The following is a 229,510-nucleotide window of genomic DNA, read 5'->3' on the forward strand; positions in this document are numbered from 1 at the left end:
GCTTCACCCACGGGCACGGTGGCCCGTGGTACTCGCGCTGCTATTCTTTATAGATGTTCAGTCGGGGAACGGCTGTGTTTGAATCTCCCATAACGCACCGTTTGTCGGATATCTGTATAATTCTTGTTTGTCACACGCCAAATTCGCTGATTATTTCGACGATAACTCGAGAAGACAACGTCTGCAGAAGAAAAATGACCGATCCACAGGGAGTGATCGGGCTCTGCACCAAGACTACGGCGCAACGATTGCGTCCGTCTCGAGTACCGTCGCCGCTGCGTCCTGCACGTCGGCGAGTATCGGCTCCGGCGCGTAGACGCCGAGCCGCCAGGTTTCTCGCGCACAGGCGTCGAGGCCGGCGACGAGCGAAGAGCGCTCCTCGAGTCGCTGGAGGTCGCCGTCGACGACGATTTTGGTGCGCGACTCGGGAGAACTCGGTTCCGATGGACTGTCGAGGATGACTGCAGCCGGGTCGACACCCGCGAGTTCGGCAATCTCTCGCTCGAGGCTACGCGTGCGGTCGTACTCGAGTCCGACGAACTCGTCCGTGACGTCGCCGCGTCGCGCCCAGATCGCGCGCTTGTAGAGCGTTCGCTCCCGGAGTCGGCGTTCCAGGTCGGCCGTCGGCTCGTGTTCGGCGAGCAACGAGAAGAGTTCCGAGTCGGTGAGGCGGGCGAACTTCTCGGGGGAGATGACCTCGTCGCGCAGCACGCGCTCACTTGCGCGGTCGAGCATCGCGCCCGCGATTCGGGAGACGTGGTGGCCGTAGACGGTCGCGTTCATCAGTGTCCGGGCGATCAGCGCGCTTTCAGCGGTCGCGACGTTGCCCGCCTCGAGTGCGAGTTCGCCGTCGACCGTCCGAAGCGCGTAGAGCAGCCGCGAGTGGTCGATCGTGCCGTAGGGAACGCCCGTATGGTGGGCGTCGCGGACGAGGTAATCCATCCGGTCGACATCGAGCGATCCGGAGACGAGTTCGCCGAGCGGGCCGCGGCCGTCGACGGTGGCCGCGACGGCTTCGGGGTCGAGCCCCTGCTCCTCGAGAACGTCGCCGACCTCGCTGTCGGTGAGCAGCCACTCGATCTCGTCGTGGTGGCGGCCGACGTGGCGTTCGATCGCGGCCTCGGTCTGGTGGCCGAAGGGGCCGTGGCCAACGTCGTGGACGAGCGCGGCGGCCCGGAGACGGTCCGCAAGCTGGTCGTCGAGTTCGAGTTGGTCGACGGCACGGGATGCAAGGTGGTAGACGCCGAGGCTGTGCTCGAAGCGAGTGTGGTTCGCGGAGGGGTAGACGAGCTGGACGGTGCTCAGTTGCCGAACGTAGCGCAGGCGCTGCATGGGCGCGGTGTCGAGCAGCGCCTCCGCGGTGGGACAGAGTTCGATATAGTCGTGAACGCTGTCCTTGATCGTCGTCGCCGTCGTGGTCATACCCCTACTCTGCAGCAGTGGTTCTTAGATACGGTGATCCCGCGTTCGTGTGGGATGTGTGAGAGTACGGCAGGAAGGGAATCGTTCGTGCACCGTCAGGACACAGGCCCTTACACCCTCACAGCACGTGCTCGTCGATCTGTCGATAGGTCTCCTCGAGTGTCCCCGAGTTGTCGACGACGACGTGGTCGCGCTCGATTGAGTCGAACGTTTCGCGCAACTGGAGGTGCTGTTCGAACTGCGCGTCGCTGATCGTGTCCGTGCGTTCCTCGATGCGTTCCTCGACGACATCGAGGTCGCAGTCGACGTAGACGAACTCACAGTCGACACCGGTTTCGTCGGCCATCGCCGCGGCCTGCTCACGGTGTGGCCGGGACTGAAACGTCGCGTCGAGGACGACGTTCGAGCCGGACTCGAGTGTAGACCGGGCGCGCTCGAGCAGGGCGTCGTACGTCGCGTGGGTCTCTTCAGGCGTGTAGGAAGGGTCGGGAAAGAGCTGCTTGCGTACCTGGTCGGTTCGGTAGCGTTCCGCGTCGATCTGTTCGGCAGTGTAGCCTGAGGCGGCCGATTTGCCGACGCCCGGGAGTCCGCAGTAGACGATCAGCGTTGCGCGATGCACGGTCGTTCATCCGTAAGAGCACTACTAAACCGAACCGATTTGAGATTTGACGGCAGCGAGATCCGCCGTGATACGTAGCGCCGGTACAGACCGCGTCGTCGTCGTTGCGCAAACCGCTCACCCGACGAAAGTAGAAAATGAGGTCCGGGTTACCGGAGCAGCGAATCGGCCATCCGGTTCGGGAACCCGGTGATGAGTTCGCGAATGCTCTGTTTCTCCTGGTCGGAGCGAAGCCGTGCACGCAGTCGCTGGCTGAAGAGTTCGACGATGAAGACGAGCACGAAGATGACGAACAGCGTCGCCATCATGTTCCCGAACATGAGTCGGCTCTCCTGGGTTGCAACGACCGCACCGAGCCCGCCAGCGCCGATGACACCGACGGTCACGGCGGACCGGACGTTGATCTCGAGGATGTAGAGCGTCCAGGCGATGAACGACGTTCGCACCTGGCTCAACATCCCGAAGAACACGACCTGTGGCTTGCTCGCACCCGTCGTACGCATCGCCTCGATCGGCCCCTGCTCGAGTTCCTCGAGTTCCTCGACGAACAGGCGACCGAGGTTCCCGATGGTGTTGAGCGCGATCGCGAGCGTCGCTGCGGCCGCGCCGAGACCGACCAGGGCGACGAAGATGAGCGCCCAGACGATGGCCGGGATCGAGCGGATGAACGACATGATCGCGCGGAAGATCAGGTTGATCGGGAACGGCGTCACGCGTTCGGAGGCGAGCACGCTGAAGAGCAGTGCGAGCGGGAAGCCGAGGATTGTTCCGACGACACCCATCGCGAGCGTCGTCCCGGCCTCTCCGAAGACGGTGAACATGCCGAGCTCTTCGAAGAAGAACGCGTAGTAGTCACCGAGATACGGCGGGAACTGGAAGATCAGTCGCCCAACCTCGGGGTCGTAAATGAGCTCGTTGCTCATGATGAACTCCCAGTAGGAGCCGACGTCGAGGAACGGGATACCCGCATCGAGACCCGGAATCTCGTTGGTCGTGACGGGGAAGTAATCCCCCATTCGCTCGGCGAAGTGACTCCAGGTAAACCGCGTCCGGTCGCTGAAGAATTCGGTCGCGACGAGCCCCTGAATCGTGACGAACGAGATCGAGACCGCGAGCACCACCCAGCCGATTGCCCGCTGCCGGCGTGTTTTCCGGATATTCTCGAACTGTTCGTTGACACCCGCACTCGCCGACTCGAGTGGGTTCGATTCGTCGACGCCGCCGTCCGGGAGTGGGTCCGATTCGGATTCGAATTTCGATTCGGGTTCTGGTTCGGATTCCGGTTCGCTCTCAGGTTGTGAGGTGGCAGGAGCCGTCGACGATGAACGGCTCGAGTCCGGTGAGTCAGTCACAGTGTCGCCCCCTCGTTCGGGTTTGGCTGGTTATCTGTCGATCCCCCGTGTGATGCGTCCTCCCCGTGTGAAACAAACATTCCTTCAGTATCGATATCGCCGTAGATTTCGTCAATCACGTCGAGAGTCAGGTCTTCACGATAGCCATCGAACACCTTCTGGCCGTCGTGTAGGCCGATGAATCGCTGGCCGTACTTGCGAGCGATGTTGACCTGATGGAGACTGATAAACGTCGTCAGGTTTCGTTCCTCGGCTGCGCGATTCAGGTATCCCATAACGTCCTGTGCACTCCCCGGGTCGAGACTCGCGACCGGTTCGTCAGCCAGTAACACTTCAGGTTCCTGCGTGAGTGCACGTGCGATACCGACGCGCTGTTGCTGTCCACCACTCATCCGGCGAGACTTCTTCTCTGCTTCCTCGAGTAACCCAACCGTATCGAGTGCCTCGAGTGCCTGCTGTTTTTCCTCGTTGTCCTGCAACTGGAGTACGCTCTCGAAAAAGCTATTCCGGTTGATGCCACCGGACAGTGCGTTCGAGTAAGCGGACATGTCGCCAATGATGTTGTGCTGCTGGAAGATCATCGCGACCTCCGGCTGCGTACTCGTCATCGGTTCGCCGTCGATCAGCACCTGGCCGGCGGTTGGTTCCGTGAGTGCGGACATACACCGCAAGAGCGTGGATTTCCCCGATCCGGAGACACCGAGGATAATAACGAACTCACCTGCCGGAACCTCGAACGAGATATTATCGAGTGCGACAGTATCGCCGTATGTTTTTCTAAGATTGTCGACGACAATTTTGCTCATCGGTTGGTTACCCTTGGTTTGAAGTCGCGTCGTTTGAGGCTTACTCTATGTCGTCGAACGCGATGTCGAGGTCCTCGGCGAAGTCACGAACCGGCTCGTAGGCGTCGTGGTCGGCTTCGACGACACCGCTGAACCACAGCGTGTGGTCGTCGAAATCCTGCCAGTCTGCTTCCTGCTCTTCGTCCAGGTCGTAGTCGTCGGTGTCGAGCGTCCCCTCGTTGTACTCCTCGAGCATCTCGTCGGGGAGATCGAGACCGAGTTCGTCAGCCAGGTCGAAGGCGTCGTGCTGGAGCTCTTCCGCCTCGACGTTCTGCATGAACTCCTCGATGTCGTATCGGAGGTCGTCCTGCCAGCCAGCGTTGACGACGATCGGTGCGCGCGGGATCGCCGGCGAGACATCCAGCAGTCGCAGTTCGGGATCTCGCGTGCCGGCGATATCGACTTCCGGGGAAATTTCGTAGAGGTCCGGATACTCGTCCTCGATCTGTTCGACCGGAACGTGTGGAACGGACGCGAACTCACCGGCACCGGCCGCTGCGATGGTGTCGTCGTTGATGAGTTCTTCGACGGCGAGGTCGTGCGAGACGCCGCTGCGCCACTCGAAGTCCTCGGCACCGCCACCCTCGGCGACGTTTCCGATGTCGAGACCGGCTTCCTGAAGCATCCACAGCGGAGCCATACCACCCGAAACCGAGCCGACGTCAGCCATCGCGACTGCCTCTCCCTCGAGGTCCGACACCTCGGTGATCCCGCTGTCTGCCGTCGTCACGAGCGTCCCGAAGTAACGTTCGGCACCGAAGGCCTCCCGCATCCCGACGACGTCGATTTCCTCGGGACCGAGCTGTGGCACTGCACCCGGTGACGTGTCAGCGAGAATCATGTCACCCTCTCCTGCACGTTCGAGTTCCACCATCGTCCCGGAGTAACTCTGCGTCGGCAGCCCATCGATCTCGACATCGAACTCGTCTTCGATCAGCTCGAACAGCGGCTGATACTGGACTTCGATGTCGATGGTATCCTCTGCTGGGTTCATTACCCAGGTGATGGACTCTGTCTCACCGCCAGTAGAACCACCCTCTCCGTTTTCATCATCACTTCTCCCCAGACACCCCGCCAGCGCGAGTGTCCCTACTGCACCAGTTGTAGTCAGGAAACGACGCCGTGAGTTGGTCGACATGCCGCTATCTTGGGACATCTGCCAGTTGATAACTAGAGCACCATCAAATAATTTCTGATTATAGTATATGGCACATCACCCCTGTGAATGTTTGTCTCTCTACTGCTCCGGACTGCGAATCAGGAGCCCTTCGGTACCCGTAATCCAGTGACGGCAGCCCGATATATCAAGTATCCAATCTACTGGCCATATCCAATGGTGTCAAACAATGGTTGTGTCAGTGCTCACCCGAGTCCGAGCTCACGCGCTCGCTGCAGGTAGTGATCTTTCGCGGCATCGGTACCGGCGCCGAAATCGGTATCGGGAGCGTTCACACCGAATCCATCGTGAGCGGACTCGAGTTCACCCGCCCCCTCGTGGAATCCCGGAAAGTGGACCGACAGTTCGTATCGGCCGACGTCAGTATCCGCGGCATCGACCAGACGCTCCTCCGAAGCAGTCAACTCGAGTTCGAACGCGTCCTTGATCGCAGTGTGGAGCCGCGTTTCTGCGCGGGTGTAGCCCGGAAGCGTCTGCTTGACCGGTGCGGGAACGTCCGAGAGGTAGGCCTCGCTGGCGTCGTGGAGCAGTCCCCAGCGCTGGGCCGGCAGACTCCCACCACGGGCTTCGACCTCACGGCTGACGTGAACCGCATGGCGAGCGACGCTGTAGAACTGCTTTCCCTGCCCCGTAAAGCGACTGAGATTCGAGAGCGCGTGTGCGATATCCACGAGGTCGATCGCCTCCGGATCGGGATCGAGCGGTGTGATCGTCCCGCCCGACCGTCGGTTGATTACGCGATGCCCACCGTCGAGCTCGGCCAGCACATCCTGCAACCGGCCGGCGACGGCTTCGAACTCGGCTCGGGTTGGCCGTACTCCCGTTTCCTGGCCGCCATCGTACTCGAGTTCGCCGCCAGATGCGCCGTCGGATTCACGGACAACGGCCTCGAGTCGAGACAGGTCGGACTCGAGTGCGTCGAACGCGTCGCGGACCGACTGGGGACCGGTTTGCTGTTGCTGGCCCCCGTCACTGTGTTGTGGCACGTCTGGGACGGCGCTCTTGTCTTCCACGGAGCGACTGCGCTCGTCGGAGCCAGCAACTGACTCGCCCGTGTTGTCGCTTCGATCACCAACACCGTCGTCGCCGGTCATATCCGAGTGAACCGAAGACCGACGACAAAGGCGTATCGACTCGCGATACGGTGGTGGTCCCCAGCGAGGCTGTCGCAGGACAGCAGCCGTCCGCGACTTTAAATATGATTCCGCATCACCTGCCCTATGATCGACGACGCGATTCGCGTGCTCGCCGGCGACTGCACCGTCATCGCCGAAGGCACCGACCGCTCGGAGTACCGCGGCCGGGTGACGACGATCGTCAAGCCCGATAACACCGTTCTCGTCCACGACATCGACGGCTACCAGCCAGTCGCCTGGCTCACCCGCGCCGACAGCGTCTCCAGCGACCGAACGGACGACTTCACGCTCGTCGCGAAGAAAGACACCCAGACGCTTCGGATCGCGGCCCACGATCAGGACGGGTTCGCCAACTATCCGGCCTCTGCAGCAGGCACGCCCGTCGGAACCTGTCCGGACGGCGACTGCACCGGCTCGCTCGTTCGCTCGAAGGGTGTCCGCTGTGTCGACTGTGGGACGCGCTACGGCGTGCCCGCCGATGCGACGATCAAGGACGATCAGTCCCACTGCGAGTGTGGCCTTCCGCGGATGCGCGTCGAGCGCGGCCTCGCGTTCGACGTCTGTCTCGATCGGAACTGCGAGTCGCTCGACGAGGCCGTCCGCAAGGCGTTCGACCGCGAGTGGGACTGCCCCGAATCGGGCTGCGACGGCGACCTCCGAATTCTCCGCCGTGGCGGTCTCATCGCCGGCTGTGAGCACTACCCGGAGTGTGACACCGGGTTCGCCATGCCCGGCGGTGTCGTCGACGGCGAGTGTGCCTGTGGCCTTCCGACGTTCGAGACGCGCGGTGGCTCGCGGTGCCTCGACGCGACGTGCGAGGGGCACCAGCGCAGAGAGGCCGAAGCAGCGAGCGACGACTGACGGCTACTACCAGTGTCAGTAACCCGTTACCACCATCGAGACCACCAACCGACCACCGCTACTGACACCAGCAGCACCACTCACACCACCAGCACATCCACAAGCACATCCACACGCACATCCACACGCACTTAATGCCCGCTCGCAAAACACGAGTATGTCACTGGAGGGGCGATTCGACGACGACGCAGGCGTCGTCCGCGTCGGCCACGACGCACGCCAGCGCTATCACGACTCGCGCGGCTACGGCTATCCACTCGAGGGCAACGAAATCGCACTCGCACCGGTCGAAGCCGCACACCTGCTCTATCGCGGCGACCTCGACACAGTCGTCGAAAAATCGACCGGCGACCACCTCGATTTTCAGGCCTTCGTCAGCCGCGAACCCGGCACCGACTTCGGTGTTCGATTCCTCGTCTACGCGGATCTCCGTGAACGCGGCTTCTATCTCTCGCCCGCACGGGAACCGTGGATCGACGACTCACTACTGGACGCGGAACACGAACGGATCGACTTCGCCGTTTTCCCCCGCGGCAAGGGCCCCGGCGACGGCGAACTCGAGTACGCGCTTCGCGTCATCGGCGAGCGAACCGACATCCCCGCGACCGAACTCGCCGACACCGTCCTCGCCGTCGTCGACGAGGAGAGCGAAATTACGTACTTCGACGTAAACGGGAGAGACCCGAGCGGTGAAACGGACACCGACCTCCCGAGTGGCGTCGAGGCGGCGCTACTTGAGGACCGGGTGGTTCTCTGGGAGCCACCGATCGACCTCTACGAGGATGCGTTCTACGGCCAGCCACTCGAGGGCCGGGAGTACGAGCGGCCGACGCTGCAGTGTTCGCTGCTCGAGGCGGCCTACCTGGCCGAACGGGGTGTGATCGACCTCGCGGTCGAGACGGTCGTCGAACGTGGTCGCGAGGTCGAGGGAGAGCGGTTCGACCGGCGACTGCGGGTGTACACCGAATTACGCGAGCGAGAAATCGTGCCCAAGACGGGCTACAAGTTCGGGGCGGACTTCCGGACGTACGCGAACGTCGAGTCCGTCTCGGAGTTGAGTCACTCGGAGTTGCTGGTGCGTGTCCATCCCGACGACCACGTCTTCGAACCGCGGGATCTCGCACTCGACGTGCGGTTGGCCCACGGTGTTCGGAAGACGATGGTGTTCGCGCTCGTCGGTGAGTCGGACGAAGAAAGAGAGGGCGATACCGGTGCTGATGCGACCGCCGCTACTGACGCCACTTCCGACATCGAGTGGTGGTCACTCGAGCGACTAACGCCCTGATAATTGTCGCCACACTGATTTCTTGGCCTCGTCACGTCAGCGATGTCTCAAACGGAACCATGAAAGTCCCGCCATACGATAGGTTCAGCCATGCAACTCGAGGTGATCGGGATCGGTGGCGCGGGCTGTCGGATCGCCGACGCGATCCACACCACGGAGCCGTCTGAACAGCCGTTTCTCTGCGATACGTTCGCGTTCGATACGGACACGCTCAGTCTGGAAGCACTCGAGTCCATCCCGGACGAGCACCGACATCGATACGGGGCGGAGATCGAGAACGGGCTCAACGGAAATCTCCAGCGCGGAGAGACGATCGGTGAGGAGCACGTCGACGAACTGAGCCGACAGCTCGACGGGGGCACACCCTCGGCTGCGGATGCCTTTCTCGTCGCTGTCGGCCTCGGGGGTGCAACCGGTGGCGGAGCCGCACCCGCGCTCGTCGCGAACCTCCAGACGCTGTACGACGCGCCGGTGTACGTCCTCGCGACGCTGCCGGCAGACCGCGAGCGCCTGCCGGACGGCGATCCGTCGGTTCCGAATGATGATACACGCGCGTCCGGTGCGGACGCCGACGGCGCGACGCGGCCGATGGCCGCACAGAACGCGGTACGGACGCTCTCGCGGCTCGACGGCCTCGCGAACGCAATCTTCTGTTTCGACACCGAGCCGTGGCTTCGCACCGGCGAGGACCTGATCGACGGCCGCGACCGACTCAACCGTGAGATAGCCACGCGCATCGGGGCCTTCTTCGGCTCGACGGCACAGATTGCCGACAGCGCACCGAACGCTGAGACTGTCGTCGACGCAAACGACGTAGCGCGCATCCTCGGCGACGAAACCGCACTCGTCTCGCTGGGCTACGGCGCACAGCAGGTCGACGCCGACGACTCGGGACCGCTGCTCGGAATCGACCTCGGAATCGGCCCCTTCAGTTCGGCCGACGAAGTCGAGACCAGCGCCGCCGTCAGCGCCGTCGAGACGGCTGTTGGGAAGGCGATCCAGGGGAAGCTGACACTCGAGTGCGATCGATCGAACGTCGACCGGGCACTGTTGATCGTTGGCGGGCCGCCGACGTGGCTCAACCAGACGGCCGTCGCCGACGGACGGCGACGACTCGAGTCGGTGACGGAGTCGACGGAGACGCTCGGTGGGGACGCGCCGCGGCCGGGACGCGACGAGGTGTTCGCGCTGGCGGTGCTCGCGGGAATCGAACCGGTAGCGCGCATCGAGGCGCTGCGAAAAGCAAGCGAGGCGCATTGAGCAGACGGCAACGGAACACCGACAACGGTGTGGTCCGGCGGGCACAGACAGTAACCGAGTGAGGCCGCCTTCGCAACCGCGGCGATCCCCTGCTGGCGGCCGGCGGGAGAGAGCGTATGAAGATTTTGGCCGCCTGCATGTCATCTGACCATACGTTTATAATCGCCGACTCAATATGTCACGTCGAACGGAACGTTTGGATGGGGTCAGAATCGGCACGCGAGACGGACGAGTCGGCGAATGGTGAGGGAGAATCATCTCCCAACGGAGAGACAGAATCGACGCCAGCCGAGCGGCCAGACTGGGGGCAACTGCTCCTCGTCTCACTGGCCGTTCTGGCGCTCTCGCTTGCTGCACTCACCGTACCCGCACTCGGCGGTGTTGCAGGGACGCCGGGTGGTGGAGACGGCGACGATCTGTTAGAATCAACACTCGAGTCGGAGCTAGGTGAGGAGCCGGACGAGAGTGAGATGGATGGTCCAGACGCTGGAGACGAAGGGAGCGACAGCGAAGAGTCGGTGGCGGATGAAGAGGCGGACGCGGATGCGGATGAGAATACGGATGGCGCTGACGAAGAGCCGGCGGAGCAGGATCCAGACCAAGAGCACGAGCCGGAACAGGAACAGGATGAGGCAGCCGATCCAGACACCGATCCGGATGGCGACGAGTTCGATAGTGATGGCGAGGACGAGGCGGAAAGCGAACAGAGCGACGGCACCGACGAGGCCGAAGACCACGACCAGACTGACCCCGACAGCGAGGAAACCGACGAGTCGTTCGAAGACGAGACGGAGCACGACGGTGAGAGTAGCGACTCCGACGCTGATGCTGACGAGACGGCTACCGAGGAGTCAGAGACAGACGGCGAGGCTGAAGCAGATGACGACGCCGAACGCGAAGCGGACGAGGACGGCGAGCCCGAACAGGATGACACCGACGACGACACCGAGACTGACAGCGGCTACGACATCGCGTTCAACGAGACCCCGACACCCGGGAGTGTCGTCGAGGTAACCGTCACCGAAAACGGAGAGACGCGCGAAAACACGGGTGTCGCGTTCGACGGTGAGCCGATCGGCGAGACCGACGCTGACGGAACGGTAACGGGGACGGTCCCGTTCACGGACACGCTGACGGTCACGGTCGATCCGGCGGACGCAGCTGCCGAATCGACGACCGAGCCGTCGATCCGTGGCCCGATTGGCGGTCCCACCGGCGCACCGGTTCACTTCTACGGCGGGAGTAGCGCGGCGCCAGCGTCCGAGCACGACGAGACAGCTGCCACCGATGGGGACGAAGCCGAAGGTGGCGATGAAGCTGCCGAGCGCGATCCGGGCACCGAACGGACCGTCGAGATGGATGCCGATACCGAGCTCTCGATCGAGCGAGACGCACCGATGGACCACGAGGACGCCGTGCTCGCCGGAACGAACGCCACGGTGACGGCGACGGTCGCGGAGAATCCGATTCCGGACGGAACGATACTGATCGACGGTGAGGAGGTCGGGACCACGGACGCGAGCGGAGCCGCACGGCTTACTGTTCCCGAGACGACCGGAGAAATGACGGTCGCCGTTGAGCGCGACGACATCCGCGCCGAGCGAGAGTTCGCGGTCTACGGCCTCGCAGTTGACGTGTCCGAGCGGATTCCGCTGCCCGGTCGGACCGTGACTGCCGACGTCTCCTATGCAGGACCACCGTTAGAAGACGATCACAATGGCGATTCCGACGGAAACGAGAGCACGAGTGAAACACCCGATGCAGCGGCTAACGCAACAGTCTTGCTGGATGGAACCGCCATCGGCGAAACCGGAGCGGACGGGACCAGTTCGGTTGCGCTCCCCCTCGCGAACGAGGCCACCCTCGGCGCAGCGGTCGGCGACTCCACGGCAGAAACGACCGTCAGCGGGCTCTACCGAAACGCCGCGCTCGTCGCACTCGGTGTGCTCACCCTCGTAACCGCACTCGGCTGGCTCCTCGTCCGTCGGTTCGGACTCTCGAGGGAGACGGTTCGATCGATCCCGTCGCTCATCCGGCGTGCAGTCCGCCGCGCGGGCACGCTGGCACAGCTAATCGGCCGAAGGGGAGTCGAGGCGGTCGTCCGACTCGCACGCGGCCTCGAGCGGGCGGGTATCTGGCTCGTCGACCGCGGCCGTGACGCGCTCGCGGCAGCACGTCGGGCCGGGCGCTGGCTGCTCGCACTACCCGGCGAACTCGCAGAGCGAGGGCTCGCCGCGCTGGCGGCGATACACCCCGCACGGCTCGTCGGCGCGCTCCTCGCACTGCTGCGGTCGTTCGGTAACTCGTCCCGCGAACGAGTGGCGTCGGTGACCGGATCAGCACAGAAAAACGCCACAGCGGGTGATCAGGCCACCAATACTGACCAGTCCGTTCGCACACTGCGAACGCTCTGGCACGAGTTCGTCCGCGCAGTTCGTCCGCCCCGTATTCGGACGAAGACACCCGGCGAGATCGGTCGCTACGCGGTCGACAGGGGGTTCCCGGAACCACCAGTTCGAACTGTCGTCGACGCGTTCCGGGATGCGGAGTACGGTGAGTCCCCGCCCACGGAGACGCGACTCGAGTCGGTCGAGCATGCGGTCGGGTCCGTAACTGAACCGGCGGAGGACGCAAAATCGGACGAACAGTCGGCAACCGACGAGGAGCTACTGCCGGGGCGGCAGACGGACTCCACAACGGAGACGGAGACAGTACAGACCGACGGACAGCCGCCGGCAGCCGACGACACGTCAGCGGATGAAACAGCGCCAACGGACACGGAGGACCACAATGAGTAATCGATCGATATGGAACGTTCTCCTCGGCCTGTTCGCGGCCTGTACACTTGTGTTTGGGGCCGTTCTCGCGATCACGCCGGAGTCGCTTCCGACGGCGGTACTCGAGCAGATCACCGAAATCGAGCAGGCGAGCAACCCACAAGACGTGATTATGGCCATCAGCGGCGTCGTCGGGCTGTTCGCGCTGTGGCGAACGTACTTTTCGGGCGCGACGGATGCTGCGTCGGTGGACGGCACCAGGCCGCCACAGACGAACGAACGGAGACCACAGGCGGACGAACAGAGCACACATCGCGCGAAGGCAGAGACACCGCGTTCACAGACTCACTCGCCCCAGGGCCGACAGTCCGACCCGGAACCGCGGACCGGTCGCATCGTCGGCGGGGAGACGACGGCACGCGTCGAACGGACGCTTCGCGCACTCAAACACGGCGACAAGCGGCCCAGGCAAACGGGCGCGATCATCGACGACCTCCGGCAGTCCGTTCGGACGATCGAAGCAGCACAGGGGTGTGCCGAACAGGCGGACGACCGAATCCGGCACGGGGAGTGGACCGACGACCGAATTGCGGCGACGTTCCTGGGTGACGCCTCGGCAGGTCGGCTCTCGATCTGGCACCGACTGCGTCGGTGGCTGTTCCCCGGCCGAACGTTCGAGCGCCGACTCGAGCGAACCGTCGACGAAATCGAGCGACACGCACTCGAGTTCGATTCGAGCGAGGTGCCGCCTGCGGACAGCGAGGTTGGCGGTGATGGTGATCGCGATAATGATGATGATGAGTCAGTGGCGAAGGCCGACCCCGGCACTACGGACGGTGTGGGCGGTGCAGACGGTTCGGACAGCATGGACGGGACAACCCACAGAGACAACACGGACGATACCGAGGACGCGGATGGGAGCGGAAACAACGCGGACGACAGCGAATCCGAGCCCGCCGCGGAACGGACGGAGGTGACCCATGCATAGAGTCTCGCGCTGGCACTCCAGTGTAGTCGCTGCCATCGTACTCGTCAGCAGCGGCGTGCTGTTCGGTTCGGCCGCGCTCTTGCTTGCCGCAGTGGTTCCCGTGAGCTACCTCGGCTACGCCGCGCTCTCGTCGGTTCCCGACCCGAACGACGTGCTCGCCGTCGAACGGGACTGTACGCCCCGAACGCCACTTCCCGGCGAGCGCGTCGAGGTGACACTCACCGTCCGCAACGAGGGCAAGCGGACGCTTCCCGACGTCCGGCTCGTCGACCGGGTGCCGTCCGAACTCGACATCGTCGACGGCAGCGCACAGACCGCGACGACGCTCCGTCCCGGCGAGGACACCGAACTCGCCTACACGTTGCGTCCTCGCCGCGGCAGCTACACCTTCGAAGGCTGCTGGGTCCGCCTCCGAAGCCTGAGCGCAGCCGCCGTCACGACCGCCGACATGGATGCGACCGGCGAGACGGCACTCGAGTGCTCGGTGCCGCTCGACGGGGTGCCGATCCACCGCGAGACGATTCCGTTCGTCGGTGCGGTGGCGAGCGACAGCGGCGGTGCAGGCTACGAGTTCCATTCGACGCGAGAGTACCAGCAGGGAGACCCGCTGAGCCGGATCGATTGGCGGCGGTACGCCCGGACGGGCGAGTTGGGAACGGTTCGCTACCGCGAGCAGGAGTCGGCGAAGATCGTGATTGTCCTCGACGGACGGCCGGAGTCGGGCGTCGCGGCAGCCGAGGGACACCCCGACGGAGTCACGCTCTCGGCGTATGCGGGGATCGTCTCGACGGCGGCGCTGACCGAGGCCAATCACAGCGTCGGCGTCGTCGGACTCGGCGTTCGAGCGGAGACGCCGGGCGTTTACACCGGTCCGCCGGCGTACGTCGAGCCCGGAACGGGAGCCGACGTCGGCGGCCGAATTGCGCGGGTCTGTGATACTGTTGCCGCGCAGGGAACCGGTGGCTCGGTCTCGGCTGGTTCATCGGATGCGGGTGGAACCGACCCCGAAGCAGGAACAGGACCTCAGGGAGAGCGACAGGCTCGAGCCGACGGATACGGGACCGCGGCGAGGAGCGTGGCTGGGAGCACGATGGGGAGCACAATAGGGAGGGCGACGGGCACAGCCAGCGGACTGACAGCTCAGAGCGGGCGGTCGCCGGCACAGGTCGCCGACCACCTCGCGACGCTACTCCCGTCCGACGCCCAGCTCGTGGTCTGTACGCCGGCCGTCGACGACGAAATCGTCGACCTCGCGGCGGCGCTGCGACGGCGCGACTATCGGCTCTCGGTTGTCTCGCCGAACGTGACGACGCGGGACGAGATCGGCGCGCGGCTGGCGGCCGTCCGTCGAAGCGCGCGCCTCGAGCGGCTCCGGCGGACCGACATCCCCGTCGCGGACTGGGACCCGGAGCAGCCGCTTACGGCGGCGCTCGGCCGCGCGTTCGACGAGGTGATCCGCTGATGGCGACTGAACGACCACGCGAACGCGAACACGGACACGGACACGAACGACGCGAGCGCCAACCGCCAGAGACCGGCACCGAGATGAGCGCGACGGAGCCGGTCGGACCTCTCGGGGAGAGCGAAACGGTCAGCGCACCGACGACATCAGCAGTCGCGATGGCCGCGGTCCTCGTCGGTTCGATCGTTCTCGCGGCTGCCCTGGATCTCGTTGGCCCGGCACTTCTCGCGGTCGTCAGTGGCGCAATTCTGACGGCGACCGTGACCGCAACGAAGCGCCGAACGCCAGGCGGGCGCGCCGTCGGTAGCGTCCTCGCCGTGTTCGCCGCGCTCGGGCTCGCGGGTTCGCTCGGGCTCACCCTCGCGACGAGCGGCGATCCGATGGCACTCGAGACGCGCTACCGTGCCGGCATGGTCCTCGCGATTGCGGCGGCCGCCTTCGGTGGAACGGCCACGGTGACGGGGGCGATCGGCAACAGAGCCGTCCGCTCGGCGCTGCCGATCGTCCTGGTCACGCCATTCCCAGTCGCACTCGTCGCAGCCGCGTACTTCGACCCGCTGCGAGAGGTCCTTCCCGGCGTTCCCGAAGTAGGTGAGGGGTGGTCGAGTACGACGGTACTCGACTCGCTCCTCTGGCCGGACGAACTGGCGGCGGGCGTGTTGAGCTTTGCTGCGTTGCTCATCGGGCTGTTGTGGCTAACGACGTTCATCGTGCCACGGCTTCCGATCGTCGAATTGCTGCCGCGGGATCGGCGAGCAGCCGCGGAGCAACGGATCGAGCGACTCGCGTCGTGGACGGGCATGGGTGGGTTCTTGCTGTTGATGGGAACCGTCACCGCGAGCGGAATCGCACTCCACGCACGGGAAGAAGAAGCGGCGTATGCCGTCGAGGCGTACGGTTATCTCGAGGCGACCGTCATTCCAGTCGCCATGCACCCGGTCGCCCGGTTCGTCGTCCTCGGGGGAATCGCCGCGCTCTGTGTGGCAGCACTCCTCTCCCGGCTGCCCGACCTCCACCGACTCCGTCGCAGCCGCGTGCTCCGACTGCTCCCGGCGTTCACTGGTGGCGTACTGGTCGCGACGCTCGTCGCGGCCGGCTACCCGTCGGTGTTCGAGCACTGGATTCGACCAGAACTCGAGTCCATGGCTGCGGCGGGCGACGGGGTCCCGCTGCCGGGAGGAATGGGAGCGATTCCGCCGGACGAACTGCTCAGCGTTGGCTCGCCGCCGGAAGGGGTTGCGATCGCCGCCGTCGCGATGATCGGTGTCATCGGCACGATCAGCGCGCTGGTGTGTTGCATCTGGCTGCTCGGTTCCCTACAGTTGCTCTCCGACCGTGGCGCACCCGGTACGCTTGCAGCGAGCGCGCTCGTCGCGGGTGGAATCCTCGCAGCGCTCACCGGTGCCTCGACGCTCGTCGTTGGGGCTGTCGTCGTCTGTGCGATCGTCGCCTGGGACGCCAGTCTCTACGGCGTCTCGGTGACCGAAGAACTCGGCCGCGGCGTCGATGCCCGCCGGCCTGCACTAACGCATGCGATCGGAACGGCGCTTGTTGGTGCGATTGGAATCGGTCTCGCGCTCGGACTCGCCGAACTGGGCGGGCGGCTCACGATCCAGAGCGGTGTGACGATCATCATCCCACTCGTCGTCGCGCTGCTCGCGACGTTCATCGTGCTCAAGCGCCGTGCAGTGGCCTCGGCCTCGAGTTCGAGCGCGAGCAGGGTTTCCCGACTTCCCGTTGCAGCGGGGACGATGCCCGGCGTCAACCCCGATGAGGCTCGCGCGCTCAAAGCCGCCGGCTTCGAGACGATTGGTGACGTGCAGGCCGCAACGCGGGCCGAACTCGCTGATGTCGACGGGCTGGATGGCGAAACCGTGGAGGCACTGACAGGGGATCTGAGCGCCGCTGGCGTCACCGGCGGCAACAGCAGCGACAGTGATAGGAAAGACTAGTACCGCGACGAACGCCACCCCGGCTACGGCTCGACCGCCGGCACCTCGACGCGGTCGAGCACGTTCTGGACCACCGTCGCGCCGTCGACACCCTCGATCTGCGCATCCGTCGTTAGCACGAGTCGGTGTTGCATCACCGGCTCCGCGATCCGCTTGACGTCGTCCGGCGCGACGTACTCGCGTCCCGAAATCGCCGCTCTCGCACGCGCCGCCTCGAAGTACCGCTGAATCCCACGGGGCGAAATGCCGATCTTCACCCGGTCGTCCCGTCTCGTTTCTCGCGCCAGATCGACGAGATAGCCACGCACCGCCTCTCCCATCGAAATTCGTTCTGGAACCTGCTGTAAGCGCTTGACACCGGCCGTGTCGAGCGCCGGCTCGATCGTCGGCATCTTCGTCTCGCGAGCGCTCCGACGCTCGATTAACTCGAGTTCCCCCTCTCTATCGGGGTAGCCAATCGAGGTCTTGATCATAAAGCGGTCGCGCTGGGCTTCCGGCAGTTCGAAGGTCCCCTCCTGTTCGACCGGGTTCTGCGTGGCGATGACGAGGAACGGGTCCGGGAGGTCGCGGGTTTCGCCATCGACGGTGACCTGGCCCTCGTCCATCGCCTCGAGCAGCGCAGCCTGAGTCTTCGGCGGCGCGCGGTTGATCTCGTCCGCGAGGACGACGTTCGCGAACACCGGCCCCTTCGTGAACTCGAACTCGCCGCGCTGTTCGTTGAAGACGTGCGAGCCGGTGATGTCGTTCGGCAGCAGGTCAGGGGTGAACTGAATGCGGGAGAACTCGAGTCCGAGTGCCTGCGCGAACGCGAGCGCGGTCAGTGTCTTCCCAGTGCCGGGAACGTCTTCCAAGAGGACGTGGCCGCGTGCGAGAGACGCTGTGAGCACTTGCTCGAGAAATTCGCGATCGGTGATGACTGCGTCACCGATGCGGGAGATGACTTCGGTGCAGGTTTCGCTCGTCGAGACGGCTGAGACGTCGTCTGCCATCGGTTGGCGTTGTCGACGCGGTCACATGAAGATACTGGCAGCCGAACAGACGCCAGTCGGCGGACAGGGTGGAGTAGAAGCGAAGGCTTTTGCGCGCCGGCGCGCCAAAACGGAGATAATGACCGGAGACGACCCACGCGAGGAGCGGGGACCGGAGTTCGAGTTCGATTCCGATTCCGATCTCGAGGACGAAGGCGAAGGCGAAGACGAACGCGCAGGCCTTCGAACCGATGGCGGCGCAGCGGGCGCTGACGATGTCGCGCTCGACCCCTGGGGTTCCTCGACCGTCTCCGACTACCGCAAGCTGTTCGAGGAGTTCGGCATCGAGGAGTTCGACGACGTGCTGCCGGAGGTTCCTCACCCACACTACCTGATGCGCCGGGGCGTCATCTTCGGCCAGCGCGACTACCGACCCGTCGTCGAGGCGCTCCAGAACGACGAGCCCGCGGCCGTCCTCTCCGGGTTCATGCCGACCGGCGACCCGCACATCGGCCACAAACTCGTCTTCGACGAGATCATCTGGCACCAGCAACAGGGCGCAGACGCCTACGCGCTGATCGCCGACCTGGAGGCGAACTCGGCCCGGGGCATGTCCTGGGAGGAGATCGACGAACACGCCCGCAGCTACCTGCTCTCCCTGCTCGCGCTCGGCTTCGACCCCGAAGACGGCGACCTCTACCGCCAGTCGACCAACCGCGAAGTACAGGACCTCGCGTTCGATCTCGGTGCCGAGGCCAACTTCTCCGAGTTCCAGGCGATCTACGGCTTCGACGGCGAAACCGACGTCTCGCACATGCAGTCGGTCGTCACCCAGATGGCAGATATTCTCTACCCGCAACTCGAGGAGCCGAAGCCGACCGTGATCCCCGTCGGCCCCGACCAGGATCCCCACGTCCGGCTAGCACGGGACCTCGCCGAACGGATGCGCTTCTTCAAGGTCTCGACGGCCTACGCCAGCTTCGAACTCGACGACGAGGAGCGCGACCTCGTCGCCCGGTTCCACGAGGAACTCGACCCCGCCGACTTCAACGACGACCAGCTCCGGTGTGTCCACGTCGCCGAGACCCTCGAGGAGACGCCGCTCGCCGAACTCGAAATCGACGCAGAGGTCCTCGACTCCGTCCTGACGAAGCTGAACGAGGCCGGAATGGAACCGCTTCGCCCGCGAATCCGCTTTTCCGACCGGCGGGCGACCGAGGACGCCTTCGACGCCCTCATCGACGCCATCGACGGCGAGAAGCGCGTCTACGAGAACCACATCGACGCCTTCGACATCGACCGCGCCGACGCTGAGGAACTGGCACGCGAGATCGAAGTCGACAACGGCGGCTACGGCTTCCAGCCGCCGTCGTCGATCTATCACCGCTTCATGACCGGCCTGACGGGCGGCAAGATGTCCTCCTCGGTGCCGGCCTCGCACATCTCGCTGCTCGACGACCCCGAAGACGGCTACGACAAGGTCAAGTCAGCGACGACCGGTGGCCGCGAAACCGCCGAAGAACAGCGCGAGAAGGGAGGCAAGGCCGACGAGTGTCCGGTCTACGAGCTGTACGCCTACCTGCTCGCCGGCGACGACGACGAGTTCGCAAAGCGCGTCTACGACGAGTGCGTCGGCGGCGAGCGCCTCTGTGGCGACTGCAAGGAACAGGCCGCACAGCTCATGAAGGAGTTCCTCGCGGAGCACCAGGAGAAACGCGCCGAAGTCGAGGAGCTACTCGAGCAGGCCGACATCGAACTCGAGTCGCCGCGGCGTCGATAGCGGACGACGATCCCGTCGCACTCGAGAAGGCGACGCTCCCCGGTTGGCCGGTATCTGTTTTCCCGACAACAGCGTTATATTTTGGCGTCTGACGAAGTTATATAGGTGCGTTCGTGAAAGCACCCCTAACGGATGCCCGCCTCTCGCCCTCCTGGCTCGTCCGATTCGACCGACGGCGCGGACGATCTCTTGCGCTGTGCGGACGTTCTCGGTACCTTCGGCGTGACGGCAACTGACCTCCGGCCAGCACAGCCTCACGAGAGCGGCGGAGTCGACGATCTCGCGAGCGCGCTGGCCGCGGAACTCGAGTCCGGTCGAAATCGAACCGCCGTGCTCCGCCAGCTAATCACCGAGAGCGAGCGCGGGCTCACCTGTTCGGCCCGCTACGCACAGGAGGCACTGGAGCGCGAACTCATCACCGTCTTCGACGCCATCGGGTGGTCGTTCCAGTGCAAGGAGGTTACCGCGGCACTGCGGTCGGCCGAGCGGTTCCACCTGCAGGCGACCGACTACCGGGGCCGGCAACGCGAGACGACGGTCGAGTATCCAGACACGCCGCTCGGCACCGACAACCTGCCGGCGATCCTGCAGGCGATCAACGCCTCGATTCTGGCCGGCACCGACGCGCAGTTCGTCCTCCTCTCTACGGGCGTCGATCGCTGGCGCGCCGCGCTCGTCGAGGCGGGTGCACTCGAGTCCCTTCGTGACCGGTACGGTGAGCGGATCGAGATCGGTGTGGATGGCGAGCCACTGCTGCCCGAGCACGGGGTGGCGGCGTACGTGCCCGACGAATCGGGAGGGGACTCGAGTACCGTGCCCGATGGCGAGGGACCGTGGCCCGACTGGGCGGAGGGTCGCGAACGAGAACGGGGGCGGAAGCGGGGACAGGAGCAGGGTCGTGGGCAGGGACAGGGGCAGGGGCAGGGAAGCGGACAACAGCGTGGCCGAGACCGCGACCGAAGCCGAGACAAGGACAGTATACAACCAACGCTAGACGAGTTTGGGTCGCTGATCGAGGAGGCGGAGGGAGACGACGAGGGTGCCAAGGTGGGTGACGTGTCATCGACCTCATCGCCGTCCACTCCGTCCGCTGGCGATTCGTCAACTAAGACGACCGGGACGACAGCGGCTAGCGGCGAATTCGAACTCCGCGGCTCGCCGAGTGTGTCGCGGGTGAGCGACGGAAGTGACGGAAGTGGTGGGAGTGACGGAAGTGATAGGAGTGTCGAGGAGGACAGCGCACGACATCTCGAAGCCGAAACGAGTGCTGGAACTGCACTCGAGGGATTCGATCGTGTGTCAGATGAATCGGGCCAGGAGACGACGGACACCGACGGCTTCGGCTCGCTCTCGGGCACCAGCACCACGGCCCGCGTCTCGAACGACTCCTTCGGCAGCGACGTCGAGTGGGAGACCGAAGACGACCGGTACCGTGCGCTGGGTGCCGCCCTCGGCGCAGGTGGGGCTGTGTCGGTTCGGGGGCTACTCGAGGACGACGAGTTCCTCCCCGAGTTGCCGGCAGCCGAGAAGGCGGAGACGCGTATCGAGTTCGCGGACGCGGTCGATCCGGCAGCAGTAACGCGGGCGAAGGCTGCTGCCGAGCAGTCGGGGTTCGTCTGGGTCGAATCGGGGTCGCTGGAGACGACGCGGGTGTCGAACTCGTAGACGGCGGAGAGTTCGGTCAGCGGAGTAATCGAGGGGGAGACGAGAAACTGCTGCGGACCATCGCGTGCGACCACTGTCACCGTCCCGCAACGCTTTTGGACCGCGCAGCGTATCGAACGCGTATGGCACCCGAATCCACCGCTCGTGCCAGCGTCGTGCGAAAGCCACAGCTCTCGTGTGCGGGATTCGGGTTCGTTTTTGCGGACTGAGTGACGGGCGGCGGACCCGCGGGACCCACATCGGGTTGACGCGGCGAAACCGGCCGCAGGGCGCACCGTTCGGTGTCGAGAGGATCAGTACCAGCCCCTCGGCCTCGAACCGCGCCACTGCAGCATCGGTCCGAGTCGGAACCGCTAACTGACCACCACGCAGCCATCTATACAAGCGAATGCAACTACCAGCAGCACAGGTCGCGGTCTTAGAGGCCGCGAGCGCGGACGAAGCAACGTCCGTCGACGCCCTCGCCGAGGCGACCGACCTGCCCCCGGAGACCGTCACCGGCGCGGTCTTCGAACTCGAAGCGGAGGGGCTCGTCACCGTCTCGGAATGCGTCGACGAAACGATCACGCTCACCGACGAAGGACGCGAGTACGCCGAGAGCGAACTCCCCGAAATCAGCCTCTACGAGGCCGCACTCGAGGCCGGTGCCGACGACGACCCCGTCTCGATGGGGCAGGTCATCGGCGCGTCCGGACTCGAGGGCAACGCCGTCGACATCGCGCTCTCGAACTACGCGCGCAAGGGGTACGGACAGATCGACAGCGGCGAGATCACCGCGGACCCGGACGCCGATCCGGCGAGCGACGAGGAGGCGACTGCACTCGAGTCCCTCGCCGCAGACGAGAACCTCGACGACGCCGCAGTTCGTGATCAACTCGAGCGGCGCGGCCTACTCGAGATTTCCGAGACGACGGTCCGCGAAGTCACGCTCACCGACGACGGCGTGACGGAACTGATGGCGGGACTCGAGACGGCCGAAACGGTCGGCCAGGTGACGCCCGAGCTCCTGACCGGCGGCGAGTGGGAAGACGTCGAGTTCGCCGAGTACAACGTCGAAGCCGACGCAGAGCAGTTCGAGGGCGGCCGCGTGCACATCCTGCGCCAGACGGCCGACCGCGTGAAGGACGTGCTCGTCGGCATGGGCTTCCAGGAGATGGAAGGTCCGCACGTCGACGCGGACTTCTGGATCAACGACTGTCTGTTCATGCCCCAGGACCACCCCGCTCGCACGCACTGGGACCGGTTCGCCCTGGAGCAGCCGACGCACATCGATGACCTCCCCGAGGACCTCGTCGCAGACGTCGAGCGAGCACACAGGGAGGGCGTCGGCCCGGACGGCGAGGGCTATCACTCGCCGTGGGACGAGGACTTCGCACGAGCGCTCGCGCTTCGCGGTCACACGACCTCGCTGTCGACACGGTATCTCTCCGGCGAGGAAATCGGCGAGATAGAACCGCCCGCGCGCTTCTTCAGCGTCGAGAAAGTCTACCGCAACGACACCCTCGATCCGACGCACCTGCTGGAGTTCTTCCAGATCGAGGGCTGGGTGATGGCCGAGGACCTCTCGGTCCGTGACCTGATGGGCACCTTCGAGGAGTTCTACGCCCAGTTCGGCATCGAGGACATCCAGTTCAAGCCCCACTACAACCCCTACACCGAGCCGTCGTTCGAACTGTTCGGGACCCATCCGACGACTGGCGAGCTGGTGGAGATCGGTAACTCGGGCATCTTCCGCGAGGAGATGTTAGAGCCGCTGGGCGTCGAGTGTGACGTGATGGCCTGGGGGCTCGCCCTCGAGCGACTGCTCATGCTGATGTACGGCTTCGAGGACATCCGAGACATCCACGGCACGCTGTGTGACCTGGAACTGCTTCGCGAGACGGAGGTGACCTACTGATGCCAACGGTCGATATCGACCCAGACGAACTGCGCGACCTGACGGGCCACGACGACGTGGGCGACGAACAACTCAAAGACGACCTGTTCGGCCTCGGACTCGAGTTCGAGGGCCGCACCGAGGACGGCGCGTTCGAACTCGAGTTCGCGCCGGATCGCCTCGACCGCCTCTCGGTCGAGGGCGTGGCGCGGTCGCTTCGCTACCAGTACGGCGACGCCCGCGGCGTGCACGTTCCCTCGACGAACTCGGCGGAGTGGACGATCACAGTCGACGACTCCGTGCCGGACGAGCGCCCGTACGTAACTGGCGCGGTGATCCGCGACGTCAGTCTGGACGAGGATGGACTCGACTCGCTCATCCAGTTACAGGAGAAACTGCACGCGACGATGGGACGCAAGCGTGCGAAGGGCGCAATCGGGATTCACGATCTGACGATGTTAAAAGGGTCGTCGGCTACCGACACCGATACTCCTACCATCGAGTACGTCGGCGTCGAACCCGACGAGGACCGCTTCGTCCCGCTCGATTCGGACGCCGAACTGACGCCCGCCGAGGTCCTGGAGGAGCACGACACGGGCCGCACCTACGCGGATCTCGTCAGCGAGTACGAACGCTACCCAGCGATTTACGACGACATCGGCCTGTTCTCGTTCCCGCCCGTCATCAACGGCCGCCGGACCGAGGTGTCGACGGAGTCCCGGGATCTGTTCGTCGAGATGACCGGCACCGACCAGTGGACGATCGACAAGATGCTGAACATCGTCTGCTACGCGCTCGCGGCCCGCGGCGCGACGATCGAAGATGTGACCGTTGAGTACGACGATCGCGAAATCGTCCGTCCGGATCTCTCGACGAAGACGAAATCCGTCCCGCACAAGCGTATCGAGACGATTCTGGGACTCAACCTCGATCCGGACGAAGTGGTCGACCTGGCAGAACGGTCCGGACTCGAAGCCACAAAAGAAGACGGCGAAGACGCCGGCGAACTCGTCTACGAGTTCACCATCCCACCCTACCGCGTCGACGTGCTCCACCCGCTCGACGTCATCGACGACCTCGGCCGAGCCTACGGCTTCAACGAACTCGAGCCGGAGTACCCCGATGTAGGCACTGTCGGCGGTCGCCACGAGCGCTCCCGACTCGAGGACGCCGCGCGCACGCAACTCGTCGGCCTCGGCTTCGAGGACCTGCTCAACTTCCACATGATCAGCGAGGAGGAGAACTACGAGCGCCTCGACGTGTCTCCCGACGCGAACGTCTACGGCGCTGGCGAGGCCGCGACGATCAAGGAACCCTACAGCGAGGACTTCACAATGTTGCGGACGTGGGTCATGCCGTCGCTTCTGATGGTCTTAGAGCGCAACACCCACCGTGCGTACCCACAGCACCTCGCGGAAATCGGCTTCACCGCCGCCGTCGATGAGTCCGAGAACACCGGCGTTACCGAACAGCGCCACGTCGGTGCCGTGCTCGCGAACCACGACGCCGGCTACGAGGACGCCAAGGCGCGCCTGCAGGCGCTGGCGCGACGCTTCGACGTGGAACTCGAGACGCCGCCGACCGAGCACCCGACCTTCATCTCGGGTCGGACGGCTGCCGTCGTCATCGACGGCGAGGAAGTCGGCGTCATCGGCGAGGTCCACCCGAAGGTGCTCGTCGAGCACGACCTCGAGGTGCCGGTTGCGGCGTTCGAGTTCGAGCTGGCGGCGCTGCAGTAGGCCGCAGCTCTCTTTTCGTGGTGGCTACCTGACCTCGCCGTACGTTCGCACCAGTTCTCCGTCAGCGTAGCGGCGCTGTTCGAAGCCGAGCGCGTTACACAGCAGGGTGTGGCCCATGAACGACACCGCGTAGTCAGCCATCCCGAACGGGTGCAGTTCGGTCTGCTGGGCGGGCGGGAGCACCGAGCCGACGACGGCAATCTCGCCGTCGCTCCCATCGGCGGGGAGGATGCCCGCAGCGACACCCGACTCGAGTTGGGTCGATTCGCCGTCCTGCAGCGCGGCCGTGGTGAACGTGCCGGCAACCGAGCCGCCGGCAGCCTCGAAGGCGTCCGCATCGACGATGGTCGCGGGCTGGTCGACGCCGGTCGTGTAGCCGAGCTGTGAGCCCTTCCAGATCTCCTGCTGGCGGGTTCTGATCCCGGCGAGTAACGGGTGGTCGAAGTCCCGATCCTCCAGGTTGGCGAACGGCACGAGGATGTTCGCGATGTCGTCGCCGTCGAGATCCGCGACTGCGCCGATATCGAGTACCCCGAGCAGGTTGACACCCGAGTCCGTAAGGACGAGGTCGCCGCCGGCCTCGACGAAGTCCTCGAGTGCGCCGATGTAGCTCGGATCGTCGATGCCGTCGTCGTGGGAGACGACGACCTTGTCGTAGTGGCGCATGCCGGAGTTCCCCCGGAGCAGTCGGCCGACGCTGACGTGGTGGACGCTCATGCCGTCCACGTCGCCGTCGACGACGTCGTCGTCGAGGTCCGCGAAGAACTCCATCGGGTTGACCGAGTACTCGCGCTGCTCGTAGCCGAGCACCTCCACAGGGTCCGGAATCTCCTCGTCGTCCGCCACGTCGACGACCGTCGTGAGGACGTTGAGTTCGGCGTCGCTCTCCGCCTCGATGGTCCACTGGCCCGCCTCGGGTTGGCGGACGAAGACCTCCTCGAAGTCGTGCGTTCGTGCGGCCGAATTTCGCGGGTCCGCCTTCGCGTCGATGTCGATTTCGTGGACGACGGTTCCGTCGGGATTTCGGACGCGAACGGCCCCCTCGGTCGCGTTCCCGACGCCCTCGAGGTCGACGAACAGCGAGTGAGAGTCCGCGGTCGTCTCGGCGCTGAGCTGTGACTGGGTACCAGGACCCGGCTGGACGACCTCGTGGTGGCGCTGGACCGACGTTGCGCGGTCCTGACCCTGCCCGCTGCCCTGTCCGGGGCTGCCGCGTCCGGGATTGCCGCTGCCGGGCTGGTCGTCGGTGTGTGGGAGATCCGCCGAGGTACGCGTCAGTTCGTCCGTCGTGACGTAGGCAGTGTCCTGGCCACCGGTTTCGACGGTCGCGTTCGTCTCGCGGGCCGTCATTGCAGCATACTCGCGCATCGAGATCCGGTAGGCCTCCTCGTAGTGGCGCGTCCAGTAGGGCATCCACTCCTTCTGGGCCTCGACGTAGTGGTTCGAGAGGATGATCTCCGGCGCGACGGTGATCGCACCGAGTCCACCGAACTCCTCGGGCTGGCCGGCCCAGCCGAGGAAGCCGCCGGTGATCTGGTAGGACAGCGAGTCGTAGATCGTCCCCCAGTCGAACAGGCCGCCGTAGCTGTCGCCGTCCGGCACGAACGGGAAGCCGTACATCTCCTCGCCGGCCGTCGCGATGTCGTCCGCGACCGCGTCGATGTCTTCCCAGAACTCCTGCATTCCTTCGCCGATCTGGATATTGACCTCGTCCAAGTCGTGCGTGCCGTCGTGGTCGAACGGCGCGTTCGTCTCGAGGTTGAACACCATGTGATCGGCGGTGTACATCCCGTGGTAGTCACAGAGGAACGCCACGTTGTCGTACTCGCGGAAGTGCTCGACGATGGCGAGTGAGTCAGGCACGAGGTCGTGGAACTCCTCTGGCGCGCCCTCCGGTTCGGCCGGCCGGAAGCTCGGATTCGTCCACCCCATCGTCGGATACTGACGGTTGGTGTCGACCGGCTGCCCCTCGAACGTGCTCGCGTTGCCACGCTGGAAGTTAGTATTGTGCTCTGCAACCCACGGAATCTCGGTCTGTGGCTTGCGCGAAACCCAGCCGTCCGGGTTCGTGAACAGGAACAGCAAGACGATATCGTCGAGCAGGTGCTCGAAATCGTCCGCCTCGCCGCGTGCGATTTCCTCGATCAGCCGACAGCCAGCCTCCGTTCCCGCCCGCTCGTCACCGTGAATGTTGAGCGAGTAGACGACCTTCTCCTTTGCGGCGAACGACGAGTCGTCCTGCACGTCGTTCGTGACCTCGGCGACATAGATGTCGCGCGGATCGGGATCCTCGCCGGTGTACAGGTTCGTCCACCCTGGCGACTCGCCGATCGACTGGACTCGAACGCGGTCCGAGTGCGTGTCCTCGATGTACTCGAGTGCCTGGACCGTCTCCTCGTAGGCGATGTACTCGCGCGCCTCTTCGATCGGCGGGAAGACGCCGTCCGCGTAGGGCTCCTCGAGTGTCCACCAGGGGTTGGCACCGGGTGCGAACTCCATTGCGTCGATACCATCACCGTCATCGCCATCGCCCAGCGCGAGCACGTCCTCGACCTCCGCCGCCGTGAGGTGTGCGTGTGCGGACAGCGTCGGCGATTCGCGGGTGACCGCCTTCGGTGCGCGCGAGAGTTCCGGATCTGGCTCCTCCCCGTACTCGTCCGCGAACGCGTCGAAGGCGTCCTGGTCGGTGAAGACGATGCTGGTCGCGGCTTCGTACGCCTCGGGCGTGTGATTGATGACGTACTCGAGTTCGTCGCTGAGGACGTCGTCGCTCACGTCGGCGGTGGCGCTCCCGGGGAATGCGAGGGCAGCGCCGGTCGCTGCAGAGAGGCTGAGGAACGTTCGGCGGTCGATCGAAGAGTCGTCGTCGAAGCTCCCGACGGGCGTCTCTGCGGTGGCAGTGTCAGACGAGAGCGGCGGTTGTGATTCGTCGTCGGTCGAGTGGCGAAGAGTCTCGTCTGTGGCGTTTGGATCGTCAGCGGTACGCTGCGGGTCAGTCTCGTTGTCTACATTGTGTGACATTCTCGCTCACGTGGTTGTTACCCACGGAAATAGTCGACCACAATACGATACAAGTACTGTGTGGAAGGAGCGACAGTCACTGGAAAACATATGTTTACAATACCGGACGTTGTGGAATCGAAGTCTGGCCAAACGGGCGAAGTAGAAGCTGAGAGAGCGGTCGACACGGCGAGTCAGGAGCTTGGGTCCCGAGGCCCGGCTACGGTTGAGACAGCACAGCGCGGCCGCTCACGGACCATGAGTAACGCGCATCGGAACGTTCAGCGACAGCCGGCCAACGACGACACGGTGAACGGCGATGCGTGCGTGAGATAGTCAGAATCGATACGACAGACGGTGGTGACCGGACAGCTAGAACTCGTGTTCGACGTCGTCCTCGTCGGCCTTCTGGATGATGATTTTTCCGTCCCGGACTCGGACGAAGACTTCGTCGCCGATATCCATCCCCGCGACTGCGAGTTCGTCCTCGTGGAGATTGAGGTGGACGTTGTGATAGTTGCCGTCTTCGTCTTTCGCACCGCTTGGACTCAGCTTCTTTTTCCGTACCATCGCGGGATTCTATGACGAACTTCGCCGTAGGATATACTTAAGTGTTTTCGACGCCTCGGCGAATGACCGTCTCACACACCGGTTGGACACCCAATCGAGTGAGGGGACGGACGATAGCGGCCGATAATGCGGAAATGTCGCTGACGTACGTACTTAAAGATACCGGCGCAGTCGGTCGATTTTCGGGGATATATTTATGTCGGACCGTGTGCTGGTTTCGCACGGAGCAAAACCATGGTACGAGAAGACGGTAAGCGAAACTTTGCGCTGCGGTCGTCGAACGGTGAAGAAGAAAGTGTGTTCTCTGGGAACACACCACGCCAGGCCGCCCTCAAGGCAGCCCGCCGACTCGACCCTGGCTCGAGTGAGGACGAAGCCGATCGAACCGAGCTTCGACTGCGTGAGAAGGGAACGGACAAGGTCCATATCTACGACGGCTGGGCCTGGGAGGAGACGGCACCCGATGACAAACCTGACTGGATGCCCGACGAGATCACGGAGGCCAACGTCTCCAAGAAAGGGATCGATCACCTAGAAGAATAACGCTCTTGTCGACGATTTCGTGTGAACGGACGGCGAGTGGCGACAATCGCCGACGGAGCTAGTCTGCGTGTTCCGCCCGGTCCGTTGGACTGTTCGGGCCATCCGATCCGCCTTGTCCTCCACCGCGACCCGGGTCGCGGTCAGTTCCAAGCGAGCGGAGACTCGTCGCCTCGGCAGTCTGTGCGAGCGCTCGCTGGCTTCGGACGACGATGCCACCAAATCCGAGGATCAGGACAACCTCGACGTAGATAACGACGAGTTGGGCGACGAAGTCGTCGGCGAGCCCGGCGCCTTCGGAGATGATTCCGGTTGCAACCAGTCCGACCCAGCCGAGGACGATGAGATACTTGAGTTTGGTAAATAGCAGTTGCCGCTCGGACTCGAGTGCCTTCGCGGCGCGGCTGAATGGACCGAACAGGAGGTACAGGCCGAGCCCGAGCGCTGCAAACGTCCCGAGTGTCGCGAGGAGCGCGAGCGCGCCGTCGATGAACCAGCTTCCGAGGGTAATCCAGACGCGGCCGAGAACGGCGGCGAACAGGAGCAGCGTCAGCCGTCGCCCGACGCCAGCAACCGCACAGACGACGAGGACGATTGCGATCCACATGAACGTGTAGCCGACGAAGCGAAGCACGTCGGTTTCGGCACCAAAGAGACCGCTCGCGAGCGCCATCAGCACGTACGCGAGCCCCATTGCGCCGGCGGCGATGGCTGCGGCGTAGCCGTAGCGATGAGGACCGGACGGCAGCGACCGTGCGTAGCCGCCGAAGACTGCAGCGGCTGCGAGAAACACGGCACTCGAGACGGCGAGCATCGGTGTCGTGTCGATCACGGGGAGGTCCCTCCGAGCGAACGGACGATCGGTAGTCGGGTGCGATTCGACGGCTGTCGATCCGGTGTGAGCTGCGGTCGTCTCATCTGAAGTCGTCTCCGGAGGGAGTGTGTGAGCGGGATGTGCAGACGACTGTTTCGATACCGGATAACTGTTATCGCCGATTCGGGGGCTACCGGCGCAGATAGCGGTTGACTCACACCGATTGGGGGTCGTATGTCATATCAAGTGGGTGTTCTGACGTGAGAGTCCACTGCCATAACACCGGCAATCGTCAGTTCAAACCCCGGGTATTTTGACCGTCTCTCGGCAAACAGAAGGCGATGACTGCAGTAACTCTCGGCCCCGAAGGGACCTACTCTCACCGGGCGGCTCAGGCGATCGCCGACGCGGACGCGATCGACTTTCGCCAGTCCGTCACCTCGATCGTCGACGCCGTCGCGACCGGCGAGTACGACCGCGGCGTGATCCCCATCGAGAACAGTATCGAGGGCAGCGTCACGGAGAGCCTCGATGCGCTCGCCGAGTACGACGTCGCCGTCGTCCGCGAGATCGTCACCCCGATCAAACACGCCCTGCTCGCACAGGGGCCGGAGTTCGAGACGATCGCCAGCCACTCCCAGGCGCTCGCGCAGTGTCGCGCCTACCTCGAGCGCGAGTACCCCGACGCCACGCTCGAAGCCGTCGCGAGCACGGCCCAGGGGGTCGAGTTCGCCCGCGACGATCCCACCATCGCCGGTATCGGCCATCCCGCCAACGCCGACACCGGCACCGAACTCGAGGTCCTCGCCGAAGACATCCAGGATCAGGACTCCAACGCGACGCGATTCTTCGCCGTCGCGCCCGCCGAGGACCGTTCGAAAGGCGGCGGCAAGACGACGCTGGTCGTCTACCCGAACGCGAACTATCCCGGCCTGCTACTCGAACTCCTCCAGCCGTTCGCCGACCGGGACATCAACCTGACTCGCGTCGAGTCCCGACCGAGCGGCCAGCGGCTGGGAGATTACGTCTTCCACGTCGATATCGAGGCGGGGCTCTACGAGGCGCGGACGAACGAGGCGATTGCCGAGTTAGAGGAGCTCGCCGAGAAGGGGTGGGTTCGCCGACTGGGCTCGTACGATCTCGAGCACGTCGTCGAGTAACCAGCGTACCGCGACAGCGACCCCGCACTGTTGGCAAGATTTCTTTTATGTCACTACCCCCTCGTTCAGCGTGATGATAACAGCGAGCAGCCTTCCAGACCCGGATCAGTACGAGTGGGACTTCGAAACGCGCGGTCGTGTCGGCATCTGGTACATGAAGGGCTGGCAGGGCTTCGCCGACGAAGACCTCGACGCAGCGAGCGACCACTATCGCGAGCGTGGGAAGCGGGCCGATATCGACGCGACGCTCGCGGTCTTCGGCGACAAAACGAACCTCCCCAAAGAGACCCAGGAGTACATGGGCGAAGAGTGGTCCGCCAATGGTGCGTACACCGGCGTCGACAAGATCGGCTTCGTCTCCGAGGGAACAACGGCACTGGCAGTGAAATCGCAGGTCGACGTTGCCGGTGCGAGTGTGGACAGTTTCAGCGAGCTGGAGACGGCACTCGAGTGGGCACGAGCGTAAGTTTCGGTTCGCTGCGATCAGGCACCAGTCGGCACCAGTCAGGCGCACCGAAACGCGTTTCTGCGCCATCGCAGTACGACCGGACATGCCACTCGAGACAGGCGACGATGTACCCAGCGTGACCGCACCGAATCAGGACGGCGAGGCAGTCTCGCCTGCGTTCGACGACCCAACAGTCCTCTACTTCTATCCGCGCGACGACACTCCCGGCTGTACGACCGAGGCGACCCAGTTCCAGCGTGAGCGAGACACCTATCGGGAGGCTGGCGTCGAGGTCTACGGCGTCTCGACCGACGACGTCGACTCCCACCAGTCGTTCGCCGAGGCGGAGGGACTCGAGTTCGACCTGCTCGCGGATCCGGATGGCGAGGTTGCCGACGCCTTTGGCGTCGAGGTCGAGAGCGGCGCGGCCGCGCGAACGTCGTTTCTGCTCGCCGACGGCGAGGTGCAGGCGGTCTACGAGAACGTTGATCCGGACGGGCACGCGCGTGACGTGTTGCTCGATGCGATGGACGAGGGGCTGGTGACGCTGCCTGAGTGAGCGGCGGACGGGCCACCGCACCCGAAACGAAGCAAATGGTTCTGTTGTTCGTCCGCGGGCAGAATTTATCCCTGTCGAACACCTACGCACAGGTATGCGCCGAAACCCGTTTGACGAACTCGAGGAGATGCTCGACCGCGTCAGCAAGCAGGTCGAGGAGGGGATGGCCGGCGGCGGCCTGCAGGTACCCGGCTCCGTCCCAGTGGATGTCGCCGATCGTCACGACGAGTACGTGGTGACGGCCGACCTCCCGGGCTACGACGTCGAGGATATCGACCTCACGCTCACGGACGGGACGCTCCGTCTCGAGGCGACCCGCGCGGACGAACAAGAAGAACACGTCGAAGGACGGTATCTCCGACGCGAGCGGACGCGAAAGTCGGCGAACCGTCAGATTCGACTCCCCGATCCGGTCGACGAGGATGCAATCGATGCCGGCTACGAGAACGGCGTGTTGACCGTTCGGCTTCCGAAGGAGTCGACTGACGAGGAATCGAAGCAGATCGACATCGAGTAGCTGCGTAGTCGAGTAGCCGAAGAGTCGAGTAGTCGATTGCTCGGGTACTCGAGTACTCGAGTGGATCCACGGCGAGCACAGCACAGCACCGCAACGGCTGTTTTTCGGTTTGGTCGATCGCAGTGCCCGAGTCGGATCACCCGACCGAGTCAGCGCCGCTGGCCTCTCGCCGAGTGACCGGACGGTCGCTCGAGTACGCGAAACGGACCCGGATTCGAGCGTAGGGGGCGAGGAAACGGACGAAGACGGCGTCGAGCGCCGGCAAGTGATGGAAAGTTATACAGCCACGACGCTCTCAGAGCTATATAAGCAAATGAGCGACGCGGGATACGACCACGCAGCAGTCGAGCAACGCTGGCAGGCCGCGTGGGACGACGCGGGCGCGTATCGGACATCGGACGACGTCGACGATCCGACGTACGTCCTCGGGATGTATCCGTACCCGTCCGGGAAACTCCACATGGGCCACGTCCGAAACTACACCATTACGGACGCCTACGCCCGATACCGTCGAATGCAGGGCGACGACGTCCTCCACCCGATGGGCTGGGACGCCTTCGGCCTCCCCGCCGAGAACGCGGCCAAGGAGCGCGACACCAACCCGCGCGACTGGACGTTCGACTGCATCGACACGATGCGCGACCAGATGCGCGCGATGGGCTTTGGCTACGACTGGGAGCGCGAGATTGCGACCTGTACGCCCGAGTACTACCAGTGGAATCAGTGGCTCTTCTCCCGGTTCCACGAGGAAGACCTCGTCGAGCGCCGCGACGCCGAAGTGAACTGGTGTCCCCACTGTGAAACCGTCCTCGCAGACGAACAGGTCGAGGGCGAGGCCGAACTCTGCTGGCGCTGTGACACCCCCGTCGAGCAGCGCGAACTCGAGCAGTGGTTCCTGAAGATTACCGAGTACGCGGACGAACTACTCGAGGACATCGACGAACTGGAAGGCTGGCCGAACTCGGTCCGCCAGATGCAGCGCAACTGGATCGGTCGCCAGTACGGTGCCGAGGTGGAGTTCGAAATCGGTGGTCACGGCTCTGTTACCGCCTTTACTACTCGCCTCGACACCATCCACGGCGCAACGTTCTTCGCACTCGCGCCGGACCACCCGATCAGCGAGCAGGCTGCCGAGGAGGACGACGATGTCCGCCACTTCATCGAGCACGAGGCTGACCCCGAGGGCGACGAGCCAAACGGTGTCGCAACAGACCTGACGGCGACGAACCCCGTAACGGGCGAGGAGATTCCCGTCTACGTCGCGGACTTCGTCCTCTCAGATGTTGGGACGGGCGCACTGATGGCCGTTCCTGGCCACGACGAGCGCGATCACGCCTTCGCCGAGAAGATGGGCGAGGAGATCGTCCCCGTTATCGCGCCCGAACCCGAGGAGGGCGAGGAGCCGGAGATTCCCGACATCAGCGAGGAGGCGTTCACCGATGACGGCGTGCTCGTCAACTCGGGCGAGTACGACGGACTCGACAGCGAGACGGCCCGCGAGCGCCTGACCGACGACATCGAGAGCGCCGAGCACACCACACAGTACCAGCTGCGCGATTGGGGCATCTCCCGCCAGCGCTACTGGGGAACGCCGATTCCGGTCGTCCACTGCCACGACGGCTGTGGCTCGGTCGTCGTGCCCGACGAAGAGCTCCCCGTCGAGTTGCCCGAGTTCATCAACACCACCGGCAACCCGCTGGATGCCGCCGAGGAGTGGAAGCAGACGACCTGTCCCGACTGTGGTGGCGACGCCACCCGTGAGACGGACACGATGGACACCTTCGTCGACTCCTCGTGGTACTTCCTGCGGTACGTCTCACCCGAACTGGACGAGGCACCGTTCGACCTAGCGCGTGCGAACGACTGGATGCCGGTCGACCAGTACGTCGGCGGCATCGAACACGCCGTGATGCACCTGCTGTACTCGCGATTCTTCACCAAAGTCCTCGCGGACCACGAGGGCCTGGAACACCGCGAGCCGTTCACGAACCTGCTCGCTCAGGGGATGGTCCAGCTAGAAGGCGAGAAGATGTCCAAGTCGAAGGGGAACACCGTCTCGCCCCAGCGGATCGTCGAGGAGTACGGCGCGGACACCGCGCGCCTGTTCATGATGCAGGCCGCCCAGCCCGAGCGCGACTTCGACTGGAGCGAGGAGGGCGTGCGCTCGACGAACGCCTTCCTGACGCGACTGAAGGAGATGGTCGAAGACTTCGCCACGGAGCAGCCTGCCGGCGAGGACGACGCCATTGCACGCTACGTCGCGAACGAAATCGATGCGACAGTCGCCATCGCCGGTGGCGAGTACGACGACCTGACGTTCAACCGTGCACTGCGTGAGACCCAGGACCTCGTCCGCACGCTGCGCCAGTATGCAGCGTACACTGAACCCCACGCAGAAACCTACGAGCGCGGTCTCTCTGCGGTCGTGCGCCTGCTCGCCCCCGTCGCACCACACCTGGCGGAGGAGTTGTACGCCGAACTCGACACCGGCGAGGACGGGGACGAGAACAGGACCGAGAACGCGTTCGTCGTCGACGCATCGTGGCCGACCGCAACGGTCGACCGCGAGTACGTCACGAAACGCCGCCAGCTCGTCGAAAACACCCGCGAGGACGTCCGCGACATCATCGATGTCGCCGGCATCGAGGACCCGCAGGCGATCGACGTCGTCGTCGCGCCCGACTGGAAGTACGACGCACTCGAGATCGCCATCGAGAGCGACGCACCGAACCTGATCGGCGAACTAATGCAGGAGTCGCACATCCGCGAACAAGGCGATGCCGCAGCTGACTACGGTCAGGACCTGCAGGCCGAACGCGAAGCGCTGTCGATGACGCTCGGTCCCGATGAGGAACACGAGGCACTCGAGTCCGCCGCGTGGCTCCTCGAGCGCGAGTTCGAGGCGCCTGTGTCGGTCGTCCACGCGGACGAAGTTGACGAGAGCGTGTTGAAGAACGCAGCGCCGGGGCGGCCAGCGATCGAGATCGACGACTGAGACGGCCCGGTATAGTCGCTTTTACCGCGACCGCGAGCAGACTCCGGTCGCGCCGGCAAACCGTCACAGCAGACCGGGAGGCGAGACAGTTTCAGGGGAACGAAATCAGAGACTGCAGTCTGCAGTCTGCAGTCTGCAGTTTCGATGACGGAATTTATGGTCCGCAGGGTAGTAACTGACTCGTGACTCCGTCCGGCGATCCGCCACCGGCAGACGGACAGGCGAGTCCGTCACAGGTATCGATATCGCTGTTAACCGATGCAGATATCGCAGTCGTGCAACTGACTCCGACTGGCAAGATCGTCGCGACAACCAACGCGTTCGCTGATCAGACGGGCTACTCTCGCGCTGCGTTACAGGACAGGTCACTCACAGCACTGCTCACGCACGTTCCAGACGCGCTCGAATCAATTCTGGACGATGAAACGGCGTCGGAACCATCAGCGACACCATCGGCACCGCCGACACCAGCAACTGAACTCGATACCAACACGCTTGTGCTCCCCATCCAGACGGCAACCGGTGAGACGGTCAGATTCGAGGCCCAACTCGAGTACACCCCCACCGAAGCGGGAGCAAACGTACTCACGGGGGTACTCACTCGGCTTCCGGACGCCGAACGGGAGTCCGAATCGGAACCCGGCGGCGATGTGACGCACTCGAATAGATCACCGGACGACGAGCCGTTTGCGTTCGTCGAGCGGCCGGCGGACACCGTCGAGGGCGAAAAGACAGCGCCTGCGAAAGCATTCGTCGCACTGGCCGATGCGCTCTCTGACGGCATCATCGTCCTGGATTCGGACAGTGAAATTCAATACGCGAATCCTGCCGTCAAGCGCATTCTGGGCTATCCACCAGAGGAACTCGTCGGCGGCAGCAAACTCAGCATTATCCCGGAACGGCTCCGCGAAAACCACCTGCAGGCGCTCGAGCGCTATCTCGAGACGGGCGAGCGAAACATCGACTGGGAGTACGTCGAACTGCCCGGCCATCACGCGGACGGCCACGAGGTCCCGCTTGGCATCTCGCTCAACGATTTCTTCTTCGGCGAGCAACGGTACTTCGTGGGGCTATTCCGGGATATTTCACCCCGGAAGGAAGCCGAGCAGGCGCTCCGCGAGCGTGAACAGCAACTCAAGCAGTACAAGGAGTACACTGACGAGATCCTGAACGCGATCGACGACGTGTTCTACGTACTCGATACGGACGGCAGCCTCCAGCGCTGGAACCAGCGTCTCCGTGAGGTAACCGGCTACACGGACGACGAAATCGAGTCGATGCACGCCGCCGAGTTCTTCAGCGGTTCGGACCGCGACGCCATCACAGACGCCGTCGTCTCTGGGTTCGAAACGGGACACGCACGCGTCGAGGCCGACGTCGTGACGAAATCCGGAACGCAGATTCCCTACGAGTTCGTCGCCACCACGCTCGAGGACCCGGACGGACACCCGGTGCTCACCGGAATCGGGCGCGACATGACGACACAGCGCGAACAGCGTCGCAAACTCGAAGCATCGAACGAGCGACTCGAGCAGTTCGCCTACGCCGCCTCTCACGACCTCCAAGAGCCCCTGCGAATGGTGACCAGCTACCTGCAGCTCATCGACCAGCGATACAGCGACCAACTCGACGAAGACGGCGAGGAGTTCATCGCGTACGCCGTCGACGGCGCCGAACGAATGCGCGAAATGATCGACGGGTTACTCGAGTACTCGCGGGTAGATACGCGAGGTGAGCCACTGGAACCGGTCGATCTCGAGGGCGTGCTCGACGACGTGCTCGACGACCTTCAGCTGACGATCGAGGAGTCAGGAGCCGAGCTGACCGTGGATCCGTTGCCGCGTGTCGCTGGCGACCAGCACCAGCTTCGGCAGGTGTTTCAGAACCTCGTGACGAACGCGATCGCCTACAGCGGTGAGGGGGCGCCGGTGGTTCATATTTCGGCTGAGCGGGTGTCGGCTGTCGCTGGGGACGAGGGTGGGAACGGAGACGGAACCGGGGATGGCGGAGAGAAGATGTGGCGACTCGCGGTCGCCGACGAGGGAGTCGGCATCGAACCGGGCGAGACCGACCGTATTTTTCAGGTCTTTCAGCGACTACACGAGAGCACCGGCGACGGGACCGGCCTCGGGCTTGCACTGACACGCCGGATCGTCGAACGCCACGGTGGGCAGATCTGGGTCGAGTCCGAGCCGGGGGAGGGATCGACGTTCTTCCTGACGCTGCCAGCGGTCAGTGAGTCGTCCGGAGACGGGGACGGGGACGGGGACGAAAACGAGGACCGTGACGATCGGCGTCACTGAGTCGAGGAACCTGGCTACACGCCAACTATGCGGTCGGTGTGTGATTGCAGAGAGACAGACCGCGAGCCAGATCGGCGCTCAGTCGGAGACGAATCCTGCGTTGGTGGGACAGCTCCCGCGTTGGTGAGACAGAAATAACCCCATCACAGCACGAAGAGCCAGCAGACCACTCCCAGGGCGGCGAGAATCGGGTGTAAAAGAATGGAGACGGCCGTCCGTGTCGAAATCGGATCGCCGCGATCGCGGTGGCGGGCACCGAGTCGACCGACGAGGTAGGCGAGCGAACCGAGCGGCGTTGCGAACAGCGCGACGGTGAGGGGGCCGAACCAGAGGAGAACCGGATCGGCGCCGGTCCTGACGAGTTCGCCGGCGACGAGATACCCCCAGATACCGACGACGGGAGCGCTCGCGGCCGCCCAGCTTAGCAGCAGTCCGTCGTTTGCGTACGCGACCGCGGTGGCAGCGAGTACGCCCGCCGGAATCACGAGTTGCACGCCGAGCCACGCGGCGAGCGTAAGCCGATGTCCGGCACCGACGGCGACGAGGTCCAGCGCGAGAAACGTCGCGAACGCGAAGGCAGCGATCCAGACGGTGTACCGGCGACTCGCACCGACTCGGTGACCGAACAGGAGACGCGAGCGGCCGTGCCGGCGGGTGAAAGCGGACGCTGGTGTCTCACGCTCGAACAGCCCCGCACGATCCGCCGCCAAAACGACGAGCAGCCCACAACAAAACGTCAGGACGGCAGCCGCGAATCCGGGTGGCGTCGTCGTTGTGGCAGCCGTCGTCGCTGGTCCGGCATCGTCAGCGAGCATCCCGATCCGCGCCGGCTCGCGGACGAGCACGCCAACGACCAGCGCGACGAGACTCACGAGCGCGATCGGTGCGAACAACCGGTCGACAGCGGCTGCGAGCCGCTCGACGAATCCCGGTTCGCCAGCCGCGATGACAACCGCTTGCTTCGACGGCTCGTAGACCGTGACCTCCCGGCCGTTCTCGCCGTACCGGGTTTCGACCGGCTCCAGCAGGTCCGCCGACTCGAGTTTGTCCACGTGATAGCCGACGTTCTGAATGCTCGTCTCGAGTTCCGCGGCCAGTTCCGAGCGGGTGCAGCCCTCCTTGTAACACGCCGCTAACACGGCACGAGAGGTTTCGGAGCCGAGCGCGTCGAACAGTTGGTCCGCGTCCTCGCCCTCGAGTCCGGCGACGGCTGGCTCGTCGGCGTCCTCGCGAAATCGTCGTACGAGCCGGCCGGCGAGTCGATCCATACCCGAACTGTCGTACTCGATGATAAAAGCATGTCCGGGCGGTCAAACGGTCGTTTGAGCCGGCGGTACGAGCCATCCGACGGCGGATACCCGAGTCAGCTAGATCTGTCGTTGAAGGTGGTTTTGGTTTCATCCGGTGTCCCACCCGTGTAGCCATGCCGGGCTACCGTTTACGGACGGCCGCCTCGAATCCAATCGCGAAATGCTCGAACTGTATCAAGCAGAAGGCTGTCCGCACAGCACGGACGTCCGCGAGACGCTCACCGATCTCGGCGTCTCGTACGTGATTCACAACCCGCGCCGTCCCGGCGGGGAGGGCGGCGACGTGCTCAACGACCAGACCTACGAGACGATGACGGCGCTCAGCGACGAGGATTCGATCCCGTTCCTGGTCGATACGGATCGTGAAAAAACGCTCTCGGAGAGCGAGGAAATCGTGGCCTATCTCGAGGAGCACTACGGGTAATCGAGTCGTCGCTTAGTCGGCAGCGACTTCGAGCTTCGCCGTCTCCTGTGCCCCAATGGCTTCGACGACGAGTTCGGCGATGTCGACGATTTCGATGTCGTCCTCGTAGCCGCCGGTCTTGCGACCGTCTTCGTACATCGTCATGCACATCGGACAGGCGACGACGAATTTTTCAACGCCAGCGCCGGCGTCGGTGTCCTCGAGTGCCTCCCGAATCCGTTCCTCGCTCGGCTTTGGCTCCTCTTCGAAGTCCATCCAGAGACCACCGCCACCGCCACCACAACAGAACGAGTTGTCGCGGTTGCGCGGCATCTCGTCGAGCTCACAGCCCGTCGCACGGATGAGGTCACGCGGCGCCTCGTACTCGTCGTTGTACCGGCCCAGGTGACACGGGTCGTGGTACGTGACGGTGTAGTCGAGTTCGGTTCCGTTCAGGTCGAGCGCGCCGCCCTGCACGAGTTCCTCCACGGCCTGCGTCCAGTGGAGCACGTCGATCTCGCCGTCTGCGTTCCACTCGTCGGTGTAGTCGAACGGCATCATCGGGTCGTCTGCGAACTCCTCGAAGTCGAGCTCCGGATACTCGTTTTTGAACGTGTTGTAGGAGTGTGGGTCCGTACAGACGATTTTGTCGAACTCGCAGTCCTCCCAGGTCTCGACGTGGTGGCCGGCGAGTTCGACGTAGAGGAACTCCTCACCGACACGACGGATGTCGTTGCCGTCGTACTTTTCATCCTCGAAGAGGATCCCGAAGCTGACGTCTGCTTCCTGCAAGATTGTCGCGAGCGAGCGTGCAACCTGCTTGTTGCGCTCGTCGTAGCTCGGGTAGTCCCCGACGTACCAGAGGTAGTCGACTTCCTCCTCACGGGCGTCGGCCACGTCGAACTCGAGTTCGTCCGCCCAGTCGGCGCGGTCGCGAGGCGAGTCGCCGAAGGTGTTGCCGTCCTGCATGACGTTCTGGAAGACGTCTTGCATGCTGGGGGCGATGTCACCCTGATCGGTCATCTGGCGGTTGAGTCGCGTGAAGGACTGGAGGTGCTCGATCTCGACGGGACAGGCGTCCATGCAGGCCATGCAGGCCATGCAGGACTCCATCGTTTCCGTGTTGATGACGCTCGTGCCGCCGTCGGCGATGATCGGCTTCTCTTCGCCGCCGTCGTCGAGTTCCTCGCGGTACTTCTTGAGGTCGAGGATGACGTTTCGCGGGTCGAGCGGGCGGTCGGAGGCCTTCGCCGGACAGACCGACGAACAGCGACCACACTTGGTACAGGCGTCCTGATCGAGGATTTCCTTCCAGGTGAAGTCGTCGATGGATTCGGCGTTCGTCGCGTCTAAGTCCGACGGGACGTTTGGCAGGCGTGCACCGGCCTTCTCGTCGCGCGTGACGACGTTCGCGAACGAGGAGATCATGTGGAACGGCTTGGCGTACGGAATCCACGCGACGAAGAAGAGCGCAAGAAGCGAGTGGGACCACCAGAACAGCCAGTGGATCGTCTCGGCGTTGTAGCCGAGGGCTCCCGCCGCGCTGTAGTCGACGCCGTTGACCGTCGCCTCGAGTGCGGCACCGGTCGTCGGTACGTCGATCGCCTGGAAGATCATCGCGATGCCGTAGCCAACGAAGCTCACGATTTCGTGGTCAGGCATGCCGGTCGCGTAGATGCGTGCGCCTTCGAGCAGGAAGCCACCGACACCGAGACCGAACAGCGTCCAGATGAAGAGGTCGTCCTCGTTCGAGGTGTGTCGACCCCAGAGGCGGTGATTGCGGACCCAGTAGCGACGGTACATCGCCATCCCGATCCCGACGACGAACAGCAGTCCCATCGCGTCGACCATGAACTGATAGGCGAGATAGAAATCACCCTCCCAGAAGACGATGCCGAAGATGAGTTCGGACGTGTACTGCTCGAAACCGATGATCAGCGTCGCGATGAGCAGCGTCAGGAATCCCCAGAGGATAAACGAGTGCATCAACCCGCCGTACAGATCCCGATTGAACTGCTTCTCGTTCGAGAGAACGATCTTTGCAGAACTCACGATACGACTCGGCAGATCGTTGAGACGGGCGAACGGATCGTCGTCGCCCTGCGCGTACCGGCTAAATCGCAGGTACACGCCGTATGCGAAGACAGCGAGAGTTATCGCTACAAGGAGATAGAACAGAACGTACCCGACGTCACTGATCCCCAGGTAGGTCTCCCTCCCTGCGTTCGCCTGTGCTATGACGTTCATATGCAATCAGGGGGTGGGGCGTAACTTAATTCTTGCCACACCGCGCGAGAGACGACCGCTACGCCCTCTTGCGGAAATTATTCCTGCGTTTTCAAGTTTATAATTGTTGTCAATGCGTCAGTTGCGCCCAACGCTATCTGGCAACAGTCTTAAATAGCCTCCCATCGGGAGTGTCCACCCATGAACGAAAAAACCGAAGAACTCCGCGATATCTTCACCGACGTGACCGACGGCGAGGAGACGATCACCGAATCGCAGGAAGACACCCGTGGATCACTCGAGAAGGACGAGCAAACTGACGACGAGCGACTCGAGAGCGTCGTCGCGCAGATGCGCGAGCGCTACGAGTTCGAGACGCCGCTGTCGGACGAGGAGTTGATCGCAGTCGCGAAGGCGTTCTACGACGACGACAGCGATGCGGCTATCGCTGACGACCTCGGCGCTACTCCCGAGGCCGTCTTCGAGGCCCGCATGGCCCTCCACCTCGTCGGCGAGGACGATGCCGACGAGGTGGACCTCGTTGCGATTCGCGACCGCGACGAGGACGACGAAACGCTCGCGACAGAGTACGACGTGAGCGCCGACGAGATCCGTCGCTTCCGCCGCATTGCGGCCGCACAGGACGAATCTCGTGCCGCAAACGACCGCTACCGCGACGAGTTCGACAGCATCCTCGCCGACGCCGACCTCTCGGCACAGATGGCGACCGACGTGCGCGAGGACGGTCTCGAAGACGCGACCGAGGGGATGGAGACGAACGTCGACTTCTAACGCTCCACTCAACTGCGCCGTTCCGGTTGGCGACCCCACACGCTGCGCGGGTTTTTATACGAAGAGCCGGCCAGACGAGCCGTGAGCCACCCCCACGTCACGTTCAGCGACCTCCGAACCGCCGCCTACTGCCCGCGAAAGTGTTACTACCAGCGGACGCGCGAAACGGACCACAACCCACCGCCCGAAATCGAGACGATCCGCACCCTTGCAACCCAGTACGAGCGACTCCTCGAGTCCCCTGTGGCTGCACTCGAGTCCGAACCGATCGCGCGACCGCCAGCCAACTATCAGCGGACGCTGGCCGAAACGCACGAGCGCCTCGAGAAACGCGGCGAGTGGAAGCGCCTCTGCAACCCGGAGCAGTGGAACGTACTCGTTTCGGGGAAAGACTGTCGCGGACGAGTTCACAAGGTTCTCACGGAGCCGCTGGAACCCGTGCTGGTCTCGACCGGCTCACCGCCTGAGCAAGGTGTCTGGGAGCCACAGACGGTTCACGCTGTCGCGGCCGCGAAGGCACTCGCCTGGGAGCACGAAACGGTGATCGAGCGGGTCTGGCTCGAGTACCCCGCCCACGGCGTCATCCGTGAGGTTCAGTTGACGACCCGCCGGAAGGCACGGTATCGACGCGCGCTGCGGACGGTTCGCGAACTGGACGGGCCGCCAGCACGGACGACGAACCGGTCGAAGTGTGAATCCTGCGAGTTCGCCGAGGAGTGTGGCGTGCGGACGCGAACGCTGCGGTCGCTGCTCGGCTTCGGCTGAGGGGCAAGCGGAGATTTCACCAGGAATCAGTGCGTCGCGAACCAGGTCTCGATCTCGTCGGCCAGCGCACCGCGACGGTGGATCGTCTCGCTCGACGGATCGACGACGGTGCTTTCGGTACCCGGCGTCTCGCCACCATCGAGCACCGCCGCGACGGACGCACGGAGGTCGTCGTCGAGGTCTGCGAGTCGCCGAACGCTTCCGCTCCCGCTCACGTTCGCGCTCGTGGCCGTGATCGGCGTCCCTGCGCGTTCACACAGCGCCAGCGCGGTCGGCTGATCGGGGACGCGGATCCCGACGCGGTCCTCGCCCGCAGTCAACACGTCGGGGACGTTCTCGAGTCGGCGACAGAGAACCGTCACGGGGCCGGGGAGAAACGTAGCCATGAATCGCCGCTCGCGCTCGGTTGTGCGGACGTAGTCGAACGCTGCTGGCACTGAAGGGACGCCGAGCGAGATCGGCTTGGAGCGGTCCCGGCCCTTCACCTCGAAGACGCGCTCGACGGCGTCGGGATCGAGTGCGTCCGCACCGAGGCCGTAGACGGTTTCGGTGGGGTAGACGACGAGGTCGCCGTCGCGGATGGCGTCCGCGGCACGGTCGATGGAAGTGGGTGACATTTGGCGAGAACTGGGGCCGGTACCGCAAAAAGGATACCGCGTTCCAGCGGACGGCAAGCCCGTTCCGTCGGGTTCAGAGCCCGAACTCGTCCTCGAGTTCGTCGTACTCCGGGAACTCGGGCCAGTCGGTGGCGACCCACGAGGCGGTGATCGTCATGTCGTCGTCGATGGCGAAGAAGGCCACTCGCGGCTCGCTCACACCAGCCATCCCGTCGAGATCGTGTGGAATCCCGTAGGCGTCTGCGACGTCGTTTGCCGGGTCGGCAAAGAGGTCGAACGGGGCGTCGTTCTCGGCGATGAATTGCGAAATTGCGTACGGCGTCGAGGCCGTGACGCCGACGACGCGGTCGGCACGCTCGGCCCAGTCGCGGTCGCGCAGTTCCTCCCAGACGTAGGTGCCGACGAACGAACCGATCATCGGCGTGAAGACGACGATCGTCTGGCCACCGCCACCCTCGGCGACGAGCTCGGAGAGCGTGCGGTCTTCCCAGAACTCGTCCGTCACGAGCGGCCGAGTGAAATCGGGTGCCGATTCGCCGACGTCAGGGTGGTCCGCCGGACCAAGATCGACGACATCGAATTCGGGCATTAGTCGTCACCCCCGGCGGCTGCGCCGGTCTCGGTTTCGGACGAAGACGAGTCACCGGAACCGTACGTCGATTCCAGATAGTCCACGATGTTCGCACTCTCGGCCATCGTCACGCCGGTCCGGTCGTCGACGATCACGGGAACCGTGCGAACACCCGCAACTCGCTTGACCACGTTGCGCTTCGAGTGCAGCGGCTCGACGAATCGCGACTGGTACTCGAGTCCGAACTCCTCGAGCAGGCGAGCGACGCGTTCGCAGTATGGACACGCCTGCAGGCGGTAGAAGGTGATCGGTGCCTCGCCGCCGGGAGTCGCATCATCGACGTCGGTTGTGGTGTCACTCATGTGCAGGCGTTCGGGAAACAGCCGGGTAAACGTGTCGTCAGCGGGCAAACGGGTAGAAATGGTAAACGGTTAACCGATCGGGTGAGAAGGCTGTACATCAATGGCGCTGGTTTCGCTCGCTGAGGTCTGGGTCGCGCTGTACGAGGTTCCAGTCGTGGGGCTCGAACTCGAGCAGACGACGGTCACCATGCTTGGCGCGCTCACAGTTGCGGTTCTTATCGGACTCTCCGGGTTCTTCTCCTCGTCGGAGATTGCGATGTTCAACCTCTCGAAGCACCGGCTGGAGGGGATGGTCGAGGACGGGATCGAGGGCGCAGCCCGGGTCAAGGAGCTGAAGGACGACCCACACCGGCTGCTCGTGACGATTCTCGTCGGCAACAACATCGTCAACATCGCGATGACCTCGATCACCACCGCCCTGCTCGGCCTCTACTTCGGCGGGCTGACCGCCGTCGTGCTCTCGACGTTCGGCATCACGGCTATCGTCCTCCTGTTCGGCGAGAGCGTTCCCAAGTCCTACGCCGTCGAGAACACCGAATCCTGGTCCGTCCGCATCTCGCGACCGCTGAAGGCCACGGAGTACGTGCTCTTTCCGCTGATCGCCCTCTTCGATTACCTCACCCGGCAAGTGAACAGACTCACGGGCTCGACCGGGGCAATTGAATCGCCGTACGTCACCCGCGACGAGATTCAGGAGATGATCGAATCCGGCGAGCGCGAGGGTGTTCTGGAGGAGGAAGAACACGAGATGCTTACCCGGATCTTCCGCTTCAACAACACCATCGTCAAGGAGGTGATGACACCCCGGCTCGACATGACGGCGGTGCCGAAGGATGCGAGCATCGACGAGGCCATCGAGACCTGTATCCAGAGCGGTCACGCCCGCGTCCCCGTCTACGAGGGCAGCCTCGACAACGTCCAGGGAATCGTCCACATCCGCGACCTCGTCCGCGATCTCAACTACGGCGAGACCGAAGCCGAGGACCTCGAACTCGCAGACCTCATCCAGCCGACGCTGCACGTTCCCGAGTCGAAGAACGTCGACGAACTCCTGACCGAGATGCGCGAGAATCGGATGCACATGGCCATCGTTATCGACGAGTTCGGCACCACCGAGGGGCTGGTGACGATGGAGGACATGGTCGAAGAAATCATCGGCGAAATCCTGGAAGGCGGCGAGGATCTCCCGATCGAGGAACTCGACGAGCGCACCGTGATGGTCCGCGGCGAGGTCAACATCGAGGACGTCAACGAGGCACTCGAGATCGATCTCCCCGAGGGCGAGGAGTTCGAAACGATCGCCGGCTTCATCTTCAATCGTGCGGGCCGCCTCGTCGAAGAGGGTGAGGAGATCACCTACGACGGCGTCCGGATCACCGTCGAGAGCGTCGAGAACACGCGAATCATGAAAGCACGGCTGCGCAAGCTCGAGGAGTACGGCGAGGACGACGGCGAGCAGTCAGCGGTTGCAGGTGACGCGAACGGGAACAACGACGGCGAGTAAGCGAGAACGGAACAGCAGGCAGTGAGATCGCTGTTGTATCGATGGCCGTCGACCGGTCCGTTTCGAGGCCGCGTTACAAAACGTTACAAAACGTTACAAAATGGATCGCGATGTCAGAACGCTACGCCGTCGACTCCGTCCGTGACGTGGCGACGAGCCCCTCAATCTCCGTCGCGACCGCCGGCGGAACCGCAAGCCGCCGCGGCCCCGCCACGTACGTCCCGTCAGGCTGAGCGTACTCGAGTGTCAGGACGACCGTGTCGCCGATCTGTCGGGACGACACCGACTCGATCAGCCGGAGGTCGATCGCCTGCTCGGGGTCGTAGAGGTAGATTGCACGTTCCTCGCGATCGAGTGCACCGATAGATCGCAGGAAGGAGGCGAGGACGAGTGCGACGAGCGCGAGTGGTATCAACAGTGCTGCAAGCCCGGTGAACGGGCCGGCACCGGTGGCGAGCAGTTCGTTCTGCGAGACGTACCGACCGACGAGCATCAGCGATGCGATGACGCCGGCCATGATCAGGGTGCCGGTTGCGGCGTCGATCGCGCGCTCAAGGCCGCGACCGGACGGCATCGGAACGGGCAGCGAGTCGGCGAGTGCACGCACTCGCTGTTCGGTGTTTCCGGCGAGTATGAGGACCAGCGTGGTGACGACGAGTGCGGCAGTGAACGCGACGACGATCGGCTGGCCGGCGGTCTGGCCGGCAAGGTCGTAGACACGCCAGAAGACGATGATCGAGATGGTAGCGAAGAACGTCCCGACGCCGAGTGACCACAGGAGCCAGACGGTCCGCGAGGTCGAGGCGTCGCGCCGCCATTGAATGGGGCCGTCTTCGGAGCGGTCAGGGTCAGGGTCGAGGCGGGGGCCGGAGTCGGAGTCGACCCCATCAAGGTCGTCAGGAACAGGGGCCGCACTCCGACTCGCGCCCTGCTCCCCGTTCGCCTGCGGATTCGAGCCCGAACCGGCGTTAGTGCTCGGCGTCGCACTCGAGTTCGAGTTCGGTTGTACGTTCGCGTCCTCCTCCATAGCTGAACTCGCCGCCGGTCGTGTAAAGACTGTTCGATGTCTACCCGGCTGTCGGCCCTGACAGTACAGGGGGTAGAAGAGCTACAGCAGGAGGATGTCGAGGATGGTGTACCCGCCGTAGGCGATGATGATCGAGCCGGCGAGCGAGAGGATCCATGCGAGGACGGTGTAGCCCATCTTGCGCGCGCTCACGCCGCCACCGGCCTCAGCCGCGGCGTAGCCGCTGCCGATGATCGCGCTAACGATGATCTCGTTGAACGAGACCGGAATCCCGAACAGGACCGCCGCCTGGGCGATCATGAACGACGGGATGAGCGCGGCGATCGACCGCCGCGGCCCGAGCGAGGAGTAGTCCTGTGCGATCGCTTTGATCATCCGGGGTGCGCCCGTCCAGGAGCCGAGCAGGAGACCGAATCCACCGCCGAGAAGCAAGGCAATTAGCGGCAGGCCGACGTCATCCGAGAGCGGAATCAGCGGGCCGATCGCCAGCCCGACCTGGCTGCCGCCAGCTGAAAAGGCCACGAGTGCACCCAGCACGAGTAGGAAGTGCCGTTCACCACGTTCGACATCGCCACGGAGATCTAAACCGACCGCACCGCCCCACAGCACTGCGATGATCGCCGTCAGGACGACGACGCCGGCGAGGTCGGGACCGGGAACCCAGCCGCTCGAAGCCTGCGCAATCGACGCACCGCCTGCCTCAGCGGACCCGAGAATCGCGAACTCGATGTTCGCGACGAGCACGCCGACGAAGGCGGCCAGGCCAACGATCAGGTACGTCTCGGCGATTGGCTCACTCCGGAGCAAGCGAGCGATTGCGTAGGCGAGACCGCCGCCGACGAACGGCGTGAGAATCCACAGCGTCGCAATCTCGATGTACTTCGGCCAGGCGGGATCACCCCCCATCGCGAGCCCGACGCCGACGACTGCCCCGGTGACGGTGAAGGCCGTCGCGATGGGGTAGCCGGCGAAGACGCCGATCGCGACCAGTGCGGCCGCGATGATCAGTGCGATCGTCGCCGCACTCGGCGAGAGGACGACGCCGCCGATGAGTTCCGTTCCGACTGCTTCGGAGACGTTCGCTCCCTGTAATACCGCACCGCTAAATCCGAGGATACCGACGAAGAAACCCGCACGCATCACTGAAATCGCGTTCGCGCCGACAGCGGGAGCAAACGGCGTCGACCCACTCGAGCCGGCACCGATCGCCCAGGCCATAAAGAGGCTCGCAAGGGCGGCGATCAGGAACGTGGCGATCGTCGCGATTTCGACCATCTGTTCGGGCTTTCCAGTGGGGACTACAAGTGTGTGCCGGCCTGCGGTTGCTGGAGAACGTTGGCCCCGGTAAGTTGAGTAGTGAATTCACCTGGGGTCGAGTAGCGGGCTCGGTTCGACACGGACCGAACGAGAACGGAGGGAGACCAGCAAGAAACGGGGGAGGCCAGCAAGGAGCGAACGGGGACAACCACGCCCTCGTCGCGCGAGCGCGGCCCCCTCAGTCGAGATCCGCGCGCTGGAACCGCCAGTAGCCGACGAGAAACGGAACGGTCGCCCACGCGAGCAGGACGCCGAGACCGAACAGGTTCGGCGCGTGCGGAGCCGTTGTCGTCCCGCCGACAAAGGCGATATCGAGCAGATCGGGAACGTAGTATCGCGCCCCATCGAACGCGTGTAGCGGATTCAACCGGTTTGCGTACAGAAACCACGTCGGTTCCTCGAGTGTAGCGAACCGACCTGCGAGGGGATCCACGCCCGTTTCGGCCTGTCCAGTCACGACGAGCGAAACGAGCGAGATGACGAGGTTGTCCCAGAGAACCACACACAGCGCATAGAGCCCGATCAAAATCCCGATTACTCGCGTCTCGCTGGCGAAGGTACTCGAGACGCCGACCGTCACGCCGAGCCACGCGAACGTATAAAGGATGATCACGGCGAGGCCGCCGACGATTTCTGTCGGCCCGTCCGTCCCGAACTGCGCGACGACGAACGCCAAGAGCAGGAGTGCAACGGCGAGGACGACGGCGAGGAGCGTCGCGGCGCGGCCGACGTATTTTCCGGTCACGATATCCCGTCGATGCCCCGGTTGACCGAGGAGAAGACGGATTCGACCTGAATCTCGCTCACCGACGACCGCTCGATAGCCGAGGATTATCACGAGCAGCGGGACGAACTCCGCGAACGTGTCGAACGTCGACAGGAAGGGGTACGTCGTTCCCGCGAGGAGGTCGCCGTAGAGCCACAGCCGCGTGACGACGAACAGGCCGAGAACGGCGGTTACGACCCAAAGCACCCGCGACCGGACCGCGTCGGTGACCTCCGCGCGGGCGATTTGCAGGGTCGCACTCACGCACTCTCACCGCCCGGTGTCTCGATTGGCTCGGCATCCTCAGTCGAGTCAGTCGAGTCAGTCGAGTCAGTCGAGTCAGTCGTAAGTTCAGCGAACAGGTCCTCGAGCGAGGCCTGTTCGACGTCGATGTCGACGACGGATGCGCCGGTGTCCTCGACGCGACTGATGGCCGCCGACTTCACGCCGGGATCGGCGCACTCGATCCGAAGCGTGGCGCCGGTTCGCTCGACATCCGTCACATCGGGGAGTTCCAACAGTCCGTGATCGTCGTCCGGGTCGGGGCCGGAGCCGGGGTCGGCGTCGAGCGTGAGCACGAGCACCGATCGCGAGTCCAGAGAGTCCCGCAGGTTCTCGACCGTACTGACCGCGAGCAACTCGCCGTCGTCGAGGACGCATACGCGATCGCAGATCGCCTCTACCTGCTCGAGTGCGTGACTCGAAAAGAAAATCGTCGCGCCGCGGTCGGCTTCCTCGCGAAGCAGAGTTCGAATCTCGTGCATCCCGTTCGGGTCGATTCCGGACGACGGTTCGTCGAGGATCAGCACGTCGGGCTCGCCGACGAGTGCCATCCCGAGTGCGAGCCGTTGGGCCATTCCCTTCGAGTAGTCGCCGGCGCGCTGATCCGCGGCGTCGGCGAGTCCGACCCGCTCGAGGATCTCGTCCGGGTCGTCCGCGGCATCGTTCATCTCGATGGCAAACGCGACGTGTTCGCGTCCGGTCAGTCGGTCGTAGAGGCTGTACTCGTCGGGGAGGATTCCGATTCGCTCGCGAACTGCACGCGGGTTCTCCTGTGGGTCGTCGTCGAGAATCGACGCGCGTCCGTCCGTCGGCCGAATGAAGTCGAGCAGCACGTCTATCGTCGTCGACTTTCCAGCCCCGTTCGGCCCGAGGAAGCCGAATATTTCGCCGCGTTCGACGGTCAGGTTCACGTCAGAGATCGCCTCGAGGTCACCGTATCGTTTCGTGAGACCCTCCGTCTCTATCGCAGTCATTCGTTCTCAACTATCACCAACACATGTTGAATTAAAATCGTTTGGGTCACGAACGGTTGGACTCACTCGAGGTCCACACGCTGGAACAACCAGGAACCGACGAGCAGCGGCAGCGCCAGCCACGCGAGTAGGACGCCGACACCGAACAGATTCGGGCCGTGTGGCACAGCGACCGAACCGCCATCGACAGCCGCCTGAAGCACCTCGTAGCTGTAAAACACGGTTCCCGTGAACGCCTCCGCAGGCCCAAGTCGAAACGCGTACAGGAACCACGTCGCTCCCTCGGCGTACGTCACGACGGCCGGATCGGCAAACTCGATGAGCCCGCCGAGTTCTCCCGAGCCAGTTACCGCGAGTGCCAACACTCTGGCGACAAACGGCTCCCACAGCGCGAGCAAGAGCGTGTAGGCGATGAGCATGACACCGATCACCTGCCGCCCCGTCGCGGCCATCGCGGAGACGCCGACGGTCGCACCGAGCCACGCGAGACCGTAAAGCGCCACCGATCCGACGCCGGCGACGAACTCGAGTACACCCACGCTGCCGGTCTGGGTGACGACGAGGACGAGTACGACCAGGATTGCGGCCGAGAGGACGGCGAGAAAGGCGATTACTCGGGCCAGAAACGCTTGGATAACGAGGGTACGTCGTGTGGTCGGTTGCCCGAGGAGGAGTCGAACGCGTCCCGACTCGCGCAGTCGGACGACGGCGTCGTAGCCGATGACGATGGCGAACAGCGGGAGCCAGTGAGTGAACTGGAGGAGGACGAGGAGGAACGACTGTGAACTGGCGTCGATCATCGTCGGGTCGGCGGCCCAGTTTGCGAAGACGAGAAGGACGAGGAGGCCGGTGAGTATCCAGAGCAGATTCGAGCGCACGAGGTCGGTGATGTCGGCCCGAACGAGTGGGTAACCAAAACTCATGCGAGGTTCGGTTTGTGGGGGGCGGGGAACGTAACAACTGATTGATCAAGGTCGTCGGTTCGGCGACGGCGAGCGGGAGTTGATCGACGGCAAAACGAGGGTGAAACCGGTTCCAGCCGATCATGAAACGGGAGGGGGGATGTCAGTGGCTTGCCGTGAAACAGGGGTGACGTCGCCCGCTGGACGTTTGAACCGGAGCTTTCACGACCGACTGTGTTCGAACCCGGCGTCGGCACCGTATATTCGATGGAGGACATCTATTGATAACTAATGGTTCATCCTCGGAATTATTAAACCCATTCCTCGATCACGCGTCCGGGTGCTGACGAGAGATGGTCCGCCTGCTCTCGCCACAACCAAGTTCACTCCCCAGTCCGCAACCGTTAGTCGCGGACGCGCGTTGCAAGGCCGTTGTGGTCGTCGTACGCGTTGGGAAGGTCGAGTTCGTTCGCGCTCGTCTCCCAGCCGGCGCTGGCGAAGATGGTTCGAACCTCGTCTTCGGCCGTCGTGTACGATTCGACGCTGTGTGGAACCGGTGTGTCTTCGTGGCAGTGGACCCCGACGAGACCGTCGACGAACTCCCAGGTCTGGACGTGGTAGCGGCCATTGGCACCGTAGATGTTGGGATCGCCGAACGTCCAGGCGTATCCGAGGCTGGCGTGGGAGTCCTCGAACTGCTCGAGTTCCTGATTCCAGGCGAATCGTCGGTACTCGTGTGGTGGAAGCGCGTCCCAGTCGAGAAACGACCAGCCGTCGTCGGTGAGTACGTCCTGAACGTCGCCGAACGAGCGACTGGAGAGATCGCAGACGATATTGATCGGGTTGCGGCGTTCGTACCCTGTCTCGTCGATATCGCTGTAGGTCCATACCGCGTGGTCGTAGTCGGACTCACTCGGCAAGTGACTGTCCTCTGGGCCATAGTTCTCGGACTGTGCCGCGAAGAGTTCTCGCCACTCCGCCTCCCTCGCGATGTGGGTCGTCCACGGCGCTTCGTCGACCCGCTGTCCCCGTTCGGGAAACAAGTCGTCGTCGAATTTACTTTCGTTGAGTGCAGTTCGATCGTATTCGATTTCGTCGACGAGCTCGTCCCGTTGGGACTCGAGTCGATCACTGAGAGCCGGGCTCCGTTTCCGAACGGTGACGGTGATGGTCTCGGGTTCGTACCGAACCGTCGTCTCTCGGGTCCCCTTGACGCGGAACTGCTCGATCTCGGGTGTTGATCGGGAGGCAGCCCCGCTGGCCGAGCCGCCGATACCGAGTGCCAGTGCTGAGAGTGCGCTTCGTTTCAAAACCGTTCGCCGACTGGTTGGTCCAGTGGTCATAAATCATTTCCAATACATTGATTTATAAATTTGTTTTGTCGAGCAGTAGGTATATAGTAGAACCGTTCAGCTTTCCAGAACCTCCGCTAGTAAAATTGACTCTTCCAATCAGATGAGCCAGCGATGTGAACGGCGTAATACAGGACAGGCGTACGGTTCCAAATCACTCTCGACATCAGCCCTCGTGTCAGTCCACCAATTAATAAATGATAAGGTTCGAACTTGACCAAAACTAATTTATATCCAAAAGATATTTCCAATAGAACGTGGCCTACTCATTTGATGTCTGACAAAGACATTGATTCAGTTAGTCGACGAACAGTGCTACAAAGTGCGGCAGCCGGTGCCGTGAGTATGGGCGCAGTCGCTGCGACCGGAAGCGTCGCCGCTGACGCTGACTCGGGCGACAAACTCGCGCGCCTCGAGGCCGCGGGACTGACCCTCTCGGAGCGAGACATCGAGGCCGTTTCAGCGGAACTCGACATCGAAGTGACCGAAGACGTTAGAACCGGGCAAGCACTTCTCAATCAACTCGAGAGCGATGGCTTGCTCGCAGAAGCGACGCTCAGCGTCCTTCCGGATTTCGGTGCGACGGACGACGCCGACGGACAAATTCACGACCTCGCCGAGGGCGGATCGCGAGAGGTATCGTTCACCACGATGACGCCTCGTGGCCGACTGCAGGTCACCTACAGCGAGAGTTCTGCGCCGTTCGCCGCGCTATTCCCCGAAGACGGCAGTAACGTACTCATGTACGTGCACTCGGACGGCGACAGCTACGAGCAAGTAGAGACATCGATCGGAACGACAGACCGCGACGAACAACCGCCAACGACGGACGACTGTGATAACTGCGGTGGCTGTGACTGCGTCGGAGACTGGTGTCTCGACGGAGCCGTTCCACGGACGCACAAAAACACCTGTGCGACCTGTGACAACGCAGAGTGTATCATCACGACGACCTGCGGCTGCTAACGAGCGGACACGGTCGTTTCACCACAAGACACTAACCAATATTTTCTGCTCTCAAAATCCGCAGCGACGGAAGTCGAGACGCTAGTTCGTCGTCGACTTCGATCCGTTCTCCGCCTCCGGTGGTGGCTCCGCCCCTTCGATCGCCTCTGCGGCGTCCGTATCCTTCTCAACTTCGACGTGCCAGCGGTCGATCTCGTCGTCGAGTTCGGCGAGTCGGTCCGAGACACGATCCTTGAGATCGTCGTCGTTCACGTTAACTTCGAAAACGAAGCGCTCACCGTTATCACCGTTTCGCGCCGCCTGCTGGACGTTCGCACTGATGAGTTCGTTATCGAAGTAGTACGGCGCGAGCTGGGTCATCACGTTCTGATACACCGTGTCCTCGACTCGGCGGAGGGCCTTCCGTCCCGCCGAGTCGGCCGCGCGAGCGACGTAGTCGATCGACTCCTTCCAGTTGTCCATCGCCGCTTCGGCGTCGTCCTCCTCGAGTTGCTCGTAGGACGCGGTGATCTTCTCGCCGGCGGTTTTGATGTCCTCGTCGGGCTCCTTCCCCGCCTTCTCGCCCTTACCCTCTTCGACGCTGGCCTGATCTGCGGTCTTCTCGCTGACGTCGGCCTCGAGGGTCTCGTGGGCTTTGGGACGCCATTCGTCCCACTCGTCGAACGCCCGCGCGAACCGTGCGCCGTAGTCGTGGTCGGGATCGTGAACCCCCTCGTCGCGCAAGGCGTACGTGATGCGCTCGCCGTGTTCGACGACGTCGGCCCACTCGCCGCGAACTTTGAATCCCGAGATGCTCTCTTCCATTCGAGTGAGCGGGTAGTAAGACACGGACTGGTATAAACTTCTTCGCTGCGTCAGTGATCGCTTCGGACACCTGTTATCGTGGAACTGGATGGCATAACCTGCCCATGAGACCCATCACAGCCAGATATCGTCGCGGCTGATCGACAGTGTGAACTATCCCGCGGGTGGCCATACGAGTATGCCCATCGAAGACCGCGACGATGCGTATCTCGTCACGCACGCACTCGCAAAACACACGCTCTCACAGCTTCGAGACGTCCAGACCGAGCAGGTCAGTTTCCGCAAGGGGCTCGTCAAACTCGGCCGGATCTGTGGCTACGAGATCATCGACGGTCGCATGGAAACCGAGTACGTCGAGATCGACACGCCACTCGAGCCGACCATGGGCGAGCAGGTACGCGGACTCGACGATGTGGTCATCATCAACGTACTTCGCGCGGCGACGCCGTTCGTCGAGGGACTGCTGAAGGCCTTCCCACGCGCACGACAGGGAGTCATCAGCGCGAGCCGCGACGAGGAGGCCGGCCGCGAGGACGACGGCTCGTTCCCGATCACGGTTGACTACGTCAAGCTACCCGAGATCACCGAGGACGACACGGTCATCATCGCCGATCCGATGCTCGCGACCGGCAGCACGATGTGTACCGTGCTCGACCACGTCATCGAGAACTCGCCGGACCCGGAGAACCTGATCGTGCTCTCGGCCGTCTCGGCACCCGAAGGACTGCTCCGCGTCGACGACGAGTTCCCCGAAGCCGATCTGCTGACGGTCTCGATCGACGACTACCTCGACGACGACGGCTTCATCGTTCCTGGCCTGGGCGACGCCGGCGATCGGGCGTTCCGTACGACCTGAGCCGCAGACTGGAGTTCGCCGTCTCCCAACCGGAATCCGTACCCGCACAGCCTGGCAGTCGTTGTACTCGAGTCCACGCGAGACGTGACGGTGCAGTCACTCGTTCTCACGGACACGTATCGATCCCGAACAGCGCGTTCAGCGGACACCGCTGGATGATCGCCGTCGCGAGCAGATCGCTTCCCGCGACGAACGCGAGTGTCCCGACCTTTTTTCTCGGTTGCTGTACCCGAAAACGAGTAATCCGGCTGCGATGATGGTCCGGAGGCTACGGTCGACGCCGCCAACGTTCGGGTTCATACACTCCGTAGAGAGGCCATGACCGTAGGTGTGGGCCCTGAAAACGCGTGGCTGAGTCGAGAGAACTGGGAACGGTGACAGCCGCGCTCTCGATCCGTTCGTTCCCCTTAGTCGTCTTCGCTGGCTCCCGTTCCCTCGTCGTCATCCACCTCATCCATCCCTCCCGACAGTCCCGCATTCGGGTCGCGCTCGAGTGCCGGCGCAACCTCGCGGGACTCGGCGTAGCCGTCGAACCAGCGGACGATGCGCTCGAGTCGGTCGACGATGTGGCCTGGTTCACCGGACCGGGAGAGTTCGTGGCCCTCTCGTGGGTACCGGACGAGACGAGTGTCGACGCCGTGTTTCTTCAGACCGAGGTAGAACAGTTCGGCGGTGTTCGCGGGCGTCCGGTAGTCCCGATCGGAGTGGAGCACGAGTGTTGGCGTCTCGACGTTCGGGATGTGTGCAACGGGCGACTGCTCCCAGAGGAATTCGGGCTCTTCCCAGGGTGTCGTGTCGAAGTCGCCCTCGATGAGCTTGAACGCGTCCGTCGAGCCGTAGAAGCTGGTGAGATCGTAGACACCGCGCTGGGAGACTGCGGCCGTGAAGCGGTCCGTCTGGGTGACCGCCCACGAGGTCATGAATCCGCCGAAGCTTCCGCCGGTGACGAACAGTTCGTCCTCGTCGACGAACTCGCGTTCACAGACCTCGTCGACGCCCGCGAGCACGTCTGCAAGCGTCACATCGCCCCAGTTTCGTTCGATCGCCATCGCGTGGTCCTCGCCGTATCCCGTCGAGCCGCGTGGGTTACACCAGAAGACGACGTAGCCCTGCGCTGCGAGCGTCTGGAACTCGTGCCACATCGTTCCCGCAGTCGTCCACTGGGCGTGGGGACCGCCGTGGATTTCGACGACGAGCGGGTAGGTTTCGTCCGGACCGCTCGCGGCGTCGGCGTCGAACTCGGGTGGGGTGAGCAGCCAGCCCTGGATCTGGTTGCGCTCGCCGTGGTCGTCGCTGTTGCCGTCGCCGTCGCTGTTGCTGTTGCTGTTGCTGTTGGTGTTGGTGTTGCCACCCTCAGTCCCGACGTCACCGCTCTCGAACCAGATCTCCTCCGGCTGGCGCACCGCTCGATCCGCGAGCAGGTCGGCGTTGACCCGCGTCAGCCGGTGTGTCTCGTTTCCGCCGCGGGTCGTCACGAAGACATCGCCGGGGTGGTCCCACTCGCTCTGTACAAGCGCAACGGCGTTGTCGCCGACCGAGAAGCCCGAAACAGTCACGTCATCGCCGTAAACGCGGGTCGGCTCCTCGAGTGCTTCCTCGTCGCTGTCGAGCGTCGTCGGCACGTCGACCGACCAGAGCACGTTCGATCCTTCATCCGGCGTCGTGAAGTACAGCAGCTCCTCGTCCGGCGCCCAGGTGAAGTTGCCGTCGATCGTCCGATCCACCGACGTCGTCGGCGCCGTCTCCGCGCCAGTCTCGCGGTCGTGAACGCGAATGTCAGTCTGGCGCAGCGAGGCCTGTTCTTCGGGCGTGAACGCGTACGCGATCCGCCCATCTGTCGTCGCCTCGAGTTCGGTGACCCAGCCGGTCGTCTGCGTAAAGACCGTCGCCTCACCCGTTTCGAGGTCGTGTTCGTACAGGTCATACTTGCTCGAGTCGTCTGCCTCGACCGCATCCTCGGCGGTTTTAACCGCGTAGTAGACCGTCTCGTCGTCGCCCCAGGTCGCTCCGACATGGTCTTCGTCGCCGTCAGTGAGGCGTTCGATCGCGTTCGTCTCTTCGGGGTCAGTGTCAGTCAGATTGAATGGATCGGACTCGAGTGCAGCCTCGATATCGAGGACGTAGACGTGACTCCGCCGGCCGTCCATGTACTCCGTACCGGCGCGGTAGATCATGCGGTCGATTACGCGCGGATCCGGCGTCTCGGACTCGTATTCGGGGTCGACAGCGAGGTCACGTCCCTCCTCGCGGTCGTCGGCGGTGACCTGTTGGGTGAACAGGAGGCGGCTGCCGTCGGGACTCCACTCGAGTCCGGTGACGCCGCCGACGACGGACGTGAGCTGGCGAGCTTCGCCGCCGGTCGTTGTGGGGAGCACCCAGAGCTGCTGTCGGTCGTCGTCCTCGCCGCGGGTGCTGGCGAACGCGAGGCGGTCGCCGTCGGGGCTCCAGCGGGGCTGGCTGTCGACGCCCTCGGTGATGGTGAGCTGTGTTGGCTCGTCGCCGCCGACGGGGACGACGTGGATGGTCGCCTCGGAGGATTCCTCGTCTTCGGGGAGCTGTTCGACGTATGCAACGCGCTCGCCGCCTGGCGAGAGTTGCGGGTCCGAAACCTGCCGCAGGTCGTAGAAGTCGGTCGCCTCGATCGTGTTCATGCAGTTCGGTACCGAGGTGTGTGTAAAAAAGGTTGGTCCACCGGAGAACGCGGCCGGGACGGCGACTACAGTACGGCTATCTGTCAGCAGTTCATACGTAGGTGACAGGTACATGTCCGACCGCTCGTCCACCGACGCCACTGGTGGCTCCGCCATCGCGCAGTCGTCACCACTCCCTCCAGCAACGGATTCGATCGTCGTCGCAAGCTTCTTCGGTATCCTCGGTGCAGCGGTCGCGCTGACCATGTCGCTCGCGGGGGACTTCGGGTTCGCCGTCGTCCTCGGCTCGACGCTGCTCGGACTCGGCGGTGGCGCACTGTTCGGTGCCGGTCTCGTCCGCTTCATCCCCGATCTTCTGGCCCACCACGGTGGCAGTCGTAGCCAACACCTCGTGATCGTGCTGCCAGCCGCACCCTTCGCCGTCGTCGGCTTCGCAGCGATTTTCGGTCCAGTTGGAACCGAACTCGGGTACGTCTCGGTTGGCTCGATGAGCGCGCTCGTCATCCTTGGCTACGCGCTCCGCGCGGTCGCATCGACCCGCTACGCAGAAACGGTGACGGCAGACAGCCCGCTCCAGACGTGCCGGTGGCAACCGCCACGGTCACCCAGAATGGACGCCGTGTTGCTCGTCATCTGGCTGGGTCTCGCCGTCGTTTACGCAGTCGCCGGCGACTGGCTCTCCACGCTCGTCTGGGGCACACTCGGCGTTCTGTGGCTCACCACCGGTCTGATCGAGGGCCGGTTCCAGATCGACGGACTGGGGACGACACCCGAGATCCGAATCTACGAAACCGGCTTCGTCAAACAACGACCGCTAACCAGCACGTTCGTCTCCTGGGAAACCGTCGACTACGTCCGTCTGCGAGACGACGAACTCGTCTTCGACCGCGGCCTGTTCGATACGCGACTCGACCGCGACGCACTCGAGTCGCCCGACGAACTCCTCGCGGCGATTGAATCGAAGCTCTCGGATCGAACGGCGACGCTTCCGCACTCATAGCAGTTGCTACTACAGGATCCGTGTTCGGTTGGTGGCTTGAACGTCGTCGTCAGTACCGGGCAAGCAGTTACCGAAGGGGGAGTTATCTATGCAGAGTCTCTCAAAAACCGCCTGCTGAATAGAGCGTGGGTCTCTCGTGTTGACTCTGCAGACGTGTCTGCATATTGTAGGCACTACCGCCGACAGCATCAGTAACCGAGCTGGTCACGGACGAGGACGACAGTCGTCCGCCCCTCCTCGAGTTCCTGTCGGAAGATCAGTTGTTTGGCGATAGCGCTTTCAACGCCGTAGGCATCCTTTGCACGCTCGTTCTCTAACGGATACGCGACCGATTCGAGGCGATCCAGTGCAGCGTCGAGATCGTCGACAATTTTGTTCACGCCGCTGACGATAACGACGTTGTTGGCAGCGAAGGGGTAGGCACCGATACGACTCCCGGAACGGTCGGCTGCGACCAGTTCGCCGGTCTGTGCGACCGCGTTGATCCCACCGAGGAAGTAATCAGCCGTCTGCGATTCGCGGCGTGCGGCCTGTCGTTCGGCATCGTCATCGATACCCCAGATTTCGTCCGGAAGGCTCTCCCACCCGTGGTCGCCCTCGCTCAGGTACTCTGTGAACCCGATTTCTTCGAGGGTCGTCGAGTGGCCGTTCATGACCGAGGCCTCCGCCGGAATGTGCGATTGGATCGTTTCGAGGGCGTCCGCGGCGCTATCAGCGACGACGACGGTGAAGCCGTTGGCCTCGAGATTTGCAACGGTCTCGCTGACGGTGTCGTCACCAGGAAGTTCGTCGAGTGATGCGTCGATTTCGGTTTCGTCTGCGTAATCGGATTTCTGTGACATGATGTTCGGAGAAGCGTTCGCGTACACCCATCAATAGTCGTGAGAATCAGATAAATGCTCCCGGACACCGATGTCGGCTAGTAACACGAGCGTTACCGACAGCGGTGACACGGCGGCGCTCACGTTGGATAGCGAACCATCCGCTCACGCAGTTGCCGACTGCTACGGGTCTGTTTCACAGATATATTTTGATAAAGAAACGGTGCTACTATCTACTCGAAGAGAGCGATCAAGGGAGAACGAATACTCACGCCGACTCGAGTACCGCCCGCCCGCTGGTCGCGCTCCGAATCCGATCCCGGAGCGCCTCGGCGTCGGCGACGGGCACCCGGACATCGAAGGAGACGTCGGCCTCGTACGCGGCGTCGAACTCGTAGCCCTCGCTCTCGAGAATGCCCCGAACGGTGCCGGAGTCGTCGTACTCCACAGTGATCGAGACGCGTTCGTGCGGGCGCTCTTCGATAACACCCGCCGCATCGACGGCATCCTTGACTGCGCGGGAGTAGGCCCGGACGAGCCCGCCCACACCGAGATTCGTCCCGCCATAGTAGCGCGTAACCACCACGACGCAGTTCTCGATTTCGCGCTGGGTGAGCACGTTGAGTGCCGGCTTTCCCGCCGAGCTGGCTGGCTCACCGTCGTCACTCGAGTACTCTCGCAGCAGGTCGCCGTCGCTGTCGGCGCGGACGCGGTACGCGGGGACGTTGTGGGTCGCGTCGGCGTACTCCTCGCGAATGGCCTCGATGAACGCCTCTGCGTCGTCGACGGCGTCGACGGGGCGGGCGTGGCCGATGAACTCGGAGCCCTGGACGACGAACTCGGCGGTTGCGGCCTCGGCGATGGTGTTGTAGGTCTGGCTCACGGGTTCTGGGTGTCCTTGGTGTCCTCAATGCCCCCACTGTTCGTGCTCACTGCAGTTCGATCTTCCGGACGAACTCGAGATCCCGGAGTTCGGTGATCGCCGTCCCCGAGATGTCCTGGTCGGTGATCAGGTACAGTCGCGGCTCGTCGGTGAACTCGGGGTCCTCGCTGATCGTCTGGCGGATCGAGATGTCGTTGTCGGCGAGCGTGCCGGTCACCTGGGCGACGATTCCCTTCTGTTCGGCGTTGTCGACAGCGATCGAGAGCACCGTCAGGTCGAGCACGGGCGCGAGGTCCATCAGGCTCGGCACCTGCGAGATGTTCTGGAAGATGCGCCGCAGTTCGGGATCGTCGAGGATCGCGTTCGTCGTCGAGTCGACGACGCGCCGATCGACGTCGATCTCGCGGGCGATACCGGTGTTCGGGATCTCGATGCCGCCCGAGACGACGCGGCCATCGTCGTTGACCGAAAAGCCGCGCTCCAGCAGGAGCCGGATAACCGCCTGCTGGCTCGGGGACCCCTCGAACTTCTCCATGATCTCGTCGAACATTCGTTGGTGGGTATACGAGTGCCCGAGTATAATGGTCGGTGATCGACAGCCGGTCACCCACGACGAGCGCTATCGGACGGAGTACCCCCAATCCGAACACCCGAGTCGCTGCCGGCGGTACGTCTGACGGACGTTTATTACCACTCCGCCTGCTATCGCACCCCATGCGCGCACTGCAGCACTGTGACTTCTGTGACAGCGAGGCCGCCGGCACCTTCGAGGTCCTCCCACCCGAACTCGAGCCGACCGATACAGAGCAGCGACGGGTCGTGCTCTGTCCGGCCTGTAAGGAGCAGCTCGGAACGCTACTCGAGCCGCTGCTGGCTCGCCTTCGTGGCGAACCGGCCGTGGAGGTCGACGGGGCCGCCAATCGGAGCGGCACTCACGCTGACGAGCGAAGTGAGGAGGGCAGTGAAGATGGAGACGAAAGCGAGACCGAGAGCGAGGACCAGAGCGACGCTCCGTCCACAGCTCGCGGAAACGAAATTACGTTCGGCGACGCGGAGGCGGTCGAAACAGCAGCAACTTCTGGAATCGAGACGGGAGAAACCGCAGGATCAGAGTCAGCGGCGACGCTTGAAGCAGACCGAGACCCGGAATCAAAATCAAAATCAGGATCAGGATCAGAACCAGCAACCAGTACCGATACGGAGCCAGCAGGCGAGTTGGAACCGGTTCCGGAGACGCAGCCAGCAACGAACGCGGACGCGGACGCGACATCGGACACCTCGGCGACAACCGGAGAGACCAGGACAGACAGCGTCAGTACGGCCAGGAAAACCGACGAACCGTCGAAACCAAGCGTACCGCAGGCCTACCCCAAGGTCATCCGTCTCCTGCGCAACCGTGAGTTGCCGATGGACCGCACCGCCGTCGAATCGCTCGCTGCCGGCGCGTACGACCTCGAAGCCGAGCAGGCCGAGGCCATCGTCGATCACGCACTCGAGAAGGAGGAGTTCACCGAACGGAGCGGGAAGCTTCACCGTGCCTGAGACATCCTGGCTACTCGGTCAACGTCCCCTTCGTACTCGGCGCTCCCTCCCGGCGCTCGTCCACCCGCGTCGCATCGTCGAGTGACCGTGCCAGCGCCTTGAACAACGCCTCAGCCTCGTGGTGCGCGTTCTCGCCAGTCACGCCTGCGTGCAGCGTCAACCCCGCGTTCATCGCCAGCGACTCCGCGAAGTGACGCGCCATGTCGCTCGTGAACTCGCCGATCTGATCCTGGGAAAACGTCCCGTCGAAGTAAAAGCGCGGCCGCCCGCTTACGTCCACTACTACGTCCGCAACCGCCTCGTCCAGCGGTACCCGCCGATCCGCGTACCGGACGATCCCCGCACGGTCACCGAGCGCCTCGTCGAACGCCGACCCGAGCACGATCGCCACGTCCTCCACCGTGTGATGATCGTCGATCTCGAGATCGCCGTCGCACTCGAGTTCGAGGTCGAACAGGCCGTGGCGGGCGAAGGCGGTGAGCATGTGATCGAAGAAGCCGATACCGGTGTCGACGGTGGCCGAGCCGTCGCCGTCGACGGTTAGCGTGCAGTCGATTTCCGTCTCGCCGGTGTCGCGCGTGACGGTGGCGCGACGCTCGCTCGTGGTCATGTGGAAGCGATTGCGCCCTCGGTACAAGGGGGTTGCGCTCGTGGCGAGCGTGTCGAGCGTAGCAGATGTCGCGAGTGTGGCGAGCGTGTTGAGACGAGGCAAGCACGACGAGTCTGCCACGTGGTCGCAGTCGGTTACGAGCGGGGATAGGCAATGTGTGTCGGTCGATGGCGCGAGGAACCGGAACTGGTATCTGCAGATGAGTGTCGACTCGCTCGACACGCGCGACGGTATTGGGTGCCAAGAGAATCGGGACGAGCGCGGGTCGGGCAGAACGAGGGGCCTACTCACACCAGTGCGGACCGCTGGGGAACTGACGGATAAAACGACCTTAGATTCGTTTGTAAAACGTCTCGTCCTATTTAGAAGAGTCTAAAATGATTGTTTCGGTGTCACTACGACCGTGAAACGGACCGAAATAGTGCCAACCGTCGGGCGCTTATATGATACGTCCAGTGAATGTCGCTGATACGAAGAGGTGACCCGCGATGTCTAACTCAACGCCCAGCCCCTCCCCACTTTCGAACGAGTCCGTCCCCCCAGCGGGAACGGACGGCGACCAGCAGGCAGAGTCAGCGACGAACAGTGCCCGAAACGTCCTCAAGGGATCAACGCAGTTCCTGTGCTTCTGGACGGCGGTTGCGTTACCGTTTGTCTACCTCCCACTGCTGGCACAGGGACTCGGCGACCCGCGGGCAACGCTCATCTTCCTCGGGTTGCTCGGCATCAACATCCTCACGCTGTACATCGGCCACGATTACAAGCGCAGATAAGTCAGCGCCAGCGCGTTTCGTCCCGGTTCTTGTCCACCTTGCTGTCTTGTTCCGTGTGGCTCTCCGAGAGTGGTCATTGAACACCCAGCACCACCGTCGCCGCTTGCGACACCTTCCGAACCGATTATTTCCCCCCGTATCCCAGATGTGACTACTTGAATGAGGATTCGCGTCGACTGGCGCTCGAGTTGTAGCCTCACCGGAACGGTGCTACGGTGGCTCTCGATCCCGCTCGCAGTGCCGGCGTTGCTCGCTGTACTCGACGGGAACGACCCGATTCCGTTCCTGGTCGCTATCGCCGTCGCGATTGCGAGTGGGCTGGCACTCGAGCAGTTGAGTGCTGACCGCGAACTCGGCCAGCGCGAGTCGTTCCTGATGGTCGCACTCACGTGGCTCGGGGTTGCGCTCGTCGGTGCGATCCCCTTCCTCTTCGCGGGAGCCGGCTCCGCCGGCGAATCCGCCTTTACCGGGCTCATCAACACTCCGATCAACGCCTTCTTCGAGAGCATGAGCGGGCTGACGACGACGGGGGCGACCGTCATGGAGACGTGGGATTTCAACAATCAGCCGCGCTCGATCCTGCTGTGGCGACAGCTCATCCAGTGGCTCGGCGGGCTCGGGATCCTGATCGTCGCGATCGGGCTACTCTCGCACCTGATGGTCGGTGGTGCACAGCTGATGGAAACCGAGAGTCAGACGCGAAACGTCCGCAAGCTTCGGCCGCATATCTCCGAGACGGCGCGGCTCATCTGGGGGCTGTACGTCGGGCTCACGCTCCTCGCCGTCGTCGTCTTCTACGGACTGCACCTCCTCGGAGTTGCGGACGAGATGAACCTGTTCAACGCAGTTTCACACGCGCTGACGAGTGTGGCGACCGCCGGCTTCTCGCCGGAGGGAGACAGCATCGCCGCGTTCTCGCCGATCGTCCAGTGGTCGATCATCCCGTTCATGATCCTCGGTTCGACCAACTTCGTCCTCCTCTACTACATCACGCAGGGCGAGTTCGAGCGCCCGCTGCAGTCCGAAGAGCTCCGGTTCTACCTCGGTGCACTCGCTCTCTTTAGCGCGATCGTCGTCGGGATCCTCGCGTTCGATGCGGATCTCGACCTGGGTATCGAGCCGACGATCCGCCACGGCGTATTCAACGTCGTCTCGCTGGTGACGACGACCGGCTACGCGAGCATGGACTTCAACCAGTGGAGTACGGGCGCGAGGCACGTGCTATTCCTCTGTATGTTCATCGGCGGGATGGCCGGCAGTACCACCTGTTCGATCAAGTCGCTGCGCTGGCTGGTCGTCCTGAAGGCGTTCAAGCGAAACCTCTTCACGGCGATCCACCCCGAGGCAGTCCGCCCGCTCCGGGTCAGTGGCAGCGTCGTCGACGAGGAGACCGTCAACGACATCTTCGGCTACGTCCTGCTCGCCATCGTCATCTTCTTCGGCCTGACGATCCTGCTCGTCGTCGACGCCGCACGGGCCGGCACCGACGTCAGCGAGTTCGGCGCACTCGGGGCTGCGGCCTCGATCTTCATGAACATCGGTCCCGCGTTCGAACTCGCCGGTCCGATGGGCAACTACAACGGCTTCTCTGCCTTTTCGCGCTCCGTCATGATCGTCATGATGTGGATCGGCCGGATCGAAATCGTTCCCGTCCTCGTCCTGCTGTTGCCGGCGTACTGGCGATCCTGATCGGTCGGTTACTTGTCGTGGCTATCGTCACCATCGTCGCCAACCACAGCCTTCGCCTCCTCGAGCGTAAAATTCCCTTCGTACAGCGCGCTTCCGACCACGGCCGCCGCCGCACCCGCCTCCTCGAGTGCCCGGATATCTGCACGTGTCGCCACACCCCCGCTCGCGATCACCGGCACGTCCGTCGCCTCGACTAGTTCGCGGACCGGCTCCGTAGCCACGCCCTCGAGTTGCCCCTCCACGTCGACGTTGGTGAACAGGATTGCAGCAGCCCCGAGTTCCTCGTAGCGCTCGGCCGCTTCGACGGGCGAAACGCCGGCACCCTCGGTCCAGCCCTCGACGACGACCTCGCCGTCTTTCGCGTCGAGACTGACGATCACGCTGTCGGGGTGTGTCTCGCTGATTTCCGCAACGATATCGGGGTCCTCGACAGCTGCAGTGCCGAGGATTACCCGGTCGACGCCGCGGTCGAGTACGTCCCGCGCGTCCGCAGCCGTTCGAATCCCGCCGCCGAGCTGCGTCGGCACGTCGACGGACTCGAGTACGCTCTCGATCGCGGCAGCGTTCTCGCGCTCGCCGTCGAACGCGCCGTCGAGGTCGACGAGGTGGAGCGAGTCGGCACCGGCCTCGAGCCAGCGCTGTGCGGCGTCGACGGGGTCACCGTAGGTTTTCTCGGTGCCGCGCTCGCCCTGGACGAGCTGGACGACCTCGCCGTTTTGGATGTCGACGGCGGGGATGACGTCGAAGGTGGTGGGGTCGGTGGGGTCGGTAGGGCCACTCGAGTCCGTGTGAGAAGACGAGTCGTCTGCGTCAGTCATACGTGTGTGAGCGGGGTGCATCCGAGTAAAGGCGACGGTTTGCTGTTCTTCGACGAGCTGGATCGGTCTGCCACTCCTCGATGAGGCGAACCGGTTTGCTGGTCGGTACGTCGGATGGGGTGGTTAATGAGGCGGTGGGGAAAGCGTCCGGGGAGCATCGAGCGACGAGCGACGAACGACAAACGACGAACGACGAACGACCATCGCCGAGAGACTGTTCACGAGCCGTGCAGAGGCGTTACGTACCGAGACGGTGTGGCTCACGGTGTGCTCGGCGCAGCGCTCACGGCGATGCCGCTCCTCCAGGAGCCAGCGGCCCAGCCCGACCTGACGACGGAAATGCTCGTCGTCTTCGGGGTCGTCGGCCTCGCGCTCGTGCTCTTTCTGACCGAGCGGCTGCCGATCGACGTAACCGCGATCCTGTTGATCGTGGTGCTCGTCGTCCTCGAGCCCTGGACGGGAATCGATCCGGGAACCGGTATCTCGGGCTTTGCGAACGAGGCGACGATCACCGTGCTGGCGATGTTGATCCTGAGCGGCGGCGTCAGCCGAACCGGCGTCGTACAGGAGCTGGGGCGGCGAATGGCCGCCTTCGCAGGGACAAGTCTTCGGAAGCAACTCGTCGCGACTGTCGCCGCGACCAGTCCCGTCTCCGGCTTTCTGAACAACACACCCGTCGTCGCCCTGCTGGTCCCCGTCGTCACCGACGTGGCAAACCGCGGCAACACGTCGCCGTCGAAGCTCCTGATTCCGCTCTCCTACGCCTCGCAGGTCGGCGGGATGCTCACCCTCATCGGCACGTCGACGAACATCCTCGCGAGCGACATCAGCGCCAGGCTCGGCGCGGAGTACGACGAACTGCACCGGTTCTCGATGTTCGAATTTACCCAGCTCGGCGTCATCGTCGTCGTGGTCGGCGCGCTCTACCTCATCTTCGTCGGGCACTACCTCATCCCCGAGCGCGTGCCGCCGCGAGCGGACTATCTCGAGGAGTACGAGGTCGGCAGCTACGTCGCAGACGTCGCGATCGTTCCCGGCTCGCCGCTCGTCGGCGGCACCGTCGGTGATGCGAGCGATACGCTCGGCCCCGACATCGACATCGTACAGGTCGTCCGCGACCGCGGTCGTGCAGTCGCCCCGCGACAGGAACTCCCGCTCGACGAGGGCGACGTGCTCGTCGTCCGAACGAACCGCGAGGCGATCACCGCACTCGAGGACGCCCCGGGCGTCGAACCGGTCGGCCACCTCGGTCCGTCCGCGGATCTCTCGGCGACAGACACGGAAGGCGTGCTGACGGAACTCGTCGTCTCACTCGATTCACGACTCGTCGGTGACCGTCTCGATCCGGAGGCGTTTCGTGAGGAGTTCAACGCGGCCGTCCTCGGCCTACGGAGCCACGGCGAACTCGTCGGCGGCCGTATCGTCGGCACGCGCCTCGATGTCGGCGACACGTTGCTCGTCCAGGCTCCCCCGGAAACCCTCGACCGACTCGCGAGCGGCGACGATGTCATCGTGGCCCGTGAACCGCCCCGTCCCGAGTACCGCGCCAGCAAGGCACCGATCGCGATTGCGATCATGGTTGGTGTCGTCGCCGTCGCTGCCCTAGAGATCTATCCGATTCTCATCTCGGCGCTTGCGGGCGTCGTCGCGATGGTCGTCACCGGTGTTCTCGAGCCAAAGGAACTGTACGACGCCGTCGAGTGGGACATCATTTTCTTGCTTGCCGGTGTGATTCCGCTCGGTATCGCCCTGGAGCAGACGGGTGCAGCAGCCTACCTCGCGTGGCTCGTCGTCTCGACAGCGGGCGTGTTGCCGACTATCGTCGTATTGTGGCTGTTCTACATCGTGACGGGGTTGATCACCGAACTGATCAGCAACAACGCGAGCGTCGTCCTGTTGATTCCGGTCGCGGCAGCGGCCGCGGCTGGTATCGGATCGAATCCGTTCGCGTTCGTGCTCGCAGTCACGTTCGCGGCCAGCACCGCGTTTCTGGGGCCGATCGGCTACCAGACGAACCTCTTTGTCTACGGACCCGGTGGCTACCGATTTACGGATTACTTTCGCGTTGGCGCACCGCTCCAGTTGATTTTGTCGACTGTCACCGTCCTCGGCATCGCGTTTTTCTGGGGCATCTGAGATGAGACTGCTGGTACTCGAGTGGAAGAAATGCTACAGGCAGCATAGACGGGACAGAACGGGTCCAGTACTTATTTTATCGGGATACTCGTATTTGTCGTCGATGGTAGAAACGCTGCTCCTTGTCGGGATTGTTGCGTCTCTCTTCGTCGGGTTCAACATCGGGGGATCGTCGACGGGGATCACGTGGGGGCCGTCTGTCGGCGCTGGGATCGTGACGAAGACAACCGCAGCGGCGATCATGACCGTGTTCGTGTTCCTCGGCGGCATAACGGTCGGCCAGGAGGTCATGGGAACGCTCAGTGAAGATATTATCACAGTCGATCTCACGCTCTCCGCTGGTGTCGCCGTCCTCTTTTTCATCGGTCTCGGCATCCTCGTCGCCAACATCTTCGGCGTCCCCGTCCCGACGTCGATGACGACCGTCGGTGCGATCGCCGGCCTCGGGCTTGCGACGGGAACACTCAACTACGAAATGATCGCCGAAATCATCTCCTGGTGGGTCGTTACGCCGATTATCGGCTTCTGGATCGGGGGCATTATCGGGCGGTATATCTACCCGTGGGTCAACCGGCGCGTCGATATCAAAAACTCACCGGGCCCACTTCTCAGCCTCGATCGGCAGGGCACAGTTCCGAAACCGGCGCTCGGCCCGAATACGACAACACAGGAACTCGCAACGACGGTCGTCGTCCTCATCATCGGCTGTTACATGGCGTTCAGTGCCGGTGCGTCGAACGTCCCGAACGCCGCAGCACCGCTGGTCGGCGGCGACGACGGACTGGAAATGACCTACGCCGTTCTCCTCGCGACCGCCGCCATCGGACTCGGCGGCTTTACCATCGCCCGACGCACCATGGACTCCGTTGGCGGCGAACTAAGCGATATCCCGCTGCTTGCAGCCCTGTTCGTCATGGTAACCGCCTCGACTATCACAACCACGCTCTCCTATATGGGCATTCCAATCAGCCTCGTGATGTCCACCGTCATGACGATCGTCGGCATCGGGTGGGGTCGAGCAACTCGTCCGGTGACCTTCCGCGAGGCCGTCACCCGCGACAGCGACGCCCAAGACCGCGAAATCGAACTAGGCGCAATCGTCGCCGAAGAGCAAGAGGGCGAACGGGCCCCAGCAATCGGTGAAGAGGAGTCCGAAGAGGTGCTCAACGCGGCCGACCTCTTCAACCCCCGCGCCGTCATCAAGTACATCTCGATGTGGATCATCGGCCCGTCGATGTCGACGCTGCTCGCCTACGGATTCTTTACGCTCTTCCCGGGCATTGCGTGAAACGAGGTTCTTAGCCACTGGGTGTCGTAGTCACACGCATGCTCTCAACAATCCTCGTGCCGATGGACGACTCCGACCAGGCAGGGCACGCACTCGAGTACGCCCTCGAAAATTTCCCCGAGGCCGATGTCACTATCCTGCACGTTGTTGGCGTTCCGTCGATGATGATGGGTGACGCAGTAAGTTTGACACTCGAGGACGACCTCAGTGAAGCGGCCGCAGGGCGCGCTGAGTCGGTGTTCGATCGGGCACACGAGATTGCCGACGAACGGGACCGGGAGATCACGACGGTCGTCGGGATTGGGCATCCGGCGCGAAATATTCTCAACCGTGCCGAGGAGTACGACACGATCGTTCTCGGGAGTCACGGCGAAGATAGGGATCGGGCAACACACCGGTTTCTTGTCGGGAACGTTGCCGAGACAGTGTCAAAGCGGTCACCAGTTCCAGTGACGGTTGTCCGGTGAGCGAACGAAGTGAGTGAGAACTGCGGAACAGCGAACGGGACACAGCGTGGCCCGCGAGTGGGCTGTGCGATCAGTGTGTAAAGAGGTGCAGTGGCTACTATAGAGCGGAGAGAGGGTTACGATTCCGACTCGTCTGCGGGTGGGTCGTCGGCGGCTGGCTCGTTGGGAGCGGACTCGTCTGTGGCTGACTCATCGCTAGAGGACCCGTCAGCGGCTGACTCATCGTCGACTGACTCGTTGTCAACCGATTCCTCGATGAGCTCTTCGATCTCGTCCTCACGCAAACGACGGTCGACGCGCTCCTCGACGGCGTCGACTTTCGCCTGAACCTCACCAACCTGTTCTTCGACCGTTTGTTCGACCGTTTCGCCAACCGTTTGCTCGACCGTCTCACCGACGGTTTCCTCGACTGTCTCCTCGACGGTCGCCTGTACCTCTTCGACCTGCTCTTCGACCGTCTCACCAACCGTCTCTTCGACGGTTTCACCAACGGTTTCCTCGACAGTTTCCTCAACGGTTTCACCAACGGTTTCCTCGACAGTTTCCTCAACGGTTTCGCCGACCGTCTGTTCGACAGTTTCGCCAACCGTTTGCTCGACCGTCTCACCAACCGTCTCTTCGACGGTTTCTTCGACCTGTGCCTGTACCCCTTCGACCTGCCGTTCGACCGTCTCATCGACCGTCTGCTCGAGGGTTTCTTCGACCGTCTCCTCAACTTGCGTCTGCACCACTTTGACTTCCTTTTCGACGGTTTCACCGACCGTCTCCTCGACTGCCTGTGTCATCCAGTCCGGATCGAACCGCGCCATCTTCCAGACGACGTGGACGACGTAGGAGGCGAACACTCCCACACCGAACGCGATTCCGATGTTCGTCTCGAGCGTCAGAATCAGGACGATCGAGAGCGCGATCAGCGCACCGTAAGCGAGGTCGACTGCAGCGTCGACACGAACCGGATTTAGCATCGGGACGTAGCACCCGCCTCGGTTGCCCAACTCGAGTGTACTCGAGTTTCGATACGGTCCGGCCGTCGATGAAGCGACTTACACCGCCCTCCGCGACGTTCGATAGTAATCCGACGAGGACACATGTTATCCGAACGTATGGTGGCCGTCGTTGAAATTCTTTGCTTCGAAGTCCGATCGACGGCGGGCGAATTGTATTCACGAACCGCTGGCGTCGACTGAATAGGACGACTTTTACGATCAGCTCACTTGAGTACACACTGTGACGGAAGTACTGCTTCTCGTAGGAATCCTCGTTGCAATCTTCGTCGGCTACAACATCGGCGGCGCAACGACAGGGCCAGCGTTCGGACCGGCAGTGGGAGCGAACGTAATCACGAAGACGATGGCTGCGGCACTCATGTCGGTTTTCTTCTTTATCGGCGCGGCGACGATCGGCCCGCAGGTCGTCGACACGCTCGGGAACGAGCTCGTCCACGACACAGGGGTGTTTACCATGCGCTCGAACGTCGCCGTTCTCTTCTTCATCGGCGGCGCGCTGTTCGTCGGGAACTACGTCGGTGTCCCCGCCTCGACCTCGATGACTGCTGTTGGTGCAATCGCCGCACTCGGGCTTGCAACTGGCGAGCTCGCCTGGGACGTACTCGGCCAGATCGTTATCTGGTGGGTCGTTGCACCGATCATCGGCTTCTGGGTCGCCGGTGTGGTCGGCCGATACTTCTACCCGCAAATCAACGAGTGGGTCGCAATCGAGGCAAACCGCGACGGCCGGGAGATGATTACCGTCGACCGCTCGGGCGTCGTTCCGCGACTCCAGTTCGGCGACGATGCAGACCGCCGCGAGATCACGGGCGCGTTCGTCGTCGTGGGAATCGGCTGCCTGATGGGTTTTTCCTCCGGGACGAGCAATATCGCGAACGCGATTGCACCGATTTACGGTGCGGTCGACGGCACGAATACTGAACTCGCACTCGGCTCACTGGCGATCCCGTTTGGCATGCCCGCTTTGATCGTCATTGGATCCCTCGCCGTCGCAATCGGCTGTTTCACCATCGCGCGTCGAACGCTCGATACGCTCGGCAACGACATCACGAACCTGCCGCTGACGGCAGCAATCGTCGTCGCCGTCATCAGTTCCGTGATTGTCGTCGCGCTCTCCTGGATCGGGATTCCCGCCAGCTTCGTCGTGATCGCGACGATGAGCATTATCGGCCTCGGCTGGGGACGTGCTACCCGAACGACGACGCTCTCCGAAGTCAGAGCAGGCGAGGAAACACGCGTCTCTGTGGGTGCCCTCACCGCCGACGAGGAAGGCGAAGCACCCCCTGAAATCGGCGAAGAAGAACCCGAAGACATCCCCACGGCCTCCGATCTGTTCAACCCGTCGACGACAGCCCGGGTCATCCTCATGCAGAACGTGGTCCCCGTCATCTCCACGGTCGGGGCCTTCCTTACGTTCCGATTTGTACCGCTATTCGGCTTCTAACCGTGCAAATAATCGTTGGTGGATCCAAAAAGCAACACATTGACATCCTCCCCGCGCTAAAGCGCGAGGATTCCTCCGTTGGGGGTTCGGCTACCGACCCATGGAGGCAACTTGCGGGTTTGTGCGCACTTCTTTGGGACTTTCGTGAGGGTGTGGTTTCCCCGACCAATCGTGGTCGTCCCACTCGAATCGCACGGGCCGTGCCATCGGCCTGACTTCCGTATCGCTGTTTTCTCGAAGGAACGTCTCTGACGCCGTGAGGTCAGCATGTCCCTCGAAACCGCACAGACACGTCAGCGTATCCTCGTGGCGAACCGTCTCCTCGTGGTCGCCACACTCAGGACACGTCTGACTCGTCCACGCTTCCGACTCGACTTCGAGAGAGATGCCGTACTCCTCACAGACGCACGCGAGACGGTGGATAAACTTCTTGAACGCCCAGAAGTTGTGCGTCTTCTCGTTCACCCTGACCGACCAGTGCGTTTCAAGCACGTCGGTCAAGTCGCCCACGTACACTGTCGCCACGCCCCCGTCGTACAGCCGTTCAACGAGGTCGCGTACCAGCGCGTTCTGTGCGTGGTCACGGCGCTTCGTCCGCTGTCGGTACAGCCGTCGAATCCGCTTGGAACTGTAGCGTCCCTCTCGGAGTCGTCCGGAAGACTCCGTCTTCCGTGATTCCGAGAGACTGCGTCTCTCGGGCAATTTCGACTGTAGACGGGCGATTTCGTCGGTTGTATCGCGGAACCGTCCGAACAACTCCCGCCCGTCGTAGAGGTACTGGTTCCCAGTGGTCGTGGAACAGGCGACGAGATTGTTCGCGCCAACGTCGAGGGCGGCTTCGTGAGAAGCCAGTGGTGAATCCAGTCGAGAATCAGGGACGGTGACTGGTTGGAAAGCCCTGAACGTGTCGCTAACTTCGTCGTACTCAAGTTCCAGACGACCCTGTTTGCCGTCCCACTTCGGGTTGCCTCGGACTTCGAGGCGGAGTCGTTCGTGGTAGCCGAGTCCGTATTCGTCTTTCAGTTCTTGCCCGACAGGAATTTCCAGACGGCTACGCTTCCCCCACTCAATCGTGTACTGGTTATTTCGGATGTAGGTACGGAGTTCGCGTCCCTCTTCCTCGTTTCCCCAGTACGACGGCGGGTTGGCGTCCTCGCCGTTCTCCTTGAGGGCAAAGAACGACCGCCACGCTTCGCTGTTCTTGCGCGTGACCTGTTGGACCGTCGCGCTTCCGACGACGCCGTTGTACTGTCCACGGTATTCGGAAGTGTCCCACACGTCGCCGTCACCGAAGTAGTTCTGACGGCGTTCGTAGGTGAGTTCGTTCCACAGGGAGGCAGAGGCGTCGAGTAGCCGTCGGAGGCACTCTCTGTCGTTTTCGGTCTGTGGCACGACCTCGAAGGTGTTGACGCGCTTCATGCGTCCTCACCCTCTTGTTCAGCGATGTATCGTTCGACAGCGCCCTTTGAGGCGCTTCCTGCTGTCCCAACGTAGTACGAACGAGTCCACTTCACGCGGTCGTCGTACCGCTGATTGTATTTCCGCGCCGAGATGCCCTTGACCCAGTTGACGATGAGTGACGGGGCGTTCTTGGGTGGACTCCCGATGAACAGGTGTACGTGGTCGGGCATGACCTCGGCCTCGGCCAGTTCGAGGTCTTTGTCTTCACAGATTTCCGCGAAGATGGTTTCGAGACGTTCCTTCGTCTTCCCCGTCAGGTGCGAACGTCGGTATTTTGGTACGAACACTATGTGGTAGTAGAGTTCGTATTTCGCGTGACGGGTACTCTTCACCATCTATGCATACTATAACGATCAAACACCTTGAATATTGCGTTGGAACCCCGTCTATACCATCGACGGTGGTTGAATACTGTTGGTCGGCTTCATCCCCGCGCTGAAGGGCGAGGCTTTCGCCTCGAATTTTCCGTAATCACCGCCCTGCAGACAGTGCTCCTGCATCCACACAGAGTTCCACAACGCGAGTACCGAGTTCACGAACCGACTCCGGGGCCTCGGATGACACTTCCGGAAGGGTCCGAACCGGGCAGGCACACAGCCGTTCCAGTTCAGCGGGATTCGTCCGTTCGGCGACGGAGCGGGGCTGAGACGGGTATCGATTCAGTACGACCCCGACGACCGGCACGTCTCGCGCGCGGAGCGCCTCGACGGTCAGTGTCGTGTGGTTCAGCGTTCCCAGTCCGGGGCGGGAAACGATCAGCGTCGGGAACTCGAGTGCAGCGACGAGGTCGATGATTTCGCGTGGCGGGTCGGTCGAGAGCGGAACGCGGACGCCGCCGGCACCCTCGACCACGCCGATTGAAGCGGTCTCGAGTTCATGCTGGACGCCTTCGAGGAGTGAATCGAAGGCGAGTTCGTCGCCACTCCGTCGTGCCGCGACGGCCGGAGCGAGCGGTTCCTCGAAGGTTCGGAGCCGAGTGGCGGCCGAGTCGTCACCGCAGATCCGCTGGACGTACCCGGCGTCGTCGTCCGCCGGAAACCCGGTTTGGGCGGGCTTGATCGCTCGTGCGTTCCGTCCGCTGTGTCGGAGGTGTGCGACGAGTCCTGCCGTAACGACCGTTTTGCCGACGCCAGTGTCGGTACCGACGACGGCGAGCGTCACGGGCGACCCCCAGCCATGGGCGCTGCACCGAAGGCTGCCAGACACTGTTCGAGTTCGTCGTCAGTGTGTGTCGCTCGCGGTGCGAGCCGTATTCGACTCGTTCCGTCCGGCACTGTCGGTGGCCGTATCGCCGGTGCGGCGATACCGTGTGCTGCGAGTCGCTCCGCCAACGCAACTGCCTCCTCACGGTCGCCCACGAGTACCGGGAGGATGTGTGTCTCGCCCGCCACCTCGTAGCCGTGCGACTCGAGTCCCGTTCGCAATCGCTCGACAGCACGCCAGAGTGCCTCGCGCCGGTCTGGTGCGAGCGCCAGCGCGCGCTCGGCGGCAGTGGCTGCCGGTGGCGCAAGCCCGGTCGAAAACACGAACGAACGGGCGGCGTTGAGCAGGTACTCGATACACGACTGGGAACCTGCCACGAACCCGCCCTGTGAACCGAGCGCCTTCGAGAGCGTCCCGAGTTGGATCTGGACGCGGTCTGCAAGGTCACGCTCGCCAACAACGCCGCCGTCGTAGACGCCCGTGGCGTGGGCTTCGTCGACCATCACCCACGCTCCGTACTCCTCGGCGACATCACACAGTTCCTCGAGCGGGGCGATATCGCCGTCCATCGAGAAGACGGAATCGGTCACGACGAGCCACGATTCGTCTGCCGTTCCAGCGCCAGCCCGGTCGGCCATTCGTTCCGCCAGCGCGTCCGCGTTGCAGTGGTCGTAGACTTCGATAGCAGCTCCCGAGAGGCGTGCGCCGTCGATAATGCTCGCATGGTTGTACGCATCGGAGAAGATGACGTCCGGCGACAACGCGGTGATCGTTCCGACGTTCGCCGCGTAGCCCGACGAAAACACGAGCGCTCGCTCTGTGTTCTTCTCTGCTGCGAGAGTGCACTCGAGTGACCGGTGGGCTGGCGTGTCGCCCACGACGAGTCGCGACGCGCCGGCACCCGCTCCGACATCGCGAGCGCCGCGGGCTGCGGCGTCGACGACCGCCGGGTCGCCCGCCAACCCGAGGTAATCGTTCGAGGAGAAGAGCACCTGCTCCTGTGCCGTCGCGAAATCGGCGGGCTCGCCCTTCGGGTCAGCAGCGACACGAGCGCGAGACGCGACGCTCTCGACCGGCGTGAGATCACGACGGAGACCCGCCTGCTCTCGCTCCTGAAGGCGCGCCTCGAGGTCGAACCCGCGAGAATCTTGCAGCGCCATCTTAGAACTCGGGCAGCAACGCTGCCGGACCGAAGACGCCGTACTCGCCGTTCCGGTTTCGCCGAACGCCAGCCTTCAGATAGCCGAGTGCCGGACCGTTGACGTTAGCCTCCATGCTGGTGGCGTCGTCGAGCTGGAACGTATTAGTGCCACGCTCACCGTCGAAGGTCGTCCCGGTCACGCTCACCGTCGTGGTCGTCGGCTTCTCGTCGGATCGCACGTCGAGAATCCCACCGACCGTCACGTCCTCGGCGTCACAGATCCCTGCCCGCTCGAGGAGCACGTCGTCGGCGTGTTCCATGTCGGTGAACTCGAGACGGCCGTCGTGATCGTCGATCACGCGCGTTATCTCCTCGTCGGACAGTTGGCGGGCAGTTTCGAGGTCGTAGTCGTCGAGGTGAGCGATATCCTCCCGGACGGTCCCACGGTTGTCCTCGTAGCCGGACTTGAGGCCGACGCCCCACCAGATATCGACTGCTTCGATGTCGACGAACGACTGGGCGGCGAGCGCGGCCGCACCGGTCAACAGGCCGGGCGTCGCGCCTGCGCCACAGATGAAGGTGATGCCGGTGTCGACGAACGTGTCGCGGCGGTCCTCGAGCATGCCGATAACGCGAGAGCGTTTCAGCACGTCGACGAGCACCCCCTCGTACTCCGCTGCCGCAAATCGATCGGCGATACGCGGGATGAAATCGTGTTCGAGGTTTGGAACCGCAATCACCACCGCATCGATACGATCGGCTGCAGCGATGATATCGTCGATCGGCGTCTCCGTCCGCTCAGCCTGTGACGAGGCCGCAACGCCGTTTCCCTCGCGGGAGTGGGTGGCCGACGTGGTGCCTGCAGTACTCGATTCCGCATCCGTGACCGACGACGCCGTCGCCGCGAGCAGCTCCCCCACGTCGAGCCCCTCGTGATCGATCGCAACGCCGTGGCGATCACACGCAGCAACGGGTGTCAACCCGTCTTTTGCCGTCGCGTACTCGAGTGTTCGTCTGCCGATGCCACCGGTTCCAAGAACGGCGAATCGAATGTCGTGCATGCGTAATTTGTGGGGTGTTTCAGTGTCGCAATCGTCTGTTGGTTACTCGCCCGACTCTGTTGGCGTCGTGCTCACTGCTGGCTCCGGGTCCGACTCCGCGGTTTCGTGCCGGGCCGTGACTGCTGCTGGATCGAAGTCGTTGACCGAACGGTTGGGCTCCAATCCGGCGCGTTGGATAATTTCGAGGTCGTCGCCGGGTGTTTGCCCGGTTGTAGTGAGGTAATCACCCGTCAGAATCCCGTCGGCACCTGCTTCGAAGGGGAGGTGTTGGTCGCCTTGCTCGAGGGCGACCTCGCGGCCACCGGTGAGTCGAACTCGTGCTGTGGGGTGGAGAAACCGGTAGACAGCGATGGTTTTGATGAGTTCGGTCGTCGAAATGGCCGCCCGATCGCGTTCTCCAAGCGGTGTTCCGTCGATGGGGTTGAGGACGTTGACCGGGAGCGAGGAGATGCCGATCTCCTGGAGTTCGATAGCCGCATCGACACGGTCGGTCGGCGATTCGCCCATACCGAGAATAACGCCGGCACAGAGGTCCATTCCTGCCTCCTTGGCGCGGTGCAGTGTGTGAAGCCGATCCTCGAACGTATGGGTCCCAATGATCTCGGGGAAGTATCGTCGGGAGGTCTCGATATTGTGGTTGTAGTGATTGACGCCCTCGGCCGCGAGGTCGTTTGCTTCCTCCCGTGTCAGTATCCCGAGCGAGGCGTCGACGGCGACGGCTGTCTCGTCGCGAACGAGGCGAATGGCTCGGATAACATCGGCCCACTCGTCGGGACGGGCCGTCTTCGAGACGCCCTTTTCGGCGACGACGATGCCAAACCGCTGTGCACCGTCGGCTTCAGCACGGTTTGCGGCTTCGAGTATCTCTTCGGGATCGAGGAAGCCGTAGGTGTCGATACCAGTGTCGAAGTGGGCCGACTGGGCACAGAAGCCACAGTCTTCGGCACAGTTGCCCGCCTTCGCGTTGACGATGCTACAGGCGTCGACCGTCCCGTCGGAGAAGTGCCGACGGACGAGGTCAGCACCGACCGCGAGCGCCTCGACGGGCTGAGCGAGCAAGGCGAGTCCGTCAGTTCGATCGAGGCGCACCCCGTCGAGTACGCGGCGGACTGCGTCGTCGACCGTTCGATTACCAGTTTCGTAAACCACGATTTTTATCGTGGTTGACTAGGTGATAAAGATACCGGGTATGTCGATCAGAAGAACGATGGTCGCAACTGACCAACCCACCACAGCCAGAGGGTACAAATCCTCTCAGCCGAGTTCCAGTGCGTGTTCTAGACAGACAGCGCATCCGACACACGCCGCATACGGATACAGGGAACACACCAACAGAGGCCGTACACGAATACAGGAAACACATCAACAGAGACCACACAAACAGAGACCAGCCATCCGGTCCTCATCCAGCACGTAGCACGCATCATCCCCTTTCGTGGTCAACGTCATCGGTCATGGGCAGCAATCGGAGGGTGGAACGACGTACGCGAGACGACTACCAACTGCGCTCTTGCAGATGAACTGTCCGCAAAACCGGTTTTGCGTAAAAGACCATTGAGAACGGAACAGCAAGGTATACCAGTACGGGACTCGAAGCGCCGGTTGATGCCCACGGTAGAATACCTCAACTACGAAGTGCTGGACGACCAGGGTTGGGAAATGGATGACGATGACCTCTTCGAGAAAGCTGCAGACGCCGACTTCGGCGACGAAGACTACGGCACCCTCGAGGTCAACGAGGGCGAATACATCCTGGAAGCCGCCGAGGCACAGGGCTACGACTGGCCCTTCTCGTGCCGCGCCGGCGCCTGTGCAAATTGTGCAGCCATCGTCACGGAAGGCGAAATCCAGATGGACATGCAGCAGATCCTCTCGGACGAAGAGGTCGAGGAGAAGAACGTCCGCCTGACCTGCATCGGTTCCGCCGAGACTGAGGAGGTCAAGATCGTCTACAACGCAAAGCACCTCGACTACCTGCAGAACCGCGTCATTTAAACACTCCCGCGGTTTGCCGTTCCGGCTCCGTTTTCACGTCTGTCCGTGGGACACTAACCCACCAATCGAGAGGGAATCCACTACTCGCTACTGGAAGGACCGGAACGACCGGCACGCGCAATTACCGGTGCCGGCTTATCGACTGCCCGGTTCAAAGAGGACGGCGTCGAGACGCGGTCAAGAGTCGACCTTCGCCTCGGCGAGCGTCTCGTACATCTCGTCGACCAGTTGGGTCGCTCGATCCGCGTCGCGGGCTTCGGCATAGACCCGAACCAGCGGCTCCGTTCCCGACGGGCGAGCGAGCACCCAGGCGTCGCCGTGATCGAGACGGTAGCCATCTCGCGTATTCAACTCCGCATCGGCTGCATGGGCATGGTTCGCCGCCGCATCGAGCATCGCATCGCGTTCGGCGGTCGACTCGTACTTGATATTGCGCCGAATATTCGCGTAGCCGTCGTACGGCGCAACGATCTCGCTCACCGGCTGTTCAGCAACCAACTCGAGGAACCGGGCTGCCGTGTAGGCCCCGTCTCGGGAGAGCCGGTAGTCCGGGAAGAAGATACCGCCGTTGCCCTCGCCAGCGATCGGAACGTGCTCGCCGGTGGCCTCGAGTTCCTCGATTCGCGTGATGATATTCGTCGAGCCGATCGGCGTGAGTTCGAGGTCTGCGCCCACGTTGGTCACCACGTCGACGAGGCGCTGCGAGACGTTGACTGCGGACACTGTGGTCTCGCCGGACTCGAGTTGGGCCGCGGCGAGGGCGGCCAGTGCCGCGTCGCCGGAGACGAACTCGCCGTGTTCGTCGAAGAAGATGGCGCGGTCGGCGTCGCCGTCGTGGGCGATGCCGATGTCGGCGTCGGTCGTCCGGACGAGACGGCCCAGATCCCCGAGATTGTCGGGGACTGGTTCGGGGTCACGGCCGGGGAACTTGCCGTCGGGCTGGCTGTTGACCGTGCGGACGCGACAGCCGAGTTCGCGGAAGAACTCGGGACTGGTGAGTGTGCCGGCACCGTGGCCGGGGTCGAGGGCGACGGTCAGGTCGGCGTCGGCGATCGTTTCGCGATCCGACGCGGCGAGCAACTCGTCGATGTATGCGTCGCGAACACCGTCGATCTCGCGGACGCGACCGGTTTCGTCCCACGGGGCGACGGCGAACTCGCCCGCGAGCAGCGTCTCCTCGACGGCTTCGAGGTCGGTGACGGCGAGTTCAACACCGTCGCTGCCGACGAGTTTGATGCCGTTGTACTGTGGCGGATTGTGCGAGGCGGTGATGACGATGACGGGGACGCCCTCGCGTTCGGCGTACCCCTGTGCACCCGGCGTCGGGACGATTCCCAACCGGTCGACGTCGGTGCCCGTACTCGTCAGTCCGCTCGCTGCCGCATCGGCCAGCATCCGTCCCGTGTAGCGGGTGTCGCGAGCGATTGCGACCCGGTCCACCTGCCAGGCCGTGCCCGCCGCTTTGGCAACCCGCAGGACGAACGCCGGCGTCAACTCCTCGTTGGCGACGCCACGTGTCCCGCTCGATCCGAAGACTTCCATCGGTCGCTAGTCTGACGGGACCACCCAAAGGGATTCCGGAGCAGCGACGCAGTGTGAGCGACAGCACACGACGCCAGCGAAACGCTTTCGGCCCAGCCATCCAATCCAGACGTATGGACTCTATCGAGGAAAAACGCGTCTTCGGCGACCGTGGCGGCGCGGTCCAGGCCTACGTCGCGAGTTCGATCGGCGTCGTCCGCGTCCACATCGCCGGCGATACCGTCGGCGAGTTCAGCCTCTGTGTGCGCTGTGACGCGCGCGACATCGCGACGACCCAGACCGGCCGCGTCGTCGTCGCAACTGACGAAGACGTTCGTGTAGAAGCGTACCCCGTCCACTCAGATGACGACGGCGACGAGAACACAGCCAGCGAGTTCAGCCTCAGAGACACCGGTTTCGGACCCGCAACCGCAGTCGGCGTCACGGGATCGACGATCCTTGCCGCTGGTCCCGATGGTACCGTCCGCTTCCTGCAGGACGAGCGCGGCGACGATGGACAAGACGGCTGGCGAGACAGCGACTGGCAGGAACTCGAGTTCGGTCCGAGCAACGGCAGCGGGCGAGACGACCGCCGCACCCCCACTTCGATCCGCGCAATCGACGGCGACCTGCTCGCGACCGACGCCGGCGTCTACCGGCTTCGCGAGGCAGATAGAGCGTGGGTACTCGAGCACGCCGGCCTGACGGACGTTGTCGACGTCTCGGCGGCAGCGGTGCCGCTCGCGGCGACGGCGGACGGACTCTACAGGCTCGGAAACGGCTGGATGGAGGTTCTCGAGGGGGCCTTCGAAACGGTGACTGCGGATCCGCAGGCTGAACCGGGGCGGCTGTCGCGTGCACACGCTGTGACGACGACTGGGGCAGCCACGGCAGCGGGGACGGCGGAAACGGCTGCAGAGGCGAGGGGCGCGGAGACGACAGAAACGGACCTGTACGCGTTCGAAGACGGGGGCTGGGAGCAGGTGTCGGTCGAACGGGTCAACGAGAACATCGTCGATATCGGCTACGGCCCGCGAGCGACGTCCGAGCAGGAGGCAACGACAGGGCTCGAATCGGTCTACGCCGTCACCGAAAGCGGCACCGTCCTCGTCTCGACGACCGAACCAGGTGAGGCTACCGCACCGGATAGGTGGCGACAGCGGTCGGTCGGCGTCACCGGTGTGACAGGGCTCGCCGTCCGCCCTGACTAAGACGAGTTGGTCCGGAGACAGGACAACAACGGTAGCCGAAACCGATCGGCAGATCTAGCGGAAGCTTGACTATCCGTGACTGTCTGGGTCTGGACCATGAGCGACCTTCCGCGCCGCCGGCTCCTGGCACTCGGTGGCACCGCACTGACAGGCGCGATCGCCGGCTGTTCCAGCAGCGCGAACGAAGACGACCCGAACGGAAACGACGACGAAACGGACGGAAACGGAGACGAGGACGACACCGATCCGAGCGGTGAGAACGGGAACGGAGACGGGGACGAGACCAGCACAGACACCGCTGACAGCACCGTCCTCGGCGACATCGCCGTCGAAAACCTGAGCGGCTCCGACCACACGGTCAACGTCATACTCGAGTTCGACGGCGAAATCGAGCACTGGTCGACCCACGAGTTGAGTGCCGGCGACGGTGCAACCCTCGACCGCGACTGGGACGACGACGCAGGCGAGTTCCGCGTGATTTTGCGACTCGACGACGGCGATCCGGTGCAGGATACCGCCACGTCCTGGAACGAGCCAGATTGTCTCAATCTGTTGGTGACGATCAATCGCAACGGTGAGCTGACGACGCACGCCGATACGAACAGCGGGCCGTGTGGCGACGGCGACGCCGATTTCGACGAGGGCGACGAGTAACTGGTCAGCGACTCACAGAGACCCAGAACTCGCGGGGGAGTAACGTCGAGGGACAGTCCCACTGGTTCCCGACAGGTCGACACGGACCGAGAACTCGCAACGGACAGGAACGAAAACTGGTTTACGCCCCATCCTGTGGTGTCGAGTATGATCATCAGCGGAGCCGCCTCCCAGGCGCTCGCCGCCGCGCTCGCACGCGAACTCGAGGAGCCACTCGCCAGAGCCGAGTACGACCGTTTCCCGGATGGGGAACTGCTCGCTACCGTCCCTGATCTGGCCGACAGCGACGGTATCGGTGACACCGACCGCGCCATCATCGTCGCCTCCACCGTCTCGAGCGACGCCCACCTCGAACTGCTCCAGCTCCAGGACGCCGCCCGCGAAGCCGGCGTCTCGGAGGTCGTCACCGTCCTCCCCTACATGGGCTACGCTCGCCAGGACAAGGCGTTCGAGGCCGGCCACCCGATTTCGGCTCGCACTGTCGCACGGGCCATCTCGAGTACCACCGACCGCGTCCTCACCGTCACCCCACACGAGGAAGCGGTCTGTGAGTTCTTCGAGCCGACGGCGACGGCCGTCGACGCGGCGGACCGCCTCGCGGAACCGTTGCCCGACAACCTCGTTGATCCGGTTTTTCTCTCCCCCGACGCGGGTGCGATCGACCTCGCCGAGACGGTTCGGGATGCCTACGGCGATGGAGCAGGCGAGACGGACTACTTCGAGAAGGTGCGCCACTCCGGCACGGAGGTCGAGATCACCCCGAGCGACGTAGACGTGGCCGGCCGCGACGTCGTCGTCGCCGACGACATCATCGCGACGGGGTCGACGATGAGCGAAGCCGTCGGCGTCCTGCAAGAGCGCGGCGTCGGCCGCGTCTTCGTCACGTGCGTCCACCCGCTGCTCGCGAGCAACGCGGTCACGAAGCTCTCCCAGGCCGGCGTGGAAGCGATCTACGGGACGGATACGATCGAACGCCAGCAGAGCGCGGTCTCGGTCGCGCCGTCGATCGCCGCCCACTTCTGAGGGCTGTCGGTACTCGAGTGCACGATCTGATTCTTGCCGATCGAGCCGCCCAGCGTGGCGGCTGTTCGGTGATTGAAACGGGAGAGAACCGCAGCGATCGTTCGGAGACGAAATCCGAGAGAATAGTAGCAGTCAGTCCGACGCTTCCGGCGCTGCCAACGACTCGATTGCAATCTCGGCATCCACCTTTTTCCGCTCGAGTTCGGTCGCTCCACTCCCTCCCTCTCGCGCAAAAATCTGGACCAAAAATACCGCTTCGCGAAGCGAAGCGGCGCTTATTCAGACGCTTCCGGCACTGCCAGCGACTCGATCGCAATCTCAATCGCCACGCCTTCGACTTCCCACTCCTTGCGGTGACCATCGTCGACAGCGTCGCCGCCGAACTCGTCCGCACGAACCTCCTCGCGGATCAGGTCCGCACGCTCGTCGACCAGCGAGGCAACGCGGTCGTCCGCAATGTCGAGCTCCAGCGCGATGCGCTCCTCGACATTTAAGTCGAGGTCCTTGCGCATCTCCTGTACCCGGCGAATGACCTCGCGGGCGTACCCCTCGCTCTCGATATCGTCGGTGAGCGAGGCGTCGACGTACGCAACCCCGCGGTCGTCGCCGTTCAGCCCGAAGGCCGTGCCGGCGACACCCTCCGGCGTCTGGGTGACGAACGAGACCATTTCGTCGGTGATCTCCTCGCCGGACTCGAGTACGTCCTCCACAGCCGCTGCGATCGACTCGAGCGTCGGCTCGTCGATTCGGGCCTCGTTGAGCGCGTTCATGACCTGGCCGGCGCGGTCGCCGAACGTGGGTCCGAGTTCGCTCATGTCCGCTTCGGCGCTGTAGTTCAGTTCGCCCCAGCGGTCGTCAGGCGAGACGAGTTCGATCTCTCGGGCGTTGAGGCGATCCTCGAGCAGTGGCGTGTGGCGCTCGACAGCTTCGACAACGCGCTGGTCGTCGGCTGCGACGACGACGCGCGGGACCGGCCAGCGCAGTTTGCGGCCGGCCTGCTGACGGGCGTTCGCGCCGGCTTCCTCGATGGCGCGAAGGAATGCGACGTCCTCCTCGAGTTGCTCGTCGACGAACGTCTCGTCGACTTCGGGCCAGTCGCACATGTGGACGGTGTCATGTTCGGCGTCGTCGGTGAGCGTGCCGTAGATTTCCTCGCTGATGAACGGCGCGTAGGGGGCGAGCAGCGCGACGGTTTCGCGGAGGACGCGGTAGATGGTCGCGTAGGCGGCTTCCTTGGAGGCGCTGTCCTCCTCTTCCCACATGCGTTCGCGGACGGCTTGCACGTAGAATCGAGAAACGTCCTCGACGACGAAGTCGATGAGTGTGTTGAGGGCCTTGTCCTGGCGACGTTCCTCGAAGTGTGCGGTCATCTCGTCCTTGGTGGACTGCAGGCGGGCGAGGACCCATTCGTCGATGAGTTCGAGATCCTCCGCAACGTCTTCGACGGTCGTCGCCCGCGGATCAAAGTCGTCCAGTCGCATGTACGGCAGCGGGAACCGGAAGACGTTCCACAGGGTTCGCAGGTGGTTCTCCATCGTCTGCATGCCCTCCCAGGAGAAGCGCATGTCGTCGCCCTGCGGGTTGTTCGACAGCAAGAACGCGCGCATCACGTCCCGGCCGTGGCGGTCGATGGCCTCGTGAGGATCGACCAGAATGTCCTTGGACTTGGACATTGCGCGGCCGTCGGGCATGAGCGCGTGGCCGTGCATGAGGACCTCTTCGTATGGGATCTCGCCGAGTGCGGCGGTGCCCATGCCGAGCTGGGACCAGAACCAGCCGCGGGTCTGGTCGTGGGCCTCGAGGATGAAGTCCGCGGGCCAGAGGTCGTCGAACTGGCTGTCGTCCGAGGGGTAGTTGAGGGTGCCCCAGGAGGCGACCGAAGAGTCGAGCCAGACGTCGAACACGTCGGGCACTCGGGTGTAGGTGGTGCCGTCCTCGGTGATGGTGAGGTCGTCGACGGTGTCCTTGTGGAGGTCGACCGTATCGACGTCGATATCCTGATCGACGCGTTCGACGAGTTCCTCGCGGTCGCCGATGACGATCATGTCCTCATCGTCGTCGCGGTTTTCGGGGGTCCAAACGGGCAGCGGGATGCCCCAGTAGCGCTGTCGGGAGACGTTCCAGTCGGGAGCCTCCTCGACGAAGTCGCGGAACCGGTTGTCTCGCGCCCAATCGGGGTGCCACTGGCTGTCCTCGATGTTCTCGAGGAGTTCGTCCTTGACGTCCGTGATCGTGATGAACCACTGGTCGGTAACGATCTGGATAATGCCCGTATCACAGCGCCAGCAGTGTCCGTAACTGTGGGTGACCGTCTCGGAGGCGAGCAGCGCGCCGTTGTCCTCGAGATCGGCCGTGATCTCTGGGTCTGCGTCCTTGACGAATTCGCCTTCGTACTTGCCGGCCTCCTCGGTGTAGACGCCGTCGCCGTCGACGGGACAGAAGATCGGGAAGCCAAGCTCCGTTCCGCGCTCGAAGTCCTCCTCACCGTGACCCGGTGCGGAGTGAACGAGGCCGGTACCGTCGCCGCCCGTGTCCACGTAGTCGGCGGCGTAGACCTCGTGGGAACCCTCGGCGTCGACGTTGTCTGGCACTTCCTCGGCGAGTGGGTGCTCGTACGCCCAGCCGATCATGTCCTCGCCGGAGACCTCCTCGACGACCTCGTAGTCGTCGTAGCGGCCCGTCTTCAGCACGGCCTCGTGTTTGGCCTCGGCGACGTACAGCAGTTCCTCCTCGCCGTCCTTCTCCGCGCGGACGCCGACGTAGTCGCCATCCTCGTCGACCGCGACGAAGGTGTTCGCCGGGATGGTCCACGGCGTCGTCGTCCAGATGACGATCGAGCCCTCGCGGTCTTCGAGGTCGAACTTCACGTAAATCGAGGGGTCCTCGACGTCCTCGTACTCGACCTCGTTGTTCGCGATTGCCGTCTCACACCGCGGACACTGCGAGATCGAGCGGTGGCCCTTCTCGACTAAGCCGCGCTCTGCGGCCTTCGAGAAGCCCCACCAGGCTGCCTCCATGTACTCGGGGCTAACCGTCCGGTAGGGGTTCTCCCAGTCCATCCAGACACCGAAGTCCTGGAAGTCAGACTGGAGGCCCTCGAGTTGCTCGTCTGCGTACTCCTTGCAGGCCTCGATGAAGTTCTCCTCACCGTACTCCTCGATGTCCTTCTTGTTCTCGAAGCCGAGTTGGCCCTCGACGCGGGTCTCGATCGGGAGTCCGTGCATGTCGTAGCCTGGCCGGTCGGTGACGTCGTAGCCCTGCATCCGGTGGAAACGGATATAGACGTCCTTGAGGGACTTGTTCCAGGTGGTCCCCATGTGTGCCGAGCCCGACGTGTACGGCGGGCCGTCGACAAAGAAGAACGATTCACCGTCCGATCGGTGCTCGACAGTTTGCTCGTAGGCATCGACGTCGTCCCAGTAGTCGAACACCCGTTGCTCGACGGCCTCGGGGTCGTACTGGTCGTCGACCTCGCTAAACCTGCTCATACCTCACGTAATTGCCTGGGATGGTAAAGAGGAATCGATATTGCAGGTCAGTAGATGGATGGCAGGGCGGTCAGCAAATAGCCAGAATCGGTAACAGTGCAGAACAGTGCAGACACAGGCGGTGACGGCGCGGAACGATGACGGCATTGTGTACGTGACCGCGAGAACAACGCCGGCGGTTCGACACGCCTATCGGTTAGAGATCAAACAGGTATACAGAGATGCTTACGGCTCGCGATGCGATCGGATTGCTGTTCGACCGAGAAGTAGCGAAACTCGCCGCTATCGTGGCCACCGGCTGGTGGATGATCTGGACGGGGGTCGGATCGACGAACTGGATCGAGTTTTCGGGTGTCGTGCGCGGACTCGACGACTTGCTCACCGTACTTGCCGTCCTCGTCGGCGCGATACTCGTGTTCGGCGGAACACTCGCGCTACTGGTCAAACTCGTTTACGACGCAGTTATCCTCGCTAACGCGAACTAGCGCGTTCGACACCGCGCGGTCTACTGTCCGCGAACCGTCCCGAGTACCTTCTGATACCCGAGTCCGTAAACGCCCGCATAGAGCATGACCCCGCCAATCGCGGCGAGCCACAGCGCGACCATCGTCTCCCCCGAACCGAAGTGCTGGAAACTCGCATACTCGGCAGCAGCGCCAGCAATCGTGAGCGCGCCGGCAGCAACGGTGTAGAACAGCAGTGACAGTGATTCCGCGAACAGTTCTGAAGCCATTGAGTGCGGTAAGACACCCGAGAAAGGTAAACTTGTTCCCCCGCGAACAACAGATCATGGGGAATTGGTTAGATCGCTGATCCGGCCCGCCTATACCTGTTGAGACCCAACCTCGGAACAGATCGTGCCCGCTTCCGACCCTCCATTCCCCGACTCCCGAAACGTCATCGAACCGGGTTGCCAGCGGTGTCCGGCACTCGCCGAACACCGCACCTGCATCTCGTGGGGCACCGGGCCACTCGACGCCGACGTGCTCGTCATCGGCGAAGCTCCCGGCTCCGGTAATCCCGACGCCGACGACTGGCAGGGCGGCAACTGGACCGGCAAGGCCTACACCTCACGCCACTCCGGTCGTCGCATCCGACGCATGGTCGAGCGCATCGGCTACGGCGACGACACCTACTACACCAACGCCGTGAAGTGCTTCCCGGCGAGCGAGGAGTCACGCTCCGCGACAGCGAACGGTGAAACCGCGGGCACCGAAACCCCACGCACCGAGGAACTCCCGAGTAACCGCGAGCCCACACCAGTAGAGCGGGCGAACTGTCGAACACACCTCCGCACCGAGGTCGAGACACTCGAGCCGGCCGTGTTACTCGCGACGGGAAAGCACGCGACGAAATCGGTGCTGGCAGCCGAGGAGCGAGAGCTGGACGGCTTCATCGAGACGGTACTCGAGCCGGTGCGCTGTGAGCGACTCGAGACGTGGCTCGTGCCGATCCTGCATCCGTCCTATCAGGACGTGTGGATCGGCCGACTGGGGTACGAGCCGGAGGAGTATCTCGCGGCGATTCAGGAGACAGTCGACGACTGCGTTGAACGCGGGCTGCCGTCGCAGACAGCGGGAGACGGGTGAGCTATAGTAGCCAGTGCAAGTCAATGCACACATGATCACCAGCCTGTTCGGCGATCAGTGTGTAAATAGTTGCAGTTGTTACTATAAACAGCGAAACGAAGATAGCGCAACGAGGACGGCCCACGGCTCACCCTCAACGATCATCGACGGTCAGACAGAGCCAGTGAGCATAAAGTAGACGAACGTAAAGAAGGCGAACCAGAGCAGCGTTCTGAGGAAGAGTTTGCTATAGATGTCCTTGATCGGCGCCATCGCGTGGAACTGCCGCTCGGCGCGAAACAGTCGTTGCAGTGGCGTCTCATCTCGATCGCTCATGGCAGTACGTGAGCGATAGGCACGGTCGATAGTTACCTGTTCCGGAGGCGACTGCCGCAGTTCGGTACTCGAGACGACCGAACCTAATCAAACCTAACTCAATCAAACCAAGCCCAACCCACCCGACCCAGCGGTAACCTTCTTACCGCGAGCCGACACACAGTGGCGTATGAGCACGATCTTCACCCAGATCGTCGAGGGAGAGATTCCCGCCCGAATCGTGTACGAAGACGAAACTACGGTCGCCTTCCTCGACGCAAATCCGCTGGCACCGGGGCACACGCTCGTGATCCCGAAGGACGAGTACGAGCGGCTGAACGACGTTCCGGCGGATGTCGCGACGGATCTCTACGACACGATCCACCGAATGGTCCCCGCCGTCGAGGACGCCGTCAACGCCGACGCGACGACCGTCGCGTTCAACAACGGCGAGGTGGCCGGCCAGGAGGTTCCCCACGTCCACTGTCACATCGTCCCGCGCTTCGAGGGCGACGGTGGCGGCCCTATCCACGCTGTCGCGGGCGAGGCACCCGATCTGGACGACGACGAACTCGACGCGATTGCGGCGGATATCGAGTCCGAGGCCTGAATCCGGGTCAACCCACCTGAACAGGAGCCACCGTACCAAGAGTCGCGTGAACAGGAGTCACGTGAACAGAAGCGGGACACTACAACCGACCACCCCTACGTACCCAGCGCCCGTGACCCTTTTCTCACTCCAGCGTAACTCTCGGCACAGATGAGCACCCTCGACCGGCTTCGGACTCGCATCGGCGAGTTGCCGATCTCAATTCCGGCGGTACTCGAGTTAGCCAGCGTCTGCATCTGTATCGGGTTGTTCGTGGGGACGTTCGTGGCGCTTGCGAGTGGGATTCCGGGGGCAGAGAGTGGTGCGGCTGGGGCGGGTGGAGCAGCTGACGCGGCGGGCGCGGGCGATACAATCGGCGGGAGCGGCGGAGCAGAGCTGCTGTGGCTCGGGATCATCGCCGTTGGCGCTGCGTTCGTGGTCTTCTGGACGGCGCTGGTTCCGGTTGTTGAGCGGGTGTACTACTAACTCCTGAACGGTGGGTTTTGGTAAATCGCCATACGGTACCGAGTTGAGCCGGCACAACGAGGGAGGTGAAGCTGAAAACGGCGGATGGTTCACGTCCAAAATTTCCCGCTTCACCGGGACGGTCGTGTCGTTGGCTCGACCATCCTGCAGACGGTCACTCTTGAGCACCTCTCTCACCCCACTTCGAGCGAAGCGCCGGGGGAACCAGCCACGCGGCGAATCCGTCGGGATCGGCCGCTCGTTCGGCTCGGTGTTGGGCCCACTCGAGGACGGTCAAGAGAAGGAAGAACCCGCCGATGAGCGTCGCCAGCCCGATTCGGTCCGCAGCCGACTGTGACGCCACCGCCAACGTGAACAGACCGACGATGACGAACGTCAGGAACAACCCGATTACCCCGGGAACGAGCACCAGGAGCAGGCGAACCGGATACTCAAGGACCGTTACGGGAGACAGGTCCGTATATCGACGTGGACGGAAGTAGTTCCGGTAGACGTAGATGAGATGGGAGCCGACGATCGTCAGCGCGGTTCCGAACACGGCTGGCTCTCGAAACGCCGAGAGCCACGCCGGGAAGGTGTCGTGTGCCTCGTGTCCGCCGACGAGTGTGTCACCGATTGCGACGAAGAGAAAGCCGGCGACCAGCAACGACGGCACGATCACGCGGAGACTCCGCAGATAGACCGGCGGTAACGGTCCAGGGAGCGGAACCGTTGGCAGGGAACTCAGATAGCCGTCGTCGGACCCGACGACGACAGGGGTGACGTCCCGATCCTCGGTCTGCATCTCCTGCTGAGCAAACAGCGCACAGCCACAGTAGACGACGACCAGCGTTAGTATCTCGAACAGGTACAGTACGAAGACGAGCGTATGCAACAGGTCGAACCAGACGATCCCCACGATCGGCAACGCGTTCCCGACGAGTATTGGAGCGAACTCCCGAAGATCATCCTCGTTCGCTCGTCGCCCGTCGATCATCGCTCAGTCGAGCGGAGGGACGATCGTCATATCAACCTTCCGAACGATAGTCGAAACACGATCTACCGAGCGACTGGATGTGGATAATCAGCGGAGGACCCTCTGGGGAAGGATCGCCTTCGGACACGGTTGGCAGCAATGACGCGAGAAGATGAGTGAAGAAGACGTGAGACCGCTCATCAAGTATTGTAAGTACCGTTCCACCGATCACGCGCATAACGCACGGATCGATGTAACTCGAACATGCTGTGGGCTAGGCAAACCCGACGACCAATGGCGATTCACCACGACCGGGCGATTAGAAGAGGCCGAGCACGCCGAACAGCAGATCACCGTAGAGCACCGCGAGCAGCATGCCGAGGAAGATGGGCACCAGAAACGGCGTCCCGGGTGAGATCCAGACTGTCTCCTTCGTGGTGATCGTCTCGAGTCCGGCGCGCAGTTGCTCGGGCGTCGTGCCGTAGGCTGTCCCCTCGATGTCCTCGAGGAACGCGTCGGCTCCCCAGGGGTCGTCCGTGGTCGTTTCGGGCGGTACGTCTTCGATCGGCTCGGACGGCTCGCTTTCGGTTACGATGTCGTCTTCGTTCTCAGATACCGCCGCACTGACACCGCCGTCCGTTTCGACCGTAACGGCACCGTCAGTCGGCGGATTCGGCTCCGCGGGAAGCGTCGCGGGGTCGCGATAGTGCTCGGGGTCCGCGCGGAGTTCCTCGAGTGTGCACCCTCGCCAGCGGAGGTACATCCGCAGAGCGTCGAGGTCGAGTCCGCGGCTGGTGGTGCCGTTTGGCTCCTCCATCAGCCAGCCGGGCGTTTCGGGGAGCCGTTCCCAGGAAATCGGCCAGCCGAGGAACATCTCCCGTCGAATCCGACCCGATGCGGCGTTTCGGACCGCCAGCAGGAACGGAATCGCGAGCGCGACGATGACGGCGTTCGTCAGGATCGTGAACGAGAACGTGCCGATCGGTGTCTCCACGAGCGGGAACGCCCACGAGCCGATGGTGTACGACGGCAGCGTCGGGAACAACAGGGCGAGCACGAGCAACGCCTTCGCGTCGGCACCGCCGAAGCCGCCGAACCACCAGAAGAGGTACGCGATCGGGACGACAAGCCCCAGGCTCACCGTCGCCGGCACGACGAACTCGTAACTGAACTGGTGGGACCAGCCGACGGGGCCCGCGTGCCAGGCGAGCCAGCCGTCCCAGACGAGTAAGATCGCGCCGAGAACGGTGAGCGGAATCCAGACGGTACTCGAGACGCGCCTCGTTTTGATGTCGCGAACGGCGGTCCAGGCGAAGACGGGGATGGCGAGGAGCCGGAGGAGGTCGGGCCCCGTCGCCGAGATGAACGCGAGTGACACGGTCGTGGTGGGTGTGGACGGCGCGGTACCGTTATGGTTTCGGCCTCCGGCAGGCACAGTGGTGTTCACTGGGGTCACGACTGGACGGGCCGCGAGCGTGCGTTAGCCGCCAGCGTGTCACGTCAACGGTCTCGGCAAGACGGACGAAGTGCAGAAGGATTTTCACTGCTGCGTTCACAGTGGCGATAGATGAGTTACGTCCGCATCGCCGTCCTGAACGCGGCTCACGAGGACGCGAACACGACGCGAAATTTCCGGCGCGAACTCGACGCCTCCCTGGCCGAGTTCGACGTTACGGACGGCGAGCTCCCGACGCACTTCGAGTTCGACGCACTCGTCGTCACTGGCTCGCGATCGTCTGTGTATTGGGATGAAGAGTGGATCGACGCTACGAAGGAGTGGGTGAGCGAGGCGCTCAGTCGAGACCTGCCTGCGCTTGGCATCTGTTGGGGGCACCAGCTACTGGCCGACGTGCTCGGCGGTACCGTCGAGGATATGGGGTCCTACGAGGTGGGCTACAGCGAAATCGAACACCACGGCGACTCGCGGCTGTTTGAGGGCATTTCCCAGTCGTTCACGGCCTTCACCAGCCACGCCGACGAGGTCTCGGCACTCCCACCCGGCGCGACGCCGCTCGCCGAGAATCACTACTCGAATCACGGCTTCCGAAAGGACCGCGTCTTCGGCGTCCAGTTCCACCCCGAGTACGACCAGAAAACCGCTCGCGAACTCGTCCAGCGCAAGGATATAGATGAGGACCGGCGCGACGCTGTCCTCGCGGAGATCACCGACGAGAACTACGCGGCCGCCTGCGAGGCGAAACTCGTCTTCGAGAACTTCCTCGAGTACGTCCACGAGCTGACTACTGAAGAATCACAGACAGCGAGTGCAACGAACGACGATGGAAACAGCTCAGAACCGGTCGGACACTCCGACTAACCACCAGCTCACACGGAGCAGTCCGCCACGACCAAGAGAGGCGACGACAGCGTGAGCGACTAACGACGAAGCTGCCGCCACCACTGTTTGATCCGGCGACGAATTCGAATTACTCGAGTACGTCCACGTCCGTTCCCAATCATCCACCGTTTGAGGACTGATCCGCTGTCCGCTGTGCTGTCTCCCGGAGTTCCATCCTCGTCCCCGTCTTCCGCCGCCTCCTGCTGCGCCTCGAGAAGCCGCTCGTACTGCGTGATGAGCTCCTGTTGCTGGTCGGTGCGCGACTCGAGTTCGGTCTGCAGTGCAGCGATCTGTGCGCGGAGGCGAGTGCGTTCGAGCCGGACGGGCGTCGGTCGCGTTGCGCTCGTTCCGGCGAATTTTGCAGCGATCGGTGACGAAGCCTGTGCAGAGGGGTGGGGGAGGGTGTCTGTGCGGGCGGTGCGAGTAGCTCCCGTGGCGTCGGTTTCAGTGTCGGTGTCCGTGTGGGTGGGGGAATCAGTATCAGTATCAGAATCGGTATCGGTAGCCGCCTCAGCGACGGCGGTGGTCTCCGAATTACACGTAAAACTAACGACGACTGATCGATCACGGGCACGAGAGCCGGCGTGGGGGTCGGACTGGGAGTCGGAACGGTGCTCGACGGACATGGGCGACACACACCTACATCGGACGCCTACAAAAGCGTCAGTCAGTCGGGCGTCAGACAGGTTTAACGGCCTTCGACTTCGAGCGCCGTTGATCGAGCGGGCGATGTTCGATTCAGTGGGACGCGCGCGTCCCCCTCGAATCAACCGCGTCGAGAAATCCGACTCAGAGGTGGTCGAGAACGCCCGCAGTCTCGGCCGGCACCGGCTCTGGCTCGCGACCCGCAGCGGCCGCCGCGTCGGGGTCCTTGAGCAGGTGGCCCGTCGTCAGGCAGGCGACGCGTTCGTCTTCGGTGACGATACCCTCATTCCGGAGCTTTCGCAGTCCCGCGACGGAGGCTGCAGAGGCCGGCTCGACGCCGATCCCCTCGCCTGCGAGGTCGCGCTGGGCCTCGGTGATCTCCTCGTCGGTAACCGAAATCGCGGTGCCGCCGGTTTCCCGAATCCCCGGCAGCGCCTTCGGCGCGTTGACCGGGTTCCCGATTCGGATCGCCGTCGCGCGCGTCTCCACGTCGTCCCAGCGGCGGACCTCGTCCGCGCCGTTCTCGATCGCTTCGACCATCGGGGCCGCGCCCTCGGCTTGCACGCCGACCAGCTTCGGAACGTCGTCCGTATCGAGTGCCCCCGCCTGCACGAGTTCGCGGAAGGCCTTGTACAGCGCCGACGTGTTGCCGGCGTTTCCGACCGGGAGCACGATCCGGTCCGGAACAGTGTCGTAGTCCGCGAGGAAGCCCTCCAGAATCTCGAGCCCGATGGTCTTCTGGCCCTCGAGTCGGAACGGGTTCAGCGAGTTTAGCAGATAGGCCTCCCCTTGCCCAGCTAACTCCTGGACGATGTCGAGGCAAGCGTCGAAGTTGCCGTCGACCTCCAGAATGCGTGCGCCGTGGAGGCTTGCCTGGGCGACCTTTCCGGCGGCGACCTTGCCCGCGGGGAGGAGCACCAGCGTCTCCATCCCGCCGCGGGAGCCGTAGGCTGCAAGCGCGGCGCTCGTGTTGCCCGTCGAGGCGCAGGCCAGCCGATCGACGCCGAGTTTCCTCGCGGCGGCGACGCCGACGGTCATCCCGCGGTCCTTGAACGACCCCGTCGGGTTCATCCCCTCGTGTTTGATCCGCAGCGCCTCGAGTCCCAGGTCAGCTTCAAGGCTGGGAACTTCGTACAGCGGCGTCGCACCCTCCTGGATCGAGACGCCCGACGGGAGCGGGAGCGCGTCGGCGTAGCGCCAGACGCCCTGGTCGGGGTCTTCGGCGTCCGCGAAGTCCTCGAACGTCGGCAGGTCGTCGTAACGCACCTCGAGCAGGCCGTCGCACTCGTCGCAGGTGTAGCGGACGTCCGCGAACGGCGCGAACGTCTCGCCGCACGCGATGCACTCGAGCCAGACACCGTCCGCGGCGTCGGCGGGCGCTGCCGGCTGGTCGGCAGAGAGACTGAGACTCATTATCGTTCTGTCCGTCGGGAAGGGGGCGACCGGCAAAAAGGGCGTGGATACGGCAGATACCCGCGGAGTAGCGCTGCTCGCGGATCGCTGTCTCCGAAAATGGTCGCCCGTGCCACTCGTGTGGCGACGGCGATCGTGCGCTGTACCGCTGTCGTGCCCGAATCTGTGAGCAATCCCCCTACATCAGGATGAGTCCCATCAACATCGCGGGACCGATCAGCATGATGAACACTGCGAGTAGCAGTTTGAATGACATGCTGATCAAACGTGATACCGTTCCAATACATAACGATTTCTGATCGTTCACGACGGTGGCAGCGGCATCGAGCAGGAAATACCGTATTGTGGCAGGAAAATCAGCAGTTGACTCGAGTTGGGTCGGGATCTGGAGTGGTGCTACTCGAGTAGCCAGTGCAACAGCGCCTTCTGGGCGTGCAGGCGATTTTCAGCCTGATCGAAGACGATCGACTGGTCGCTCTCGATTGCCTCGTCTGTGATCTCCTCGCCGCGGTGGGCCGGCAGACAGTGCATCACCGACGCGTCGGGGGCGTGTGCGAGCAGGTCCGAACAGACCTGGAAACCCTCGAAGGCGTCCATACGAACGTCGCGTTCGTCCTCCTGGCCCATGCTGATCCAGACGTCGGTGTAGATGATGTCGGCGTCCGTGACCGCCTCGACGGGGTCGTGCGTGACCGTCGGGTCGCCGCCGAGTTCTTGCGCCCGGTCGATGACTGCGTCGTCCATGCCGTAGCCCTCTGGCGTCGCGACGGTGACGTCTATGTCGGTCATCGCAGCGCCGATGACGAACGACTGGCCGACGTTGTTGCCGTCGCCGACCCAGGCCACCGAGACGTCCTCGAAGCCGCCCATCTCCTCGCGAATCGTCAGCAGATCCGCGAGCGTCTGGCAGGGGTGGGCGTCGTCGGTGAGCCCGTTGATGATCGGGACCGACGAGTACTCCGCGAGTACCTCGATGTTCTCGTGTTTGAACACGCGCGCCATCACGGCGTCGACGTACCGCGAGAGCGTGCGCGAGGTGTCCTTCAGCGGCTCGCCGCGGCCGAGCTGGATGTCGTCCTCGCCGAGGAAGACGGCGTGCCCGCCGAGTTGCGTCATTCCCGTCTCGAAGGAGACGCGCGTGCGTGTACTCGGCTTCTGGAAGATCATCCCGAGCGTCTGGCCGGAGAGTGCCTCGTGGGCCGTCCCCTCCTGCTGGGCTCGCTTGAACTCCGCCGCTCGAACGAGAACCGTGAGCAGTTCCTCGTGCGAGAGGTCGTCGATCTCGAGGAAGTGCCTCGGCTGCGATGCGTCCGTCTGCGAGTCGGGGATGTTCGAATCCGTGTCTGTATCCGTATCCGTATCTGTGTCTGTCTCTGTATCTGCGTCTATCATCAGTCCTCACCTCCAGTAAGCGTCATCGCGACGCGGCTCAGCACCGCGACGGACCGGTCGAACTCGGCGAGCGAGAGGCGCTCGTCGGGCGCGTGATCGAGGTCGGAGTTGCCGGGGCCGTAGGTCGCCATCGGACACTCCCACGCGCCGGCGTACAGATTCATGTCGCTGGTCCCGGTCTTGCGCAGAAGCCGTGGCTCGCCGTCCTCGTTGCGGATCGCCGCGCGGAACGCGCGAGCGACCTCGGTGCGCGGGCTCTCCATCACCGGCGGAATCGGTTCGGCCCACGAGACGGTGCCGCACTCGAGTTCGGCCTCTGCAGTCTCGCGGACGGTCTCGATGTCGAGCGCGGGCGGGACCCGAAGCTGGGCGTCGAGGGTGACCTCGACGGAGAGGCCGTCGTCGGTGACGCCGCCGTCGATGGCGACGGGTTTTGTGGTGACGCGCTCGAAGACCGGCACTTCGCCGGCTTTGCCGGCTTCGTCTCGTCGGTCCGATGGACCGACGCCATCATCACTGTCGAACGCCGATTCGACGCGCGTCCACCAGTTCGTCGCGTGCTGAATCGCGTTCGGTTCGGGATGAGAGGTGTGGCCGGACTCGCTGGTCGCGACGTAGGTTCCCGAGAGGAAGCCGCGGTAGCCAAGCGTGATGCCCGTCGTTCCGCTCGGTTCGCCGTTGACGACGGCGTCAGGTGCCTCGCGGTCCGCGACGAGGTGGCGTGCGCCGCGCGAGTTGGTCTCTTCGCCGACGACGCCGACGAACGAGACGCCGGTGCGAACCGCGGCTGCGGCCATGGCGGCCAGCGGCCCCGTTGCGTCGACGCTGCCGCGGCCCCAGAGGATATCTTCGCCGGTCTCCTCGGCAACCTCAGCCTCGACGTCGGCCTCGTCCGCGGGCTCGACTTCGACCGGAATCTCACCGGGCACGGTGTCGATGTGCGAGGTGAGCAACACCGAGTCGTCAGCCGGTGCGCGCACGTTGCCGACGTCGTCGAGCCAGACCTCGCGGTCGTAGGTTTCGAAGAACTCGACGAGGCACTCAGCGGCCGCACGCTCCTCGTCCGAGGGTGACGGCGTCGAAACGAGGTCGATCAGCAGTTGGCGGGCGTCGTCGGTCGAGACGGCCGTAGCGTCGGTGTCGGTGTCGGCGTCGGCATCTGAGTCAGCGTCGGTATCGCAATCCGTCATCGTCGAACTCATGACTCCGCCTGCGCCTCTGCTTCGGGCGCGAGCACGTCCGCGAGTGCCGTCACAACCTGGTCTCCGGCCGCCTCGTCGATCACGAGCGGCGGCAGCAGGCGAACGACCGAACGCCCGGCCGGCAGCGCGAGAATCTGGTGCTCGAGTGCGAGGTCGCGAAGCACGCCGTTCGCCCCGCGTTTCACCTCGACACCGAGCATGAGGCCCTCGCCGCGAACGTCCCGAATCGGCACGTCGAGCGCAGCGAGCTCGTCCTGCAGGTAACCGCCGATTTCGGCGGCGTTCCCCGGCAGATCCTCCTCGACAACTACGTCGAGGGTGGCGTTCGCTGCAGCCGAAACGAGGGGGTTGCCCGAGAACGTCGAGCCGTGTGGGCCCGCCGACTCGGCGATCCAGTCCGCACAGAGCGTCGCACCCATCGGAAGCCCGCTCGCGATGCCCTTCGCGGTCGTCAGGATGTCGGGCGTCACGCCGGAGCCCTCGCAGGCCCAGAACTCGCCCGTACGGCCGATTCCGGTCTGGATTTCGTCGAAGATCAGCGCGGTGTCGGTCGCCTCGGTGACCTCGCGCGCCGTCTCGAGGTAATCCTGTGGCGCAGGGTGAATCCCACCCTCGCCCTGGATCGGTTCGAGGATCACCGCCGCGGTGTCGTCGGCGACGGCGGACTCGAGTTCCACTGCATCACCGTAGGTGACGAACTCGACGTGCTCCTCGAGCAACGGCTCGAAGGACTTCTTGTACTTGGGTTTCCAGGTCGCAGAGAGCGTTCCCGCGGTGCGGCCGTGGAAGGCGCGCTTGGCGGCAACGATTTTCGTGCCGTCGGTGGCGCTCCGGGCGAACTTCAGCGCGGCCTCGTTGGCCTCGGTGCCGGAGTTACAGAGCCAGACGTTTTCGATGCCGTCGGGTGCGAGCGCCCCCAGTTTCTCGTGGAGATCAGCACGCGCCTGAACGGGATAGGAACCCTGCACGTACAGCAGGTCGCCGGCCTGCTCCTGGACTGCCTCGACCACGTCCGGATGGCAGTGGCCGGTCGGTGTACAGGCGTAGCTCGCGCCGAAATCCAGATATTCCGTGCCGTTCTCGGCGGTGAGCGTCGCGCCCTCGCCGGTTGCGATGCTGATCGGTTTTTCGGAGAAGACGAATCCGCTCATTGTGTTGCCTCCGTTGCTGTCGTGTCCGCATCGGCTGTCTCGGTGTCACCGAGCACGCCGGGCTCGAGTGTCGTTCCCTCGCCTGCGAGCGCACTCGTGATCGGGTCGTCCGCGTTCGCCGACGCGACCGTGACCGAGGTCGCACCGCCTTCCAGAGCCTCCTCGGCGGCCATGACCTTCTTCGTCATGAACCCCTCCGCGGCTGTCTTGACGGTCTCGAACGCTTCGGGCGTCGCAGCTGCGTCTATCTTCGTCGACTCGTCGTCGGGGTCCTCGTAGATGCCCGAGACGTCCGTCAGGACGACCAGGTGGGCCTCGAGTGCCCCCGCAATTGCGGCGGCCGCGCGGTCCGCGTCGGCGTTAACAGCCGTGTACCCACCGTCTCGCGAGCCCTGCTCGCTCGAGTTATCCGCGGAACGTCGTTCCGCGCTCTCTTTTTCGCGTCCGAGAACAGGAACCGAGACGACCGGCGTATAGCCGCCCGCGAGGATCGTCTCGAGTAGGTCCGCGTTCACGGACTCGATCGTGCCCGAGTGATCGCCACGCAAAATCTTCTTCCTTCCGTCCTCCTTGACGCGAACCGCGGACTTGCGCTTGCCCTCGAGCAGTTTGCCGTCAGTGCCCGAGAGACCCACGGCGTTCACGCCCTCGTTGTGCAGACTCTCGACCAGATCGGTGTTGAGCTTGCCGGGCATGACCATCTTGAAGACGTTCATGGTGTCTTCGTCCGTAAAGCGGCCGACGACGCCACCGGGCGTCTCGACGTAGGTTGGGTCCTGGCCGAGGTCCTCGAGTGTCTCGTCGACGGCGGTCGACCCGCCGTGGGTGAGGACGACGTCCTCCCCGTCTTCGACGAGAGAGGCGACATCCGCGAGCGCACCTTCGGGGTCGACGGCGCGTGCGCCGCCGATCTTGACAACGACCGTCATCTCAGGGCGCCCCCACGGGATGCAGTCCCGTGAACTCGAGTCCGGCCGTTTCCTCGAAGCCGAGGGCGACGTTCGCGGCGTGGACCGCCTGCCCCGCCGAGCCCTTCATCATGTTGTCGATCGCCGAGAAGACGACGACGCGCTTGTTCGACGGATCGAGTTCGAAGCCGACCTCCGCGAGGTTCGTCCCCGCGACGGACTTGGGCTCCGGATAGCGGTAGACGCCGGAGCCGCCCGCGGCCATGCGGACGAACGGCTCGTCCTCGTAGCAGCCGCGGTACGCCTTCCAGAGGTCACCCTTCGAGACGGGCGAACTGGGGAAGACGTGACTCGTCGCGCTCGCGCCGCGGACCATGTCCACGGCGTGGCAGGTGAACGCCACCGAAGTGCCGAGGAACTGCTCGATTTCGGCCTCGTGGCGGTGGCCCATCGGCGCGTAGGGGCGGACAACACCCGAACGCTCAGGGTGGCTCGAAGCCTCGCCCCCGCCCGCGCCGCCCTCGGAGGAGCCGACCTTCACGTCGACGACGATCTGCTCCCCGCCCTCCAGAATGTCGTGCTCGAACAGCGGGTACAGCCCGAGGATGGTGGCGGTGGCGTTACAACCGCCGCCCGCGATGAGTTCGGCCCCCGCGAGGTTCTCGCGGTTGATTTCGGGCAGTGCGTACTCCGCTTTCTCCAGGTACTCCGGCGCGTCGTGGCCGTCGTACCACTCGACGTACTGCTCTTCGGTGTCGAGGCGGAAGTCCGCCGAGAGATCCACAACCGTATCCGCGACCTCGAAGAAGTCGTCTACCTGCCCCATCGAGACGCCGTGTGGCGTCGCGGCGAACAGAACGTCGACGCTCTCCAGGTCCTCGGGTTCGGTAAAGCGCAGGTCCGTCCCGCGAAGTGGCGGGTGGACGGAGCCGACGCTCTTGCCGGCCTTCGAGCGGCTGGTGACCTCCGCGATCTCGAAGTTCGGGTGACCGGCGAGCAACCGCAGGAGTTCGCCGCCGGTGAAGCCGCTGCCGCCGATGACGGTCGCGGTGACGGTCTCGGCGGACGCGTCTGCGCTTGCATCGACGTCGGTGCCGACCGCCATCAGAACGTCACCTCGAGTTCGGTCCCGCTAGCGTCTGCCTTCTGGGCTTTCTCCTCGAGCCAGTCGACAACAGTGCCGGCGACGTCGGTTTCGACGGCGTCGTTGAGCGCCTTGAACTCGACGGTATGGTTGACCTCGTGGACGGTATACCCATCTGCGGTTTCCATGAGGTCTACACCGAGCAGGCCGCCGCCGACCGCATCGCTGGCCTTCTGCACGAGTTTCTTCGCCTCGTCGTCGAGTTCGAAGACATCAGTCTCGGCCCCTTTCGCGGCGTTCGTGATCCAGTGATCCGACGAGCGAACCATCGCCGCGACGGGCTCACCGTCGACCGCGAGCACACGGATGTCGCGACCTGGTTTCTCGACGAACTCCTGCACGTAGAACACCTTGTGCTCGTAGTGACCGAGCGTCGCCTTGTGCTCGAGAATCGCCTCCGCAGCGTCGGGCGAGTCGATCTTGGCCATCAGGCGACCCCACGATCCCACGACGGGTTTGAGGACGCAGGGGTAGCCGAACTCCTCGATGGCCTCCATGGCCGTTTCCTTCGTGAAGGCGACCTTCGTTTCGGGCGTGGGCACGCCGGCCTTCTCGAGTGCGAGACTGTTCTTGACCTTGTCCGCGCAAACGTCCGCGGTCTCGTGGCTGTTGACCACGGGGATGCCGTACGCGTCGAAGAACTGCGTCGCGTACAGACTGCGGCTCGTGGCGAGACAGCGGTCGACGACGATATCGAGGTCCGCGAACTCGTCCGCGGCCTCGCTAATGTCGAACGACTGTTTGCGGACGTCAATCTTGGTGACCTCGTGGCCGCGCTCGCGAAGCTCGGTCAGGAGGAGCTTTTCGTCCTTGCGGATCCGGGAGTAGAGGATTCCTATTTGCAAGGTCACTCACCCCAGTCCTCTTCGAGCTCCGGGGCTCGCTCGAGGACTGGCGGCGCGGTGTCGACGACTTCCAGCTCGGCTCCGCAGGTCGTACAGTCAACAATCTCTCCAGCTTCCAGATCGTCGTGCAGGGAGACTTCCGCCCCACACTCGACGCATTCTGTCATTGTATCTTGACCTGGGAACCAGACACCCTTAAATCCACCGAATATAACAGAGTAATTATATAACCATACACTACGCTAACGGCACCAAAGTACTATTTTCCCGCATATTTTGTTCTGTGTGTCACAGATGTTATGTATTGTCCCCGGACGGGGACGGCAGTCGCGGCAGTCGCGGCAGTCGCGACACTCGCAGTGATCGCACCAGCCACGACTCCGACCAGAACACTAGCCACTCAGACATAGTCGTTCACCTCCTCGCGCAGCGCCGCGTGCGCCGCATCGAGCTCATCCACGAGCTCCGTATGCACCGTCTCGTCGGACCCGATTGCATCGCGAGCGTACTCGAGTTGATCTGCCACCGCATCGGGTGCCGGCCCGCCCTGGGAGTCGCGGCTCGCGACGCTCTGGGCGGGGTCGAGCGCGTCGGTGACGGCGTCGGGGTCGACGTAGGTTGCGAGCGGTTCGCCGAGGACGTCCTCGGCGGCGGCGTCGAGTGCGTCGTAGTCGGCTCCTTGTTCCGCCGCTTGGTTCACGGTGTTACCGTTCGCCTGTTCCGCGGCGCGTTGCGCCGCGCTCGCGACTAGCTCGTGTGCGGTACGGAACGGAATCCCGTTCGCAGCGAGCAGGTCCGCAACGCCGGTCGCCGTCGAGAAGCCCGCGCCGGCCTCCGCTTCGAGCGCCTCCTCGTTCCAGTCGGCTGTCGCAACCGCGCCCGCGGCGACCTCGCTGGCCTCGGTCACCGAGTCGACGGCGTCCCAGGCGTGTGTCGTCGCGCGCTGCAGGTCGCGGTTGTACGCGCGGGGCAGTCCCTTGAGCGTCGTCGTCAATCCCTGAACGTTCCCGGCCGCGTCGCCCGCGACCGCGCGGACGAGTTCGAGCGTGTCGGGGTTCTTCTTCTGGGGCATGATCGACGACGTCGAGGAGTAGTCGTCCGCGAGGTCGACGAAGCCGCGGTTCGCGAAGATAATGAGGTCCTCCGCGATGCCGGACAGCGTCGTCGCATGCGTCGACAGCGCCTGCGTCGTCTCGAGCAGGAAGTCCCGACTCGAGGAGGCGTCCATCGAGTTCTCGATGACGCTGTCGAACCCGAGTAGATCGGCTGTGTACTCGCGGTCGATATCGAACGTGGTGCCCGCGAACGCCGCGCCGCCGAGTGGCGACTGGTTGAGACGCGCGTAGGCGTCGAGCAGGCGTTCGGTGTCGCGGCGGACGGCACCCTCGTAGGAGAGTGCCCAGTGGGCGACCGTCGTCGGCTGGGCGGGCTGAAGGTGCGTGTAGCCCGGCATCACCGTCTCTGTGTGTTCGCTCGCAACCTCCGCGAGCGACTCACGAAGTGCGAGCGTTGTCTCGATGGCGTCCAGCACGTCCTCGCGCAGGCGGTAGCGAATGCAGGTCGCGACCTCGTCGTTGCGCGAGCGCGCGGTGTGCATCTTGCCGCCTTCCTCGCCGACCTGGTCGATGACGGCCGTCTCGATGGCTTCGTGGACGTCCTCGCCGTCGGGGAGCGAGCCGTGGCCCTCAACCTCGATCGCGTCGAGCGCGGTCAGGATCTCGCCTGCCGTTTCGTCGTCGACGATATCCTGCACCGCGAGCATGAGGACGTGTGCGCGATCGATTTCGAGGTCAGCCTCGAAGATCCGTTCGTCGGCCGCAAGCGAGGAGAGGAAGCTCCGGGCGGGGCCGCCGCTGAAGCGGTCTCGCCGGACGACGCCCGATGCGTCGCCGCCGATGTCGCCGCCATCAGTTCTGCCAGCATCGCCGTGAGCACTCTCCTCGGTCATGACTACTCCTCGCCTCCGTCCGTTGCGAGTTCGACCTCCGTCGCGTCCTCACTGTCGTCGGTCGTGACCGAGTTCGCGAGACGGCGCTGGAAGCCGTGGTACTTCGCGACGCCAGTGGCGTCTTCCTGAGCGATCTTGCCGACCGTCTCCGTATCGAAGGAGGCGTGTTCGGCCGAGTACGCGGCGTACTCGCTGTCGCGGCCAACTGGGCGGGCCTTGCCGCCCTCGAAGCGGATCGTGACCGTGCCGGTGACGCGCTGCTGGGTCTCAGTGATGAAGCCCTCGAGTGCACCCACGAGTGGCGCGTCGACGAGGCCCTCGTAGCCCTTCTTCGACCACTTCTGGTCGATCAGCTGCTTGAACTCGCGTTCCTCCTGGGTGAGGACGAGTCCTTCGAGTGCCTCGTGGGCGTTGAGCAGCGTCGTCGCGGCGGGGTGTTCGTAATTTTCACGCACTTTGAGACCGAGCATGCGGTCTTCCATCGAGTCCGTGCGGCCGACGCCGTAGGAGCCGGCGAGCTCGTTTAGGTACTCGATCAGTGCAACGGGCTCGTACTCCTCGCCGTCGATCGCGACGGGGTAGCCCTGCTCGAAGGTGAGCTCGATCTCCTCGGTCTCGCCGGACGGCTCGTCCGTCCAGTTGTAGATTTCAGTCGAGGGAACGTAGCTCGGGTCCTCGAGTTCGTCGCCCTCGACGGAGCGACTCCAGAGGTTGGTGTCGACGGACCAGTCGCCCCCGCTGCCGCCCTCGACGGGGAGCTCTTTCTCTGCGGCGTACTCCTGTTCCCACTCGCGGGTGAGACCGAGTTCACGCACGGGCGCGATGACTTCCAGATCGGAGTCGCGCCAGACGGCCTCGAAACGGAGCTGGTCGTTCCCTTTGCCCGTACAGCCGTGGGCAATGCCGGTACAGTCCTGTTCTTCGGCGACGTCGAGAATCGCCTCGGCGATCACTGGACGCGCGAGCGCCGTCCCGAGCGGGTAGCCCTGGTAGGTCGCGTTCGCGCGGACGCTATCGAAACAGAGGTCGGCGAACTCGTCTTTGGCGTCGACGACGTAGTGGTCGAGATCGAGCGCTTCGGCAGTCTCTTCTGCCTCTTCGAACTCCGAGGCTGGTTGACCGACGTCGACAGTGACGCCGATGACTTCATCGTATCCGTACTCTTCCTCGAGCAGCGGGACGCAAACAGTCGTGTCAAGTCCGCCCGAGAACGCAAGTGCAACGCGTGTCATATCGTATCCGAATCAACCCGATGGACGTACTTAAATTTCACTATCTAAAGTTCTGAAAATTAGTGGTAGAGCGGACGCTAACCAGGAAAATAGGTAATACCTATCGAGTTTGTAAACAGTCGGGGACGGGGGATAAGGGATAGAATGGGCTCAAAGGCCCGGTCGCGGTCGTCGTGGTCGCGGCGAGACAGCCCCGCCGGTCCCGAAGGAAGCGAACGCAGGTGCGGGTCCGGCAGACTGCGTCATTGTACACCTGTACGAACGTGAGTCGTATTAAACCCTCGTGTCGGGCAAATGTTGCACGAACGAGCCGACCGGCGACGATGGCGCTACGGGTAGAGAGAGAGAGAGAGAACGGCTACAGGGACAAAACAGCGAACCGCAACAGGCAAAATACAGCCCTCAATCCCACGTCTCGTCTCTACTCCTCGTCTTCCTCAGGCAACGCCAGCACGTTCTCCCGACCGATCCGGAAGACATCGATCTCGTCGTCCTCGCGCAGACCACCGACGACCTGGCTCGTCTTGGCCTCGGTCCACTCGAGTTCCGAGACGACCTGTTGCTGTTTGATGCGCCCGCCGTGTGTCTCGAGCAGTCGGAGGACGCGCTCTTCGTTGCTCAGTAGTTCGGGTGGTGGGCCGTTTGACACCGCGTCGTTGGGTCCAGTGGTGTCGGCGTTTCCGGCTGCGCCGGCGTCCGTGGCTGGTGCTGGATCAGACGACGCTGGTGGAGGTCCACCAGTGAGGGTGTCAGTATCGGTGGTGTCGTCAGCTGCTCCAGCGGGTGGCGTAGCCGTCTCGCTTCGGCGTTTGTACCACCAACCACCTGCCCCAGCAGCAGCCAGCACACCGAGTGCGATACCGACGATGAGCCACGGCATTGCAGGGCCGTCCTCGGCGTCGGTCGGCTCCGTTTCGTTATCGCCGTTCTCTATCATGACGATCCAGGGCTGGCCCTCCATGAACTCCGTCTCGCCGCCGTTCCAGCGGATCGAGTCCTCACGCGGATCGTCAGGGGCAGGTTCGACATCGTTGATGACGTAGCCCTCCGGGGGGAACACCTGCAGTGAACGCCCTTCGACGAGGGTGAAGTCGACGAGTGCGTCGCCGGCCTCCATCTGATTCAGTTCGACGTAGGCGAACGAGGACCACTCGAAGGAGAAGGTCACGTGACCGAGCTCCTGCGGTGTCGAACTGGTGTCCGTCGTGACGGAGCCACTCGAAATCGACATCTCGCGTTCGGTTTCGTTCTCGCCGTCGGCGCGGATCGAATCCCAGTCCTGGAGTTCGTACTCGACGTACGCCTCGGGATTCGCCTCGACATCCTCTCGGAGCTGTTCCCACTCTTCGGATTCGGCGTCTTCGAACCGGTAGTCGACGGTGAACATCGCCGAGCGGTTCTCGTAGAGCGAGATGCTGATGTGGACGTCGGTTGCGTTGTCGAGTTGGCCGACCTCGGCGGGTTCTGGGACGTCTTCGTCAGCTTCGCCATCGTCGGCGCCGTCATCATCCTCGCCGGTCTCGTCATCGTTTTCCTGTACCAGCAGCTGTCCGTGCTCGGCACCCTGCATCCCGAGCTGGTCGTCGTCGTGTACGCTCTGGAACGCCTGTGTTGTCCCGGAATCAGCATCCGCCACCACAGCGACCGGAACGGACCAGACGACGGCAAGCACACACCCAACGACGATGAGTCCGCACACCAGGGCCCGCAGCCCCCTTCCGTCCATTACCTACAACTGCCGGTGCCGACTAAATAGGTCTTTCCGACCGCGGTAGCGGAGTCCTTTTCAAACTGGTAACCCAAGACGAATGTATGAACGACTCACGCGGCGCGCTCGACGTCGAGACGCTCCTGAAGATCATCCTCGTTCTGGTGGCCGTCCTCCTCGTCATCGAGATCCTCAGCGCGTTGATTAGCGGCATTATCGGCCTGCTGCAGCCGCTAGTCATGCTCGCGATTCTCGTGCTCATCGTGCTGTGGCTGCTCGACCGACTGTAGGAATGTAGCCGCCACCCGCCCGTTTGGCACCAGATCACACAATACAACCGCCAACACAACCCTCAAGCAACTGCCGTAACTACACCCGGCTACTCGCGTGTACAGCGTCAACGTCCCCGTTCCCGGCCGCGTCCGCCAGCTCGCCGACCAGCTCTATCCCAGCCTCGTCGGCTTCGAGACCGTCCGCGAGGATCACTCCTGTCTCCTCAAACGGCTCGGCGAGGCCCCACACGTCTCCCAGCTTCAGCGTCGCGCCCACCGTGCACTCGAGGGCGCGCCCGCCGTCGAGGCTCAGATCACGGGGATCGACTACTTCGAAGACCCGCCACTGGGTTCTGCGCCCGTCGTGTATCTGGCCGTCGAGAGCCCCGGACTCGAGTCGATCCACGGGCAGCTCCTCGCGGAGTTCGACTGCGTCGAGGGACTCGAGGGCGACGACTACGTACCACACGTGACCCTCGCGCGCGGTGGTAACCTCGAGACGGCACAGCAACTGGCCGACCGCGACATCGAACCAGTGACCTGGACAGTGACCGAACTCGAGTTCTGGGACGGTGCGTACAAGCTCCCTGTGAGTCGGGTGTCGTTGCCAGCCTGAGTGGGAGACGGCCAGAAGTTATTCAGCCCTGGTCACGAGTTGCGTGAGTATGAACCGACGGTCTATCCTGGCGCTGTTCGCAACAGTGCCGCTTGCCGGCTGTAGCAGCCTCCTTGGCGGTGGCGTCGACGCGTCGCTCGGCGAGGACGAAATCGTCGAATTCGACTCGGATGCAGGCTCCGAACTGACAGTGAGCGTCGAGGTCGAGGAGGTCTTCCCGCTCGACAACGACTCGGATCTCGAGCGAGAGGGAGTTGGCTTCCGACTCGATCACACCGAGAACGGCATCGTCGAGACGCGCACGATCGAGGACGAGGAGACGTTCGAGGTGACGGTTGAGGACGACGGCACCCACGCTGTCATGCTGATCGGCGGCGAGGGTCACGTCACGATCGAGTGATTGGCGGCGAAGGTCACGTCACGATCGAGTGACCGACCAGCCAGAAACAGTACTGCTCAGGGTGCGGGCGCGTCGCCGTCGTAGCAGTCGTGGTCGCCGTAGAAGTTGAGCATCGCGAACTTGAGTTTTTCCGGGCCGATATCGAGCAGTTCCTCGCGTTCTTCGTGCGGGAAAGTGCTGTTGACGCTGTACTTGCCGAGATCCGACTTTGCTTGCTTCGAGTACCGTCTGTCGAGCAGCGCGCGGACGCCAACGTCCTCGGGCGAGCGGATGACGCGTCCGAGTGCCTGCCTCGTCTTGCGAACGGTCGGAATTTCGACGGCGTAGCGCCAGCCCGTCTCGGTGCCGTCGAACGCCGCGTCGTAGGCCTCCTGGACCGCCTCGGCACGGTCGTCCAGATGCGGGTACGGCACGCCGACGACGAGCACCGTCTGTGCATCGTCGCCGTCGAAGCTCACCCCCTCCGCCAGCGTTCCCCACAGCGAGGTACAGAGAACGGCCCCATCGTCGGCGATGAACTCCTGTCGAAGCTCCTCGACCGACTGTCCCGGTTCGTCGAGATAGACCGTCACGTTCGAGCGGGACTCGAGTCGCTCCGCGTATCGGTTCGCCTCGCCGTAGTTCGGGAAGAAGGCGAGCGTGTTGCCGGGCGTCATGCGGACGGCGTCGTGGATGGTTTCCGTAACGTCCTCCTGCACCGCAGGGTCGTCCCGGTCCGAGGAGAACAGCGGCGGCGTCTCGACGGCGTAGGTTCGGCGATTGTCCGCAGGGAACTGCAGCCCGTAGGCCATCGTCACCGGCGTCTCGAGTCCGAGCACGTCCTCGGTCACGTCGAAGGGTTGCAAGGTCGCGCTCATGAGCACCGTCGCGGAAACCTCCTCGAACAGTTGTCCCGTCACCTGCCGTGGTAGACACGAGTAGATCTCCGCGCGACCGTAGACCTCGTCCGTCCCCGCGTCGCGGGTGACGGAGACGACGGGGTACAGCCCCTCCTTCGAACCCTCGTTCATCCACGCGCTAACGAACGCGGCGGCCTGCAGGGTCTGACACTCCGTTCTGGTCGCGGTTTCTCCCTCGCGGTAGGCCTCCTCGTATTCTGCATCCAGTTCCTGACCGAGTTTCATCGCGGCCTCGAGATCCTCCTGAATGCCGCGACCCTCGTAGCGCTGGAGGAACTCGAGTGTCAGGTCGTCGCGACGGCCCTCGTTCGCGATGGGAACGTCGTCCCAGTTCTCGCCGATGCGTTCGCGCTCGCCGAAGCCGAAGGAGTCCTCGTACGTTTCGACGAGCGCGCGGTGGAACGCGGAGAGGGCGTTGACGGCGTCTTCCGCACGCGGGTCGTCAGCGTCCGCGAGTTCGTCGAGTGCGGACTCGAACGTCCGCTCGGAGCAGGTACGGGTGGCGTGCTCGCGGGCGGCGTCCTCGACGTTGTGGGCCTCGTCGAAGACGGCGATGACGTCCTCGGGATCACGGCCCAGCCAGCGGAAGAACTGCTCTCGAATCGTCGAATCCAGCAGGTGGTGGTAGTTACAGACGACTAGGTCGACGCCCTCGATCCCCTCCTTCAGCAGTTCGTAGCCACAGAGGTGGCGCTGCTCTGCGTACTCGTAGATTTCGTCGGGCGTGCGCACGTCCTCGAAGAGCCAGCCGAAGAACTCGTCGGTGTCTTCGGTCAGGTTGTTCCGGTAGTAGTCACAGACGTTCTGGTCTTCCAGATCGTCGAGGCGCTCCTCGATGGACTCGAGTTCATCCATCACCGCGGAGCGGGCGTCGGCCGCGCCGCCGTCGCCCTGTTGGCTTTCCTCCAGGAGTTCGCGTTGGCGGCGCTCGAGTTGCTGTTTGTCCTGTTCGGCGTCGACGACGGCGCGGGTGTTGTCCCGCAGGGTCTGACACTCCTCGTAGCCGACGTCGATGTGACACATCGAGCCCTTTCCCTTGAAAACGACGGCGCGGATGGGTTCCTCGCGGGTGATCGCGCGTGCCTCGGCGATGAACTGGCGCATCTGCTGGTGGACGTTCGTCGTGATGACGACCGTCTTGTCCTCCTCGCGGGCGACCTCCAGGGCGGGAACGAGCGACGAGAGGGTCTTGCCGGTCCCGCAGGCTCCCTCGAAGAGGACGTTTTGTCCGCGCACGAGCGCGTTGTGGATGCGGTCCATGGCCTCGCGCTGGTTCTCGTACGGCTGATCGTACGGGAAAAAGCGCATGTACCCGGCTGTCTCGGACACGATACGTGATTGGTTCCCGCTCCGATAAAAGGATTCGTCTCAGCCAGGGACGGCTATCGGTCACACCACACGAGAAGACAAGAAAATGGTAGCACCCACCACAGCCAGCACCTGCGCGCTACAGCGCCATGTACGTCCCACCCTTCGAGTCGACCATGTCCATTCCCGGATACCGATCCAGTGACACCGCAGAGTTCGCACTCGAGTTCGGCGGCGCTCGCGCGGCCGTCGTCGCGAGTGATGTACCGGACGGGTTTGGCGTCGACGACAGCGTGCGCCGCTCGCCGACGGACATCCCTGCAGACGCGCTCGCGGAACCGGTCGAACTGGTCGGACTGGACGGCCTTGCCGGGGTGAGTGCGATGCGGCTCGAAGTCGACTACGACCCGAAAGGATTGCCGCCGGGTGCGAGTCCGATGGACGTGGCCGTTGCCGTGGAGACAGAGGCGGGCTGGGAGACGCTCGATTCCACCGTTGATCTGGCGGCAACGACGGTGACAGCGGTGCTGAACGAGCGGCCGCCGGGGTCGACGATCGTGGCGGTGTACGACGACGGCGACGGCGGGCGCTAAGTCGTGAGCGAGCGCGCACACCAAGGAGCCGGCAGGCCCAGCGGAGTCGAACGGACTCAACGGAGTCGAAAGGAACGTCCCGCGTGCGGGTGAAAGTGCAGCCATGATCGCGATTTTTTCGGACACGCACAGCAACAGCGGCCACGAACTAACCGACGAGGCGCTGCGCGCAGCGCGCGAGGCAGACACCGTCATCCACGCCGGTGACTTCACGAGCACGGTCGCACTCGAGTCGTTCCAGCGCGAGTGTGACACCCTCTTTGCAGTACACGGCAACGCGGACAGCGCCGCGGTTCGCGATCGGCTCCCAACGGCACGCGTCGTCGAGACAGGCGGCGTCCGGTTCGCCGTCACCCACCGCCGCGACGGCGGCGAGATGGGACTCGCGATGTTCGGCCGCTCGCGCGACGCCGACGTCGTCGTCTCGGGCCACACCCACCGACCGACGGTGATCGAAACCGAGGACTGTCTGCTGCTCAATCCTGGCAGTCACGCCCAGCCCCGTGGGAATCGGCCGGGGTTCGTCGTCCTCGAGGAGACGGACAACGGTGACGATGGCGGTGACGGCGACGGCGACGACCCAAAACTCACCGGCGAACTACGCCAACCAGACGGAACGGTACTCGAGTCGATCGTCGTCTCGCCGTAGTGCAGTAGCAGCGACGACGATACTAGTCAGGGGACACTCGACGTGGAGACGTACGTGTGAGTGCGAGGACGAATAGGCACGGTGGAGGACGGCGAGTGCGCCAGCGGGGTGGCGACCGGTGATAGGTGGTGGATGGGGGAGGGCAGTGGGGGGAGGCAGCGAGTGACCAGCGGGGAATGGGCGGGCAACCGATGGTCAGGGGATGTGAGGGGGGCGATCGTGGGGGGATGATCGGATCGTCCTCGAGTACACGACGCCGAGCCGTTGGCGGCGTGATCGAGGCGCATCTACACCAATGGCCGGTAGTTAGTTATAGGCAGCGTAAGGTGAAAAAGCGGTTTTAGTGACAAACAGGATCGCCTCACAGTGGTGCTGACCGGCCGATAAGCTTCGAATAAGGAGTATAGTGTCGAGTACACCGTGTCGAGTCCAGTGAACGAGACCCCCATCGCCGAAAGGTATATTTGAGACGCGAATCCTTGATGCTAGAACCGGAAGTACATTTCCGGGATTTGATGACCGAGCCAGAACGACCATCCGACACGTCGGCGGCGGAGTTACTCGCGAGCGAGCACGAACAGTACCAGGAGCAAACACCGGGCTCAGCGGCGCTTGCCGAGGACCTGGGAGAGCTGGTCCCCGCAGGCGTTTGCAGTACGTATCGTGCGTACGACCCGTATCCCGTTCACGCCGAGCGAGCGACGGGAACGAGGATTCACGACGTCGACGGGAACGAGTACCTGGACTTCGCGCTGAACAACGGGACTCAGCTCGTCGGGCACACGCATCCAGCACTGTCCGAAGCGACCAAAGAGCAGATCGACGACGGGACGCTGTACACGCGACCGAGTGATCTCATCCAGTTCGCAGCACAGCCACTCATCGACCGCTGGGAGGCGATCGAACAGGTCCGGTTTACGAACAGCGGCACCGAATCGGTGATGCACTCGATGCGCCTCGCACGGGCGGCGACCGGCCGCGAGAAGATCATCCGGATGGAAGGCGCGTACCACGGCGCACACGATCCAGCCCTCGTGAGCAAGATGCCGCCGCTCGACGAGGCCGGACCGGCCGACGATCCAACGCCGATCAGGGAGTCCCGTGGAATACCGGAGTCTGTCCCAGAGAACATCCTCCTGGCGCAGTACAACGACGCGGAGAGCGTCGAGCGACTGCTCCGCGCCCACGAGGACGAGGTTGCGGGGATTCTCGTCGAACCGGCCTGCTTCAATCTCGGCGTCGTCGAACCGGAAGATGGTTTCCTCCATCGGCTGCGCGAACTGGCCGACGAGTTCGGTGCCGTCCTGATCTTCGACGAAGTCAAGACCGGCGCGAAGATCGCACCCGGCGGCGGGGCCGAGTACTACGGCGTCCAGCCGGATCTAGTCGCGCTCGCGAAGGCGATCGGCGGCGGCTATCCCGTCGGCGCGTTCGGTGGCAAGCGAGAACTCATGGAACTGGTCGCGGCTGATCTCGAGAAGGGCGTCGCGACCGGGGCGGCACACTACGGCACCTACAACGGGAACCCGCTCTCGCTGCGCGCGGTCGGTGTCACGCTGCGGGAGATCCTCACGGACGACGCATACGATCACGTCACCGAACTCTCCGAACGCCTGGCGGACGGCTACCGCGACGTGATGGCCGACGCCGACATCGACGGCTACGTCGTCACCGCAGGGTCACAGGGAATGGTGTACTTCACCGACGAGCGCGTGCGAACGTTCCGCGACTGGGAACACGTCGACGAGGAACTCCACGAGGCCTACTGGTTCGGGATGCTCAACCGCGGCGTCATCCCCCACCCGCACGACGCCTCCCAGCAGTGGACGATCAGCGTCCAGCATACGGCAGACGACATTGCTGCACACATCGACGCCTTCGCGGATCTCGCCACGCATTTATCCGCTGCACAGTAGGTATCGAACGATGACGAGCGATCCGGATCGACGAACGTACGATATTCTCCGCCTGCTCGCGGCCCACGAACCCGTTGGGAGCGTCCACCTGACCAACCATCTCCGCGAGCGGGGATACTCCATCACCGAGCGAACGGTCCGGCTCACACTCGCAGACCTCGATGACGCCGGCTTGACCGAAAAAGCGGGCGGAAAGGGAAGGCGGCTAACAGTTGCCGGCCGTGCAGAGCTCGACCGCGGCGGCGTCAGTGGCCGCGTCGAACAGGTCCGTGAGCGACTCGCAGACCTGACAAGCCGTGTGACGTACAACCCAGAGACCGACGACGGAGACGTTGTCGTGGGTACCGTTACCGTGCCGGCGGCGAACCGATCGGACGTCGAGGCGATCATCGCGGCGATCGACAACTCACCGCTAGGACCAGCCGCGACAGCAGTCGAGTCGGTCGAGCGCGACGGCGAGGAGTTCCTCGAGATCGCCGCGCCCTCGAGTGTAACGATCGACGGCGTATTGCTCAACGAAGGGATCGACACCGATCTCGAGACGACTGGTGTCGTCGAGTACCACGCGGAGCCGGAGAGCGTCCCCTACGATGATCCGGAGCCGGCCGCCCACGGCGGTGCGATCAGGCGGTTCACCGACGTGATCGGAGACGAGCGAGCGACGGTCGACATGGTATCACTGTTGATAGAGGCGCGTCGAACGACGGTCGGCTCGGCGCTTGCGGGTGAGCCAGGGCTTCTCGTCGCCGACAATCGCGAGTTTCCGCTTGCAAAGTACGACCGCGCACACGAACTCGCAGTCGCCACTCGCCGCCAACTCGGCGGTGTGATCGACGTACGGCGGCCGCGCGAGCCCGGTCCGTTCCCGTGGGATGAACCGGGCTGGGCGTTCGCCTCGCTGACGTGCGTCGGTCTCTCCGAGTGTCTCATCGCCCGTTGCGTCGAGGAAGGAATCGCGACGGAGTGGGAAACGCTGTCACGGGTTCACGATCGAACGGATCTAAAATAGGCTGACACCTTCATTCTACTCTCGAATGGAGTTGGACCACAAAATATCGGATCGTCTCATCATCTGGTAAGTCATTTAAAATAACACGAGAGGAGTGGGCAACAGTGTCGCTAAGAGACACGTCACCACGCACTGTGGGAAGTTTTATGTAGAGATAGCAAGCATACGTGGAGTAGGTGGCAATTGTATGCCAGCAGAAAACACGCACGGGAGACGGACGTTCCTTCGATCGACGGCGGCAGCGGGGAGTGTCGCCGCCCTCGGAGGGCTCGCAGGCTGTACAGGAATGCTCGACGGCGGGGATGACACGCTGACCGTTGCGGTCTACGGCGGTGTGTTCCAGGATGTCATGGACGAGGAACTCTTCGCTCCGTTCGAAGAGGAAACCGACATCAGCGTCGAGTCAGAGGCACAACCAACATCCGAGGAAGCGCTCACGCAGTACGAGAACGCCGTCGGTGCCGGCGACGCGCCAGTCGACGTCGCAATTATGGCACAGACCGGTGTCCTTCAGGGACTGAACTCGGATCTGTGGCACATCTGGGACGACGACGAGTTCGAGAATCTCGAGTACATCAGCGACGACCTCGTCGGCGAGGCCGACGGCGGTATCTCGAGTATCGGCGCGCTGTCGTGGTACATCAACCTCGTCCAGAACACGGACGTCATCGAGGAGCCAGTTGACTCCTGGGAGGCGCTCTGGGATGAGGAGTACGAGGACACGCTCGGCCTGCTCGGGTACGCGTCGAACTCGTTCCTGCTCGAGGTTACCGCAGAAGTGCACTTCGACGGCCAGGACATTCTCGACGACCGCGACGGCGTCGAGGAAGTGTTCGAGGAACTCGAGGGCGTCACTGATCAGGCCAACTTCTGGTACGAGAACGAAGCGGAGTTCCAGCAGCGTCTCCGAGACGGTGAAGTGCCGGCAGGGATGCTCTACAGTGACATTACGCGCGTCATGCAGGACGACGGCGCGCCGGTCCAGTCGAACTTCGTCCAGGAAGGGTCGATCCTCGACTCCGGGCTTTGGGTCACACTCGAGACGTCCGACCTCAAGGAGGAGGCGCGCGAGTTTATCGACTACGCGAGTCAGCCCTCGGTGCAGGACGAACTGGCACAGGGACTGTACACGAGTCCGACGGTCGAGCGCGAGTACTCCGAGATCGACGACGACTTCTATGAGGAAATCGCCGGACCAGGACCGGACGAAGCGATCACGCCCAAGTACGAACTCTACGTCGAGGAAGAAGACTGGGTTAGTGAGCGCTGGGAACAGTTCATCATCGGCTAAGTCAATCGATCTAATCTAATTGTTCATGAGTGGAATTTCACTTGCAGGAGTAAAGAAACGGTATCCGGGTGGCGTCCTCGCAGTCAAAGGTGTCGATATCGATATCGAGAGCGGCGAGTTCGTAACGCTCGTCGGCCCGTCTGGCTGTGGCAAGACGACGACCCTCCGAACGATCGCCGGGTTCGAGACGCCGACGGACGGGAGTGTCCACATCGACGGGAACGAGGTCACCGACGCGCCACCGTACGAGCGAGACACCGGGATGGTCTTCCAGGACTTCGCGCTGTTCCCGCACATGACCATTCACGAGAATATCGCCTACGGGATGGAGGCCTCGGGTGACTACACCACCGAGGAGATCGACGCCCGCGTCGAGGAAATGCTCGAACTCGTCGAACTACCCGGGGTAGGCGACCGCACGCCAGACCAGCTCTCGGGCGGCCAACAGCAGCGTATCGCGCTCGCACGTGCACTCGCACCGCGACCGAAGGCGCTGTTGCTCGACGAGCCGCTTGCGAGCCTCGACAAGCAACTGCGCGAGCAGATGCAGGTCGAACTACGCCGCATTCAACAGGAAATCGGGATCACGACCGTCTTCGTCACGCACAATCAGGAAGAGGCGCTGACGATGTCGGACCGTCTGGCAGTGATGAACGACGGCAAGTTCGAACAGGTCGGTCCGCCGGAAGAGGTGTACAACGACCCTGATTCGCGCTTCGTCGCGGACTTCCTCGGAACGGCAAACATCTTCGACGGGACCGTCTCGGCGGTCGAGAACAACTACGCGATGGTCGACTGCGACGACGTCTCCGTACAGGCTGCGGTACAGAACGGCGTCTCGGCCGGCGACGACACTTCGGTCGTCATCCGTCCGGAGCGGTTCCGGTTCGACGACGGGACCGCCGGCAACGCCGGTGCAGCCAGCGCAGACGGCGGCACGAACGCCGGCGGGATGACCGTCTTCGAGGGAGAGATTACCTTCAAGCGACACCTCGGCAGTAGCGTCGAATTCCATCTCGAAACCGACAGCGGCCGCGAAATCACCGTCGTTCGGCGAAGCGGGATGGACAAACGAGGCCCCGGAGACCGAGTGGCGGTCTCCGTCGCGGCCGACGACTGTCGACTCGTGGAGGCATAGATGGGTTCCGATACCGACACCAGCGCCGACACTGACACCACCCCCGCCACCGAGGCTGCTCCCGAACTCGCAGCCGACGGTGGAACAGCGACGGGTAGTGACACCGCAAGCGGGGACGATGCCGGGCGTGCGGGCCTGAAAGCGAGAGCGAAGTGGTACGCACTGTCGTATCCGCTGTTCTGGCTCGTCGCCGTCTTCTTCGTCCCGCTGTGTCTGCTGTTCGTCTTCAGCTTCTGGGTGAACATTCCCGGCGGACAGTACGAATTCGGGTTCACGTTCGAGAACTACCTCCGCTTCGTCAGTGTCGACTTCACGTCGTCCTGGCCGTTCATCGAGCCCGGACTCTATCTCAGCCAGATGTGGCTGACGATCGAACTGGCGCTCGTGACAGCCGTCTTCTCGCTGCTGCTTGGCTATCCGATCGCGTACTACCTCGCACGGATGGACCGACCGTGGCTGCGTAGCCTGCTGCTTATCACCATCATCTCGTCGCTGTGGGTGACGTACGTCATCCGCGCGTACGCCTGGCAGGTCATCCTGGCCTCCGGCGGCGTCCTGAGTTCGATCGGCGTTGCGACCGGAATTCTCTCCGAGCCGCAGTCGTTCTATCCGGGCTACTGGGGACTGGTCGTCGGCATGGTGTACGTCTTCCTGCCGTTCATGATCCTCACGCTCTACAGCAGCATCCGGAATATCGACGGCGAACTGCTCGAGGCCTCGAAGAACCTCGGTGCGGGGTCGGTGAAGACGTTCCGCCGTGTGACGCTCCCACTCTCGAAGAACGGGATCACGAGCGGCATGGCGCTCGTCTTCATCCTCGCGCTCGGCTCGTACGTGCTGCCACGACTGCTCGGTAGCTCCGCCGAACGGACGCTGCCGGTGCTGATCGAACAGCAGATCATGAGCGAGAGTAACTACCCGTTCGCCGCCGCGATGAGTATCGGCCTGATCCTCGTCGTGATCGTGTTCCTCTGGGCGCTCATCCGCATGACGAACGTCACCGCGGGCAGCCTCGGTGGGAACGAAGAGGTCGCGACCGACGGCGGCTCCCAGCAACCCGGCTCGACGGGATCCAGCCCGTTCGCGAAGGTTCGTGGCGGGTTCGGTAGCGCCGCGTCGGCAATCGGGCTCACCGCCGTCGCCGGTCAGATCGGGAGCGCAATCGACTCGGTCGTCACACGCGTCGACGCCAAAACGCGCGAATCGGTGATCTGGGTAACGTTCCGTGCGTACGTCGCGGCAGCGATGGCGTTTATCGCCGTTCCGATCGCGATCATCATCGCCGTCTCGTTCACTCCTGAACAGTTCCTGACGTTCCCACCGGGTGGGTTCTCCATGCAGTGGTACGTCGAGTTCTTCACGAGTGAATCGTGGATGGTGGCGTTGGTCAACAGCTTCGCCATCGCAGGGGCCGCAGCACTCCTGAGTACGACGATCGGCGGCGGACTCGCCTTCGCTCTCGACCGATTCGACTACAAGTGGAGTTCGATCTACGGCACCTTTGGTGTGCTACCGATCCTCGTGCCGCCGGTGATCATCGGGGTCGCGTTCCTGGTGTTCTTCCTCGAGCTCGGCATCGCCGGCTCGCGGACGAGCATCATCGTCGCACACGGGATCTTCTACGCACCGTTCCCGTTCATCCTGATCTCACAGGGGCTCGACGAGATTGACCGAACCTACGAGGAGGCCGCGATGAACCTCGGCGCATCGTCGCTGCGAACGCTGCGAACCATCACGTACCCGCTCATCCGAGCGAACGTGATCTCGGGTGCGCTGTTCGCGTTCATCCTCTCGTTGAACGAGTACATCATCGCGTGGCTGCTGTCGCTGTTCCTCGTCAACACCATTCCGATCGAGATCTTCAACTCGCTTCGGTACGGCTACTCGCCGACCATCGCGGCCGCCAGTGTGGTCTTCATCGCCCTCACTGTGGTCGTGATGACGGCGATTGACCGCTTCTCCGGAGGGATCTGGGAGTAATGACCGATGCGGGTTCGGGTTCGGGTGTAGACTCGGATACCAAACCGGGCTCGGCCGCGGACGCACCGGCGGCCGCTACCGACGCGCGGATCGTCGTCGCACAGACGAAACCCGCGTTCGGCGAGGTCGAGCGCAACCGCGAGCACACGGTCGCACTCGTCCGTGAGCACGCGACCGCCGATCTGATCGTCCTCCCCGAACTCGCAACCTCAGGCTACGTCTTCGAATCGGAAGCCGAACTCGCTGCGATGGCCGAACCGCGCGACGGCGAGACGGCCGACGCGTGGGCCGCTGTCGCAGCCGAGACGGACACCTGGATCGTCGGCGGCTTTCCCGAAGCCGTGGACGGGGACGTCGATGCAGATACAGACGTAACCACGGACACAGACACAACCGACGCAAACGACCGATACTACAACAGCGCCCTCGTCGTCTCACCGAACGGCGTCGAGGCCGTCTACCGAAAGCTCCACCTCTGGAACGAGGAGCATCGCTGGTTCACCGCCGGCGACGAGGTGACGGTCGTCGACACACCGTTCGGCCGACTCGGGGTCCAGATCTGCAACGATCTCTGGTTTCCCGAACTGACGGTGACGCAGGCGAAAGCGGGCGTCGACCTCGTCGCCGTCCCGACCAACTGGGTCCCCGGTCCCGCAGACGGGACCCGACCCGGCGGCTGGACGATCGGCGCACATCAGGCGCTCGCCCACGCGAACGCGAACCGCGTTTTCATGGCCTGTGCAGACCGCGCAGGAACGGAACGCGGCGTCACGTTCGAAGGCCAGAGCGTTATCCTCGATCCGAACGGCCTCCCGCTCGCCGGCCCGGCACCAGTCGACGGCGAGCACGCGCTCACGACGGCGTGTGACCTCACTCGAGCGCGCAACAAGGAACTCACACCGTACGACGACGCACTCGCATCGCGTCGTCCCGAGCACTACGACTGGTAACACCCAACACTCGAGCGCGGCGACACCCACGACCACTCAGAGGCACCCCGTGTCGCCGTGACGATTATGTACGTACTCGAGTACCGAGTACTGAGTCTCGAGTGCCGACTCCCGTTTTTCCAGTCTGTGAGTGTGATTACGCACAGCCAGAGACAGGACAGTGAACGGAGTCGAGCAGCGCTGAACTGGCTGGGTACGGAAAATAGCGCCGTCTCAATCGTCGAGCGGTGCTGGAACCACTGTCTCGATCGGCTCGAACGTGCTCCGTTCGGCCGTGCCGTACAACGTATCCCACTCGGTTGTGATGTCGTACTCGCTCAGCGCTGAGAGCAGCAGTTCGCCGGCACCGACGTAGGTCAACGAGCCAAAGGCCCATGCGGAACTGCCGTTCGGAAGCTTGTCCTGTTCGCGGGGCCGCCGAAAGTCCAGCACGCCACCGATCGCGTCGCGGCTCGCAACCGCGAGGTCGCGGGCCTCCTCGTACCGGTTGATCGGGAACTGTCGACCGTCGCCGACCAGCAGTCCGGGTCCCTCGCCCTCGAGAACGCTCCGAACGTCGGTACGCCCCGACTCGATCAACAGCGAAATAACGTCGATCGACGACCCCTCGCCGTTGATAACGTCCACGTAGCGAACGATTCGGCCGCCGCTCTGGATGTCGACGTCCGGGTCATGGCTCTCAGTTCCGCTTGCGGGCTGGCTCTTGGTTTCAGTCTCGCCGGTGCCATCCCCGTCCCCGTCCCCGTTCCCATCCTCATCCCCATCCAATCGCTGCGACACCGCAACCGGCTCGTACTCGAGTAACCCTGCCGTCGCAAGATCCGCGTTGACCCCGTGAGCGAGCAGCACGCCATCGAGGGTGATGCTCGAGGGGACGAGCAGGCGAACGTCGCCGGGTTCGCTCTCGGCGCTGTCCTCGAGTGCGATCGGGATCGGGCCGAGCGGGAGGGACTCGAGTGAGGCGACGAGATCGAGTGCCTCATCGACGGCGTCTTCGTCGAGGTAGGCGGCCGAGGCAACGAGTGCGCCGGTGTCCTCGAGCGGGTCGTAGCTGACGCGGCTAGTGAGGGCGGCGATGCGGGCGCGGATCTGTTCGAGGCGGCTGCTGACGTCGCCCTGTTCGAGTTCGTCGCGGCCGCGCTGTGTCAGGCGCCGTCCCTGGCCGGGGACTTTCTCCGTGAGCCCGAGGTCGTCGAGTTCGGAGAGTGTGAGCCGGATCGTCCGGTCTTTGATGTCGTAGCCGTGGAGCTGCATGAGTTCGACGAGTTGGATGCTGCCGATCGGGCTGTGGCGGTCGACGAGTCGAAGGAGGTCGTACGTCCGTCTATCGAGCTCCGGAGCCATTCAGAGGATAGTGGATGAGGGAGACCACCAAGCTTTGGGTTCGGGTTGGTTTTGGGGGGAGACACTGGCATCGAACAGGAGTCAGTTCGAGCCTGGGTCACCCCGTATGTGTTCGGGAAGAGTGGTTGTGTTTGGGTGCTGTCCGCACGCGGTGCGTAACCTTATTAGTGCTGTCGCGAAACGAATAGGGTGGCAACTAGTTGCCGGGATGTATTAGAATGACACTCGATCTCTCGCAGTCGCGAGCAGTCGGAACAGTGACAGGGGATGCTTCGCAATCGACCGCGCTGGCTGGCAGTCAGCAACTCGAGGTGGATACCCGATGAGCGACCAGCATCCCGCGGCCGCGTTCCGAGAGTCAGTTGAGGGAGCGAACGTGGAACTCGCGTATGCTGGTCCGAAGACGTTCCTGAAGGGGGAGATGCGGGATGTCGGTGACGTCTCCGACGTCGACGCGGCAACGTTTGGCGTCCCCTACGACGGTGCGGTCTCGAACCGACCGGGTGCGCGCTACGGCCCCCAGGCCATCCGGCGCGCAAGCGGTTGGTGGGCGTATCTCTCCGACTACAAGGGCGGACTCACGAACATGCAGACCGGGAAGCAGGTGAACTTCGACGATCTCAGCGTCGCTGACTGTGGTGACGCACCGATCTTCCCGATGGACAGCGAGACGACCGCCGAGAGCATCGCCGCACACATGGCGACGGTCTCATCGCAGACGTTCCCCGTTATGCTCGGCGGCGACCACTACTGTACGTTCCCAGCTCTCCGCGGGTTCGCGGAGGGTGCCGAACACGACGACGTCGGCTTCGTCCAGATCGACGCCCACACCGACACCACCTCCGAGAGTCCCGTCTTCGGCACGGACTTCCACGGCTCGAGTACGGCGCTGATCGCAGACTCCGAGTACACCGACTACGAGCACGTCAGCCAGGTCGGCATCCGCGGCTACGAATCTCCCGAATTCTTCGAGTTCGCCGAGGAAACCGGACTCAATCTCTACACGATGCGCGACGTCGAAGACCAGGGCATCACGTCGGTCGTCGCCGACGCGGTCGCCGCCGCGGCCGAGGGAACCGACGCGGTCTACGTCTCCTTCGATATCGATGCCGTCGATCCGAGCGTCGCGCCGGGAACCGGCACTCCTGTGCCAGGCGGACTGACCCCACACCAGGCGCTCAAGACGATGGAAGTGCTCGGCGAGACCGACGACGTCGGCGCGGTCGACATGATGGAGGTTGCACCCCGGTACGACTCCGACGAGGGCACCCAGCGACTCGCCTCCTACCTGCTCGTGACGCTACTCGAGCGCAAATTCGCGGAGTGATACAATGACACGAACACCCGATTTCGACGACGGTGCAATCGGCAGTTCCCGAACCTCGGGCGTCGCCGAGTCGGTCATCCGCGAGATGACTCGCGAGGCGATCGACCGCGGCGCGATCAACCTCTCACAGGGGATTCCCGACGAGGACGAGACACCACCCGAGATCAAGGCCGCCGCTCAGGAGGCGATCGAGACCGACAGCCAGTACACGATCACCTGGGGGCTGCCCGAACTGCGCGACGCCGTCGCCGAGCGCTACGCCGAGTGGAAGGGCGTCGAGTACGACCCCGAAACCGAGGTCACGATCACCAGCGGCACCAGCGAGGCCATCATGTCGACGATGCTCTCGCTTGCCGGCCCCGGCGACGAGGTCATCTACTTCGAACCCGTCTACGAGAGCTACATCCCCGCGAGCCAGTTCGCGGGCGCGAGCGCCGTTCCTATCGACATCACTGACGGCCTCGGTATCGACTTCGAGGCACTCGAAGCAGCGGCCGAGAACGCCCGGATCATCGTGCTCAACACCCCGATGAATCCGACGGGGAAGGTGTTCACGCGCGAGGAACTCGAGCGCATCGAGGAACTCGTCTTCGAACACGACCTGATCGTGCTCACCGACGAGATCTACGAGCACATCGTCTACACCGACGACTATATCAGTCCGGTCGAGGTCGGCGACCTCGCCGACCGGACCATCGTCTGTACGGGCATGTCGAAGACGTTCAGCGTCACCGGCTGGCGCGTCGGCTTCTGTCTCGCACCCGAGTACCTCTCGAAGGAACTCCGGAAGATCCACGACTACACGAGCATCTGCGCGCCGACGCCGTTCCAGAAGGCCGGCGTCGAAGCGCTCGAGCTACCCGACTCGTACTACCAGGAGCTCTCGGATTCCTACGAAGAGCGACGCGACATCCTCTACGACGGGCTGCAGGAAGCGGGCCTCGACCCGGTCAAACCAGACGGCGCGTACTACATTCTAACGCGATATCCGACCGACGAGGACGACATCGAGTTCTGTTACCGGCTCATCCGCGAGGCCGGCGTCGCCGCCGTCCCGGGCAGTAGCTTCTACACGGACCCCGACGCCGACTCGGACTGGGTCCGGTTCACCTTCTCGCGCAACGAGGAGACGATTCGCGAGGCGGTCGACCGGCTCGTCGAGAACCGCTGGTGGTAGTCACCGGCGACTGATACGGATTGCTGTAACGATTTACCGGTGCAACCGCCGCACGGATCGCGGGTGTGCCGGAAATGACTTACAGTAAACCGTATGAATCGCTACACTGACGCCGACCGTCGACCGCTCGAAGCCGGCGAACGTCGAAACGACTTTGCACACCCGGGCTGTACCCCGCGCGTATGCTCGGCTTCATCCCTGACGACCCCGTCATCATCGCCATCGTCGTAATCCTGCTTTCGCTCATCTTCTTTACCTACCTGCTGCTCCGGCGGACGGTACTCGAGTTCCGCGATGGAATGGGCCGGTAGCCAGCGCGACAGCGTCCATCCCAAAGCAACCACGAATTACAACGCAAAAGTCAGAGGGAGCGCCGCGTCCGTCGTCAGTGACGGCCTGAAATCAGACAGAGCCGCCTCAGAACGCCGCCTCGATCCGCTCGAGTGCCGCTTCGACATCGTCCGCCGACACATCGCGGTGCGTACAGAACCGAACCGTCGTCGGGCCGAACGCCGTCGCCAGCACGTCCTGCTCTTCTAAGGACTCGAGTACCGCCTCCGTGTCGAGCCCGGTACCAGCAACGTCCGCGAGGACGATGTTCGTCTCCGGCGCTTGCACGTCGAAGCCGTCGATCTCGTCCAGCCCGTTCGCGAGCGCGCGGGCGTTCTCGTGATCCGTTGCGAGTGACTCGACGTTCTCGAGTGCACAGAGTGCTGGGCCGGCGATGATGCCGGCCTGGCGCATGCCACCGCCGAGGAGCTTGCGGGTGCGACGGGCCTCCTCGATGAACGCCTCGGAGCCGGCGAGCATCGAGCCGACCGGCGCGCCGAGGCCCTTCGAGAGCGAGACCATGACGGTGTCGACCGGATCGACGATTTCGGCGACGGGAACGTCGAGCGCCGTCGCGGCGTTGAACACGCGCGCGCCGTCGAGATGGACGGGGACGTCGTTCTCGTGGGCCGCCTCGGCTGCGGCAGCGATCTTTTCGGGGTCGATCGCGAGGCCGCCGCGGGCGTTGTGGGTGTTCTCGAGACAGAGCAGGCCGGTGCCGGGTCGGTGGAGTTCCTCCTCGACGAGGCCGGCCTCGACCTGTTCTGGCGTCGGGACGCCCCGGCCGGTGTCGAGCATCCGCACCTGCAGGCCGGCGAGGTCTGCAAAGCCCCCGAGTTCGTACTTCACGACGTGGCTCTTGCGGTCTGCGAGCACCTCCTGCCCGCGTTCGGTGTGGACGCGACCGGCGATCTGATTCGCCATCGTGCCCGTTGGACAGTACATCGCTGCCTCGGTGCCGAGCCGTGCAGCGACGCGGGACTCGAGTTCGGCCACAGTCGGGTCCTCGCGGTAGACGTCGTCGCCGACCTCGGCGTCTCGGGCAGCCTCGCGCATTCGATCGTCGGGTGTCGTCACGGTATCCGAGCGAAAGTCGATCATGCGACGCAGTTGCCGGTCGCCGGCAAAGAACGCTGGCATGTGCGGGCGGTCAGCCAGAGAGTCTCATACTCGGACACCCGTACGCCGTATCGGTGATCATAGTATTGTGTCTGGCTCTCGGAGCCCACCAAACAATACGTTGAAGTGTCAGCCATCTGTTGTGGTCGTATGGCTCCTGATTCGCCCCCGTCCGACTCCCCTCCCTCGTCCCCTTCGTCTCCTTCCGCTTCCTCGCCTCCCGGATCTGAAACGCCGACACCCCGATCCTTCAACGAACACGTCTCGCGGATCATCGACCGATTCGGCTCCCTGTCGGCGTTCATGCTCGTTCCGCTGGCCCTCTCGCTCGTCGAACTCGGGAAGGTCGCCCGGACGATGGCACCACAGAGTGGGTTTACTATCTCTGCGAAATTCCCGTTACCGAACCCGCTGCTCGACCTCTGGGCGTTTATCGACGCTCCCGACGCCGAGACGACCGGGGCGTCGAGTGCGGTGCATCCCGGTGCTGGAACAGGCACAGCTACTGGCCACGGACCCGCCGGTGCCGACGTAACGATCGAAACGCCGTTCGAGACGGTCGTCGTTCCACCCGAAATCGGCGGGATCTCACTGCTCGGGTTGATCAGTGGACTTCTCGTGGTGTACGCCCTCATCGCGTCAGTGATCGCCGCGGGCTATATCGGCGGATTAGATCGACGGCTTCGCGGCGAACCAGTCGCGATAGCAGCGCTCGTGAAACAGTACACGCCGCCGTTCTTTGTCTATCATCTGCTCGTCTTCGGTGCGTTTCTGCTCGCGATTCCACTGATGCTGGTCAGTCCTGCGCTCGTCCTGCTCGCGATTCCCGTCATATTCGTGCTGGCGTACCTCTTTTACGCCACGCCGTTCCTGTTCGTCGTCGCCGACGAACCGGTTATCGAGGCGTTTCGTCGGTCCGCCCGACACGCCCTTGCCGGCGGGGCCTACTTCCAGTTCGCACTCGGGCACGTTGCAGTCGGTCTCGTCGTCTCCATCCCGCTCTCGCTGTTCGTGAGCACAGTTCCCGTGATCGGCTTTGGACTTGCCCTCATTGTGGGGGTTCCGCTCTCGTTCGTGCTGACGGCTGCGACCGTCTCGTTCTGCCAGGAACTGGACGAGCTGGATGAATCGGACGGACAAAACGCAGGAGCGAACGGGGCTGGTGGCGTTCCACCCAGCACTCAGCAAAGCGTTAGTGGGAGCAGTGACACGGATTGGGTGACTGACCGTGCCAACTGAGACCGAAGCCGGAGACGAGGGCAAGGACAAGCCCACCACCAAACGCGGCCGCCAACTCGTCTCCATCCTTCGACTGCTCGCCATCGCCCTGCTCACCGTCGGCTTCAGCGGCTGGGTCCTCGAGGACGGTGGCGAGGTCGTACTCGAGTCCCCGTTCGTCATCGCGTTCGCCGCGGGAGTTGGCTGTGCGTTCGCGTCGATCTATCTGGGGATTTTTCTGGCGGATGGTGGGGCGGGGCGGTGAGCCGGCAGGTGTGAGCAACAGAGGGGTTTGAACGGGGACGACGCTCGGCTGACTGATGGACTGACGGGGAGAGGATGTCCTTCGAACTGATAGTTTCGATTCGAAAACTGTATCCCAGTACTGCGAATACTCGTCCAGTATGGATCCGCGAATCCGTAACCACGCCGAGATTATCGCGAATCACTCGGTCGATCTGCAGGAAGGCGACAACGTCGTCATCGACGCCCATCCCGTCGCTGAGGACCTCGTCGTCGCACTTCACGAAATTATTGGGGAGAAGGGGGCGAACCCGGTCACGACGAGCCAGCGCACCGGCAAGCGCGAGCAGCGTGCGTTCCTTCGCGCCAGCGACGGCGAGTTCGAGACGCCGGAACACGAACTCGCGCTCATCGAGAACACGGATGTCTACATCGCCATCCGCGCCGGCGACAACGTCACCCAGACCAGCGACGTCGACCCCGAAGTCAGCGCCGCCTACGGGAAGGCCCACCGGCCGATCCTGAACGAGCGCCTCTCGACGCGCTGGTGTCTGACCCAGTACCCCGCGCCCGCGAACGCCCAGCTCGCCGAAATGAGCACCGAGGGCTACGAGAACTTCGTCTGGGACGCCGTCAACAAGGACTGGGACGAGCAGCGCGACCACCAGGCGAACATGGTCGAAATCCTCGACCCCGCCGAGGAGGTCCGCATCGTCAGCGGTGACACCACCGACGTGACCATGTCCGTCGCGGGCAACCCGACGATCAACGACCACGGCGAGCACAACCTGCCCGGCGGCGAGGTCTTCACCGCACCACAGCCAGACAGCGTCGAGGGTGAAGTCCTGTTCGACATGCCGCTGTACCACCAGGGTCGCGAGATTACGGATGTCTATCTCGAGTTCGAGGGCGGCGAGGTCGTTTCCCACTCCGCAGCGAAGAACGAGGAGATCCTGACGGAGGTCCTCAACACCGACGACGGCGCGCGCCGACTCGGTGAACTTGGGATCGGGATGAACCGCGATATCGACCGGTTCACGTACAATATGCTCTTCGACGAGAAGATGGGCGACACCGTCCACATGGCGGTCGGCCGCGCCTACGACAACACTATCGGCGAGGGCAACGAGCAAAACGAGAGCGCGACCCACGTCGACATGATCGTCGATATGAGCGAGGATTCGTACATCGAAGTCGACGGCGAGGTCGTACAGCGAGACGGCATCTTCCGATTCGAAGACGGCTTCGAAGAGTAGTCGAACAAACACGGCGGCCAGCCGTTTTTGCTGGGGTAGAACCGGCAGCCGCGCTTATACGCCTGCGGGGAGAACGTCAGCGTATGACAGTTCTCGTCGCATACGACGGTTCGGAACCCGCACAGCAGGCGGTCGAATACGCGTTCACCACCCACGCTGACGACGAAATCGTCCTCCTTCGCGTCGTCGAAGCCGCCGAGGGCTACACCGGTGCGAGCGTCAGTTACGTTCAGGACGCGCTCAAGGACAAGCAAGACGAGGTCTCAGACACGCTTCGTGAGGAGATTTCAGAACTCGCGAGCAACCCGGACGTCGAGTTCAGAACGGAGACGGCGATCGGTCGGCCGGACAACGAAGTGGTCGCGTTCGCCGAAGACGAGTCGAACGGCATCGACCACATCGTCGTCGGCAGCCACGGCCGCTCGGGCGTCTCACGGGTGCTCCTCGGCAGCATCGCAGAAAAGATCGTTCGTCGAGCGCCGGTTCCAGTGACGGTCGTCCGGTAACGCGGTGAGAACGCGAGGGAACGCGAATCGCGAACTGCAAACCGCGAACTACTGCGTGTTAGTCATCCCGCCATCGACGACCAGCGACTCCCCGTTCACATACGACGACTGGTCGCTCGCGAGATACACCGCCGCGTCCGCAATTTCGTCGGGCTGACCCGCGCGCCGAGACGGGATCGTCTCGAGGAAGGCGTCCTCGTCCTCCGAGCCGATGATCGACACGTCGTCGGTCGTCATGGTCGTCTCGATCAATCCCGGATGGATTGCGTTCACGCGAACATCCTCAGGGCCGAGTACCGCCGCCATCGAATACGTGAGTAACCGAACCGCCCCCTTCGTCCCACAGTAGGTGACGAACTCACCCGCGCCCTCGAGTCCGGCGACCGACGAGAGGTTGATGATGCTCCCGCCGTCGGCTTCGACCATGCGCCGTGCGGCCGCCTGCGCGCCGAAGTAGACGCCCTTGACGTTGATATTCATCATCCGGTCGAACGCCTCCTCTTCGGTCTCGAGGAACTCCTCGCCGTGGAAGATGCCGGCGTTGTTCACCATCACCGTCACACCGCCGAACTCGTCGGCCGCCGCGACAGCGCTCTCGAGGTCGTCGACGGACGACACGTCGCACTCGACGTAGGCCGTCTCGGCGTCCGTCTCCTCATCGATCAGTTCGTGGGTCGACCTCCCGCCCTCGCGCGGGGCGTCCTGGATATCTGCGATGACGATATCCGCACCATCCGCGGCAAACCGTCGGGCGATTGCGCGGCCGATTCCGCTCGCGCCGCCGGTGATCACTGCAACCTCGTTCTCGAGTACCTGTGTCATTGCCCGAATTCCTACACCGCCAAGAAAGGAAGTGCTAGCCAGTCCTCAGAAACTGGACCAGTCGTGCTGTGAGAGTGGTTCTGTGGGGCAGAGACCACCGTTCAGCCGTCGACAACCTGAATGTCGCCGAGTTGGATCACCGGCTGGTGCTCGCAGATGTAGGTCACCATCTCCGGACGTGCCTCGAACCGGAGCGTTGCAGTTTCGCCAGGTGTCGCGACGATCGGGGACGAGAGCTCGCCGACGACCGCCCCCGATTCGTCGTGGATCGCGAGGTTGTGCTTGACGTTGTCCTGGTTTTCGCAAGTGAGCTCGTACTCCTGTCCTTCGACGAGAACGAGTGTGGGATTCTCGACGCGGTCGATATGATCGGGTTCGACACCGACCCAGCCACCGACGTAGGCGTCGAGTCGAATCGTCGAAACGTCGGCCCAGGTGTCTGGGTCGGTGTCAGTGACGGTCGTTTCGGCTGCATCGGTAACCGGCCCCGAGTCGTCGCTGTCGGATTCGGTCTCGTTGCCAGCCGTCTCCGGGTCGTTCCCGCCGCCCTCAGACTCTGTTCCCAACCCCAGACAGCCAGCGCTTGTAGTAATCGCTGCCGCGCCACCGAGACCGGCGAGTACTCGCCGTCGGTTCACGCGCCAGCGATCCGTTCCCATAGACAGCGATAGGACCGAGAACGCCATAAGCAGCGGCTGTACCGAGCCGGAGAGTCACCACCCGTGATACGTTGCGTGTTGGGCCTTACTCTTCGACCAGCGTAGCGACCATCGAAGCGACTGCCTCGAGTTCGTCCTCGTTCACGCCGTGGCCCATCCCTTCGTAGATGCGGGTGTCCACGTCGGCGTCGAGTTCCTCGAGAACGCTCGCGGTTTCGTGGACCCGCTCTTCGGGGATGTGGGGGTCGACGTCGCTGCAGCCGAGGAAGGCGGGGGTGCCGTCGAGGTCAGCGGCCGTCTCTCCACCGAGATAGTCCGCCACCTCGATCTCGTCACCGATCAGGCCACCGCTCAACGCGGCCAGCCCGCCGTAGCGCTGCGGGTTGCGCGCGACGTACTCGCTCGCGAGGCAGGCACCCTGCGAAAAGCCGAGCACCAGGATTCGGTCGGTCGACACGCCGGCCTCGTTTGCCACCTCAATCGCATCCGAAATCGCCTGTAGTCCCGACGTTCGCCCCGGCTCGTTCGACTCGACCGGCGCGAGAAACGAGTTCGGATACCACTCGTTGCGCTGGGCCTGCGGCGCGAGGAGCGCGAGTCCGTCCCGGTGGACCTCGCTCCCCATCTGGATGATACTCCGCGCGGTCGCTCCGCGGCCGTGTACGAGGACCATCGCCGCGTCGGCGGACTCGAGTTCCGTTCCGGCTGTTACGAGCGATTGGCCCTGATGTGGACCGTCGATGCTGTCGTTGCTGTCGTCGCTGCCACTGGTGCCGCCATCGCCACCGTCGCCGCCGTTCCCGCGCTCTGTCGGTACCGTCATTACAGCCCACCGGTGCCAGCACTTGCGTCGGGTAAGTCGTGCTCGACGACCTCGAGACCGAGTTCTTCGATCGCACCGCGAAGGTGCTCGTCCTTGGCGTACTCCGCACCGTCGTCCTCGCGCAGTTCCTGTGCCTTCGCCAGAATCTCTCCGCGGCGGTCGTTCGGAATCTCGTACTTATCCGCCGAAAGCTCGATGACGAGGCCGTTGTTGTCTCGCGTGTAGATCGAGTGGAAGATGCCCCGGTCGAAGATGTTGTACTGATAGCCGGCGTCCTCGAGTGCCTGCATCGTCTCCTCGTACTCGTCCGGATCGACGCTAAAACAGAGGTGGTGAACCGCGCCGACGCCGCCGCGCTGACCGCGGGCCGAGGGCCGGTCGTCGCTGACGAAAAACGTCAGGATACGCCCGTCGCCCGTATCGAAGAACAGGTGTGTCTGGGACGGATCGTCGAGGTTCGGCTGGCGAAGCACCAGCGGCATTCCGAGCAGATCACGGTAGAACTCGATCGTATCCTCGGCGTTGCTCCCCCAGATGGTAATGTGGTCGGTGCCCTGCATGTGGACGGGACTGTCCGGCAGTTCCGGCGTCACTGGAATTGACTCGTCGCTCATGTAGTTTCACTATGTTACCTGCCCATATGAAGCCTACAGAGACACTGGGCCAACCACGTAACACTCGTGTTACTAGCTACGACGGTGGTACCAGTCGCGAGTGGAGATTGGGACCACGCGAGGGAACGAAACAGACAATCGAATACGTCCCCCGCCCACCGTCCATTGATGGAGCAGCTATCGACACCACCCCGATTCGCTTCCGTGTCAACAGTTGGCAAATGTTGGGAACAGATGGATAGTTTATGGTCGTTTATACTGTTGGTTGAACTGGTCTCCAACGCACCCTGCAGACCACCGCGAGACCAACTCCACCAGAATCTGCTCACCCAGATTTCGTCGCAGTGCAGGGACACGATCCCTGCACTCTCCCTGCAGCGGTCCACCTACTCGAGTTGAACACGAATTACGAACAGACCTCAGTCTCGACTTCCTGGTGCACGATGAGATCGAGATCCCACTCGCCGGCAGTCATTGTCGCAGTATTTTCGAACTGGATGTAGTACCGGCCCGCCTGCTGGGCGGTACTGCGTCGTTCGATACGCTCGGAGACATCCGTCTCGAGTACGAGATCGCCGTTTGGGTCCTCGACCCGGACACGTGGGCGTGCCCCATCGTCCGTCTGGACGGCCAGTATCTCGAGTTCGTCGCCGGTTTCCAGTTCCGTTCGAAGTGTTATCGCCTGACCGGCGCTGACGGTCTGCCACTCGTCGTAGCGGTGATCCGATTCGGTTTCTGTTTCGGTCCGACAGTCATCGGCTTGGTCCTGCTCGGAGTCGGGAGTAGAATCGGTACTCGAGTCAGAGCGAGAGTCGGAATCTGTGTTCTCCTCGTGGTCACCCTGTTCCTCGGAGAGACAGCCAGCAGTAGTGACTAACCCGATTGAACCAGCGAGAGTCAAATAGGTACGGCGCTGCATACCGGGAAACGCCGGCTGAGTGGTAAATTCTTTGTGTTCGAAAGATGGCCATAGAGGCGCGTTTGGAGACCATATCAGCACCATACATTTCAGATAGTTTTGTATTTGTAAGCCAACTGTTAGTTGTGGGGGTGTGACGATGAGTATCCAGCTGATTACAAAATCCGTACGCGAACCGCTGGATACAGGTCCAGAAACGATAGGTTTCGCACGGGCACGATGGGATTCGAACCCACGACCATCGGATGTCTTCCCCCGTCGCAACCGCAACGAGGATAGAAGTCCGACGCTCTGTCCAGACTGAGCTACGTGCCCACGGTCGCCATCTGGTGGGTATTCGTCAGGCCAATTTATACCCTTTGACTGACTGGTACTCCGCCGCCGCCAGAAAAAGCGATGTGCCGCGTGTTCGTCAGGCGTGATTACGCACCGTTGTCCGCGTCAGGGGTCTGCATCGTCTTCATCGTCGTCACCGACTCCATCTTCCTCATCGTCGCCGGCCCCGTCTTCGTCCGCGTCCGCATCATCTTCGTCTTCATCGTCACCAACTCCATCTTCATCGTCGTCACCGTTTTCCATCTCGTCGTCTTCGTCGCCGTTCTCGACACCGTCGTCTTCGTCTCCATTTTCGCTCTCGTCCTCGTCTTCGTCTCCGTCTCCGTCGCCCATATCATCGTCACCATCGTCGCCTGGGTCACCGTCGTCACCCGGCCCGTCGTCGTCGGCTCCGATATCGCCGTCGTCGTCGCCGAGATCGTCGTCCTCTTCATCGTCCATACAGCCCGCAACGGCCGCGATCATACCGACACCGGCAAGCTTCGTAAAGCGGCGTCGGTCGAGGGTCGGTGCTGTCATATCGGCATCTGGCCCGATGTGAGGGTGCCAGATAATGGATCGAGTTCGTTCGAATCGTCGTGCAGAATTCAGGCGACTTATCAGCGTTTCAGATTTCGAATAGATCTGTTGCAACCACACCGACAGTTCCAGCGCTGCAACAGCTGTCAGCCGCCCTGGGTGGACTCTGACCCCTACAGTCGCTCCAACACAGTTACAGATGGGGCGGTCGGACAGCGACTAGCAGCCCACTACAGACACCGCTGAAAACACGCGATAGCTGAAAGAGTTGTTCTGGCAGCTACGCCGGCCCTAACACAGTTTCGACGCGTGAAACGGCCGGTACTCGAGTCCCTCTAAAATGAACGATCTCACGGTCAGAACCGGGTTGTGCTGGGTGCGAGCTGGGAGTTCGAGCCGCGAACCGCAAACCACGAACCGATCCACGACCGCCGACCAGTGATCCGCGACAGCGAACACAGCCCTTATGCACGTCTCGGCGGTAGGAGTTCTCGATGCACGTCATCGGAACGGTGGGACTCCCCGGAAGCGGCAAGGGAGAGGCCGCCACCGTCGCACGCGAGGATGGGATTCCGGTCGTGACGATGGGCGACGTCGTCCGGCAGGAAACCACAGACCGCGGGCTCGACCCGGCGAAAGACCACGGAACGGTCGCACAGGCGCTACGCGAGGAAAACGGGCCGGCGGCCATCGCCGAGCGCTCGCTCCCGATGATCGAAGACCGTCTCACGGATCACGAAACGGTGCTCGTCGACGGAATCCGTTCGGATGTCGAAGTCGACGCCTTCGAAGAGCGATTCGGCGAGGCGTTCACGCTGGTCAGTATCGAGGCCCCCTTCGACGTTCGCGCCGAGCGGATCGACGCCCGCGGCCGTGATGCGAGCGAAGCGGACGGCGGCGAAGGGCTCGCAGCCCGCGACGAGCGCGAGCGCGGCTTCGGGATGGACAACGCGATGGACCGTGCCGACATCGTCGTCGAGAACACCGAGTCACTCGAGTCGTTCCACGAGCAGATTCGGTCGATCATTCGCGACGGAGCTGCTGCCGAGTCCACGGGCGAGCGCGAGCGCGAGGGCGAAGGCGAGTCCGACAGCGCGACCACCGCAACCGAGAGCGAAGCAGAACCCGAAGAGCCGCAGCCGTAGCTCGCTGTGTTCAGTCCCGAGACGAACCACACCGTTAGACCCTAAGTCGTACCCACCGAAGCAAGCGTCAAGAGCAATGTCCGAAATCTACCGCGTCGACGTCGAAGCAACCGCACCGGTCTACGACACCGAGGTGACCAGTCGGGTCGCCGACGCCGTCGCCAACATCTTCCCGAACGCCGACCTCGAGGAGTCTTTCGGCGAAATTCACGCCGAGACACACTCGATGGACCACTTCTCAGAGTTGCTGCACAGACAGGAAATTCTCGACACCGCTCGCGGCGAGTTCTTCTCGACGCGCGAGGGCGACACGTTCTCGTTTGCGCTCAAGAAGCAGGCGGCCTTCGAGGATCGAATCAATTTCTCCGTCGGCGAACCGGACGAACTCGGCGAGATCAGCGTCCGTGTCCGCGTCGAGGAACCAACGGTCGAGGAGTACATCGACCAGATTGCGCCGCCGACAGAAGACGGGAAGCCAGTCGATAACTGATCGCGTCCTACTCTACAGATAAACAAGGCGAGTGCCTCGGAGCTTGACCCCGAGGCGGTTCACCGGTTCCGACTGCTCACTCACTACACTCGTCAGCCGCCGCGAGCGCGTCTTCTGCCGCCTCCTGGTATTGCTGGGCCCCTGCAATATCTCGGTCGTCAGCAGCCGCTGCGCTCGCTGCAAACTCCGCCGCAGCCGTCTGCAGGTATTCTCCCTGGCAGTGAGCCGTCTCGAACGCATCCACGAGTTCGGTCGATGCGGAGTCGCTGCCGGACTCGATCGTCTCCGTCCCCGCTTCGAACGACGACTTTGCGTCGAGGAACGCCGTTTCGGCCCCATCGTACTCGTCGTCCGCGAAGCGGTCGCGTCCAGTCTCGAGGTCGTCGTAGCCCGTGAGCAACTCGTCGTAGCCAGACACCAGCACCGCCTGGGAATCGAGGACGGACTCGAGTGCCTCGAGCCCATCGCCCAACTGCGTGCGGTCGACGGTCGGTAGCGATTCATAGCGCGAGTCGTCGAAGCCGTCGACCGTCTGGGTGGCGGTCTCGAGGAGGGCCTGTGCATCGCCGATGAGACCGGATCGATTCTCGAGGGTGTCGCGGGCGTCGTCGAGGTCGTCTGTGGCTGCGTCCCCCGTCGTCTCGTCGGCTGGGTCTGTCTCAAACGCGGCGCTCACGTCCTCGATCTCGCCCTCAAGTTCGTCGTCGGTCACGGTTGCAGTGACTGAGACGAGCCCCTCGAGTACGTCGGCGTAGTCACGAACGAGGTCGACATCCGCCTGACGGTCGGACTCGAGTTCACCGGCCGCAGTGTCGAGCAAGGAGCGAGCGGACTCGAGCCGGTCGTGGTGTGGGTCGGGATCGAATGTGGTGCCTGAACTGGGGTCAGTGGCGGCGGTGCTGTTGCTGGTGGTGTCAGCGTCGGCGTCGGTATCAGTATCAGTATCCGTACCCGTGTCTGCACTGAGTTCGATCGCAATTTCGTTCAGTCGGCCAATCGCGCGGTCGAGCGCGCGCTGTCCGGTTCGGTCCGCGACGACCACGTCGGTCTCGTCGCCGGAAATGGTATCGAGACAACCCGAGAGCGCGACGAGGCCGACACCACCGAGCTGAGCGAGGTGCTGGCGTCGATTCATTACGTCGAGAATGTGAGTGTGGCTGTATTAACGTGCTGGTCGATATGTCAGCTACGGAGAGGTAGGGAAGGGCAACGTGGATACGGTTGGTCTGGATAGGTGTCTAACCTCACACATGATGTGGAGAGCATATGCCGGGTCCGTGAGGGGAGATACCGGTGGAACGGAAGAGAGAATGCGCCAGAAGTGGGTGGAGAGGGTGGAGAAAACAACGTAACGGGTATCAGAACGGACCGAGGCCGCCCATCCCGCCGCCACCGCCGCCGCCCTGTTGCATCTGCTTCATCATGCGCTGCATCTCCTGTTCGGAGCCCATCCCCTGGAACTGCTTGATGGTCTTCTCCATCATCTTGTACTGCTGGAGCAGTTCGCGGACCTGTTCCTCGCTCGTCCCGGAGCCCCGAGCGATGCGCTCGATCTGGCTCGCGCCGATGGCCTTCGGGTACTCCTTTTCGGCGTCGGTCATCGAGTCCATGATGACGCTGAAGCTGTGCATCCGCTCCTGGGTGACGTCCATCGCGTCGTCGGGAAGCTGGTCCTTGATCCCGCCGCCGAAGCCGGGGATCATGTCCATCACCTGGTCGAGCGGCCCCATGTTGTTCATCGCCTCCATCTGCTTTTGCATGTCGTTCAGGGTGAACTGGCCCTGAAGCATGTCCTCGGGGTCCCAGTCGTCGTCCTCGATCTGGGTCTGCTCCATCGCGCGCTCGACGCGCTCTGCGAGCTGTCCGAGGTCGCCCATGCCGAGCAGCCGGGAAATGAAGCTGTCCGGTTCGAAGCGTTCGACGTCCTGGACCTCCTCACCGGTCCCGAGGAACGCGATGGAACTGTCAGTCTGGTCGACGGCAGTAAGGGCACCACCACCCTTTGCCGTACCGTCGAGCTTCGTGATGACGACACCGTCGATGCCGATCGACTCGTCGAACTGCTGGGCCTGCTCCTTGGCCCCCTGCCCGATTGCCGCGTCGAGGACCAGTAGCGACGTGTCGGGCTGGGCAACACCTTCGATCTCCTCGATCTCATCGATCAGGTCGTCCTCGAGTGCGTGGCGGCCAGCCGTGTCCACGATGTGAACGTCGGCTTCGCTCGTTTCCTCGAGTCCCTTCCGTGCGATTTCGACCGGGTCGTCGTTGTCCGGGTTCCCGTAGAAGTCGACCTCGGCGCGGCCGGCCATCTCCTTGGCCTGATCGTACGCACCGGGTCGGAACGTGTCCGTCTGGATGACAGCCGGGCGAAGCCCCTTCGTCGAGAACCACCAGGCCATCTTGGCGGCGGAGGTCGTCTTCCCCGACCCCTGCAGTCCCGCCAGCAGGATGGTCTGCTCCTCGAGTGGCAGTTCCGTTGAGTCGCCGATGAGGCCGACGAGTTCCTCGTAGACGATTCGGAGGACGAAGTCCCGCGCCGGCGTCCCGGCTGGCGGCTCCTCCTCGAGTGCACGCTCTTTGATGTTGTCCGACAGCTCCATCACGAGCGAGACGTCGACGTCGGCGGAGAGCAAGGAGCGCTGGATCTCCTTGACGATCTCCTCGACGTCCTCCTCGCTAATTCGTGACTTCCCGCGGAGCTTATCGAGACTGCCCCGCAGAGAACTCCCGAGATCGTCGAGTACCATTTGCAGGATGTACGGGGCGTGGTCGTTAAAGCCTTTTTCTCGTGGACTCGGCGGCCAGAAATCGGACGGGCGGCCGATTCCGGGTCGTGCGCATCGGTTGTCGAGTTTACGTATCAGTTCAGAGACCCCATCAGGGAAACGTAACGACGACGCCACAGTAGCGCGTCGAAGTACGTTGAAGCGCGTCGCAGCGCGTCGATGAGTATTTCACCCGTGCGGCGACAAAGCGGAGGTATGCCTTCGGATGCAGATTCCGACGCTGATGCCGACACCCACACCGAACGTGAACTCACCGTCGACCTCTCGGCGTACGACGAACTCCGCGACGAGACCGTCACTCTTCGCGTCAACGAGAACGGCCTCTACATCGCCGACCACGAGGAGACCGGCGTCTCGAGCCAGGGCCAGTCCGAAGAGATCGCGATCGGGAACCTCCAGGAGGCGGTCAGTACGTACAGAGACGGCCAGTCAGACGATACCGGCGACGACTGGCTGTGAGTTTCGCCGCCGCTGGCACGCGTTCGAACCAGACCAGCCAGCGCATCCCCTTGTTTTACGCCGTCGGCCGTTGTCGATCCCCCGATGACCGGATTCGACGCTGGCGAGCGCACTGACGGTTCCAGCGAACGGACCACTGCTTCCACTGCACCCACTGCTACCAGCACAGTCACAGACGGCGGCACCGACGAATACGACCTCGTCGTCCTCGGTGGCGGCTCCGGTAGTCAGGTCGCAACTGCCGCCGTCGAGGAGGGATTCACTGCCGCTGTCGTCGAACCCGGTCCGCTCGGCGGTGCCTGTGTCACCCGCGGCTGCGTCCCCTCGAAGGCGCTCATCCACCGCGCCGACATCGTCGACGAACTGCGCCGCGCGGCCGAGTTCGGCGTCCGCGCCGACCTGCAAGAGATCGAGTTCGGCGAGTTCACCGCGGCGATCCACGACACCGTCTACGAAAAGGCGGACAACCAGGAATCGTCGCTCGACGACACCGACGGCCTCACCCGCTACCACGGAACGGGACGGTTCGTCGACGACCGAACGATCATCGTCGAGTCGACCGACGAGGACGCGTCGGAATCAAACGCGGCGTCAGGATCGGACTCGAGTACACCCTCGCGCATCCGCGGGGAGACAATCGTCATCGCCGTCGGCGGCCGTCCCGTCGTGCCGCCGATCGACGGCGTCGAGGACGTCGACTACCTCACGAGCGAGGACGCACTCTTTCTGGACGAACAGCCCGACTCGCTCGTCATCGTCGGCGGCGGCTACATCGGCGCGGAACTAGGCTACTTCTTCGGCGCGCTCGGCACCGAGATCTCGCTCGTCGGCCGCAGCGAGCAGTTGGTCCCCCGCGAGGACGACGACGTGAGCGAGGTTGTGACGGATGCACTCGAGTCCCACTGCGAGCTCTACACGGGGTACGAGGCGGCGGCGGTCGAGGAAACGGCCGACGGAGTCGTCGTGACGGCTGAGCCGAGCGATGACGGAGGGAACGGCGACGAAGGGGACGACAGTGGAGAGAACGACGACGAACCGGTCGAACTCGAAGCCGAGCGACTCCTGTTCGCCACTGGCCGACGGCCGAACACCGACAGCCTCGACCTCGAGGAAACCGGCGTCGAGACAGACGACTCGGGCCACGTCGAGGTGAACGAGCAGCTGGAGACGACCGCAGACAACATCTGGGCGGTGGGTGACGTTCTCGCCAACGAACCCTACAAACACGCGGCGGACTACGAAACCCGAATCGTTACCGCGAACGTGCTCGACGACGCCGGCGAGAAGGTTGACTACCACGCAATGCCGCACGCGATTTTCACGTCGCCGCAGGTCGCGAGCGTGGGGCAAACTGAGGGGGAACTGACAGAGGCGGGACTCGAGTACCAGTCGACAAAACTCCCGTTCGGAACCGCGCCGCTGGGGATGATCCTCGACGCCGACGGCTTCGTCAAGGTGCTGGCCTCACCTGAGGGTGAGATACTGGGCTGTCATATCGTCGGCCCGCATGCGTCGACGCTGATTCAGGAGGTCGTTACCGCGATGGACAGCGGATCGGGGATGGTCGACGACGTTGCGGAACCGGTGCACGTGCACCCGGCGCTGTCGGAGGTGGTCTACGCGGCGTTCGACGAGCTATCTTCGCGAGAGTATTCGACGGCACCGGATTGGCGGGATGTCAGCGGCGCCTGAGTTGCGAAAATGGAACGACAGCGGCGACAGAGCCGTCACTCGAGAAACCCACAGCCGTAGTCGTCCGCGAGTTCGGAACACTCGTGGACGGTGAACTCGATCGGTGGGAGGTAGTCCCGGTCGCGTGCGCGGACACCCACCGCAGCGCAGTCGCCCGTCGCTCGCTCGGAGACGTCGAGCGTTCGCCACTCGGAGTCCTCTCGTCTGGCTTCGATGACGAACTCGTCCGGATCGTCACTCCATTCACAGGAGAGTTGCTCGTCAGATGGAACCTGCTCGGAAATCGCGTCCAACCGGTGCGTCGTCGTCGACACCGTTTCGTCGTCTGCGGCGATTCGGACCTCGATCGTCCGCTCGTCGTCAGTGTAGTTCGACGCGACGACCGAACCCAGTTGTGTGCCGTCGTCCGGGAGGACCGCGGTGCAGCCCGCGAGAGCGGCACAGCCGAGACTGCTCAGGAGGTGGCGTCGGGGGACCATTGCGATGATTGCACGAACGAACTGTCACGCCAAAATGGTTCCGAGAGTGAGTTTGGAACGCTGTCGCCGAGGCGCACGCACTTCCATCCCACCTACGGCGCTCCCGTTTCGATTTTGCCGTCCATCGCCAACCACTCCGTGAGACTCCCCTCGTAGACCGCCACGTCCTCGTAGCCAAGCGCCCGCAGGACGACGTAGGTGTGGCTGATCCGCCGCGCCGTGTTACAGTAGAGCACGATCTCGCGATCCCGCGTGATGCCGTGGGACTCGAGTACCCCCTGCAGATCTCCCTCCGAAAGCAACCGTCGCGTCTCGTCGTCCACGGCCTCGCGCCAGTCGAAGCGAACGGCACCGGGAAGATGCACGTCCGCGAATTCGTCGCGCTCTCGCGTGTCGACCAGCAGCGCGTCTCGCTCGCGTGCGGCCTCGACCGCCTCGCGGCCGACCAGTGGGCTCTCCTCCCGGTCGAGCGGATGGGGCTCGTAGTTCGTCGCCTCGAACTCGGTAGCGGCCGTCGTCGTCTCGTACGCTCGGCTCCAGACGCTGTAGTCCCCGTTCAGCAATCGCACATCGTCGTGGCCGTACTCGAGTGCAGTCAGATACAACCGGGCAGCGAAGACGCCGTGGGTGTCGTCGTAGGCGACGATGGTGTCGCCGGGACCGATACCGGCTGCAGAGAGCAGGGAACCGAAGGCGTCGGCACCGGGGAGGGTACCGCGGTCAGCGTCTGAGTCGTCGCGGTAGCTGTCGAAGGGAATGCTGGCGGCACCGGGAACGTGGCCGATGGCGTCGAACTCCCAGGCGTCTCTGACATCGACGGGGCGGACGTCGGGGCGGTCGCGGTTCGCTGCCAGCCAGTCAGGGGAGACGACGACGGATTCGTCCATCGGCTGAGCGAACTCGCTCCGCCGCCGATAACGACTCGGTACCGGCACGTCTCCCCGCGGTACCGATATAGTGGCAATCGGTTCCGGTTCGTGGCCGAACATGGTGACAGTCGTGAGTCAGCCAACCCACCGAGTGTCGGGGGTCAGACACCCTGCAGGGGGAGGAAATGAGAGTCGATAGCGGGCGTCCGCGATAGCGGTAACACTCACCTACAGGACAGACCAGCGACTCCATTATCCGGTTCGAGCGGCCCTATAACCCCCGAGAACTAGGGAATAGGTATGGCAGCAACCGAGTACGCCAACGACGTGTTGGTCACGGCTGACTGGGTCGCCGACCGCCTCGACGAGTTCCAGAGCGACGACCCCACAAACCGACTGGTCGAAGTCGACGTAGACACGGAAGCCTACGACGAGGAGCACGCACCCGGTGCGATCGGGTTCAACTGGGAGACCCAACTCCAGGACCAGACCCGCCGCGACGTCCTGGAGCAGGACGACCTCGAGGACCTCCTCGGCTCCCACGGGATCAGCGACGACTCGACCATCGTCCTCTACGGCGACAACGCGAACTGGTTCGCCGCCTACACCTACTGGCAGCTGAAATACTACGGCCACGACGAGGTCTACCTGTTGGACGGCGGCCGCGAGTACTGGCTCGAGAACGACTACCCGACGACCGACGAGGAGCCAGACTTCTCGACCGTCGAGTACGACGCCGCCGGCCCGCGCGAGAACATCCGCGCCTACCGCGAGGACGTCGAAAAGGCGATCGAACGCGGCGTTCCGCTCGTCGACGTGCGCTCGCCCGAAGAATTCAGCGGCGAGATTCTCGCCCCACCAGGGCTGCAGGAGACAGCCCAGCGTGGCGGCCACATCCCGGGCGCGACGAACATCTCCTGGGCAGCCGTCACCACCGACGACGGGACGTTCAAGAGCCGCGAAGAACTCGAGTCCCTCTACGCTGAGGAAGGCATTACGGGCGGCGAAACGACGGTCGCCTACTGCCGCATCGGCGAGCGCTCGTCCGTCGCGTGGTTCGCGCTGCACGAACTGCTCGGCTACGAGGACGCGGTCAACTACGACGGCTCCTGGACCGAGTGGGGCAATCTGGTCAACGCGCCGGTCGAGACCGGCGACGGAAGCTGAGCGGACTGACCGGGACGAGCCAGCGACGATAATCCACCATACCAGCCCTGAACTGATGACCAACGACGCACCCGACGAATCTGACACCGACAGCCCGCCCGCGGCCGAGGCCGTCCTCGAGACGGTCCGCGAGAACGCACAGACCGAACTCTCGCGACTCGGTTCCTCGAAGTCCCTCTACGCCGACACGGGTGGCGAGATCGAGACCGAACCAGTCCTCGAGGCCACGGCGGACGCCGAGTACGCCGCCTGGCAGACGTTTAGCGCCTGGGCGGACGACGAACCCGAGACCGGCGCACGCGAGGCCTTCGAGACGACCGCCGCGGAGGAACGCGAGCACCTCGAAACCGTGCTCGGGACCCTGGAGAGCCGCGGCGACGGCGATTTCGCTGTCGAGTCCTACGACCCAACTGCAACGCCCGCCCTCCACGACTACCTCCGGACACTCGAGTCCACCCCCGAACGCGTCGGCGGATTCCTCGGTCGCATCCTGGCGAGCAAGCGCTCGAAGGAACAGGTCGTCGGCTACTTCGTTGGCGACGCAGACCCGCAGACTGCGGCCGTCTTCCGAGAATTCGGCGATGATCTGGACGGGCAACTCGAGCGCGCCGAGGCGCTCGTCACCGAGTACTGTTCGAGCGACGCCGACCGCGAGCAGGCGATCGAGGCAGCAACGGAGGCGATCGAGACCGCCTATACGGCGTACGTCGAGAATCTGGAAGCGCTGGGTGCGAACCCGAAGCCCGTCTGTTGACGCCCGCTGCAGGCTCAGACGAGTCGCTCGACACGATCAGCGAGCTCAAGCGAGGCTGTCTCGATCTCCGCATCCAGACCGGCGACCGTATCGTGGAAGTTCGTTCGGTAACTCGCCGGTCCCTGGTACTCCATCTCAGCCGCGCGCTCGCCCGCGATGCCAAACGCAAGTGTTCCGTGAAGTGCCGCGGCGTGGGCGTCCTCGAGTGCACCGTTGAACGCGGCGAGGGTCGCGCCGAGCATGCAGCCGGTGCCGACGACCTCGCCGAGCATCTCGTGGCCCGCGGTGAGTCGGTAGGCGCTGTTCGCATCGGCGACGATATCCTCGACCCCGCTGGCGACGACGATTGAACCGGTCGAGTCGGCGAGCGAGCGGGCGGTCTCCTCGATATCGTCGTAGTCGCCGACGGATTCGACGCCCTTCACGTCGGCTTCGACGCCCGCAAGCGCGCTGATCTCGCCGTAGTTGCCCTTGATAACAGTGAACGAGACTTCGTCGAGCAGCGTCTGTGCGACCGACTTACGTGTCGGCGTGGAACCGACGCCGACGGGGTCGAGGATGACCGGAATGTCGCGGTCGGCTGCCGTCTGTGCAGCCTCGCGCATCGCTTCGACTTTCTGCTCCGGAACCTGGCCCGTGTTGAACAGCACGGCGTCTGCACCCTGGGCCATCTCGCCGGCGTCGCCGGGCGAGTCGGCCATCACCGGGAGCGCGTCCCAGTGGAGGATGAGGTTCGCCACGTCGTTCATCGTCACCTCGTTGGTCAGCGCCTGGACGAGCGGCGGGGCCTCCGCGATGGCCCGCAGCGAGTCCGCCAGTTCGTCGCCGGTAACGTCGGGTGAGTCAGTGTCACTCATTCGGTGGCCCCTCCGTGCTCGACGTGCTTTGCCGTTTCGACGGTCGAGGCGAGCGCGGCGGTTGCAGCCTGCGGATCGTCGACAGCGGTGATCGCCGAGATGACCGCGACGCCGACTGCGCCCGCCTCGACGACCGGCCCGGCGTTGTCGGCCGTGATCCCGCCGATGCCGACCGCCGGAATCGAAATCGCGTCGGTGATGTCGGCGACGCGCTCCGGGCCGACGCCGTCTTTGTGTCTCTCGACATCCTTCGAGGTCGTGCCGTAAATTGTTCCGACACCGACGTAGTCCGCGCCGTCGGCTTCGGCCTGCTCAGCCTCTGTTACTGTCGCTGTCGAACAGCCGACAATTGCGTCCGGCCCGAGCAGATCTCGAGCGACCGAGACGGGAAGATCCGACTGGCCGACGTGTACGCCGTCTGCGTCGATCGCCTGCGCGATGTCGACCCGGTCGTTGACGATCAGGTCCACGCCCGCCTCGGCCGTCAGTTCGCGCAGTTCCCGACCGAGTTCGTACCGAAACCGAGTGTCGGTGTCCTTCTCGCGGAGCTGGACGGCGTCCACTCCACCCGCGATCGCCGCCTCGACGATCTCGAGCGTCGAGCGCCCCGCCGAGACGGACTCCTGGGTGACGAGATAGGTCTGCCAGTTTGAGGGTACCGGTGCCATACGAACACGGGCGCGCGGTGATCACTAAGTGACTTCGGTCAGTGACCATCCCGCGTCAGAGTCCCTCCGCCACGCCCTGCGGCTACAGCGACGGTTCCTGGACAACCGAATCGAGAAGGGACTCGAGTGTCGTCTCTCCCGTTCCCCTTTCGCTTCCCGTCCCATCTCCAGCTCCCTCCGCATCTTTCTCCGGTGGCTCTGCTGGCGCACGGAATTCGGGAAACGGCGTCGGTGGCTCGGGTTCTGTCTCTTTTGCCGAGAGCTGGTAGCGCCACCAGCAGACGTCGTGCCACTCGTCCTGGGTATACCCCATGGCGGGGAAGTCGACTATTCGTTCGAAGCCGAACGACTCGTGAAACGCCACCGTCGCCGGGTTCGGTAGCGTCGTCACCGCGTAGGCCTCGTAGAAGCCCTGGGCCTCGAGGACCGCGAGCAGCGACGTGTAGAGCGTTCGCCCGACGCCCGACTGGCGAGCGTCCGCCGCGACGTAAACGGAGAGTTCGACGACCCACTGGTAGGCCTGGCGCTTTCGTAGCGGACCCGCGTAGGCGTAGCCGAGCACCGTCCCGTCCTCGCGCTCGGCGACGAGCCAGGGGTACTGCTCGAGTGTCGACTCGATACGGTCTGCCATCTCGTCGGCGGTCGGCGGCGTCTCCTCGAAGGTGACTGCAGAGGACGAACAGAAGGGGGCGTAGATGTCGCGAACGGCGGCCGCATCGGCCGTGGTGGCAACTCGAATGTGTGGGTCCATGTGTCGTGTCAGCCACTGTTTTCTGCCGGGCGCGTATAAGTTCGCTGCCCCGAGTACGAGCCTTCCGAGCAGGCGACCAGTTCCCCGTCCGTTTGCGGGTCAGGATCGAACGACGGCTCCGTTCCAATCCCGTCGTACTGCGCGCGCAGCGCGACGTGGTCGTTGAGGAAGTAGGTCACTCGAACGTCCCACTCGGCGTGCTCCGTGTGCACCGTCTCCGTCACCAGATCGTACACCAGCGAGAGCAATACGCCCTCGGGCTCGCGCCCGTCGTTAGCCGCGTCGCTATCACCGTCATCTACGTCGCGGTCCTCGTCATCTACGTCGCTGCCACCACCATCACCCGTTCGCACCTCGTCCGCGACCGGCGAAACCTGGTGTCGCGAAATCGAGAGTTCGAACTCGCGCGCCTGATCGCCGTGTGCCGCGAGAAACTCCCGCTGGCGATACGCGCGCTCGAGTGCACCCACGTACGCTAGCGCACTCTGTGAGCGCTCGGCTGGTTCGGGCGGGTACTCGAGTAGTTCGAACTCGATCTCGGACGTGTCTTCGTCGGCCGACGCGGGTGGGAACGCAGTCGGTCGAGAAACAGCAGTACAGTCAACATTGGTTCCAGGAGGTGTAGATTCACCGTTCGATGCAGCCGTCTCTGGATCGCTGAACCAGTCCGTCGAACAACCCGCTGTGAGAGCGGAGAGGGAGGCGGTAGACGCGAGAACCGACCGACGAGAGCGGGGAGGGCACATACACGCACGTCAGTCAGGCCACCAATAGCTGTTTCGTATCTAACTGCTACGGGGCGCAGAGAACGTCGGCTGAGGAAAGACGACTGGGTCGATGCCAGCAGTGAGCGACTACTCGTCCTCGAGTAGTCGGTCGACCATCTCCTCCGGATCGAAGCGTTCGAGGTGGTCGTAGCCCTGGCCGACACCGAGGAAGAGAATCGGGCGACCGGTGACGTGTGCGACCGAAATCGCCGCCCCGCCGTTCGAGTCGGCGTCGGCTTTCGTCAGGATCGCACCGTCGATTTCGGCCGCGTTGTTGAACTCGCGGGCGCGGTTGACCGCGTCCTGGCCGGCCACCGCCTCGTCGACGAACAGCGTCATGTCCGGGTCGACGACGCGGTCGATCTTCTCGAGTTGATCCATCAGCCCCTCGTCAGTGTGGAGCCGGCCCGCCGTGTCGCCGAGGACGATGTCGACGTCGTTTGCCTCGGCGTACTCGACGGCGTCGTACAGCACCGCAGCGGGGTCGCCGCCCTGCTCGTGGGTAATTATTTTCGTGTCGAGCGCGTTGGCGTGCTCCTGAATCTGCTCGTTGGCCCCGGCGCGGTAGGTGTCGCCGTTGGCCATCACGGTGGAGTAGCCCCGCTCCTCGAAGTAGCGGCTGAGCTTTGCGATCGAAGTGGTCTTCCCGACGCCGTTGACGCCGGTGAAGATGATCGTCACCGGCTTGTCCTCGACCGCGATTCGCTCGTCGAAGTCGAACTGGCCGACGCTGATCACGTCGTAGATCGCATCCCGGAGCGCCTCCTCGACGACCGCACCCGTCGAGGTCGTGAACGTCCGCGTCTCGCCGATCAGTTCGTTACGGATGTTGTCGAGAATTTCCTCGGCGACGCCCATCTCGACGTCACTCGAGAGCAGCGCCATCTCGAGTTCGTGGAGCGGCCCTTCGAGGTCTTCCTCCTCGATGACGAACTTGCCCTTGACGAAGGATTTGGCCTTGCGGCCGAAGCCGGTGCTGCCGTTGTCGTCTGTGTCGGTGTCGTCAGTCTCGGCGTCGGCCTCGTCGGTCTCGTCGGTATCGGACGCAGCATCGATACCAGCATCGGTATCCACCTCTCCCGCCGTCTCGGATTCGGGCACAGTCTCGGTCTCGGCGCTCGTCCCGGACGGGGACTCGAGCGCGGCGTCGCTCGTGGGTGCGTCGGACTCGGTGGACGGTGCTGTGTCAGTGGCTGGCTGGTCGGTGGGGTCGGCGGTTCGAGCACCGGCGTCGGTGCCGGTATCGGTATCGGTATCGGTATCCGAACCTGCACCGACATCCGCGGCTGGCTCGGCGTCGACCGCGTCAGCCGTCTCGGCTGCATCGGCTGGCGCAGCTTCGTCCTCGGCGGCGTCAGCTCCGGCCTCGACATCGCTCTCGTCTTCGGCTGGGTCGTCGACTTCCTCGACGTTCTCTTCGGCAGCTTCCTCGGCGTCCTTTCGGAAGCTTCCGAGTTTTTCCTTCAGATTATCGAACATTGTAACGGTGACTGTAGGGAGTGGGTAGTGGCTGCTGACTGTAAACTGCTGTCTGCGAACTGCTGGCGGCTGGTCGGTACCTGGTGCAACGAGCGCCCGTACCGTTCAGTTGCGCACTTACTCGTCGGGCTCCTGCCCCGGCTGGCCGCCCATCTGCTGCATCTGCTGTTGCATCGCCTGCTGCTGGAGCTGCTGGGCCTGGGACTCGAGTTCGTCGCTCTCGGATTCGAACTCGTCGATCTCGTCTTCGAGGTCGTCGATGCGGTCGTCGAGCGTCTCCTTCTTGCGCTCGAGTGCGCCGACGGCGTCGTCCTGGTCGAACTCAGCGGCGTAGTCCGAGCCGAGTTCGACGATTGCCTCGTCGATGTCTTCGATCGTTGCGCGGAGGTACGCGCCGCCGCCGAGTGGGACCTGCACCGTCGAGCCAGTTTCGAGCGTCTCGAGGGCGTCGATTGCCTCGTCGACCTCGCCCTGCTCTGTCCGAATGTCCTCAACTTCGCCTTCGAGCGCGGTGATCTGTTCCTGAATCTCCTGAATTTCCTGGGAAAGCTGCTGGAGCTGTTGTTGACTCATGGCTTTCACTCCGGCAGGCAGTCGGAAGAATCTTCCCTTCCACAGCTATTTCCGCGGCTTCGCGGGCGTTTCACCGAAACCGGGCGTAGCGGACCGCTCCGGGCTAGATCTGTCCCGGCTCCCGGTTCGAGGGCTGTCCCGTCATCCCAGTTCCGCCACGGCGAGGTCGCGTGAGTGCATCGGGATCGATGCCGTCGAACTCCGGCGGAAGCGAGCCGTCGCGGGCATACTTGTAGAGTGCGGTCTTGGCGATGCCCGTCGCAGCCTGATAGACCGCCAACAGGACGCCGATCACCAGCAGTGTCGGGACGAGCGTAAACGTGAGCACCGACCACGGATCAGCGAGCGCGAACATCGGCGCACCGATGCCGGCGAGTGCGGTGAGGACGATCAGCGGCACCATCACGAGTCCGACGCCGAGGCTGATCCCGCCGACCTGTCCCCACGTCTCGCGGAACAGGCTAGCGCTCTCGCGCAGCGAGTTCCGAACGCCACCGTCCTGAAAGACGATCACGGGGACGATGAAGAACGTCATCGCGAACCAGGCGAAGCCGGCCAGCGAGCGGGCGAGTCGTGCCCCCCAGCCGTCCTGACTCTCGAGTGCCTGGAAGATGAGGCCGACAACGGTACCGACGGCACCCCACGCGAGAATCGTCCGGCGAGACTCCCAGGCACCGGCGAGGCCGGCACGGAGGCTGGTCGGTTCGTCGGCGAACATGGTGCCGACGGCGTGGACGAGCGCCGCGCTAAAGAACGTCGCAATCGAGGTGGCGACGAACATGAAGCCGACGGAGGCAGCCACAAGGAGGGCTGTGACTGCCGTCTCGGCCGACCCGTCTGAGACTGTCGTAAACTGCTCAACGAGCGCCATGCCGTAGCCGACACCGAACAGCGCGGCGACGATACCACCGAGCAGCCCGATTAGCCCGACGATCCAGGCGAGGCCGTACATGACCGGAAACGCGAGGAGCCACTTCTCGCGCCGGAGGACACCGAACGAGGCTTTTGCGATCGCGAGGCCAGTTTTGAATCTGGCGAACAGGGACCCGAACATACGAGTGTCATGTTGCTACCGTATCATAAGTCTTGAGGACCGTTCGTACCACTGATCCGTTCAGTATGAGGTGTCTACCGCAGAGACACGCCGTTTGAGTGGACTCATTCACGGTCGAGTCTGCGAAGGTTGGTACCTAATAGGCACAAACCCAGGTCCAGGGCGACGCGAACGGAGCGTCAACCGCAAAAACGGATCGCAAAACCGAACCGACCGGGACAGTTCGCAGCAGTTAGTCGAGATAGCCGAGTGCATCTTCGATCCGGCCGAGTTCCGGACCCGTCGTATCCTCGCCGACGACGTAGCCCGACTCGTTGGCCAGCAGCCCCGACCCGACCAGCGGCGCACCGTAGTTGATCGTCCCGACATCCGCGCGAACGTCGAGCGCGTCCTCGAGTACGTCGAGTTCCTCGTCGGTCGCCTTCGGATGACAGAGCACACCCGAGTTCGTCGCGACCGCAGCGGTGCCGACGGTGCGAACGCCTGCGAGATCGCCGCGTTCGACCGGCACGTCGAGCGTGTCCTTGATGATCTGGATTGCCTCACGAGGCAGGTCCGGATGGACGTAGGCCCCGTAGTCGTTCGCGAGGACGACGTTCCCGGCGGCGTTGATACTGCCGGGCAACTCTGCGACGGGTAGGTCGACGTCCTCCTCGAGTCGTTCGCGCTCGTACTCGAGTACACGGGAGCTGACGAGGAGGCCGTTTTCGTTACCCGTCGCTAGCGCGCCGACGGTCGAGGAACCGCCGACGGTCGTCTGAATCGCGGGGACCGCGAGTTCATCGGTCAGGTCGGCGACGATATCGTCGTCGACGTCCGGGCGAACGAGCACGCACGAGTCGGTCGCACGGGCGAAGACGCCGACGTAGGCCGACCCGGCGAAGGCGAGTCGCTGCAAGTTTAGTCGGCGACCTCGGCCTCGACGACGGCCTCGCCCTCTTCGTCGAAGCGAGCCGCGCGGACGCGGAGCTTGCGTGGCGGGTTCGCTCGACCCTGGGACCAGACCTCCTCGTTGATCGAGGGGTCGAGTCGGATGGCGTCCTCGTCGACGGCGAAGTGCTTGGCGAGGTGTTCGCGGATGAGTCGCATGGCGAGGTCCGCGGCCTCGTGGTTTGCGCCCTTCTTGACGTCCCGCAGCGGGACGGTTACAACGCGTTCTTCGAAATCACTTGCACTCATTGATCTTACTCGTCGGTGTCGTTACGCCGCCAGTTGCGTCGCTTCGGGTTCCGCTGGACTTCCATGTCCGTCTTCATCATGACCCAGGCCGGAACGCGGCTGTTCTGGTTCTCGAGTTTGGCAAGTCGCTTCTTCTTGCCCTTCGATTTCTTACCCATAGTAGCCGGACGTAGCCCGTGCTGGCTTAAAATCTTGTCCATCTCTCGGGACGCTGGTGTGTGAGGGCTTCGCGGTCCCCTGGATAGATAGCGGCCGCCTCAGGTTGTAAGACGGGTTAGATAGCGGGTAGCCGCCTCGAGTGTCGCCTCGCTCAGTTCCGTCGTATACTCGAAGTGATCGACTGCCGGATCGGTGCCGTCGGCCTCGTAGCCGTCGTGGTTGGCGAACTCGTCGTGATTGTAGCAGCCGGTGCCGTGAAATCGGGTCCCACCACCGAGCTCATCGGGGCCGGCGTAGGCGGTCGCCATGGGGCTTACGCGCAGTGTTCGTCCCTCGGGTCCGGTTCTGGTGGCAGTTCCCAGATTATGGTCACAGCGTGTGTCCCCAACGTCTGTGACGATATCGGGCGAGAGGAACGTATGAAGCACTTCGTGAATCGCGATGTTTCGGCTGACTGCGCGCGAATCCCAGACCTCCGTCGCACCGATGTTAGCAACGGTCTGTGCGCCGTCGACTGCGTCTGGGTCATCCGCATCCGTATCACTCCCCGCAGAGCCGATCAGGTCGTTCGGTGAGATAGTGCCGCCGTAGCCCACCCGATAGTTGAACGGCGACCAGCAAAGCAGCAGATGACAGGTCGGCCCACCGAGTGCATCGTGCTCACGGAGTTGATCGCGAAAGGCGTCGAGAACGGCCGACAGCGATGGGAACGCGAGATCAGTTGGCTGCGAGACGGACAGGAGCGGGAAGCGGACGGGAGGACCACGCTCGACGTGTACGGTGAGTTTTGGCTCTGAGGCAGAGGGCGAATCCAAGACCGCCGAGCGGTCGGCCGCGTAGGCCTGAATTTGGCCCATCGCGTCCTCGACGGCCGCGAACGCGTCCCGAAACGGGGTCGGCCAGTCGTCGCTCATCCCGTCGACGCCGTAGCGAGGCCAGGCAGTTGGCGGGACTGGACCAGGGTGGACGCGCACGCGAAAGTGGTCAGGGTCACTTTCGTTGGCGTCCACGCTCGGCCCGAACAGGGATACGCCACCCGCGCCACCGACGGCGGCGACGAACTCCCGGCGGCTGATCGGGGTGGACCGTCCGAACCGAGACAGCGACGACGGCGGTGATCCCATCGGCTACGCCAGTATCCCGTCATCCCACATCATACACGGTGCTGTATGTGCAAGTTGTCCCAGCGTACGACAACGGTACACGTGCGGGATGAACACTGTAAGGCCTCGATACCGGACTCCCGTAGCCCCAGTGATGGAGCCTCGACGGCCGAACACACCTACGGCCGAACGTACGCATAGCCGTCCGTCTGCAACTGGGTCACCTCGACGGCACCTTCGGGAACAGTTTCGATCCCGTCGATCAGATCCGACTCGTCGAAGTCAACCGTCTCGAGTGTATTGCTGCACGCCTTGAACGCGACGCCCTCGTCGAGTAGCTCCTGGATTTCGTCGTCTGCTCTGCCACCGGCTCTGGCTACCTCGATTCCGGACGCCTGGATGACGACCGCGACGTCGTCTATTCGACCGCTCTCGTCCGCGACGAGGTTTTTGGCGATCGCGAGTGACGTGTCCTGTTCGCCTTCGTCTCCCGACAGGAGGTGTACGACGGTTTGCATGCACAGAAGCGACGCCAGGGACTGGTGAAGCCTTGGTGCTTGCAAGCGTTGCGAAAGCGAGTGCGTGAGAAAGCGAGTGCGTGAGAAAGCGAGAGCGTGAGTGAACCGCCACCGCCGCTCACTCCGCGAGCGGGTGTCGTGCCACCGTCGAGTACTCGGGACCCTCATCCGTAAGCGTGCTCTCGGTCAGCCGCACCTGTGTGACGCGGGTTTCACCAATCGTCGGCGCTCGCTCGCGGACGAGGTCCTGCACCAACTCCTTCCCGCCCGCGTGTTCCATGCGCGCGAGCGTGACGTGCGGCGTGAACTCGTGTGACTCTGCCTCGAACCCCATCGCCGTCGTCCGTTCCTCGATGGCCTCGTGCAGGGCCGTCAGCTCGCCGCCACCCGTTTCGGTCCCGAGCCAGAGCACGCTGATATACTCCAGGTCTGGGAAGACGCCGAGTCCGCCGTAGCGGACGGTGAAGGGTGAAACACCGGACTCGTGGACCGCCGTCTCGAGTTCGGACTCGAGTTGGGAAAGCTGGCTCCTCTCGACGTCGCCGAGGAATTTTAGCGTGACGTGAGCCTGCTCGGGATCGGTGAATTTGAGACCGCTCGCGTCGCTGAACTCGTCTTGCAGGTCGGCGACCGCGTCCGCGAGGTCGTCCGGAAGGTCGACGCTGACGAAGAGACGCATAACGGATGGTTCGACGGCGGACTACTCAACGGTGACGACGGCGCTGGTGAGCAGGTGAGCAACGCAGCTCGGTGACGAGCCGTCGATTTCCGGGTCGCAGCCCTTAACAGTCGTCGTCGCCACATTCAACCAATGACTGACCGAGAGGGAGACGAAACCGGAGACGGCTCTCGCGACCATCGCTTCTCCGAAGGAGAGGGGTTCAGCGACCCCTACGACGAGTTCGACCTCGATCCGCCGGAACTGGACGTCGACCCCTCGAAGGTCGACCCGGTCGACTCCCGCGTCGTCGCCGACACGCTCGATAGCCAGCAGATCGCAAGCGACGACGTCAACGCCACGGAACTGCTCGACGTCGGCCTGAGCTACATGCAGATCAACCGCTACGAGCAGGCGACCGACGCCTTCGAGCGAACCGCCCAGTACGCCGAGGACGAGCGCCTCGAGCAGGAGGCCTGGGTCAACAAGGGCGTCGCTCACGCCGAACTCGAGGAGTGGGACGAAGCGATCGGTGCCCACCGAGAGGCGCTGAATATCGACGCCGAGAGCGAGCACGCCGCGACGGCCGAGACGAACCTCGCCTACGCCCTCTGGGAGTTCGGCGAGACCGCACAGGCGCTCGAACACGCCGAACGCGCCGTCGAAATCGACGAGCGCTTCGCCGAGGGCTGGTTCAACCGCGCCTTCTTCCTCTCAGAGCGCGGCCTCTCCGAAGAGGCGCTGCAGTGTATCGACAACGCAATCCGACTCGGGCTGCGAAACGCAAAGATCCTCGAGGAGAAAGCCGAAATCCTCGAAGATCTCGGCGAGTACGACGAGGCCGAGGAGATCGCCGAGGAGGCCAACGAACTGCGCGAGCGCGCCGAACAGCAGATGATGGAGGACCGACGGGAGATGGAGGGCCAGCCGACCGGTGCGGGCGGCGGTGCAACCGATCCCACAGGCGACGTCGCCGACCCCGGCCGCGAAGCCGACCGCGACAGCGAGTGGGAACTCGAGTAACAGACGGAGACGAGACGACGCATGATCATCAACGAACGCCAGACACAGGAAGGATTACTCGTCGCGGTCTGTGATAGCGATGCCCTCGGTGAGACGTTCGAAGGCGACGATCTCTCGCTGACCGTCACGGAGGAGTTCTACGGTGGTGACGAAGTGGACGAGGATGCGGTTATCGACAGTCTTGCGCGGGCGGACGTGGCCAACATTGTGGGGACCCGATCGGTAGCGGTCGCGATCGAGGCGGGTTTCATCGACGAGGGGAACGTGCTCGAGGTCGGCGAGACCCATCACGCGCAACTGTTGCGGATGTACTGAACCTGCTTTCTAACGCGGGAAACCGGATACGGACCGATCTATTCACGCCGAACCAGAGGCGGGAAAATGTTTTTGTCGTATCACGCCGAGGTCGAAATATGAAGCTCCAGCAGGTTCCGATCCTCGCACACGTCCACAATCCGGAGTACACCGGTGAGAATCGGTGTCTCCCCTGTACGATCGTCAACCTCGTCATCGCGGGGATACTCGCCGTCGCCGCCGCGGTGGTCTCACCACTTCTCGCAGTCGCCGTCTTCGGCCTCTCGGTTGCCGCCATCGCCCTGCGTGGTTACCTCGTTCCCGGGACACCGACGCTCACCAAGCGGTACTTCCCCGACTGGCTTCTGGCGAAGTTCGACAAGGGACCCGAGCCAGGTGCGGGCACCCTCGTTGCAGACGACGGCTCGACCACCGATGCTGGTGCAACGTCCGCCCCGTCTACCGACGACGGTGCCGAACCCGGCCACACCGACACCGCCGACGAACCCATCGATCCCGAGCGATGGTTACTCGAGTACGATCTCGTCGTGCCGTGTTCGCGGACAGAGACAGACGACGGAGCGGGCGAAGCGGAAGCCGACACAGAGATGGAGGACGACCTCTGTCTGACCGAAGAACTCGAGGAAACCTGGCGAGCCGCGATCGACGAGCGACGAGACGGTGATCGAGTCGAACAGCTCGCGGCGTTTTTCGATGTCGAACAGTCGGCAGTGGCGGTGGATCAGGCCGACGGCGCGGAGCAGCCGGTTCGAGCACGTGTCGAGGGCCGCCTCGCCGCCCAGTGGGAGTCCGACGCGGCGCTGCTGGCCGATCTGGGGAGTATGCACGCACTCGCCGAACGGGTGCCGGAGTGGCCATCGCTCTCGCTCGAACAGCGCAGTCAGCTCGCGAACGGGCTTCGGGCCTTCGTCGAAACGTGTCCGAGCTGTACGGGCGAGATTTCGCTCGACGAGGAGACCGTCGAATCCTGCTGTCGGTCCTATCAGGTGTACGCGATCACGTGCGACGACTGTGAATCGCGAGTGCTCGAAGTTCGACAGTGAACGGAGTCGGTGCCCGTACTAGTTGGGCAGTGTGCTCATTAGTACGAGCGTGTGAATTAGAACCACGGCAGGCAGCCACACCACCATCATCGACTGCGCCATACAGCAGCGTTGTGCCTGCCGGTGCGGACGCGATCGGGAGCAGTGACGTACTGGGGCATGCTCCCCGTCGTTCGTTCTGTGTTGTCAAACCAACGAGCGCCTGCGCCGCCTACGGTGCTGCAGGTCGCATCCATTATACCGGTTCAGTCGGTACTCACCCACAGTGACAGACTGGACTCAGTGTGAGGGTGACGAGCAACGCTCGGGCGTCCGGCGAGCCGTCTCCGACCCCGTCCACGTCGAGGAGGGGTGGACAGCCGACCTTATCGGAACCACCGGCCCGCCGGTGCTCGACCGCGACACCGTCTTCGTCGGAACGGACCGCGGGAACTGCTACGCGTTCGATCAGGAGACGGGACGACGACGATGGATCGTCGAGACGATGACCGCGACCGACACCGCGCCCGTTCTCGCAGGCGGACGCCTGTTTTTCGGAACCGCCGAGGGGACGATTCACGCCGTCGATCCAGCCACCGGCGAGCAGTACTGGCAACTCGAGTTACCAGCACCGCTCACGACGGCTCTGCTCTATGCGGACGGTGACCTGTATGCGGGCCACGAGGAGGGCCTCACCGCGATTGCGACGGCGGCTGGCGACGGCGTCGACGCGGTCGAGTTAGGCGGCGGCAGTGACGAACCGGCCGAAGAGCCCGGCACCGTCCGCTGGACGGCCGAGACCGACGAGCCGGTGACGGGGGCACCGGTTATCGCGAGACCGCCGGAGACGGGACGGGAGACAGCGCCGCTACAGGAGCAAACGGCAGAGCCGTCGTTCGACGACGAGTTCGAGCCCGAAGGCGACCAGACCCTCGGCCAGGAACTCGACGGCAGCATGGAGCTAAACGACAGCATCGACATCGACACCGAGGGCGACGACACCTGGGACTTGCCGCGAATCTACGCTGCGACGGCCGACGAGCGCGTACTCTGTCTCGCAAGCGACGACGGAGAGGGAATCTGGGCTGCACCCACCAACGGCGTCGCGACGAACGAACTCACCGTCGCCGACGGCCGCGTCTACGTCGCCGACGCCGGCGGCGCACTCCTCGCGCTGAACGCCGGCACCGGCCAGACCTGGTTCTCCTACACGATCACCGGCGGCTTCACCTCGAGTGCAACCGTTCTCACCGAGGACGGGACGACGATCATCGGCGCGAACGACGGCTACGCCCACGTCACCGACACCACCTTCGGTCGGCGCAAACTGCGTGGCTGGCTCTTCTCGAAGAAGGGTGTCGCCCTCGACGGTGAGGTCCAGGCAGGACCCGTCGTCGCCGGCGACGTGCTCTGTGTCGGCGACACGACCGGCTCGCTCTACGGCCTCGACCTCACCGACGACTGTGACCATCTCTGGCACCACGGCTTCGAAGATCCCATCACGGCCACACCGGCAGTCGGTGACGGAGAACTGTTCGTTGGGACCGGTGATCGGCTAGTGCAACTCGAGTGGAGCGACGAGCTGTCGCTACCCTGAGTTGTGGCCTCTGCGCTGATTCTGCGTTAGTACTATTGCTGCAGATGCTGTGGGACGGTGCTGTTGTTGCTGCTGCTGTGTTGCTGTGCTGCTGTTGTTGTTGCTGGCTGCTGGAGTCCACTGTGAACTACCCCACCCTACTCGCTTACGGCTGACGCCGTTCGCTCCTTGAGGGTGGGGCTTCCTGCCTCCACGACGCGCTTTGCAGGAACCGAGGTGGTTCCCGTAGGGAGCGCAGTCTCCACAGGCGTTGATTCGGAGCGTCCCGCTCCTACCTGCTTGATCCCGCGAGAAAGAATGTTCCAGGCCGCGTTCCAGTCCCGATCGGCGGTGAACCCGCACGACGGACAGGCGTGTTCGCGGACCCACAGCGGTTTCTCGCTCGACACACCGCAGGCCGCACACTCTTTGGTCGTTCCAGCCGGATCGACGGCCACGAAGCGCGTTCCTTCGCGTTCGCACTTGTACTCGAGCATCTGAAGGAACGTCCCCCACGCTGCTCCAGCACGGTTCCGAGAGTTGCCGTCAAGTTCGACCAAGCCTTTTGCGTCAAGGTCTTCGACCGCGACGAGATCGTACTCTCGAGCGTAGTAGTTCGAGAGCTTGTGAAGGAAGTCTCGGCGCTTGTTCTTCAGATCGGCGTGACACTCGGCCACGCGACGGCGTTGCTTCTCGTAGTTGTTCGAGCCGTGATCTTTGCGCGAGAGTTTTCGTTGCTCTCGCTCGAGCCGTTCGCGTTCGTTCGAGAGGTCAACCGATTCGACCGCGTGACCATCGGTGTCGTGGGCGTACTTCAGGATGCCTACGTCAATTCCGACAACGTTTTTCAGCCGGTCGAGTTTCTCCGGCAGCTCTCGGTCAACTTCGACACCAAAGGTGGCGAACCACTCTCCCGTCGGTTCCTTCTTGAGCGTGACCTGTTTGAGTGCGGCGTCGTCGGGGATTTCTCGGTGGAGTCGGATCGGAATATCTGCGAGTTTCGAGAGTGACAGGACAGTCTGACCGCCCTTCTTGTCGAGCTTGAAGCCAGACTGGTTGTACGTGAAACTGCGGAACTCGCGTGGTGGCTTCCACTTGAGTTGGCCGACTCCGTAGCCGTTTTGCTTGAGCGCAGAAAGGCTACTGAGGTTGTCGAACAGTCGTTCGACGATGGTCTGAAGAACTTTCGAGTACACGTCATTGAGGTCGTCCCACCACTTTTTGAGGTCAGGTAGCTCCGACCGAAGCGTGGTCATGGACGGTAGTTCGCCGTGGTTCTCTCGGTACTCGTTGAGGCGATAGCGAGTGTGATTGTATAGTTGCCTACAGATATCGCGGTGGCGGTCCAACTCCTTGCGTTGGGCGTCAGACGGCTCGAGGCGATACTTGTAGGCGTAGTACATCAGCTCTCGCGTTCCTCGATTAGTTCGTCGAGTTTCTCTTGAACGAACGACGAGAGATTCAGGTGGTTGTCCTGAACCCACTCGTGTTGGTCCTCTCGGAGAGTGATTGTGGTCCGTTTCATCGTATGCAAAATATATACTCTATGCAAAAACATTTGCGACTCCGTGGGCCTGTGGGCCTGCCATCGAATCGTGTATGAAAACCGTGCGGCGCTGTATCCCCTCCCTGCTCGCGCCTTCGGCGATCGCTGAGGAAGGGGGCTTAGCGCCTCGATTCAGCTAAACGCGCGACCGCCCACCCCATCATACATAACTGTTCAGTATCCAGACTCCTTACCCCGACGACTGCTGCCACTTTCACTTTCACTCCCCTGTTAACGAAGGTTTATGGGGTGTCCACGATAACGGAGACGTATGGCAGACGCAGACCTTGAGACACTCCCCGGCGTCGGACCGGCAACCGCAGACAAACTCCACGACGCAGGCTTCGACTCCTTCCAGAGCCTCGCCGTCGCTTCTCCCTCCGAACTCTCGAACACCGCGGACGTCGGCGAATCGACGGCCGCCGATATCGTCAACGCCGCACGCGACGCCGCCGACGTCGGTGGCTTCGAAACCGGCTCGACGGTACTCGAGCGACGGAACGAGATCGGCAAACTGAGCTGGCAGATCGACGAAGTCGACGAGCTTCTCGGCGGCGGTATCGAGACCCAGTCGATCACCGAGGTGTACGGCGAGTTCGGCTCCGGGAAGTCCCAGGTCACCCACCAGATGGCCGTTAACGTCCAGCTGCCGAAGGAGGTCGGCGGTCTCCACGGCGCCGCGATGTTCATCGACTCCGAGGACACCTTCCGACCGGAGCGAATCGACGACATGGTCCGTGGCCTCCCCGAGGAAGCGATCAACGCTGCACTCGAGGACCGCGAAATCGAGGGCTCGGCTGGCGACGAGGGTGCGGTCGACGAACTCGTCGACGACGTGCTCGACAAGATCCACGTTGCGAAGGCGTTCAACTCCAACCACCAGATGCTGCTGGCCGAGAAGGCGAAGGAGCTTGCAAGCGAGCACGAGGAGGCCGACTACCCGATTCGCCTCCTCTGTGTCGACTCGCTGACCGCTCACTTCCGCGCGGAGTACGTCGGTCGTGGTGAACTCGCAGAGCGCCAGCAGAAGCTCAACAAGCATCTGCACGACCTGGATAAGGTCGGAAACCTCTACAACACGTCCGTTATCGTGACGAACCAGGTCGCCTCGAACCCGGACTCGTTCTTCGGCGACCCGACGCAGCCGATCGGTGGCAACATTCTGGGCCACAAGTCGACGTTCCGGATGTACCTCCGCAAGTCCAAGGGTGACAAGCGGATCGTTCGTCTGGTCGACGCGCCGAACCTCGCCGACGGCGAGGCAGTCATGCGCGTTCAGGACGAAGGCCTGAAGCCGGAGTAAGCGGCGTCGCAGTCACACCGACACACTCGCTGTAACCCGTTTTAGCCCGTATTTCGTCTCTCTCCCTCGTTCTGTGAAGCGACAGCACTACTGCTCGGCAGCGTCTTCGGATTCTGCAATGTGTCGGTGGTACTCGCCTCTCCCCACGTGAAGGAGAATCAGCACTGAACCGATGAACAGCGGCCAGAGCACCGGGATGACGAGGACGAATATCGAGACCTGAATGGAGGCGAGCAAGAGGAGGATATCCTGCTGTCTGGTACGGGGAGTAGCCATACGACGATGTTCACATCAGGTGGAAAATCAATTCCGAATGCAGCTTCGCTCCGTGGCGGCCGGCAATACGCGGAACGAGTCGGAGAGGAATCGAAGTCGAAGGCAACGTCGAAGTCGCCTGCTCAGACACAGACACAGTCACAACCACGACCGCGACCGCAACCGCAACCGCAACTGACGCCTGGGCCGCTCTCAACGACTTACTCGTCGTCCTCGGTCGTCGTCTTCTCCACGTCGAGTTCGCCCTGGTAAATCTCTGCTCCGTCCTGAGCAACCTTCTCCGCGAGCACCGCACACTTGACCCGCATCGGAGAGATATCGACACCGAGCATATCGATCACGTCGTCGCGGTCCATCTCCAGGAGTTCGTCGACGGTCTTTCCGCGGAGTTCATTCGAGAGCATGCTGGCTGAAGCCTGGCTGATGGCACAGCCGTCCCCGGAGAAGGCGACGCGTTCGATCGTCTCCGCGTCGTCGTCACCGTCCTCCGCGAGTTTGACATCCATCCGAATCTCGTCGCCACACATCGGGTTCTCGCCGATGTGGGTAAACGTTGGATCCTCGAGTTGCCCGTAGTTGCGCGGGTTCTTGTAGTGGTCGAGGATCTGCTGTCGGTACATATCCGAGCCCAGTCCCATTGGTGGGTGTGGCTATGCCAGTTATCTGTAAAAGGGTTCCGGGGCGGGTGAGTCGGACGTTCGGCGGCGAACTGCAGGGACTGGAGAGCAGACGCTGTTCGAAGGATACCGCGGTAGAAAAAAACGGTTGCTGATCGGGGGCGATACCGTTACGTCGACCCCTGGTCGTCACGACCGCCGTCACGGACCGGCGGGTTGAAATAGCAGGCATCGGCGATCACGAGGGCACCGACGAGCGCGGCGACGGCCAGCATCTGCGGCGTCGAAACGCTCGTGACGGTCGCCACGATCAGTGCAACCGCGAACGCGACCGGAATAACGGCGAGCGCGAAGTCGTACCGGTCGGCCGCGGCGAGAACGTCGACCAGGGCGTCGAACGGGTCCCGTTGAGGACTGCCGATACGTTTCTCGTGCATGTGTTCTCACCTCGGCATCGGTGGTTAGCGTCGCCCAAATCAAAAACGCTGTGCCAGTTGTCACAAGCATGTTGAACAGTCACCGAGCGTGATCAGAGCGATCGACTCGTCAGCGCTCGCCGACAGCCTCGGCCTCGAACCGGCTGGCGAACTCGCGAACGAACTGTGCGCGCTCGGCGGCGAGGTCGCTCCCAACGTCGGTGTACATCCGCTCGGGAAGGTCGAGAATTTTCTTGTGGAGGTGGTTGTACTGACTCACGCCGGCCGGCGTGTCGTCGTCCGCGACCGGTACCGCCGGGTCGTACATCGGTGAATCGATGGCGGTGCCGTGGGCGAAGACACGGCCGATGCCGACCGCACCGAGCGCGTCGAGGTTGTCCGCGTCGGAGACGACCATCGCCTCGACCGTCTCCGGTTCGATATCGTTCGAGTACCGATGGGCACAGATACAGTGAGAGACCGTCGAGACCGTTTCATCGGTGGCACCGAGTTCGCGGAGGATCTCGCTGCCCTCCCGAGCCCCCCACATCGCGTGACAGTCGATCTCGCCGCGGTCCTCGCGTTCGCGACCGATATCGTGGAGGGCGACCGCGAGGTGGACGACCTGTTCGTTGATCCCAGCCGAGTCGGGGTGACGGTCGATGAGTGTCTCTGCGAGCGCGTCGACGCGCTCGACGTGATGCCAGTCGTGGGCCGGCGGCGCGTCTGCGAAGTACGGTCTGGCGCGACTCCGGACTTCCTCGAGCATAGCCCATCCGTTTTCAGAAGCGGGCGATAAGTGCTCCGCTCCGCGGTGGGTTCACGAATACCATTCAATCGGACACGCAACCAATCGAACTCAGAGTCGAACAACATCCGCCGGCGGCTCCCCGAACTCATCGGGGTGACAGAGCGTCGCCAATCGCTCCGCAGCGTCGACCAGCCGCGGCGTCCACCGCGTCAGATACGCGCCACCGTCGAGGATAAACACCCGCTCCTCGCGAACCGCCGTTATGTCCTCCCAACCCGGTCGATCCGACAGCTCACCGAACTGCTCGCGCGTACGCTCCGCGTCGAATCCGCAGGGAGCCACCACCAGCACTTCCGGATCGTACTCGAGAAAGCTGTCCCACTCGACCGGTGCCGAGCGCTCGCCCGGCTCACTCAGCCCGTACTCGCCGCCCGCGAGGTCGACCACGTCCGGTACCCAGGTGCCGGCGGGCCGGGCGGGATCCATCCACTCGAGTACCGCCGTTCGCGGGCGGGGTGCTGCTGGCACCCGTTCCTCCAGGGTGGCGATCCGCTCTCGCAGGTCGGCAACGAGCTCGTCCGCGCGGGCTTCGGTGCCGGTGGCTTGGCCGACATCGTGGACGCACTCGAGTACGTCCTCGAGTCGACTGGCGTCGAGTGCGAGCACCTCGGGGTCGGCGTCGAGGTCGGCGAGCGTCTCGTCGACGAGCACGTCGTCGACCGCGCAGACGCCGCAGACGCCCTGCGTGACGATCAGATCGGGGTCGGCGTCGTCGATTCGCTCGGCGTCCATCTGGTAGAGGTGGCCGTTCGCGGTTGCAGCGCGGACCTGTTCGTGGCGATCGGCGCTGGCTTCGGCGTCGACCTTCGAGACGTCGATCGTCGGCAGGTCGGCGGCCTCGGGTGGAAAGTCACAGGCGTGCGAGACGGCGACGGGTTCGACGCCGAGGGCGTACAGGATCTCCGTCGACGACGGCGACGTTGAGATAACGTTGCGACTCATACGAGGGATCTTCTCACGGATTCCTATCACCGTGACGGATCACGGCGAGCGAGCCGAGCAGGGCGAGGAGTGCAGCGCCAGCAGGAACGATGCCGAACCCGGGGATACCGTCCGAGTCGTCGGTGGTGTCGGAGTCGGAGTCAGAGTCAGCTTGGGACTTGTCGTCAGCGTCCGTCTCGGATTCCGTTTCGGCGTCAGCAACCGCCTCGGCGTACGCCTCCGGGTGGAACGCCTCGGCCATCGCCGCCACCGCGTGGACGACGCGCGGCCCGGGCCGGTTCAAGTGGTTGACGTCGACCGTGACAGTCTGGTTGGTCTCGACGGCGGTCGTAGAGTCGTAGGCCGGCGCGTCCGGCACCTCGGGCGAGTTCGTGTTCAGGACCAACCACTCGGGGTCCTGTTCGACGATCATCTCGTCGGTTGGCTGCTGGTACTCCGCGATACCCGCCTCTGCGGCGACGTTCGTCCCGCCTGCGGCTTCGATCAGTTCGTGGATGAACGTCTCCTCGCCGGCCGTGAAGCCGAAGAAGGTGTAGAGCACGTCCGGGCGTTCCTCGCCCTCGAGTGCGTCCTCGACGATGGCGAGTTCCTCGTCCATCCAGTCGACGGTCTCGGCGGCACCGTCACACTCGCCGACGAGCGAGCCGATAGTGTGTGTTCGATCGCGAACGTCGTCGATCGATTCCGCGGAGTCGAAGTAGTAGACGGGGACGTCAGCCTCGCGAAGCGTCTCGACATCCTCCTCGGAGACGTAGTCGGAGCTCGGCGCGAGTACGAGATCGGGATCGAGGTCGACGATAATCTCGTGTTCGATCGTGTCCGACTCCGTCGAGATGCTCGTCCGATCCTCGGCACCCTCGAGGTTTGCAGCGTGCTGTGTCGTCCCGACCACCTGCTCCTCGGCACCGATCTCCCACATCGTCTGGGCCGCGCTCGGGTTGAGCGTCACAACCGTTTCAGGTGGGGACTCGAGTTCGATCTCGGTGTCAGTGTCGTCCGTTGCGGTCAGCGGGAACGAACAGGTCGGCTCGGTTGCATCGGCTGTCGGTGCTGGTCCCGCTCCGGCCGGGCCAGCCGCTCCGGTCGTTCCAACTGTTCCGGCCGCCGCCAATGGGCTCACAAACCCGATCACAACGAGCAGTGCAATACCTACAACGCCAATTCGTCGAACGTGCATACCAGTACCGTCGCCACTAATCAAAGATATATGTGACTATCGCAATCAGAGTTGCATTCCGTGTTGACACGCCCGCGGTTGGTCGCGAGAGTGCAGCAACAGTCGACAGCTACCGCGCGGGGGATACTCGGTACTCATACTCGGACTCGAGTAGAGGCCCGGACAAAAGCGCGTGTGGCGGTCGAGGAATCGGGACGCAAATAGGCGCGGAGAACGAGGTGACGCGTTACGCGAACAGTTGCCGCGCGTCGTCGAGGGCGGCGATCAGCTTGTCGATCTCTTCGCGCGTGTTGTAGACGTAGAACGAGGCGCGGGTCGACGCTGGCACGCCGAGTTTGTCGTGGAGCGGCTGGGTACAGTGGTCACCGGCGCGGACGGCGATCGTGTGGTCGTTCATGATCGAGGTCAGGTCGTGGGCGTGGACACCTTCGAGGTTGAAGCTGACGAGGCCACCGCGGTCGGGGCCGCCCTCGGGGCCGTAGATCTCGACATCTTCCTCGGCTTCGAGTCGGTCGTGGGCGTAGGCCGCGAGTTCCTCCTCGTGAGCCTCGATTCGATCCATACCGATCTCTTCGAGCCAGTCCACTGCCGCGTGGAGGCCGACAGCTTCGGCGATCGGTGGCGTACCCGGTTCGAACTTCCAGGGGAGTTCGCCCCAGGTGGAGTCCTCGAAGGTGACCTTGCGGATCATGCCGCCGCCGTAGAGGTACGGGTTCAGGTCCTCAAGGAGATCCTGTTTTCCGTAGAGCACGCCGATACCGGTGGGACCGGCCATCTTGTGGCCCGAGAAGGCGTAGAAGTCGGCGTCGATCTCCTTCACGTCGACGGGGCGATTTGGGACGGCCTGTGCGCCGTCGATAAAGGAGAGCGCGTCGTGCTCGTGGGCGAGGTCGGTCAGTTCGGAGACGGGGTTGACGGTGCCGAGTGTGTTCGAGACGTGGACCGCCGAGACGATGGCGGTGTCGTCGTCGATGAGTTCGGCAGCGTGGTCCATGTCGAGTCGACCGGTTTCGTCGACGCGGATGTACTCGACGCTGGCCCCGGTCCGTTTGGCGATCTGTTGCCAGGTGACCAGCGAGGCGTGGTGTTCCATCTCCGTGAGGACGACCGTATCCTCGGGGCCGAGTTCGTTCAGGCCCCAGGAGTAGGCGAGCAGGTTCTCGCCCTCGGTGGTGTTCTTGGTGAAGATGACCTCTTCGCGACCGTCGGCGTTGATGAACTCGGCAACGCGGTCGTGGGCGACCTCGTAGGCCTCCGAGGCCTCCTGGCTCAGATGGTGGATCCCGCGGTGGACGTTGGCGTTCGACTCACGGTAGTAGTCGCTCATTGCGTCGACGACCGGATCCGGCGTCTGGGTCGTCGCCGCGTTGTCGAGGTAGACGACCTGCTGGCCGTCGAACTCGCGCTGGAGAATCGGGAACTCCTCGCGGATGGCCGCGACATCGATCGCGTCGGCCTGCTGGTGACTCATTGGCGTCTAGGAAGTCCTCGATGCAAAACACTCCTTCGGTCCGGTTCGGTCTGGTTCGGTCCGGTCCAGTTCTCCATCTCGCAAGACAGCAACAAGAGTGGTAACTTCGCCTCGATCAGCCGTGGGTCAGCGTACGCACATCGCCATGGCTAGGCGATACGTGTGCGTCGAACGGGATGGGAGTCGGAAGGAAGTGGGATGCGGCAGGCGACGAACTGTGTATGGCGCAGTTCGGATGATGTGGTGTGGGGATGATGTGGCGGCCTGCCGTATCAGTTCATAGCGGTGGTAGCTCCATAGCCGTGTTGCCAAATATATTTGGTAGCCGCGAGACTGGCCTCATTTCAGCTTAGTTTCGACGTATTTTCGACTCACGTCCCTCACTTCGCGCTCACTCTCAGCCCACTCCCGGCTCACTTCGTGCCCACTCTCAGCCCACTCCCGGCTCACTTCGCACCCATTCTCAACCCCATCCGACTCATTCCCAGGGATGCGTCCCCCGCTGACTCGGCCACAGCGGATACCAGTACTCCTTCTCGCGCTCGATCTGCAACTCACCATCGAGCGCAGCCTCGAGTTTGAACTCCGCACTCGAGTCCCGCTCCCGACCGGACCGTGGCGCGAATGGGTAGTAGGCCCCGCGGCGGAACGAGTAGATCCAGTAGGCCGGTCCACCCCGGTTTTCGTAGGCGAAGACCGCGGCGAGTAGCCGCGAGCCGTAGCCGCGCTCGATGAACGTATCCGCGGCGAAATGCATGCTCGTGATCAGATCCTCTGGATCGCTGTCCTCGAGGACGACCCAGTGGTAGCCGTGGTCGTCGTCGGTGACGGCAAACTCGGTGCCGGTGTCTTCCTGACCGGCCTCGAGGATCGATTCGACTTCGTCGACCGCATCGCGGAAGCTGTGGGAGTCGACGCCGGAGAAACAGAGCGCGCCGATATCGAGTGATTGGTACCCTAACTCCGCCTCCATCGTCAGATAGGCGGTGCTCATCCCGAAGAGGTCCTCGGGGTCGGCGTCGCGTCTGGCGTCAGTCTCGGCACGCAGTCCGAGCGCGGCACGGAGTCCGTCCAGCAGTCCCATATCGGGGAGAACGGAGCCATCCTCTTAGAACTCACCTATTGTAGACCGGCAGTGATCGCCACGCCGTGATCGAACCGGTTCACCACCACGCCGTGATCGAACCGTCTCAGGCACATCGAGACTGTCACACAACCCGACGGTCAGCCCGAGTCGGCAGTCAGGGATTCCGACGGACAGGGTCGTTATGCCCCTCCAGCACGTATCTCTGATGAATAGCTACCCGACCAGTAGTTCCGCGACAGTCTCACCCGACGCACCCATGAAAACAACAGCGTCACCGAAAGCACCGCTTCCAGTACAGACACCGAACCAACTCGAGGAGCGCTCGCGCCGGGCGCGAACCGAGCCGATGTCCGTCCTCCCGCTCGGCGACGGTCTCTACGAGGTCGAATCCGCGAGCGATCACACCTACCTCGTCGATCTCGGCGCGGGCCGGTGTACCTGCCCGGACCACATCTTCCGGAGCGCTCGCTGCAAGCACATTCGCCGCGTCGCCATCGAGATCACCGATGGCCGCACCCCGCCACCGGGACAGCTTGCCGTAGAGTGCCAGAACGCCGACTGCCACGAGTCGATCTTCGTCGACGAGGACGATGATAACAGCGGTGCCACCAGCGACGAGGAGTCCGGACAGCCCGTCTACTGCGAGGAACACACGCTCTGGCCGGGCGACACAGTGGTCGACCGCGAGACAGGCGACCGGCTCACCGTCGTCGACATCTCGGACCTGCGGGCGGACGCGGTCCGGATCGACGCGGCAGATTGCACTGTCGCGGAGTACGGCACGAACTCGGAATACGACCCGGACGTGCCCGTTGTCGGCGTCGTCTACCCGCATGCAACCGTGCGGCCGAACGGTGTCGTCCCCAACTCGCTTCGGGTGTACGTCTTCCCGCGGACGCGACTCGAGAAGCGCGCCTGAGACGCCGTCCGAGCACGCGTTCCGGACCGAACGGAAACAGTACCCAACCGAGAAACTGTTTCGTTGCTCCCGTTTTATTGAGATGAGGTAACAATTACGTACATGGACACGGACGCCGGAATCGATTACGGCACCTTCGAGGAAGGGCGGCACGTCAACTACTGGGAACTCGATCAGACGCTCCAGCGCGTGATTCGGCGCGTCTACACCGACAGCGAGTTCGACTGGGCCGAATCTCGACTTTCCGCGTTCGGCGAAACCGTCGGCCTCACCATCGCGGACAACGCCGACGACATCGACGATCACGGTCCCGAACTCGAGCCCTACGACAAGTACGGCGAGGTGCAAAACTGGGTTCGATATCCGGAAACACAGTACGAGAACGAACGCCTCGCATACGAGCAGGGCATCGTCGCGGACTCTTTTGAAGCGCCGCCGGGTCGCGACGAGCCGATGCCGCTCTCGCACAACCTCGCGATGCAGTACCTGCTCTCCTACGCGGATCCTGGCTTCGACTGCCCGGTCGCGATGACCGCCGGCGCGGCGCTCGTCCTCGAGAAGTTCGGTCGCGAGGACGACGTACTGCGTGAATACTACGACGCCCTCACGAGTCGCGACTACGAGGACCTGATCGAGGGCGCGATGTTCCTCACCGAAAAGCAAGGCGGCAGCGACGTCGGCGCGAACGAGACCCGCGCCGAGTGGGATGAGCGCGCGGGCTGTTGGCGACTCACCGGCGAGAAGTGGTTCTGTTCGAACATCGACGCCGAAGGAACCCTCGCGCTCGCCCGAACCGAGGACGCACCGGCGGGAACCGCGGGCCTCTCGATGTTTCTCGTGCCTCACGGAGATCCGGACAACACGAACCGCGACCGTGACGGCCCCCTGACCAAGGGACAGCGGCGCGAAGATGGCCCGCTCTCGCCCGAGGACGTCAACGATCAGTACTACCGCCGGCTGAAGGATAAACTCGGCACCATCTCCGTGCCGACCGGTGAGGTCGAGTTTACCGGCGCGAAGGCGTACCTCGTCGGCGAGGAGGAACACGGCTTCCGGCAGATGGCCGAGATGCTCAACCTCGAACGCCTCTCGAACGCGGCCGCCTCCTGTGGCATCATCGGCCGCGTCCTCCTCGAGAGCAAAATCTACGCCGCAAATCGCGAGGCCTTCGGCGAGACCATCGACCAGTACCCGCTCATGCGTGCTGATCTGGTCGACATGGCGGTCACCCACGAGGCCGCGACGACGTACACCTTCGAGGCGGCGCGGCTACTCTCGGAGCGTGAACGGGCGGAACGAGGCACAGCGCGAGGCACCGGTGACTCCGGGGGACCGAACGAGACGGCGGACGACGCCTACCGGCTCATGCGGCTACTGATCCCCATCGCCAAGGCCCGCACAGCCCGCATGGCCGTCGACACCGCCTCCTACGGGATGGAGATCCACGGCGGCAACGGCTACGTGAACGACTTCGTCACCAACCGCCTGCTCCGGGACGCGCAAGTGCTTCCAATCTGGGAAGGCACCGAGAACATTCTCTCGCTGGACGTCCTCCGAGCGCTCGAACGCGAGGACGCTCACGAACCGCTGCAGACCGCGATCAGCGAGCGACTCGAGTACGTTTCGCATCCAGCGCTGGCAGACGCCGCCGCGACGGTCGAGGGCGAGTTCCACGACCTGATGGGCGCGCTCGCGACGCTCGCTGGTGAGGACTCCGAGTACGCGCAACTGTCTGCAAAGCGCCTCGCACACTACGTCTTCGATGTCTTCACCGCTGCGTTGTTGCTCGAGCGCGCGCAGCGCGACCTGGACGAGGATGAGAACGGGCGACTGGCACTCGTCGCAACGCGATTCGTCTCGCGAGAACTTGCGGACCGAGATGCGCGCGGAATCACGAGCGGTGACCGGTTCCCGATAGAGCAGTTCGATGCCGTAGTTCGGTATACGCCGGTCGAGCCGGACTCGATTACGGACGCCGTTGCAGCCGACGATTGATGCCGTGAGCGGATTCGGACCGCGTCGTGCAAAACCGGTGTCGAAACGTATTACTAGAAGCAATTTGTTCGAAGATGTAGATGAAGCAAACTATTTTGACGGCGACGCTCTTGCTCGTCGGAATTTCGTTGCTTCTGAACCCGCTGTATCTCTCTCCTGGCAATCTGGACGGACAAGCGACTGAAATCACGTACGAAGTCGACACGGTCGAAACTAGAACCGAGGCCTCTCAGGCGCTCTCCCTGTCCGAATCGATACTGTCGTGTGGTTCCCAGGGCGAACGACCCTGCGCACTCGAGCGGACGGTCCTCGAGCACGGGGGGCTCGAGTTCGACGGGACTCTCACGGATGACCAGACCGGCGACCACGACGTTCACCAGCGACAGAACGCACGGTACGACGTCGTCCAACTCGATGGGGAGTATTACGTTCCCGAACTGAACCAGTCCGAAGAGACGACGGTGCTGACGCTCCGCGAGGTTTCGATGATGGAGGCACTCGAGTACGCCGCAATCCCGAGTAACGAGGCGTCCGACGACGTTCAGACTGCAGTCGAGACGGGATCAGTTCAGCTCTACGACGAGCGGGTCCCGGAATTCGAACAAGCGCTGCCGATCGAACACGAGGGACAGCTGTACGCTGTCGACGGGGTCAGATACGACGGGACTCCAGACCACGGTCTCCTCTTCACGCGCTTTGCGCTGTTTTTCGCCGGCGTGACGGTAATCTATTTCGCGTGGGTCCGGCGAGGGAACACGGACTGACTAGCCACCGATCACTCCGTCCGTTTGAAAGCTACACCGCTTCCCATCTCTGTGAAGCCGTTCTGGCCGGCATCTTCATCGTCGCGACGAGGCGGTAGAGCGTGTTTCGACCGCCAAACAACACTCATCGAACCACATCCGCGCTAAACGACACCCGTTCGTCGATCCTACTCGAGTGCCCGCGCCGCTTCCTCGATGTCCATCACGCCCTGTTCGACTGCGTTGAGGACCCGAAGGACATCCTCGTCAGGACCATCGTCGCCGCCTTCGTCACCGAGTTCATCCAGCGTGACCTTTTCCGAGGCACCGACGAACTCCGCGAAGTCGGTGCCGTCGGCGAGTGCGGTCTCCTTCTTCACGCGGTAGTTTCCTCCGTCAGTGACGTGCAGGTCTGCAGGGTGGAAAAAGTACCAATCTTCGCGGTCGAACCGGACGCCGATTCGGGGTTTCGCGCCGAAGTTCTGTGCGAAGTAGATGAGCGCCTCGACCTCTTCGCCGGTGAGATAGATCGGGTCGCCGGCACTTGATTTGGCTTCGATCGCGTAGAACTGTTCGCCGTCGCCGGCGAGTACGTCGGGGAGTTCGCGTTCCGTCGCTGAACCGCTTGCGGGCGCGCGCATCACCGCGAAACCGGCCTCGTCGAGTTCGTTGACGAGTTCGCGTTCGCGGCGGTCGCCCTTCGCCTGAGACATACGGGTAGTTCGTCGAGGGGTGGTAATAAACCGGGCGAAGCGCCAGCCCGGAGCGCTGCGAAAATGGTCAGCCAGTTGTCGTGGCGTTACAGTGGAAGCGCACCGACGAGACCCCCAGCGAGCGCCATCGCCGTCTCGAGTTCCTCCGGTGCGAATCGGACCACGAGATAGAGAATCGCGAACTGAATCGCGTTAAATGCGGCGTGGGCTGCCGTCGGGACGAGCAGGTTGTCGGTCCGTGCGTAGAGGTAGCCGAAGATCAGCGAGCCACCGAAGACGACGGCGAGCGAAACGCCAATCGCGCCGAGCGGGGCAAGCGATCCATCGGCTGCCAGCGCGTAGGCAGGGATGTGGACCAGCGCGAAGATGGCGCTCGTGACGATAACCGCACCGATCCGGGAGAAGCCGGCGTACAGCCGCTTCTGAATTACGTTCCGGAAGAGGAACTCCTCTGCGGGCGCGTTGAAGAGGAAGACGATCACGATCATGAGCAGAATCATGTTCGGGTCGTCACCGACCAGTGTCATCACCTGATTCTCGGAGGAGGGCAACTGAAGCACCGTTGCGACGAGATTGACGACCATCACGAACGCGATGCTGCCAACGATACCGATACCGACGTAGATCCAGCCACGACGCGAGGGCCACTCGAGATCGAGCCAGTCCCAGCCTCGTCCCGTATAGCGGAGGTACAACCCTCCGACGAGGAAGAAACCGACGAAGTTCAGGGTGAGGAGGACGAAGATTGCGGCGTTCGAGGCGTCACCCGGTGACTCGAGCAGCGTTGGATCGAGCAGGAACGCCGGAAGCGTGACGAATTCAGCGGCGACCAAGCCGAGGAGTGCGAGGCCGAAGCCGACGAGGGTCGATCGGAGCGGCCCGTCCGTCCGTTGCTGTGGGGACGTTTCCATATCGTGGCGATTGGACGGCTGGCCTCTTGGGCGTTCCTCTCTCGTATTCCGGTTGACGTGTCTCCGTGAGCCTCCGAGAACACAACAGAAAGAGACAGAAGGAGAGGAACGGCCGGTGCGTAGCCGCCCTCGTCAGCCGAGCAGGTAGCGAAGCGCCGGGAAGCGCTCTACGATCGGGTGCGTCTCGATGTAGCGGTCCAGGCCGAGGATTCGGCCGGCCGCGAACGCACCAAGTGCCAGGAAGACCGCCGCGTAGACGAGCTGGTCGTTGACCAGGCCGCCAGCGACCTCCCAGCTACCGAAGTAGAACAGCACCATCTGGAATGCTGCTCCGAGTGCCGCGAGGCGGACGAACGCGCCTGCGATCAGCGCGACGCCGATAAGCACCTGCGTGACTGGGACGATGACGTCGACAGCGCCCATCAACGGCTCGCTCGCCGCCATCAGTCCGTACAGTCCACTCACCGGGCTCGCCGGATCGACGTTGGCAAGATACCCGTAGGCGCTGAACTCACCGGTCAGTTTTCCCCAGCCCGCAGTCACCATCACCCAGCCCATCAGAAGCCGGAGTCCGACGACCGCCCACGCGCTCAGTTGGTGTGGCCGCCCGTCGATCGTCACGCCACCGAGGCGACTTTCCAACCGGTTCGTCGAAGTTGTTTCCATTATCGGTCACCTCTACAGATACAGGTTGGACCTCATAACACGTATAACGGGACAACCGTTCCCAGCCGGCAGGAAACCGTTCCGACCAGAGAAGCCGTTTTTTCGCGGGCAGATATCCAGACAGCGCCCGCTCAGAAATCGAGGACACACTCAAACCGAGGCCACACCCAAACCGAGCTCACGCTCAAAACCCCGGGCCAACCGCATAGAACAGACTGATAGCACCGACGACACCGAGCACGAGCGCACTCCGGGTCACCCACGGCTCCCAGCGCTCTCGCACGCTGTTCACCCGCACCGTCTGGACGTGTTTCACCTGTTTGATCCCAGCCTCGGTACGATAGGTGAGCACCACCGGCACCGAATACCGCCCCGGCGGCGCATCCGCTCGCGTATTGCACTCGAGTATGTACGCCGGCTCCTCGCGCCGATTACCGTCGAGGGGCTTCTGTCGAAGCCCGTACTCGCTGCCGCCAGCGGCGTCGACGTCCGGCTGGAACACGGACGGGCCAGGCGACTCCGGCGCGTCCGATCGAGGAGGGGGACTCGAGTTCGAATCCGTATCGCCCGCTTCGCGAGAGCGAGCGGCTCCGCGGCCGGCGGCGTTGCGACGAATCGTTCCCGGCTCTTCCAGGTCGAGAACGCCGTCGTGGCCGTGAAAGACGCTGAGCGCGTCCGCAGAAACGCTGCCACAGCCGGAGACGAAGACACCGAGTTCGATCTGCTCGCCCGGATTGATCCGCTCACGCCTGAGAAAGACGTCGAGGTCGGGATCGTCGAGCGAGCCAGCGCCCTCGATAGCGAGGCTGATCTCGAGTGGGCCGTCCGCGTCGATCTGCGAGTGGGTGAGTAGCGGTCCGATCGAGTACGAGTCGGGGTCCGGTTCGGGCGGGAGTTGGTGTGCCGTCGGTTCGCCGTCACTATCGGCAGTTGTGGTGGTCTCGGTGGTCTCACTGTCTACAGCCGCTGCAGACTCGCGTACGTCCTCCGCGTTCGATGTGCTCATATCAGCGGCTTCGGGCGACGGCTCGGCCATTCGATACGTGACCGTCACACCCAGCCACTTTCAGCGTGGTGGCCGCTCAGACAGCCAAGGAAGATTGTATCGGCACCAAGCCCCACGTTAGCAATACCAGCGGCCGTTTGACTAAGTTTGTTGTGGACTTCGTCTTCGAGGGACACTGAGGGTTATCCGCGTTTCCTCGATCACGTGCTGGCCCTCGGAGACGGTATCTCACAACTCGGCTACTTCGTCAGTCAGACTGTCGTGCCCTTCGTCGGTCATCGATCCAGCGCTCTTGGTGAACCTCAAAAACCAGCGCCTGTAGTTGCCCGTCAAAGAGCGACACCACCTCGTCGATGACAGTGCTGGCAGTGGCGTCCCCGAGTGCGGTCGCGGCAATCACGTCGGCGACCTCGACGGTCCTTGTGCCCGGGTGGATACGGACGTTCAAGAAGTCAGCGTCCATGCGCTCCTCGAGTGCACGCTGAATCGGCTGGTCTAACGATTGACCGCCATCACCGAGCACGTTAAGCACCGTGTTATGCACCTCGTCTTGACTCGTGCCAGTGCCCTTGAGGGCGCGCTGGATCTCTCCCTGATCGCGACCGAACAGGCGTGGTACCTCGAAACGAGCGTCGGATACCCTGTCGGATTCGATCGCCGTTGTGACCTGTTCTTGGCCATCATGGCCAAAATAAGCCATATGAATTCCTATAGAGTAAGTCAAGTGTTGGGTTGGGCGCGCCGTGTCTCTCCCTCGTGTTCGTACGCGTTCTCAGGAGTCTGTTCTTCGTACCACGTGCTGATTTCTGCATCCGGATCGAAGTACTCGTCGTAGAAGTCGTAGTGGGAGTACCACGTCGAAGCATCGTGGCGTCCGTGACCCAAGATTCGGAACGATTCGGGTGGAGCAATACCCATTGCGAGGTAGCAATCTCGGACCTGACAGACTAGGTTTCGGACGAGCTGGGTTTTTAGATCAATGATCGAGTCAGGTTCATACGCGAAAATTTCGATGCGGGCATCAGGCTCGCGCTCGAGATCGGGCTGTGTGCCCCATTGGGTGTGATACTGTCCGAGTGCATCGTCCCAATGGACGTGAACGTCCGAGACAGCTTCGACGAGTGCCCCATCTCGGATGTTCGGCATTGACTCGAGGTCGACACCGGCGGCGTCAGCGATCCCCTCAGCATCCAGTTCGTCAACACCTGTTCCTGCAACTTCGTCCTCAAGTAGGTCAACGACGTCGGGGTCAGTCAGTACATCCGCGTAGGTGCTAGCCGTCTCCGGGTCCATCCCGAGGTAGAAGTCCTGTTGATAGACTGCCTCTTCGGGTGTGACCCCGTCGGGCATCCTGACCGATGACTCGGCGTCGGTATAGATACTCCGCAGGTGCTGGTAGAGGTCTCCGAAGAACGAATTGGCTGCATCCGCTGAAAGGGGCTTCAACGCTGCGGCCGTCTGGGTGATTTGATCCGGGTTCTTCGTCGGCTCGAGCGTATCGTAGCCGCGTTTACGGTACACCCAGTAGCGGGCAAACCGGCGAGCCTGATTGACGTGCTCGTTGCCCGCTTCGGTGCGGTCGTCGGGGTCATCTGGATAACCGTCTTGTTCGTGGTAGTCTATTTCACCATCAAATAGAACTGAAATTCCGTGACTTACGCCGTTGTTATCAACCACTCTTAAACCGACTCCTTCGTCGTCTTCTTCTCCCATGATTGCCTTCATAATTCACACCTCCTCTGCGCTTGGGACCCTATCTGGCCGCTTCCCATCACCAGTGGAAGCTTTAGCGGCTTTGACAGCCTCATCCTTGATTTTGGAAGCCCATTGGCTCGGTGAGTATGCGAGAATACTTTCCCACTCTTCTGAAACCCCCATATCCTGAAGGCTGTCTGGTTTGGCGACCTTATTTTCGGCAGTGGTTTTCGCTTGATTCGCTGCTTGAGTTGCGACGTCCTGGCCGTTGTCAAGAACTTCGCCAGCAGCACCCGCGGTCACTATTTTGAGTCCGGTTTTGACCGCGACTTCACCCCAGTCTTCCTGATCCATCTCACGAGCGCCCCTTCCGATATTCCCGAATATTTCGGACGTTTTCTCTATGAGCGCCCCTAGTGGTCCGAATCCGTCCTTGACGTACTCTTTAAAGGTCTCGTTGTCTGCCTCAAATGTACCATCCTCACCTTCCTGAAGAAGATCAACAAACTCCTCAGGCGTCTCGTCTTTTGTCGACCGCTGCACGTGTACGTCCGTCCCCATCCGATTGACCACCAGCGGGCCCTCACCGGAGAGCGCCTGTTCAGCCGCCAGATCCGCTTCCCGCTCGAGTTGCGGATCTGGATCAATCTCGAGATCAGCGCCCTCCTTGGGCATCATCGAGATGGACGCACCGCCGTTCTGCTGTTTGACGTGCGCCAGCTCGTGGGCCAGCAGATGCTGGCCTTCCGGATTCTCGGTATCGTACTCGCCCGAGTTGAACACGATATCGTTCCCACAGGTGAACGCCTTCGCGTCGATCTCGTCGGCCGCTTCAGCCGCCCTCCCACCAGTATGAATCCGAACGTTCGAGAAGTCCGCATCCATGCGGTCTTCGAGCGCCCGCTGGATCGGGCCGTCTAACGGCTTCCCTCCCTGGCCGAGCACATCGAGGACTGTACCGGGAACCTCGTCCTGCGTGGTGTCGGTTCCCTCGAGTGCACGCTGAATATGCGCGTCCGGACCAGTTGGGAGCGGCTCGAACTCGGGTTGATTCGCCTCGACCCTCGCGTCGAATCCCTCGGGCCGGCCGGTCAGGGCGTTGATATCGTCGCCGATACCCTGATCGAACGCTGCGGTTCCGTCCAGTGGGCCGAGTCGACTCTTCGATCGAGTCGAACTCGAGGAGCGACGCTTGGCTTCTGACTCTGACTTCGGAGACTTGTCGGAGTCGGTCGATGTCGATGCTCGCTTGCGTGTCCGTTTCCCTCCCATCTACCGACTCACCACGTTGGAGGTCGTGAATTGCCGGCAGTAAGTACCAGTCCAGCAACTCATTTTGTTAAAATTTAAACTAATAGTGCTTAATAGTTACTCTCGGACGTTCTGAAGCACCAGTCAGAATCTCCGCTTCGAGAGATGAATTTACGCATAGAGCCAACTCGAGTAAAGGCACCCGACACGTTGTAGCTACTGTTTGAAAGGGGAGAGTAGTATCGAACCATCATATATTAGTAAAAAAGCAGCTAGTCGGTAGTATGTACGATCACGCTGGAGACCACCTGCAAGCCGAGTTCGATCGGCTCCAGTGGCTTTTCAAGCGACTACTGGCCGAACGCGATTCCCGGGGAGAAACACGGACGAGTGCCGGTCAATTCGTACCAGTTGCGTCGCGCATTCGCGCGGTCTCGAGCGGGGACGGAACCGTGACAGACAGCGGTGGAGATCTCCGGGCCGAACTCGCGGCTCGCGCCGAACGGATCGATGCCGATGCAACGGCCGCCCGCGAAGCCGGTGTCGACCTCCCGATCGAGACGATCAAACGGGCGTTCGACCTCTCGCGGGCCGAGCTCGACGTGTTATTGATCGTCCTCGCACCGGAGTTCGATCGCTCGATCACGACGACATATGGGAAAATCTGTGGCGTGAACAGTGCCCAGTATCCGTCGATCGACCTTCTCGAGCGAATCCTCGGCTATCTCGGGGCCGACTCCGGATGCGACGGATCCGACGAATCTGACGGGTCCGACGGGTCCGACAGATCATCGACCGACTACGCCTCGCCACTGGCACCCGCGTCGCCTCTCTTCGAATACGGGCTCCTCGAGCGCATCCCACAGGAGCCTAGCGATCCCTCGAGTTTCGATACGCTCACCGTCGACGACCGTATCGTCCGGTATCTCAAGGGTGACGATAGTCTCGGCCCTCCGCTCTCCGAGCATGTCACTATCGAGTCTCACGAGCGCACGCCCGAAGACCTCGTCTTTCCCGAGGAGACTGCCAACGTACTCGAGGGAATCGCTGCGCGCTCACGCGATTCCGATCGGCCGACGATCTACTACCTCTCGGGCGAGGACGGCACCGGTAAAGACCGACTCCCCGGTGCACTCACCGATCCGGAGACGCCGATTTTGCGTGCCGATGGCGCTGCCGTGCTCGAAAACGACCTGCTCACCCGTCTCTGTCGGGAAGCGGCCCTGCAGGATGCTGCGATCCATCTCGAGGGACTCGAGACGGTGACTGTACGGGACGACGATCCAACCATCGACGACGGTGAGGAAGTGCTTACACCGTCGACTGCCGACGACTATCCCAGCATCGACGCTCTCGTCGAGCGTATGGACGACGCGCCCGGCGATGTCTTCCTGAGCCACACCGAGTCGTGGACGCCCGACGTGGACCTCACGACACACCGACTCGAGACCTGCGACTGTCCGTTCCCCGAGTACGAGACGCGTCTGGCCGTCTGGGAGGAGTACGCCGCGGAGTTCGCCGACGAGACGCTCCCCGCGGTCCTCGCGACGAACTTCCGGCTTCCACAGCGTGACATCCGTCGCGCAGTGAGGACGGCGCGGTATCTCTGCCGAACTGATGGCGGGACGGGTGACCGCGACGAGGCTAACCGCGACGTGAGCGACGACTGCACCGACGACTCATTCGCTCCCGTCGACAGTACACTCACCCGCGAACACTGCTACGAAGCCTGCAAGCGCTACTCCGCGTCCACACTCGAGTCCCTCGCGGAACCGCTCGAACCGGGCTACACCTGGGAGGACATCTCGCTCAACGACAAACCGATGACCCACCTCCGGGAGCTGGCCGGCCACCTCCAGTATCGCGGCCCGGTCACCAGCGAGTGGGGCTTTGGCGAGCCTGGCAGCCGCGGCGACGGCATCGTGGCGCTCTTTTACGGCCAGCCGGGGACCGGGAAGACGATGGCCGCAGAGATCGTCGCGGCCGAGACCGGTCTCGACCTCTACCGCGTCGATCTCTCGCAGGTAATTAACAAGTACATCGGCGAAACCGAGAGCCGGCTGGCGACGCTGCTGGACGAGGCCGAACGCTCGAACGCGATTTTGCTGTTCGACGAAGCGGACGCCATCTTCGGCAAGCGCGCCGAAGTCACGGATGCAACGGACCGCTACGCCAACACGGAGATCAACTTCCTGCTCCAGCGACTCGAGTCGTTCGACGGTATCCTCTTACTGACGACGAACAAGGAGACGGGGATCGATCCGGCGTTCAAACGCCGCATCGACCACTCGATTCAGTTCGACAAACCGCAGGAACTCATCCGCCGCGAGCTCTGGCGGGACGCTTTCCCGGAGGGTGCGTCCGTCGACACCGAGACGTTCGATTACGAGTTCCTCGGGCGTATCGCCATCACGCCCGCACTGATCCGCAAGGTCGCGAAGTATGCTGCGTACATCGCTGCCACCCAGGCGCACGAGGGTCGGGTGTTCGAGGCTGGTGGTGCAAGCGCAGGCACAGGTGCAGGTACAGGTCCGAACTCGCTCGCTGACGTGACGATCACCTTCGAACACGTCATCCTCGCCCTCCAGTACGCACGCGAAGCGGGCGGTGGTGGCTTCGAGGTCGACTTCCGAGAGTACGACGACAAACGGCGCAGCTACGACAGCGCCAGCGTCGACCGCGACTGGCGAGCGGAGCTCAAACGAACCTACGGTGAGGAGTCAGCGGGAAAGGCGGAGTAACAACCCTCTGTCGAGTGATAGAACAAAACGGAGAGACGGCGGCTCGCTACCAGCAGAACGGGTCTCGCTTACGTCCCGTGGTCCCAGGAGTCCATGTACTCGTGCTGGGTGTCCGTCAGCGAGTCGAACTCGACGCCGTCGGCTGCGAGTTTGATCTCGGCGATCTCCTTGTCGAGTTCGTCCGGCACGTCGTGGACGCCGGCGTCGTAGGCGTCGCCGTTGTCGACGAGTTCGCGCACACAGGCCGCCTGCACGCCGAACGACTGGTCCATAACCTCGACCGGGTGGCCGAGCGAGACCGGCGCGGCGAGATTGACGAGGCGACCCTCAGCGATGACGTTGAGGCGGCGGCCGTCGTCCATCTCGTAGGCTTCGACGCCGTCACGGGCCTCGTAGCGGTCCGTTGCGAGGTCGTTGAGTGCGTCGAGATCGATCTCGATGTCGAAGTGGCCCGCGTTGGCGAGCAGGACGCCGTCTTGCATCTTCTCGAAGTGCTCCTCGACGATGACGTCGCGGTTGCCCGTCGTCGTCAGGAAGACGTCACCGACCTCGGCGGCTTCGGCCATCGGCATGACCTCGTAGCCCTCCATGTGGGCCTCGAGTGCGCGCCGTGGCTCGACCTCGGTAACGATGACGTTCGCGTTCTGGCCCGCAGCCTTCTTCGCGACGCCCTTGCCGCAGTAGCCGTAGCCAGCGACGACGACGTTCTTGCCGGCCCACGAGAGGTTCGTAGTCATTGCGATCGAGGCTAGCGAGGACTCGCCGGTGCCGTGGACGTTGTCGAACAGGCGCTTCATCGGCGTGTCGTTGACGGCGAAGACCGGGTACTCGAGTGCGCCGTCGTCGTCCATCGCGCGCAGACGGTGGACGCCGGTGGTAGTCTCCTCGGCACCGCCGATGATGCCGTCGATGAGTTCGGGGTAGTCTTCGTGGATAGCGGCGACGAGGTCCATGCCGTCGTCGACGGTGATCGTCGGTTCGTGGGCGATGACGGCCTCGATGGCGTCGTAGTACTCCTCGTCGTCGACGCCGCGTTTGGCGTAGCTCGTGATGTTTTCGTGGGCGTCGAGCGCAGCGCTCACGTCGTCGTGAGTCGACAGTGGGTTGCAGCCGGTTACTGCGACCTCGGCACCGCCCTCGGCGAGGGTTTCGACGAGAATTGCGGTTTTCGCTTCGACGTGCATCGCCATCGCGATGCGCTCGCCGTCGAACGGTTTGTCGGCGACGAGCTCCTCGCGGACGGACTCGAGGATGGGCATGTGTTGGGTCGCCCAGTCCATCTTCCGACGGCCGTCCTCGCGGGCCTCGTCGGCGTCGTCCAGCTGTTCGCTGATCGGCGGATAGTCGCTCATACGTTGACTGAGTGCGAGAGGGGCCAAAACCCTACCGAAGCGAGAACGAGAGTTTTGCTGGAGGTGGGCTACATCGGAGCCCCCAATTGCTCGTTCCTGCTGGTGGGGACAGTGCGGAAATCGGGTGAAAACGATGGAGTCTGTCGCGGCGGTTCGTCGGTGGGTGGTTGTGCTGCCGTGATTACTGTGACGGCAGCGACGATGACCACCGCGACTGGTCCTGCGCCCGGCGACGGCGAGCGATTGGTTGGGTGGGGTGCCTCTGAAACACCGTGTGGGTGCCGTCGGCCGGTGGCAGGGTCCGAATGGGGTGGATAGTGGGTGTCAGATTGTCAGATGGTCAGTCAGCGAGTCAACACGCAGGGATGGAACGGGCGTTAGTTGCTGCCGTTGCCGTTCCCGTTCGCATGGCCAGGTGGCCCGCTACTCGAGTTGGTGGCGTCGGCGCTGTCGCCGTCCTCGTCGTCGCCATCACCATCGTCACTGTCGGCGTCAGTGGCCGGGCCAGCGTGGGCTGGTGGGCCCTGGGAGCTGCTGTTGGCGTCGTCACCATCGTCGTCGGCGTTGTCAGGGCCGGCGTGTGCCGGTGGGCCCTGACTGCCGTTTTCGTCGTCACCGCCCGGATCCGCGTGGGCTGGCGGGCCAGCGTGGTCAGGCGCGTTGCCAGGGTTGTTCTCGGTGACGAAGCTCGAAACGAGGTGGCCGAGCGGTCCGTCAGTCTCGTTCTGGTGGTCTGCGACGAACGCCGAAACGAGCGAGCCGAAGTTGCTGTGTTCGGGTTCGTCCTCCTCGGCCTCGTCGCCGACGAGCGTCGCGGTCGTCGAGACCGACTCGTTGCCGACTGCGGCGGCGAACTCGACTTCGATCGATTCGTTGCCTTCGGGGGCGTCGAACGTCCGTTCGCCGCTGACGTTCGTGTACGTGCCTGCAGCCGCGTACGACTGGTTCTCATCGACGGGCTTGACGGTCAAGTTCATCTCGTCAACCGTCGTCTCGTTCTCTGTAACGGTGACGGTCACCGACTCGTCTTGCGAGACCTCGATCGCGAGGCCCGCGTCCGAGTCGTTGACGGCCGGTTCCGCTGCGATGACCGCGCCTGGGAGGGCGACGACGGACAGGAGTAACAGGGCTGCCATCGTCACTGCGGTTGATTGGTGACTACTCATTGCAAGTCGAGACATTCAGAAAGACACGAATAAACCCCGCCGGCAGTTCTGGGTCGTTCGTGTTATTTTGGACCGCATAACACCGCTCGAGAATCGTTTATAACGTTTATCGTCTCTTCTGAGTGTTCAGATTCTGTAAGCGTTCGCGACGGTTCAGGCCTCGGCGCGATCGATGAGCGCCGTCGCGTGTTCGTGTGCTCGCTCGCGAACTGCGTCCTCGTCGAGCGTCGTGACCTCGCGGTCGCGCATGAGCACCTGTCCGTCACAGATCGTGTGGCGAACGTCGGCCGCCGCAATCGCGTAGGCGAGGTGGCTCACCAGGTCGTGGGCCGGCGTCAGGTGTGGTTTCTCGAGATCGACCACTGCAAGGTCGGCGGGCGCGCCGGCTTCCAGTCGGCCGGTGTCGATACCGATCGCGTCCGCGGTCGCGTGGGTGAGCAGTGCCGAGACCGACTCGGCCGAGACCGCGCTCGCGTCCTCGGCTGCGAGTTTGCCGATCATGGCCGCGTCGCGGGCCTCGTCGAGCAGCGACAGGTCGTTGTTCGAGGCCGCGCCGTCGGTGCCGAGGCCGACCGAAACGCCGGCGTCGAGCATCCGCTGGACCGGTGCCATGCCGCTTGCCAGTTTCATGTTCGAAGCCGGGCAGTGGATGACGCTCGTCCCTGCCTCGGCGAGAAGACTGATCTCGCTCTCGTCGACGTGGACGCCGTGGGCGACGAAGTCTTCGGACTCGAGCATGCCCTTCTCCGCAGCGTAGGCGAGCGGGCGCATGCCGTGTTCCTCCATGATCGGCGCGACCTCGTCCGCCGTTTCGTTCGCGTGGTAGTGGATCGGCACGCCCGCTTCCCGCGCTTTCGGGACGAACTCGTCCAGATACTCCTCGCCGACCGTGGTCAGCGAGTGCGGCATGAACGCCGTCGAGATGCGGCCGTCCGCCATCCCGTCGAGGTCGCGTGCAACGTCGATGCTCGTCTGAGCATCCTCACGGGCCGCCTCGTCGTCCGCTGCAACGGTGACGACACCGTGGCCGAGGCGAGCACGGAGCCCTGCCGTTTCGACTGCGTCAGCGATTTCGGGAACTTCGAAGTACATGTCCGCGAAGGCGGTGGTTCCCGATTTGATCATCTCGAGAAGGCCCAGTTCCGCGCCGACGTGAACGTCCTCAGGAGTCAGTTCGGCCTCGGCGGGCCAGATGTCCTCCTGCAGCCAGGCGTCGAGCGTCTTGTCGTCGGCGTAGCCACGCAGCAGCGTCATCGCGACGTGACAGTGGCCGTTGACGAAGCCGGGCGTCACGAGCGCGTTCGCGGCGTCGAGCGTCTCGTCGCCGGCACCCGCGAGGTCGTTGCCGACCTCGAGAATCTCGCCCGCATCCTGGTCGATCAGTACGTCCGCACGCGTCACCGTCGCATCCGGGAGGAGTACCCGCCCGTCTGTGATCGCAAGCGTCGCCATGCCCGACTGTTTCGCAGTCGAGCGTGTTAGCGTGTCGGTTCCGATCATGGGGCGGTGGCGAGCGGACGGACAGGTCGCCAGTCCGAGTTACGAGCGCGTCATGTCTCCCACGGTGAAGTTCCACCCGTCATCGGGGTTCACAGCGCCAATAGCCCTCTCGCTGCCGAATTTCGTACGAGAGGTCCTGCAGAACCCCCTTCGTTTCCTCTGGAACGTTTCCTGGCAGGCCGTCCTCGTGGTACTCGAGTACCACTGTCGGCTCGTGTCTGGCGAGCGTCTCGCGTGCGCCGCGGATCACGGCGGGTGCCATCCCCTCGACGTCGATTTTGATCACGTCGGGAGCCGGCAACGAGTCGGTGAGCACGAGGTCATCGAGACTCGCTACCGGAACGGAGTCCACCTCACGGACCCGTGCCCCCCAGCGCGTGGCGCTCTCGCGGTCGAACGACGACAGCTCTGGATTGCTCGAGCGGTAGAACGGGCTGGTAGTCGGTTCGGGTTCGTCTCCGAGGCCGTACTCGAGTACGGTCACCTGCTCGCCGACATCGTTCAGGTCGACGTTGGCGCGTAGCCGCGCTGCGTTCGTTGGTGAGGGCTCGACGGCGACAAGTCGGCGCTTCGGGGCGGCAGTCGCGAGCGCGAGGGAATACATGCCGACGTTCGCGCCGAGGTCGTAGATGACAGCGGACGGCCCGCAGACGGCGTCGAGTTCGGCGAGCATCGCGTCTGAGCCGTGGCGATTGATGGGTTCGTAACACTGGAACTCGCCGGCTGGCGTTCGGTTCGTCCGCGCGAGCCACCGGTGGTCGTAGTTCAGCCGCGCAAGCCGGTGGTAGGCGCGACCGGCGACCTCGCGTGCGATGGTTGCAGCTCGCGTCGTGACAGAGGGAGAGGCGTGCGAGCCGAGTGTCATTGACGAGACGATGGGGGCCAGCGAGTTGTACCTGCGGGACACGTCTCGGTGTGTGCGAGACCGAGTGCTGGTACGAAGCAACCGAGAAAGAGAACGTGTCAGCCATAGAAACACAGGGGAACCGATACCCGACAGCCCGTTGTACACACCTGCGAATGGAGTCAAGCACTGTCGCCGAACAGATTACGGCGACCGCACTCGAGTCCACCCTCGACCTCGAGTCGCCGCCGACAGTCCGCTCCTGTTGGCGACCAGCCGCGGGGTCGGTGGCAGAGACGTTCGTGGTTGCACTCGAGACGGATGGACTCGAAACGGCCGATAACGGAAATCGGCGAGCGACGGCCGTCCCGGAGCGCGTCGTCTGTAAACTCGGCGGCGCGAGCGTCTGGACCGGCGACGTGATCGAACCGCTGGTACTCGAGCGGGTTAGCGAGTCGTCGTCGCTGCCGGTGCCGGCTGTGATCGCGACGGGGTCGGTCGCTATCGGCGAAGATCACGAACTCGCACACGGCGATCGCTGGGCACTCTACGAGTTTCGCGACGGGCAAAACGCAGGCGAGTGCTATCAGACCCTCGAAGCCAACGCCCGGCGGCGGCTGGTCGCACAGGCCGGCGTAGCCCTCGGCTACCTCCACAGCCTTGGCGAAGGCGACTCAGAACTCGCGTTCGATCGAGTCGGTGGGCTCGCACGCGACTCGGGGGCGGAGAGTCTCGAGTGGACCGAACTCGAGTGCTGGCACGCGCTCGATCCCCCAAGCGGATTCCGTGCGGTACTGCCGGTCCCGCTGGCCGGCGACGACGGCTGTCGCCCGGTGCTCACGCACGGCGATTTCCAGCCGAGCAATTTACTCGTGACGCCGGCAGGCGAGATTACGGCGATTCTCGACTGGGGGAACGCCCACGTCACCCACGCCGAATACGCGCTCGCCAGGGCCGAAGTGCGGTTCGTCGATCTGCACACTCACCGGTTTTCGGGGGCCGAATGCGAGCGACTTCGGACCGTGTTTCGCCGTGGCTACGCCGCTCACGCGACCCTCTCGGACGGGTTTGACGAGCGAGCACTGAGCTATAAGCTGCTATGGGCGCTTCAGTCGGGTGCGAACTACGTTCGAATCGCACGCAGCGCTCACGGCCGGCAACAACTGTGGCGACAGTGTCAACGGCTCCTCGGACGGGACACGACGGCCACGCCGTAGCCAGCCACCCGTCGGACTCGCAGCGAGGGTTGAGGAGGCGGCGGATTTATCCGGACTTTCGTGGAACCATGCCTATGAACGGTGCCGACGAGGGCGGCACGGGTGACGAGTCTCTGACGGACGAACAGTCGTACGCTCGAGACGAAGAGCCGCCATACAGTCGCGAACGAGAGCAAGAGCGCGAGCGTGAGCACGGTAGCAATGGCGTGGAAGAGGGTGAGGGTGAGGGTAAAGGTGAAGACGAACGAATCACCGTCGATCCGTCACTGACGGGCGCTGATTCTGCGGGGGACTCGAGTCGACGCGCAGACACGACACGTGCGGCCACTCCAACCGCACCCGGTGGTCCACCCGGACGGGACCCAGGGAGAGACGGCCCCACACCAGGTGCGAACGCACACCGAAACTGGTTCGGGCTGCTGGTCGGCCTCGCGGTCGCTGCCTTTCTGACGGCTGCGATCACGGTCCTCACACAGGACGCCATCGAACCGGTGCTCGGCGTCACGGCCCTCGGTATCGGCTTCGCCGCGGCGGCGGGCATCGCCCGAACCAGTGCGCCGTGGCTCTTCGAGGCACTGAGTGCCGCATGGGTCGAACACCGCCGCTCGGTCTGGGTCGCCACCGGCATGTTCGCAGTTGGAATCGCCATCGGCATCGCCCTCCTGCTCGCCGGCGTCAACCTGCTCGAAATCGTCGCCGAACTGCTCGAGGAAGAACTGCTGCCCGAACTCGAGGACGAGCAAGCGAACGGGGAACTCGAGTTCACCGCAACGTTCTTCATCCAGAACAACTCGGTGCCGTTCCTCATGGCGATCGGCGGCGCGCTCACGCTCGGCCTGCTCACGGCCTTCATCATGGTGTTCAACGGAATTATCGTGGGCAACGTGAGCGCTGCTGCCGCGGAGATCGCTGGAGTTGACTTCATCCTCGCCGCGCTCGTCCCGCACGGCATCTTCGAACTGCCGGCGCTGTTTCTGGCCGCGGGCGTCGGCTTTCGGCTGCTCTCGCGGTTCGGCCAGCGCGTGCTCGGCTCACGGAATGCGTTTTTCACCCGGCCGTATCTGGTCCGGACTGCGCTGTTCGTCCTCTTCGCCTGGCTGTTGCTCGTCCTCGCCGCGTTCGTCGAGACCTACGTGACGCCGGAGCTACTCGAGGTGCTCTTTGCGGACCTACTCGAGGGACCGGATGATGCGCCGGTGACACCCTAACTGAAGTGTTCACGCGTCGGCTGCCGGAAGTGTGAACGAAAACGTCGATCCCGCTTCGGGGTCGGAGTCCACCCAAATATCGCCTCCGTGGCGTTCGACAACTCGTCGACAGAGTGCGAGGCCAATTCCTGCCCCTTCGTACTCCTCGTGGCTATGGAGTCGCTGGAACACCTCGAAGACCCGGTCTGTCTCTTCGTGATCGATACCGATTCCCTCGTCGCTCACCGAAAGAATCCACTCGTCCTCGTCACGTGTCGCAGAGAGTGTCACTCGGGGATTCTCCTCGCCGCTGTACTGAAGAGCGTTTTCCAGTAGATTCTGGAAGAGTTGACGGAGTTGACTGGCGTCACCGCTGACAGTCGGCAGCGGTTCAGCGGTGATTTCGGCATCAGTTTCGTCGATCCGCACACTGAGGTCCGTCAAGACATCGTCCAGCACTGCGTTGAGGTCGACCGAATCGAAGGACGCCCCCTGTGTTTCGACTCTGGAGTACGCGAGAAGTCCCTCGATCATCGCCTCCATCCGCTCGGCACCGTCAACTGCGAACTCGATGAACGTCTCGGCGTCGTCGTCAAGGTCGTCGCCGTAGCGACTCTCGAGCAGTTGTAGATATCTCGTGACCATCCGTAACGGCTCTTGGAGGTCGTGAGAGGCAACGTGGGCGAACTGCTGGAGGCGCTCGTTAGATTCTTCCAACCGCCGCTGATACTCGTATCGATCAGTGATGTCGAAATGGGCAACAGCGACGTATCTCTGCTCACCGTTCGTGAACGATGCTGCTCGCATGAGGAACCACCGACGTGTGTTGGGAGAGTGACACGGATACTCGAACTCGAAGAGATCTCGGTCGCCCGTTAGAATCTCGGACAACCCGGTGGCAGCTGCTTGTGCTTCCTCCGTGTTCGCCTGTCTGGTGATCGTAAGGTAGTTGGTTCCGATCGTATCCGGTTGCAGTTCGATATCGTTCGCCTCCCCGAACTCCTGCCATGCACGGTTTGTATACAGGATTGTCCCGTCGTCATCGAGGATTGCAAAGTTGATCGGGAGTGTATCCACAGCCGCTGGGATAAGAGCCTCTGGCTCCCGGGCGTTCATATCCGTTTGCAGTTGATTGACGGACATAACGTTGTTCCCAATTCTGGGTGCAAGCACCACCACCCTCTCGAGAACCAATACACGTTTCTACCGTGTGTCCAGACCGCATGACGATTCAGCCGCTATCCGGCAGGAACAGCGAGAGTGACGTGTCGGGTGGCTCAACGCGCCAGTCAGTTTCGACCGAGAAGCGCGTCGAACGGCTTCAATACCGCGAGCCGGTAGTCCTCGTGCGGATCGTAGGTCGCGAACGAGAGACTGTTGGCCATCACGCTCACGCTCGAGGTCGCCATCGCGAGCCCGGCCAGTGCGGGGTTCAACATCCCGAGCGCGGCGATCGGGATGAGCGTCGTGTTGTAGATGAACGCCCAGAAGAGGTTCTGGCGAACCTTCGAGATCGTCGCCTCGGAGATGCGAACGGCCTTGAGCACGTCTGCCGGGTCGTCTCGCATCAGCGTCACGTCGGCCGATTCGATGGCCACGTCGGTCCCCGACCCGATGGCGACGCCGACCTGGGCGGTGGTTAACGCGGGTGCGTCGTTGACGCCGTCGCCGACCATCATCACGCGATTGCCATCGTCCTGCAGCGCCTCGACGTGGTCCGCCTTGTCCACCGGGAGGACCTCCGCGCGGACGTTCTCGGAGGGGATGCCGACCTGTTCGGCGACGGCCTGCGCCGTGCGCTCGTTGTCGCCGGTGAGCATCACGACCTCGGTTCCGCGCTCGTGCAGCGCCGCAACGGTCTCCTTTGCGCTCTCTCGAACCTCGTCTGCGACCGCGAGTACACCGCGAAGTTGCCCGTCGACTGCGACCGCCATCGCCGTCTTCCCCTCGCGCTCGAGTTCGGTCAGCGTGTCCTCGGCCGGCTGGGTGTCGATCCCCTCGTCACGGAGGAGCTTCCGGCGGCCGATCAGGACGCGCCCGCGGTCCGTCTCCGCGCTGACGCCGTGGCCGGGGACGTTCTCGAACTCGCTGACCTCGCCGGCGGTGACGCCGCGTTCCTCGGCACCCTCGACTACCGCGCGGGCGATCGGATGTTCGGAGCCGGATTCGGCGGTCGCCGCCGCGCCGAGGAGAAACGCTTCGAGAGCCTCGTCAGCGTCGGTCTCCGCCTGCTCTGCGAGTGTCCCGCCGTCTGCTGCAGGTTCGCCGCCGTCGGTCGCCGTCGACTCGTTGTCGTTGACGAGTTCAACGTCCGTCAACGTCATCTCACCGTGGGTCAGCGTCCCCGTCTTGTCGAAGACGATCGTGTCGATGCCCCGAACCTGCTCCAGCACGTCACCACCCTTGAACAGGACGCCGTTCGTCGCCGACAGCGTCGAGCCCACCATCGTCGCCGCCGGCGTCGCCAGCCCGAGCGCACAGGGGCAGGCGATCAGCAGCGACGAGGCGAGCACGATCACGGAGAACTCGAGTACCGGCACGCCAGCGCCCCCGGCCGCGGCAACCTCGGGGCCGCCCTGGACGAGTCCCCAGAGCGGGATCATGTCGACGAACGCCGCGAGCGCTTCCGGGAACGCGGCCCAGAGCAGCGCCCAGGCGACAGCGTTGACGATCACGGCGGGGACGAAGTAGGCGCTCACCTTGTCGACCAGCCGCTGAATCTCGGGCTGGCGCGACTGGGCTTCCTTCACCCGGTCGACGAGCTGCTGGATCGCCGTCTCGGAGCCGACTTTCGTCGCCTCCACGAGGAGCACGCCGTTCTCGTTGATCGTCGAGCCGACGACCTCGTCGCCGGCTGCCTTCTCGACCGGAACCGACTCGCCGGTTAGCATGGATTCGTCGACCGCACTCTGGCCGTCGACGACCTCGCCGTCGGTCGGAATCCGCTCGCCCGGTCGGACCTTCATCACGTCGCCGACGGCGACGGTCTCGAGTGGGACCTGCCGCTCCTCGCCGTCTTCAACGACCGTCGCTTCGTCCGCCTCCATCTCCAGCAGTTCGCGCAGCGCATTGCCCGCGCGGGCCTTCGAGCGCACCTCGAGCCAGTTGCCGAGCGTGATGAACCAGAGGATAAACGCGACGGCCTCGAAGTACAGCCCCGCGCCGGCGATGAGCCCGAAGAGGAGCGCCGTACTGTAGACGTAACCCGCGGACGTGCCGAGCGCGACCAGCGTGTCCATGTTCGCCCGCCGGTTGTGCGAGAACGCCCGCCACGCGCCGGCGATGAACTCCTTGCCGAGCGTCGCCATCAGCGCCGTCGCGAGCACGAACTCGAGTAGCCCCAAGATCGGAACCGACGCGATGGCGAGGTCGACCGTCCCGAGATCGGGTAACGACACGAGATCGAACATCGCGAGCATGATCGGCACGAACGGCAGCGTCAGGATGCCGCCGCCGATCACCAGCCGGCGCTGGCGACGAAGCTCTTTCTCGACGGCGCGCTCGCGCTGGCTCGCACCCTGCGTGTCCTCAACCTCGTCGCGGACGGGTTCGTAGCCGGCGTCTTCGATCGCGTCGCGGATATCGGCCAGCGAGATATCGTTCGGGTTGTACTCGACACGTGCTTCGTCCGAGGCGAAGTTTACGTCGGCCCGAATTACGCCGGGGAGGTCGCAGACGGCGTCGCTCACCGTGCCCGAACAGGTGGAGCAGGACATTCCCATCACGGTGAGCGTCTCAGTGACCGAAGCGGCCTCGTAGCCGGCGTCCGCGATAGCCTCGTATATTTCAGCCAGCGAGGTCTTGGCTGGATCGTACTCGACGGTTCCCTCGTCCGTCGCGTAGTTGGCGTTGCCCGCGTCCACGCCGTCGAGGTCGGCGACCGCGTCCTCGACGGCTCCCGAGCACGTCGAACACGACATGCCCGTGATCTCGAGGTGGGCCCGTCTGGTAGTCATGGCTAGTCGTACGGGCTACACATTCAAGCGGATTGTGCCTTTGAAAAGACGACTCGTTCAACCATGGACTTTCGAAAGTAAACCTGGGATCGGATTAGGAGTCGGCTACGAAAGTGGCACGGCCCGAGCGGGTGTGCGAGACCGACGTGTACTCGAGTCCCGACTGCACCGTCCGTGGAAACGCACCCCATCACACTGGCGGTTCGAGTGATCACTCACAACTCGAGTATCCAGCGCGGGAAGCGAGCACAACAACGGCTGATGGAGATGAAAAGACAATTCCCCGCTGGGCCCCAACACGCCGTAAATGCGAATCGCCGTTCCCAACAAGGGCCGCCTGCACGAGCCGACGATCGACCTTCTCGAGCGGGCCGGTCTCCATCTCGAGAACGGTGCCGACCGACAGCTCTACGCCGACACCGTCGATCCCGAGGTCTCAGTGCTGTTCGCCCGCGCCGCCGACATTCCGGAGTACGTCGCCGACGGCGCGGCCGACATGGGAATCACCGGCTACGACCAGGTCCGGGAAGCGCAAGTCGAGGACGTCGCAGAACTGCTCGATCTCGAGTTTGGGACCTGCCGACTCGTCCTCGCCGCACCGGAAGACGACGAAATCGAGACCGTCGAGGATCTCGCCGACAAGACCGTCGCGACGGAGTTCCCGAACATTACCCGCGAGTTCTTCGCCGAGCGCGGCCTCGAGCCGACCGTCGTCGAAGTATCCGGCGCGACCGAGTTAACGCCACACGTCGAGATTTCGGACGCCATCGTCGACATCACGAGCACCGGCACGACGCTGAAGATGAATCGACTGGCCGTCGTCGAGGAGGTACTCTCGAGTTCCGTCCGCCTGTTCGCCCGGGAAGACGTGCGCGAGGAATCGAAAGTCGAGGAGGTCCGGACCGCGCTGGCGTCGGTGAAGCAGGCCGAGGGCAAGCGCTACCTGATGATGAACGTGCCCGAGGAGCGACTCGACGACGTACGTGATGTGATTCCGGGGATGGGCGGCCCGACGGTGATGGACATCGCGAACGGCGGCGAGAAGGTCGCGGTTCACGCGGTGGTCAACGAGGGAGACGTGTTCGAGACGATTACGGATGTCAAGCAGGCCGGCGCGAGCGATATTCTGGTGACGGAAATCGAACGGTTAGTCGAGTGAGGGTCGCGGGTACTGTTTTCGCTGGTACCGCCAGCTGGCGGTATGCCAACCGTTGTGAGTTACGACAGTACTTCTTCTCGGTACTCGGCCACCACCGGACGCGTCGTCTCGAACGACTGGCCGTCTAGTTCGTACGTGACCGACACCGAGTCCGGCGTCGCCGCCACCAGTTTCTCGGGATCGAGTCGCGTACCAGCGACCAGTTCACCATCCTCGCCGATGACAGTCCTGGCCGACACCGTCGGCCGACGGTTGCTCGGTTCACGGTTCACCCCGACAGGACGGCTGATATCGTCGATGCCGAGCGCTTCTGAAACGTGCGCTGAGGCCGCTTTCGAGGCAATCTCGTTGGCACGTATGTACTTCCAGCGATTCCAGGACGTAGTGGTGAACGTGAGGTCGCGTTTTGGCGGTTCCTCGTCCCGATCTTCGTACGCTTCTGGATCGACGGCACTCGAGGGCCCTTTCGACTGAACGTATTTCACCTCGGAGTCAGCGGCTGTCTCGTCTGTGTCTGCCGGAAGATACTCGACCCACGGATCCCACTCAGTCCGCTCAGCTGAGAGTGACTCGGCCGTGCCGCGTTCGGTGTGGCGCTCGACGACGGTGGCGGTGGGCATGGGTTCCGTGGACTCGGCCACGTCTGCGGACCCATCGTCCGAACCGGGCTCGTCGTGTTCGCTCGCGGACTCTATCATCGCGTCCAGACAGCCGACTGTCGTCGTCGGAACGGAGACAGCTGCCGTCGCGAGGAGAGTGCGGCGGTCAGTCGGCATCCGACAGCGTCACCACGAGCTGGTCGTCGACGCCGACGATCGCGCCCGCAGAGATTCGAAGGTCGCCCTCCGGCGTCCGCGGAATGTGTCTGAGTTCGCCAGCTGACCGGTCCGTAGCGACGAGAACCGATTCTAACCGGCCAGTCTGTGGATTCATCGTCAGGTTCCGGACGGTGCCGAGCTGGCGGCCATCCGCACTACACACCGGCTTTTCCGTCAGGGTACTCGCAAGGATCGGGGACATACCACCAGTATCGCGGTTCTCATAAATAAAAACACGTGACTGTTATGTCACGTCGCACGCAGTCGTCGAGACCGAGCAGTGGAGCGTGGAACGCGAAACGTGAATCAAGACACCGCCGAACCGTCGTTCACGTATCTCAACACTTTTGAATTACGCTCCGAATGAGAGGCCTATGCCCTCCGCTCACGCGTCCCTGAAGGTTCGGATGGTCGCAGCGATCCTCGGCCTGGTACTCGTCACGGCAGCGTTCCTCGCCGGTGTCTGGGCCGTCTTCTACGGCATCTTCACCTTCCTCGACATCGTGTTCGCCGCGCAGTACGCCGCCGGCATCACCATCATCACGCTGCTGGCGATCGGCTATCTCGAGTACACCCAACTCGAGACGATCGAGCGACTCGCGGACGCCCATCCGATCGACGAGGAGGCGGCCCCAGAGCTGTACCGGACGACGACGCGGGTTGCGGCCCAGTTAGATGTCCCCGTTCCGACGATCGCCGTCTCGGACCGCGATGCGCCGGAGGCGCTGGTTGTCGGCTTTCGACCGGAAAACATGCACCTCGTGCTCTCACTGGGGACGATCAAATCGGTCGGCGGTGCGAACAGCGACGAACTCGAGGCCGTGATTGCTCACGAACTTGCTCACGTTGCAAACCGGGACGCAATGGTTATGACGGTCGTCTCCCTCCCCGTTGTGCTCGCCGACGGCCTGAGTTCACGGATCGCCGAGATCGAGGATCCCGGCTGGCTCGCGATTTTCACGGTGCCGCTCGGGTTCCTCTCAGCCGGCGTGTTAGTCGTCGGACGGACGATCACGAGCCACCTCTCGCGTGCCAGAGAGCGAGCCGCGGATCGGGCGGCTGCGGAAGTGACCGGGTCGCCCGCCGCGCTTGCGAACGCCCTCCGGCGGCTGGATCGGGAGGTTGCGGAGACGCCGACGACGGATCTCCGTGACGTCTCTGGTGTCTCGTCGCTGTCGATCATCCCGCTGGAGCCAGCGGAACTCGAGAAGGTCATGCTCGGTCCGGACGGCGACCGGGAGCCGGCCTACTGGGAACTCACGAAGCGGCTGCACCGACTCGAGCGCCGGCTGTTCGGGACACATCCGCCGACGGAATCACGACTCGAAGCGCTGGCTGCTCAGGAACGTGAGCACGAACGCGAACGTGCACAGAGACAGCTGCAAGAGGCCGAATAAGTGGCAAACGCGGCCACCCGAAGTCAGCAGGAGTTACGTCTCGTTTCGGATGGACTCGAGTACCCCGCCGTAGGTGAGAGCCACCGAGAGGACGACGGCGGCGACCAGCAGCGGTGCGGCATAGCGCAGGAGGGAGAACGGATCCGGCGGGGACGCGAAGCCCGCGATGACGAGCGCGAGTGTACACAGGAGCGCGAGTGTTCGTGCGAAGTGGTCGTGGGAGGCCATCGGCGGTGTTCGTGGAGTGCTCCTATCAATACATATAGCTGCTTCTCCGTAGGCGGACGAGACGGCGACCACCACCCAGACTGAACAGGAGATAGGCATCTACACAGACTGAACAGGACACGGACACACCGCAGCGATACCACTATGATCGTTGGGAGCTAACAATACGCATGCCAGAACACGTACTTGTGCCGATCGATCGGTCGGAACAATCACGGACAGCGCTGGCGTTCGCCGTCGATGAACATCCGGACGCGACGATCACGCTGCTTCACATCATCGACCTCGGGAATCTCACGAAGTACGGCGACGAGGGCTACTTCTTCAGCGACGACTTCGTCGACCAACTGCGCCAGCGCGGTCGCGAACTCCTCGACGAGAATCGAACGCAGGCGAGAGAGCGCGTTGACGGGATCAAAATCGAGACCGAACTCAGAATGGGATCACCAGCACGGACGATTACGGAGTACGTCGACACTCACGACGTCGACCACGTCGTCATGGGAAGCCACGGTCGCCACGGCGTGAGTCGCGTGTTGATCGGCAGCGTCGCCGAGACAGTGACGCGCCGGTCGCCCGTACCGGTGACGATCGTCAGGTGAGTTCCAGGTACCAGTACCGAGTATCAAGAGCCGCTGATGTCGGTGATAGACACTTGGTGAACTCCCAAGCGGCAGTTCAATCGCGTTAGTCGTCCACCGGCGGCCACTCCCACGCGTCGGCCCGTACGACACCGAGGAGCCTTCGCCGACGCTCGGCGTGGTCCTCGAGTGCCGCCTCGAATTCGTCGTCCGAAACGGTCGGGATGTCGTCCTCGCGCAGGCGGTCGAGTTCCGGCGCGGGCGGGGCCTGCGCTGCCGGCTCGATAAACGCCGTCTCTAACGTCTCGAGATAGCCGTCGACGCTCGAGCGCGCGTCCGCAACCAGCGTCGGATTCGGCTGGTCCTCGTCTGGAATACCGTGTCGAAAGAGCGTGAGCGACTCGTCCAGAATTGGAACCGCAACCGCCGAGGCCTGGGCCGACTGCTCGCTGTGGTAGTAGTGCAAGATCGGGTAGGACTTGTGTTGCTCCGCGAGGAGACTGAGCTGTGTGGCGAGGGACTCGAGTGGAAGATCTAGCCCGGCGAACGGATCACCAGCGTTGGGGTGAGAATGGGCGCCCGTATTGCTGCCGCCGTCAGTGACCGCCCCGGTCGGACCACTGGAGCCAGTCGAGCCGCCCCGCCCGCTGCCGTCAGGCGAATTGCCGGTCCATCCGGTTCTGACGAGCGACTCGCTCCGGTCGCCCAGGCCCGTCACGTCGCTCGCAAACGAGCGCTTTTCGGAGACTGCGCCGAGCACCGAGAGCACGTAGGAGACCGCGAGCGTGACGAACGCCATCCCCGTCGCCGTCGTCGCGGCGCTGACGAGTTCCCAGGTCGCGCTGGTCGGCGTGTAGTCGCCGTTGCCGCTCGTAAACATCGTGTAAGCCACGTAGTAGAGTCGCCCTGGCCAGGTCGCGGGGTCGCCGGTGTGGGTGTTGACCAGCGCAGTCGACCCGCCGGCGAAGAGGAACGCCCAGCCGAGCCAGAGCAGCCCGATCCACATGACGAGCGTGCACGCGAGAATCAGCGGCCCGGCAACGCTGAGCGCCCGGGAGCGCTCCCGTGCGACGAATCGAAGTCCGCGCCAGACGCCCGTCGTCAGACGGCCTGAAAGTGGACCGGAGCCACCGTCGACCCAGAGGGTCGTCCAGAAGAGGTCGATAATGACGGCGATCAACAACACGATTCCGACGACGAGAAACAGCGGTTGCATGGATTCGGGCAGTGCCTACAACGCCCTACGGTGTCAACGATGGCCCGGCGACGGACGACCCGATTTTGTATGCCCGGCACTCGCGTCCGGGACGCGCGAGCGCTGTTTGCGATACCGGAGACGCACCCGGAAAACGGACAGATACGTCTCTGAGGAACGCAACAGTCGGAGAACTGAGAGCAGAGAGTGCCGAGCGCAAAACCGCAAACTGCGAACCGCGAACCGCGAACGCAAACCGCAGACACCGCAAAGAGAGATCATCAGCGAGCGCGAACCGGAACCGATTCCAGCCGTTACTCGAGTAGACCGAGATCTTCGAGTCGGGAAACGATCTTGTCGACGGCGTGTTCGGCGTCTTCGGGCTTCTTGCCGCCGGTGATGACGAGCTTCCCCGAGCCGAACAGCAGTGCGACGACTTCTGGGTCGTCGAGGCGGTAGACGAGGCCAGGGAACTGCTCTGGCTCGTACTCGATGTTCTCCAGTCCCAGCCCGATCGCGATAGCGTTCAGGTTGAGGTTGCGGCCGAGGTCGGCCGAGGTGACGATGTTCTGGACGACGATTTCGGGGTCCTCGTTGACCTGGATCTGGAGTTCACGGAGCTTGTCGAAGACGATACGGAGGCTCTCGTGGACGTCGTCAGTGCTCTTTGCGCCGGTGCAGACGATCTTTCCGGAACGGAAGATCAGTGCTGCAGACTTGGGATTCTGGGTGCGGTAGACGAGACCGGGGAACTGCTCGGGGTCGTAGTCGGCCCCCTCGAGGTCCATTGCGACGCTCTGGAGGTCGAGTTCCTGTCCGATGCCGGTCGACGCCACCACGTTTTCGATGTTGATGGTGTCCTTCGGATCCGTCATAAGTCGCTTAAAAAGACGTATTTAAGGTTTATAAAGGTTGGTACCGACACCTGATATATCCGGTTTATTGAGTCCGGAAGCCCTGAGGCGGCCGATTTGCGGACGGAGCAGCCGACGGCGTCGGCGAAAACGGTAGGCTCATACCGTCCCCGCGGTGACGAACGACCATGTATTTCCTCGAGCTCGGCGGCGAGGACGACGCGTTTGCGGCCCGCGAAGCGGCGAGCGCCGCGAGCGACGTCCGCCGAATCGCACCCGGGCTCGCCACCGCCCGCGGCATCGACCCGTCGCGCGTCCGCGGACTCGCCTACACCCACCGCGCGAGCGAACTGCTCGGGCGGACCGACGCGGATCTCGCGAGCGCGCAGGCACTGCTGGAGGCCGCGGAAGCGGGACGTGGACTCGAGTGCGCCCCAGCCAACGCAGAAATGACGGTCGCCGTTCGTGCAACGGATGTCCACGGTGCGACCGGAGTCGACACCGCGAAAGTTGAGCGCGAACTCGGGCAGGTGTTGGTCGACCGCGGCTTCGGTGTCGACCTCGACGAGCCGGACCGGGTGTTGCGGGCGGTGTTTTCGGCCGGTGGCAGTGGAAACGGTGACGACGCCGACAGCGACAACGACGGTGACAGCCACAGCGACGGCGACACTGTCTGCGCCCTCGGCTGGCTCGCCGCCGAAAGCGTTCGGGACTTCGGCACCCGCGCACCGACAGACAAACCCTTCTTCCAGCCCGGCAGCATGGACCCGCTGCTCGCCCGCGCGGTCGCAAACATCGCCGGCGCACGACCCGGCCACACCCTTCTGGATCCGATGTGTGGCACCGGCGGCGTTCTCGTCGAGGCCGGTCTCGTCGGCGCGGACGTGATCGGGACCGACGCGCAGGCGAAGATGGCCGAAGGCGCTCAGAAGAACCTGATCCATTTCCTGGATCGAGACGAGCCGTCCCCAACTGGCATCGAACGCGGCTCCTGGCACGTCGGCCGCGGCGACGGCACCCGCCTCCCGCTCGCGGACGACGCCGTCGACGGCGTCGTCTTCGACGCACCCTACGGCCGCCAGTCCAAGGTCGACACCCACCGGCTCGAGGACCTCGTCGCCGGTGCGCTCTCGGAAGCCCGCCGCGTCGCCTCCCGCGCTGTCGTCGTCGCCGACCGCTCGTGGCAGGACGAAGCCGCGGCTGCTGGATGGGAGCTCGAGTCCGTCTTCGAGCGACGAGTGCATCGCTCGCTGACGCGGTACGTGCTTGTACTCGAGTAGGAGCGCCAGCAACGGCGACGTGTCGGTTCGGTCACGAAGTCAGTGGAGGCCGGGTCATCAACCAGGCCGAAATCACGAACGCCACCGATCCGCCGTAGCAGCGACGAGACCGGCGGCAACCGCGCCGAGCCAGGCGCTGAGCGCGATCACAATGTCGGTATCGTCCTGGGAGATGTCGAACACGCCCCAGAGGACGAACGCCGCGAGCCAGGTCGTCAGTCCGAACCGCCAGACGTGGGTGTACTCGAGACGGTCCGATCGGAGCACCACCAGTCCGACGAGGATCCCGGGGACGAGTGCGAGGAGACTCAGTTGGACGGGCAAGAGCACGGCGTCGACGAAGATGCCGAGCAGCGCGGCGGTCGGAATCGCGAGCAAGATCGCACAGCCGACGACGACGCCGAGTTCCTCGAGTCGATCCGCGAGTGCCATACCGGCCGCTCGAACGGGGCGGAAAAGAGAATACCGGTTCGAGTGCGGGACGTGCCGACAGCGGACTCGGTTACGATGTACTCGTACGGATCGGTGGAGCGTCTCAGTAGTCCGCCGCGATCGCACGCTCTCGAAGCTGTTCCCCCTCCTCCGTTTCCGCGGATAGCTCGGGCACCGGAACCGGCGTATCGTCCTCGTCGATCGCGACGAACGTGAACGAGGACGCAGTCGTCCGCTCGGTCTCGCCACTGCGGGGTTCCTCGCGCCAGGCTCGGAGCGCAACGTGGACGCTCGTCCGGCCGGCATCGTAGACGTAGGCCTCAACGAGTGCGGTGTCGCCGATCCGGATCGGACGCTCGAAGTCGAGTTCGTTCACTCGCGCGGTGACGCAGGTCTCGCCGGCAAACCGCATCGCCGACATCGCGCCGACCTCATCGAGCCACTTCATCAAGTTGCCGCCGTGGAGTGTGGCGTTGTTATTCGCGTGATTCGGCTGGACGCGAAAGCGATTTCGGATACGAGTATCGAGAACAGTGGGCATGTGCCAGAATTTAGTCGGAGTGACGATAAATCCTGCCGGGTCCACCCGCTTTGGACGCTGTTTCGGCGACCTCACGGAAAAGCCGCTCTGGGTCGCGGACCAACGGTTTCTGAGTGCCGACACTGGGTTCGACTCCTGCGTTATCAACGGTCTTGTACCCGTCTCTGTCGGTCTCGCGTTTGTGCCGATTCAACTCGACGCCGTCTTGCGGTTCATCGGCGGCAGTTGGTAAATTAGTCGTCACTCTCAGCAGTGCTGTTCATACCTGGATCCGTGTTCTCGGTCTGTGACTCATCGATCGCCTCCACCCCGCTGTCGACGCTGACGCCTTCCCAGTCGTGGTCCGAGTGGTAGCCTTCACGTTCCTTCGCGCTGGGTGCAACGCGGATGAACTCCGCCTTCTCGCGCGCGTTCTGGATCGTATGGCCGCCACAGTAGGAGAGACCAGACTGAATACCAGCACAGAATTCATCGACGACATCGGTGACTGTGCCTTTGTACGGCGTTAATGCTTCTACCCCCTCATCAGCCCGAACATTGTTGTCTTTGTCCTCACGCTTCTTGCCAGCAGCCGTCGTCGCCATTCCACGCGAGCGCTTGTACCGATCCCCGTCAATCTCGACCACTGCTCCAGGCGCTTCCTCGGTGCCAGCAAAAAGGCTGCCAAGCATTACCGTGTTTGCGCCAGCCATCAGCGCCTTCACGGCATCGCCAGATGTGCGGATGCCACCATCCGCACAGATGGTAATGTCCAGGTCATCAGCCGCTGTCGCGCAGTCATCAACAGCAGTCAACTGGGGGACACCAGCACCAGCGACCTTTCGAGTAGTACAGTGAGATCCAGGCCCGATACCAACTTTCACACAGTCAGCACCGGCGGCTGCAAGATCTTCAACTCCCGCTGGAGTAGCAACATTGCCAGCAATGAGATCGATACTGGGGAACGCTTCCCGGAGAGCTTCCACCGCGGTGAGTGTTCGTTCGAGGTGGCCGTGAGCCACATCGATTACGAGTGCGTCAACGCCACTTTCAATCACAGTAGAACTGCGCTCAATGTAGTCCTCGTTAATACCGACGGCAGCACACACCTGTTCACCCGCGGCTTTCACCTGTTCGATCTGCTCGGCCTGTTCAGCAGGCGTGAGAAACCGATGAAGCACACCGATCCCACCAGCACGAGAGAGTTCGATCGCGAGAGTCGCCTCTGTAACCGTATCCATGGCGGCGGAAACCAATGGATTGGCCAGTTCAATGCTTGGTGTGAGGGGCGTCGAAAGGGAAACATTGCTGCGGCTATCGACTGGCGAGCGTTTCGGGACAAGGAGCACGTCACCGTAGCTCAGTCCAGTGCGGAGATCGTTCATACCGTTACATGACAGGGAGTCTTTGCTAATTAAACCTTCTCCCCCAATCCGGCGCTGTTCAGAGTGAACCGTCTCGAGGGGAACAGGGCGCGGTGAATCGCCAGACCAGGGACGATTTCACGGAACCTCGTATGTGACATCCTCCCACGACTGAAGTCGTGGGCTTCCCACCGCGCCGCAGCAGTTGAGTTGGGTGTTTGCAGGTTTGCAACCCGTCGTCACGCACAGAGTTGGAATCTCTGAACGCGACCCGTTTGGCTTGGAGCGAATTGCTGGCGGTGCCACGCCGCCGGTACTCCTATCCTTGGCCTGTTCAACCGCGCCGTTTTGATTCCGGTTGGGTCGAAACGGGGCGTCAGCGGACTCAGAGTTACTTGTGTTGCTTGCTTAAATCCCGGCGCTTAGTTTTTGATCCCGCATGGGGCACACGCCGTTTCCGGCGTGGGCGGACACGTGAACCGCCAGTTTTCGGGCTGTCGATTCGAAGGGTTCGTAACCTTCGAACCGATGGTACACGTTACGAAGCCAATCCGTGTAACTGTTTCTTTCAGACTCGGGTGGCGCGTATCTCACGACTAAAGTCGTGGGTTTTGCGCCTGCTCCGTCGATAAACAGGACCGCTCAGTGAGACGCGCTCAGGTGTCCCGGCCTAACTCCGCCAGCAGGTGCGAGACGTGAATCCGATCGCTCGAGCCCTCGTGCATCTCGAACTCGATATCCGCGGCGAGTCGGTGCATTCGCGCCAGTTTCTCACCCTGGTACCGCTTTCGAGAGAGCCGTAGAATCGAGTCGAGGACTTCCTCGCCGTCAAGTCCCTCGTCGACGAGCAGGTCGTCTAAGGTCTTTCGGGCGTCGGTGAACTCGCCGGCTTCCGCGTCGTCGAGCATCGACTCGATTTCGTCGTCCAGCCCGACCTCGCCGATCGTCTCGTAGGCCGCACTCATCGTGAGTTCGCCCGCGTTCTCGACCGTCGTCTGGGCTGCGAGAATCGCCTGCCGGAGGTTGCCGTTCGCATAGCCCGCGACGAACTCGAGTCCGTCCGGTTCGTAGTCGACCTCCTCGGTCTCGACGATGCGCTCGAGGACGGTGACGGTCTCCGCGCTGCTCGGCGAGCGAAAGGAAACGGGGAAACAGCGCGAGCGGATCGGCGGGATGAGTTTCGTCGGCTGGCGGGTCGCGATGATAAACTGCGTCGTCCGGTGGTGTTGCTCCATGATCCGGCGCAGGGCTTGCTGGAAGTCCTCCCGAACATCCTCGGCGTTGTCGAGCAGGATTGTCTTGTAGTCGCCGGAGACGGAGGCGTAGCTCGCGGACTCTTTGAGGACGTGGTTGATCATGTCTCGCTTCGACATCGAGGAACGACCGACGAGGAACTGCGCGAAGCGCGGGTCGTTCTTGATCTCGGTTTTCGTCCGCCCGAAGAAGTCGGCGACGTTGATCTCGATCAGGTCGTTGTCGGGGTCAGCGTGTGCGTCGCGGGCGAGTGCGCGCGCTGCTGCCGTCTTGCCGCTGCCGGGTGGCCCCTGTAAGAGGAGATTAATCGGTTCGTCGACGGCCCGCTCTAGGTACTCACGGGCGTCGTCCTGTGGCAACTCGGCCAACTCGGGGGCGTGCGTGTCGGTCCACAGCGGCGCGTCCATCGGCGGATGATAGGGACGGGACGGGTAAGAATCGGTCGGTTACAGTCGGTTGCACGCCGTGACCGTACCGTGTGAGACGCGGATGACAGCCGAGACCGGCGACGGTCACTCCGCGTCAGTCGACTCCTCACCGACGGTGAACGTCGTCTCAACCAGTTCAGGTAACGCCTCCTCGTCGACGACGATCTCGTCAGCATCCGGTTCGTACGGGGAGGCCGCCTCGCGATCCTCCGGATCACCCTCGTAGATGACCGCCGTGAGTTCGTCGCCGTCGTCGACCGAGACGTTCTCGTCGTAGGAGACGCGCACCTCCTCGTGCTCACCCGGCTCGAGTTGGTCGCTCACGCCGAGTATCTCCCAGTCCTCGGGATTGGCGTCGGTCTCGTCTGTGGCGTTCTCGTCGTTTTCGTCCCCGTCCTCGCTTCCATCCTCGACGACCGCAACGAATCCGTCGACCGGAATCGCCACGTCCGTAATCACGCGACTCTCGCTCGCGTCGGTGACCGTGACGCTTGGCTCCGTGTGGAACTCGAGTTCGATCGTCTCGTGGATGCCGTCACGGTCGGTGTAGACCCCGAGGACGCGCTCGCCGGGTGGCGTCCCGCGAGTGTCGACCTCGAAGGTGACCGTCGTCGACTCGCCGCCTTCCAGATCGAGCGTCTGCCACTCGAGTAGGCGGCCGTCGAGTCGGAGTTCGACGGGCTGTTGGGCGTCGAGATCGGTCGGGTTGCGGATTTCGGCGGTGACCTCCATGGTTTCGTTCGTCGTGGCGCTACTCGGTATCTCGAGGCCCTCGACGGCGAAGGAGTCGTCGAGGCCGTCGTCGATCTCCTCGGCGGTGACGGTGGCGGTGGCGCTGACGGGGTAGCCGGCCGAGAGGTACGGTTGGTCCTCGGCGCCGTCGGTCTCGGCGTAGGCGAAGTCGTCTTCGTCTGCGGTGTTCTGGTGGACTGTTGCGGTGAGGCGACCGAGCAGGTCCTGCTCTGCGTCATCGTCTCGGTCGATGGTGAGGTTCTCGTGGGTGCCGGCGGAGAGTGGGTCCGAGACGGCGAGGGGTTCGGTCGCGTCGGTGCCGCCGGTAATGACGACGTAGCCACCGTCGGAGAGGGTGACCTCGTCGATGACGACCGCCGAGCCGTTTTGCTGTTGGTCCTCGAACTCGATCGTGGCCTCAGGGTCGTCGTCGATGCCGAAGAGTGCGGGTGCCTGCCCGACGACAATGCCCGCCGCGAGCACGATCGTGATGGCGATCAGGATGGCGACGACACGCTTTATCGTGCCGAAAGTCGGTCTCGAACTCATTGGGGGTGGGCTAGATGCGCAAGGGTACGGACTGGAGTGACGTAAAACGCGCCGTCCGTTTGCACGACACTCGTCAGACAAGTCGTGACTGACAGCGACACAGCGAGTGGCTACTGCACCGATGGGTCGACATTCGAAGCGGGTTTAGCCCCGGGCCGTCGAACACACTCTCACTACGATGCCACTACGCGTGACGTTCCTGGGGACGGCCGGCGCGGTTCCGACGACGAACCGGAACCCGAGCGGAATCCACGTCGCCCGAGAGGGCGAGGAACTGCTGTTCGACGCCGGCGAGGGAACGCAGCGCCAGATGATGCGCTTTGGAACCGGGTTCTCGATTTCGCACCTATTCGTCACGCATCTCCACGGCGACCACGTTCTCGGCATTCCGGGCCTCCTTCAGACAATGGATTTCAACGACCGCGAGGAGTCACTCGCCGTCCACACCCCACACGGCACACGCCGCCAGCTCAAGGGACTCGTCAACGCGCTCGGCAACCGACCCTCGTTCCCGGTGCGGATCAACGAAGTCGGCGACGGCGATGTCGCCTATCGCGCCGACGAGTTCGAGGTTCGTGCGTTCGGCACGGACCACGATACACAGTCGGTCGGATACGCACTCGTCGAAGACGACCGCAAGGGGCGCTTCGACCGCGAACACGCCGAAGAACTGGGCGTCCCCGTCGGCCCAAAGTTCTCGAAACTACACAACGGCGAGCCAGTCGAACTCGAGGACGGTACCGTCGTCGACCCCGAGCAGGTCGTCGGCGAACCCCGGCCCGGCCGCAGTCTCGTCTACACCGGCGACACGCGGCCAACGGTGGCGACGATCGAGGCTGCAGACGAGCCCGACCTCCTGATCCACGACGCGACCTTTGCCGAGGACCGCGCGGATCGAGCGGCCAAGACCGCCCACTCGACGGCCCAGCAGGCCGCCGAAATAGCGAACCGCGCCGGCACAGACCGGCTGGCGCTGATGCACATCTCCTCGCGCTACGCGGGTCACACCGGCGACCACCTTGCCGAGGCCCGCGACGTGTTCGATGGCGAGGTGTTCGTTCCCGAAGATGGCGATGTGATCGAACTCGAGTACATGGACGCAGACGAAACGTAACCGGACTGGAATCCACCGGCGATCTGACACCTCCACCACGGACTCACACCCGCGCCGGATTTATACTTACTTCGCCCCTACCACCGTCCGTGAGTACGCGAACGAGTGCGCTCGATGCAGTCGTCTTCGGGGTCGACGTCCAGAGCGGCGACGTGCGCGGTGACGCACCGTCGTACGCGCTGGTCGAGTTCGACGGCGAGACGGTCTCGCGGGACGTCGTCTCACACCGAAAACTCAGACGGCTGATCGACGACGAGGAGCCGGCGATCGTCGCGACGGACAACATGTACGAGCTGGCCGCCGACAAGGACCAGCTCATCCACCTGCTCGGCGCGCTCCCGGCAGGAACGAAGCTCGTACAAGTGACGGGGGCCGAACAGCCCGAGCCACTCTCTCGAGTCGCGAAACGCCACGGCATTCCATACGGCAAGGAGCCGATGCAGGAAGCCGAGGCTGCCGCCCGCCTCGCCGCTCACAACGTCGGCCACGAGGTCTCCGCCTTCACCGACACTACGACTGTCAAGGTCGCTCGGGGCCGCTCGACCGGCAGCGGCGGCTGGAGCGAGGACCGCTACACCCGCCGCATCCACGGCTCCGTCAAGAAGCGCGCCCGGGAGGTCGAGTCCGAACTCGAGGAGGAAAACCTCGCGTACGAGACGGACATCCGGGAAGCCTACGGCGGCTACGCGAACGCGGTGTTCACCGTCGAGGCGCGCCCGCAGGATATTCCGGTCTCGCGCAATCGCTCGGGCGACGTCCGCGTCGAAATCGAACGCGAGCGACGCGACGGGATCGAGTTCCGCCCGCTCGCAAAGCGCCGAGATCACGTCGTCGTCGGGATCGATCCGGGGACGACGACCGCCGTCGCTATCGTCTCACTCGAGGGCGACGTGCTCGACGTCTGGAGTTCACGGACCAGCGACACCGCCGACGTGATCGAGTGGATCGTCGAGCGCGGTCGGCCAATTATCGTTGCCGCGGACGTGACGCCGATGCCCGAAACGGTCGAGAAGTTCCGCCGGAGCTTCGATGCGGCGGGCTGGGCACCGGAGACGGACCTGCCGGTCGACGAGAAACAACACCGAACGCGCGACCACCCCTACGACGACGACCACCAGCGCGACGCGATGGCGGCCGCGCTGTACGCCGTCGACGCCCACGGGGACCAGTTCGAGCGCATCGCCGCGAAACTCCCGCCGGGAATCGACCGCGGCGAGGTCACCGCCCGCGTCGTCGCCGACGAGGAAAGCGTCGAAGCCGTCCTCACGGATCTTACCGACGACGACGGCGAGGAGGAGGAGACAACCGAACACGAACCCCGCGAACTCAGCGAGGACGAACAGCGGATCAAAGATCTGGAACGACAGGTCGAACGCCTCCAGTCACACGTCGACACCCTCGAAGGACGGATCGAGGATCGCGACGATCGCATCGACGACCTGGAACGGGAGCTCGAGTCGGCCCGCCGCCAGGAACGCAAGGAGGTGCGACAGGACCGCGAGGTGACTCGTCACCGTCGCACGGCGGAGCGACTCGAGTACGAACGCGACGAGGCTCGTGAGCGCGTCGAGGAGCTAGAGGACAAGGTCGCACGAATGAAGGCGCTCTGGAAGCTGGATCACTCGAACTTCAGCGACGTCTCCGCGAAGAAGGAGGGGCTGGTGCCGGTCAAGGTTATCGAGAAGTTTACGAAGGGAGCGATTCGCGAGGCCGACGACCAGTACGGAATCGCGGAGGGAGACGTGGTTTACGTGCGCGATGCGAGCGGTGCGGGGCGCTCGACGGCGAAGTTACTCGCGGGGTTCGAGCCGCGGGTGATCCTGAAGGACGGCGGGCTCTCGGAGGTCGCCGACGAACTGCTCTTCGAGCACGAGATTCCGGTCGGACCCGCCGGTGACGTGGCGATGCAGGAGGTGGACGAACTCGCCGTTGCACGGGAAGAGGACGTGGAGGCGGTGATCGACGACTGGCACGACCGTGCACGGGAACGGCGACGTGATCAGAAGTCGGCGATGGTCGATCAGCTGATCAGCGAGCATCGGGCTGGCGATAACGAGGTCTGAACAGTACTATAGTAGCCACTGCAAGTCAATGCACACCTGATCGCATGACAGCTGTGCGATCAGTGTGTGAATAGTTGCAGTTGTTATTATAGACGGCGAACAGAACGGAACCTAGAACATACCGAACTGCTGGAGGACATTCGAGATGAGCGCCTTGACGACGAGGCCGAGACCGGCGAGCACGAGGGCGATGCCAGCCGCGACCAGCCAGTTCGCATAGGCGATGACGCCGATACCGGCGACGAGAATCAAGATGCCGACGATTCCGAGGGGACCGAGACGATTGAGCATAGTCGTGCATGCTCAGGCGAGCGAAATAAACGCCGTGGTTCGCGGACCACTCACCGCCAGCGCGGGGTGTGATCGCCCCAGGGAATCGATAAAGGGTTAAACCGTTCGAACTCGAACCGGGGCCCATGAGCGACGACGGCGAGGGTGGTCGGAAGAACCTCCGAATGCCTGAGGAGGATGAGGTCTTCGCGACCGTCACGAACATGCTCGGAGCGAATCGGGTGACAGTACGCTGTGCAGACGGGGAAGAGCGCACCGCGCGCATTCCCGGCAAGATGCAAAAGCGCATCTGGATCCGCGAGGACGACGTGGTTCTCGTCGAACCGTGGGACTGGCAGGACGAGAAGGCCGACATCACCTGGCGCTACGAGAAGAGCGACGCGGACCAGCTCCGTCGTGAAGGGCACATTCAGTAGCGACTCGAAACGACAGTTTTCGTTCGGTTCCGTGGGGTTAGTGGGGTTGGAACTCCGTTGGCGAGCCGGCCGTATCGCTCGGTAGCCGCCGATCTGTCTCGATGAACGAGACGTGCCAACGGAGTGAACAGACAGCACAGAAAGCTTATCTGGCAGGTTTACCTTTCAGTCCCCATGACTCTCACTCGTCGCCAGCTCCTGCAGGGTGCCGGCGCAGCCGTCTCCGTCAGTCTCGTCACGTCTGCAGGGACGGCGGCGGCGTCGCAGTCGTCCACAGCGTCACCCTCGTCGGACAGTCGACGGGTGTTCGTCCACCCGCAAAACGGACTGCTCGGCGAGCTACTCGATGTCGTCGACTCCGTCGGCGGCACGACGCTTCGCGAGTACGACAACTTCGACTTCGTGCTCGCAGAAGTGCCGTCGAACCGGCTGGACGAGTTGCTCGCCGCTACCGGCGTCGCCTCCGTCGAAGAAGACGACGAAACCGGCATCCCGGACGACTGGTCGCCGTCGCTACTCGAGTCGTTGTTGCCGCCGGACCGGTCGGACTGTGAGACCCACCCCGACCAGCGAGTCTCGTGGGGACACGAGCGCATCGGCGCGACTGAGGTCGAACCGGACGGGGCGGGCGTCGACATCGGCATTCTCGATACCGGCATCCAGACCGACCACTGTAGCCTCTCGGTTGCGGGCGGGCGGAACGTTACCGGCTCTGGACTCCCCGACGACTACGAGGACCGCCACGGCCACGGGACCCACGTCGCCGGCGTCGCCGGCGCGCTGGACAACGACCGCGGCGTGGTGGGGACGGCACCGAACGCGGACCTCTACGCCGTGAAGGTGCTCGACGACGATGGCGACGGCCGCTACAGCGATCTGATCGCCGGTATCGACTGGTGTATGGAGAACGGCGTGGAAATCATCTCGATGAGCCTCGGTGGCGAGAGCGAGAGCGACGCGGTCGACGAGGCGGTCGAAACCGCCCACTCGGCGGGTCATCTCCTCCTTTCGGCGGCCGGCAACGAGGGCAACAACGGAAGCAGCTCCTGCACCGAGGAGACGATGACCTACCCGGCGACACACGACGACGTCGTCGCCGTTACCGCGATGAACGAGGACGACACGCTCGCGTCTTACAGTAGCGTCGGTGAGGGTGTCGACCTGCTCGCGCCGGGCACCGATATCACCTCGAGTACCGTCGACAATCACTACGCCGAGGCCAGCGGAACGAGCGTCGCGACGCCGTTCGTCGCCGGCGTTGCGGCGCTGGTCTGGGAAACGCGCGAGGAGTCGGGACCGGAACCGGGAACCAACGAGGCAGTGCGATCGATTCTCGGCGAGACGGCGGAACCGGTACTCGATACCTGCGCGGAAGGGGACGGCCTCGTCGACGCTCGTGCGGCGGTGGGCGACGACCGGGCGACGGGTGGCTCCGATCACGAGGAGGGCTGGTCCGAGGATGGGTCAGTTGGGACGCTCCGCGACAGCGTCTCGTCGGCGTTCGAGTGGGTCACTGAGCTGGTTGGAGCGATTATCGACCGGCTCGGACGGCTGTTCGGGTAGTTGTCCGCGAGCGGGACGACACTCACCGTTTGTCGACCGGCAAAGGTGGGACTTGGAAACTGGAACTGGGTACTCGAGTACCGCGTCTGTTGTGACTACGGAGCTGCTGTACCTGCGCGGACACTGAGACGCGAAAAACCGATTACTGGGAGTTGACGCGGATTTCGACGGTACCGAAGCCGGGGACGTCGAGTTCGGTCATGTAGCCGCGGAGGCGTCGGCCGAGGGCGGGCAGGGCGCGTCGGAGGACGACGACTGCGAGTGCGACTGTAATCGTGATGGTTGCCGCGTAGACGGGGTAGCTCGCAGCGATGAGCAGCGCGAACGTCCCGATCAGGAAGACGATCCCGCCGATGAGGGAGCTCGTGACAGAGGGTGGTTTGGGATCTGTGCTTCGTGGGCGAAGGTGTGGATACTGTGTCATGGTGTGTAGCAACCGTCGCCCCGAACGGGGGACGGGTGGTCTCGATTCGAAATACGGGTTCCCCGTATATAATGTTTCACTTTCTTGGTAGGAGTAGATGCGTGTTACCACACAACATTATAGAAAACAACCGTTATAGACTCCGTATGCCCATGTAACCAGTACCATGTCATACTCTACCTACTTTACCGAAGAATTATACATTCGAGATTCAATGAGACAGGTGTGACCACGAACGGTGGCACTCCTCGTGACGGCCACGGCTCTCGGGCCAGCACGGCTGGCGGGACTGGACAGCACGAAGTACGCACAAACAGCACGCGGGAGACGGACTCAGACGGAAAATCAGAGACAGTCTGAAACAGTTCACCCCTGGTTCCGGACCGTTCCCCTACAGCTCGGCGACGTCTTCGATCGCGTCGGTCAGCGTCCGAATGCTCTCGACATCGTGTTCGCCCATGTGACCGATGCGGAACGTCTGCTCGCCGAGCGCGGAGCCGTAGCCGTTCGAGAAGACGATTATGACCAAGAGGTCCATAACCATAGGAAATTATTATGAGGAGTTTCCATAAGATATTTATTATTGTTGGCCTATGTGATTTTCATGGGAGAAGATAAATCCCAACACAGTCGGTCAAGAAGAGATTTTTGTCGAACGAGCGTTGCATTAGTAGGTTTCGGAGGACTCACACAAACATCATCAGCGGATGATGCGAATACTGATGATTACATGCGTCCACCACCAGGTGGAGAACCGTCTCCAACGACTGATGAATGGGATGGTGCCTGTTATGTCAATCCGTCCCTATACCAGTATGAGGGATATCATACGAGCAGTGTTGTTGAATATGATCGATTTTATGCGCCAAATAATCCTCTAGGAGCGTGGGGTCATGACCTGCAAATAACTGCGCGGTCGGAATTCGGACGTTGGAGTTCCCGATTAGGAGATGATCCAAGCGATGCCGATTTTGCTCCGTATTTGGAAGCACAAGGGATTAATTTTGATATGAATAATGGGAATCTAATGACTCCAAGTCCAGGTAATATGGAAAACAATAATTATTTCGGGACATCTCGTCCAGAAGACGATGATGCCGAGAAATTAAATGAACCCGATGATGACGAACTTGAAGATGTTCTTGAAGCAGCATTAGGTGCTGCTCCAGTAATTGGGGACATGCTAGATTACGCAGCTATCGCCGATGCCCTCATTGCGGATGGAAACAACGGTGAAGGATACGATTTTTACTGGCCATTCGCTACTGGAGGAGCATCTACGGGGTCAGGATTAACTGAAACAACCTGTACGATTCGATGTCAAGCATTTGGTGACCCAGATACGTACATTACTGGGACTATTGAAGCGACGATCTGGGCCGAAACGAATTTTGGTGATGAATGGGGGAATAGGTCACACACCCATGAATGGGAAGTAGAACTGTGGTGTCCTGATTGGGTCCCTGATGAAGTTGGTCAAGCCACAATATCTAGCCCAGAATTCACGAACGACGAGAAGACCAATATTGTGGTAGAAGACGTAGATGAGTCGTTGGTAATCAATGGGGAAGAAATAGATATAGAGAAGAGGGTAAAAAATGTCCCCTCCCAAATTCGGCAAGTAAGTTAATCGGGTGCGCTACATATTTGTAACTAGCAATCATATTCTCTATTTTCTGGGTCCAATTTAAAGAAAGATACTTCCTCTTCCTCTGTAATAACTGCTTGAACACCCACTGGGATAGAATCAGCATATATTGCTGTCATGTCAATGGACTTCCATTCAGAAGAGTCTACCTTTACACGAAATTTGAAGGCACCTTCTCGTGAAGGAAGGTCTGATCTTGTTATTGAAATGGTAGTTGGATTAAGATTATGAGACACCCCTAATGGGGATAATTTTTTAGTTACTTCATATACCAATTCATCCTCATCAACAATTTGTGCACGGATATTATAGCTGTTTGACTCATCCATATTTTGAATAGTTGCCAAGCAAAATTGGACAGGCTCGTCTAATTCTTCGTCCGAGGTACAACCGCTACTCATCAGTAGTATACTACTAGTACAAACTCCTAACAATGTTCGACGTGGTAGAGAAGGCATTTTTAACTACGTGAGAGGTTGTATTGGTTTAACTTATAGCCGTTGGTTCCAACCAATATAGCTGACGGCGACGAGAAGCGTGAACGTGCCGAGCAGGAACGCGAGACCGCCGCCGATCGAACTCGCGACCGATGGTGGTTTCGGGCCTGTGCCGCTCGGTTGAAGGTGTGGATATCAGATCATGGGTCGTGTAACCGCCGTCTCGAACGGGACGTGTGAGTTAAGTCGACGTATGTCCTCGCCGCATACCACATTTCATATTTCTTATAAGAATAGTAGTAACGGTAACGCGCGCGACTGTAGAGATCATCCGTTATAGACCGTATATCCTATTGAAACAAGTACTATGATACAGTATCTGAATCACGAAAATATCATACAAGCATGATGACTGGTCCGGCGGTGCGCAAAGCGGAAGTGAGATGACTGCGAGGCCAACGGCGCAACGCAAATACGAGACGACGAGAGAGTCGCGTCGCTTGAGCACGTTCGAAGACGAGCGAAAACAGCGGAGACAGCGAAGAACGAAAAATGGAGTCGCCGTCGTTCCGCCGTCACGGCGGGTTCCAGGACGCTCCGACCGATGTGTGCGCCCCCGTCGGTTACAGGCCGGCAGCGTCTTCGATGGCGTCGGTCAGCGCTCGGATACTCTCGACATCGTGTTCGCCCATGTGGCCGATCCGGAACGTTTTCTCGCCGAGCGCGGAGCCGTAGCCGTTCGAGAAGACGAAGTCGTACTCCTCGCTGACGGCGTCGATTGTTTCCGCGACGTCGATCCCCTGGGTGTTCTCGATACAGCTCACCGTCTGGGATTCGTAGCCCGCCTCGGGGAACATATCGAAATGCTCGTGCGCCCACTCGCGCGTGTACTCAGCCATCTCCCGGTGGCGCTGATCGCGCGCGTCGTGGCCTTCGTCGAGCATGTGCTTCATCTGTTTGCGGTAGGCGAGCATGATCGGAATTGCCGGCGTCGAGTGGGTCTGGCCCTTCCGGTCGTAGTAATCGAGCGAGCGCTGGAAGCCGCCGTACCACGAGGCCGAGTCGGACTCGAGTTCGCGCTCGTAGGCGTCGTCGCTGACGACGCAGACGCCGAGTCCCGGCGGCATCGCGAACGCCTTCTGGACCGACGTGAAGATGACGTCGATGTTGTGCTCGTCGATGTCGACGAAATCGCCACCTAGCGAGGAGACCGCATCCACAATGAAGGACGTGTCCGGGTACTCCGCGACCACGTCACCGATCTCCTCGACCGGATTTCGGACGCCGGTCGAGGACTCGTTCATCACGCAGGTGACCGCGTCGTACGCGCGGTCGCTTTCCTCGAGTGCCTCGCGAACGTCTTCGGGCTTGACCGCCTGGCCCCAGTCGTACTCGAGTATGTCGACGGTTTTCCCCAGTCGCTCGGCGACGTTGGCCTGGCGCTCGCTGAAGCTGCCGCAGGTCGTGACGAGGACGGTGTCGTCGACGAGGTTGAGGATCGAGCTCTCCATGAACTCGGTGCCGGAGCCGGTGAGGATGATGACGTCGTTGTCGGTGCCGAGGAAGGTCTTGGTGTCCTCGACGATGGTCGTATAGAGGTCGGTCATCCGGTCCATGCGGTGGCCGAACATCGGCTCGCACATGGCCTCGATGACGTCCTCGCGCACCTCAGTCGGGCCGGGGATGTACAGCGTCTGCTCGGGATAGTCGTCTCTGTATTCTCGTTTTTCGGTCACGGAAGCCACCTGAGTACCGCCTACTGGGTGGCGAGAGGGTATGGTAGTTTTGGATGGCGCAGTCGAAACGAAGGGGTTGCCGGCGAGTGAGACGCGGTGTGAACGGGAGGCGGATGTCGAGACGCAGGACGTCAGTCGCCGTGTGGAGAGACCGACGCGGAGCCACCGGTCGCGTTCGTGCCGTGTGTGTTCGGCGTCGCGTTGGCGGCTGTCGACGACGAGTCGGCTGGGCTGTTGTCGGCACGCAGTCCGATCCCGAGGTCGCGGTCACTCAGATAGGAGTTGCCCGAGACGACGACGCTGCCGTCCGTGAACGTTGGGCGCCGCGGGCCGTAGCCCACGAGCGGACCGCCGACCTGCCAGAGCGCGTCGAGCTTACAGAGTGCGAAACCGGCGATGATCAGCGCGAAGCCGAGGATCGTCAGTGCGGTAATCGACTCGCCGAGCAGCGCCCAGCCGAAGACGGCAGCGACGACCGGCGTCGCGTAGTTGACCAGGCTGAGTTCGGCCGCGCCAACGCGCTCCAAGAGGACGAAATAGATGAGGAAGCCACCGGCCGTTGAGGCCACGCCAAGGTAGAGCAGCGCGCTCGCCGCGGGCAGCGTCAGCGACGCCGAGGAAACCGCCTCAGCGGGGTGGGCGGCGCTCAACGCGTGCAAGACGGCAGCGCCGACGACCATCGCCCACGCCTGCAGGGAAATCACCGGAAGGCTCTCGTCGATGCCCTCGATGAGTACCGAGCCAAGTGCGAACAACGTCGCCGCGACGAACAGCAGCGCGACGCCGAGGACCTGTCCGTCGAGCGAGCCGCCGGGAACCGCGATAACGACGATGCCCGCTAAGCCGACGAGCAGTCCGAGCACTGCGGGGGCGCGGATCCGCTGGTTCGGCAGGAGTGCGAGTGCGAGCGGCGGCGTCACGATCGGCGTCAGACTCAACACGATCGCGGCAACGGCACTCGAGACGTACGACTGTCCCAGAAAGAGGAACGCGAAGTGGCCACCGACAAGCAGGCCGCCGGCGACGGCGATCGCGTACCAGTCCGTCCGGGTCCGTGGTCGCCACTCGAGTTCCCGGAGCGCGACGAGGCCGACGAAGACCAGCGCGGCGATGTCGAAGCGAAGCGCCGCAAAGAGAATCGGCGGGATCGTCGCGAGACCGACCTCGATCGCACTGAAGGCGGTCCCCCAGACGAACGCGAGGGCGACAAAGAGCAGGATGTCTCTCTGTGAAATCATTTTCAGAGAAAAAGTGCTGGGGGTACTTTTGTATTCTGATTTCGCATCGTCAGTGCCTGAGCGTTCCGAATTCGGCGCCACGTGGTAACAATGATCAGTGGTGAAGAACCGTGGTAGTCTCCGAAATCCGACAAACAGATACGCAGTTCGATACGTCAGTGACGATGAACGACGGCAAGCGAGACAGCGCGTGGAAACCGGGGACGAGTAACCAGCGAGCGACCGGCGAACAGAGGCGAGCAGAGGCGATATAACGAGTTCGAGACGCGAACCCAGACTGACCAGTGGCATTCGGGACGCTACCGGGATGACATCGTAGACACGCGGAAAACGTCGAAGAGAGATGTGACTCAGGGACGAACGCACACGAAAGAAGTCAGATCGAAAGAACGGCAGTCGCGTTATTCGGACTCGACCTGAATCTCGCCCTGCATCTGGCCGTGTGGCTCACAGCGGTAGTAGGCCATCTCCTCGGAGGCAACGACGCCCTCGAGGGTCTGCTCGTCGTCGTTGACCTGGTCCGTTGCGTAGTCGTCGACGATCTCTTCGTCTTCGTCCCAGATCTCGATGTTGTGGGTACCACTGTCCTGGTTGTACCAGGTGAAGTCGTACTCTTGGCCCTCGAAGAGGACGATCGTCGGGTTCTGCTCGCCGGCGATCATGTCGGGCGCGACGCCTTCCCAGCCGCCGGTCGCGCCGTCGAGTTCGATCGTGTCGACGTCTTCCCACTCCGATGGGTCGATGTCGTCGCCGCCGTTCTCGTCGCCATTTTCGGCGCCGTTTTCGTCGTCCGTATCGTCGTCGCTACATCCTGCGACGAGTGCGGTCGCGGCTGCCGCACCCGTAAGCTTCAGTGCCGTACGTCGGGAGAGAGGGTTGTTTCGACTCATCAACAGCGTATTAGAGATCACCACATAAAAATGGCCCTCCTCTACCGGCGTGCCGTTATGCGATTTCATACCATAGTAACACTGACCAGTAGTGATTTCTTACGACAGAGAAAGACCGTATTACGTCGTGAATACGGGGATAACGGGAGCACCGACGAGACGTGCTCACCCTACCGGTCTGCCTGTGGCGATGACTTCGCACCGGACTCGAGTGATAGCCGCAAAAAGATCGGAATCGTGACGAGCGCGATGGCGATTTCGAGGCCGCCGACGACGAGGAACGCGAGGTCGTAGCCGTAGGAGCCAGCGACGGAGCCGCCGATGAGAAAGCCGCCGAGGAAGCCGAGGCTGCCGGCGACGTTGAAGCCAGCCATCGCGGTTCCCCGTTCGCGTTCGTCGGCGAGATCCGTGACGAGCGCCATCGTCGCGGGCGAGACGAGCGCGCCGAGGATGCCGACGACGATCATCGCTCCGGCAGCGGCACCGACGGAGGGAGCGACACCAACACCGAGAATACCGATGCCGTAACAGGCGGAGCCGACCACGACCGGAATCGTCCGACCGATCCGATCGGAGAGCGTCCCGAGCGGGTACTGCAGGAGGGCAAACGGCGCGAAGAAACACGCGAGCAACAGTCCGGTCGCACCGGGATCGAGGCCGAACGTCTCCTGGAAGTACAGCGTGCCAACGAGCGCGAAGAAGCCCGCCGTCATCCGATCGACGAAGCCGAAGGCGTAGGGCAGCGACAGTGTTGGCCGCTGTCGGACGCCCTCGAGAAGCGCGCGGGCGGTCCGACGAGACGCCGGCGTTCGGTCCTCGAGCCGGGAGACGAGGAGTCCAACACAGACGAGCAGCGTTGCGGCCGCGAGCAGCGGTGCAACTGGATCGAGTTCGGTCAGTTGGCCGCCGATCGGCGCACCCATCGCAGCACCGAGCCCGATGGCAATGCCGGCCGCACCCATGTTGCGCCCGTGACCACCTTCGAGATCCATCAGCATCGTCATCGTCAGTGAGAACGCACCGATCGTCATCGCACCCTGCAGGACGCGCAACAGGAGGACACCTTCGAACGGAATGGTACCGATCGAGGGAACTGCCGCTAGCGCGGCGTAGCTCGCGGCCCCGCCAATCGCGCTCACCACGATAAACGGTGTTCGTCGACCCGTAACGTCGCTTATCGCACCCCAGACACCGACGAAGACGACGTAGGCCCCGAACTCGCTCACGAGAAACCACATGCTCGCGTCGAGTGTCGTCGACGCGACGGGCGAACTCGCCGCATCAGCTCCGAGCGCGTCGACCAGGGTCGCGATACCCGGGTAGAGCAGCAGTTGCGAGAAGAGGACGGCGAACACGACCGCCGCGAGCACCAACCGGTCACGATCACTCGAGTGCACGACCAGAGGTTCGAACCAGGAGAATATGAAGGCGTCCGTCTCGTCGCCGTCCGTGCGCTCGCCATTAGATGCGTCGTTTGCCACCGCCAGGGAAGCCCGCCAGACACGTCAACAGGACTAATACCGTTAGCCAGTGATTTCTTAAATATCACTTACAGGGGAGTATTGAAGTCTATTTGGTGACCCGGACATCAACATCATACGTAAAAATAAATGTAGATGAACGAGGGGCTATTCAAAGACCGTTCCATTTGACCAATGAAGAGCGTTTTTTACAGAGATTTGGTTAAATATAGTGCATTGAATGGGCGGGATGAAATCACATCATAAGTAGAAGAGATTTCAATAGGAAGAACCCCATTATATTAGATGGGAATTCTAATGGTAAATGTTTAGTTTAATCGTATACCATAACTTTTAATATATGTAGTAAGTAATATAATGTATGGAAAGAAGAAAGTTACTCCAAGCAATTGGAAGCGGATCGGTTGGTATCGGTACTGTAGGTGCAATTTCAGGTAGTAGTACGGCCAAAGAAAACAACATTGCAGCACGAGATCACAGTGAGGACGCTACAGCGTCTCTAATCAAACAGGCTCAATCGGATTCGGACTTACGCGCCCTCATTGATCATGCAAATGAAAACGGATGGCGTATACCGTGGGACAGTGCAACAACTAAACGTATAACCAGCCAAACGGAAACAGGGTATTACGACTACATCGTTGTCGAGGCGGAGTCGTCTAGCCAACAAGTGGAGAAAGAGGAGGAGTTAGTATTCATTTGGATTGGTAACGATACAATGGGTTTAGACCTTTCGCACCATACAGTTATCCACCACGTTCAAAAAACGGACAAACCGACAGCTAGTGGCCTCTTTGGGTGGGACAAAGTAAAAGTGATAAAATCCGAGGCCGGTGATATTATCCAAACAGAGAGGGATTTCCATAGGGAGAACGAATTAGGAGCGGACGATTACACGTTCCCTCCCGGTGGTGGCAGTAGTGAATGTGTCGAAGTAGACGTCCAAATAGCTCCAGACGCAAAATGGGATTGTGTCGCCCTAGCTGTCGCGGGTGCGATTCCAACTTCCGTGCCATGTTCGACTTGTATTCTAGATGTTACACGTACGTCGTGTGCTGTCTGCGCAATTGCGACTGTTATATACAAGGTTTCCTCGATGCATTGCTTTTCTGATTTGGGGCCTGTCGTTCAAGCAGATGTCGAAGAATGGTTTTTCGAGGAACACGATGATTTCAGTTACTCGGATTTTGCGACCTGGACAGATGAGGCACTAGTTGTTGACGAAACCTTTTATAACGAAGACCTACCTGTCTGCTAGGTGAGCTATAGAGCCACATTTATACCCATATAGTTATGGGAAACTCAAATATCTAATACGGAGAAATATATAGAACACCATGATGAGTCCACTGATCTTGTTGTACACCATTTTATTTATATTTCTATTTTTGATTATAAGGAGAGAGTATGCAAGAGGCTCAGATAAGTATGAAATTTGTGGTTGGGTTATGGTGGCGGGAAGCTTTTTCTTCCTCTTTGTTACTACTACTGACATGCATGTTCCTATATTATCAAGGGTGCAAGAAGTGACTGTGTACGGTCTAATAGCCATTCAGGGGGTGGCAGCGTGGATGTTTCTCTGGTTATCGAATACATCAAAGTTTTAATATCTTATCTGTGTTAGACTGAATTGGTTATTAGCGTTGGTTTTACAGATAGTTATTAATACGACTACAGACGGCCACACCAGATAATCCGATTCAGCCCACGTTTTAACTCCGGAGTGTTATCACTAGCCACAGACAGCGGTTTTTGCCGTTACTGAGGCGCATATGAGGCTGGAGTTATATGCATACTGAACATGAGCGACGACGCGAGCGACGGGACCGACGCCGAGTTCGGGACGGCGGAATTCGGCACGCGGAGCGTTCACGCCGGCCAGCGAGCCGATCCGGCCACTGGTGCGCGCGCCCCGCCGATCTACCAGACGACATCCTACACCTTCCCCGACGCCGAGACCGCCGCCGAGCGCTACGCGCTGGCGGACGACGGTTACATCTACTCTCGAATCAGCAATCCAACCGTCGAAATGCTCGAGGACCGCCTCGCCTCCCTCGAGAACGGCGCGGGCGCGGTCGCAACGGGCAGCGGTATGGCCGCACTCGACTCGGCCACCCTGCTCCTCGCCGAGGCAGGCGACAACGTCGTCTGCTCGACCGACACCTACGGCGGGACGACGGCCTACTTCTCGAAAACTGCGACGCGACGCGACATCGAACCCAGATTCGTGCCGACACTCGAGTACGACGCCTACGAGGAAGCCATCGACGAGGACACTGCCTTCGTCCACGTCGAGACGGTCGGCAACCCCTCGCTCGTCACGCCGGACTTCGAGCGCGTGGCCGAGATTGCCCACGAGAACGGCGTGCCGCTGGTGGTCGACAACACGTTCGCGACGCCGGCGCTCTGTCGGCCGCTCGAGCACGGGGCCGACGTGGTCTGGGAGTCGACGACGAAGTGGCTCCACGGCTCGGGAACGACCGTCGGCGGCGTGCTCGTCGACGGCGGCACGTTCCCGTGGGGAGAGCACGGCTACGACGAAATCGCGGGCCAGAACCACGCCTACCACGACGTCGACTTCTCGCGGGACTTCCCCGAGGCACCGTTCGCCGCTGCAGCCAGGTTCCGCTCGCTGCGCACCCTCGGCAATCAGCAGTCACCGTTCGACGCCTGGCAGACGCTACAGGGACTCGAGTCCCTGCCGTTGCGGATGGACAAACACTGCGAGAACGCGGCCATCGTCGCGGAGTACCTGGCCGACCACGAGGATGTGGCCTGGGTCACACAGCCCGGACTCGAGTCCCATCCGACCCACGACAACGCCGCGCGCTACCTGGACGACTACAGTGGGATGGTCGCGTTCGGGCTCGAGACGGGCTATGCCGGCGGGAAGACCCTATGCGAGAGCGTGGAGGTCGCCCAGTTCCTCGCGAACATCGGCGACGCGAAGACGCTAGTGATCCACCCCGCGAGCACGACGCACGGCCAGCTCACCCCCGACGAGCAAGAAGAGGCTGGCGTCACGCCGGATCTGATCCGTATGTCGGTCGGTATCGAGGACCCTGCGGACATCCTGGCCGATCTGGAGCAGGCGATTGAAACCGCGACACGGACGGCGACGGAGGGCGACGAACGCACATGACGACGACCGACGTGCAGTCGCTCGGCGAGTTCACCTTCGAGTGCGGCGAGTCGATCCCGAATCTCGAGGTGGCCTACGAGACGTACGGCGATTTCACCGGTGACAACGCTGTCCTCGTCTGTCACGCCCTGACCGGCAGCGCACACGTTGCCCGCCGCCCCGACGCCGGCGACGACACCGCGGGACAGGCCCGCGCCTGGTGGGGCGACGTCGTCGGTCCCGGAAAGGCGGTCGACACCACCGAGTACTACGTCGTCTGTGCGAACGTCCCCGGCTCCTGCTACGGGACGACGGGGCCCTCGAGTACGAATCCCGAAACTGGCGAGCCCTACGGCACCGACTTCCCGCCGGTCACGGTCGGCGACTGGACGCGCGCACAGCGTCGGTTGCTCGACGAACTGGGTGTCGGTCGACTCCACACCCTCATCGGCGGCAGCGTCGGCGGAATGAACGTCCTCGACTGGCTCTCGCGCTACCCCGACGATGTCGAACGCGCGGCGGCCGTCGCCACGGCCGCGAGACTCGACGCGCAGTGTCTCGCGCTGGATACGGTCGCTCGCCGGGCGATCACGGGCGATCCGAACTGGAACGGCGGTCACTACTACGGGGGGACGGAACCGCAAGAGGGTCTCGCACGCGCCCGGCAGATCGGCCACATCATGTATCTCTCGAAGGCCTCGATGGCCCAGAAGTTCGGCCGGCGCTCCGCGGGCCGCGAGACGGTCCGCGAGGAATCACCGGACCCCGCAGCGTCGTTTTTCCCCTATCGCGAGGTCGAGTCCTATCTCGACTATCAGGCCGAGAAGTTCACCGACCGCTTCGACGCGAACAGCTACCTGTACCTCACGCGCGCGATGGATGACTACGACCTCTCGACCGGATACGAATCCGACGCGGCCGCACTCGCCGCCTTCGAGGGCGAACTCCTCTTGCTGTCGTTCACCGGCGACTGGCACTTCACCGTCGAGCAGTCAGAAGCGGTCGCCGAGGCCTGCCGCGAGGCCGGGGTCGACGTTTCCCACCACGTCGTCGAATCCGATCACGGCCACGACGCGTTCCTCGTCGAACCGGAAAAGGTCGGCCCGCCGCTGGCGACCGTACTCGAGGAGGGACTCGCCGGGCGGACAATTACGGATACAACGGATGGCGACGAACCGACAGGCGAGTCGGAGTCGTTTGCACCCGTACACACGAGTCTGTTTTCGGAGTAACAGCTTGCTGTTTTCGAGTAACACGGAGTGAAACAACGAAACCGAACAGCAAGGAAAACGCGTTAGTCAGCCGTATTCGTGTGTCTCTGCTGCGGGGACGGGTCGTCCTGCCCACCAGTGAATCGAACGTACTGGTCAGCAACGCTGCGGCCTGGCCGCCGTCGCGCCAGCCACCGTCGCAGGTCGCTCCCGAGCAGGTCGAGGCCGGTTGCACGCATGAACCGCCGGGCGGGCGGGGAACGGAACATGGTAATCAGCGCCCACATCGTCCCTGCTGTAAACGTCCCGAGTGCCGAAAACGTCATGCCGAGCGTCAGGAAGGTGAACGTGTAGACGTAGCCGATCGTCATCGAGGGAATACTCGTTCCGAGCGGGACCCGGGCGCTCGCATTGGCTAGCGTCGGCCCGAGAAAGACCACAGAGAGACCGCTACCGATCATGAACACGAAGTCTTGCCACATCATCAAATTCGGTTACTCGATTGTGAGTTAAAACTCTCTCGGTCAGGAAATAGGCCATTACAGCGGATACTCGGGAGAGCGAGAACGTCGTGCGCAGCAGTCGATCGGCAGCGAGCAAACTGCGTCGATCATACTGCCGGACAGAACTACTCGAAGATCGGTCGCGCTACTACGGCCGACTTCTTACTGACTTCTGTCGGGCAGCATCACTCGAGTACGGCGTTGGACTCGAGTACCTCGCGCGCTTCGGCCATCGAGGAGACGACGACATCACAGTGTGGTTCAACAGCCGGTTTCGGCTCGAAACCGATCGCGAGACCGGCGACCTCGAGCATCGGAAGGTCGTTCGCGCCGTCGCCGATCGCGACGGTGTCCTCGAGCTCGGCACCGACGTCGTCGGCGAGGGACTCGAGTGCGTCGTCCTTGGTGCCCTCGATTAGTGAGCCGTTGACCTCGCCGGTGAGTTCGCCGTCCGCTAGCGGGAGGCGGTTCGACACGATATGGTCGACGGCGACGCCCTCGCGCTCGAGTGCCGCTGCGACGCCGCGTTCGAAGCCGCCGGTCAGAATGGCGGTCGTGATTCCGGCCTCGTTGAGCGTCTCGATCAGGTCCGCCGCGCCGGGTCGCAGTTCGACCTGCTCGTAGGCGGCGGTCGCGTCGGATTCCGGCAGGCCCTCGAGGAGGGCCGCCCGCTCGCGGAGGCTCTCCGCGTAGCCGATTTCGTCGTTCATCGCGCGCTCCGTAATCGCTGCCATCTCGTCGGCGACGCTGCAACGCTCGCCGAGTAGTACCGTCATCTCGGAGTCCGAAAGGGTCCCGTCGAAGTCGAAAGCGACGACTGTCATCGCTCGCCGATTGTGGACGGCCGGATAAACCAGTTCAGGTTCACGGCAGGTTTCACACGGCACCGAACCCACCCCGCGTCTGTGTCCTTTCAGACCGGAACGACCGACGACGGCCACCGCTGGTGAGTGATACGAGTCTAAGGGGCTGTACTCGAGGAGAGTGACCGGGCGTCTCGAGTCGTCGACCGGCGGGAGGTGTCGATGCGTGAACCAGAACATTCACAAGTGCACTTTCAGTACATAAAATAAGATTGTACAATGGTCATCAGCGAGGTTGATCCGGATCGAATCAACGCCAGTTGCACCTGGGAACTGACGAGTACGAGAGTGCTTGTTAACTACCACCCATAGTTAGCAAGTATTATTAAAAGCTAAAATTAGTTAATAACACGATGGACACAGCACTCACACGCCGACATCTCCTCAGCGCCGGAGTTGGCGCTGGAATCGCCGGGCTCGCCGGCTGTGCGGAGACCAGTCAGGATGCGGACGCGAACGGTTCGTTTACGATCGTCCCGACTTCGGACCCGACGGGAACGGGCGACTCCTGGGAGAACTGGGGCGGGATGACACCCTACTGGACGCGGGTTATCGAACCGCTGGTCTGGGGGACCGGCGGCATGCAACCACAGCCGTGGCTCGCGACCGACTGGACCGCGACAGACGACACTACCTGGGTGTTCGACCTCCGGGAGGGCGTCACCTTCCACAACGGCGACGAGATGACCGCGGACGACGTCGTCCACTCCTTCGAGGAGGACATCCTCACCGAACGTGGCGACTTCGTTCACGGCTGGCTCCACCTCGAACCAGGCAGCGTCGACCGGATCGACGACTACACTGTCTCCTTCGAGACGACGGAACCCTTCCCCGGATTTCCCGGAACGATCGCACACAACATGATCGACATTCAGCCGCCCGAAGCCGACCGCCGTGACGGCGACATCATCGGCACTGGCCCGTTCACGCTGGCCGAGATGGAACAGGGCCAACAGCTTCGCGTCGAACGCTTCGAGGACTACTGGGGCGGCGCTCCCGAGCCCACCGGTCTCACGTTCCGGGCCGCCGAGGACGCGACGACCCGAACCGACCTGCTCGTCGCCGGCGAGGTCGACCTCATCTACGAGCCCGCGACGAGCCGAATCGACGGACTACGCGAACGCGGCGACGTGCGCGTCGAAACCGAACAGTCCTCCGGCTCGGTATTCGTCTCGATCAACATTCACCGGGAGCCGACCCACGATGCCGACCTTCGACGGGCGCTCAACTACGCGATCTCACAGGACGAAATCGTCACCACCGTCCTCGAAGACATCGGCCAGCCCGCCCGCGGTCCGCTCTCGTCGGTCATCGACTGGGCCGCCGACGAGGAACTGCCGGCCTACGAGCGCGACCGTGACCGAGCGCGTGACCTCGTCTCGCAGTCGTCCTACGACGGCGAGGAGCTCACCTGTCTCGTCGAGAACGACATGGACGACGGCCGTACGCTCGTCCAGATCCTCCAGGAGGAGTTCGAGAAAATCGGTGTGACCCTCGACGTGGAGGTACTCGAGAGCGCCTCGCTCCGGGACCGGACCGACCGCGGCGAGTTCCACCTCGAGCTCGGTACGTCGCAGTCGAACAGTCCGGCGGCGGACTACATCATGTGGGAGAACTTCCACACGATGGGGATTTCGAACAAGGACCTGTACGAAGCCGAGGGAACGGGGCTGCACAACCTCGGCGGCGAGGTCGACGAGCTAATCGAGACCGGCTTCCAGTCACACGACCCGGACGAGAAGCGCGAGGCGTACGTCGCCGCCCAGCGCGAGATTATGGACGCAGGCGTCGTCGTTCCCCTGTTCTACCGGGAGTACGTCGTCGCCGCGGACGCCGAACTCGAGGGGATCGACCTCCACCCGATCGATAAGTTCGCCCAGTGGGGCGAGCTGACGCGAACGACGTAGCATGGATACGGCACCCTACCTCGTTCATCGGTTCGGCACGTCGCTCGTGGTGCTCGCTGGCGTCTCGGTCGTCACCTACGGGTTGCTCTTTCTGACGCCCGGCGACCCGGCCGAGGTGATTCTCAGCCAGCAACTCGACCGCCAGCCCTCCGAGGCCGAAATCGAGGCGTTCCGCGCGGAGCACGGCATGGACGAGCCGGTACCGCTCCAGTACGCCGACTGGCTCACCGACGTGCTACGCGGCGATCTGGGAACCTCGTACTACAGCGACGCATCCGTCACAGGACTCATCCTCGACGCGCTCCCGCTGACGCTCGAACTCGCCGCCGCCTCGGTGGTCGTCGCGCTCGCGCTCGCGATTCCGACCGGCGTCCTGAGCGCCGTCCACCGCGGAACGGCCATCGACCGCGCGAGCCAGCTCGGGGCGCTCGTCGGCGTCTCGATGCCGAACTTCTGGCTGGGCTACCTGCTGATCCTCGTCTTCGCGCTGACGCTCGGCGTCCTCCCGGTCGCGGGCGCGGGGAGCTACAGCCAGCTCGTCCTCCCCGCAATCACGCTCGGCACCGGCATGGCCGCCGTGCTAACCCGGCTCGTCAGGAGTTCGATGCTCGACGTTCTCGACGAAGGCTACCTCGACACCGCGCGCTCGAAGGGGCTGCGCAAGCGGATCGTCGTCTACAAACACGCACTTCGCAACGCGCTCGTCCCCGTCGTGACCATCCTCGGCGTCCAGCTCGGCGCGCTGCTCAACGGCGCGGTCGTGATCGAGATCGTCTTCCAGCGCCCCGGACTCGGCATGCTGCTCGTCGACGCCGTCTTCGAGCGCAACTACCCGGTCGTGCAGGGAATCACCCTCTTCACCGCGGTCGCCTTCGTCGTGACGAACCTGCTCGTCGACCTGAGCTACCGCTACCTCGACCCCCGCGTCGAGCTCGGAGGTGACCCCGCGTGAGCGTCGCACTCGAGTCCATCGCAAGCGCGGTCGGCCGCCGGTATCGTGCGCTCCGAACGTCGCGAACGCTGGCGACGTTCTGTGCGAACCCGCTCAACGTCGCGGGACTGAGTATCGTGACGGCGATCACGATTGCCGCGGTCATCGGGCCGCTCGTCGCGCCGTACGACCCGACGACGCAGGATCTCGCGAATCGGCTGCAGGGTCCCTCGCTGGCGCATCCCTTCGGCACCGATCAGCTCGGTCGCGATATGCTCTCGCGGCTCCTCTACGGTGCGCGGCTCTCGCTCGGCATCGCCGTCGCCGTCACTGGGATCCGGCTCGTGCTGGGGACGGCGATCGGCCTGCTCGCGGGCTACGCCGGCGGCTGGATCGACGAGGCGCTGATGCGGCTCGTCGATATCCAGCTCGCCTTCCCCGGACTCGTCCTCGCGCTCGTGATCGCCGGTATCCTCGGCCCGAGCCTGCGGAACGTGATGCTCGCGCTCGCCGTCGTCGGCTGGGCCTCCTACGCACGGCTCGTTCGCGGAACCGTCCTCGCGACGAAAGAGCGCGACTTCGTCCGCGCCGCACGGCTGATGAACGTCTCCCGGTTCCGGATCGCGACGCGACACCTCCTCCCGAACGTCGCCGGCCCGGTAGTCGTCCTCGCAACGCTGAACATGGGGACGGTCATCCTCGGCACCGCCGGCCTCTCGTTCATCGGCCTCGGCGCGCAGCCACCGACCCCCGAATGGGGGACGATGCTCGCTGACGGCCGTCACCACCTCCGTACCGCCTGGTGGATCGCGAACGTTCCCGGCGTCGCCATCATGTGCACCGTGCTCGGATTCACCCTGCTCGGCGACGGCCTGCGCGACGTGCTCGACCCGAATCACGAGACGACGCTGGAGAAACCGACGTGACTACAACACCACCCACAGAGCCAGATGACCACGACACCACCCACACTCGAGTACGGTCCTGACGACGCGGCTACCCCCGACGACGAGGCGACGAACCTCCTCGCCGTCGAGAACCTGCAGGTACAGTTCGGAACGCACGACGGCCCCGTCCGCGCGGTCGACGGCGTCTCGTTCAGCCTCGAACCGGGCGAAACAGTCGGGATTGTCGGGGAGAGCGGCTGTGGCAAGTCCGTCACAGCTCGCTCGATCGTCGGGCTTCAGGAACCCGGCGAGGTCGTCGGCGGCACCGTCCACATCGACGGCGTGAACGTCCACGAGGCGAGCGATCGGGCCCGAAGACAGCTACGCGGTGACACCGTCTCGATGGTGTTTCAGGATCCCGACCAGACGCTGAACCCCGCGTTCGATGTCGGCGAACAGATCGCCGAATCGCTCAAGGTCCACGACCAGCCGGAACGACAGCGCTTGCTCGACTACCTGCACGCGCCGCTGTTCGCCAACCGATCGGACTGGCGAGACCACCGCGAGCGCGCCGTCGAGCTGATGGATCAGGTCGGCATCGACGAGCCCGCCGACCGCGTCGACGACTATCCCCACGAATTCTCCGGCGGAATGCGCCAGCGCGCCGGCCTGGCCATCGCGCTCGCGTCCGATCCCGACCTGCTGATCGCCGACGAACCCACGACTGCGCTCGATACGACGACGCAAGCGCAACTGCTGGATCGCCTCCGACGGCTCACCGACGAGCGCAACATGGCCACCCTGCTCATCACCCACGACCTCGGCGTCGTCGCCGACATCTGCGACCGCGTCGTCGTGCTCTACGCCGGCCAGGTGATGGAAACCGGCCCGACCGACCGCGTGCTCGCAGCGCCCCACCACCCCTACACGAGAGCGCTACTCGAGTGCCGAACCAGCCGGGCGGCGAGAAAGCGACGGGTGCCGACGATCGAGGGGACGGTACCGGAGCGCCTCGGCGAGCAGCCGGGCTGTCCGTTCGCGCCGCGGTGTCCGGCGGCGGTCGACGCCTGCCGGGAGGGGGAACCGCCGACGTTCGAACGCGACGACGGGACGGTTCGCTGTCGCGAGGGCGTCGTGTTCGGTGAGCCTGACGCCGACGGTGGCCTGGGGCTGGAGTACGGGTGTGGAGAGACCCAGTGCGACGAGGGTGACTCGAGTACCACCTCGGCCACAGCCAGCACCAGATCGGCGAGTCAACCACTGAGAACGGACGCAGGCACTGACTCGCTCGTCTCTCTCGAGGGCGTCTCGAAACGATACCAGCAGGCAGGCGGGCTACTCAGGCGTCTCCTCGGAACCGACCGGAGCCTGCAGGCCGTCGACGACGTGACGCTCGAGATTGCGGCTGGCGAAACGCTGGGGCTCGTCGGCGAGAGCGGGAGCGGCAAGTCCACCCTCGCCAATCTGGTGACGGGACTCGAAACACCCACGAGCGGCGCAGTTCGGTTCGACGGCGACCTCGTCGGCGCGGCCGGAACCCGCACGGCAGCCACCCTCCACGACGTGGGCGTCGTCTTCCAGAACCCGCGATCGAGTCTCAACCCGCGGCTGCCGGTCGCGCAGGTGATCGCCGAACCCCTACACGCGAACGGCTGGAACGAACAGCGACGACGCGACCGCGTCAGCGAGTTACTCGAGTCGGTCGGGCTCTCGGAGCGCCACGCCGAGCGGTACCCCCACGAGCTCTCGGGCGGGCAGCTCCAGCGCGTTGCGATTGCGCGGGCGATCGCACTCGATCCGCGGCTGGTCGTTCTCGACGAACCCGTCTCGGCGCTCGACGTCTCGGTGCAGGCGCGGATCCTCAACCTGTTGCTGGAACTACAGCGGGACCTCGAGTTGACGTACCTGTTGATCTCCCACGATCTGGACGTGGTCGAGCACGTCTCGGATCGGGTCGTCGTCCTTTCGAACGGTGAGGTGGTCGAGGCGGGGCCGACCGAGCGGGTACTTGCAGAGCCGAGTCATCCCGAGACGGCCGCGCTGGTGGAGGCAGTGCCGCGGCTCGAACACAGTTCGCAGTAGTGGTACTGAGGTGAGGAGTCGGAAGGTGGGGAGAAGGGAACCGGAAAATCGCCAGCCAGCGCCGACAAGGTAGTTTTTGCCACCCGTGGCGACAACGGAAGGGTTTACCTGCTGCGCGCGATTGTCTCGCGCATGAACGTGCTCGTCACGGACCCCATCGCGGACGCGGGTCTTGACGTACTCAGAGACGCCGGCCACGAGGTCGAAACGGGCTACGAACTCGAGGGCGAGGATCTTCTCGAGGCGGTGTCTGACGCTAACGGACTCATCGTCCGTTCCGGGACGGAAGTCACCGACGACCTCCTCGAAGCCGCCGAGAACCTGGTTATCGTCGGCCGCGCTGGAATCGGCGTCGACAACATCGACATCGAGGCCGCGACCGACAACGGTGTCATCGTCGCCAACGCGCCGGAAGGAAACGTCCGCGCGGCCGCAGAGCACACCGTCGCGATGACGTTCGCCGCCGCACGCTCGATTCCGCAGGCCCATATCCGCCTGAAGGACGGCGAGTGGGCCAAAAGCGAGTACCTCGGTGCCGAACTCGACAGCAAGACGCTCGGCGTCGTCGGCCTCGGTCGCGTCGGCCAGGAGGTCGCGAAAAAGCTCGATTCGCTCGGCATGGACATCGTCGCCTTCGATCCCTACATCTCCGAGGAGCGCGCCGACCGCCTCGGTGCCGAACTCGTCGACTTCGAGGACTGTCTCGCCCGTGCCGACTTCCTCACTATCCACACGCCGCTGACCCCCGAAACGGAGGGGATGATCGGCCCCGACGAACTCGACCTGCTGGAAGGCGGCTACGTGGTCAACGTCGGTCGTGGCGGCATCATTCAGGAGGACGCACTCGCCGCCAAAGTCGAGGATGGGACCGTCGCCGGCGCAGCGCTCGACGTCTTCGCCGAGGAACCGCTCGCCGCTGACTCGCCGCTGCTCGAACACGACGACATCATCGTCACGCCCCACCTCGGTGCCTCGACCGAGGCAGCCCAGGAGAACGTCGCGACCTCGACGGCCGAGCAAGTCAACGCCGCACTCGC

214 protein-coding genes, 1 tRNA gene and 3 pseudogenes (1 of these 218 cut by a window edge) are annotated in these 229,510 nt (G+C 63.2%); 94 read left to right on the forward strand and 124 right to left on the reverse strand.

All coding sequences use genetic code 11. The annotated features are described in order from the left end of the window. Positions 1-234: 234 nt before the first annotated feature. The 6 genes from BBD46_RS19025 to BBD46_RS19050 all read right to left on the reverse strand — a co-directional run bounded on the left by BBD46_RS19025 (position 235) and on the right by BBD46_RS19050 (position 6,509). Positions 235-1,422, reverse strand: a complete 1,188-nt coding sequence (locus tag BBD46_RS19025) for an HD domain-containing protein (protein WP_071403247.1) — start codon at positions 1,420-1,422, stop codon at positions 235-237. A gap of 118 nt (positions 1,423-1,540) precedes the next feature. After that, positions 1,541-2,041: an AAA family ATPase gene (locus BBD46_RS19030; protein WP_071403248.1), complete on the reverse strand. Its 501-nt coding sequence runs from the start codon at positions 2,039-2,041 to the stop codon at positions 1,541-1,543. 149 nt (positions 2,042-2,190) lie between these two features. Further along, positions 2,191-3,393, reverse strand: a complete 1,203-nt coding sequence (phnE, locus tag BBD46_RS19035; RefSeq protein ID WP_071403249.1) for a phosphonate ABC transporter, permease protein PhnE — start codon at positions 3,391-3,393, stop codon at positions 2,191-2,193. After that, complete coding sequence (locus BBD46_RS19040) at positions 3,390-4,199, reverse strand: phosphonate ABC transporter ATP-binding protein (RefSeq protein ID WP_071403250.1); 810 nt, start codon at positions 4,197-4,199, stop codon at positions 3,390-3,392. Before BBD46_RS19040 ends, phnE begins: the two co-directional genes overlap by 4 nt. Positions 4,200-4,239: 40 nt before the next feature. Continuing rightward, positions 4,240-5,232: a PhnD/SsuA/transferrin family substrate-binding protein gene (locus BBD46_RS19045; RefSeq protein ID WP_071403251.1), complete on the reverse strand. Its 993-nt coding sequence runs from the start codon at positions 5,230-5,232 to the stop codon at positions 4,240-4,242. Positions 5,233-5,600: 368 nt separating this feature from the next. Then, positions 5,601-6,509: a hypothetical protein gene (locus BBD46_RS19050; protein ID WP_071403252.1), complete on the reverse strand. Its 909-nt coding sequence runs from the start codon at positions 6,507-6,509 to the stop codon at positions 5,601-5,603. 126 nt (positions 6,510-6,635) lie between these two features. Between BBD46_RS19050 and BBD46_RS19055 the strand changes: the two genes are divergently transcribed. From BBD46_RS19055 to BBD46_RS19085, 7 genes are all read left to right on the forward strand, one after another. Continuing rightward, positions 6,636-7,412 carry an endonuclease NucS domain-containing protein gene (locus BBD46_RS19055; protein ID WP_071403253.1) on the forward strand — a complete coding sequence of 259 codons (777 nt, stop codon included), beginning with the start codon at positions 6,636-6,638 and terminating at the stop codon, positions 7,410-7,412. 157 nt (positions 7,413-7,569) lie between these two features. After that, positions 7,570-8,697 (forward strand): tRNA-intron lyase, encoded by a 1,128-nt coding sequence (gene endA, locus BBD46_RS19060; protein ID WP_071403254.1) that lies wholly within the window; start codon positions 7,570-7,572, stop codon positions 8,695-8,697. Between the two features lie 90 nt (positions 8,698-8,787). After that, positions 8,788-9,957: a tubulin/FtsZ family protein gene (locus tag BBD46_RS19065; protein ID WP_071403255.1), complete on the forward strand. Its 1,170-nt coding sequence runs from the start codon at positions 8,788-8,790 to the stop codon at positions 9,955-9,957. A gap of 200 nt (positions 9,958-10,157) precedes the next feature. After that, entirely contained in the window at positions 10,158-12,755 is a 2,598-nt protein-coding gene (locus BBD46_RS19070) for a DUF4129 domain-containing protein (protein ID WP_071403256.1), read from the forward strand. Then, positions 12,748-13,722 carry a DUF7269 family protein gene (locus BBD46_RS19075; protein ID WP_071403257.1) on the forward strand — a complete coding sequence of 325 codons (975 nt, stop codon included), beginning with the start codon at positions 12,748-12,750 and terminating at the stop codon, positions 13,720-13,722. The genes BBD46_RS19070 and BBD46_RS19075 overlap by 8 nt, the downstream gene beginning before the upstream one ends. Next, complete coding sequence (locus tag BBD46_RS19080; RefSeq protein ID WP_071403258.1) at positions 13,715-15,184, forward strand: DUF58 domain-containing protein; 1,470 nt, start codon at positions 13,715-13,717, stop codon at positions 15,182-15,184. Before BBD46_RS19075 ends, BBD46_RS19080 begins: the two co-directional genes overlap by 8 nt. Beyond that, positions 15,184-17,136 carry a DUF7519 family protein gene (locus BBD46_RS19085; RefSeq protein WP_071403259.1) on the forward strand — a complete coding sequence of 651 codons (1,953 nt, stop codon included), beginning with the start codon at positions 15,184-15,186 and terminating at the stop codon, positions 17,134-17,136. The genes BBD46_RS19080 and BBD46_RS19085 overlap by 1 nt, the downstream gene beginning before the upstream one ends. Positions 17,137-17,159: 23 nt before the next feature. On the opposite strand, the gene BBD46_RS19090 is transcribed toward BBD46_RS19085, so the two are convergent. Next, positions 17,160-18,125: an AAA family ATPase gene (locus BBD46_RS19090; RefSeq protein ID WP_071403260.1), complete on the reverse strand. Its 966-nt coding sequence runs from the start codon at positions 18,123-18,125 to the stop codon at positions 17,160-17,162. Positions 18,126-18,243: 118 nt separating this feature from the next. Here BBD46_RS19090 and BBD46_RS19095 point away from each other — a divergent pair, with 118 nt between their 5' ends. From BBD46_RS19095 to pheT, 4 genes are all read left to right on the forward strand, one after another. Further along, positions 18,244-19,884: a tryptophan--tRNA ligase gene (locus BBD46_RS19095; RefSeq protein ID WP_071403261.1), complete on the forward strand. Its 1,641-nt coding sequence runs from the start codon at positions 18,244-18,246 to the stop codon at positions 19,882-19,884. A 132-nt stretch (positions 19,885-20,016) separates the two neighbouring features. Beyond that, positions 20,017-21,549 (forward strand): hypothetical protein, encoded by a 1,533-nt coding sequence (locus BBD46_RS19100; RefSeq protein ID WP_071403262.1) that lies wholly within the window; start codon positions 20,017-20,019, stop codon positions 21,547-21,549. A gap of 388 nt (positions 21,550-21,937) precedes the next feature. Further along, the gene (locus tag BBD46_RS19105; protein ID WP_071403263.1) at positions 21,938-23,446 is read left to right on the forward strand and encodes a phenylalanine--tRNA ligase subunit alpha; all 1,509 of its coding nucleotides are present in this window, start codon (positions 21,938-21,940) and stop codon (positions 23,444-23,446) included. Continuing rightward, on the forward strand, positions 23,446-25,164 hold the full coding sequence (gene pheT, locus BBD46_RS19110; protein ID WP_071403264.1) for a phenylalanine--tRNA ligase subunit beta: 1,719 nt from the start codon (positions 23,446-23,448) through the stop codon (positions 25,162-25,164). The genes BBD46_RS19105 and pheT overlap by 1 nt, the downstream gene beginning before the upstream one ends. Positions 25,165-25,188: 24 nt before the next feature. Here the strand turns inward: pheT and BBD46_RS19115 are convergent, their stop codons facing one another. Together BBD46_RS19115 and BBD46_RS19120 are read right to left on the reverse strand one after the other, a co-directional pair. Next, on the reverse strand, positions 25,189-28,185 hold the full coding sequence (locus BBD46_RS19115) for a M14 family metallopeptidase (RefSeq protein WP_071403265.1): 2,997 nt from the start codon (positions 28,183-28,185) through the stop codon (positions 25,189-25,191). Positions 28,186-28,536: 351 nt separating this feature from the next. Continuing rightward, on the reverse strand, positions 28,537-28,734 hold the full coding sequence (locus tag BBD46_RS19120) for a hypothetical protein (protein WP_004215684.1): 198 nt from the start codon (positions 28,732-28,734) through the stop codon (positions 28,537-28,539). A gap of 234 nt (positions 28,735-28,968) precedes the next feature. On the opposite strand from BBD46_RS19120, the gene BBD46_RS19125 reads away from it, so the two are divergent. Continuing rightward, positions 28,969-29,277, forward strand: a complete 309-nt coding sequence (locus tag BBD46_RS19125; protein WP_006653175.1) for a non-histone chromosomal MC1 family protein — start codon at positions 28,969-28,971, stop codon at positions 29,275-29,277. Positions 29,278-29,335: 58 nt separating this feature from the next. On the opposite strand, the gene BBD46_RS19130 is transcribed toward BBD46_RS19125, so the two are convergent. Next, positions 29,336-30,106 carry a bacteriorhodopsin gene (locus tag BBD46_RS19130; RefSeq protein ID WP_253184608.1) on the reverse strand — a complete coding sequence of 257 codons (771 nt, stop codon included), beginning with the start codon at positions 30,104-30,106 and terminating at the stop codon, positions 29,336-29,338. Between the two features lie 323 nt (positions 30,107-30,429). Here BBD46_RS19130 and pheA point away from each other — a divergent pair, with 323 nt between their 5' ends. From pheA to BBD46_RS19160, 6 genes are all read left to right on the forward strand, one after another. After that, the gene (gene pheA / locus BBD46_RS19135; RefSeq protein WP_071403266.1) at positions 30,430-31,248 is read left to right on the forward strand and encodes a prephenate dehydratase; all 819 of its coding nucleotides are present in this window, start codon (positions 30,430-30,432) and stop codon (positions 31,246-31,248) included. A gap of 73 nt (positions 31,249-31,321) precedes the next feature. Then, positions 31,322-31,714 (forward strand): hypothetical protein, encoded by a 393-nt coding sequence (locus tag BBD46_RS19140; RefSeq protein WP_071403267.1) that lies wholly within the window; start codon positions 31,322-31,324, stop codon positions 31,712-31,714. Positions 31,715-31,799: 85 nt separating this feature from the next. Next, on the forward strand, positions 31,800-32,255 hold the full coding sequence (locus BBD46_RS19145) for a peroxiredoxin (RefSeq protein ID WP_071403268.1): 456 nt from the start codon (positions 31,800-31,802) through the stop codon (positions 32,253-32,255). A 94-nt stretch (positions 32,256-32,349) separates the two neighbouring features. Continuing rightward, the gene (locus BBD46_RS19150; RefSeq protein ID WP_071403269.1) at positions 32,350-32,772 is read left to right on the forward strand and encodes an Hsp20/alpha crystallin family protein; all 423 of its coding nucleotides are present in this window, start codon (positions 32,350-32,352) and stop codon (positions 32,770-32,772) included. 313 nt (positions 32,773-33,085) lie between these two features. After that, positions 33,086-35,767: a leucine--tRNA ligase gene (gene leuS / locus BBD46_RS19155; RefSeq protein WP_071403640.1), complete on the forward strand. Its 2,682-nt coding sequence runs from the start codon at positions 33,086-33,088 to the stop codon at positions 35,765-35,767. Positions 35,768-35,949: 182 nt separating this feature from the next. Beyond that, positions 35,950-38,070 (forward strand): sensor histidine kinase, encoded by a 2,121-nt coding sequence (locus BBD46_RS19160; protein ID WP_071403270.1) that lies wholly within the window; start codon positions 35,950-35,952, stop codon positions 38,068-38,070. Between the two features lie 143 nt (positions 38,071-38,213). Here BBD46_RS19160 and BBD46_RS19165 read toward each other — a convergent pair whose 3' ends face one another. Continuing rightward, entirely contained in the window at positions 38,214-39,338 is a 1,125-nt protein-coding gene (locus tag BBD46_RS19165; protein WP_071403271.1) for an ArsR/SmtB family transcription factor, read from the reverse strand. Positions 39,339-39,540: 202 nt separating this feature from the next. Here BBD46_RS19165 and BBD46_RS19170 point away from each other — a divergent pair, with 202 nt between their 5' ends. Beyond that, positions 39,541-39,804, forward strand: coding sequence for a glutathione S-transferase N-terminal domain-containing protein (locus tag BBD46_RS19170; RefSeq protein ID WP_071403272.1), 264 nt, complete (start codon positions 39,541-39,543; stop codon positions 39,802-39,804). Positions 39,805-39,816: 12 nt separating this feature from the next. Here BBD46_RS19170 and BBD46_RS19175 read toward each other — a convergent pair whose 3' ends face one another. Next, entirely contained in the window at positions 39,817-42,030 is a 2,214-nt protein-coding gene (locus BBD46_RS19175) for a 4Fe-4S dicluster domain-containing protein (protein WP_071403273.1), read from the reverse strand. Positions 42,031-42,210: 180 nt separating this feature from the next. Here BBD46_RS19175 and BBD46_RS19180 point away from each other — a divergent pair, with 180 nt between their 5' ends. Together BBD46_RS19180 and BBD46_RS19185 are read left to right on the forward strand one after the other, a co-directional pair. Continuing rightward, positions 42,211-42,801 carry a conditioned medium-induced protein 4 gene (locus BBD46_RS19180; protein ID WP_071403274.1) on the forward strand — a complete coding sequence of 197 codons (591 nt, stop codon included), beginning with the start codon at positions 42,211-42,213 and terminating at the stop codon, positions 42,799-42,801. An 81-nt stretch (positions 42,802-42,882) separates the two neighbouring features. After that, entirely contained in the window at positions 42,883-43,566 is a 684-nt protein-coding gene (locus BBD46_RS19185; protein ID WP_071403275.1) for a CRISPR-associated protein Cas4, read from the forward strand. A 26-nt stretch (positions 43,567-43,592) separates the two neighbouring features. Here BBD46_RS19185 and BBD46_RS19190 read toward each other — a convergent pair whose 3' ends face one another. The 3 genes from BBD46_RS19190 to BBD46_RS19200 all read right to left on the reverse strand — a co-directional run bounded on the left by BBD46_RS19190 (position 43,593) and on the right by BBD46_RS19200 (position 45,116). After that, entirely contained in the window at positions 43,593-44,183 is a 591-nt protein-coding gene (locus BBD46_RS19190) for an L-threonylcarbamoyladenylate synthase (protein WP_071403276.1), read from the reverse strand. 73 nt (positions 44,184-44,256) lie between these two features. Continuing rightward, on the reverse strand, positions 44,257-44,772 hold the full coding sequence (locus tag BBD46_RS19195; RefSeq protein ID WP_071403277.1) for a redoxin domain-containing protein: 516 nt from the start codon (positions 44,770-44,772) through the stop codon (positions 44,257-44,259). Continuing rightward, on the reverse strand, positions 44,772-45,116 hold the full coding sequence (locus BBD46_RS19200) for a glutaredoxin family protein (protein WP_071403278.1): 345 nt from the start codon (positions 45,114-45,116) through the stop codon (positions 44,772-44,774). The genes BBD46_RS19195 and BBD46_RS19200 overlap by 1 nt, the downstream gene beginning before the upstream one ends. Positions 45,117-45,216: 100 nt before the next feature. Between BBD46_RS19200 and BBD46_RS19205 the strand changes: the two genes are divergently transcribed. Further along, complete coding sequence (locus BBD46_RS19205; protein WP_071403279.1) at positions 45,217-46,620, forward strand: hemolysin family protein; 1,404 nt, start codon at positions 45,217-45,219, stop codon at positions 46,618-46,620. Positions 46,621-46,741: 121 nt separating this feature from the next. Here the strand turns inward: BBD46_RS19205 and BBD46_RS19210 are convergent, their stop codons facing one another. The 6 genes from BBD46_RS19210 to BBD46_RS19235 all read right to left on the reverse strand — a co-directional run bounded on the left by BBD46_RS19210 (position 46,742) and on the right by BBD46_RS19235 (position 53,231). Continuing rightward, on the reverse strand, positions 46,742-47,647 hold the full coding sequence (locus BBD46_RS19210; RefSeq protein ID WP_071403280.1) for a hypothetical protein: 906 nt from the start codon (positions 47,645-47,647) through the stop codon (positions 46,742-46,744). 81 nt (positions 47,648-47,728) lie between these two features. Beyond that, positions 47,729-48,922, reverse strand: a complete 1,194-nt coding sequence (locus tag BBD46_RS19215; protein WP_071403281.1) for an inorganic phosphate transporter — start codon at positions 48,920-48,922, stop codon at positions 47,729-47,731. Between the two features lie 220 nt (positions 48,923-49,142). Then, entirely contained in the window at positions 49,143-49,994 is an 852-nt protein-coding gene (locus BBD46_RS19220) for an ABC transporter permease subunit (RefSeq protein WP_071403282.1), read from the reverse strand. Continuing rightward, positions 49,991-50,986: an ABC transporter ATP-binding protein gene (locus tag BBD46_RS19225; RefSeq protein ID WP_071403283.1), complete on the reverse strand. Its 996-nt coding sequence runs from the start codon at positions 50,984-50,986 to the stop codon at positions 49,991-49,993. Before BBD46_RS19225 ends, BBD46_RS19220 begins: the two co-directional genes overlap by 4 nt. A gap of 62 nt (positions 50,987-51,048) precedes the next feature. Then, positions 51,049-51,909, reverse strand: coding sequence for an ABC transporter permease (locus BBD46_RS19230; protein WP_071403284.1), 861 nt, complete (start codon positions 51,907-51,909; stop codon positions 51,049-51,051). Between the two features lie 383 nt (positions 51,910-52,292). Beyond that, a complete protein-coding gene (locus tag BBD46_RS19235; RefSeq protein WP_071403285.1) occupies positions 52,293-53,231 on the reverse strand; it encodes a hypothetical protein in 939 nt (312 codons plus the stop codon). A gap of 354 nt (positions 53,232-53,585) precedes the next feature. On the opposite strand from BBD46_RS19235, the gene BBD46_RS22825 reads away from it, so the two are divergent. Next, positions 53,586-54,206 (forward strand): hypothetical protein, encoded by a 621-nt coding sequence (locus BBD46_RS22825; RefSeq protein WP_171908252.1) that lies wholly within the window; start codon positions 53,586-53,588, stop codon positions 54,204-54,206. Positions 54,207-54,287: 81 nt separating this feature from the next. Here the strand turns inward: BBD46_RS22825 and BBD46_RS19245 are convergent, their stop codons facing one another. Then, on the reverse strand, positions 54,288-55,010 hold the full coding sequence (locus BBD46_RS19245) for a DUF5828 family protein (RefSeq protein ID WP_071403286.1): 723 nt from the start codon (positions 55,008-55,010) through the stop codon (positions 54,288-54,290). A gap of 178 nt (positions 55,011-55,188) precedes the next feature. Between BBD46_RS19245 and upp the strand changes: the two genes are divergently transcribed. After that, positions 55,189-55,866, forward strand: coding sequence for a uracil phosphoribosyltransferase (upp, locus tag BBD46_RS19250; RefSeq protein WP_071403287.1), 678 nt, complete (start codon positions 55,189-55,191; stop codon positions 55,864-55,866). 106 nt (positions 55,867-55,972) lie between these two features. Here the strand turns inward: upp and BBD46_RS21940 are convergent. Further along, positions 55,973-56,166 (reverse strand): annotated as a pseudogene (locus BBD46_RS21940) (YgaP family membrane protein). 107 nt (positions 56,167-56,273) lie between these two features. Further along, positions 56,274-58,517, reverse strand: a complete 2,244-nt coding sequence (locus BBD46_RS19255) for an alpha/beta hydrolase family protein (RefSeq protein ID WP_071403288.1) — start codon at positions 58,515-58,517, stop codon at positions 56,274-56,276. Positions 58,518-58,629: 112 nt separating this feature from the next. Between BBD46_RS19255 and BBD46_RS19260 the strand changes: the two genes are divergently transcribed. After that, a complete protein-coding gene (locus tag BBD46_RS19260; RefSeq protein WP_071403289.1) occupies positions 58,630-59,517 on the forward strand; it encodes a hypothetical protein in 888 nt (295 codons plus the stop codon). A 188-nt stretch (positions 59,518-59,705) separates the two neighbouring features. Here BBD46_RS19260 and BBD46_RS19265 read toward each other — a convergent pair whose 3' ends face one another. The 3 genes from BBD46_RS19265 to BBD46_RS19275 all read right to left on the reverse strand — a co-directional run bounded on the left by BBD46_RS19265 (position 59,706) and on the right by BBD46_RS19275 (position 61,771). Then, a complete protein-coding gene (locus BBD46_RS19265; RefSeq protein WP_139173738.1) occupies positions 59,706-60,362 on the reverse strand; it encodes an LUD domain-containing protein in 657 nt (218 codons plus the stop codon). Positions 60,363-60,606: 244 nt separating this feature from the next. Then, positions 60,607-61,221: an IMPACT family protein gene (locus BBD46_RS19270; RefSeq protein WP_071403290.1), complete on the reverse strand. Its 615-nt coding sequence runs from the start codon at positions 61,219-61,221 to the stop codon at positions 60,607-60,609. 46 nt (positions 61,222-61,267) lie between these two features. Next, entirely contained in the window at positions 61,268-61,771 is a 504-nt protein-coding gene (locus tag BBD46_RS19275; RefSeq protein WP_071403291.1) for an amino acid-binding protein, read from the reverse strand. 164 nt (positions 61,772-61,935) lie between these two features. Between BBD46_RS19275 and BBD46_RS19280 the strand changes: the two genes are divergently transcribed. Next, positions 61,936-62,763 (forward strand): hypothetical protein, encoded by an 828-nt coding sequence (locus tag BBD46_RS19280; RefSeq protein WP_071403292.1) that lies wholly within the window; start codon positions 61,936-61,938, stop codon positions 62,761-62,763. A 10-nt stretch (positions 62,764-62,773) separates the two neighbouring features. On the opposite strand, the gene hisB is transcribed toward BBD46_RS19280, so the two are convergent. Continuing rightward, the gene (gene hisB / locus BBD46_RS19285) at positions 62,774-63,373 is read right to left on the reverse strand and encodes an imidazoleglycerol-phosphate dehydratase HisB (RefSeq protein WP_071403293.1); all 600 of its coding nucleotides are present in this window, start codon (positions 63,371-63,373) and stop codon (positions 62,774-62,776) included. A 488-nt stretch (positions 63,374-63,861) separates the two neighbouring features. Between hisB and BBD46_RS19295 the strand changes: the two genes are divergently transcribed. Then, a complete protein-coding gene (locus BBD46_RS19295) occupies positions 63,862-64,146 on the forward strand; it encodes a hypothetical protein (RefSeq protein WP_071403295.1) in 285 nt (94 codons plus the stop codon). Positions 64,147-64,305: 159 nt separating this feature from the next. Then, positions 64,306-65,835, forward strand: a complete 1,530-nt coding sequence (locus tag BBD46_RS19300) for a TrkH family potassium uptake protein (RefSeq protein WP_071403296.1) — start codon at positions 64,306-64,308, stop codon at positions 65,833-65,835. A gap of 8 nt (positions 65,836-65,843) precedes the next feature. Here the strand turns inward: BBD46_RS19300 and hisA are convergent, their stop codons facing one another. Then, on the reverse strand, positions 65,844-66,653 hold the full coding sequence (gene hisA, locus BBD46_RS19305) for a 1-(5-phosphoribosyl)-5-[(5-phosphoribosylamino)methylideneamino]imidazole-4-carboxamide isomerase (protein WP_071403297.1): 810 nt from the start codon (positions 66,651-66,653) through the stop codon (positions 65,844-65,846). Positions 66,654-66,944: 291 nt separating this feature from the next. On the opposite strand from hisA, the gene BBD46_RS19310 reads away from it, so the two are divergent. The 3 genes from BBD46_RS19310 (at position 66,945) to BBD46_RS19320 (ending at position 70,544) form a co-directional block, all read left to right on the forward strand. Then, positions 66,945-68,789, forward strand: coding sequence for an SLC13 family permease (locus BBD46_RS19310; protein ID WP_071403643.1), 1,845 nt, complete (start codon positions 66,945-66,947; stop codon positions 68,787-68,789). Positions 68,790-68,892: 103 nt separating this feature from the next. Next, entirely contained in the window at positions 68,893-70,077 is a 1,185-nt protein-coding gene (locus BBD46_RS19315) for an inorganic phosphate transporter (RefSeq protein WP_071403298.1), read from the forward strand. A 38-nt stretch (positions 70,078-70,115) separates the two neighbouring features. Beyond that, positions 70,116-70,544: a universal stress protein gene (locus BBD46_RS19320; protein ID WP_071403299.1), complete on the forward strand. Its 429-nt coding sequence runs from the start codon at positions 70,116-70,118 to the stop codon at positions 70,542-70,544. Between the two features lie 116 nt (positions 70,545-70,660). Here the strand turns inward: BBD46_RS19320 and BBD46_RS19325 are convergent, their stop codons facing one another. After that, positions 70,661-71,509: a hypothetical protein gene (locus tag BBD46_RS19325; protein WP_071403300.1), complete on the reverse strand. Its 849-nt coding sequence runs from the start codon at positions 71,507-71,509 to the stop codon at positions 70,661-70,663. 262 nt (positions 71,510-71,771) lie between these two features. Here BBD46_RS19325 and BBD46_RS19330 point away from each other — a divergent pair, with 262 nt between their 5' ends. After that, complete coding sequence (locus BBD46_RS19330; RefSeq protein WP_071403301.1) at positions 71,772-72,995, forward strand: inorganic phosphate transporter; 1,224 nt, start codon at positions 71,772-71,774, stop codon at positions 72,993-72,995. A gap of 90 nt (positions 72,996-73,085) precedes the next feature. Here the strand turns inward: BBD46_RS19330 and BBD46_RS19335 are convergent, their stop codons facing one another. The 6 genes from BBD46_RS19335 to bioB form a co-directional block, all read right to left on the reverse strand. After that, on the reverse strand, positions 73,086-74,414 hold the full coding sequence (locus BBD46_RS19335; RefSeq protein WP_071403302.1) for an RNA-guided endonuclease InsQ/TnpB family protein: 1,329 nt from the start codon (positions 74,412-74,414) through the stop codon (positions 73,086-73,088). Beyond that, positions 74,411-74,791, reverse strand: coding sequence for an IS200/IS605 family transposase (tnpA, locus tag BBD46_RS19340; RefSeq protein WP_071403303.1), 381 nt, complete (start codon positions 74,789-74,791; stop codon positions 74,411-74,413). Before tnpA ends, BBD46_RS19335 begins: the two co-directional genes overlap by 4 nt. Positions 74,792-74,927: 136 nt before the next feature. After that, complete coding sequence (gene bioD / locus BBD46_RS19345) at positions 74,928-75,617, reverse strand: dethiobiotin synthase (protein ID WP_071403304.1); 690 nt, start codon at positions 75,615-75,617, stop codon at positions 74,928-74,930. Then, positions 75,614-76,819 (reverse strand): aminotransferase class I/II-fold pyridoxal phosphate-dependent enzyme, encoded by a 1,206-nt coding sequence (locus tag BBD46_RS19350; protein WP_071403305.1) that lies wholly within the window; start codon positions 76,817-76,819, stop codon positions 75,614-75,616. The genes bioD and BBD46_RS19350 overlap by 4 nt, the downstream gene beginning before the upstream one ends. A gap of 1 nt (position 76,820) precedes the next feature. After that, complete coding sequence (locus tag BBD46_RS19355) at positions 76,821-77,861, reverse strand: transcriptional regulator (RefSeq protein WP_071403306.1); 1,041 nt, start codon at positions 77,859-77,861, stop codon at positions 76,821-76,823. A 42-nt stretch (positions 77,862-77,903) separates the two neighbouring features. Beyond that, positions 77,904-79,010, reverse strand: a complete 1,107-nt coding sequence (gene bioB / locus BBD46_RS19360) for a biotin synthase BioB (RefSeq protein ID WP_071403307.1) — start codon at positions 79,008-79,010, stop codon at positions 77,904-77,906. A gap of 456 nt (positions 79,011-79,466) precedes the next feature. On the opposite strand from bioB, the gene fer reads away from it, so the two are divergent. Then, complete coding sequence (gene fer / locus BBD46_RS19365) at positions 79,467-79,856, forward strand: ferredoxin Fer (protein WP_006653221.1); 390 nt, start codon at positions 79,467-79,469, stop codon at positions 79,854-79,856. A 177-nt stretch (positions 79,857-80,033) separates the two neighbouring features. Here the strand turns inward: fer and glmM are convergent, their stop codons facing one another. Further along, complete coding sequence (gene glmM / locus BBD46_RS19370; RefSeq protein WP_071403308.1) at positions 80,034-81,398, reverse strand: phosphoglucosamine mutase; 1,365 nt, start codon at positions 81,396-81,398, stop codon at positions 80,034-80,036. A 113-nt stretch (positions 81,399-81,511) separates the two neighbouring features. On the opposite strand from glmM, the gene BBD46_RS19375 reads away from it, so the two are divergent. The 3 genes from BBD46_RS19375 to BBD46_RS19385 all read left to right on the forward strand — a co-directional run bounded on the left by BBD46_RS19375 (position 81,512) and on the right by BBD46_RS19385 (position 84,265). Continuing rightward, positions 81,512-82,588 (forward strand): HVO_0234 family beta-propeller protein, encoded by a 1,077-nt coding sequence (locus tag BBD46_RS19375; RefSeq protein WP_071403309.1) that lies wholly within the window; start codon positions 81,512-81,514, stop codon positions 82,586-82,588. Between the two features lie 96 nt (positions 82,589-82,684). After that, entirely contained in the window at positions 82,685-83,242 is a 558-nt protein-coding gene (locus tag BBD46_RS19380) for a hypothetical protein (RefSeq protein WP_071403310.1), read from the forward strand. A gap of 147 nt (positions 83,243-83,389) precedes the next feature. After that, positions 83,390-84,265, forward strand: a complete 876-nt coding sequence (locus BBD46_RS19385) for a ribose-phosphate diphosphokinase (RefSeq protein ID WP_071403311.1) — start codon at positions 83,390-83,392, stop codon at positions 84,263-84,265. A gap of 275 nt (positions 84,266-84,540) precedes the next feature. On the opposite strand, the gene ileS is transcribed toward BBD46_RS19385, so the two are convergent. Continuing rightward, complete coding sequence (gene ileS, locus BBD46_RS19390) at positions 84,541-87,753, reverse strand: isoleucine--tRNA ligase (RefSeq protein ID WP_071403312.1); 3,213 nt, start codon at positions 87,751-87,753, stop codon at positions 84,541-84,543. Positions 87,754-87,974: 221 nt separating this feature from the next. On the opposite strand from ileS, the gene BBD46_RS19395 reads away from it, so the two are divergent. Further along, positions 87,975-88,238 carry a hypothetical protein gene (locus BBD46_RS19395; protein WP_071403313.1) on the forward strand — a complete coding sequence of 88 codons (264 nt, stop codon included), beginning with the start codon at positions 87,975-87,977 and terminating at the stop codon, positions 88,236-88,238. A 20-nt stretch (positions 88,239-88,258) separates the two neighbouring features. Here the strand turns inward: BBD46_RS19395 and BBD46_RS19400 are convergent, their stop codons facing one another. Next, a complete protein-coding gene (locus BBD46_RS19400; RefSeq protein ID WP_071403314.1) occupies positions 88,259-88,486 on the reverse strand; it encodes a hypothetical protein in 228 nt (75 codons plus the stop codon). Positions 88,487-88,610: 124 nt separating this feature from the next. Here BBD46_RS19400 and BBD46_RS19405 point away from each other — a divergent pair, with 124 nt between their 5' ends. After that, a complete protein-coding gene (locus BBD46_RS19405) occupies positions 88,611-89,342 on the forward strand; it encodes a uracil-DNA glycosylase (protein ID WP_071403315.1) in 732 nt (243 codons plus the stop codon). Positions 89,343-89,492: 150 nt separating this feature from the next. Here the strand turns inward: BBD46_RS19405 and BBD46_RS22830 are convergent, their stop codons facing one another. After that, positions 89,493-89,657, reverse strand: a complete 165-nt coding sequence (locus BBD46_RS22830) for a hypothetical protein (protein ID WP_171908253.1) — start codon at positions 89,655-89,657, stop codon at positions 89,493-89,495. A gap of 169 nt (positions 89,658-89,826) precedes the next feature. On the opposite strand from BBD46_RS22830, the gene BBD46_RS19410 reads away from it, so the two are divergent. Continuing rightward, on the forward strand, positions 89,827-90,246 hold the full coding sequence (locus tag BBD46_RS19410) for an HIT family protein (protein WP_071403316.1): 420 nt from the start codon (positions 89,827-89,829) through the stop codon (positions 90,244-90,246). 150 nt (positions 90,247-90,396) lie between these two features. Beyond that, positions 90,397-90,711 carry a hypothetical protein gene (locus tag BBD46_RS19415; protein ID WP_071403317.1) on the forward strand — a complete coding sequence of 105 codons (315 nt, stop codon included), beginning with the start codon at positions 90,397-90,399 and terminating at the stop codon, positions 90,709-90,711. Positions 90,712-90,865: 154 nt separating this feature from the next. On the opposite strand, the gene BBD46_RS19420 is transcribed toward BBD46_RS19415, so the two are convergent. Beyond that, positions 90,866-91,687: a DUF6498-containing protein gene (locus tag BBD46_RS19420; protein WP_071403318.1), complete on the reverse strand. Its 822-nt coding sequence runs from the start codon at positions 91,685-91,687 to the stop codon at positions 90,866-90,868. Positions 91,688-91,829: 142 nt separating this feature from the next. Here BBD46_RS19420 and BBD46_RS22400 point away from each other — a divergent pair. Beyond that, positions 91,830-91,928, forward strand: a pseudogene (locus BBD46_RS22400) (IS5/IS1182 family transposase); the annotation flags it as partial. A gap of 57 nt (positions 91,929-91,985) precedes the next feature. Here BBD46_RS22400 and BBD46_RS19425 read toward each other — a convergent pair. Beyond that, positions 91,986-93,044: an A24 family peptidase C-terminal domain-containing protein gene (locus BBD46_RS19425; protein WP_071403319.1), complete on the reverse strand. Its 1,059-nt coding sequence runs from the start codon at positions 93,042-93,044 to the stop codon at positions 91,986-91,988. Positions 93,045-93,233: 189 nt separating this feature from the next. Between BBD46_RS19425 and BBD46_RS19430 the strand changes: the two genes are divergently transcribed. Further along, a complete protein-coding gene (locus BBD46_RS19430) occupies positions 93,234-93,983 on the forward strand; it encodes a type 1 glutamine amidotransferase (RefSeq protein WP_071403320.1) in 750 nt (249 codons plus the stop codon). A 59-nt stretch (positions 93,984-94,042) separates the two neighbouring features. Here BBD46_RS19430 and BBD46_RS19435 read toward each other — a convergent pair whose 3' ends face one another. From BBD46_RS19435 to BBD46_RS19490, 12 genes are all read right to left on the reverse strand, one after another. Continuing rightward, the gene (locus tag BBD46_RS19435; protein WP_071403321.1) at positions 94,043-94,630 is read right to left on the reverse strand and encodes a hypothetical protein; all 588 of its coding nucleotides are present in this window, start codon (positions 94,628-94,630) and stop codon (positions 94,043-94,045) included. 163 nt (positions 94,631-94,793) lie between these two features. Then, positions 94,794-96,062, reverse strand: coding sequence for a threonine synthase (gene thrC / locus BBD46_RS19440; protein WP_071403322.1), 1,269 nt, complete (start codon positions 96,060-96,062; stop codon positions 94,794-94,796). Positions 96,063-96,458: 396 nt separating this feature from the next. Further along, the gene (gene argF / locus BBD46_RS19445) at positions 96,459-97,454 is read right to left on the reverse strand and encodes an ornithine carbamoyltransferase (RefSeq protein WP_071403323.1); all 996 of its coding nucleotides are present in this window, start codon (positions 97,452-97,454) and stop codon (positions 96,459-96,461) included. Next, entirely contained in the window at positions 97,454-98,656 is a 1,203-nt protein-coding gene (locus BBD46_RS19450) for a [LysW]-lysine hydrolase (protein ID WP_071403324.1), read from the reverse strand. The genes argF and BBD46_RS19450 overlap by 1 nt, the downstream gene beginning before the upstream one ends. Continuing rightward, entirely contained in the window at positions 98,653-99,807 is a 1,155-nt protein-coding gene (locus BBD46_RS19455; protein ID WP_071403325.1) for an aspartate aminotransferase family protein, read from the reverse strand. The genes BBD46_RS19450 and BBD46_RS19455 overlap by 4 nt, the downstream gene beginning before the upstream one ends. Next, the gene (locus BBD46_RS19460; RefSeq protein WP_071403326.1) at positions 99,804-100,736 is read right to left on the reverse strand and encodes an acetylglutamate/acetylaminoadipate kinase; all 933 of its coding nucleotides are present in this window, start codon (positions 100,734-100,736) and stop codon (positions 99,804-99,806) included. Before BBD46_RS19460 ends, BBD46_RS19455 begins: the two co-directional genes overlap by 4 nt. Before the next feature lies 1 nt (position 100,737). Then, entirely contained in the window at positions 100,738-101,820 is a 1,083-nt protein-coding gene (argC, locus tag BBD46_RS19465; protein ID WP_071403327.1) for an N-acetyl-gamma-glutamyl-phosphate reductase, read from the reverse strand. Then, on the reverse strand, positions 101,820-102,710 hold the full coding sequence (gene lysX / locus BBD46_RS19470; protein WP_071403328.1) for a lysine biosynthesis protein LysX: 891 nt from the start codon (positions 102,708-102,710) through the stop codon (positions 101,820-101,822). Before lysX ends, argC begins: the two co-directional genes overlap by 1 nt. Further along, on the reverse strand, positions 102,707-102,871 hold the full coding sequence (lysW, locus tag BBD46_RS19475) for a lysine biosynthesis protein LysW (protein WP_006653246.1): 165 nt from the start codon (positions 102,869-102,871) through the stop codon (positions 102,707-102,709). Before lysW ends, lysX begins: the two co-directional genes overlap by 4 nt. A 233-nt stretch (positions 102,872-103,104) precedes the next feature. Beyond that, on the reverse strand, positions 103,105-104,652 hold the full coding sequence (gene argH, locus BBD46_RS19480; protein WP_071403329.1) for an argininosuccinate lyase: 1,548 nt from the start codon (positions 104,650-104,652) through the stop codon (positions 103,105-103,107). 2 nt (positions 104,653-104,654) lie between these two features. Continuing rightward, complete coding sequence (locus BBD46_RS19485; protein WP_071403330.1) at positions 104,655-105,884, reverse strand: argininosuccinate synthase; 1,230 nt, start codon at positions 105,882-105,884, stop codon at positions 104,655-104,657. A 421-nt stretch (positions 105,885-106,305) separates the two neighbouring features. Further along, on the reverse strand, positions 106,306-107,610 hold the full coding sequence (locus BBD46_RS19490; RefSeq protein ID WP_071403331.1) for a helix-turn-helix transcriptional regulator: 1,305 nt from the start codon (positions 107,608-107,610) through the stop codon (positions 106,306-106,308). Between the two features lie 86 nt (positions 107,611-107,696). Between BBD46_RS19490 and BBD46_RS19495 the strand changes: the two genes are divergently transcribed. From BBD46_RS19495 to BBD46_RS19505, 3 genes are all read left to right on the forward strand, one after another. Then, positions 107,697-107,882: a DUF7554 family protein gene (locus tag BBD46_RS19495; protein WP_071403332.1), complete on the forward strand. Its 186-nt coding sequence runs from the start codon at positions 107,697-107,699 to the stop codon at positions 107,880-107,882. Between the two features lie 97 nt (positions 107,883-107,979). Beyond that, on the forward strand, positions 107,980-108,480 hold the full coding sequence (locus BBD46_RS19500; RefSeq protein ID WP_071403333.1) for a 2'-5' RNA ligase family protein: 501 nt from the start codon (positions 107,980-107,982) through the stop codon (positions 108,478-108,480). A gap of 49 nt (positions 108,481-108,529) precedes the next feature. Beyond that, a complete protein-coding gene (locus BBD46_RS19505; protein ID WP_071403334.1) occupies positions 108,530-108,880 on the forward strand; it encodes a hypothetical protein in 351 nt (116 codons plus the stop codon). Positions 108,881-108,936: 56 nt separating this feature from the next. Here BBD46_RS19505 and BBD46_RS19510 read toward each other — a convergent pair whose 3' ends face one another. Further along, a complete protein-coding gene (locus tag BBD46_RS19510) occupies positions 108,937-111,087 on the reverse strand; it encodes an ATP-dependent DNA helicase (RefSeq protein WP_071403644.1) in 2,151 nt (716 codons plus the stop codon). Between the two features lie 176 nt (positions 111,088-111,263). Here BBD46_RS19510 and BBD46_RS19515 point away from each other — a divergent pair, with 176 nt between their 5' ends. The 8 genes from BBD46_RS19515 (at position 111,264) to BBD46_RS19550 (ending at position 120,613) form a co-directional block, all read left to right on the forward strand. Further along, complete coding sequence (locus BBD46_RS19515) at positions 111,264-111,680, forward strand: hypothetical protein (protein ID WP_253184609.1); 417 nt, start codon at positions 111,264-111,266, stop codon at positions 111,678-111,680. Between the two features lie 103 nt (positions 111,681-111,783). Then, a complete protein-coding gene (locus tag BBD46_RS19520; protein ID WP_071403336.1) occupies positions 111,784-112,329 on the forward strand; it encodes a metallophosphoesterase in 546 nt (181 codons plus the stop codon). Between the two features lie 515 nt (positions 112,330-112,844). Continuing rightward, complete coding sequence (locus BBD46_RS19525; protein WP_071403337.1) at positions 112,845-114,245, forward strand: aspartate aminotransferase family protein; 1,401 nt, start codon at positions 112,845-112,847, stop codon at positions 114,243-114,245. 10 nt (positions 114,246-114,255) lie between these two features. After that, complete coding sequence (locus tag BBD46_RS19530; protein WP_071403338.1) at positions 114,256-115,254, forward strand: DUF128 domain-containing protein; 999 nt, start codon at positions 114,256-114,258, stop codon at positions 115,252-115,254. 187 nt (positions 115,255-115,441) lie between these two features. Continuing rightward, positions 115,442-116,545: an ABC transporter substrate-binding protein gene (locus BBD46_RS19535; RefSeq protein ID WP_071403339.1), complete on the forward strand. Its 1,104-nt coding sequence runs from the start codon at positions 115,442-115,444 to the stop codon at positions 116,543-116,545. A gap of 25 nt (positions 116,546-116,570) precedes the next feature. Next, on the forward strand, positions 116,571-117,683 hold the full coding sequence (locus BBD46_RS19540) for an ABC transporter ATP-binding protein (protein WP_071403340.1): 1,113 nt from the start codon (positions 116,571-116,573) through the stop codon (positions 117,681-117,683). Continuing rightward, positions 117,684-119,663 (forward strand): ABC transporter permease subunit, encoded by a 1,980-nt coding sequence (locus tag BBD46_RS19545; protein ID WP_071403341.1) that lies wholly within the window; start codon positions 117,684-117,686, stop codon positions 119,661-119,663. It begins immediately after the preceding gene. Next, positions 119,663-120,613: a nitrilase family protein gene (locus tag BBD46_RS19550; protein WP_071403342.1), complete on the forward strand. Its 951-nt coding sequence runs from the start codon at positions 119,663-119,665 to the stop codon at positions 120,611-120,613. Before BBD46_RS19545 ends, BBD46_RS19550 begins: the two co-directional genes overlap by 1 nt. 213 nt (positions 120,614-120,826) lie before the next feature. Here BBD46_RS19550 and BBD46_RS19555 read toward each other — a convergent pair whose 3' ends face one another. Next, on the reverse strand, positions 120,827-121,957 hold the full coding sequence (locus BBD46_RS19555; RefSeq protein WP_071403343.1) for a DUF128 domain-containing protein: 1,131 nt from the start codon (positions 121,955-121,957) through the stop codon (positions 120,827-120,829). A gap of 322 nt (positions 121,958-122,279) precedes the next feature. Between BBD46_RS19555 and speB the strand changes: the two genes are divergently transcribed. The 3 genes from speB to BBD46_RS23400 all read left to right on the forward strand — a co-directional run bounded on the left by speB (position 122,280) and on the right by BBD46_RS23400 (position 124,772). After that, complete coding sequence (speB, locus tag BBD46_RS19560) at positions 122,280-123,284, forward strand: agmatinase (RefSeq protein ID WP_071403344.1); 1,005 nt, start codon at positions 122,280-122,282, stop codon at positions 123,282-123,284. Between the two features lie 4 nt (positions 123,285-123,288). Beyond that, positions 123,289-124,461, forward strand: coding sequence for a pyridoxal phosphate-dependent aminotransferase (locus tag BBD46_RS19565; protein ID WP_071403345.1), 1,173 nt, complete (start codon positions 123,289-123,291; stop codon positions 124,459-124,461). Between the two features lie 182 nt (positions 124,462-124,643). Continuing rightward, the gene (locus tag BBD46_RS23400) at positions 124,644-124,772 is read left to right on the forward strand and encodes a hypothetical protein (RefSeq protein WP_004267656.1); all 129 of its coding nucleotides are present in this window, start codon (positions 124,644-124,646) and stop codon (positions 124,770-124,772) included. Between the two features lie 106 nt (positions 124,773-124,878). Here BBD46_RS23400 and BBD46_RS19570 read toward each other — a convergent pair whose 3' ends face one another. Continuing rightward, positions 124,879-125,892 carry a threonine aldolase family protein gene (locus BBD46_RS19570; RefSeq protein WP_071403346.1) on the reverse strand — a complete coding sequence of 338 codons (1,014 nt, stop codon included), beginning with the start codon at positions 125,890-125,892 and terminating at the stop codon, positions 124,879-124,881. Between the two features lie 168 nt (positions 125,893-126,060). Between BBD46_RS19570 and BBD46_RS19580 the strand changes: the two genes are divergently transcribed. The 4 genes from BBD46_RS19580 (at position 126,061) to BBD46_RS19595 (ending at position 129,133) form a co-directional block, all read left to right on the forward strand. Next, positions 126,061-127,149, forward strand: a complete 1,089-nt coding sequence (locus BBD46_RS19580; RefSeq protein WP_253184610.1) for a hypothetical protein — start codon at positions 126,061-126,063, stop codon at positions 127,147-127,149. Further along, complete coding sequence (locus tag BBD46_RS19585) at positions 127,139-127,393, forward strand: hypothetical protein (protein ID WP_071403349.1); 255 nt, start codon at positions 127,139-127,141, stop codon at positions 127,391-127,393. The genes BBD46_RS19580 and BBD46_RS19585 overlap by 11 nt, the downstream gene beginning before the upstream one ends. Before the next feature lie 139 nt (positions 127,394-127,532). Continuing rightward, positions 127,533-128,627 (forward strand): aminopeptidase, encoded by a 1,095-nt coding sequence (locus BBD46_RS19590; protein WP_071403350.1) that lies wholly within the window; start codon positions 127,533-127,535, stop codon positions 128,625-128,627. Between the two features lie 83 nt (positions 128,628-128,710). After that, positions 128,711-129,133 (forward strand): universal stress protein, encoded by a 423-nt coding sequence (locus BBD46_RS19595; RefSeq protein WP_071403351.1) that lies wholly within the window; start codon positions 128,711-128,713, stop codon positions 129,131-129,133. Between the two features lie 48 nt (positions 129,134-129,181). Here BBD46_RS19595 and BBD46_RS19600 read toward each other — a convergent pair whose 3' ends face one another. The 7 genes from BBD46_RS19600 to BBD46_RS19630 form a co-directional block, all read right to left on the reverse strand. After that, the gene (locus BBD46_RS19600; protein ID WP_071403352.1) at positions 129,182-129,955 is read right to left on the reverse strand and encodes an SDR family oxidoreductase; all 774 of its coding nucleotides are present in this window, start codon (positions 129,953-129,955) and stop codon (positions 129,182-129,184) included. 101 nt (positions 129,956-130,056) lie between these two features. Next, positions 130,057-130,614, reverse strand: coding sequence for a hypothetical protein (locus BBD46_RS19605; protein ID WP_071403353.1), 558 nt, complete (start codon positions 130,612-130,614; stop codon positions 130,057-130,059). Positions 130,615-130,699: 85 nt separating this feature from the next. Further along, positions 130,700-131,437, reverse strand: coding sequence for an alpha/beta hydrolase (locus tag BBD46_RS19610; RefSeq protein WP_084777831.1), 738 nt, complete (start codon positions 131,435-131,437; stop codon positions 130,700-130,702). Next, on the reverse strand, positions 131,437-132,051 hold the full coding sequence (locus tag BBD46_RS19615; RefSeq protein WP_071403354.1) for a VOC family protein: 615 nt from the start codon (positions 132,049-132,051) through the stop codon (positions 131,437-131,439). Before BBD46_RS19615 ends, BBD46_RS19610 begins: the two co-directional genes overlap by 1 nt. Positions 132,052-132,457: 406 nt before the next feature. After that, entirely contained in the window at positions 132,458-132,970 is a 513-nt protein-coding gene (locus tag BBD46_RS19620) for a hypothetical protein (protein ID WP_071403355.1), read from the reverse strand. 211 nt (positions 132,971-133,181) lie between these two features. Beyond that, positions 133,182-133,285 (reverse strand) — tRNA-Arg (locus BBD46_RS19625). 126 nt (positions 133,286-133,411) lie between these two features. Continuing rightward, positions 133,412-133,825: a hypothetical protein gene (locus tag BBD46_RS19630; protein WP_139173724.1), complete on the reverse strand. Its 414-nt coding sequence runs from the start codon at positions 133,823-133,825 to the stop codon at positions 133,412-133,414. Between the two features lie 494 nt (positions 133,826-134,319). On the opposite strand from BBD46_RS19630, the gene BBD46_RS19635 reads away from it, so the two are divergent. Together BBD46_RS19635 and BBD46_RS19640 are read left to right on the forward strand one after the other, a co-directional pair. Further along, positions 134,320-134,970 carry an AAA family ATPase gene (locus BBD46_RS19635; protein WP_071403356.1) on the forward strand — a complete coding sequence of 217 codons (651 nt, stop codon included), beginning with the start codon at positions 134,320-134,322 and terminating at the stop codon, positions 134,968-134,970. A 76-nt stretch (positions 134,971-135,046) separates the two neighbouring features. Continuing rightward, positions 135,047-135,460 carry an RNA-binding domain-containing protein gene (locus BBD46_RS19640; RefSeq protein WP_071403357.1) on the forward strand — a complete coding sequence of 138 codons (414 nt, stop codon included), beginning with the start codon at positions 135,047-135,049 and terminating at the stop codon, positions 135,458-135,460. A gap of 76 nt (positions 135,461-135,536) precedes the next feature. On the opposite strand, the gene BBD46_RS19645 is transcribed toward BBD46_RS19640, so the two are convergent. Both BBD46_RS19645 and BBD46_RS19650 read right to left on the reverse strand, forming a co-directional pair. Then, on the reverse strand, positions 135,537-136,595 hold the full coding sequence (locus tag BBD46_RS19645) for a hypothetical protein (protein WP_071403358.1): 1,059 nt from the start codon (positions 136,593-136,595) through the stop codon (positions 135,537-135,539). A gap of 223 nt (positions 136,596-136,818) precedes the next feature. Continuing rightward, positions 136,819-138,207, reverse strand: coding sequence for a signal recognition particle protein Srp54 (locus BBD46_RS19650; RefSeq protein ID WP_071403359.1), 1,389 nt, complete (start codon positions 138,205-138,207; stop codon positions 136,819-136,821). Positions 138,208-138,441: 234 nt separating this feature from the next. Between BBD46_RS19650 and BBD46_RS19655 the strand changes: the two genes are divergently transcribed. Together BBD46_RS19655 and BBD46_RS19660 are read left to right on the forward strand one after the other, a co-directional pair. Beyond that, entirely contained in the window at positions 138,442-138,705 is a 264-nt protein-coding gene (locus BBD46_RS19655) for a type II toxin-antitoxin system HicB family antitoxin (RefSeq protein WP_004267637.1), read from the forward strand. An 84-nt stretch (positions 138,706-138,789) separates the two neighbouring features. After that, entirely contained in the window at positions 138,790-140,397 is a 1,608-nt protein-coding gene (locus BBD46_RS19660; protein ID WP_071403360.1) for a dihydrolipoyl dehydrogenase, read from the forward strand. Between the two features lie 35 nt (positions 140,398-140,432). Here the strand turns inward: BBD46_RS19660 and BBD46_RS19665 are convergent, their stop codons facing one another. Both BBD46_RS19665 and BBD46_RS19670 read right to left on the reverse strand, forming a co-directional pair. Beyond that, positions 140,433-140,876 carry a hypothetical protein gene (locus tag BBD46_RS19665; RefSeq protein WP_071403361.1) on the reverse strand — a complete coding sequence of 148 codons (444 nt, stop codon included), beginning with the start codon at positions 140,874-140,876 and terminating at the stop codon, positions 140,433-140,435. A 92-nt stretch (positions 140,877-140,968) separates the two neighbouring features. Continuing rightward, entirely contained in the window at positions 140,969-141,763 is a 795-nt protein-coding gene (locus BBD46_RS19670) for a sulfurtransferase (protein ID WP_071403362.1), read from the reverse strand. Positions 141,764-142,045: 282 nt separating this feature from the next. Here BBD46_RS19670 and BBD46_RS19675 point away from each other — a divergent pair, with 282 nt between their 5' ends. Both BBD46_RS19675 and BBD46_RS19680 read left to right on the forward strand, forming a co-directional pair. Further along, on the forward strand, positions 142,046-142,912 hold the full coding sequence (locus BBD46_RS19675; protein WP_071403363.1) for a sulfurtransferase: 867 nt from the start codon (positions 142,046-142,048) through the stop codon (positions 142,910-142,912). 55 nt (positions 142,913-142,967) lie between these two features. Next, positions 142,968-143,666: a rubrerythrin family protein gene (locus tag BBD46_RS19680; protein ID WP_071403364.1), complete on the forward strand. Its 699-nt coding sequence runs from the start codon at positions 142,968-142,970 to the stop codon at positions 143,664-143,666. A gap of 14 nt (positions 143,667-143,680) precedes the next feature. Here the strand turns inward: BBD46_RS19680 and thiM are convergent, their stop codons facing one another. The 13 genes from thiM to thpR all read right to left on the reverse strand — a co-directional run bounded on the left by thiM (position 143,681) and on the right by thpR (position 153,453). Next, the gene (gene thiM / locus BBD46_RS19685) at positions 143,681-144,523 is read right to left on the reverse strand and encodes a hydroxyethylthiazole kinase (RefSeq protein WP_071403365.1); all 843 of its coding nucleotides are present in this window, start codon (positions 144,521-144,523) and stop codon (positions 143,681-143,683) included. Beyond that, positions 144,520-145,191 (reverse strand): thiamine phosphate synthase, encoded by a 672-nt coding sequence (gene thiE, locus BBD46_RS19690; RefSeq protein ID WP_071403366.1) that lies wholly within the window; start codon positions 145,189-145,191, stop codon positions 144,520-144,522. Before thiE ends, thiM begins: the two co-directional genes overlap by 4 nt. An 82-nt stretch (positions 145,192-145,273) precedes the next feature. Then, positions 145,274-145,942, reverse strand: coding sequence for a GNAT family N-acetyltransferase (locus BBD46_RS19695; protein ID WP_071403367.1), 669 nt, complete (start codon positions 145,940-145,942; stop codon positions 145,274-145,276). 8 nt (positions 145,943-145,950) lie between these two features. Further along, the gene (locus BBD46_RS19700) at positions 145,951-146,688 is read right to left on the reverse strand and encodes a hypothetical protein (RefSeq protein ID WP_071403368.1); all 738 of its coding nucleotides are present in this window, start codon (positions 146,686-146,688) and stop codon (positions 145,951-145,953) included. A 108-nt stretch (positions 146,689-146,796) separates the two neighbouring features. Beyond that, positions 146,797-148,188, reverse strand: a complete 1,392-nt coding sequence (gene ftsY, locus BBD46_RS19705) for a signal recognition particle-docking protein FtsY (RefSeq protein WP_071403369.1) — start codon at positions 148,186-148,188, stop codon at positions 146,797-146,799. A gap of 117 nt (positions 148,189-148,305) precedes the next feature. Beyond that, on the reverse strand, positions 148,306-148,761 hold the full coding sequence (gene pfdA, locus BBD46_RS19710; RefSeq protein WP_006653293.1) for a prefoldin subunit alpha: 456 nt from the start codon (positions 148,759-148,761) through the stop codon (positions 148,306-148,308). Positions 148,762-148,864: 103 nt separating this feature from the next. After that, positions 148,865-149,815, reverse strand: a complete 951-nt coding sequence (locus BBD46_RS19715) for a DUF6159 family protein (RefSeq protein WP_071403370.1) — start codon at positions 149,813-149,815, stop codon at positions 148,865-148,867. A gap of 232 nt (positions 149,816-150,047) precedes the next feature. Beyond that, complete coding sequence (locus tag BBD46_RS19720; protein ID WP_071403371.1) at positions 150,048-150,713, reverse strand: translation initiation factor IF-6; 666 nt, start codon at positions 150,711-150,713, stop codon at positions 150,048-150,050. A gap of 2 nt (positions 150,714-150,715) precedes the next feature. Further along, on the reverse strand, positions 150,716-150,994 hold the full coding sequence (locus tag BBD46_RS19725; protein ID WP_006166310.1) for a 50S ribosomal protein L31e: 279 nt from the start codon (positions 150,992-150,994) through the stop codon (positions 150,716-150,718). Between the two features lie 5 nt (positions 150,995-150,999). After that, positions 151,000-151,152: a 50S ribosomal protein L39e gene (locus tag BBD46_RS19730; RefSeq protein WP_004267621.1), complete on the reverse strand. Its 153-nt coding sequence runs from the start codon at positions 151,150-151,152 to the stop codon at positions 151,000-151,002. A 99-nt stretch (positions 151,153-151,251) separates the two neighbouring features. Then, positions 151,252-152,277 (reverse strand): hypothetical protein, encoded by a 1,026-nt coding sequence (locus BBD46_RS19735; RefSeq protein WP_071403372.1) that lies wholly within the window; start codon positions 152,275-152,277, stop codon positions 151,252-151,254. 158 nt (positions 152,278-152,435) lie between these two features. Then, a complete protein-coding gene (locus BBD46_RS19740; RefSeq protein WP_071403373.1) occupies positions 152,436-152,774 on the reverse strand; it encodes a DsrE family protein in 339 nt (112 codons plus the stop codon). Positions 152,775-152,892: 118 nt separating this feature from the next. Then, positions 152,893-153,453: an RNA 2',3'-cyclic phosphodiesterase gene (thpR, locus tag BBD46_RS19745; RefSeq protein WP_071403374.1), complete on the reverse strand. Its 561-nt coding sequence runs from the start codon at positions 153,451-153,453 to the stop codon at positions 152,893-152,895. A 132-nt stretch (positions 153,454-153,585) separates the two neighbouring features. Between thpR and BBD46_RS19750 the strand changes: the two genes are divergently transcribed. From BBD46_RS19750 to BBD46_RS19765, 4 genes are all read left to right on the forward strand, one after another. Then, the gene (locus BBD46_RS19750) at positions 153,586-154,455 is read left to right on the forward strand and encodes a tetratricopeptide repeat protein (protein WP_071403375.1); all 870 of its coding nucleotides are present in this window, start codon (positions 153,586-153,588) and stop codon (positions 154,453-154,455) included. A 21-nt stretch (positions 154,456-154,476) separates the two neighbouring features. After that, complete coding sequence (locus tag BBD46_RS19755) at positions 154,477-154,770, forward strand: DUF424 domain-containing protein (RefSeq protein ID WP_071403376.1); 294 nt, start codon at positions 154,477-154,479, stop codon at positions 154,768-154,770. A gap of 98 nt (positions 154,771-154,868) precedes the next feature. Next, positions 154,869-155,813 carry a hypothetical protein gene (locus BBD46_RS19760; RefSeq protein WP_071403377.1) on the forward strand — a complete coding sequence of 315 codons (945 nt, stop codon included), beginning with the start codon at positions 154,869-154,871 and terminating at the stop codon, positions 155,811-155,813. A gap of 265 nt (positions 155,814-156,078) precedes the next feature. Then, positions 156,079-157,389 carry a PQQ-binding-like beta-propeller repeat protein gene (locus BBD46_RS19765; protein WP_071403378.1) on the forward strand — a complete coding sequence of 437 codons (1,311 nt, stop codon included), beginning with the start codon at positions 156,079-156,081 and terminating at the stop codon, positions 157,387-157,389. 137 nt (positions 157,390-157,526) lie between these two features. Here BBD46_RS19765 and BBD46_RS19770 read toward each other — a convergent pair whose 3' ends face one another. Both BBD46_RS19770 and BBD46_RS23405 read right to left on the reverse strand, forming a co-directional pair. Continuing rightward, the gene (locus tag BBD46_RS19770) at positions 157,527-158,771 is read right to left on the reverse strand and encodes an RNA-guided endonuclease InsQ/TnpB family protein (RefSeq protein ID WP_071403379.1); all 1,245 of its coding nucleotides are present in this window, start codon (positions 158,769-158,771) and stop codon (positions 157,527-157,529) included. Then, positions 158,771-158,893: a hypothetical protein gene (locus BBD46_RS23405; RefSeq protein ID WP_005578727.1), complete on the reverse strand. Its 123-nt coding sequence runs from the start codon at positions 158,891-158,893 to the stop codon at positions 158,771-158,773. The genes BBD46_RS19770 and BBD46_RS23405 overlap by 1 nt, the downstream gene beginning before the upstream one ends. 292 nt (positions 158,894-159,185) lie before the next feature. Here BBD46_RS23405 and radA point away from each other — a divergent pair, with 292 nt between their 5' ends. Then, complete coding sequence (gene radA / locus BBD46_RS19775) at positions 159,186-160,217, forward strand: DNA repair and recombination protein RadA (RefSeq protein WP_071403380.1); 1,032 nt, start codon at positions 159,186-159,188, stop codon at positions 160,215-160,217. Positions 160,218-160,304: 87 nt separating this feature from the next. On the opposite strand, the gene BBD46_RS19780 is transcribed toward radA, so the two are convergent. The 8 genes from BBD46_RS19780 to pspAB form a co-directional block, all read right to left on the reverse strand. Further along, the gene (locus BBD46_RS19780; RefSeq protein ID WP_071403381.1) at positions 160,305-160,493 is read right to left on the reverse strand and encodes a hypothetical protein; all 189 of its coding nucleotides are present in this window, start codon (positions 160,491-160,493) and stop codon (positions 160,305-160,307) included. 200 nt (positions 160,494-160,693) lie between these two features. Beyond that, positions 160,694-161,131 (reverse strand): Fe-S cluster assembly sulfur transfer protein SufU, encoded by a 438-nt coding sequence (gene sufU, locus BBD46_RS19785; RefSeq protein WP_071403382.1) that lies wholly within the window; start codon positions 161,129-161,131, stop codon positions 160,694-160,696. Positions 161,132-161,280: 149 nt separating this feature from the next. Further along, the gene (locus tag BBD46_RS19790) at positions 161,281-161,547 is read right to left on the reverse strand and encodes a hypothetical protein (protein WP_071403383.1); all 267 of its coding nucleotides are present in this window, start codon (positions 161,545-161,547) and stop codon (positions 161,281-161,283) included. A 109-nt stretch (positions 161,548-161,656) separates the two neighbouring features. Further along, entirely contained in the window at positions 161,657-162,295 is a 639-nt protein-coding gene (locus BBD46_RS19795; RefSeq protein ID WP_071403384.1) for an HD domain-containing protein, read from the reverse strand. Between the two features lie 90 nt (positions 162,296-162,385). Further along, positions 162,386-163,279, reverse strand: a complete 894-nt coding sequence (locus tag BBD46_RS19800) for an ABC transporter substrate-binding protein (protein ID WP_071403385.1) — start codon at positions 163,277-163,279, stop codon at positions 162,386-162,388. Between the two features lie 13 nt (positions 163,280-163,292). Then, the gene (locus BBD46_RS19805; protein WP_071403386.1) at positions 163,293-164,456 is read right to left on the reverse strand and encodes a PGF-CTERM-anchored ABC transporter substrate-binding protein; all 1,164 of its coding nucleotides are present in this window, start codon (positions 164,454-164,456) and stop codon (positions 163,293-163,295) included. A gap of 226 nt (positions 164,457-164,682) precedes the next feature. Further along, a complete protein-coding gene (locus BBD46_RS19810; RefSeq protein WP_071403387.1) occupies positions 164,683-165,927 on the reverse strand; it encodes an aminotransferase class V-fold PLP-dependent enzyme in 1,245 nt (414 codons plus the stop codon). A gap of 478 nt (positions 165,928-166,405) precedes the next feature. Next, positions 166,406-167,011, reverse strand: a complete 606-nt coding sequence (gene pspAB / locus BBD46_RS19815) for a PspA-associated protein PspAB (protein ID WP_071403388.1) — start codon at positions 167,009-167,011, stop codon at positions 166,406-166,408. A 259-nt stretch (positions 167,012-167,270) separates the two neighbouring features. Between pspAB and BBD46_RS19820 the strand changes: the two genes are divergently transcribed. The 3 genes from BBD46_RS19820 (at position 167,271) to BBD46_RS19830 (ending at position 170,692) form a co-directional block, all read left to right on the forward strand. Beyond that, positions 167,271-167,933, forward strand: coding sequence for an SWIM zinc finger family protein (locus BBD46_RS19820; RefSeq protein ID WP_071403389.1), 663 nt, complete (start codon positions 167,271-167,273; stop codon positions 167,931-167,933). A 102-nt stretch (positions 167,934-168,035) separates the two neighbouring features. Next, positions 168,036-169,928 (forward strand): acyl-CoA dehydrogenase family protein, encoded by a 1,893-nt coding sequence (locus BBD46_RS19825; RefSeq protein WP_071403390.1) that lies wholly within the window; start codon positions 168,036-168,038, stop codon positions 169,926-169,928. An 80-nt stretch (positions 169,929-170,008) separates the two neighbouring features. After that, entirely contained in the window at positions 170,009-170,692 is a 684-nt protein-coding gene (locus BBD46_RS19830) for a hypothetical protein (protein ID WP_071403391.1), read from the forward strand. Between the two features lie 167 nt (positions 170,693-170,859). On the opposite strand, the gene hjc is transcribed toward BBD46_RS19830, so the two are convergent. The 7 genes from hjc to BBD46_RS23290 form a co-directional block, all read right to left on the reverse strand. Continuing rightward, positions 170,860-171,384: a Holliday junction resolvase Hjc gene (gene hjc, locus BBD46_RS19835; protein ID WP_071403392.1), complete on the reverse strand. Its 525-nt coding sequence runs from the start codon at positions 171,382-171,384 to the stop codon at positions 170,860-170,862. Positions 171,385-171,470: 86 nt separating this feature from the next. Next, complete coding sequence (locus BBD46_RS19840; protein ID WP_071403393.1) at positions 171,471-172,295, reverse strand: CPBP family intramembrane glutamic endopeptidase; 825 nt, start codon at positions 172,293-172,295, stop codon at positions 171,471-171,473. Positions 172,296-172,427: 132 nt separating this feature from the next. Beyond that, on the reverse strand, positions 172,428-172,961 hold the full coding sequence (locus BBD46_RS19845; protein WP_071403394.1) for a DoxX family protein: 534 nt from the start codon (positions 172,959-172,961) through the stop codon (positions 172,428-172,430). A gap of 184 nt (positions 172,962-173,145) precedes the next feature. After that, entirely contained in the window at positions 173,146-173,997 is an 852-nt protein-coding gene (locus tag BBD46_RS19850) for a hypothetical protein (protein WP_071403395.1), read from the reverse strand. 217 nt (positions 173,998-174,214) lie between these two features. Then, entirely contained in the window at positions 174,215-174,667 is a 453-nt protein-coding gene (locus BBD46_RS23610; protein WP_071403396.1) for an eCIS core domain-containing protein, read from the reverse strand. 20 nt (positions 174,668-174,687) lie between these two features. Next, positions 174,688-175,692: a hypothetical protein gene (locus BBD46_RS19860; RefSeq protein ID WP_071403397.1), complete on the reverse strand. Its 1,005-nt coding sequence runs from the start codon at positions 175,690-175,692 to the stop codon at positions 174,688-174,690. Between the two features lie 3 nt (positions 175,693-175,695). Then, on the reverse strand, positions 175,696-176,934 hold the full coding sequence (locus BBD46_RS23290; protein WP_253184612.1) for a DUF4157 domain-containing protein: 1,239 nt from the start codon (positions 176,932-176,934) through the stop codon (positions 175,696-175,698). Between the two features lie 263 nt (positions 176,935-177,197). On the opposite strand from BBD46_RS23290, the gene BBD46_RS19870 reads away from it, so the two are divergent. After that, positions 177,198-179,654: an ATP-binding protein gene (locus tag BBD46_RS19870; RefSeq protein WP_071403398.1), complete on the forward strand. Its 2,457-nt coding sequence runs from the start codon at positions 177,198-177,200 to the stop codon at positions 179,652-179,654. A 68-nt stretch (positions 179,655-179,722) separates the two neighbouring features. Here BBD46_RS19870 and BBD46_RS19875 read toward each other — a convergent pair whose 3' ends face one another. From BBD46_RS19875 to BBD46_RS19890, 4 genes are all read right to left on the reverse strand, one after another. After that, on the reverse strand, positions 179,723-181,006 hold the full coding sequence (locus BBD46_RS19875) for an adenosylhomocysteinase (RefSeq protein WP_071403399.1): 1,284 nt from the start codon (positions 181,004-181,006) through the stop codon (positions 179,723-179,725). Between the two features lie 377 nt (positions 181,007-181,383). Next, positions 181,384-182,142: a hypothetical protein gene (locus tag BBD46_RS19880; protein ID WP_071403400.1), complete on the reverse strand. Its 759-nt coding sequence runs from the start codon at positions 182,140-182,142 to the stop codon at positions 181,384-181,386. A gap of 183 nt (positions 182,143-182,325) precedes the next feature. After that, a complete protein-coding gene (locus BBD46_RS19885; RefSeq protein WP_071403646.1) occupies positions 182,326-183,624 on the reverse strand; it encodes an amidohydrolase in 1,299 nt (432 codons plus the stop codon). A 127-nt stretch (positions 183,625-183,751) separates the two neighbouring features. Beyond that, positions 183,752-184,537 (reverse strand): FkbM family methyltransferase, encoded by a 786-nt coding sequence (locus BBD46_RS19890; RefSeq protein WP_084777832.1) that lies wholly within the window; start codon positions 184,535-184,537, stop codon positions 183,752-183,754. A 155-nt stretch (positions 184,538-184,692) separates the two neighbouring features. Here BBD46_RS19890 and BBD46_RS19895 point away from each other — a divergent pair, with 155 nt between their 5' ends. Beyond that, a complete protein-coding gene (locus BBD46_RS19895; protein WP_071403401.1) occupies positions 184,693-185,733 on the forward strand; it encodes a phosphotransferase family protein in 1,041 nt (346 codons plus the stop codon). Between the two features lie 74 nt (positions 185,734-185,807). Continuing rightward, on the forward strand, positions 185,808-186,941 hold the full coding sequence (locus BBD46_RS19900) for a stage II sporulation protein M (protein WP_071403402.1): 1,134 nt from the start codon (positions 185,808-185,810) through the stop codon (positions 186,939-186,941). A gap of 9 nt (positions 186,942-186,950) precedes the next feature. On the opposite strand, the gene BBD46_RS19905 is transcribed toward BBD46_RS19900, so the two are convergent. Further along, positions 186,951-188,036 (reverse strand): PAS domain-containing sensor histidine kinase, encoded by a 1,086-nt coding sequence (locus tag BBD46_RS19905; protein WP_071403403.1) that lies wholly within the window; start codon positions 188,034-188,036, stop codon positions 186,951-186,953. A 173-nt stretch (positions 188,037-188,209) separates the two neighbouring features. Continuing rightward, on the reverse strand, positions 188,210-190,876 hold the full coding sequence (locus tag BBD46_RS19910; protein WP_071403404.1) for a heavy metal translocating P-type ATPase: 2,667 nt from the start codon (positions 190,874-190,876) through the stop codon (positions 188,210-188,212). A 307-nt stretch (positions 190,877-191,183) separates the two neighbouring features. Here BBD46_RS19910 and hisG point away from each other — a divergent pair, with 307 nt between their 5' ends. Beyond that, positions 191,184-192,035, forward strand: coding sequence for an ATP phosphoribosyltransferase (hisG, locus tag BBD46_RS19915; protein ID WP_071403405.1), 852 nt, complete (start codon positions 191,184-191,186; stop codon positions 192,033-192,035). Between the two features lie 59 nt (positions 192,036-192,094). On the opposite strand, the gene BBD46_RS19920 is transcribed toward hisG, so the two are convergent. Next, on the reverse strand, positions 192,095-192,811 hold the full coding sequence (locus tag BBD46_RS19920; RefSeq protein ID WP_071403406.1) for a hypothetical protein: 717 nt from the start codon (positions 192,809-192,811) through the stop codon (positions 192,095-192,097). Next, positions 192,801-193,055 carry a PRC-barrel domain-containing protein gene (locus BBD46_RS19925; RefSeq protein ID WP_071403407.1) on the reverse strand — a complete coding sequence of 85 codons (255 nt, stop codon included), beginning with the start codon at positions 193,053-193,055 and terminating at the stop codon, positions 192,801-192,803. Before BBD46_RS19925 ends, BBD46_RS19920 begins: the two co-directional genes overlap by 11 nt. Positions 193,056-193,227: 172 nt before the next feature. On the opposite strand from BBD46_RS19925, the gene BBD46_RS19930 reads away from it, so the two are divergent. After that, the gene (locus BBD46_RS19930) at positions 193,228-194,250 is read left to right on the forward strand and encodes a M48 family metalloprotease (RefSeq protein ID WP_071403408.1); all 1,023 of its coding nucleotides are present in this window, start codon (positions 193,228-193,230) and stop codon (positions 194,248-194,250) included. Positions 194,251-194,283: 33 nt separating this feature from the next. Here the strand turns inward: BBD46_RS19930 and BBD46_RS19935 are convergent, their stop codons facing one another. Beyond that, on the reverse strand, positions 194,284-194,478 hold the full coding sequence (locus BBD46_RS19935; RefSeq protein ID WP_071403409.1) for a DUF7534 family protein: 195 nt from the start codon (positions 194,476-194,478) through the stop codon (positions 194,284-194,286). A gap of 170 nt (positions 194,479-194,648) precedes the next feature. On the opposite strand from BBD46_RS19935, the gene BBD46_RS19940 reads away from it, so the two are divergent. Further along, positions 194,649-195,080 carry a universal stress protein gene (locus BBD46_RS19940; RefSeq protein ID WP_071403410.1) on the forward strand — a complete coding sequence of 144 codons (432 nt, stop codon included), beginning with the start codon at positions 194,649-194,651 and terminating at the stop codon, positions 195,078-195,080. Positions 195,081-195,165: 85 nt separating this feature from the next. Here BBD46_RS19940 and BBD46_RS19945 read toward each other — a convergent pair whose 3' ends face one another. After that, on the reverse strand, positions 195,166-196,275 hold the full coding sequence (locus tag BBD46_RS19945) for a potassium channel family protein (protein ID WP_071403411.1): 1,110 nt from the start codon (positions 196,273-196,275) through the stop codon (positions 195,166-195,168). A gap of 293 nt (positions 196,276-196,568) precedes the next feature. Further along, a complete protein-coding gene (locus BBD46_RS19950) occupies positions 196,569-197,129 on the reverse strand; it encodes a TATA-box-binding protein (protein WP_004267580.1) in 561 nt (186 codons plus the stop codon). A gap of 167 nt (positions 197,130-197,296) precedes the next feature. On the opposite strand from BBD46_RS19950, the gene BBD46_RS19955 reads away from it, so the two are divergent. After that, complete coding sequence (locus tag BBD46_RS19955) at positions 197,297-198,388, forward strand: RNA methyltransferase (RefSeq protein WP_071403412.1); 1,092 nt, start codon at positions 197,297-197,299, stop codon at positions 198,386-198,388. A gap of 72 nt (positions 198,389-198,460) precedes the next feature. On the opposite strand, the gene BBD46_RS19960 is transcribed toward BBD46_RS19955, so the two are convergent. The 5 genes from BBD46_RS19960 to BBD46_RS19985 form a co-directional block, all read right to left on the reverse strand. Then, on the reverse strand, positions 198,461-198,820 hold the full coding sequence (locus BBD46_RS19960; protein WP_071403413.1) for a hypothetical protein: 360 nt from the start codon (positions 198,818-198,820) through the stop codon (positions 198,461-198,463). Positions 198,821-198,923: 103 nt separating this feature from the next. Further along, entirely contained in the window at positions 198,924-199,361 is a 438-nt protein-coding gene (locus BBD46_RS19965) for an acyl-CoA thioesterase (RefSeq protein ID WP_071403414.1), read from the reverse strand. Positions 199,362-199,594: 233 nt separating this feature from the next. Continuing rightward, positions 199,595-200,725, reverse strand: a complete 1,131-nt coding sequence (locus BBD46_RS19975) for a guanosine monophosphate reductase (protein ID WP_006653342.1) — start codon at positions 200,723-200,725, stop codon at positions 199,595-199,597. Positions 200,726-201,360: 635 nt separating this feature from the next. Continuing rightward, positions 201,361-202,365 (reverse strand): AAA family ATPase, encoded by a 1,005-nt coding sequence (locus BBD46_RS19980; RefSeq protein ID WP_071403416.1) that lies wholly within the window; start codon positions 202,363-202,365, stop codon positions 201,361-201,363. A 105-nt stretch (positions 202,366-202,470) separates the two neighbouring features. Further along, positions 202,471-203,667, reverse strand: coding sequence for a DUF7282 domain-containing protein (locus BBD46_RS19985; RefSeq protein WP_071403417.1), 1,197 nt, complete (start codon positions 203,665-203,667; stop codon positions 202,471-202,473). A gap of 178 nt (positions 203,668-203,845) precedes the next feature. On the opposite strand from BBD46_RS19985, the gene rnz reads away from it, so the two are divergent. Both rnz and BBD46_RS19995 read left to right on the forward strand, forming a co-directional pair. Further along, complete coding sequence (gene rnz, locus BBD46_RS19990; protein WP_071403418.1) at positions 203,846-204,781, forward strand: ribonuclease Z; 936 nt, start codon at positions 203,846-203,848, stop codon at positions 204,779-204,781. A gap of 89 nt (positions 204,782-204,870) precedes the next feature. Next, complete coding sequence (locus BBD46_RS19995; protein ID WP_071403419.1) at positions 204,871-206,844, forward strand: DUF460 domain-containing protein; 1,974 nt, start codon at positions 204,871-204,873, stop codon at positions 206,842-206,844. 111 nt (positions 206,845-206,955) lie between these two features. Here the strand turns inward: BBD46_RS19995 and BBD46_RS20000 are convergent, their stop codons facing one another. Beyond that, complete coding sequence (locus BBD46_RS20000) at positions 206,956-207,135, reverse strand: DUF7470 family protein (RefSeq protein ID WP_071403420.1); 180 nt, start codon at positions 207,133-207,135, stop codon at positions 206,956-206,958. Positions 207,136-207,260: 125 nt separating this feature from the next. Here BBD46_RS20000 and eif1A point away from each other — a divergent pair, with 125 nt between their 5' ends. Further along, on the forward strand, positions 207,261-207,551 hold the full coding sequence (gene eif1A, locus BBD46_RS20005) for a translation initiation factor eIF-1A (protein ID WP_071403421.1): 291 nt from the start codon (positions 207,261-207,263) through the stop codon (positions 207,549-207,551). Positions 207,552-207,725: 174 nt separating this feature from the next. Further along, positions 207,726-209,114 carry a S8 family peptidase gene (locus tag BBD46_RS20010; RefSeq protein ID WP_071403422.1) on the forward strand — a complete coding sequence of 463 codons (1,389 nt, stop codon included), beginning with the start codon at positions 207,726-207,728 and terminating at the stop codon, positions 209,112-209,114. A 142-nt stretch (positions 209,115-209,256) separates the two neighbouring features. Here BBD46_RS20010 and BBD46_RS20015 read toward each other — a convergent pair whose 3' ends face one another. Both BBD46_RS20015 and BBD46_RS22405 read right to left on the reverse strand, forming a co-directional pair. Beyond that, positions 209,257-209,538 (reverse strand): hypothetical protein, encoded by a 282-nt coding sequence (locus tag BBD46_RS20015; protein WP_071403423.1) that lies wholly within the window; start codon positions 209,536-209,538, stop codon positions 209,257-209,259. 391 nt (positions 209,539-209,929) lie between these two features. Next, positions 209,930-210,058 (reverse strand): annotated as a pseudogene (locus tag BBD46_RS22405) (alanine--glyoxylate aminotransferase family protein); the annotation flags it as partial. An 84-nt stretch (positions 210,059-210,142) separates the two neighbouring features. Between BBD46_RS22405 and BBD46_RS22410 the strand changes: the two are divergent. After that, the gene (locus BBD46_RS22410) at positions 210,143-211,168 is read left to right on the forward strand and encodes a hypothetical protein (protein ID WP_139173726.1); all 1,026 of its coding nucleotides are present in this window, start codon (positions 210,143-210,145) and stop codon (positions 211,166-211,168) included. Between the two features lie 23 nt (positions 211,169-211,191). Here BBD46_RS22410 and BBD46_RS22415 read toward each other — a convergent pair whose 3' ends face one another. From BBD46_RS22415 to BBD46_RS20035, 5 genes are all read right to left on the reverse strand, one after another. Then, entirely contained in the window at positions 211,192-211,587 is a 396-nt protein-coding gene (locus BBD46_RS22415; RefSeq protein WP_139173728.1) for a hypothetical protein, read from the reverse strand. Between the two features lie 659 nt (positions 211,588-212,246). Beyond that, positions 212,247-213,359, reverse strand: a complete 1,113-nt coding sequence (locus BBD46_RS20020; RefSeq protein ID WP_071403424.1) for a pyridoxal-phosphate-dependent aminotransferase family protein — start codon at positions 213,357-213,359, stop codon at positions 212,247-212,249. 131 nt (positions 213,360-213,490) lie between these two features. Beyond that, positions 213,491-214,597, reverse strand: coding sequence for a DMT family transporter (locus BBD46_RS20025; protein WP_071403425.1), 1,107 nt, complete (start codon positions 214,595-214,597; stop codon positions 213,491-213,493). 401 nt (positions 214,598-214,998) lie between these two features. Further along, entirely contained in the window at positions 214,999-215,487 is a 489-nt protein-coding gene (locus BBD46_RS20030) for a cupredoxin domain-containing protein (protein WP_071403426.1), read from the reverse strand. Between the two features lie 170 nt (positions 215,488-215,657). Further along, on the reverse strand, positions 215,658-216,884 hold the full coding sequence (locus BBD46_RS20035) for an MFS transporter (RefSeq protein WP_171908263.1): 1,227 nt from the start codon (positions 216,882-216,884) through the stop codon (positions 215,658-215,660). Positions 216,885-217,329: 445 nt separating this feature from the next. On the opposite strand from BBD46_RS20035, the gene BBD46_RS20040 reads away from it, so the two are divergent. From BBD46_RS20040 to metX, 3 genes are all read left to right on the forward strand, one after another. Continuing rightward, on the forward strand, positions 217,330-218,226 hold the full coding sequence (locus BBD46_RS20040; protein ID WP_012996591.1) for a hypothetical protein: 897 nt from the start codon (positions 217,330-217,332) through the stop codon (positions 218,224-218,226). Positions 218,227-218,769: 543 nt separating this feature from the next. Then, entirely contained in the window at positions 218,770-220,110 is a 1,341-nt protein-coding gene (locus BBD46_RS20050) for an O-acetylhomoserine aminocarboxypropyltransferase/cysteine synthase family protein (protein ID WP_071403428.1), read from the forward strand. Beyond that, on the forward strand, positions 220,107-221,321 hold the full coding sequence (metX, locus tag BBD46_RS20055) for a homoserine O-acetyltransferase MetX (RefSeq protein WP_071403429.1): 1,215 nt from the start codon (positions 220,107-220,109) through the stop codon (positions 221,319-221,321). The genes BBD46_RS20050 and metX overlap by 4 nt, the downstream gene beginning before the upstream one ends. A 62-nt stretch (positions 221,322-221,383) precedes the next feature. Here the strand turns inward: metX and BBD46_RS20060 are convergent, their stop codons facing one another. Then, positions 221,384-221,785, reverse strand: a complete 402-nt coding sequence (locus BBD46_RS20060) for a hypothetical protein (protein ID WP_071403430.1) — start codon at positions 221,783-221,785, stop codon at positions 221,384-221,386. Between the two features lie 203 nt (positions 221,786-221,988). Continuing rightward, the gene (serB, locus tag BBD46_RS20065; RefSeq protein ID WP_071403431.1) at positions 221,989-222,627 is read right to left on the reverse strand and encodes a phosphoserine phosphatase SerB; all 639 of its coding nucleotides are present in this window, start codon (positions 222,625-222,627) and stop codon (positions 221,989-221,991) included. A gap of 392 nt (positions 222,628-223,019) precedes the next feature. Between serB and BBD46_RS20070 the strand changes: the two genes are divergently transcribed. The 5 genes from BBD46_RS20070 to serA all read left to right on the forward strand — a co-directional run. After that, the gene (locus tag BBD46_RS20070; RefSeq protein ID WP_071403432.1) at positions 223,020-224,573 is read left to right on the forward strand and encodes an ABC transporter substrate-binding protein; all 1,554 of its coding nucleotides are present in this window, start codon (positions 223,020-223,022) and stop codon (positions 224,571-224,573) included. 1 nt (position 224,574) lies between these two features. After that, positions 224,575-225,525: a nickel ABC transporter permease gene (gene nikB, locus BBD46_RS20075; protein WP_071403433.1), complete on the forward strand. Its 951-nt coding sequence runs from the start codon at positions 224,575-224,577 to the stop codon at positions 225,523-225,525. Then, a complete protein-coding gene (gene nikC / locus BBD46_RS20080; RefSeq protein ID WP_071403434.1) occupies positions 225,522-226,430 on the forward strand; it encodes a nickel transporter permease in 909 nt (302 codons plus the stop codon). Before nikB ends, nikC begins: the two co-directional genes overlap by 4 nt. A gap of 24 nt (positions 226,431-226,454) precedes the next feature. Continuing rightward, positions 226,455-228,473: an ABC transporter ATP-binding protein gene (locus BBD46_RS20085; RefSeq protein ID WP_071403435.1), complete on the forward strand. Its 2,019-nt coding sequence runs from the start codon at positions 226,455-226,457 to the stop codon at positions 228,471-228,473. Positions 228,474-228,605: 132 nt separating this feature from the next. Further along, positions 228,606-229,510, forward strand: partial view of a phosphoglycerate dehydrogenase gene (gene serA / locus BBD46_RS20090; protein ID WP_071403436.1) — the 5' portion only. The gene runs 682 nt beyond the window's last position; only the first 905 of its 1,587 coding nucleotides appear in the window; the start codon lies at positions 228,606-228,608; its stop codon lies beyond the right edge, outside the window.

The sequence above is a fragment of the Natrialba sp. SSL1 genome (assembly GCF_001861355.1).
In the GTDB taxonomy this organism is placed as follows: domain Archaea; phylum Halobacteriota; class Halobacteria; order Halobacteriales; family Natrialbaceae; genus Natrialba.

Bases quoted from the DNA above. Each gene is read 5' to 3' on its own strand.
- BBD46_RS19230 (WP_071403284.1), bottom strand. From the start codon at position 51,909: ATGAGTTTTGGTTACCCACTCGTTCGGGCCGACATCACCGACCTCGTG.
- BBD46_RS19435 (WP_071403321.1), bottom strand. From the start codon at position 94,630: ATGTCCGTCGAGCACCGTTCCGACTCCCAGTCCGACCCCCACGCCGGC.
- BBD46_RS19580 (WP_253184610.1), top strand. From the start codon at position 126,061: ATGGCTCCTGATTCGCCCCCGTCCGACTCCCCTCCCTCGTCCCCTTCG.
- BBD46_RS19550 (WP_071403342.1), top strand. From the start codon at position 119,663: ATGACCGATGCGGGTTCGGGTTCGGGTGTAGACTCGGATACCAAACCG.
- BBD46_RS19320 (WP_071403299.1), top strand. From the start codon at position 70,116: ATGCTCTCAACAATCCTCGTGCCGATGGACGACTCCGACCAGGCAGGG.
- BBD46_RS19790 (WP_071403383.1), bottom strand. From the start codon at position 161,547: ATGCACGAGAAACGTATCGGCAGTCCTCAACGGGACCCGTTCGACGCC.
- BBD46_RS19085 (WP_071403259.1), top strand. From the start codon at position 15,184: ATGGCGACTGAACGACCACGCGAACGCGAACACGGACACGGACACGAA.
- BBD46_RS19090 (WP_071403260.1), bottom strand. From the start codon at position 18,125: ATGGCAGACGACGTCTCAGCCGTCTCGACGAGCGAAACCTGCACCGAA.
- BBD46_RS19540 (WP_071403340.1), top strand. From the start codon at position 116,571: ATGAGTGGAATTTCACTTGCAGGAGTAAAGAAACGGTATCCGGGTGGC.
- BBD46_RS19610 (WP_084777831.1), bottom strand. From the start codon at position 131,437: ATGACGGTACCGACAGAGCGCGGGAACGGCGGCGACGGTGGCGATGGC.
- BBD46_RS19415 (WP_071403317.1), top strand. From the start codon at position 90,397: ATGAGCACCCTCGACCGGCTTCGGACTCGCATCGGCGAGTTGCCGATC.
- pfdA (WP_006653293.1), bottom strand. From the start codon at position 148,761: ATGAGTCAACAACAGCTCCAGCAGCTTTCCCAGGAAATTCAGGAGATT.
- BBD46_RS19380 (WP_071403310.1), top strand. From the start codon at position 82,685: ATGAGCGACCTTCCGCGCCGCCGGCTCCTGGCACTCGGTGGCACCGCA.
- BBD46_RS22830 (WP_171908253.1), bottom strand. From the start codon at position 89,657: ATGAGCGATCGAGATGAGACGCCACTGCAACGACTGTTTCGCGCCGAG.
- BBD46_RS20010 (WP_071403422.1), top strand. From the start codon at position 207,726: ATGACTCTCACTCGTCGCCAGCTCCTGCAGGGTGCCGGCGCAGCCGTC.
- BBD46_RS19530 (WP_071403338.1), top strand. From the start codon at position 114,256: ATGACGAGCGATCCGGATCGACGAACGTACGATATTCTCCGCCTGCTC.
- glmM (WP_071403308.1), bottom strand. From the start codon at position 81,398: ATGGAAGTCTTCGGATCGAGCGGGACACGTGGCGTCGCCAACGAGGAG.
- pheA (WP_071403266.1), top strand. From the start codon at position 30,430: ATGACTGCAGTAACTCTCGGCCCCGAAGGGACCTACTCTCACCGGGCG.
- BBD46_RS19165 (WP_071403271.1), bottom strand. From the start codon at position 39,338: ATGGATCGACTCGCCGGCCGGCTCGTACGACGATTTCGCGAGGACGCC.
- BBD46_RS19730 (WP_004267621.1), bottom strand. From the start codon at position 151,152: ATGGGTAAGAAATCGAAGGGCAAGAAGAAGCGACTTGCCAAACTCGAG.
- BBD46_RS19935 (WP_071403409.1), bottom strand. From the start codon at position 194,478: ATGGCCTCCCACGACCACTTCGCACGAACACTCGCGCTCCTGTGTACA.
- BBD46_RS19495 (WP_071403332.1), top strand. From the start codon at position 107,697: ATGAACGACTCACGCGGCGCGCTCGACGTCGAGACGCTCCTGAAGATC.
- BBD46_RS19880 (WP_071403400.1), bottom strand. From the start codon at position 182,142: ATGGCAGCCCTGTTACTCCTGTCCGTCGTCGCCCTCCCAGGCGCGGTC.
- BBD46_RS19780 (WP_071403381.1), bottom strand. From the start codon at position 160,493: ATGGCTACTCCCCGTACCAGACAGCAGGATATCCTCCTCTTGCTCGCC.
- BBD46_RS23610 (WP_071403396.1), bottom strand. From the start codon at position 174,667: ATGGCTTATTTTGGCCATGATGGCCAAGAACAGGTCACAACGGCGATC.
- BBD46_RS19105 (WP_071403263.1), top strand. From the start codon at position 21,938: ATGCAACTACCAGCAGCACAGGTCGCGGTCTTAGAGGCCGCGAGCGCG.
- BBD46_RS20030 (WP_071403426.1), bottom strand. From the start codon at position 215,487: ATGAGTCGAAACAACCCTCTCTCCCGACGTACGGCACTGAAGCTTACG.
- serB (WP_071403431.1), bottom strand. From the start codon at position 222,627: ATGACAGTCGTCGCTTTCGACTTCGACGGGACCCTTTCGGACTCCGAG.
- BBD46_RS19095 (WP_071403261.1), top strand. From the start codon at position 18,244: ATGACCGGAGACGACCCACGCGAGGAGCGGGGACCGGAGTTCGAGTTC.
- ftsY (WP_071403369.1), bottom strand. From the start codon at position 148,188: ATGTTCGATAATCTGAAGGAAAAACTCGGAAGCTTCCGAAAGGACGCC.
- BBD46_RS19770 (WP_071403379.1), bottom strand. From the start codon at position 158,771: ATGTACTACGCCTACAAGTATCGCCTCGAGCCGTCTGACGCCCAACGC.
- BBD46_RS23400 (WP_004267656.1), top strand. From the start codon at position 124,644: ATGCTCGGCTTCATCCCTGACGACCCCGTCATCATCGCCATCGTCGTA.
- BBD46_RS19505 (WP_071403334.1), top strand. From the start codon at position 108,530: ATGAACCGACGGTCTATCCTGGCGCTGTTCGCAACAGTGCCGCTTGCC.
- BBD46_RS19025 (WP_071403247.1), bottom strand. From the start codon at position 1,422: ATGACCACGACGGCGACGACGATCAAGGACAGCGTTCACGACTATATC.
- BBD46_RS19310 (WP_071403643.1), top strand. From the start codon at position 66,945: ATGCCGCTCCTCCAGGAGCCAGCGGCCCAGCCCGACCTGACGACGGAA.
- BBD46_RS20070 (WP_071403432.1), top strand. From the start codon at position 223,020: ATGGACACAGCACTCACACGCCGACATCTCCTCAGCGCCGGAGTTGGC.
- BBD46_RS19350 (WP_071403305.1), bottom strand. From the start codon at position 76,819: ATGGCGCTGCAAGATTCTCGCGGGTTCGACCTCGAGGCGCGCCTTCAG.
- radA (WP_071403380.1), top strand. From the start codon at position 159,186: ATGGCAGACGCAGACCTTGAGACACTCCCCGGCGTCGGACCGGCAACC.
- thiM (WP_071403365.1), bottom strand. From the start codon at position 144,523: ATGAGTGACACTGACTCACCCGACGTTACCGGCGACGAACTGGCGGAC.
- BBD46_RS19450 (WP_071403324.1), bottom strand. From the start codon at position 98,656: ATGAGTTCGACGATGACGGATTGCGATACCGACGCTGACTCAGATGCC.
- BBD46_RS19695 (WP_071403367.1), bottom strand. From the start codon at position 145,942: ATGGACCCACACATTCGAGTTGCCACCACGGCCGATGCGGCCGCCGTT.
- BBD46_RS19400 (WP_071403314.1), bottom strand. From the start codon at position 88,486: ATGGCTTCAGAACTGTTCGCGGAATCACTGTCACTGCTGTTCTACACC.
- BBD46_RS19655 (WP_004267637.1), top strand. From the start codon at position 138,442: ATGCCTTCGGATGCAGATTCCGACGCTGATGCCGACACCCACACCGAA.
- BBD46_RS19595 (WP_071403351.1), top strand. From the start codon at position 128,711: ATGACAGTTCTCGTCGCATACGACGGTTCGGAACCCGCACAGCAGGCG.
- BBD46_RS20015 (WP_071403423.1), bottom strand. From the start codon at position 209,538: ATGACACAGTATCCACACCTTCGCCCACGAAGCACAGATCCCAAACCA.
- tnpA (WP_071403303.1), bottom strand. From the start codon at position 74,791: ATGGTGAAGAGTACCCGTCACGCGAAATACGAACTCTACTACCACATA.
- BBD46_RS19075 (WP_071403257.1), top strand. From the start codon at position 12,748: ATGAGTAATCGATCGATATGGAACGTTCTCCTCGGCCTGTTCGCGGCC.
- BBD46_RS19150 (WP_071403269.1), top strand. From the start codon at position 32,350: ATGCGCCGAAACCCGTTTGACGAACTCGAGGAGATGCTCGACCGCGTC.
- thrC (WP_071403322.1), bottom strand. From the start codon at position 96,062: ATGAGTCTCAGTCTCTCTGCCGACCAGCCGGCAGCGCCCGCCGACGCC.
- BBD46_RS19570 (WP_071403346.1), bottom strand. From the start codon at position 125,892: ATGATCGACTTTCGCTCGGATACCGTGACGACACCCGACGATCGAATG.
- nikB (WP_071403433.1), top strand. From the start codon at position 224,575: ATGGATACGGCACCCTACCTCGTTCATCGGTTCGGCACGTCGCTCGTG.
- BBD46_RS19275 (WP_071403291.1), bottom strand. From the start codon at position 61,771: ATGTTCGACGAGATCATGGAGAAGTTCGAGGGGTCCCCGAGCCAGCAG.
- BBD46_RS19235 (WP_071403285.1), bottom strand. From the start codon at position 53,231: ATGACCACTGGACCAACCAGTCGGCGAACGGTTTTGAAACGAAGCGCA.
- hjc (WP_071403392.1), bottom strand. From the start codon at position 171,384: ATGTCTCAGGCGAAGGGCGACCGCCGCGAACGCGAACTCGTCAACGAA.
- pheT (WP_071403264.1), top strand. From the start codon at position 23,446: ATGCCAACGGTCGATATCGACCCAGACGAACTGCGCGACCTGACGGGC.
- BBD46_RS19650 (WP_071403359.1), bottom strand. From the start codon at position 138,207: ATGGTACTCGACGATCTCGGGAGTTCTCTGCGGGGCAGTCTCGATAAG.
- BBD46_RS19190 (WP_071403276.1), bottom strand. From the start codon at position 44,183: ATGTCACCCACTTCCATCGACCGTGCCGCGGACGCCATCCGCGACGGC.
- BBD46_RS20000 (WP_071403420.1), bottom strand. From the start codon at position 207,135: ATGCTCAATCGTCTCGGTCCCCTCGGAATCGTCGGCATCTTGATTCTC.
- BBD46_RS19760 (WP_071403377.1), top strand. From the start codon at position 154,869: ATGAAGCTCCAGCAGGTTCCGATCCTCGCACACGTCCACAATCCGGAG.
- BBD46_RS19805 (WP_071403386.1), bottom strand. From the start codon at position 164,456: ATGCACGTTCGACGAATTGGCGTTGTAGGTATTGCACTGCTCGTTGTG.
- BBD46_RS19975 (WP_006653342.1), bottom strand. From the start codon at position 200,725: ATGAACGATCTCCGCACTGGACTGAGCTACGGTGACGTGCTCCTTGTC.
- BBD46_RS19045 (WP_071403251.1), bottom strand. From the start codon at position 5,232: ATGAACCCAGCAGAGGATACCATCGACATCGAAGTCCAGTATCAGCCG.
- thiE (WP_071403366.1), bottom strand. From the start codon at position 145,191: ATGGCACCGGTACCCTCAAACTGGCAGACCTATCTCGTCACCCAGGAG.
- BBD46_RS19670 (WP_071403362.1), bottom strand. From the start codon at position 141,763: ATGGACGAATCCGTCGTCGTCTCCCCTGACTGGCTGGCAGCGAACCGC.
- BBD46_RS19420 (WP_071403318.1), bottom strand. From the start codon at position 91,687: ATGATCGACGGGCGACGAGCGAACGAGGATGATCTTCGGGAGTTCGCT.
- BBD46_RS19875 (WP_071403399.1), bottom strand. From the start codon at position 181,006: ATGAGCGACTATCCGCCGATCAGCGAACAGCTGGACGACGCCGACGAG.
- hisB (WP_071403293.1), bottom strand. From the start codon at position 63,373: ATGACCACGAGCGAGCGTCGCGCCACCGTCACGCGCGACACCGGCGAG.
- BBD46_RS19870 (WP_071403398.1), top strand. From the start codon at position 177,198: ATGTACGATCACGCTGGAGACCACCTGCAAGCCGAGTTCGATCGGCTC.
- BBD46_RS19930 (WP_071403408.1), top strand. From the start codon at position 193,228: ATGCCCTCCGCTCACGCGTCCCTGAAGGTTCGGATGGTCGCAGCGATC.
- BBD46_RS19845 (WP_071403394.1), bottom strand. From the start codon at position 172,961: ATGGAAACAACTTCGACGAACCGGTTGGAAAGTCGCCTCGGTGGCGTG.
- fer (WP_006653221.1), top strand. From the start codon at position 79,467: ATGCCCACGGTAGAATACCTCAACTACGAAGTGCTGGACGACCAGGGT.
- BBD46_RS19630 (WP_139173724.1), bottom strand. From the start codon at position 133,825: ATGACAGCACCGACCCTCGACCGACGCCGCTTTACGAAGCTTGCCGGT.
- BBD46_RS19355 (WP_071403306.1), bottom strand. From the start codon at position 77,861: ATGCACGACATTCGATTCGCCGTTCTTGGAACCGGTGGCATCGGCAGA.
- BBD46_RS19050 (WP_071403252.1), bottom strand. From the start codon at position 6,509: ATGACCGGCGACGACGGTGTTGGTGATCGAAGCGACAACACGGGCGAG.
- BBD46_RS19620 (WP_071403355.1), bottom strand. From the start codon at position 132,970: ATGCAGCGCCGTACCTATTTGACTCTCGCTGGTTCAATCGGGTTAGTC.
- BBD46_RS19890 (WP_084777832.1), bottom strand. From the start codon at position 184,537: ATGACACTCGGCTCGCACGCCTCTCCCTCTGTCACGACGCGAGCTGCA.
- BBD46_RS19100 (WP_071403262.1), top strand. From the start codon at position 20,017: ATGCCCGCCTCTCGCCCTCCTGGCTCGTCCGATTCGACCGACGGCGCG.
- BBD46_RS19735 (WP_071403372.1), bottom strand. From the start codon at position 152,277: ATGGGATCACCGCCGTCGTCGCTGTCTCGGTTCGGACGGTCCACCCCG.
- BBD46_RS19205 (WP_071403279.1), top strand. From the start codon at position 45,217: ATGGCGCTGGTTTCGCTCGCTGAGGTCTGGGTCGCGCTGTACGAGGTT.
- BBD46_RS19080 (WP_071403258.1), top strand. From the start codon at position 13,715: ATGCATAGAGTCTCGCGCTGGCACTCCAGTGTAGTCGCTGCCATCGTA.
- BBD46_RS19715 (WP_071403370.1), bottom strand. From the start codon at position 149,815: ATGTTCGGGTCCCTGTTCGCCAGATTCAAAACTGGCCTCGCGATCGCA.
- BBD46_RS22825 (WP_171908252.1), top strand. From the start codon at position 53,586: ATGGGCGCAGTCGCTGCGACCGGAAGCGTCGCCGCTGACGCTGACTCG.
- upp (WP_071403287.1), top strand. From the start codon at position 55,189: ATGCCCATCGAAGACCGCGACGATGCGTATCTCGTCACGCACGCACTC.
- BBD46_RS19260 (WP_071403289.1), top strand. From the start codon at position 58,630: ATGTCCGACCGCTCGTCCACCGACGCCACTGGTGGCTCCGCCATCGCG.
- BBD46_RS19180 (WP_071403274.1), top strand. From the start codon at position 42,211: ATGAACGAAAAAACCGAAGAACTCCGCGATATCTTCACCGACGTGACC.
- BBD46_RS19840 (WP_071403393.1), bottom strand. From the start codon at position 172,295: ATGGAAACGTCCCCACAGCAACGGACGGACGGGCCGCTCCGATCGACC.
- BBD46_RS19255 (WP_071403288.1), bottom strand. From the start codon at position 58,517: ATGAACACGATCGAGGCGACCGACTTCTACGACCTGCGGCAGGTTTCG.
- BBD46_RS23405 (WP_005578727.1), bottom strand. From the start codon at position 158,893: ATGAAACGGACCACAATCACTCTCCGAGAGGACCAACACGAGTGGGTT.
- BBD46_RS19800 (WP_071403385.1), bottom strand. From the start codon at position 163,279: ATGAGTCGCAACGTTATCTCAACGTCGCCGTCGTCGACGGAGATCCTG.
- BBD46_RS19200 (WP_071403278.1), bottom strand. From the start codon at position 45,116: ATGAGTGACACCACAACCGACGTCGATGATGCGACTCCCGGCGGCGAG.
- BBD46_RS19460 (WP_071403326.1), bottom strand. From the start codon at position 100,736: ATGACGGTCGTTGTCAAGATCGGCGGCGCACGCGCCGTCGACCCCGAA.
- pspAB (WP_071403388.1), bottom strand. From the start codon at position 167,011: ATGGGACTGCTGGACGGACTCCGTGCCGCGCTCGGACTGCGTGCCGAG.
- BBD46_RS19615 (WP_071403354.1), bottom strand. From the start codon at position 132,051: ATGAGCGACGAGTCAATTCCAGTGACGCCGGAACTGCCGGACAGTCCC.
- hisG (WP_071403405.1), top strand. From the start codon at position 191,184: ATGCGAATCGCCGTTCCCAACAAGGGCCGCCTGCACGAGCCGACGATC.
- BBD46_RS19120 (WP_004215684.1), bottom strand. From the start codon at position 28,734: ATGGTACGGAAAAAGAAGCTGAGTCCAAGCGGTGCGAAAGACGAAGAC.
- BBD46_RS19315 (WP_071403298.1), top strand. From the start codon at position 68,893: ATGGTAGAAACGCTGCTCCTTGTCGGGATTGTTGCGTCTCTCTTCGTC.
- BBD46_RS19140 (WP_071403267.1), top strand. From the start codon at position 31,322: ATGATAACAGCGAGCAGCCTTCCAGACCCGGATCAGTACGAGTGGGAC.
- BBD46_RS19600 (WP_071403352.1), bottom strand. From the start codon at position 129,955: ATGACACAGGTACTCGAGAACGAGGTTGCAGTGATCACCGGCGGCGCG.
- BBD46_RS19960 (WP_071403413.1), bottom strand. From the start codon at position 198,820: ATGGCACTCGCGGATCGACTCGAGGAACTCGGCGTCGTCGTCGGCTGT.
- BBD46_RS22410 (WP_139173726.1), top strand. From the start codon at position 210,143: ATGGGAGAAGATAAATCCCAACACAGTCGGTCAAGAAGAGATTTTTGT.
- BBD46_RS22415 (WP_139173728.1), bottom strand. From the start codon at position 211,587: ATGAGTAGCGGTTGTACCTCGGACGAAGAATTAGACGAGCCTGTCCAA.
- BBD46_RS19740 (WP_071403373.1), bottom strand. From the start codon at position 152,774: ATGCAAACCGTCGTACACCTCCTGTCGGGAGACGAAGGCGAACAGGAC.
- sufU (WP_071403382.1), bottom strand. From the start codon at position 161,131: ATGGGACTGGGCTCGGATATGTACCGACAGCAGATCCTCGACCACTAC.
- BBD46_RS19675 (WP_071403363.1), top strand. From the start codon at position 142,046: ATGGCAGCAACCGAGTACGCCAACGACGTGTTGGTCACGGCTGACTGG.
- BBD46_RS19590 (WP_071403350.1), top strand. From the start codon at position 127,533: ATGGATCCGCGAATCCGTAACCACGCCGAGATTATCGCGAATCACTCG.
- BBD46_RS19910 (WP_071403404.1), bottom strand. From the start codon at position 190,876: ATGACTACCAGACGGGCCCACCTCGAGATCACGGGCATGTCGTGTTCG.
- BBD46_RS19280 (WP_071403292.1), top strand. From the start codon at position 61,936: ATGCGCGCACTGCAGCACTGTGACTTCTGTGACAGCGAGGCCGCCGGC.
- speB (WP_071403344.1), top strand. From the start codon at position 122,280: ATGAGCGACCAGCATCCCGCGGCCGCGTTCCGAGAGTCAGTTGAGGGA.
- BBD46_RS19115 (WP_071403265.1), bottom strand. From the start codon at position 28,185: ATGTCACACAATGTAGACAACGAGACTGACCCGCAGCGTACCGCTGAC.
- BBD46_RS19525 (WP_071403337.1), top strand. From the start codon at position 112,845: ATGACCGAGCCAGAACGACCATCCGACACGTCGGCGGCGGAGTTACTC.
- BBD46_RS23290 (WP_253184612.1), bottom strand. From the start codon at position 176,934: ATGGGAGGGAAACGGACACGCAAGCGAGCATCGACATCGACCGACTCC.
- BBD46_RS19830 (WP_071403391.1), top strand. From the start codon at position 170,009: ATGAAGCAAACTATTTTGACGGCGACGCTCTTGCTCGTCGGAATTTCG.
- BBD46_RS19430 (WP_071403320.1), top strand. From the start codon at position 93,234: ATGAGTTACGTCCGCATCGCCGTCCTGAACGCGGCTCACGAGGACGCG.
- BBD46_RS19375 (WP_071403309.1), top strand. From the start codon at position 81,512: ATGGACTCTATCGAGGAAAAACGCGTCTTCGGCGACCGTGGCGGCGCG.
- argH (WP_071403329.1), bottom strand. From the start codon at position 104,652: ATGACCGAGGAGAGTGCTCACGGCGATGCTGGCAGAACTGATGGCGGC.
- BBD46_RS19555 (WP_071403343.1), bottom strand. From the start codon at position 121,957: ATGGCTCCGGAGCTCGATAGACGGACGTACGACCTCCTTCGACTCGTC.
- BBD46_RS19755 (WP_071403376.1), top strand. From the start codon at position 154,477: ATGATCATCAACGAACGCCAGACACAGGAAGGATTACTCGTCGCGGTC.
- hisA (WP_071403297.1), bottom strand. From the start codon at position 66,653: ATGACTGACGCAGACGACTCGTCTTCTCACACGGACTCGAGTGGCCCT.
- argC (WP_071403327.1), bottom strand. From the start codon at position 101,820: ATGGCGGTCGGCACCGACGTCGATGCAAGCGCAGACGCGTCCGCCGAG.
- BBD46_RS19485 (WP_071403330.1), bottom strand. From the start codon at position 105,884: ATGACACGCGTTGCACTTGCGTTCTCGGGCGGACTTGACACGACTGTT.
- BBD46_RS19395 (WP_071403313.1), top strand. From the start codon at position 87,975: ATGCTTACGGCTCGCGATGCGATCGGATTGCTGTTCGACCGAGAAGTA.
- BBD46_RS19055 (WP_071403253.1), top strand. From the start codon at position 6,636: ATGATCGACGACGCGATTCGCGTGCTCGCCGGCGACTGCACCGTCATC.
- BBD46_RS19950 (WP_004267580.1), bottom strand. From the start codon at position 197,129: ATGACGGATCCGAAGGACACCATCAACATCGAAAACGTGGTGGCGTCG.
- BBD46_RS19965 (WP_071403414.1), bottom strand. From the start codon at position 199,361: ATGCCCACTGTTCTCGATACTCGTATCCGAAATCGCTTTCGCGTCCAG.
- BBD46_RS19725 (WP_006166310.1), bottom strand. From the start codon at position 150,994: ATGAGTGCAAGTGATTTCGAAGAACGCGTTGTAACCGTCCCGCTGCGG.
- BBD46_RS19905 (WP_071403403.1), bottom strand. From the start codon at position 188,036: ATGAACGCCCGGGAGCCAGAGGCTCTTATCCCAGCGGCTGTGGATACA.
- BBD46_RS19295 (WP_071403295.1), top strand. From the start codon at position 63,862: ATGTCTAACTCAACGCCCAGCCCCTCCCCACTTTCGAACGAGTCCGTC.
- BBD46_RS19515 (WP_253184609.1), top strand. From the start codon at position 111,264: ATGTCCATTCCCGGATACCGATCCAGTGACACCGCAGAGTTCGCACTC.
- BBD46_RS19980 (WP_071403416.1), bottom strand. From the start codon at position 202,365: ATGGACGCGCCGCTGTGGACCGACACGCACGCCCCCGAGTTGGCCGAG.
- BBD46_RS19955 (WP_071403412.1), top strand. From the start codon at position 197,297: ATGTATTTCCTCGAGCTCGGCGGCGAGGACGACGCGTTTGCGGCCCGC.
- BBD46_RS19145 (WP_071403268.1), top strand. From the start codon at position 31,800: ATGCCACTCGAGACAGGCGACGATGTACCCAGCGTGACCGCACCGAAT.
- BBD46_RS19225 (WP_071403283.1), bottom strand. From the start codon at position 50,986: ATGACTGCGATAGAGACGGAGGGTCTCACGAAACGATACGGTGACCTC.
- BBD46_RS20050 (WP_071403428.1), top strand. From the start codon at position 218,770: ATGAGCGACGACGCGAGCGACGGGACCGACGCCGAGTTCGGGACGGCG.
- BBD46_RS19510 (WP_071403644.1), bottom strand. From the start codon at position 111,087: ATGCGCTTTTTCCCGTACGATCAGCCGTACGAGAACCAGCGCGAGGCC.
- BBD46_RS20025 (WP_071403425.1), bottom strand. From the start codon at position 214,597: ATGATTTCACAGAGAGACATCCTGCTCTTTGTCGCCCTCGCGTTCGTC.
- BBD46_RS19545 (WP_071403341.1), top strand. From the start codon at position 117,684: ATGGGTTCCGATACCGACACCAGCGCCGACACTGACACCACCCCCGCC.
- BBD46_RS19070 (WP_071403256.1), top strand. From the start codon at position 10,158: ATGGGGTCAGAATCGGCACGCGAGACGGACGAGTCGGCGAATGGTGAG.
- BBD46_RS20060 (WP_071403430.1), bottom strand. From the start codon at position 221,785: ATGATGTGGCAAGACTTCGTGTTCATGATCGGTAGCGGTCTCTCTGTG.
- BBD46_RS19860 (WP_071403397.1), bottom strand. From the start codon at position 175,692: ATGAAGGCAATCATGGGAGAAGAAGACGACGAAGGAGTCGGTTTAAGA.
- BBD46_RS19385 (WP_071403311.1), top strand. From the start codon at position 83,390: ATGATCATCAGCGGAGCCGCCTCCCAGGCGCTCGCCGCCGCGCTCGCA.
- BBD46_RS19925 (WP_071403407.1), bottom strand. From the start codon at position 193,055: ATGTCCCCGATCCTTGCGAGTACCCTGACGGAAAAGCCGGTGTGTAGT.
- BBD46_RS19245 (WP_071403286.1), bottom strand. From the start codon at position 55,010: ATGGAAGAGAGCATCTCGGGATTCAAAGTTCGCGGCGAGTGGGCCGAC.
- BBD46_RS19325 (WP_071403300.1), bottom strand. From the start codon at position 71,509: ATGCTAAATCCGGTTCGTGTCGACGCTGCAGTCGACCTCGCTTACGGT.
- BBD46_RS19900 (WP_071403402.1), top strand. From the start codon at position 185,808: ATGAACGGTGCCGACGAGGGCGGCACGGGTGACGAGTCTCTGACGGAC.
- leuS (WP_071403640.1), top strand. From the start codon at position 33,086: ATGAGCGACGCGGGATACGACCACGCAGCAGTCGAGCAACGCTGGCAG.
- BBD46_RS19335 (WP_071403302.1), bottom strand. From the start codon at position 74,414: ATGAAGCGCGTCAACACCTTCGAGGTCGTGCCACAGACCGAAAACGAC.
- BBD46_RS19210 (WP_071403280.1), bottom strand. From the start codon at position 47,647: ATGGAGGAGGACGCGAACGTACAACCGAACTCGAACTCGAGTGCGACG.
- BBD46_RS19605 (WP_071403353.1), bottom strand. From the start codon at position 130,614: ATGGGAACGGATCGCTGGCGCGTGAACCGACGGCGAGTACTCGCCGGT.
- BBD46_RS19300 (WP_071403296.1), top strand. From the start codon at position 64,306: ATGAGGATTCGCGTCGACTGGCGCTCGAGTTGTAGCCTCACCGGAACG.
- BBD46_RS19825 (WP_071403390.1), top strand. From the start codon at position 168,036: ATGGACACGGACGCCGGAATCGATTACGGCACCTTCGAGGAAGGGCGG.
- BBD46_RS19215 (WP_071403281.1), bottom strand. From the start codon at position 48,922: ATGGTCGAAATCGCGACGATCGCCACGTTCCTGATCGCCGCCCTTGCG.
- BBD46_RS19985 (WP_071403417.1), bottom strand. From the start codon at position 203,667: ATGAGTTCGAGACCGACTTTCGGCACGATAAAGCGTGTCGTCGCCATC.
- BBD46_RS19680 (WP_071403364.1), top strand. From the start codon at position 142,968: ATGACCAACGACGCACCCGACGAATCTGACACCGACAGCCCGCCCGCG.
- BBD46_RS19175 (WP_071403273.1), bottom strand. From the start codon at position 42,030: ATGAACGTCATAGCACAGGCGAACGCAGGGAGGGAGACCTACCTGGGG.
- BBD46_RS19040 (WP_071403250.1), bottom strand. From the start codon at position 4,199: ATGAGCAAAATTGTCGTCGACAATCTTAGAAAAACATACGGCGATACT.
- BBD46_RS19940 (WP_071403410.1), top strand. From the start codon at position 194,649: ATGCCAGAACACGTACTTGTGCCGATCGATCGGTCGGAACAATCACGG.
- BBD46_RS19645 (WP_071403358.1), bottom strand. From the start codon at position 136,595: ATGAATCGACGCCAGCACCTCGCTCAGCTCGGTGGTGTCGGCCTCGTC.
- BBD46_RS19520 (WP_071403336.1), top strand. From the start codon at position 111,784: ATGATCGCGATTTTTTCGGACACGCACAGCAACAGCGGCCACGAACTA.
- BBD46_RS19410 (WP_071403316.1), top strand. From the start codon at position 89,827: ATGAGCACGATCTTCACCCAGATCGTCGAGGGAGAGATTCCCGCCCGA.
- thpR (WP_071403374.1), bottom strand. From the start codon at position 153,453: ATGCGTCTCTTCGTCAGCGTCGACCTTCCGGACGACCTCGCGGACGCG.
- BBD46_RS19490 (WP_071403331.1), bottom strand. From the start codon at position 107,610: ATGGACGGAAGGGGGCTGCGGGCCCTGGTGTGCGGACTCATCGTCGTT.
- rnz (WP_071403418.1), top strand. From the start codon at position 203,846: ATGCCACTACGCGTGACGTTCCTGGGGACGGCCGGCGCGGTTCCGACG.
- BBD46_RS19810 (WP_071403387.1), bottom strand. From the start codon at position 165,927: ATGAGTCACCAGCAGGCCGACGCGATCGATGTCGCGGCCATCCGCGAG.
- BBD46_RS19170 (WP_071403272.1), top strand. From the start codon at position 39,541: ATGCTCGAACTGTATCAAGCAGAAGGCTGTCCGCACAGCACGGACGTC.
- BBD46_RS19885 (WP_071403646.1), bottom strand. From the start codon at position 183,624: ATGGCGACGCTTGCGATCACAGACGGGCGGGTACTCCTCCCGGATGCG.
- argF (WP_071403323.1), bottom strand. From the start codon at position 97,454: ATGATAGACGCAGATACAGAGACAGACACAGATACGGATACGGATACA.
- lysW (WP_006653246.1), bottom strand. From the start codon at position 102,871: ATGACAGAATGCGTCGAGTGTGGGGCGGAAGTCTCCCTGCACGACGAT.
- BBD46_RS19455 (WP_071403325.1), bottom strand. From the start codon at position 99,807: ATGAGCGGATTCGTCTTCTCCGAAAAACCGATCAGCATCGCAACCGGC.
- BBD46_RS20085 (WP_071403435.1), top strand. From the start codon at position 226,455: ATGACCACGACACCACCCACACTCGAGTACGGTCCTGACGACGCGGCT.
- BBD46_RS19820 (WP_071403389.1), top strand. From the start codon at position 167,271: ATGAAAACAACAGCGTCACCGAAAGCACCGCTTCCAGTACAGACACCG.
- BBD46_RS19665 (WP_071403361.1), bottom strand. From the start codon at position 140,876: ATGGTCCCCCGACGCCACCTCCTGAGCAGTCTCGGCTGTGCCGCTCTC.
- ileS (WP_071403312.1), bottom strand. From the start codon at position 87,753: ATGAGCAGGTTTAGCGAGGTCGACGACCAGTACGACCCCGAGGCCGTC.
- metX (WP_071403429.1), top strand. From the start codon at position 220,107: ATGACGACGACCGACGTGCAGTCGCTCGGCGAGTTCACCTTCGAGTGC.
- BBD46_RS19795 (WP_071403384.1), bottom strand. From the start codon at position 162,295: ATGCTCGAGGAAGTCCGGAGTCGCGCCAGACCGTACTTCGCAGACGCG.
- BBD46_RS19660 (WP_071403360.1), top strand. From the start codon at position 138,790: ATGACCGGATTCGACGCTGGCGAGCGCACTGACGGTTCCAGCGAACGG.
- endA (WP_071403254.1), top strand. From the start codon at position 7,570: ATGTCACTGGAGGGGCGATTCGACGACGACGCAGGCGTCGTCCGCGTC.
- BBD46_RS19920 (WP_071403406.1), bottom strand. From the start codon at position 192,811: ATGCCGACTGACCGCCGCACTCTCCTCGCGACGGCAGCTGTCTCCGTT.
- BBD46_RS19895 (WP_071403401.1), top strand. From the start codon at position 184,693: ATGGAGTCAAGCACTGTCGCCGAACAGATTACGGCGACCGCACTCGAG.
- BBD46_RS19125 (WP_006653175.1), top strand. From the start codon at position 28,969: ATGGTACGAGAAGACGGTAAGCGAAACTTTGCGCTGCGGTCGTCGAAC.
- BBD46_RS19565 (WP_071403345.1), top strand. From the start codon at position 123,289: ATGACACGAACACCCGATTTCGACGACGGTGCAATCGGCAGTTCCCGA.
- BBD46_RS19635 (WP_071403356.1), top strand. From the start codon at position 134,320: ATGCACGTCATCGGAACGGTGGGACTCCCCGGAAGCGGCAAGGGAGAG.
- BBD46_RS19850 (WP_071403395.1), bottom strand. From the start codon at position 173,997: ATGGCCGAGCCGTCGCCCGAAGCCGCTGATATGAGCACATCGAACGCG.
- BBD46_RS20040 (WP_012996591.1), top strand. From the start codon at position 217,330: ATGGAAAGAAGAAAGTTACTCCAAGCAATTGGAAGCGGATCGGTTGGT.
- BBD46_RS19065 (WP_071403255.1), top strand. From the start codon at position 8,788: ATGCAACTCGAGGTGATCGGGATCGGTGGCGCGGGCTGTCGGATCGCC.
- BBD46_RS19640 (WP_071403357.1), top strand. From the start codon at position 135,047: ATGTCCGAAATCTACCGCGTCGACGTCGAAGCAACCGCACCGGTCTAC.
- BBD46_RS19195 (WP_071403277.1), bottom strand. From the start codon at position 44,772: ATGCCCGAATTCGATGTCGTCGATCTTGGTCCGGCGGACCACCCTGAC.
- eif1A (WP_071403421.1), top strand. From the start codon at position 207,261: ATGAGCGACGACGGCGAGGGTGGTCGGAAGAACCTCCGAATGCCTGAG.
- BBD46_RS19535 (WP_071403339.1), top strand. From the start codon at position 115,442: ATGCCAGCAGAAAACACGCACGGGAGACGGACGTTCCTTCGATCGACG.
- BBD46_RS19750 (WP_071403375.1), top strand. From the start codon at position 153,586: ATGACTGACCGAGAGGGAGACGAAACCGGAGACGGCTCTCGCGACCAT.
- BBD46_RS19700 (WP_071403368.1), bottom strand. From the start codon at position 146,688: ATGTGCCCTCCCCGCTCTCGTCGGTCGGTTCTCGCGTCTACCGCCTCC.
- BBD46_RS19945 (WP_071403411.1), bottom strand. From the start codon at position 196,275: ATGCAACCGCTGTTTCTCGTCGTCGGAATCGTGTTGTTGATCGCCGTC.